At 61.2% G+C, this 230,686-nt stretch carries 208 protein-coding genes and 5 tRNA genes (1 of these 213 running past the window's edge); 129 read left to right on the top strand and 84 right to left on the bottom strand.

The features are described 5' to 3' along the window. Positions 1-274 precede the first annotated feature (274 nt). Entirely contained in the window at positions 275-1,396 is a 1,122-nt protein-coding gene (locus M2366_RS01400; protein ID WP_259268763.1) for an alkene reductase, read from the top strand. A 67-nt stretch (positions 1,397-1,463) separates the two neighbouring features. On the opposite strand, the gene M2366_RS01405 is transcribed toward M2366_RS01400, so the two are convergent. Next, positions 1,464-2,483 (bottom strand): adenosine deaminase, encoded by a 1,020-nt coding sequence (locus M2366_RS01405; RefSeq protein WP_259268764.1) that lies wholly within the window; start codon positions 2,481-2,483, stop codon positions 1,464-1,466. Positions 2,484-2,697: 214 nt separating this feature from the next. Here M2366_RS01405 and M2366_RS01410 point away from each other — a divergent pair, with 214 nt between their 5' ends. The 4 genes from M2366_RS01410 (at position 2,698) to asnB (ending at position 7,638) form a co-directional block, all read left to right on the top strand. Continuing rightward, a complete protein-coding gene (locus tag M2366_RS01410) occupies positions 2,698-3,447 on the top strand; it encodes an HAD-IIA family hydrolase (protein WP_259268765.1) in 750 nt (249 codons plus the stop codon). 60 nt (positions 3,448-3,507) lie between these two features. Then, positions 3,508-5,112, top strand: a complete 1,605-nt coding sequence (locus tag M2366_RS01415; protein WP_042043711.1) for a cation:proton antiporter family protein — start codon at positions 3,508-3,510, stop codon at positions 5,110-5,112. 242 nt (positions 5,113-5,354) lie between these two features. Continuing rightward, a complete protein-coding gene (locus tag M2366_RS01420) occupies positions 5,355-5,735 on the top strand; it encodes a cupin domain-containing protein (RefSeq protein WP_259268766.1) in 381 nt (126 codons plus the stop codon). Positions 5,736-5,973: 238 nt separating this feature from the next. After that, positions 5,974-7,638, top strand: coding sequence for an asparagine synthase B (gene asnB, locus M2366_RS01425; RefSeq protein WP_259268767.1), 1,665 nt, complete (start codon positions 5,974-5,976; stop codon positions 7,636-7,638). 93 nt (positions 7,639-7,731) lie between these two features. Here the strand turns inward: asnB and ltaE are convergent, their stop codons facing one another. The 3 genes from ltaE to M2366_RS01440 form a co-directional block, all read right to left on the bottom strand. Then, the gene (gene ltaE, locus M2366_RS01430) at positions 7,732-8,751 is read right to left on the bottom strand and encodes a low-specificity L-threonine aldolase (RefSeq protein ID WP_259236723.1); all 1,020 of its coding nucleotides are present in this window, start codon (positions 8,749-8,751) and stop codon (positions 7,732-7,734) included. 317 nt (positions 8,752-9,068) lie between these two features. Further along, positions 9,069-9,764: an SDR family oxidoreductase gene (locus M2366_RS01435; RefSeq protein ID WP_259268768.1), complete on the bottom strand. Its 696-nt coding sequence runs from the start codon at positions 9,762-9,764 to the stop codon at positions 9,069-9,071. Between the two features lie 66 nt (positions 9,765-9,830). Then, entirely contained in the window at positions 9,831-10,238 is a 408-nt protein-coding gene (locus M2366_RS01440; protein ID WP_259236725.1) for a helix-turn-helix transcriptional regulator, read from the bottom strand. Between the two features lie 106 nt (positions 10,239-10,344). Here M2366_RS01440 and M2366_RS01445 point away from each other — a divergent pair, with 106 nt between their 5' ends. Beyond that, complete coding sequence (locus tag M2366_RS01445) at positions 10,345-11,244, top strand: aldo/keto reductase family oxidoreductase (protein WP_259236726.1); 900 nt, start codon at positions 10,345-10,347, stop codon at positions 11,242-11,244. 78 nt (positions 11,245-11,322) lie between these two features. Here M2366_RS01445 and M2366_RS01450 read toward each other — a convergent pair whose 3' ends face one another. Then, entirely contained in the window at positions 11,323-11,601 is a 279-nt protein-coding gene (locus M2366_RS01450; protein WP_083940371.1) for an RNA-binding protein, read from the bottom strand. Between the two features lie 206 nt (positions 11,602-11,807). Further along, positions 11,808-12,359: a hypothetical protein gene (locus M2366_RS01455; protein ID WP_259236805.1), complete on the bottom strand. Its 552-nt coding sequence runs from the start codon at positions 12,357-12,359 to the stop codon at positions 11,808-11,810. Between the two features lie 160 nt (positions 12,360-12,519). Here M2366_RS01455 and mepA point away from each other — a divergent pair, with 160 nt between their 5' ends. The 20 genes from mepA to nuoN all read left to right on the top strand — a co-directional run bounded on the left by mepA (position 12,520) and on the right by nuoN (position 32,741). Further along, positions 12,520-13,266, top strand: a complete 747-nt coding sequence (mepA, locus tag M2366_RS01460; protein ID WP_042043701.1) for a penicillin-insensitive murein endopeptidase — start codon at positions 12,520-12,522, stop codon at positions 13,264-13,266. Between the two features lie 55 nt (positions 13,267-13,321). Next, positions 13,322-13,912, top strand: a complete 591-nt coding sequence (locus tag M2366_RS01465) for a LemA family protein (RefSeq protein ID WP_224432661.1) — start codon at positions 13,322-13,324, stop codon at positions 13,910-13,912. Continuing rightward, the gene (locus tag M2366_RS01470; protein WP_224432660.1) at positions 13,909-14,640 is read left to right on the top strand and encodes a YgcG family protein; all 732 of its coding nucleotides are present in this window, start codon (positions 13,909-13,911) and stop codon (positions 14,638-14,640) included. The genes M2366_RS01465 and M2366_RS01470 overlap by 4 nt, the downstream gene beginning before the upstream one ends. A gap of 24 nt (positions 14,641-14,664) precedes the next feature. Continuing rightward, the gene (locus M2366_RS01475; protein WP_259268769.1) at positions 14,665-15,282 is read left to right on the top strand and encodes a TPM domain-containing protein; all 618 of its coding nucleotides are present in this window, start codon (positions 14,665-14,667) and stop codon (positions 15,280-15,282) included. Between the two features lie 176 nt (positions 15,283-15,458). Continuing rightward, a tRNA-Ser gene (locus M2366_RS01480) sits at positions 15,459-15,546 on the top strand. Positions 15,547-15,872: 326 nt separating this feature from the next. Beyond that, positions 15,873-16,631: a flagellar motor protein gene (locus M2366_RS01485; protein WP_042043695.1), complete on the top strand. Its 759-nt coding sequence runs from the start codon at positions 15,873-15,875 to the stop codon at positions 16,629-16,631. Beyond that, positions 16,609-17,484: a MotB family protein gene (locus tag M2366_RS01490; protein WP_259268770.1), complete on the top strand. Its 876-nt coding sequence runs from the start codon at positions 16,609-16,611 to the stop codon at positions 17,482-17,484. Before M2366_RS01485 ends, M2366_RS01490 begins: the two co-directional genes overlap by 23 nt. A 255-nt stretch (positions 17,485-17,739) precedes the next feature. Further along, positions 17,740-18,144 carry an NADH-quinone oxidoreductase subunit A gene (locus M2366_RS01495; protein WP_042043692.1) on the top strand — a complete coding sequence of 135 codons (405 nt, stop codon included), beginning with the start codon at positions 17,740-17,742 and terminating at the stop codon, positions 18,142-18,144. A 29-nt stretch (positions 18,145-18,173) separates the two neighbouring features. Further along, positions 18,174-18,848, top strand: a complete 675-nt coding sequence (locus tag M2366_RS01500; RefSeq protein WP_259236730.1) for an NADH-quinone oxidoreductase subunit B family protein — start codon at positions 18,174-18,176, stop codon at positions 18,846-18,848. Between the two features lie 2 nt (positions 18,849-18,850). Further along, a complete protein-coding gene (gene nuoC / locus M2366_RS01505) occupies positions 18,851-20,656 on the top strand; it encodes an NADH-quinone oxidoreductase subunit C/D (protein ID WP_259268771.1) in 1,806 nt (601 codons plus the stop codon). 48 nt (positions 20,657-20,704) lie between these two features. Further along, complete coding sequence (gene nuoE / locus M2366_RS01510) at positions 20,705-21,247, top strand: NADH-quinone oxidoreductase subunit NuoE (RefSeq protein WP_259268772.1); 543 nt, start codon at positions 20,705-20,707, stop codon at positions 21,245-21,247. Next, a complete protein-coding gene (nuoF, locus tag M2366_RS01515; RefSeq protein ID WP_259268773.1) occupies positions 21,244-22,629 on the top strand; it encodes an NADH-quinone oxidoreductase subunit NuoF in 1,386 nt (461 codons plus the stop codon). Before nuoE ends, nuoF begins: the two co-directional genes overlap by 4 nt. 58 nt (positions 22,630-22,687) lie before the next feature. After that, positions 22,688-25,417 carry an NADH-quinone oxidoreductase subunit NuoG gene (gene nuoG, locus M2366_RS01520; RefSeq protein ID WP_259268774.1) on the top strand — a complete coding sequence of 910 codons (2,730 nt, stop codon included), beginning with the start codon at positions 22,688-22,690 and terminating at the stop codon, positions 25,415-25,417. Then, on the top strand, positions 25,414-26,382 hold the full coding sequence (gene nuoH, locus M2366_RS01525) for an NADH-quinone oxidoreductase subunit NuoH (RefSeq protein WP_005324240.1): 969 nt from the start codon (positions 25,414-25,416) through the stop codon (positions 26,380-26,382). The genes nuoG and nuoH overlap by 4 nt, the downstream gene beginning before the upstream one ends. A 7-nt stretch (positions 26,383-26,389) precedes the next feature. After that, the gene (nuoI, locus tag M2366_RS01530) at positions 26,390-26,932 is read left to right on the top strand and encodes an NADH-quinone oxidoreductase subunit NuoI (protein ID WP_005324242.1); all 543 of its coding nucleotides are present in this window, start codon (positions 26,390-26,392) and stop codon (positions 26,930-26,932) included. A 9-nt stretch (positions 26,933-26,941) separates the two neighbouring features. Then, positions 26,942-27,493 carry an NADH-quinone oxidoreductase subunit J gene (nuoJ, locus tag M2366_RS01535; RefSeq protein WP_005324244.1) on the top strand — a complete coding sequence of 184 codons (552 nt, stop codon included), beginning with the start codon at positions 26,942-26,944 and terminating at the stop codon, positions 27,491-27,493. Further along, on the top strand, positions 27,490-27,798 hold the full coding sequence (gene nuoK / locus M2366_RS01540) for an NADH-quinone oxidoreductase subunit NuoK (protein ID WP_041205926.1): 309 nt from the start codon (positions 27,490-27,492) through the stop codon (positions 27,796-27,798). The genes nuoJ and nuoK overlap by 4 nt, the downstream gene beginning before the upstream one ends. Beyond that, positions 27,795-29,642: an NADH-quinone oxidoreductase subunit L gene (gene nuoL, locus M2366_RS01545; protein ID WP_259268775.1), complete on the top strand. Its 1,848-nt coding sequence runs from the start codon at positions 27,795-27,797 to the stop codon at positions 29,640-29,642. The genes nuoK and nuoL overlap by 4 nt, the downstream gene beginning before the upstream one ends. A gap of 68 nt (positions 29,643-29,710) precedes the next feature. Then, positions 29,711-31,228, top strand: coding sequence for an NADH-quinone oxidoreductase subunit M (gene nuoM / locus M2366_RS01550; protein ID WP_259268776.1), 1,518 nt, complete (start codon positions 29,711-29,713; stop codon positions 31,226-31,228). Positions 31,229-31,277: 49 nt separating this feature from the next. Then, positions 31,278-32,741 carry an NADH-quinone oxidoreductase subunit NuoN gene (gene nuoN, locus M2366_RS01555; protein WP_042043675.1) on the top strand — a complete coding sequence of 488 codons (1,464 nt, stop codon included), beginning with the start codon at positions 31,278-31,280 and terminating at the stop codon, positions 32,739-32,741. Between the two features lie 71 nt (positions 32,742-32,812). Here the strand turns inward: nuoN and purL are convergent, their stop codons facing one another. Beyond that, complete coding sequence (gene purL, locus M2366_RS01560; protein ID WP_259268777.1) at positions 32,813-36,697, bottom strand: phosphoribosylformylglycinamidine synthase; 3,885 nt, start codon at positions 36,695-36,697, stop codon at positions 32,813-32,815. 150 nt (positions 36,698-36,847) lie between these two features. Between purL and mltF the strand changes: the two genes are divergently transcribed. Both mltF and M2366_RS01570 read left to right on the top strand, forming a co-directional pair. Further along, positions 36,848-38,350, top strand: coding sequence for a membrane-bound lytic murein transglycosylase MltF (gene mltF, locus M2366_RS01565; RefSeq protein WP_259236737.1), 1,503 nt, complete (start codon positions 36,848-36,850; stop codon positions 38,348-38,350). Between the two features lie 192 nt (positions 38,351-38,542). After that, a complete protein-coding gene (locus M2366_RS01570; protein ID WP_198135310.1) occupies positions 38,543-38,680 on the top strand; it encodes a hypothetical protein in 138 nt (45 codons plus the stop codon). Positions 38,681-38,752: 72 nt separating this feature from the next. Here M2366_RS01570 and M2366_RS01575 read toward each other — a convergent pair whose 3' ends face one another. Next, positions 38,753-39,133, bottom strand: a complete 381-nt coding sequence (locus M2366_RS01575; protein WP_042043671.1) for a diacylglycerol kinase — start codon at positions 39,131-39,133, stop codon at positions 38,753-38,755. A 144-nt stretch (positions 39,134-39,277) separates the two neighbouring features. Here M2366_RS01575 and M2366_RS01580 point away from each other — a divergent pair, with 144 nt between their 5' ends. After that, positions 39,278-40,342, top strand: coding sequence for a 3-deoxy-7-phosphoheptulonate synthase (locus tag M2366_RS01580; protein ID WP_259236738.1), 1,065 nt, complete (start codon positions 39,278-39,280; stop codon positions 40,340-40,342). A gap of 6 nt (positions 40,343-40,348) precedes the next feature. Continuing rightward, positions 40,349-40,807: an aminoglycoside 6'-N-acetyltransferase gene (aac(6'), locus tag M2366_RS01585; protein ID WP_259236739.1), complete on the top strand. Its 459-nt coding sequence runs from the start codon at positions 40,349-40,351 to the stop codon at positions 40,805-40,807. Between the two features lie 21 nt (positions 40,808-40,828). Here the strand turns inward: aac(6') and M2366_RS01590 are convergent, their stop codons facing one another. The 4 genes from M2366_RS01590 to M2366_RS01605 form a co-directional block, all read right to left on the bottom strand. Next, positions 40,829-41,608, bottom strand: coding sequence for an ATP-binding cassette domain-containing protein (locus M2366_RS01590; protein WP_259268778.1), 780 nt, complete (start codon positions 41,606-41,608; stop codon positions 40,829-40,831). Continuing rightward, positions 41,592-42,599: a vitamin B12 ABC transporter permease BtuC gene (gene btuC / locus M2366_RS01595; RefSeq protein WP_259268779.1), complete on the bottom strand. Its 1,008-nt coding sequence runs from the start codon at positions 42,597-42,599 to the stop codon at positions 41,592-41,594. Before btuC ends, M2366_RS01590 begins: the two co-directional genes overlap by 17 nt. A gap of 97 nt (positions 42,600-42,696) precedes the next feature. Further along, entirely contained in the window at positions 42,697-43,473 is a 777-nt protein-coding gene (locus tag M2366_RS01600; protein ID WP_224432645.1) for an ABC transporter substrate-binding protein, read from the bottom strand. Between the two features lie 39 nt (positions 43,474-43,512). Beyond that, on the bottom strand, positions 43,513-44,280 hold the full coding sequence (locus M2366_RS01605; RefSeq protein WP_224432644.1) for an ABC transporter substrate-binding protein: 768 nt from the start codon (positions 44,278-44,280) through the stop codon (positions 43,513-43,515). Between the two features lie 175 nt (positions 44,281-44,455). On the opposite strand from M2366_RS01605, the gene M2366_RS01610 reads away from it, so the two are divergent. Together M2366_RS01610 and tapW are read left to right on the top strand one after the other, a co-directional pair. Beyond that, positions 44,456-44,809, top strand: a complete 354-nt coding sequence (locus M2366_RS01610; RefSeq protein ID WP_224432643.1) for a DMT family protein — start codon at positions 44,456-44,458, stop codon at positions 44,807-44,809. A gap of 57 nt (positions 44,810-44,866) precedes the next feature. Further along, positions 44,867-46,012 (top strand): type IVa pilus ATPase TapW, encoded by a 1,146-nt coding sequence (gene tapW, locus M2366_RS01615; RefSeq protein WP_259268780.1) that lies wholly within the window; start codon positions 44,867-44,869, stop codon positions 46,010-46,012. Between the two features lie 85 nt (positions 46,013-46,097). Here the strand turns inward: tapW and M2366_RS01620 are convergent, their stop codons facing one another. From M2366_RS01620 to M2366_RS01630, 3 genes are read right to left on the bottom strand one after another with little or no spacing between them, the layout of a single operon-like run. Beyond that, positions 46,098-46,340 (bottom strand): FeoC-like transcriptional regulator, encoded by a 243-nt coding sequence (locus M2366_RS01620; RefSeq protein ID WP_259268781.1) that lies wholly within the window; start codon positions 46,338-46,340, stop codon positions 46,098-46,100. After that, the gene (gene feoB / locus M2366_RS01625; protein ID WP_259268782.1) at positions 46,337-48,604 is read right to left on the bottom strand and encodes a Fe(2+) transporter permease subunit FeoB; all 2,268 of its coding nucleotides are present in this window, start codon (positions 48,602-48,604) and stop codon (positions 46,337-46,339) included. Before feoB ends, M2366_RS01620 begins: the two co-directional genes overlap by 4 nt. Further along, complete coding sequence (locus M2366_RS01630; protein ID WP_259268783.1) at positions 48,601-48,828, bottom strand: FeoA family protein; 228 nt, start codon at positions 48,826-48,828, stop codon at positions 48,601-48,603. Before M2366_RS01630 ends, feoB begins: the two co-directional genes overlap by 4 nt. 132 nt (positions 48,829-48,960) lie before the next feature. On the opposite strand from M2366_RS01630, the gene M2366_RS01635 reads away from it, so the two are divergent. From M2366_RS01635 to M2366_RS01665, 7 genes are all read left to right on the top strand, one after another. Beyond that, positions 48,961-49,290: a translation initiation factor gene (locus M2366_RS01635; RefSeq protein WP_042042096.1), complete on the top strand. Its 330-nt coding sequence runs from the start codon at positions 48,961-48,963 to the stop codon at positions 49,288-49,290. Positions 49,291-49,622: 332 nt separating this feature from the next. Continuing rightward, entirely contained in the window at positions 49,623-50,183 is a 561-nt protein-coding gene (locus M2366_RS01640; protein ID WP_259236745.1) for a TMEM165/GDT1 family protein, read from the top strand. A 273-nt stretch (positions 50,184-50,456) separates the two neighbouring features. Beyond that, complete coding sequence (locus M2366_RS01645; RefSeq protein WP_042042094.1) at positions 50,457-51,404, top strand: DUF2157 domain-containing protein; 948 nt, start codon at positions 50,457-50,459, stop codon at positions 51,402-51,404. Between the two features lie 47 nt (positions 51,405-51,451). Further along, entirely contained in the window at positions 51,452-52,462 is a 1,011-nt protein-coding gene (locus M2366_RS01650) for a DUF4401 domain-containing protein (RefSeq protein ID WP_042042093.1), read from the top strand. Next, positions 52,459-52,959, top strand: coding sequence for a GDYXXLXY domain-containing protein (locus M2366_RS01655; RefSeq protein ID WP_042042091.1), 501 nt, complete (start codon positions 52,459-52,461; stop codon positions 52,957-52,959). Before M2366_RS01650 ends, M2366_RS01655 begins: the two co-directional genes overlap by 4 nt. A 96-nt stretch (positions 52,960-53,055) precedes the next feature. Further along, positions 53,056-53,817 (top strand): substrate-binding periplasmic protein, encoded by a 762-nt coding sequence (locus tag M2366_RS01660; RefSeq protein WP_404972775.1) that lies wholly within the window; start codon positions 53,056-53,058, stop codon positions 53,815-53,817. Between the two features lie 528 nt (positions 53,818-54,345). Then, positions 54,346-54,621 (top strand): hypothetical protein, encoded by a 276-nt coding sequence (locus M2366_RS01665; protein ID WP_042042104.1) that lies wholly within the window; start codon positions 54,346-54,348, stop codon positions 54,619-54,621. Between the two features lie 112 nt (positions 54,622-54,733). Here M2366_RS01665 and M2366_RS01670 read toward each other — a convergent pair whose 3' ends face one another. Continuing rightward, the gene (locus M2366_RS01670; RefSeq protein WP_259268784.1) at positions 54,734-55,039 is read right to left on the bottom strand and encodes a hypothetical protein; all 306 of its coding nucleotides are present in this window, start codon (positions 55,037-55,039) and stop codon (positions 54,734-54,736) included. 1,149 nt (positions 55,040-56,188) lie between these two features. Between M2366_RS01670 and M2366_RS01675 the strand changes: the two genes are divergently transcribed. Next, entirely contained in the window at positions 56,189-57,250 is a 1,062-nt protein-coding gene (locus M2366_RS01675) for a ParA family protein (protein ID WP_259268785.1), read from the top strand. Between the two features lie 2 nt (positions 57,251-57,252). Further along, positions 57,253-57,930: a hypothetical protein gene (locus M2366_RS01680; RefSeq protein WP_259268786.1), complete on the top strand. Its 678-nt coding sequence runs from the start codon at positions 57,253-57,255 to the stop codon at positions 57,928-57,930. Positions 57,931-58,102: 172 nt separating this feature from the next. Here the strand turns inward: M2366_RS01680 and cysS are convergent, their stop codons facing one another. Next, entirely contained in the window at positions 58,103-59,479 is a 1,377-nt protein-coding gene (gene cysS, locus M2366_RS01685; protein ID WP_259268787.1) for a cysteine--tRNA ligase, read from the bottom strand. Between the two features lie 371 nt (positions 59,480-59,850). Here cysS and M2366_RS01690 point away from each other — a divergent pair, with 371 nt between their 5' ends. The 6 genes from M2366_RS01690 (at position 59,851) to M2366_RS01715 (ending at position 64,054) form a co-directional block, all read left to right on the top strand. Continuing rightward, positions 59,851-60,348 (top strand): peptidylprolyl isomerase, encoded by a 498-nt coding sequence (locus M2366_RS01690; protein ID WP_042042086.1) that lies wholly within the window; start codon positions 59,851-59,853, stop codon positions 60,346-60,348. After that, entirely contained in the window at positions 60,338-60,970 is a 633-nt protein-coding gene (locus tag M2366_RS01695) for a DUF4269 domain-containing protein (RefSeq protein ID WP_259268788.1), read from the top strand. The genes M2366_RS01690 and M2366_RS01695 overlap by 11 nt, the downstream gene beginning before the upstream one ends. A 70-nt stretch (positions 60,971-61,040) precedes the next feature. Then, positions 61,041-61,775, top strand: a complete 735-nt coding sequence (gene lpxH, locus M2366_RS01700) for a UDP-2,3-diacylglucosamine diphosphatase (RefSeq protein WP_042042084.1) — start codon at positions 61,041-61,043, stop codon at positions 61,773-61,775. A gap of 131 nt (positions 61,776-61,906) precedes the next feature. Continuing rightward, positions 61,907-62,155 carry a GlsB/YeaQ/YmgE family stress response membrane protein gene (locus tag M2366_RS01705; RefSeq protein WP_042042083.1) on the top strand — a complete coding sequence of 83 codons (249 nt, stop codon included), beginning with the start codon at positions 61,907-61,909 and terminating at the stop codon, positions 62,153-62,155. 229 nt (positions 62,156-62,384) lie between these two features. After that, positions 62,385-63,020: a TetR/AcrR family transcriptional regulator gene (locus tag M2366_RS01710; RefSeq protein WP_259268789.1), complete on the top strand. Its 636-nt coding sequence runs from the start codon at positions 62,385-62,387 to the stop codon at positions 63,018-63,020. Positions 63,021-63,070: 50 nt separating this feature from the next. Then, entirely contained in the window at positions 63,071-64,054 is a 984-nt protein-coding gene (locus M2366_RS01715) for an MDR family oxidoreductase (RefSeq protein ID WP_042042081.1), read from the top strand. A 534-nt stretch (positions 64,055-64,588) separates the two neighbouring features. On the opposite strand, the gene M2366_RS01720 is transcribed toward M2366_RS01715, so the two are convergent. The 11 genes from M2366_RS01720 to M2366_RS01770 all read right to left on the bottom strand — a co-directional run bounded on the left by M2366_RS01720 (position 64,589) and on the right by M2366_RS01770 (position 74,600). After that, positions 64,589-64,674 (bottom strand) — tRNA-Leu (locus M2366_RS01720). A gap of 41 nt (positions 64,675-64,715) precedes the next feature. Continuing rightward, positions 64,716-64,789, bottom strand: a tRNA-Cys gene (locus M2366_RS01725). Positions 64,790-64,824: 35 nt separating this feature from the next. Continuing rightward, a tRNA-Gly gene (locus M2366_RS01730) sits at positions 64,825-64,900 on the bottom strand. 218 nt (positions 64,901-65,118) lie between these two features. Further along, a complete protein-coding gene (pgsA, locus tag M2366_RS01735; protein ID WP_042042074.1) occupies positions 65,119-65,673 on the bottom strand; it encodes a CDP-diacylglycerol--glycerol-3-phosphate 3-phosphatidyltransferase in 555 nt (184 codons plus the stop codon). 170 nt (positions 65,674-65,843) lie between these two features. Continuing rightward, positions 65,844-67,703 carry an excinuclease ABC subunit UvrC gene (gene uvrC, locus M2366_RS01740; RefSeq protein WP_259268790.1) on the bottom strand — a complete coding sequence of 620 codons (1,860 nt, stop codon included), beginning with the start codon at positions 67,701-67,703 and terminating at the stop codon, positions 65,844-65,846. Between the two features lie 119 nt (positions 67,704-67,822). Continuing rightward, entirely contained in the window at positions 67,823-68,467 is a 645-nt protein-coding gene (uvrY, locus tag M2366_RS01745) for a UvrY/SirA/GacA family response regulator transcription factor (protein ID WP_005904670.1), read from the bottom strand. A gap of 203 nt (positions 68,468-68,670) precedes the next feature. Next, positions 68,671-69,423 carry a 3-deoxy-manno-octulosonate cytidylyltransferase gene (kdsB, locus tag M2366_RS01750; protein ID WP_042042072.1) on the bottom strand — a complete coding sequence of 251 codons (753 nt, stop codon included), beginning with the start codon at positions 69,421-69,423 and terminating at the stop codon, positions 68,671-68,673. Beyond that, positions 69,420-69,608, bottom strand: a complete 189-nt coding sequence (locus tag M2366_RS01755; RefSeq protein WP_042042070.1) for a Trm112 family protein — start codon at positions 69,606-69,608, stop codon at positions 69,420-69,422. Before M2366_RS01755 ends, kdsB begins: the two co-directional genes overlap by 4 nt. Then, positions 69,592-70,578: a tetraacyldisaccharide 4'-kinase gene (gene lpxK / locus M2366_RS01760; RefSeq protein ID WP_224432625.1), complete on the bottom strand. Its 987-nt coding sequence runs from the start codon at positions 70,576-70,578 to the stop codon at positions 69,592-69,594. Before lpxK ends, M2366_RS01755 begins: the two co-directional genes overlap by 17 nt. Further along, a complete protein-coding gene (msbA, locus tag M2366_RS01765) occupies positions 70,578-72,359 on the bottom strand; it encodes a lipid A ABC transporter ATP-binding protein/permease MsbA (protein WP_259268791.1) in 1,782 nt (593 codons plus the stop codon). Before msbA ends, lpxK begins: the two co-directional genes overlap by 1 nt. A 30-nt stretch (positions 72,360-72,389) precedes the next feature. After that, on the bottom strand, positions 72,390-74,600 hold the full coding sequence (locus tag M2366_RS01770) for a DNA internalization-related competence protein ComEC/Rec2 (RefSeq protein ID WP_259268792.1): 2,211 nt from the start codon (positions 74,598-74,600) through the stop codon (positions 72,390-72,392). A gap of 27 nt (positions 74,601-74,627) precedes the next feature. Between M2366_RS01770 and M2366_RS01775 the strand changes: the two genes are divergently transcribed. From M2366_RS01775 to M2366_RS01785, 3 genes are all read left to right on the top strand, one after another. After that, positions 74,628-75,158, top strand: coding sequence for a DUF2062 domain-containing protein (locus tag M2366_RS01775; protein WP_042042066.1), 531 nt, complete (start codon positions 74,628-74,630; stop codon positions 75,156-75,158). Further along, positions 75,155-75,640, top strand: coding sequence for a DUF2062 domain-containing protein (locus tag M2366_RS01780; protein WP_224432622.1), 486 nt, complete (start codon positions 75,155-75,157; stop codon positions 75,638-75,640). The genes M2366_RS01775 and M2366_RS01780 overlap by 4 nt, the downstream gene beginning before the upstream one ends. A 161-nt stretch (positions 75,641-75,801) precedes the next feature. Continuing rightward, the gene (locus tag M2366_RS01785; protein ID WP_224432621.1) at positions 75,802-77,322 is read left to right on the top strand and encodes a helicase HerA-like domain-containing protein; all 1,521 of its coding nucleotides are present in this window, start codon (positions 75,802-75,804) and stop codon (positions 77,320-77,322) included. Between the two features lie 90 nt (positions 77,323-77,412). On the opposite strand, the gene M2366_RS01790 is transcribed toward M2366_RS01785, so the two are convergent. The 3 genes from M2366_RS01790 to M2366_RS01800 form a co-directional block, all read right to left on the bottom strand. Beyond that, the gene (locus M2366_RS01790; RefSeq protein WP_224432620.1) at positions 77,413-78,603 is read right to left on the bottom strand and encodes an amino acid aminotransferase; all 1,191 of its coding nucleotides are present in this window, start codon (positions 78,601-78,603) and stop codon (positions 77,413-77,415) included. Positions 78,604-78,743: 140 nt separating this feature from the next. After that, positions 78,744-79,688, bottom strand: coding sequence for a hypothetical protein (locus M2366_RS01795; RefSeq protein WP_259268793.1), 945 nt, complete (start codon positions 79,686-79,688; stop codon positions 78,744-78,746). Between the two features lie 204 nt (positions 79,689-79,892). Beyond that, positions 79,893-80,999: a porin gene (locus tag M2366_RS01800; RefSeq protein WP_259268794.1), complete on the bottom strand. Its 1,107-nt coding sequence runs from the start codon at positions 80,997-80,999 to the stop codon at positions 79,893-79,895. Positions 81,000-81,381: 382 nt separating this feature from the next. Between M2366_RS01800 and dinG the strand changes: the two genes are divergently transcribed. Together dinG and M2366_RS01810 are read left to right on the top strand one after the other, a co-directional pair. Further along, a complete protein-coding gene (dinG, locus tag M2366_RS01805; RefSeq protein WP_042044142.1) occupies positions 81,382-83,454 on the top strand; it encodes an ATP-dependent DNA helicase DinG in 2,073 nt (690 codons plus the stop codon). 425 nt (positions 83,455-83,879) lie between these two features. Next, positions 83,880-84,539, top strand: coding sequence for a DUF2057 domain-containing protein (locus M2366_RS01810; RefSeq protein WP_224432618.1), 660 nt, complete (start codon positions 83,880-83,882; stop codon positions 84,537-84,539). Between the two features lie 190 nt (positions 84,540-84,729). Here the strand turns inward: M2366_RS01810 and ylqF are convergent, their stop codons facing one another. Continuing rightward, positions 84,730-85,677: a ribosome biogenesis GTPase YlqF gene (ylqF, locus tag M2366_RS01815; protein ID WP_042044139.1), complete on the bottom strand. Its 948-nt coding sequence runs from the start codon at positions 85,675-85,677 to the stop codon at positions 84,730-84,732. 242 nt (positions 85,678-85,919) lie between these two features. On the opposite strand from ylqF, the gene M2366_RS01820 reads away from it, so the two are divergent. The 5 genes from M2366_RS01820 to rnk all read left to right on the top strand — a co-directional run bounded on the left by M2366_RS01820 (position 85,920) and on the right by rnk (position 90,928). Beyond that, positions 85,920-87,329 (top strand): alkaline phosphatase, encoded by a 1,410-nt coding sequence (locus M2366_RS01820; RefSeq protein ID WP_259268795.1) that lies wholly within the window; start codon positions 85,920-85,922, stop codon positions 87,327-87,329. Between the two features lie 11 nt (positions 87,330-87,340). Beyond that, positions 87,341-88,726 carry an alkaline phosphatase gene (locus M2366_RS01825; protein ID WP_259268796.1) on the top strand — a complete coding sequence of 462 codons (1,386 nt, stop codon included), beginning with the start codon at positions 87,341-87,343 and terminating at the stop codon, positions 88,724-88,726. Between the two features lie 147 nt (positions 88,727-88,873). Continuing rightward, positions 88,874-89,545 carry a hypothetical protein gene (locus M2366_RS01830; protein WP_224432974.1) on the top strand — a complete coding sequence of 224 codons (672 nt, stop codon included), beginning with the start codon at positions 88,874-88,876 and terminating at the stop codon, positions 89,543-89,545. Positions 89,546-89,599: 54 nt separating this feature from the next. After that, positions 89,600-90,322 carry an ABC transporter substrate-binding protein gene (locus M2366_RS01835; RefSeq protein WP_259268797.1) on the top strand — a complete coding sequence of 241 codons (723 nt, stop codon included), beginning with the start codon at positions 89,600-89,602 and terminating at the stop codon, positions 90,320-90,322. Between the two features lie 210 nt (positions 90,323-90,532). Next, positions 90,533-90,928, top strand: coding sequence for a nucleoside diphosphate kinase regulator (rnk, locus tag M2366_RS01840; protein ID WP_259268798.1), 396 nt, complete (start codon positions 90,533-90,535; stop codon positions 90,926-90,928). Between the two features lie 46 nt (positions 90,929-90,974). On the opposite strand, the gene M2366_RS01845 is transcribed toward rnk, so the two are convergent. Continuing rightward, entirely contained in the window at positions 90,975-92,147 is a 1,173-nt protein-coding gene (locus M2366_RS01845; protein ID WP_259268799.1) for a GGDEF domain-containing protein, read from the bottom strand. Positions 92,148-92,632: 485 nt separating this feature from the next. Here M2366_RS01845 and M2366_RS01850 point away from each other — a divergent pair, with 485 nt between their 5' ends. The 4 genes from M2366_RS01850 (at position 92,633) to M2366_RS01865 (ending at position 95,303) form a co-directional block, all read left to right on the top strand. Then, on the top strand, positions 92,633-93,421 hold the full coding sequence (locus tag M2366_RS01850) for a transporter substrate-binding domain-containing protein (protein ID WP_224432613.1): 789 nt from the start codon (positions 92,633-92,635) through the stop codon (positions 93,419-93,421). Positions 93,422-93,492: 71 nt separating this feature from the next. Then, the gene (locus M2366_RS01855; RefSeq protein WP_306382105.1) at positions 93,493-94,464 is read left to right on the top strand and encodes an amino acid ABC transporter permease; all 972 of its coding nucleotides are present in this window, start codon (positions 93,493-93,495) and stop codon (positions 94,462-94,464) included. Next, on the top strand, positions 94,448-94,570 hold the full coding sequence (locus M2366_RS01860) for a hypothetical protein (protein WP_259236266.1): 123 nt from the start codon (positions 94,448-94,450) through the stop codon (positions 94,568-94,570). Before M2366_RS01855 ends, M2366_RS01860 begins: the two co-directional genes overlap by 17 nt. Next, positions 94,554-95,303, top strand: coding sequence for an amino acid ABC transporter ATP-binding protein (locus M2366_RS01865; protein ID WP_259268800.1), 750 nt, complete (start codon positions 94,554-94,556; stop codon positions 95,301-95,303). Before M2366_RS01860 ends, M2366_RS01865 begins: the two co-directional genes overlap by 17 nt. A 97-nt stretch (positions 95,304-95,400) precedes the next feature. On the opposite strand, the gene M2366_RS01870 is transcribed toward M2366_RS01865, so the two are convergent. The 11 genes from M2366_RS01870 to tadA all read right to left on the bottom strand — a co-directional run bounded on the left by M2366_RS01870 (position 95,401) and on the right by tadA (position 107,834). Further along, complete coding sequence (locus M2366_RS01870) at positions 95,401-96,804, bottom strand: basic amino acid/polyamine antiporter (protein ID WP_259268801.1); 1,404 nt, start codon at positions 96,802-96,804, stop codon at positions 95,401-95,403. Positions 96,805-96,814: 10 nt separating this feature from the next. Continuing rightward, positions 96,815-97,717, bottom strand: a complete 903-nt coding sequence (locus tag M2366_RS01875) for a homocysteine S-methyltransferase family protein (protein WP_259268802.1) — start codon at positions 97,715-97,717, stop codon at positions 96,815-96,817. 327 nt (positions 97,718-98,044) lie between these two features. Then, entirely contained in the window at positions 98,045-98,587 is a 543-nt protein-coding gene (locus M2366_RS01880) for a hypothetical protein (RefSeq protein ID WP_042039653.1), read from the bottom strand. Continuing rightward, the gene (locus M2366_RS01885; protein ID WP_259268804.1) at positions 98,584-99,903 is read right to left on the bottom strand and encodes a hemolysin family protein; all 1,320 of its coding nucleotides are present in this window, start codon (positions 99,901-99,903) and stop codon (positions 98,584-98,586) included. Before M2366_RS01885 ends, M2366_RS01880 begins: the two co-directional genes overlap by 4 nt. A gap of 126 nt (positions 99,904-100,029) precedes the next feature. Further along, positions 100,030-100,368, bottom strand: coding sequence for a tRNA-binding protein (locus M2366_RS01890; RefSeq protein ID WP_259269098.1), 339 nt, complete (start codon positions 100,366-100,368; stop codon positions 100,030-100,032). A 117-nt stretch (positions 100,369-100,485) separates the two neighbouring features. Then, positions 100,486-101,217, bottom strand: a complete 732-nt coding sequence (locus M2366_RS01895) for an AraC family transcriptional regulator (protein WP_259268805.1) — start codon at positions 101,215-101,217, stop codon at positions 100,486-100,488. 111 nt (positions 101,218-101,328) lie between these two features. Further along, positions 101,329-102,039, bottom strand: coding sequence for a phosphate signaling complex protein PhoU (gene phoU, locus M2366_RS01900; protein WP_042039656.1), 711 nt, complete (start codon positions 102,037-102,039; stop codon positions 101,329-101,331). Between the two features lie 68 nt (positions 102,040-102,107). Then, positions 102,108-102,926: a phosphate ABC transporter ATP-binding protein PstB gene (gene pstB / locus M2366_RS01905; RefSeq protein ID WP_042039658.1), complete on the bottom strand. Its 819-nt coding sequence runs from the start codon at positions 102,924-102,926 to the stop codon at positions 102,108-102,110. Positions 102,927-103,177: 251 nt separating this feature from the next. Next, positions 103,178-104,827 (bottom strand): phosphate ABC transporter permease PstA, encoded by a 1,650-nt coding sequence (gene pstA / locus M2366_RS01910; protein WP_259268806.1) that lies wholly within the window; start codon positions 104,825-104,827, stop codon positions 103,178-103,180. A 14-nt stretch (positions 104,828-104,841) separates the two neighbouring features. After that, positions 104,842-107,079, bottom strand: a complete 2,238-nt coding sequence (locus M2366_RS01915; RefSeq protein ID WP_259268807.1) for an ABC transporter permease subunit — start codon at positions 107,077-107,079, stop codon at positions 104,842-104,844. Positions 107,080-107,333: 254 nt separating this feature from the next. Beyond that, positions 107,334-107,834, bottom strand: coding sequence for a tRNA adenosine(34) deaminase TadA (tadA, locus tag M2366_RS01920; RefSeq protein ID WP_042039743.1), 501 nt, complete (start codon positions 107,832-107,834; stop codon positions 107,334-107,336). A gap of 207 nt (positions 107,835-108,041) precedes the next feature. Here tadA and M2366_RS01925 point away from each other — a divergent pair. The 3 genes from M2366_RS01925 (at position 108,042) to aceA (ending at position 112,211) form a co-directional block, all read left to right on the top strand. Then, positions 108,042-108,118, top strand: a tRNA-Pro gene (locus tag M2366_RS01925). A 1,099-nt stretch (positions 108,119-109,217) separates the two neighbouring features. After that, on the top strand, positions 109,218-110,825 hold the full coding sequence (gene aceB, locus M2366_RS01930; protein WP_259268808.1) for a malate synthase A: 1,608 nt from the start codon (positions 109,218-109,220) through the stop codon (positions 110,823-110,825). A gap of 72 nt (positions 110,826-110,897) precedes the next feature. Further along, positions 110,898-112,211 (top strand): isocitrate lyase, encoded by a 1,314-nt coding sequence (aceA, locus tag M2366_RS01935; RefSeq protein WP_224432605.1) that lies wholly within the window; start codon positions 110,898-110,900, stop codon positions 112,209-112,211. A 104-nt stretch (positions 112,212-112,315) separates the two neighbouring features. Here the strand turns inward: aceA and hda are convergent, their stop codons facing one another. The 3 genes from hda to upp all read right to left on the bottom strand — a co-directional run bounded on the left by hda (position 112,316) and on the right by upp (position 114,983). Continuing rightward, a complete protein-coding gene (hda, locus tag M2366_RS01940) occupies positions 112,316-113,017 on the bottom strand; it encodes a DnaA inactivator Hda (protein ID WP_042039664.1) in 702 nt (233 codons plus the stop codon). Between the two features lie 92 nt (positions 113,018-113,109). Next, positions 113,110-114,123, bottom strand: a complete 1,014-nt coding sequence (locus M2366_RS01945; protein ID WP_259268809.1) for a DUF2066 domain-containing protein — start codon at positions 114,121-114,123, stop codon at positions 113,110-113,112. Between the two features lie 233 nt (positions 114,124-114,356). Beyond that, positions 114,357-114,983: a uracil phosphoribosyltransferase gene (upp, locus tag M2366_RS01950; RefSeq protein ID WP_005893847.1), complete on the bottom strand. Its 627-nt coding sequence runs from the start codon at positions 114,981-114,983 to the stop codon at positions 114,357-114,359. A gap of 178 nt (positions 114,984-115,161) precedes the next feature. Between upp and purM the strand changes: the two genes are divergently transcribed. Both purM and purN read left to right on the top strand, forming a co-directional pair. After that, entirely contained in the window at positions 115,162-116,199 is a 1,038-nt protein-coding gene (gene purM, locus M2366_RS01955) for a phosphoribosylformylglycinamidine cyclo-ligase (RefSeq protein ID WP_084218089.1), read from the top strand. After that, positions 116,196-116,834 (top strand): phosphoribosylglycinamide formyltransferase, encoded by a 639-nt coding sequence (purN, locus tag M2366_RS01960; RefSeq protein WP_259236275.1) that lies wholly within the window; start codon positions 116,196-116,198, stop codon positions 116,832-116,834. Before purM ends, purN begins: the two co-directional genes overlap by 4 nt. Before the next feature lie 112 nt (positions 116,835-116,946). Here purN and M2366_RS01965 read toward each other — a convergent pair whose 3' ends face one another. Then, a complete protein-coding gene (locus tag M2366_RS01965; RefSeq protein WP_042039744.1) occupies positions 116,947-117,738 on the bottom strand; it encodes a class II glutamine amidotransferase in 792 nt (263 codons plus the stop codon). Between the two features lie 62 nt (positions 117,739-117,800). After that, a complete protein-coding gene (gene lpcA, locus M2366_RS01970; protein ID WP_042039670.1) occupies positions 117,801-118,379 on the bottom strand; it encodes a D-sedoheptulose 7-phosphate isomerase in 579 nt (192 codons plus the stop codon). A gap of 235 nt (positions 118,380-118,614) precedes the next feature. Here lpcA and fadE point away from each other — a divergent pair, with 235 nt between their 5' ends. Beyond that, entirely contained in the window at positions 118,615-121,071 is a 2,457-nt protein-coding gene (gene fadE, locus M2366_RS01975) for an acyl-CoA dehydrogenase FadE (RefSeq protein WP_259268810.1), read from the top strand. Positions 121,072-121,296: 225 nt separating this feature from the next. Next, entirely contained in the window at positions 121,297-122,814 is a 1,518-nt protein-coding gene (locus M2366_RS01980) for an HD domain-containing phosphohydrolase (protein WP_259268811.1), read from the top strand. A gap of 106 nt (positions 122,815-122,920) precedes the next feature. Here the strand turns inward: M2366_RS01980 and M2366_RS01985 are convergent, their stop codons facing one another. Next, positions 122,921-124,231 (bottom strand): TIGR03503 family protein, encoded by a 1,311-nt coding sequence (locus tag M2366_RS01985; RefSeq protein WP_259268812.1) that lies wholly within the window; start codon positions 124,229-124,231, stop codon positions 122,921-122,923. Continuing rightward, positions 124,228-124,959, bottom strand: a complete 732-nt coding sequence (gene dnaQ / locus M2366_RS01990; protein ID WP_042039674.1) for a DNA polymerase III subunit epsilon — start codon at positions 124,957-124,959, stop codon at positions 124,228-124,230. The genes M2366_RS01985 and dnaQ overlap by 4 nt, the downstream gene beginning before the upstream one ends. Positions 124,960-125,011: 52 nt before the next feature. Between dnaQ and rnhA the strand changes: the two genes are divergently transcribed. Beyond that, positions 125,012-125,476, top strand: coding sequence for a ribonuclease HI (gene rnhA, locus M2366_RS01995; RefSeq protein WP_042039675.1), 465 nt, complete (start codon positions 125,012-125,014; stop codon positions 125,474-125,476). A 25-nt stretch (positions 125,477-125,501) separates the two neighbouring features. Here the strand turns inward: rnhA and M2366_RS02000 are convergent, their stop codons facing one another. Continuing rightward, positions 125,502-126,224, bottom strand: a complete 723-nt coding sequence (locus M2366_RS02000; protein WP_042039676.1) for a class I SAM-dependent methyltransferase — start codon at positions 126,222-126,224, stop codon at positions 125,502-125,504. 89 nt (positions 126,225-126,313) lie between these two features. Here M2366_RS02000 and gloB point away from each other — a divergent pair, with 89 nt between their 5' ends. Both gloB and M2366_RS02010 read left to right on the top strand, forming a co-directional pair. Further along, positions 126,314-127,078 carry a hydroxyacylglutathione hydrolase gene (gene gloB, locus M2366_RS02005; protein ID WP_259268813.1) on the top strand — a complete coding sequence of 255 codons (765 nt, stop codon included), beginning with the start codon at positions 126,314-126,316 and terminating at the stop codon, positions 127,076-127,078. 71 nt (positions 127,079-127,149) lie between these two features. Further along, positions 127,150-128,709 (top strand): LysM peptidoglycan-binding domain-containing protein, encoded by a 1,560-nt coding sequence (locus M2366_RS02010; RefSeq protein ID WP_259268814.1) that lies wholly within the window; start codon positions 127,150-127,152, stop codon positions 128,707-128,709. Between the two features lie 204 nt (positions 128,710-128,913). On the opposite strand, the gene M2366_RS02015 is transcribed toward M2366_RS02010, so the two are convergent. Further along, positions 128,914-129,759: an endonuclease/exonuclease/phosphatase family protein gene (locus tag M2366_RS02015; RefSeq protein ID WP_224432596.1), complete on the bottom strand. Its 846-nt coding sequence runs from the start codon at positions 129,757-129,759 to the stop codon at positions 128,914-128,916. Between the two features lie 108 nt (positions 129,760-129,867). On the opposite strand from M2366_RS02015, the gene M2366_RS02020 reads away from it, so the two are divergent. Next, positions 129,868-130,092 carry a hypothetical protein gene (locus tag M2366_RS02020; RefSeq protein ID WP_005893866.1) on the top strand — a complete coding sequence of 75 codons (225 nt, stop codon included), beginning with the start codon at positions 129,868-129,870 and terminating at the stop codon, positions 130,090-130,092. A gap of 7 nt (positions 130,093-130,099) precedes the next feature. Here the strand turns inward: M2366_RS02020 and yciA are convergent, their stop codons facing one another. The 5 genes from yciA to M2366_RS02045 all read right to left on the bottom strand — a co-directional run bounded on the left by yciA (position 130,100) and on the right by M2366_RS02045 (position 137,511). Continuing rightward, entirely contained in the window at positions 130,100-130,513 is a 414-nt protein-coding gene (gene yciA, locus M2366_RS02025; RefSeq protein WP_042039684.1) for an acyl-CoA thioester hydrolase YciA, read from the bottom strand. A gap of 181 nt (positions 130,514-130,694) precedes the next feature. Continuing rightward, positions 130,695-131,546, bottom strand: coding sequence for an NAD-dependent epimerase/dehydratase family protein (locus M2366_RS02030; protein ID WP_259268815.1), 852 nt, complete (start codon positions 131,544-131,546; stop codon positions 130,695-130,697). A gap of 306 nt (positions 131,547-131,852) precedes the next feature. Then, positions 131,853-132,860, bottom strand: a complete 1,008-nt coding sequence (locus tag M2366_RS02035) for a LacI family DNA-binding transcriptional regulator (protein WP_042039688.1) — start codon at positions 132,858-132,860, stop codon at positions 131,853-131,855. Between the two features lie 170 nt (positions 132,861-133,030). Then, positions 133,031-134,926, bottom strand: a complete 1,896-nt coding sequence (locus M2366_RS02040; protein ID WP_259268816.1) for a transglycosylase SLT domain-containing protein — start codon at positions 134,924-134,926, stop codon at positions 133,031-133,033. 74 nt (positions 134,927-135,000) lie between these two features. Then, entirely contained in the window at positions 135,001-137,511 is a 2,511-nt protein-coding gene (locus tag M2366_RS02045) for a bifunctional diguanylate cyclase/phosphodiesterase (protein ID WP_259268817.1), read from the bottom strand. A gap of 351 nt (positions 137,512-137,862) precedes the next feature. Between M2366_RS02045 and hpf the strand changes: the two genes are divergently transcribed. After that, positions 137,863-138,213 (top strand): ribosome hibernation-promoting factor, HPF/YfiA family, encoded by a 351-nt coding sequence (gene hpf / locus M2366_RS02050; protein WP_042039693.1) that lies wholly within the window; start codon positions 137,863-137,865, stop codon positions 138,211-138,213. A gap of 122 nt (positions 138,214-138,335) precedes the next feature. Here hpf and M2366_RS02055 read toward each other — a convergent pair whose 3' ends face one another. From M2366_RS02055 to M2366_RS02065, 3 genes are all read right to left on the bottom strand, one after another. Further along, complete coding sequence (locus M2366_RS02055) at positions 138,336-138,848, bottom strand: VC2046/SO_2500 family protein (RefSeq protein ID WP_259236282.1); 513 nt, start codon at positions 138,846-138,848, stop codon at positions 138,336-138,338. Positions 138,849-139,116: 268 nt separating this feature from the next. Beyond that, positions 139,117-142,881 (bottom strand): translocation/assembly module TamB domain-containing protein, encoded by a 3,765-nt coding sequence (locus M2366_RS02060; protein ID WP_259268818.1) that lies wholly within the window; start codon positions 142,879-142,881, stop codon positions 139,117-139,119. Beyond that, positions 142,878-144,650 carry an autotransporter assembly complex family protein gene (locus M2366_RS02065; RefSeq protein ID WP_404972776.1) on the bottom strand — a complete coding sequence of 591 codons (1,773 nt, stop codon included), beginning with the start codon at positions 144,648-144,650 and terminating at the stop codon, positions 142,878-142,880. Before M2366_RS02065 ends, M2366_RS02060 begins: the two co-directional genes overlap by 4 nt. 527 nt (positions 144,651-145,177) lie before the next feature. Between M2366_RS02065 and M2366_RS02070 the strand changes: the two genes are divergently transcribed. The 10 genes from M2366_RS02070 (at position 145,178) to mltB (ending at position 154,833) form a co-directional block, all read left to right on the top strand. Beyond that, a complete protein-coding gene (locus M2366_RS02070) occupies positions 145,178-145,564 on the top strand; it encodes a hypothetical protein (protein WP_259236284.1) in 387 nt (128 codons plus the stop codon). A 74-nt stretch (positions 145,565-145,638) separates the two neighbouring features. Then, entirely contained in the window at positions 145,639-145,917 is a 279-nt protein-coding gene (locus tag M2366_RS02075) for a peptidylprolyl isomerase (RefSeq protein ID WP_005907794.1), read from the top strand. Between the two features lie 137 nt (positions 145,918-146,054). Further along, positions 146,055-146,729, top strand: a complete 675-nt coding sequence (locus M2366_RS02080) for a DUF1499 domain-containing protein (protein WP_259268819.1) — start codon at positions 146,055-146,057, stop codon at positions 146,727-146,729. A gap of 47 nt (positions 146,730-146,776) precedes the next feature. Further along, a complete protein-coding gene (locus M2366_RS02085; RefSeq protein WP_042039701.1) occupies positions 146,777-147,373 on the top strand; it encodes a carboxymuconolactone decarboxylase family protein in 597 nt (198 codons plus the stop codon). Next, positions 147,370-149,598: an FAD-dependent oxidoreductase gene (locus tag M2366_RS02090; RefSeq protein WP_259268820.1), complete on the top strand. Its 2,229-nt coding sequence runs from the start codon at positions 147,370-147,372 to the stop codon at positions 149,596-149,598. Before M2366_RS02085 ends, M2366_RS02090 begins: the two co-directional genes overlap by 4 nt. Next, positions 149,598-150,758 carry an ABC transporter substrate-binding protein gene (locus M2366_RS02095; RefSeq protein WP_259268821.1) on the top strand — a complete coding sequence of 387 codons (1,161 nt, stop codon included), beginning with the start codon at positions 149,598-149,600 and terminating at the stop codon, positions 150,756-150,758. The genes M2366_RS02090 and M2366_RS02095 overlap by 1 nt, the downstream gene beginning before the upstream one ends. Before the next feature lies 1 nt (position 150,759). Next, the gene (locus M2366_RS02100; protein WP_259236287.1) at positions 150,760-152,385 is read left to right on the top strand and encodes an ABC transporter permease; all 1,626 of its coding nucleotides are present in this window, start codon (positions 150,760-150,762) and stop codon (positions 152,383-152,385) included. Further along, a complete protein-coding gene (locus M2366_RS02105) occupies positions 152,382-153,062 on the top strand; it encodes an ATP-binding cassette domain-containing protein (RefSeq protein WP_259268822.1) in 681 nt (226 codons plus the stop codon). Before M2366_RS02100 ends, M2366_RS02105 begins: the two co-directional genes overlap by 4 nt. Further along, on the top strand, positions 153,055-153,660 hold the full coding sequence (locus M2366_RS02110) for a CDP-alcohol phosphatidyltransferase family protein (protein WP_259268823.1): 606 nt from the start codon (positions 153,055-153,057) through the stop codon (positions 153,658-153,660). The genes M2366_RS02105 and M2366_RS02110 overlap by 8 nt, the downstream gene beginning before the upstream one ends. Before the next feature lie 93 nt (positions 153,661-153,753). Then, positions 153,754-154,833 carry a lytic murein transglycosylase B gene (mltB, locus tag M2366_RS02115; RefSeq protein WP_259268824.1) on the top strand — a complete coding sequence of 360 codons (1,080 nt, stop codon included), beginning with the start codon at positions 153,754-153,756 and terminating at the stop codon, positions 154,831-154,833. Between the two features lie 55 nt (positions 154,834-154,888). Here the strand turns inward: mltB and M2366_RS02120 are convergent, their stop codons facing one another. Continuing rightward, complete coding sequence (locus tag M2366_RS02120) at positions 154,889-155,371, bottom strand: MarR family winged helix-turn-helix transcriptional regulator (RefSeq protein ID WP_259268825.1); 483 nt, start codon at positions 155,369-155,371, stop codon at positions 154,889-154,891. Between the two features lie 96 nt (positions 155,372-155,467). Here M2366_RS02120 and M2366_RS02125 point away from each other — a divergent pair, with 96 nt between their 5' ends. Further along, positions 155,468-156,352 (top strand): DMT family transporter, encoded by an 885-nt coding sequence (locus M2366_RS02125; RefSeq protein WP_224432581.1) that lies wholly within the window; start codon positions 155,468-155,470, stop codon positions 156,350-156,352. An 80-nt stretch (positions 156,353-156,432) separates the two neighbouring features. Here M2366_RS02125 and pgm read toward each other — a convergent pair whose 3' ends face one another. Next, positions 156,433-158,082 carry a phosphoglucomutase (alpha-D-glucose-1,6-bisphosphate-dependent) gene (gene pgm, locus M2366_RS02130; RefSeq protein WP_259268826.1) on the bottom strand — a complete coding sequence of 550 codons (1,650 nt, stop codon included), beginning with the start codon at positions 158,080-158,082 and terminating at the stop codon, positions 156,433-156,435. Between the two features lie 103 nt (positions 158,083-158,185). After that, positions 158,186-158,719, bottom strand: coding sequence for a replication initiation negative regulator SeqA (seqA, locus tag M2366_RS02135; RefSeq protein ID WP_042039711.1), 534 nt, complete (start codon positions 158,717-158,719; stop codon positions 158,186-158,188). 223 nt (positions 158,720-158,942) lie between these two features. Between seqA and M2366_RS02140 the strand changes: the two genes are divergently transcribed. The 4 genes from M2366_RS02140 to fldA are packed head-to-tail and all read left to right on the top strand — an operon-like array spanning position 158,943 to position 160,893. Next, positions 158,943-159,737 (top strand): alpha/beta fold hydrolase, encoded by a 795-nt coding sequence (locus M2366_RS02140; protein WP_259268827.1) that lies wholly within the window; start codon positions 158,943-158,945, stop codon positions 159,735-159,737. Between the two features lie 56 nt (positions 159,738-159,793). Beyond that, positions 159,794-160,015 carry a DUF2788 domain-containing protein gene (locus M2366_RS02145; protein ID WP_005894863.1) on the top strand — a complete coding sequence of 74 codons (222 nt, stop codon included), beginning with the start codon at positions 159,794-159,796 and terminating at the stop codon, positions 160,013-160,015. Positions 160,016-160,032: 17 nt separating this feature from the next. Continuing rightward, positions 160,033-160,329 carry a LexA regulated protein gene (gene ybfE / locus M2366_RS02150; protein ID WP_005894861.1) on the top strand — a complete coding sequence of 99 codons (297 nt, stop codon included), beginning with the start codon at positions 160,033-160,035 and terminating at the stop codon, positions 160,327-160,329. A gap of 39 nt (positions 160,330-160,368) precedes the next feature. Next, positions 160,369-160,893 (top strand): flavodoxin FldA, encoded by a 525-nt coding sequence (fldA, locus tag M2366_RS02155; RefSeq protein WP_005894859.1) that lies wholly within the window; start codon positions 160,369-160,371, stop codon positions 160,891-160,893. A gap of 72 nt (positions 160,894-160,965) precedes the next feature. Here the strand turns inward: fldA and M2366_RS02160 are convergent, their stop codons facing one another. Next, a complete protein-coding gene (locus tag M2366_RS02160; protein WP_224432578.1) occupies positions 160,966-161,454 on the bottom strand; it encodes a DUF4442 domain-containing protein in 489 nt (162 codons plus the stop codon). A gap of 241 nt (positions 161,455-161,695) precedes the next feature. Between M2366_RS02160 and fur the strand changes: the two genes are divergently transcribed. Next, on the top strand, positions 161,696-162,124 hold the full coding sequence (gene fur / locus M2366_RS02165) for a ferric iron uptake transcriptional regulator (protein WP_005894855.1): 429 nt from the start codon (positions 161,696-161,698) through the stop codon (positions 162,122-162,124). 117 nt (positions 162,125-162,241) lie between these two features. Here the strand turns inward: fur and glnS are convergent, their stop codons facing one another. After that, on the bottom strand, positions 162,242-163,903 hold the full coding sequence (glnS, locus tag M2366_RS02170) for a glutamine--tRNA ligase (RefSeq protein WP_259268828.1): 1,662 nt from the start codon (positions 163,901-163,903) through the stop codon (positions 162,242-162,244). A gap of 522 nt (positions 163,904-164,425) precedes the next feature. Between glnS and M2366_RS02175 the strand changes: the two genes are divergently transcribed. Genes M2366_RS02175 through M2366_RS02195 form a run of 5 tightly spaced genes read left to right on the top strand, consistent with a single transcriptional unit; the run spans position 164,426 to position 170,527 of the window. Next, positions 164,426-167,257 (top strand): xanthine dehydrogenase family protein molybdopterin-binding subunit, encoded by a 2,832-nt coding sequence (locus tag M2366_RS02175; protein ID WP_259268829.1) that lies wholly within the window; start codon positions 164,426-164,428, stop codon positions 167,255-167,257. Further along, on the top strand, positions 167,254-167,784 hold the full coding sequence (locus tag M2366_RS02180) for a (2Fe-2S)-binding protein (protein ID WP_042039715.1): 531 nt from the start codon (positions 167,254-167,256) through the stop codon (positions 167,782-167,784). The genes M2366_RS02175 and M2366_RS02180 overlap by 4 nt, the downstream gene beginning before the upstream one ends. Beyond that, a complete protein-coding gene (locus M2366_RS02185; RefSeq protein WP_259268830.1) occupies positions 167,781-168,995 on the top strand; it encodes a cytochrome c in 1,215 nt (404 codons plus the stop codon). The genes M2366_RS02180 and M2366_RS02185 overlap by 4 nt, the downstream gene beginning before the upstream one ends. Then, a complete protein-coding gene (locus M2366_RS02190) occupies positions 168,988-169,971 on the top strand; it encodes an XdhC family protein (RefSeq protein ID WP_259268831.1) in 984 nt (327 codons plus the stop codon). Before M2366_RS02185 ends, M2366_RS02190 begins: the two co-directional genes overlap by 8 nt. Then, positions 169,961-170,527 carry an NTP transferase domain-containing protein gene (locus M2366_RS02195; RefSeq protein WP_259268832.1) on the top strand — a complete coding sequence of 189 codons (567 nt, stop codon included), beginning with the start codon at positions 169,961-169,963 and terminating at the stop codon, positions 170,525-170,527. The genes M2366_RS02190 and M2366_RS02195 overlap by 11 nt, the downstream gene beginning before the upstream one ends. A gap of 250 nt (positions 170,528-170,777) precedes the next feature. On the opposite strand, the gene M2366_RS02200 is transcribed toward M2366_RS02195, so the two are convergent. Together M2366_RS02200 and nagE are read right to left on the bottom strand one after the other, a co-directional pair. Further along, positions 170,778-173,441 carry a beta-N-acetylhexosaminidase gene (locus M2366_RS02200; RefSeq protein ID WP_259268833.1) on the bottom strand — a complete coding sequence of 888 codons (2,664 nt, stop codon included), beginning with the start codon at positions 173,439-173,441 and terminating at the stop codon, positions 170,778-170,780. Between the two features lie 141 nt (positions 173,442-173,582). After that, on the bottom strand, positions 173,583-175,037 hold the full coding sequence (nagE, locus tag M2366_RS02205) for an N-acetylglucosamine-specific PTS transporter subunit IIBC (RefSeq protein ID WP_042039724.1): 1,455 nt from the start codon (positions 175,035-175,037) through the stop codon (positions 173,583-173,585). Between the two features lie 292 nt (positions 175,038-175,329). On the opposite strand from nagE, the gene nagB reads away from it, so the two are divergent. Genes nagB through M2366_RS02220 form a run of 3 tightly spaced genes read left to right on the top strand, consistent with a single transcriptional unit; the run spans position 175,330 to position 178,504 of the window. After that, positions 175,330-176,130 carry a glucosamine-6-phosphate deaminase gene (gene nagB, locus M2366_RS02210; RefSeq protein ID WP_259268834.1) on the top strand — a complete coding sequence of 267 codons (801 nt, stop codon included), beginning with the start codon at positions 175,330-175,332 and terminating at the stop codon, positions 176,128-176,130. A 9-nt stretch (positions 176,131-176,139) separates the two neighbouring features. Beyond that, positions 176,140-177,285, top strand: a complete 1,146-nt coding sequence (gene nagA, locus M2366_RS02215; protein ID WP_042039726.1) for an N-acetylglucosamine-6-phosphate deacetylase — start codon at positions 176,140-176,142, stop codon at positions 177,283-177,285. A 4-nt stretch (positions 177,286-177,289) separates the two neighbouring features. Continuing rightward, entirely contained in the window at positions 177,290-178,504 is a 1,215-nt protein-coding gene (locus tag M2366_RS02220; RefSeq protein WP_042039727.1) for an ROK family protein, read from the top strand. A 415-nt stretch (positions 178,505-178,919) separates the two neighbouring features. Here M2366_RS02220 and M2366_RS02225 read toward each other — a convergent pair whose 3' ends face one another. From M2366_RS02225 to aspS, 3 genes are all read right to left on the bottom strand, one after another. After that, positions 178,920-180,542 (bottom strand): phosphoethanolamine transferase, encoded by a 1,623-nt coding sequence (locus M2366_RS02225; protein WP_224432569.1) that lies wholly within the window; start codon positions 180,540-180,542, stop codon positions 178,920-178,922. A gap of 474 nt (positions 180,543-181,016) precedes the next feature. Then, complete coding sequence (locus M2366_RS02230; RefSeq protein ID WP_042039729.1) at positions 181,017-181,757, bottom strand: YebC/PmpR family DNA-binding transcriptional regulator; 741 nt, start codon at positions 181,755-181,757, stop codon at positions 181,017-181,019. Between the two features lie 74 nt (positions 181,758-181,831). Next, on the bottom strand, positions 181,832-183,622 hold the full coding sequence (gene aspS, locus M2366_RS02235) for an aspartate--tRNA ligase (protein ID WP_259268835.1): 1,791 nt from the start codon (positions 183,620-183,622) through the stop codon (positions 181,832-181,834). Positions 183,623-184,036: 414 nt separating this feature from the next. Between aspS and M2366_RS02240 the strand changes: the two genes are divergently transcribed. The 8 genes from M2366_RS02240 (at position 184,037) to M2366_RS02275 (ending at position 191,914) form a co-directional block, all read left to right on the top strand. After that, on the top strand, positions 184,037-184,885 hold the full coding sequence (locus M2366_RS02240) for a DUF72 domain-containing protein (RefSeq protein ID WP_259268836.1): 849 nt from the start codon (positions 184,037-184,039) through the stop codon (positions 184,883-184,885). A 254-nt stretch (positions 184,886-185,139) separates the two neighbouring features. Beyond that, entirely contained in the window at positions 185,140-185,880 is a 741-nt protein-coding gene (cmoA, locus tag M2366_RS02245) for a carboxy-S-adenosyl-L-methionine synthase CmoA (RefSeq protein WP_259268837.1), read from the top strand. Then, positions 185,877-186,854, top strand: coding sequence for a tRNA 5-methoxyuridine(34)/uridine 5-oxyacetic acid(34) synthase CmoB (cmoB, locus tag M2366_RS02250; RefSeq protein ID WP_259268838.1), 978 nt, complete (start codon positions 185,877-185,879; stop codon positions 186,852-186,854). Before cmoA ends, cmoB begins: the two co-directional genes overlap by 4 nt. A gap of 82 nt (positions 186,855-186,936) precedes the next feature. Continuing rightward, positions 186,937-187,695, top strand: a complete 759-nt coding sequence (locus tag M2366_RS02255) for an ATP-dependent zinc protease (RefSeq protein ID WP_224432971.1) — start codon at positions 186,937-186,939, stop codon at positions 187,693-187,695. A gap of 3 nt (positions 187,696-187,698) precedes the next feature. After that, positions 187,699-189,237 (top strand): inactive transglutaminase family protein, encoded by a 1,539-nt coding sequence (locus M2366_RS02260; protein ID WP_042039738.1) that lies wholly within the window; start codon positions 187,699-187,701, stop codon positions 189,235-189,237. Positions 189,238-189,240: 3 nt separating this feature from the next. Further along, on the top strand, positions 189,241-190,206 hold the full coding sequence (locus M2366_RS02265; RefSeq protein WP_042039740.1) for an alpha-L-glutamate ligase-like protein: 966 nt from the start codon (positions 189,241-189,243) through the stop codon (positions 190,204-190,206). A 239-nt stretch (positions 190,207-190,445) separates the two neighbouring features. Next, a complete protein-coding gene (locus tag M2366_RS02270) occupies positions 190,446-191,372 on the top strand; it encodes a hydrogen peroxide-inducible genes activator (RefSeq protein ID WP_042044096.1) in 927 nt (308 codons plus the stop codon). 74 nt (positions 191,373-191,446) lie between these two features. Beyond that, positions 191,447-191,914 carry a C40 family peptidase gene (locus M2366_RS02275; protein ID WP_042044098.1) on the top strand — a complete coding sequence of 156 codons (468 nt, stop codon included), beginning with the start codon at positions 191,447-191,449 and terminating at the stop codon, positions 191,912-191,914. 43 nt (positions 191,915-191,957) lie between these two features. On the opposite strand, the gene M2366_RS02280 is transcribed toward M2366_RS02275, so the two are convergent. Then, complete coding sequence (locus tag M2366_RS02280; protein WP_259268839.1) at positions 191,958-192,251, bottom strand: hypothetical protein; 294 nt, start codon at positions 192,249-192,251, stop codon at positions 191,958-191,960. Positions 192,252-192,460: 209 nt separating this feature from the next. Here M2366_RS02280 and M2366_RS02285 point away from each other — a divergent pair, with 209 nt between their 5' ends. Further along, positions 192,461-193,867 (top strand): coniferyl aldehyde dehydrogenase, encoded by a 1,407-nt coding sequence (locus M2366_RS02285; RefSeq protein WP_259268840.1) that lies wholly within the window; start codon positions 192,461-192,463, stop codon positions 193,865-193,867. A gap of 64 nt (positions 193,868-193,931) precedes the next feature. Here M2366_RS02285 and cysM read toward each other — a convergent pair whose 3' ends face one another. After that, positions 193,932-194,822: a cysteine synthase CysM gene (cysM, locus tag M2366_RS02290; RefSeq protein WP_259268841.1), complete on the bottom strand. Its 891-nt coding sequence runs from the start codon at positions 194,820-194,822 to the stop codon at positions 193,932-193,934. A 135-nt stretch (positions 194,823-194,957) separates the two neighbouring features. Here cysM and M2366_RS02295 point away from each other — a divergent pair, with 135 nt between their 5' ends. From M2366_RS02295 to M2366_RS02325, 7 genes are all read left to right on the top strand, one after another. Continuing rightward, entirely contained in the window at positions 194,958-195,215 is a 258-nt protein-coding gene (locus M2366_RS02295; protein WP_042042931.1) for a GNAT family N-acetyltransferase, read from the top strand. Further along, positions 195,205-195,801 carry a nucleotidyltransferase family protein gene (locus tag M2366_RS02300; protein ID WP_259268842.1) on the top strand — a complete coding sequence of 199 codons (597 nt, stop codon included), beginning with the start codon at positions 195,205-195,207 and terminating at the stop codon, positions 195,799-195,801. The genes M2366_RS02295 and M2366_RS02300 overlap by 11 nt, the downstream gene beginning before the upstream one ends. A gap of 116 nt (positions 195,802-195,917) precedes the next feature. Further along, entirely contained in the window at positions 195,918-197,741 is a 1,824-nt protein-coding gene (locus M2366_RS02305; protein ID WP_259268843.1) for a SulP family inorganic anion transporter, read from the top strand. A 136-nt stretch (positions 197,742-197,877) separates the two neighbouring features. Beyond that, on the top strand, positions 197,878-199,224 hold the full coding sequence (locus M2366_RS02310) for an MATE family efflux transporter (RefSeq protein ID WP_259236302.1): 1,347 nt from the start codon (positions 197,878-197,880) through the stop codon (positions 199,222-199,224). Between the two features lie 11 nt (positions 199,225-199,235). Then, positions 199,236-199,829 carry a hypothetical protein gene (locus M2366_RS02315; RefSeq protein ID WP_259268844.1) on the top strand — a complete coding sequence of 198 codons (594 nt, stop codon included), beginning with the start codon at positions 199,236-199,238 and terminating at the stop codon, positions 199,827-199,829. Between the two features lie 311 nt (positions 199,830-200,140). Continuing rightward, positions 200,141-200,359 carry a YdcH family protein gene (locus M2366_RS02320; protein ID WP_042042935.1) on the top strand — a complete coding sequence of 73 codons (219 nt, stop codon included), beginning with the start codon at positions 200,141-200,143 and terminating at the stop codon, positions 200,357-200,359. Between the two features lie 174 nt (positions 200,360-200,533). Further along, the gene (locus M2366_RS02325) at positions 200,534-202,330 is read left to right on the top strand and encodes an MOSC N-terminal beta barrel domain-containing protein (RefSeq protein WP_259268845.1); all 1,797 of its coding nucleotides are present in this window, start codon (positions 200,534-200,536) and stop codon (positions 202,328-202,330) included. Between the two features lie 117 nt (positions 202,331-202,447). Here the strand turns inward: M2366_RS02325 and htpX are convergent, their stop codons facing one another. The 5 genes from htpX to bioB form a co-directional block, all read right to left on the bottom strand. Further along, positions 202,448-203,323 (bottom strand): protease HtpX, encoded by an 876-nt coding sequence (htpX, locus tag M2366_RS02330; RefSeq protein ID WP_224432557.1) that lies wholly within the window; start codon positions 203,321-203,323, stop codon positions 202,448-202,450. 104 nt (positions 203,324-203,427) lie between these two features. After that, positions 203,428-204,105 carry a dethiobiotin synthase gene (gene bioD / locus M2366_RS02335; protein ID WP_396021383.1) on the bottom strand — a complete coding sequence of 226 codons (678 nt, stop codon included), beginning with the start codon at positions 204,103-204,105 and terminating at the stop codon, positions 203,428-203,430. 42 nt (positions 204,106-204,147) lie between these two features. Further along, positions 204,148-204,960: a malonyl-ACP O-methyltransferase BioC gene (bioC, locus tag M2366_RS02340; RefSeq protein ID WP_259268846.1), complete on the bottom strand. Its 813-nt coding sequence runs from the start codon at positions 204,958-204,960 to the stop codon at positions 204,148-204,150. Next, complete coding sequence (gene bioF, locus M2366_RS02345) at positions 204,953-206,110, bottom strand: 8-amino-7-oxononanoate synthase (protein ID WP_259268847.1); 1,158 nt, start codon at positions 206,108-206,110, stop codon at positions 204,953-204,955. The genes bioC and bioF overlap by 8 nt, the downstream gene beginning before the upstream one ends. 109 nt (positions 206,111-206,219) lie before the next feature. Beyond that, the gene (gene bioB, locus M2366_RS02350) at positions 206,220-207,338 is read right to left on the bottom strand and encodes a biotin synthase BioB (protein WP_232302008.1); all 1,119 of its coding nucleotides are present in this window, start codon (positions 207,336-207,338) and stop codon (positions 206,220-206,222) included. A 165-nt stretch (positions 207,339-207,503) separates the two neighbouring features. Between bioB and bioA the strand changes: the two genes are divergently transcribed. Both bioA and M2366_RS02360 read left to right on the top strand, forming a co-directional pair. Then, positions 207,504-208,778: an adenosylmethionine--8-amino-7-oxononanoate transaminase gene (gene bioA, locus M2366_RS02355; protein ID WP_259268848.1), complete on the top strand. Its 1,275-nt coding sequence runs from the start codon at positions 207,504-207,506 to the stop codon at positions 208,776-208,778. A gap of 128 nt (positions 208,779-208,906) precedes the next feature. Next, on the top strand, positions 208,907-209,797 hold the full coding sequence (locus M2366_RS02360) for a HAMP domain-containing protein (protein ID WP_259268849.1): 891 nt from the start codon (positions 208,907-208,909) through the stop codon (positions 209,795-209,797). On the opposite strand, the gene M2366_RS02365 is transcribed toward M2366_RS02360, so the two are convergent. Then, positions 209,785-210,129: a hypothetical protein gene (locus tag M2366_RS02365; RefSeq protein WP_259268850.1), complete on the bottom strand. Its 345-nt coding sequence runs from the start codon at positions 210,127-210,129 to the stop codon at positions 209,785-209,787. The genes M2366_RS02360 and M2366_RS02365 overlap by 13 nt on opposite strands. 168 nt (positions 210,130-210,297) lie before the next feature. Here M2366_RS02365 and asnS point away from each other — a divergent pair, with 168 nt between their 5' ends. Beyond that, positions 210,298-211,698: an asparagine--tRNA ligase gene (gene asnS / locus M2366_RS02370; RefSeq protein WP_224432551.1), complete on the top strand. Its 1,401-nt coding sequence runs from the start codon at positions 210,298-210,300 to the stop codon at positions 211,696-211,698. Between the two features lie 77 nt (positions 211,699-211,775). On the opposite strand, the gene M2366_RS02375 is transcribed toward asnS, so the two are convergent. From M2366_RS02375 to M2366_RS02385, 3 genes are all read right to left on the bottom strand, one after another. Continuing rightward, a complete protein-coding gene (locus M2366_RS02375; RefSeq protein WP_259268851.1) occupies positions 211,776-212,780 on the bottom strand; it encodes an NADP-dependent oxidoreductase in 1,005 nt (334 codons plus the stop codon). 174 nt (positions 212,781-212,954) lie between these two features. Then, entirely contained in the window at positions 212,955-213,752 is a 798-nt protein-coding gene (locus tag M2366_RS02380; protein WP_259268852.1) for an SDR family oxidoreductase, read from the bottom strand. A gap of 113 nt (positions 213,753-213,865) precedes the next feature. Beyond that, positions 213,866-214,957 (bottom strand): alkene reductase, encoded by a 1,092-nt coding sequence (locus tag M2366_RS02385; protein WP_259268853.1) that lies wholly within the window; start codon positions 214,955-214,957, stop codon positions 213,866-213,868. Positions 214,958-215,191: 234 nt separating this feature from the next. On the opposite strand from M2366_RS02385, the gene M2366_RS02390 reads away from it, so the two are divergent. Both M2366_RS02390 and M2366_RS02395 read left to right on the top strand, forming a co-directional pair. Next, on the top strand, positions 215,192-215,800 hold the full coding sequence (locus tag M2366_RS02390; RefSeq protein WP_259268854.1) for a TetR/AcrR family transcriptional regulator: 609 nt from the start codon (positions 215,192-215,194) through the stop codon (positions 215,798-215,800). A 372-nt stretch (positions 215,801-216,172) separates the two neighbouring features. Then, the gene (locus M2366_RS02395) at positions 216,173-217,516 is read left to right on the top strand and encodes an anaerobic C4-dicarboxylate transporter (protein ID WP_224432546.1); all 1,344 of its coding nucleotides are present in this window, start codon (positions 216,173-216,175) and stop codon (positions 217,514-217,516) included. A gap of 79 nt (positions 217,517-217,595) precedes the next feature. Here M2366_RS02395 and M2366_RS02400 read toward each other — a convergent pair whose 3' ends face one another. Then, a complete protein-coding gene (locus M2366_RS02400; RefSeq protein WP_224432545.1) occupies positions 217,596-218,732 on the bottom strand; it encodes a M20 family metallopeptidase in 1,137 nt (378 codons plus the stop codon). 424 nt (positions 218,733-219,156) lie between these two features. On the opposite strand from M2366_RS02400, the gene M2366_RS02405 reads away from it, so the two are divergent. The 9 genes from M2366_RS02405 (at position 219,157) to M2366_RS02445 (ending at position 227,665) form a co-directional block, all read left to right on the top strand. Then, positions 219,157-219,471 (top strand): hypothetical protein, encoded by a 315-nt coding sequence (locus M2366_RS02405; RefSeq protein WP_042042947.1) that lies wholly within the window; start codon positions 219,157-219,159, stop codon positions 219,469-219,471. A gap of 319 nt (positions 219,472-219,790) precedes the next feature. Beyond that, positions 219,791-220,702, top strand: a complete 912-nt coding sequence (locus M2366_RS02410) for a LysR family transcriptional regulator (protein ID WP_259269100.1) — start codon at positions 219,791-219,793, stop codon at positions 220,700-220,702. A 261-nt stretch (positions 220,703-220,963) separates the two neighbouring features. Continuing rightward, positions 220,964-221,314, top strand: a complete 351-nt coding sequence (locus M2366_RS02415) for an ArsC family reductase (protein ID WP_259236318.1) — start codon at positions 220,964-220,966, stop codon at positions 221,312-221,314. Between the two features lie 22 nt (positions 221,315-221,336). Next, positions 221,337-222,464 (top strand): succinyl-diaminopimelate desuccinylase, encoded by a 1,128-nt coding sequence (gene dapE, locus M2366_RS02420; protein ID WP_259236319.1) that lies wholly within the window; start codon positions 221,337-221,339, stop codon positions 222,462-222,464. Between the two features lie 26 nt (positions 222,465-222,490). Further along, positions 222,491-223,198, top strand: coding sequence for a M15 family metallopeptidase (locus M2366_RS02425; RefSeq protein WP_224432542.1), 708 nt, complete (start codon positions 222,491-222,493; stop codon positions 223,196-223,198). After that, complete coding sequence (locus tag M2366_RS02430; protein WP_157014099.1) at positions 223,195-223,344, top strand: hypothetical protein; 150 nt, start codon at positions 223,195-223,197, stop codon at positions 223,342-223,344. Before M2366_RS02425 ends, M2366_RS02430 begins: the two co-directional genes overlap by 4 nt. A 244-nt stretch (positions 223,345-223,588) precedes the next feature. Next, positions 223,589-225,319: a potassium/proton antiporter gene (locus M2366_RS02435; protein ID WP_042043925.1), complete on the top strand. Its 1,731-nt coding sequence runs from the start codon at positions 223,589-223,591 to the stop codon at positions 225,317-225,319. 23 nt (positions 225,320-225,342) lie between these two features. Next, complete coding sequence (locus tag M2366_RS02440) at positions 225,343-226,446, top strand: protein O-GlcNAcase (protein ID WP_259268855.1); 1,104 nt, start codon at positions 225,343-225,345, stop codon at positions 226,444-226,446. Between the two features lie 4 nt (positions 226,447-226,450). After that, on the top strand, positions 226,451-227,665 hold the full coding sequence (locus M2366_RS02445; protein WP_259268856.1) for a sodium:proton antiporter: 1,215 nt from the start codon (positions 226,451-226,453) through the stop codon (positions 227,663-227,665). Between the two features lie 74 nt (positions 227,666-227,739). Here the strand turns inward: M2366_RS02445 and M2366_RS02450 are convergent, their stop codons facing one another. Continuing rightward, positions 227,740-228,372, bottom strand: a complete 633-nt coding sequence (locus M2366_RS02450; RefSeq protein ID WP_042043922.1) for a LysE family translocator — start codon at positions 228,370-228,372, stop codon at positions 227,740-227,742. Between the two features lie 163 nt (positions 228,373-228,535). Between M2366_RS02450 and M2366_RS02455 the strand changes: the two genes are divergently transcribed. Continuing rightward, positions 228,536-230,158, top strand: a complete 1,623-nt coding sequence (locus M2366_RS02455; RefSeq protein ID WP_224432539.1) for a methyl-accepting chemotaxis protein — start codon at positions 228,536-228,538, stop codon at positions 230,156-230,158. Between the two features lie 176 nt (positions 230,159-230,334). Then, on the top strand, positions 230,335-230,686 hold the 5' portion of the coding sequence (locus M2366_RS02460; RefSeq protein ID WP_042043920.1) for a DUF1523 family protein. It continues 182 nt past the right edge of the window; only the first 352 of its 534 coding nucleotides appear in the window; its start codon is at positions 230,335-230,337; the stop codon falls past the right edge of the window.

Consider the following 230,686-nt stretch of genomic DNA (forward strand, 5'->3'; position numbering starts at 1 on the left):
CTGAATGCAATACCCGGCGTCAATATAGTGTTCAATATGAATGGGTACCGGTTGTTACATTGAGCTCTGCCCATATAAATAATTAATAAAGACTCCACGCTTATTCATACCAGGCGATGATGAAGCGCTCGCGCTCTGGGATCATGCGCTATCACGGCTCCCATTCTCGACCCCAATTATTGTCTTAAACGCAGCACTCTTTTGAGAATATGCGGGTTTATCTCAATGATATGCCGCGCTAGAGTGGCCCCATTCACCCGATGAGGACACCCGAATGAGCCACGATCCCCTGTTTTGTCCGCTGCGCCTCGGCCAGTTGCACCTGAACAACCGTATCGTCATGCCCCCCATGACCCGCTCCCGCGCCAGCCAACCGGGAGATGTGGCCAACGCCATGATGGCGACCTATTACGCCCAGCGTGCCGAGGCGGGTCTCATCATCAGCGAGGGCACCCAGATAGATCCCCTTGGCAAAGGCTACGCCTGGACTCCTGGCATCTATAGCCCAGAGCAAGTTGCTGGCTGGAGACAGGTTACCGACGCCGTACATGCCAAGGGAGGGGTCATGTTCGCCCAGCTCTGGCACGTGGGTCGGGTGACTCATCCGGATAATATTGGCGGCGCCCAGCCCATCTCGGCTTCCGCCATCCGCGCGGCCGGGGTCAAGGTGTTTGTCGACAACGGCAGCGATACCCCCGGCTTTGTCGAGAGTGCCCTGCCCCGCGCCATGACTCAGGATGACATAGATGCCGTGGTCGGCCAGTTCCGCCAGGGTGCTCGCAATGCCATGCTGGCTGGCTTTGACGGTATAGAGTTGCACGCCGCCAACGGCTATCTCATCAACCAGTTCCTCGACTCCGAGTCCAATGACCGCACCGACGGTTACGGCGGCTCCCTTGAGAACCGTCTGCGTTTCCTCAAGGAGGTAACCGAGGCAGTCAGTGCCGAGATAGGTGCCGATCGGCTTGGCGTGCGGCTCGCCCCGCTCACCACCCTCAACGGCACCGTCGATGCCAATCCGCAAGCGACCTATCTTGCCGCCGCGACCCTGCTGGGGGAGCTGAATGTCAGCTATCTGCACATCGCCGAAGCTGACTGGGAAGACGCCCCCCTGATGCCCGTCGATTTCAAGCAGGGACTCAGGGCCGCCTTCCCCAACACCCTCATCTATGCGGGCAAGTACGATGGTGCACGGGCACGGGCCGCCATCCATGAGGGCTGGGCCGATATGATAGGCTTCGGGCGACCCTTCGTGGCCAATCCGGACTTGCCGATCCGGCTGCGCCACGGTTATCCCTGGACGCCCCACGATCCCGCCACCCTGTTTGGTGGCGCCGAGCAGGGCCTCACCGACTATCCCGTCTACGGCCCGCAGGCTGAGCCGCAGCCCGCTTAACATGTTCAAATAGCAGAGGGCCCCGCGGGGCCCTCTTCGTTATGCCATTTTCCCCCTCACCCGGGCCTCAGCTCAGACTGACCCCCTGGCAAGCGGCATAGCCGAGGATGCTGCGAGTCAGCCGCGCCTTGGCTGCCAGATTGAGCCAGCTCGCCTCCACCGCGTTCAGACTGAGACGACACAGCTGCTCGCGGCTGGCACCAAGCGCCTCGACCAGGGCGCGCATGTTGGCGTCCATATAGCCCCCGAAGTAGGCGGGATCGTCCGAGTTGATGGTGACGCAGAGCCCTTGCTCGAGCAGGGTCAACACATTGTGGTTCGCCATGGTGGGGAAGACCCCGAGCCGCACATTGGAGAGTGGGCAAACCGTGAGAGGCAACCGGGTGTCGGCCAGAAAACGCAACAAGTCGGGATCGTCGGCGCAGCGTACCCCGTGGTCGATGCGCCGCACCCCGAGCTGACGGATGGCCTGCCAGATGTAGTCTGCCGGCCCCTCCTCCCCGGCGTGGGCCACCAGCCCCAGTCCCAGCGCCTTGGCACGGGCAAACAGGCGGGTGAACTGCTCAGGCGGATACCCCAGCTCGGACGAATCGAGCCCGATCCCATGGATCCTGTCCAGCCAGGGGGCGGCCTCGGCCAGAGCCGTCAAGGCCGCCTCCTCCCCGAGGTGGCGCAGAAAACTCATGATGAGCCGGTAACTGATGCCCAGTTCGCCCTCACCACGCAACAACGCCGCCTCTATCCCCGCCAGCACCGTCTCGAATGGTACACCCCTGCTGGTGTGCGCCTGAGGATCGAAGAACACCTCGACATGCACCACCTGCTCACTCGCACAACGCTGCAGATAGGCCCAGGTGAGATCGAAGAAATCCTGCTCCTGGCGCAACACATCGCAGCCCTGATAGTAGAGGTCGAGGAAAGATTGCAAGCTGTCGAACTGATAGGCAGCCTTCAGAGTGGCCGCCTCGGTCCAGGGCAGGGTCAAGCCGTTGCGCGCAGCCAGACGCAGCATCAGGGCGGGCTCCAGGGTGCCTTCCAGGTGCAGATGCAGTTCCAGCTTGGGCAAGCCCGTGATGAAGTCATCCATGATGTTACGTCCTTGAGTAAAGTAGTGGCTGGCCAGGTTTCATTAGGTGCCATGGCTGCCCGGCCAGCGACACAGACAACAGCGGAGGCAGCTTGGCGCAATTGCTGTCACACCTTGTCATCAAAGGGGCATATAATGGCGGCACAAAAAAGATAACCGATTGAAGACATTTAAGAATGTCTGTGCCTCATCTCTGCCCCTGCAAGGAGTTTACATGAAGAAAAACGTCATCTGTGATATCGACGGTGTCATATTGCACAACAACGATCTCATCCCGGGGGCCGATCACTTCGTCCATCGCCTGCTGGAGCAGGGCAGCAAGCTCCTGTTCCTCACCAACTATCCGGCCCAGACCCAGAAAGATCTGCAGAACCGCTTCCGCTCCGCCGGCATCGAGGTGCCCGAAGAGAGCTTCTATACCTCCGCCATGGGCACCGCCGATTTCCTCAAGCGCCAGGATGGCAAGAAGGCCTATGTGATAGGCGAAGGGGCCCTGACTCACGAACTTTACAAGGCGGGCTTCACCATAACCGACATCGACCCCGACTTCGTGGTGGTGGGCGAAACCCGCAACTACAACTGGTCCATGATGCAACTGGGCGCCAAGTTCGTGGCGCAAGGTGCCCGCTTCATCGCCACCAACCCTGACACCCATGGCCCCATGATGCATCCGGCCTGCGGCGCCCTCTGTGCCCCCATAGAGCGCATGACTGGCAAGAAGCCCTTCTATGTCGGCAAGCCGAGCGCCTGGATCATCCGCGCGGCACTCAACCGGATGGAAGCCCATTCGGATAACACCATCATCATCGGCGACAACCTGCGTACCGATATCCTGGCCGGCTTCCAGGCGGGACTGGAAACCGTGCTGGTCCTGTCTGGGGTGAGCAAGGTGGCCGACATCGATCAGATGCCGTTTAGCCCCAACCACATTTTCAACTCCGTGGTCGATATCGACATCATTTGAGGTAGTTGGCGGCGGCCCAGCGTACAGAGTCAAGGGCGCCGCCCGGAAAATGGTAATTGTATGGAACCTGTACTGATCGCCGTGGCTTTCGCCTGCGGCATGCTGGTCAACCTGATAGGCCTGCCTCCCCTGCTCGGCTTTCTCGCCGCCGGCTTCATCCTCAACGGCATGGGCTATGAAAACAGCCCGGCCCTGAGTGAGCTGGCGGATCTCGGGGTCACGCTGCTGCTGTTCACCATAGGGCTCAAGCTGAATGTGCGCACCCTGCTGCGCCGCGATGTCTGGGGTACCGCCAGCCTGCACATACTGCTCTCCACCTTGCTGTTCACCCTGGTACTCCTGGTGTGCAAGGGGCTGGGCATGGCCCTGGCCATGTCCCTTGGCTGGCAGCTCGCCGTGTTGCTGGGCTTTGCCCTGTCATTCTCCAGCACGGTGTTCGCGGTCAAGGTGCTCGAGGAGCGCAGCGACATGAATGCCCTCTATGCACGCCTCGCCATCGGCGTGCTGGTGATGCAGGACATTTTCGCCGTCGCCTTTCTCGCCATCTCCAGTGGCAAGCTGCCGAGCATCTGGGCGCTCTGGGTGCTGGGGCTGCCTCTGCTGCGCCCCCTGCTTTGCAAATTGCTGGAGCGGGCAGGTCATGGAGAGTTACAGGTGCTGCTTGGCATCTTCCTGGCCCTGGTAGTGGGCGCCGCCGGTTTCGAGGCGGTTGGACTCAAGCCAGACCTGGGGGCGCTGATCATCGGCATGATGCTGGCCTCCCACCCGGCCGCAGCGGGCCTTGCCAAGGCGCTGTTCAATTTGAAAGATCTCTTCCTCATCTGCTTCTTCCTGACCATTGGCCTCAACGGTCTGCCGACCCAGGACGCCATGTGGATAGCCTTTGCCCTGGTACTGGCCCTGCCATTCAAGAGCGCGCTCTACTATCTGGTCTACAGCGGTGCCCACCTGAGGGTGCGTACCGTGCTGCTCTCTACCCTGGCGCTGACCAACTTCTCCGAATTCGGCCTCATCGTGGCCGCCATCGCCGCCAAGGCGGGCTGGCTCTCCCATGAGTGGCTGATTGCTCTGTCGCTGGCACTGGCGGCCAGCTTCATGATCTCGGCCCCCCTCAACAGCCAGAGTGAACGCATCTATCACAGACTCGGCAACTGGCTGCGCGGCTTGCAGGCCCGGGAACTTCATCCGGAAGACAGACCCATTGAACTCGGCGATGCCGAGGTGATCATCCTCGGCATGGGTCGCATCGGCCAGGGCGCCTACTTCGAGCTGGAACACAAATATGGCCCCGTCATCCTGGGGGTAGAGAATGACGCCAGCAAGCTGCCGGCCCTGCGCGAGCGCAACATGAACGTCATCGAGGGCGATGCGACCGATACCGACTTCTGGGACAAGGTGCTCATCTCCAACCAGATCAATCTGGTGCTGCTGGCCATGCCCCACCATTCGGGCAACCTCTATGCCATCGAGAAGCTGCGCAGCCATGGCTTCACCGGCCAGATAGCCGCCATCGTCCGCTTCGAGGACGATATCGAATCTTTGCGCGAACAGGGGGTCGATGCGGTGTTCAACGTCTATGACGAGGCCGGCAGCGGCTTCGCCCGCCATGTCATCAAGGGGGTAAAAGGGCCTGAGGAGCTTGGCAAGGCGCGCTCGATCGTTTAGTTTATTTTTCCAACTGTTAAATAAAACAAACAAGGGGCCAGGATGGCCCCTGCTAGCCACCGCCATAGACCCGAGTCACTGCCAAGGAGGCACAATGCTGACCCTCAATCGATCCGAATACCCTGCGTTGACCCTTCATCAACCGGCGCGCTCTGCCAAGGGGGGTGCATGCTGACCCTCAATCGATTTGAATACCCTGCGTTGACCCTTCATCAACCGGCGCGCTCTGCCAAGGGGGGTGCATGCTGAGCCTGAAAGATTGGACCCTGCTCGACCGCCAGAGCGTCACCCCCTCCTCCCTTGTCCCCTCAAGGGACAAAATCAAAGCCGGTCACCCTGAGCAGACACTCTGGAACCACTACTCGGATCCGAGCCAGCAGTTTCACGTCGGCTTCTGGTCCTGTGAGCCGGGCCGCTGGGCCATTCACTATACCGAGCATGAGTACTGTCAGCTGATCGAAGGGGAGGTGTGCATCCACGACACCCTGGGCGGCCAACTGCGCCTCTCCCCGGGGGATCAGTTCGTCATTCCGGCTGGCTTCGTCGGAGAGTGGGAGACCCTGACCCCTTGCCGCAAGCTCTATGTGATCTTCGAACCAGCGGGTGGGTCAGCCTCCCAATAAACGAGCGGTGAAATGGCGTCAGGGACAGCGAAATCCAGCAGGGTGACGTACACGTCAACCAACTTGACGCCAAGGTCAGGTTCGCGGCTCATGGAGAAAGCGGCCAGCGCCCTGATTTTGTGCGGTGTTGCCGCTTGCAAAAGGTTTTGGCGCTAGGCATTGTGAAAGACGAGGAATGTAAATGGAATTTCGAGCCCAAACGTGGGGGGCTCAATAAAATCAAAGAGGATTTACATCAATGTGTTCAATATTCGGCATTCTGGACATCAAGTCTGACGCAGCCAGCTTGCGTAAATCGGCGCTTGAAATGTCCAAGCGACTGCGTCATCGCGGACCCGACTGGTCCGGCGTCTACAGCTCAGACAAAGCCATTCTGGTCCACGAGCGGCTGGCCATCGTCGATCCGGGCAATGGCGCCCAACCCCTCTACAACCCGGCGCGCAGCCACGTGCTGGCCGTCAACGGCGAGATCTACAACCACAAGGAGCTGGAGAAAGAGCTCAAGGTGGACTTCCAGTTCCAGACCAAGTCTGACTGTGAGGTATTGCTCGCGCTCTACCAGGAGAAGGGCCCCGCCTTCCTGGATGATCTCAACGGCATCTTCGCCTTCATCCTCTATGACGCCGAGCAGGATGCCTACCTGATTGGTCGCGACCACATGGGGATCATCCCCCTCTATACCGGCCGCGATGAGCATGGCAACTTCTATGTCGCCTCCGAGATGAAGGCCCTGGTTCCCGTGTGCAAGAGCGTGGAAGAGTTCCCGCCCGGACACTATCTGTGGAGCAAGGATGGCGAGCTGACCCAATACTATCAGCGCGACTGGCGCGAGTTTGACGTCGTCAAGGACAATCCTGCTTCGGTAGAGGAGCTGCGTGCCGCCCTGGAAGCGGCCGTCAAGCGCCAGCTGATGTGTGACGTCCCCTACGGCGTACTGCTCTCCGGTGGGTTGGACTCCTCGGTCATCTCGGCCATCACCAAAATTTATGCCGCCCGTCGCATCGAAGACGATGGCAAGAGCGAGGCCTGGTGGCCCCAGTTGCACTCCTTCGCCGTCGGCCTGGAAGGCTCGCCAGACTTGGCCGCCGCCCAGAAGGTGGCCGATCACCTGGGCACCATTCATCACCAGATCCACTTCACGGTGCAAGAGGGACTCGATGCCCTGCGGGACGTCATCTATCACCTCGAGACCTATGACGTCACCACCATTCGTGCCTCGACCCCCATGTATCTGATGGCCCGTTACATCAAGGCGATGGGCATCAAGATGGTGCTGTCGGGAGAGGGGTCGGACGAACTGTTCGGCGGTTACCTCTATTTCCACAAGGCGCCAAACGCCAAAGAGTTTCACGAAGAGACGGTGCGCAAGCTCGATGCCCTGCATCTGTATGATTGCCTGCGCGCCAACAAGTCCATGGCAGCCTGGGGCGTGGAAGGCCGGGTGCCCTTCCTCGACAAGGAGTTCATGGACGTGGCGATGCGCATCAATCCTGCCGCCAAGATGTGTGGCAACGGCAAGATCGAGAAACACATCTTGCGCCAGGCCTTCGAGGAGCTGTTGCCCCACGAAGTGGCATGGCGCCAGAAGGAGCAGTTCTCAGACGGTGTGGGTTACTCCTGGATAGACAGCCTCAAGGCCATGGTCGAGGTCGAGGTGACGGATCAGATGTTCGAGGCGGCGGCGTATCGCTTCCCCATCAACACCCCGCTCACCAAGGAGGCCTACTACTACCGCAGCATCTTCGAGGAACACTTCCCCCTCGAATCTGCCGCGCGCTGTGTGCCCTACGGCAAGTCTGTCGCCTGCTCCACCCCCACGGCGCTTGAGTGGGATGCCAAGTTCAAGGAGATGGCCGACCCGTCCGGGCGCGCCGTGCTGGATGTGCATCAACAGGCTTACTAAGCCGGTGCCTATCCGCCCCGATAACGAAAAAGCGCAGCCAAGGCTGCGCTTTTTTATGGCTCCCGTTTGATGAAGCGGGAGCCCTGACCCAGCCTAGCGCCCCTGACAATACTCGCTGAAGGCGTCGATCACCTCGGCCACATCATCGTCGGTTATCTGCAAATGGGTCACCAGCCGCATCTCGCCATAGCCGGAGAAGAGGATGCCACGCTCCTTCATGAAGGCCAGCAGCGCGCTGCTGTCTCCCTGGGTCAGCTGCAAGAACAGCATATTGGTCTGCACCTGGCTCACATCCAGCTTGATGCCGGGCAACCCGGCCAGCCCCTCGGCCAAACGGCGAGCCCGGCGATGATCGTCTGCGAGACGCGCGCACTGGTGCTCCAGGGCAAACTGGCCGGCGGCGGCGAGGAAACCTGCCTGACGCATGCCACCCCCCACCATCTTGCGCAGCCGTCTGGCACGCTGGATCAAGGCGCCATCCCCCACCAGTACCGATCCCACCGGTGCCCCCAACCCTTTGGACAGGCAGAGCGAGACGCTATCAAAGGGGGCGGCAATCTCAGCAAGGGAGACCCCGCTTGCCACGGCGGCGTTGGCAACACGGGCACCATCCAGATGCAGCTTGAGACCATGCTCATCGACAAAATCACGGGCCTGACGCAGATACGCCAGGGGCAGCACCTTGCCATTGTGGGTATTTTCGAGGCAGAGCAGCCGCGCCTGGGCGAAATGGGGGTCATCGGGTTTGATGGCCTGTTTGAGATCGCTGAACGCCAGGGTGCCGTCTGCCTGCATGGGCACGGGATTGAGCGCCACCGACCCCAGCACGGCACTGCCCATGGCCTCATAGCGGTAGATGTGGGCGCCATTGCCAAGCAAGGCCTCTTCGCCCCGTTGGCAGTGAGACAACACCCCGAGCAGGTTGGACATGGTGCCCGAGGGGACAAAGAGCGCGGCCTCCTTACCCAGACGGGTGGCGGCATAGGCCTCCAGGGCATTGACGGCGGGATCCTCGCCATAGACATCATCGCCCACCTGGGCGTGCAGCATGACTTGACGCATGGCGTCTGTCGGTTGGGTTACCGTATCACTTCGTAGATCGATGTAGCGCATCCTGTCCCTCCAATGGCAAGAGCCTGACGTTAAGCCAGCTGAGCCCTGTTTGGCAAGAAGGATGGCCTATGAAAGCCCTACTACCAGGGCAGGTGATACCCGACCAGCACCTGCCTGTCGCCCCGATGAACCATTTTCACTCTGCAGATGGAAACCCTATTACCAGGGCAGGTGATTCCCGGCCAGCACCGGCCTGTCGCCCCGATGAACCGCATTCACTCTGCAGATGGAAACCCTATTACCAGGGCAGGTGATTCCCGGCCAGCACCGGCCTGTCGCCCCGATGAACCGCATTCACTCTGCAGATGGAAACCCTATTACCAGGGCAGGATATGACCGGCCAGATCCTGAAGCTGGCCCGAGTGCGCCGGCCCCAGTGTGCGAATGGCATCGAGCAGCAGTGGCGCAACCTCGGCGGGGGGACGCACCGTCTCGGCAGGCGGCATGGTCAACAGAGGATCGCGCAGGGGGGTATGCATGGGGCCTGGGTGCAGCGCCACCACCGCCGCCCGGGGGAAGCGCTCGCGCCACTCAAGCGCTAGCGTCTTGACCCCCATGTTGAGGGCCGCCTTGCTCATCCGATAGCTGTAGTGTTCCCCTTGCTGGTTGGCGGTCAGGCTGCCTTCGAGATCCGAGAGGGTGATGAGCAGGCAATCGCTCTCTGCCGTCATGCGCTGGCTCAGATAAGCGCCCAGCGCCAGGGTTGGCCAGGCATTGGTGCGCACACTCTCGCACAACCAGCGGGGATCGACCTCCTCTACCCGGCGCTCCGGCATGAAGTGCAGATCATGGAGCACTCCTATGGTGTTGATGATGACATTCGGCAACCTGTCAAAGAGGGTGAACAGAGCCTCGAACGCCAGGGGATCCACATCCAGCATGGGAAAGGTGGCGCCAGCCTCTATGCCAGGCGGCACATGACGCCCCGCCAGGACGAAGGGTTCATGGCGCCGCGTCAATTCAAGGGCCAGGGCCGTCCCCAGGCCACCACTTCCCAAGATAAGGTATTCCATTACCCACCCCATGCTCGTCGATTTCCCTTGGCTTTCAAGGGTAACAGATATCCCTGAACACGCCGTTCACGCCTCGTCCAGGTGCTTGCCAAATTGGCGGGCCATGGCGAGATCGAGAAAGCCATCGGCCCGCTTGTGGCTGCGCAGGAACTGGTAATAGGCGAGCAACCTGACCAGGGCCTCCTCATCCGGCAGGGCCATGGTCGCATCCTGCTCGCAGAACAGGGTCCGTGCACCCTGCAGCGCAAGCCTGTCGACCACTTCGGCCTGGCGATAGAGGTAACCGCAGCCGGTGGCCAGCCACTCCAGAGAGCAGTTGGCGGCCATGGCAATCTGGTTTGCCTTGGCAAAGCCGGGCTCGGCCCCTTTGAGATACTTGCGAATGAGCGCCTCGCCCAAGCCCACCTTGCGGGCGAAGGCGCTCACGCTCATCTCCCCCATCAACTCCCGCAATCGCGCAGCAAAGCCTTCCATATCTCTCCCAGTCAGAACCAAAGTACGAATGACGACGGGCGCTATTATTGCCTTGCCCGGGCGCAAGGGCCAAGATAAGCCCAGCATTTATCCCAAGGAGAAGACAATGACAGTATCCCGCCTGACCCTGCACCCCCAGGGGCCCGAATTCTCTCGCATCATCATGGGTTACTGGCGCCTGATGGAGTGGCAACTCACTCCGGCCGCCCTGCTGGATCTCATCAAGTACCACCTGGATCTCGGGGTCACCACCATAGATCACGCCGATATTTATGGCGGCTATCAGTGTGAAGAGGCCTTCGGCAAGGCGCTGCGCCTCGATCCCTCCCTGCGCACGCGCATGGAGCTGGTCAGCAAGTGCGGCATCGCCCTCACCGCCAAGCCTGAACACGCCCTCAACCATTACAACACCAGCAAGGCGTATATCATCGCCAGCGCCGAAGCCTCCTTGCAGAAGCTGGCCACCGATCACCTGGACTTGTTGCTGATCCATCGCCCGGATCCCCTGATGGATGCCGACGAAGTGGCCGAGGCCTTTATCGCCCTCAAGCAGGCGGGCAAGATCAAGCACGCTGGCGTCTCCAACTTCACCGCGCGCCAGTTCGAGCTGCTGCAATCGCGTCTGCCCTTCCCCCTGGTCACCAACCAGTTGGAGATCTCCCCCCTCAACATGGATCTCACCCTGGATGGCACCCTGGACTTGTGCCAACAGTTGCGCATCAGCCCCATGGCCTGGTCTTGCCTGGGAGGCGGCAGCCTGTTCCACGATGGCCGCTTTGAGAATCTTCGCCATGAACTGGAGCGGATCCGCGAAGAGTGCGGCGCCCAGACCATAGAACAGGTGGTATACGCCTGGGTGATGATGTTGCCAAGCCGGCCGCTGCCCATCATCGGCTCGGGCAAGCGCGAGCGGATCGCCAGCGCCGTCGCCTCGGAGGCGGTGCACCTCAGTCGCCAGCAGTGGTTCCGCATTCGCAAGGCGGCCCTGGGCTATGACGTGCCCTGATCCTCATCGACAGGCTACATCAGGCACAAACAAAAACGGCATGGGGGAACCCATGCCGTTTTGCCTTATCGAAGCACCTCAACGATGACGCTGGGGGCGACCACGTGGTGCATCTGTCTTCGGTTTGGCCTGATTGACCGTGATGGTTCGTCCACCTATCTCGGTGCCATGCAAATCGGCGATCGCCTTCTCGGCCTCACCGTTTACCGGCATTTCAATAAAACCGAATCCCTTGGACTGACCGGTATCGCGGTCGATGATGATATCGACCTTCTCTACCTGTCCAAACTGGCTGAATACGGTTGTCAGTTCGTCGGCCGTCATCCGGTACGACAGATTTCCTACGTAAATCTTCATGCCATCCACTCTCGAGTCAGGGTGCCTTCTCTATGCAATCACCGACGCAGCAGCAGGGCACAACCGCTACGCCGGACTGGCCAGGGCATCATGTCCTGGCACTCCCCGCCTGACCACTCAAGCCATTGATCTCTCGAGTAAGTCCGGCGGCAAGTTCAATTCAAGTAACAGGCAGTATCTGAGCTTAACCCCAAATTGTCTAGAAATTAATCAGCCCGATTCGGCACCAATTTAGCCAATATTCGGCTCAGTGCCGAGTGGCTGTGCCAGGCCCGTTTAAAGCCAAATCGATAGATCCCCGGACTTATCTCGTGGGCCGTCTCACCAGTCAAACCCAATACCTCGGCGGCCTCATCGAGATCATCCGGGGCCAGAGCCAGATCCAGACTGAAGGCGAGCCACTCCCCGTTATGACCGACCCGCCGTTCGCGATCCACCTCAACCAGCGCCCCTCGCGCTATCGCCTTGGCCCTGTCTTGCGAACCGTTGATCAGGTAGAGATATTCTGCATCCCAGGCAAGTTCCGCCATGCGCCAGGCTTGCCAGTGGCGGGGCACCAGCATCATCAGCAGCACTATGCCGCCAAAGATGACGCCGACCCAAGGCAAAAGACCCATCTGGGGGTAGCCCTGCCAGAGCGCGACCCCGACCGCTCCCAGGCTCAACAGCAGCAGGCTCACCATGGCGGGATAGAAGCGCCCGGCCGGTGGCTGCAACCAGAAAATGCCATCCTTGCCGACCAGCTCACTCGCTTTCATCATCTTGTTCCTCTATTCAGATCCCCTTCGAGGGGCGCATTGTGGCAATAAGGTTGGAGCCGATGCAAGGTCGTGGTCCCCACTGGCCCTGCCCCCCGCTCTATTGCTATGCTGGTGACGCTCAAAGGACACCCCTTTTCCCGTTCTCCGAGAGGGCATCATGCTTATCGCCACCCTGCTCCTGCTGACCAGTACCCTGCAACCCGAAGCCATTGGCGGTTATGCCGGGGGCTGCCTGAAAAACGGCATGGCCCTGCCGCTGACCGGCCCCGGTTATCAGGTGATCCGCACCAAGCGGCTACGCTACTACGGCCACCCCGAGCTGATTCAATACCTCGAGGGACTGGCGAGCCAGACCAAGATGGCCGGTTTGCCGGATCTCTACATCGCCGATCTCGCCATGGCCCGCGGCGGCCCCTTCAGCTCGGGTCACCGCAGCCACCAGACCGGCCTCGATGCCGACATCTGGTTTCGCATGGCGAACAAGCCTATCAGCCGCTGGGAGCAGGATGCCCCCAAGGAGTGGGCGCTGATCGATGAGCCAAGCTACCGAACCCTGCCGGGTCGCTTCGGTCCCCAGCAGATGACCCTGCTGCGCCTCGCCGCCCAATCCCCCGATGTGACCCGCATCTTCATCAACCCCGTGCTCAAGGCCGAGGTGTGCAAACGTGCACCGAGCGAGCCCTGGGTGCAGAAACTCAGACCCTGGGTCGGCCACTACAGCCACTTCCATGTGCGGTTGCGCTGCCCCATAGGCAGCCCTGACTGCCTGCCCCAGGCCCCCATACCGCCGGGCAATGGCTGTGGCGCCGAACTCAGCTCCTGGATCAAGGACAAACCGCAACTCCCCAAGACCTCGACCATCTACAGCAAGCTGCCGCAACTGCCTGGCCGTTGTGAGGGGTGAGCACAGGCTGTATGGTGTGCGGGTCAATATTGAAAAATCACTGGAGAACAACAAGATGGCTACGAGTATCTGGCGCCCCTTAGGTCGGGCCTTCCTGCTGCTGTCCCTGCTGCTGACCCTGACCGGTTGCGGCATGAATACCATTCCGACCCTGGATGAACAGGTCAAGGCGAGCTGGGGTCAAGTGGAGAACCAGTATCAGCGCCGCGCCGATCTGGTGCCGAACCTGGTCGCCACCGTCAAGGGCTATGCCAGCCACGAGCAGGAGACCCTCAAGGCAGTCACCGACGCCCGCGCCCGGGTTGGCAGCCTGCAGGTAAGCGATCCGGCCCAGCTCAAGCAGTTTGAGGCGGCCCAGAACCAGCTCAGCAGTGCCCTGTCACGGCTCATGGTGGTGGTAGAACGCTACCCGGATTTGAAGGCGGATCAACAGTTCCTCACTCTGCAAGCCCAGCTTGAGGGGACGGAAAACCGTATCTCGGTGGCCCGTCGCGACTACATCGAGGCGGTGCGCCAGTTCAACACCGAGCTGCGCACCTTCCCCGGGGTGATCTGGGCCAAACTGCTCTATTCGGATCTCGAACCCAAGCCAAGCTTTAGCGCCAAGCCAGGTGCCGATGAGGCGCCCAAGGTCAGCTTCGAATGAATTCGATGATGCGCTGGCTGCTGCCCTGTCTGCTGTTGTGGACGGCGGCGCTGCAAGCCGCCCCCACCTTCCCGGCCCTCAGCGGCCAGGTGGTCGACGAAGCCCATCTGATGTCGCGCAAACAGGCTCATCAGCTGACCCAGCAACTGGCTGCCTTTGAAAAACGCAGCGGCATCCAGCTGGTGGTGGTGTCAATCGACAGCCTGGACGGCAATACCATCGAAGAGTACGGCTATCAACTGGGGCGCCACTGGGGCATTGGCCAGAAGGAGCACAACAACGGTGTGCTGCTGCTGATCGCCCAGGATGAGCGCAAGGTGCGCATCGAAGTGGGCTATGGGCTGGAGGGCGCCCTGCCCGACGCCATCGCCGCCAACATCATCCAGACCCGGATCCTGCCTGCCTTCAAGCGCGGCGACATGGTGGCCGGCATAGTCGCCGGCAGCCAGGGCATCATGCAGGCCCTGGCCGGTGAATACAAACCGGTGGAGGTGACCAAGCAGCAGGACAAGCTGGGCGGCCCCTGGCTGTTCATCCTGATGGTGATAGTGATGATCGTGCTGCACAACCTGCGAGGCGGCGGCGGGGGTGGCTCCGGTGGCCGCCGTCGGGCCGCCTATCTGGCCGGTGGCTTCGGCGGTGGTCGCGCCGGCGGTGGTTTTGGTGGCGGCGGCTTCAGCGGCGGTGGCGGCAGTTTTGGGGGCGGTGGTGCCTCCGGTGGCTGGTAATCTGGGATACAAAGAGACAACGCAATGATTTCTAAACAGTTTTATCACACCTTGCAGGCCAAGGTACGCCAAGTCGAGCAGGCCACTGACGCCGAGCTGGTCACCGTCTTGGCCCCGGCCAGTGACGGCTATCGCTACATTCCGACCCTGTGGGCCGCGCTGCTGGCCATGCTCACTCCCTTGCTGGTGTTCCAGCTCGGCTTCTGGCTCGGCTGGTACGAAATACTGCTGACCCAGTGGGCTGTCTGGCTCGCCTTGACCTTGCTGTTTCACTGGACCCCCATCAAGATGCTGCTGATCCCGAAGAAGGTCCGCCAGCACCGGGCAGCCCTGATGGCGCGGTTGCAGTTTATCGAGCAAGGCTTGCATCGCACCCACGATAGACTGGGGGTGCTGATCTTCGTTTCGGTGGCGGAACACTATGTGGAGATCCTGGTCGATGACGGTGTCGCCAAGCACATAGACAATGCCCAATGGCAGCAGATCATCGACGACTTTACCGCCCGCATCCGCAAGGGCGAGGTCGAGCCCGGTTTCATCGAGTGTGTGACCCGCACCGGTGCCATATTGGCCGATGCCTTCCCGCCCACCAATGACAAGAACGAGCTGCCCGACAGCCTGATCATTTTGGATAAACCCTGATCCGGCTTAAAAAACCGGCATTCTGCGCAAGGGATAGGCATTCGATAAAGATTCTGAAAAATAAGGGGAAAAGTGTTTGACCCCGAGTCAGCTTTCCCCTAAATTACGCCCCGTTCCGGCGCAATGGCGCAACGAACCGGTGTTGGCTGAACACCTTAAACAACAGACAAAAATTTGGTGAGGTGTCCGAGTGGCTGAAGGAGCACGCCTGGAAAGTGTGTATACGGCAACGTATCGAGGGTTCGAATCCCTCCCTCACCGCCAAATTATAAAAACCGACCTCAGGGTCGGTTTTTTGCTTTGTGGCATTGACGACTCTCGCCCGGCCAGGGGCGATGTCACCGCCTCCCCCTTCGCAGCTACCCGCTCAACCCTTGTCTCTTCTCTCCCGCCATATCACCGTCACCCAGCCAGTTCGGCACAACCCCATCCCCTTAATTCCTCATGATATTGCCGCCAAGGCCGAAACAGGATCCACAGCCAACTCGGTTTTACCTCTCAATAATGGTTCACAAGTTGGATATCATTTTGAAAAACTGATAGTTAAGTACCTACACTAGCCAGAGTTAACTACACAGGGGTCTGGATACATGAGTCTGATCGGTTTGCTGCTAGCCTTGATTGCCATATTGGGCGGCAACATGCTCGAAGGTGGTCATCCCAGCGCCCTGCTCAATCTGCCCGCCTTCCTCATCGTGATCGGGGGCACTGTCGGCGCGGCCCTGACCCAATTCCCTTTCTCCGTGGTTGGCAGAACCTTCAAGCGCTTCAAATGGCTAATCACCCCCCTTCGCCTCGACATGCAAGAGCAGGCTCAACTGCTGGAAACCCTGGCAGGCAATGCAAGGCGCAGCGGTATGCTGGCGCTGGAAGCCATGATCGACGACATCAAGGATCCCTTCTTGCAAAAGGGGGTGCAGATGATGGTCGACGGGTACGAGAAGACCAAGATCCACGAGGTGCTGGAAAACGAGATCGAGTTCGAGCAGGAAGATCTCGAGCAGACCGTCAAGTTTTATGAAGCCATGGGGGGTTACTGTCCCACCATGGGGATCGTTGGCGCCGTGTTTGGCCTGATCCACGCGATGGGTCTGCTGGATGCCCCAGACCAGCTCGGGGGTGCCATCGCGGTGGCCTTCATCGCCACCATCTACGGGGTGGGCGCGGCCAACCTGATCTTTCTGCCATTTGGCAACCGCTACAAAGGATTTGCCCATCAGATCAGGCACTACAAGGAGATGACTCTGACCGGCATCCTCTGCATCCTGGACGGCGAATCACAGCAACGGCTGCAAGTGACTCTGGAACCCTATCTCGGAGGTCATGATGGCCAAAAAGAAAAAGGCTGAATCCCCGGAGAACCATGAGCGCTGGCTGGTCTCCTATGCCGATTTCATGACCCTGCTGTTCGCCCTGTTCGTGGTGCTCTACTCCTTCGCCATGACCAAGCAGTCGGAAACCCGGGTGTTGATCCAGGGTCTCATTGAGTCGCTCGGCAAGATCGGGCTCATCTCTCCTCCCGCGGGCTCGCCGGTGATGCAAGGGGGCACCGGGATCCTCGAGCCCGATCCCAGCATCACGCCGGCTGTCCCCCAAGCAGAGCCGGTACTGAGTACAGAGGCACCCACGGTGGCGGCCGATCCCTTCAACGAAACCATTGGCGCCTCGGAGAAAGCCAATGCGGCGGAGTCTTGGCCCCATAAGAGCAAGGAGCAGGAGTGGGCAACCACCACCAAACAGAAACTGGATCAGCAGCTCAAGAGCCAGATTGAATCCAAAGAGCTGGAGGTAGAGCAGCTCGGCAGCCAGCTGGTGATCCGTATCGGCGAGAAGAGCCTGTTCCCTGCAAACTCGGCCTTCCTCCAACCCCAATTCATTCCTCTGGTCAACAAGGTCTCCGATACCCTGGCAGATATCCCGGGTATGGTGGTGGTCACCGGTCATACCGATGATTCACTGACGGCGATAGAGCTTTATCGCAACAACTGGGAGTTGTCGGTGCTGCGGGCGGCATCCATAGTCCACACCCTGCTGACCAACCCGAAGATCAATGCCAGACGAGTCATCGCTCAAGGGGTGGCCGACACCCAGCCTCGCTTTGCCAATGACACCCTCGCGCACCGGCAGGCCAATCGGCGCGTCGAAATCACCCTCTCACAAGGCAAGGCCGCCGAACGGACCCTCCCCCTCCTCACCCCCTGATAAAAAGATCCCCCCATGGGGGATCTTGGCTTTGCCGCGCCCTATTTCTCCTGCCACCGACAACACGCCTCCGCGTTTCACGGCGATTAAAAGTCATTCTCGAATGAGAAGTTTGACCCCGGTTGCAAAAAGCAATTTCTCCTTTCCTTGATTAATAATTGACCTGATGAAATGACATGTAAATCAGTATGGAACTGGCATACTACGTAGCACCCTTGTTAAGTCACATGATTAATTCGGTTAGGGAAAACCTATATGTTTGCTGATGTTGCTGTCCAGCATTGGGCCTTTGCTGTTTATGTCATTGGGGCCATCTGCATCTGTCTGACCATGATAGGCGTCGCGGCCTTGCTGGGAGGGCGAGCCTATGGCCGTGCCAAAAACAGACCCTTCGAATCCGGCATCGATTCCGTCGGCAACGCCCGTCTGCGTTTCTCCGCCAAGTTCTACCTGGTCGCCATGTTCTTCGTCATCTTCGACGTCGAGGCGCTCTATCTCTTCGCCTGGTCCGTTTCCGTACGGGAAAGTGGCTGGGTCGGTTTCATCGAAGCCACCATCTTCATCACCCTGCTGCTGGTAGGCCTCATCTACCTGTGGCGTATCGGTGCCCTCGACTGGGCCCCGAAGAAGCGCGTCCTGACTGACAAGAAGCCAGACTGATTTACCGATTATCCCTTTGAGGTTGCACCATGAAGTACACCCTGACCCGGATTGACCCGGATGCGCCCGTTGAGCGCTACCCCCAGGAACAGCGCCAGACCGTCGATGACCCGCTGGCGCAGCAGGCGACCCGCGGCATCATGATCGGGCGCCTCGAAGAGGTGCTGCAAGACACCGTCAACTGGGGCCGCAAGAACTCCCTCTGGCCCTACAACTTCGGCATCTCCTGCTGCTATGTGGAGATGTGTACCGCCTTCACCTCCCCCCATGACGTGGCCCGCTTCGGCGCCGAAGTCATCCGGGCTTCGCCCCGTCAGGCGGATTTCATGGTGATCGCCGGCACCCCCTTCATCAAGATGGCGCCTGTCATCCAGCGCCTCTATGAACAGCTGCTCGAACCCAAGTGGGTCATCTCCATGGGCGCCTGTGCCAACTCGGGCGGCATGTACGACATCTATTCCGTGGTGCAGGGGGTGGACAAGTTCCTGCCGGTCGACGTCTACATTCCGGGCTGCCCGCCCCGTCCCGAAGCCTTCCTGCAAGCCCTGATGCTGTTGCAGGACTCCATCGGCAAGGAGCGCCGCCCCCTCTCCTGGACGGTGGGCGATCAGGGGATCTACCGTCCCCAGATGCAGGCCGAGAAGGATCGCAAGCGGGAAGATCGCATCCAAGTCACCAACCTGCGCACGCCGGATGAGATCTGACCATGAAACTGACTCGAGAATTCCCAAGCAACTACACCATGGCCCAGGGGCAGACGGCGGATCACGCCGATGCCCAGGTGGTCGGCGAGCTGTTTGCCCATTTCGGCGCCGAGCGCTTCACCGTCCAGACCACCCGCACCGGGGTGCCTGTGCTCTGGCTCTCCCGCGATCTGCTGCAGGACGTGATGGGCTTCTTGCAAAAACTGCCCTCCCCGTTCGTGATGCTGTTTGATCTCAGCGCCACCGACGAGCGAATGCGCAGCCACCGCCACGGCCTGCCGGGCAGCGACTTCACCGTCTTCTACCACCTCATTTCCATCGACCGTAACGCCGATGTGATGCTGAAGGTGCCGCTGATGGAGAGCGATCTGCACCTGCCGACCATCAGCCGTCACTTCCCCAACGCCAACTGGTACGAGCGGGAAGTCTGGGATCTGATGGGCATCACCTTCGATGGCCACCCCCACCTCACCCGCATCATGATGCCCAAGAGCTGGCAGGGACACCCGCTGCGCAAGGACTACCCGGCCCGGGCCACCGAGTTCGATCCCTTCATGCTCGACGCGGTCAAGCAGGATCAGGAACAGGACAACCTGCTGTTCAAGCCCGAAGAGTGGGGCATGAGCCGGGGCAACGAGAACGAAGACTACATGTTCTTGAACCTCGGCCCCAACCACCCCTCCGCCCACGGCGCCTTCCGGCTGGTGCTGCAGCTCGATGGCGAGGAGATCCGCGACTGCGTGCCCGACATCGGCTATCACCACCGGGGTGCCGAGAAGATGGGCGAGCGCCAGTCCTGGCACAGCTACATCCCCTACACCGACCGGGTCGAGTACCTGGGCGGGGTGATGAACAACCTGCCCTATGTGCTGGCGGTCGAGAAGCTGGCGGGGATCACCGTGCCCAACCGGGTCGACATGATCCGGGTGATGATGGCGGAGCTGTTCCGCATCCAGAGCCACCTGCTGTTCCTCGGTACCTATATCCAGGACGTGGGGGCCATGACCCCGGTGTTCTTCACCTTCACCGACCGGCAGAAGATCTACCTCATCATCGAGGCCATCACCGGCGCGCGCATGCACCCGGCCTGGTTCCGCATCGGCGGCGTGGCGCACGATCTGCCCATCGGCTGGGCCCGCCTCATCCAGGACAACCTGCTGAGCTGGCTACCCAAGCGGCTGATGGAGTATGAGAAGGCCGCCATGCGCAACAGCATCTTGCGCGGTCGCACCATAGGCGTCGCCGCCTACAACACGGCGCAGGCGCTGGCCTGGGGCACCACGGGCGGCGGTCTTCGCGCCACCGGCCTCAACTTCGACGTGCGCAAGTGGCGCCCTTATTCCGGCTACGATCAGTTCGAGTTCGAGGTGCCGGTAGGCAGCAATGGGGATGCTTACGATCGCGCCACCGTGCGCATCGAGGAGATCCGCCAGAGCATGCGCATCATAGAGCAGTGCATGAAGAACATGCCGGAGGGGCCCTTCAAGGCGGATCACCCGCTCACCACACCGCCGCCAAAAGAGCGCACCCTGCAGGACATCGAGACCCTGATCACCCACTTCCTGCAAGTGTCCTGGGGGCCCGTGATGCCGGCCGCCGAGTCCTTCCAGATGATAGAGGCGACCAAGGGGATCAACAGCTACTACCTGACCAGCGACGGCTCCACCATGAGCTACCGGACCCGGATCCGCACCCCGAGCTTTGCCCACCTGCAGCAGATCCCCTCGGTGATCCGCGGCCAGATGGTGTCGGATCTCATCGTCTACCTGGGCAGTATCGATTTCGTTATGTCGGATGTGGATCGTTAAGTCCCCGCAGTGACGGGACAAGAAGAATAAACGACAAAAGGTTAAGTCATGAGCCAGCAATGTCAGTGCAAAAATACATCGTCCTCAGCGGGACAGAGTGCGTGTCAGGGCAAGGGCGACGGATTCGCCCTGAGCCAGGCCGAGCGCGACGCCATCTTGCATGAGACGCACCACTACGAAGATCCCCGCGCCGCCAGCATAGAAGCACTCAAGATAGTGCAGCAGGCCCGCGGCTGGGTGCCGGATGGTGCCATCCATGCCATCGCCGCCGCGCTCGGCATCCCCGCCAGCGATGTGGAAGGGGTCGCCACCTTCTACAGCCAGATCTTCCGCCAGCCGGTAGGCCGCCACATCATCCGTGTCTGCGACAGCATGGTCTGCTACATCAACGGCCATGAGCAGCTGCTGGCCGGTCTGAAAGAGGTCATGGATCTGGCCCCCGGCCAGACCTCGGCCGACGGCCGCTTCACCCTGCTGCCGGTCTGCTGCCTCGGCAACTGCGACAAGGGGCCGGCGCTGATGATCGACGACGATACCTACGGTGGGCTCGACGCCGTCAGTCTGCTGAAAACCCTGGAGGCTTACCCATGAGCCTGCAACCAAACAAGACACTCGCCTCCCTCGGCACCGCCAACCGCATCGCCCGTGCCCCCGAGACCCATCCGCTCACCTGGCGGTTGCGCGATGACGGCCAGCCGGTCTGGCTGGACGAATACCAGAGCAAGCAGGGCTACGAAGCGGCCCGCAAGGCACTGAGTCAGATGAGCCCTGACGAGATAGTCGGCACAGTCAAGGACGCGGGCCTCAAGGGGCGCGGCGGCGCCGGCTTCTCCACCGGGGTGAAGTGGGGCCTGATGCCCAAAGACGAGAGCATGAACATCCGTTACCTGCTCTGCAACGCCGACGAGATGGAGCCGAACACCTACAAAGACCGGCTGCTGATGGAGCAACTGCCCCACCTGCTGATCGAGGGGATGATCATCAGTGCCCGGGCCCTCAAGGCCTACCGTGGCTACATCTTCCTGCGTGGTGAATATGTCGATGCCGCCATCCACCTGCGCCGTGCGGTGGAAGAGGCCAAGGCCGCCGGCCTGCTCGGCAAGAACATCCTGGGCTCGGGCTTTGACTTCGAGCTGTTCGTCCACACCGGCGCAGGGCGTTACATTTGTGGCGAAGAGACGGCGCTCATCAACTCCCTGGAAGGGCGCCGCGCCAACCCGCGCGCCAAGCCCCCCTTCCCCGCCGTCTCCGGCGTCTGGGGCAAGCCGACCTGCGTCAACAACGTCGAGACCCTGTGCAACGTGCCCGCCATCATAGGCAACGGCGTCGAGTGGTACCAGGGATTGGCGCTGCCAGGCTCGGAAGATCACGGCACCAAGCTGATGGGCTTCTCCGGCAAGGTCAACAACCCGGGTTTGTGGGAGCTGCCCTTTGGCATCACCGCCCGCGAGCTGTTTGAGAACTACGCTGGCGGCATGAAGAGCGGTTATCGCCTGAAGGCCTGGCAACCGGGCGGTGCCGGCACCGGCTTCCTGCTGCCCGAGCACCTGGATGCCCAGATGTATGCCGGCGGCATCGGCAAGGTCGGCACCCGTATGGGGACGGGCCTCGCCATGGCGGTGGATGACAGCATCAACATGGTCGGACTCTTGCGCAACATGGAGGAGTTCTTCGCCCGTGAATCCTGCGGCTGGTGCACCCCCTGCCGCGACGGCCTGCCCTGGAGCGTCAAGATCCTGCGGGCCCTGGAGCGAGGCGAAGGCCAGCCCGAGGATCTTGCCACCCTGGAGCAGCTGTGCAGTTTCCTCGGCCCGGGCAAGACCTTCTGCGCCCATGCCCCCGGCGCCGTCGAGCCCCTTGGCAGTGCGATGAAGTACTTCAGGTCCGAGTTCGAGGCCGGGGTCAAGGCCCCCCATGACAATCACAAGCTGTTCAAGGGTATCCAGCCCAATCTGCTGGGCGAGCGCTGGTAATACGCCAGAACGCATCGGGCAATAGCTGATTTCACAAAACAGGTTTCAGGGAAGTTGTATGGCAACCATTCATGTAGACGGTAAAGAGTTCGAGGTAGACGGGGCAGATAACCTGCTGCAAGCCTGTCTGTCGCTGGGTCTGGACGTCCCCTATTTTTGCTGGCACCCGGCGCTCGGTAGCGTCGGCGCCTGCCGCCAGTGTGCGGTCAAACAGTATCAGAATGCCGATGACAAGCGCGGCCGCCTGGTCATGTCCTGCATGACCCCCTCCACAGATGGCACCTATATCTCCATCGAGGACGAAGAGGCGAAGGAGTTTCGCAAGACTGTGGTGGAGTGGCAGATGACCAACCACCCCCACGACTGCCCTGTGTGTGAAGAGGGTGGCGCCTGCCACCTGCAAGACATGACGGTGATGACGGGCCACAACAGCCGTCGCTACCGCTTCACCAAGCGCACCCACCAGAATCAGGATCTCGGCCCCTTCATCAACCACGAGATGAACCGCTGCATCGCCTGCTATCGCTGCGTACGCTACTACAAGGATTACGCTGGCGGCGAGGATCTGGGGGTCTACGGTGCCCACGACAACGTCTACTTCGGCCGGGTCGAGGATGGCACCCTGGAGAGCGAGTTCTCCGGCAACCTGGTGGAGGTCTGCCCCACCGGCGTCTTCACCGACAAGACCCATTCCGAGCGCTACAACCGCAAGTGGGACATGCAGTTTGCCCCCAGCATCTGCCAGCAGTGCTCGGTCGGCTGCAACATCAGCCCGGGTGAGCGATATGGCGAGCTGCGCCGCATCGAGAACCGCTTCCACGGCGCCCTGAACCACTACTTCCTCTGTGATCGTGGCCGCTTCGGTTACGGCTATGTCAACCAGGCCGACCGCCCGCGCCAACCCCTGCTTCAGGATGGCAATGACAAGCTGGCCATCACGGTCGATGGCGCCCTCAACCGCGCCGCCGATGCCCTGCGCACCGCGGCCGGCATCATCGGCATCGGCTCGCCACGAGCCTCGCTCGAGAGCAACTTCGCCCTGCGCGAGCTGGTGGGCGCCGCCAACTTCTACGCAGGGGTCGAGCAGAGTGAATGGGCCTGCCTGCAAAAGATGCTGCATGTCCTGCACCAGGGCGGGGTACGAACCCCCAGCCTGCGTGACATGGAAGAGGCCGATGCCGTGCTGGTGCTGGGTGAAGATGTCACCCAGACGGCCGCCCGGATCAGCCTGGCCCTGCGTCAGGCAGTCAAGGGCAAGGGACGTGAGATCGCCCGCAAGCTGAAGGTGGACCTGTGGCAGGTCGCCGCGGTGCAGACGCTCGCTCAGAATGAGCGTTATCCGCTGCTCATCACCAGCCTGGATCAGACCCGTCTGGACGACGTGGCCGCCGATACCCTCCATGCCCCTCACGCCGATCAGGCCCGCCTCGGCTTTGCCATCGCCCACCTGCTCGACGGTTCCGCCCCTGCCCCGCAGGATCTGGGCGCCGATCAGCTGGCTCAAGCGACCCGCTGGGCCGAGCTGCTTGGCAACGCCAAGAAGCCGCTCATCATCGCAGGCTCCGGTGCCCGCAGCCAGGCGCTGATCGAGGCGGCCAGCAACATAGCCCACGCCCTCAAGGGTCGTGGTCAGAGCGTCGAACTGGCACTGGTGGCCCAGGAGGCCAACAGCCTGGGGCTGGCCATGCTGGCCGGCAACGCCGCTCCCCTGGAAGCCGCCCTCGAGCGCATCGAAGGGAGCGAGTCCCTTGCGCTGATCACCCTGGAGAACGATCTCTATCGCCGTGCTCCCCGCAACCGGGTCGATGCTGCCATCAAGCGCCTGCAGCATCTGCTGGTGGTGGATCATCAGGACACCCGCACCGCCCAGCAGGCCCACCTGGTGCTGCCTGCCGCCAGCTTTGCGGAGGCCGATGGCACTGTGGTGAACATGGAAGGCCGTGCCCAGCGCTTCTTCCAGGTCTATGCCCCCGCCTTCTACGACGCCGACATCCAGGTGCGCGAAGGCTGGCGCTGGCTGGCCGCGCTGCAAGGCACGCTGGACGGCAAGTCCCCGCGCTGGAGCAGCTTCGACGAGGTGAGTGCGGCCTGCGCCGCCTCTGCCCCGCTGCTGGCTACCATGGGCGAAGCCGCCCCCAATGCCGGGCTGCGCATCCGCGGCATGAAGCTCGCGCGCGAGCCGCACCGCTACAGCGGCCGCACCTCCATGCTGGCGGATCAGAACGTGAGCGAGCCCCGGGTGGCGCAAGACCCCGACTCCCCCTTCAACTTCTCCATGGAAGGCTACGCCGGTGCCCGCCAACCCCTACAACAGGTGCCGTTCGCCTGGGCGCCGGGCTGGAACTCCCCCTCCGCCTGGAACAAGTTCCAGGACGAGGTGGGTGGCAACCTGCGGGCCGGGGATCCCGGTCGTCGCCTGCTGGAGCCAGGCAGCGAGTCCCTCGGCTGGTTCGACACCATTCCCGCCCCCTTCACCGCCCAGGCGGCGCTGCAAGTGGTGAGCTATGACCAGCTGTTCGGTGGCGACGAACTCTCCGCACGCAGCCCCGTCATCCAGGCCCGCATGGGGGACCCAGAGCTGGTGCTGAACCCGGTCGATGCCGCCCGTTTGGCCCTTCATGCCGGCAATCTGGTGGCCTTCTCCTGGGGTGGTCACCACTGGCGGCTGACCCTGCGGATCAGCGAACGGCTGGCACCGGGTCTGCTCGGCCTGCCCCTGGGCGCCCATGGTCTGCCGACCGCGCTGCACCAGGCCTATGTGACTGACTTGCAGGAGGCCATCGCATGAGCAATGAGCTGATCGATCTGTTGCTGGAGGTAGGCAAAGCCTTGATCGTGCTGGTGGGCATAGTGGGGGCTGGCGCCTTCATGAGCTTCATCGAGCGCCGTCTGCTGGCGCTCTGGCAAGACAGGTACGGCCCCAACCGGGTGGGCCCCTTCGGCCTGCTGCAACTGGCGGCCGACATGGTCAAGATGTTCTTCAAGGAGGACTGGATCCCGCCCTTCGCGGATCGCCGGATCTTCGTGCTGGCCCCCATCATCGCCTTTACCGCCTTCATCCTGGCGTTTGCTGTGGTGCCCATCACCCCCACCTGGGGCGTGGCGGATCTCAACGTGGGGCTGCTCTACATCCTGGCCATAGCAGGACTGGCGGTCTACGCCGTGCTCTTTGCCGGCTGGTCGAGCAACAACAAGTACTCCCTGCTCGGCAGCCTGCGCGCCTCGGCCCAGACCCTCTCCTACGAGGTGTTTCTCGGCCTCTCCTTGATGGGCATCGTCATCCAGACCGGCAGCTTCAACCTGCGGGAGATAGTGGAGGCGCAAGCCGGATTGTGGAACGTGATCCCCCAGTTCCTGGGCTTTATCACCTTCCTGTTTGCCGGGGTTGCCGTCACCCACCGTCACCCGTTTGACCAGCCGGAGGCCGAGCAGGAGCTCGCCGACGGCTATCACATCGAATACGCGGGTATGAAGTGGGGTCTGTTCTTCGTGGGCGAGTACATCGGCATAGTGCTGATCTCCTCCCTCATCGTGACCCTCTTCTTCGGTGGCTGGCACGGCCCCTGGTTGCCGCCCTTCATCTGGTTTGCCCTGAAGACCGCCTGTTTCATGGTGTTCTTCATCCTGCTGCGGGCCTCCCTGCCCCGCCCGCGCTTTGACCAGGTGATGTCCTTTGGCTGGAAAGTCTGCTTACCGCTTACCTTGCTCAACATGCTGGTAACCGGCGCCGTCGTGCTTATGAACGTGCAGTGAGGCACCAATGAAAATTACGAGCATTATCAAGGGTGTTGGCACCCAACTGCGCAGTCTGGGGATGGTCTTCTCCCATGCCTGGCGCCCCCGCGAGACCCTGAGCTACCCGGAGCAGCAGGTCTATGCCGCGCCCCGTTTCCGTGGCCGCATCGTGTTGACCCGGGATCCGGACGGTGACGAGCGCTGCGTGGCGTGCAACCTGTGCGCCGTGGCCTGCCCGGTCGGCTGCATCTCGCTGCAAAAAGCGGAGCGGGACGACGGTCGCTGGTACCCGGAGTTCTTCCGCATCAACTTCTCCCGCTGCATCTTCTGCGGCTTGTGTGAAGAGGCCTGCCCCACCACCGCCATCCAGCTGACGCCGGATTTCGAGATGGGTGAGTATCGCCGCCAGGATCTGGTGTACGAGAAGGAAGATCTGCTGATCAGCGGCCCCGGCAAATACCCGGACTACAACTTCTACCGCATGAGCGGGATGGCCATCGACGGCAAGCCCAAAGGGGATGCCGAGAACGAAGCCAAACCCATCGATGTCAAGAGCCTGCTGCCCTAGGAGTCAATCATGGAACTGGCATTTTATGCCGCGGCCCTGGTCGCCGTTTACAGCACGCTGCGGGTCATCAGCACCAGCAACCCCATGCATGCGCTGCTCAATCTCATCATTTCGCTCATCGCCGTGGCCATGATCTTCTTCTGTCTGGGAGCCTCCTTCGCAGGCGCCCTGCAGGTGATCGTCTACGCCGGCGCCATCATGGTGCTGTTCGTGTTCGTGGTGATGATGCTGAACCTGGGTTCATCCCAGGATCAGGAGCGCAACTGGCTCACCCCCATGACCTGGGGTGGGCCTGCCCTGCTCTCCCTCATCCTGCTCGGCTTCCTGGCCTACGGCATTCTCGGGGTCACCGGCGGCGAACTCGGCCTGACCGACGTCAGTGCGAAAGAGGTCGGCATCGCCCTGTTCGGCCCCTATGTGCTGGCGGTGGAGCTCGCCTCCATCCTGCTGCTGGCAGGTCTGGTCACCGCCTATCACCTTGGCCGTGAAGACAAGAGCGGGGAAGTGCTTTCCGTCCCCAAACCCACCGCTCGCCCATCCCAGGAAGGAGGTCAGCAATGAGTGGTATCCCCATGGAGCACGGCTTGCTGCTCGCGGCAATTCTGTTCTGCATCGGTTTGTGCGGTCTGCTGATCCGCCGCAACCTGCTGTTTATCCTCATGAGTATCGAGATCATGATGAATGCGTCCGCCCTGGCGTTCGTGGTGGCGGGTAGCCGCTGGGCCCAGGCCGACGGCCAGATCATGTACATACTGGTGATTTCTCTGGCGGCAGCGGAGGCCAGTATCGGCCTCGCCCTGTTACTGCTGCTCTATCGTCGTTACCACACCCTGAACGTGGACACTGTGAGCGAGATGCGCGGATGAGCCTCTTATTCCTGACTTTCCTATTCCCCCTGCTGGGATGGCTGGTGCTGGCCTTCTCCATCGGCCGCTTCGGTGAGCGCAGCTCGGCACTGATCGGTGTCGGCAGCATCGGTCTGTCGGCCCTGACCACAATCTGGGTTGGCATCGATTTTCTCGGCAACGTGCCAGAGGGCGGCGTCTATACCCAGACCCTGTGGCAGTGGATGTCGGTGGGTGAATTCCAGCCCACCTTCCGTCTTGCACTGGATGGGCTGTCGCTGACCATGCTGGGGGTAGTGACAGGGGTGGGTTTCTTCATCCACCTGTTCGCCTCCTGGTACATGCGCGGAGAAGAGGGGTATTCCCGCTTCTTCACCTACACCAACCTCTTCATCGCCAGCATGGTGTTCCTGGTGCTGGCCGATGATCTGCTGTTCGTCTACCTCGGCTGGGAAGGGGTGGGGCTGTGCAGCTACCTGCTGATCGGCTTCTACTACCGCAACCCGGCCAATGGGGCGGCGGCCCTCAAGGCCTTCGTGGTGACCCGGGTCGGCGACGTCTTCCTCGCCATCGGGCTCTTCGTGCTCTACCGCGAGCTCGGCACCCTCAACATCCACGAGCTGCTGGTGCGCGCCCCGGCGATGTTTGCCGAGGGCTCCCCTGCCCTGTCGTTCGCCTGCCTGATGCTGCTCGGTGGCGCTGTCGGTAAATCCGCCCAGCTGCCCCTGCAGACCTGGCTGGCAGACGCCATGGCGGGCCCGACCCCGGTCTCGGCACTGATCCACGCGGCCACCATGGTGACCGCCGGTGTCTACCTCATCGCCCGCACCCACGGCCTCTTCCTGCTTGCCCCGGAAATCCTCCATCTGGTGGCCCTGGTCGGTGCCATCACACTAGTGCTGGCGGGCTTTGCCGCCCTGGTACAGACCGACATCAAGCGGATTTTGGCTTACTCCACCATGAGCCAGATAGGCTACATGTTCTTAGGCTTAGGGGTCGGCGCCTGGGAAGGGGCCATCTTCCACCTGATGACCCACGCCTTCTTCAAGGCGCTGTTGTTCCTCTCCTCTGGTGCGGTGATCATCGCCTGCCACCACGAGCAGAACATCTTCAAGATGGGGGGCCTGCGCAAGAGCCTGCCCCTGGTCTATGCCTGCTTCCTGGTGGGGGGCTCGGCCCTGGCCGCGTTGCCGCTGGTCACCGCCGGTTTCTACAGTAAGGACGCCATCCTCTGGCAGGTGCAGGCCAGTGGCCAGAGCGCCCTGCTGTGGGCCGGTCTGGTGGGGGCCTTCCTGACCTCCCTCTACACCTTCCGCCTCATCTTCATCGCCTTCCACGGCAAGCCGCAAACCGAGGCCCATGCCGGTCACAGCCTAGCGCACAAGCTGCCGCTGCTGGTGCTGCTGGTGCTCTCCACCGCGGTGGGTGCCCTGATAGTGCCGCCGCTCGCCGGAGTACTGCCGGCAGGCCCCGGGGATCATATCGAAGAGGGACGCCACAGCCTCGAGATCCTCTCCGGCCTCATCGCCGTGGCAGGTATCGCGCTCGCTGCTTTCCTGTTCCTTGGCGAACGTCGTCTGGCAAAAAGCATCGCAAATAGTGCTCCTGGCCGCGCGCTCAGCACCCTCTGGTTCAACGCCTGGGGCTTTGACTGGTTGTATGACTGGATCTGGGTCAAGCCCTACCTGCTGGCGACCCGCTTGCTTGGCAAGGACCCGCTGGATCGGATGATGAACCTGCCCGCCGTACTGGCACACAGCGGTCATCAGATGCTGGCCTGGACGGTGTCCGGCAAGTTGCGCTGGTACGCAGCCTCCATGGGGATGGGCGCCGTCCTGATCCTGGCGCTGCTGCTGCTCGGCTGATCCATGAGCCCAATATGTGTGGCAGGCCCGGGGCCTGCCCGACTAGAACCTAGACGAGAGCTGATATCGTGACCTTACTCTGGATCTTGTTAATTCCTTTTATCGGCGGCTTGCTCTGCTGGCAGATGGAGCGGCTCGGCGGACAATTCGTTCGCTGGGTAGCCCTGCTCTCCATGAGCGCCTGTCTGTTGCTCTCCGGTGCCATCTGGCTCGGCGGTGACTTCTCCCTCGCCAGCCCCGGCCTCCCCGTCTGGGCGGCCGAGTGGCAGCAACCCTGGATCCCCCGCTTCGGCATCTCATTGCACCTGGCGGTAGACGGCTTGTCGCTCCTGATGGTGATGCTCACCAGCTTCATCGGCGTGCTGGCCATCCTCTGCTCCTGGAAAGAAATCGTGCAGCGCATCGGCTTCTTCCACCTCAACCTGCTCTGGATCCTGGGCGGCGTGCTCGGCGTCTTCATGGCGGTGGACCTGTTCCTCTTCTTCTTCTTCTGGGAGATGATGCTGGTTCCCATGTACTTCCTGATCGCGCTCTGGGGCCATTCGGTTACCGACGGTAAATCCCGGATCAACGCGGCCACCAAGTTCTTCATCTACACCCAGGCCAGCGGCCTCATCATGCTGGTGGCCATCCTGGGGCTGGTACTGACTCACCACGCCGCCACCGGCGTCTTTACCTTCAACTACCTCGACCTGCTCAACACCCCGATGAGCATTGGCGTACAGTGGCTGCTGATGCTGGGCTTCTTCATCGCCTTCGCGGTCAAGATGCCGCTGGTGCCGCTCCATGGCTGGTTGCCGGACGCCCATAGTCAGGCACCGACCGCAGGTTCCGTGGATCTGGCGGGCATCTTGCTGAAGACCGCCGCCTACGGCCTGCTGCGCTTCACCCTGCCGCTGTTCCCGGAGGCCTCCGCCCAGTTCGCCCCCTACGCCATGCTCCTTGGCCTGTTCGGCATCGTCTACGGCGCCCTGCTGGCGTTCGCCCAGACCGACATCAAGCGGTTGGTGGCCTACACCAGCATCTCCCACATGGGTTTCGTGATGATCGCCATCTACTCCGGTAGCGAGCTGGCGCTGCAGGGCGCCGTGGTGCAGATGATCGCCCACGGCCTCTCCGCCGCCGGCCTCTTCATCCTGTGTGGCCAGCTCTACGAGCGCCTGCACACCCGGGACTTGCGCCTGATGGGCGGCCTCTGGGGACGCCTGCGCTACCTGCCCGGGGTGATGCTGTTCTTCTCGGTGGCCTCATTGGGGATGCCGGGTACCGGCAACTTCATCGGCGAGTTCCTGATCCTCATCGGCAGCTTCCAGGTGGCACCGATCATGACCATCATCGCCACCTTCGGTCTGGTATTGGCTTCGGTCTACTCCCTCATCATGCTGCAGCGCGCCTGCTTCGGTGCCCCCAAGGATGAGAAGCCGCTCAAGGGCCTGGACAGACGGGAGCTGGCCATGATGCTGACCATAGCCGGTCTGCTGGTGCTGCTCGGTCTCTACCCGCAACCCGTGCTCGACACCGCCAGCAGCAGCCTGCTGAGCGTGCTGCACTGGTACGCGCTGCCAGCCACAGGAGCACTGCAATGATGCCCTCTGTTTCTCTCTCCCTTTCCTTGTCCACGCCGGGAGCCTTGTCATGACGTTTACCGCCGCCCAACTATTGGCCCTGCTGCCCCTGTTGCTGACCACGGGGGCCATGGTCGCCCTGATGCTCGCCATCGCCTGGAAGCGCTGCGATGACACCGCCTTCGTGGTGACCATCACAGGCCTCAACCTGGCGCTCTTCTCCTTAGCCATCGTCATGGCCCAGGGGGATCAGGGGGTCACTCCCCTGCTGCAAGTGGACAGCTACGCGGTCTTCTACATGGGGCTGGTGCTCATCGGCGCCCTGGCCACCTGTACCTTCGGTCGCTCCTGGCTCAAGGGCTACCCGGACAACCGGGAAGAGTTCTACCTGCTGCTGCTGATCGCCACCGCCGGTGGCCTGGTGCTGGCGGGTTCCCGCCATCTCGCGTCACTGTTTATCGGGATCGAGATGCTGACCCTGCCCATGTTCGGTCTGGTGGGTTATGCCTACCGCGAGCGCCATTCCCTGGAGGCCAGCATCAAGTACATGGTGCTCTCCGCCGCCGCTACCGCCTTCCTGCTGTTCGGCATGGCGTTGCTCTATGCCCAGGCGGGCAGCCTGAGCTTCAGCGATCTCGGTCTGACCCTGGCCCAGAGCCCGGCTCACCAGCCACTGCTGATGGGGGGCTTTGGCCTGATGCTGGTGGGCTTTGCGTTCAAGTTGTCCCTCGCCCCCTTCCACCTCTGGACCCCGGATGTCTATGAGGGCGCCCCGGCACCTGTGGCCACCTTCCTCGCCACCGTCAGCAAGATAGCCGTGTTTTGCGTGCTGCTGCGCTTCTACCTGGCGGTGCCGGCCACCTCGGATCCCATGATCCACTGGCTGCTGGCGGCCATGGCGGTCATCTCCATCGTGGTCGGCAACCTCTTGGCGCTGATCCAGACCAACATCAAGCGGATGATGGGTTACTCCTCCATCTCCCACTTCGGCTACCTGCTGGCGGTGGTGGTGGCGAGCCGCCTCGGCCAGATGCCGGTGGAAGCGGCCGGTGTCTACCTGCTGATGTACCTCTTCACCAGCCTGGGGGCCTTCGGCGTCATCAGCATGATGTCCAGCCCCTATCGCGGCAAGGATGCGGACTCCCTGCACAGCTATCGCGGCCTGTTCTGGAAACGCCCCTACCTGACCGCCGTCATGACGGTGATGATGCTCTCCCTGGCGGGTATCCCCATGACGCTGGGCTTCATCGGCAAGTTCTACCTCATCGGGGTGACGGTCGAGGCGCAACTCTGGTGGCTCTGCGGCGCCATAGTGCTCGGCAGCGCCCTGGGGCTCTACTACTACCTGAGAGTCATGGTCACCCTCTACCTGCGCGAACCCGGCATGCAGCTGCGCGATGCCAAGGCCGACTGGGCCTTCTCCTCCGGCGGGCTGGTGGTGCTGCTCTCCGCCATCATCGTCTTGGCCATGGGGATCTATCCCCAGCCGGTCATCAGCCTGGTGCAGGGCTTCCAGCACCTGGTACTCCACTAAACCGCTCCCCCCAGCGATAAAAAAACCGGCCAGTTGGCCGGTTTTTCATTGCTGCAGAGTATCTGGCGGGATTAGCCCAGACGCACCCGAGCGTTTCTGAACATCCGCATCCAGGCGCCATCCTCGCCCCAGTTGTCCGGGTGCCAGGAGTTCGCCACGGTGCGGAATACCCGCTCAGGGTGCGGCATCATGATAGTCGCGCGGCCGTCCGTGGTGGTGACCGCAGTGATGCCCGCCGGTGCCCCGTTCGGGTTGGCCGGGTACTGCTCGGTGACCTGACCGCGGTTGTCCACGAAACGCAGCCCCACCAGACCGCTGGCTTGCAACGCGGCAAGGTGAGCGGCATCGCGCAGCTCCACCCGTCCTTCCCCGTGGGAGACGGCGATGGGCATCACAGAGCCCGCCATGCCGGCGAAGAAGGCGGACGGAGAGTCCTGTACTTCCACCAGGCTGAAGCGCGCCTCGAAGCGCTCGGAGCGGTTGCGCACGAAGCGCGGCCACAGATCGGCCCCCGGAATGAGGTCACGCAGGTTGGACATCATCTGGCAACCGTTGCACACCCCCAGAGACAGGGTGTCGCCACGCTCGAAGAAGCGCTGGAACTGCTCGCGGGCGCCGTCGTTGAACAGGATGGACTTGGCCCAGCCTTCCCCCGCCCCCAGCACGTCGCCGTAGGAGAAGCCGCCACAGGCCACCAGACTCTGGAACTCTTCCAGCTTGATGCGACCGGACAGGATGTCGCTCATGTGCACGTCCACGGCAGCAAAACCGGCACGATCGAAAGCGGCGGCCATCTCCACGTGGGAGTTGACCCCCTGCTCGCGCAGTACCGCCAGACGAGGAGAGACCCCGCGAGCGATATAGGGCGCAGCCACATCCTCGGACGGATTGAAGCTCAAGGAGGCATGCAGACCCGGGTCGGTCGCATCCTGGCGAGCGGCGTGCTCTTGATCCGCACACTCGGGGTTGTCCCGCAGACGCTGCATCTGCCAGCTGGTCTCGCCCCAGAGGGTGCGCAGGGCGGTACGACTGGCACGATAGACCTCTTGCCCGGCGCGGCTGAACCGCAGGCTGTCCTGGTCGTCGACGCTGCCGATGACATGGACGCAGGCGGCCAGGCCATGGCCCGCCAGCAGGGTCATGACGGCTTCCTTGTCGGCACGGCGCACCTGAATGACGGCACCCAGCTCCTCGTTGAACAGCGCGGGCAACAGCTCGCCACCGACGCGATCGAGCTGGATGTCGAGGCCGCAGTGACCGGCGAAGGCCATCTCGGTCAGGGTGACGAACAGGCCACCGTCGGATCTGTCGTGGTAAGCCACAATCTTGCGATCCGCCACCAGCGCCTGGATGGCGTTGAAGAAACCCTTGAGCTGAGTCGGATTGTCGAGATCCGGCGCGCTGTCGCCGAGCTGGCGGTAGACCTGAGCCAGGGCGGAGGCGCCCAGACGCTGCTTGCCGTTGCCAAGGTCAATCAGGATGAGATCTGTCTCGCCGAGATCGGTACGCAGCTGGGGGGTGACGGTGTTGCGCACATCCTCGACCCGCGCGAAGGCGGTGATGAGCAGGGAGAGCGGCGAGGTGACGCTGCGCTCCTCGCCATCTTGCTGCCAGCGGGTCTTCATCGACATGGAGTCCTTGCCGACCGGGATGGTGATGCCAAGGGCCGGGCAGAGCTCTTCACCCACCGCCTTGACCGCCTCATAGAGACCGGCATCTTCGCCAGGGTGACCGGCGGCAGACATCCAGTTGGCGGAGAGTTTGACCCGCTTCAAGGAGCCGATGTGAGCCGGTGCCAGGTTGGTGAGCGCCTCGGCGACCGCCATGCGGGCGGAGGCTGCGTGGGAGAGCAGCGCCACCGGGGTGCGCTCCCCCAGGGACATGGCTTCCCCGTGATAGCTGTCATAGGTGGCGGCGGTGACGGCGCAATCGGCCACCGGGATCTGCCAGGGGCCGACCATCTGGTCGCGGTTGACCAGACCGGTCACGCTGCGATCGCCAATGGTGATGAGGAAGGACTTCTCCGCAACCGTCGGCAGGCGCAATACCCGCTCGGCCGCGTCACTCAGGGTGATGCCATCCAGTTGCAGGGCCTTGCCCTGGGCGGGCAGGCTCTGCACATCGCGGTGCATCTTGGGCGCTTTGCCGAGCAGCACGTCCAGGGGCAGATCGATGGGCTGGTTGTCAAAATGGGCATCGGAGAGCGTGAGATGCGGCTCGGCGGTGGCGGTACCTATCACGGCGTAAGGGGCGCGCTCGCGCTCGCACAGGGCCTTGAACAGCGCCAGCTTCTCCTGAGGCACCGCCAGTACGTAGCGCTCCTGGGATTCGTTGCACCAGATCTCCAGCGGGCTCATGCCCGGCTCGTCGCTCGAAATGGCACGCAAATCGAAACGACCACCGCGCTCACCGTCGTTGACCAATTCAGGCATGGCGTTGGAGAGGCCACCGGCGCCCACGTCGTGGATGAAGGCGATGGGATTCTCGTCACCGAGCTGCCAGCAGCGATCGATCACCTCCTGGCAGCGACGCTCCATCTCGGGGTTGTCACGCTGTACCGAGGCAAAGTCGAGATCCTCGGCGGACTGGCCGGAGGCCATGGAGGAGGCCGCGCCGCCCCCCAGACCGATGTTCATGGCCGGGCCGCCCAGCACGATCAGGGCGGCGCCCACCGGGATCTCCGCTTTTTGCACATGCTCGCTGCGGATATTGCCAAGGCCGCCAGCCAGCATGATGGGCTTGTGGTAGCCACGCACTTCGACGCCATTGTGGCTCGGCACCAGCTCTTCGAAGGTACGGAAGTAGCCGAGCAGGGCCGGACGGCCAAACTCGTTGTTGAAGGCGGCGCCGCCGAGGGGCCCCTCCTGCATGATGTCGAAGGCGCTGACGATGCGGCTCGGCTTGCCGAAATCCTGCTCCCAGGGCTGTTCGAAACCGGGGATGCGCAGGTTGGAGACAGAGAAGCCCACCAGGCCCGCCTTGGGCTTGGCGCCACGTCCGGTCGCGCCCTCGTCGCGAATTTCGCCACCGGAGCCGGTGGCGGCACCCGGGAAGGGAGAGATGGCGGTCGGGTGGTTGTGAGTCTCCACCTTCATCAGGATATCGACCCGCTCCTGGTGATACTGATACTCACCCTTGCTGCTCGGGAAGAAGCGGCCACCCTGGCTCCCTTCCATCACGGCGGCGTTGTCTTTGTAGGCAGACAGCACATAGTCCGGGGTCTGCTCGAAGGTATTCTTGATCATCTTGAACAGCGACTTGGGCTGGCGCTCGCCATCTATGGTCCAGTCGGCGTTGAAGATCTTGTGACGACAGTGCTCGGAGTTCGCCTGGGCAAACATATAGAGCTCGATGTCGTTGGGATTGCGACCAAGGCGGGTGAAGTTCTCCACCAGGTAGTCGATTTCGTCATCGGCCAGGGCCAGACCCAGGGCGATGTTGGCAGAAGCCAGGGCGCTGCGGCCACCGCCCAGCACGTCCACCTGGGTGAAGGGGCGCGGGGCCTGATGGGCAAAGAGGGCGCTCGCCTGCTCGGGGGCGCTGAACACTGTCTCCATCATGCGGTCATGGAGCAGGGCCGTTATCTCGGCGTGCTGGACCGCATCAAACTCGCCTTCCACGTAATAGGCAATGCCACGCTCGAGCCGCTTGACCTGGGTCAGGCCGCAGTTGTGGGCGATGTCGCTTGCTTTGGAAGACCAGGGGGAGATAGTGCCGGGACGGGGGGTAACGAGGAAGAGTTGGCCGCTGGGGGCATGTTCGGGGATAGTCGGGCCGTAGCGCAGCAACCGTCCCAGTGTCGTTCGCTCCGCATCCGAGAGCGGCGCCGACAGCTCGGCAAAATGCACATATTCGGCATAGATACTGCTTATCTCGAGTCCTCTGTGCGCGAAGCTTTGCAGCAACTTGTTGATACGAAACTCAGACAGTGCAGGCGCACCTCGCAAGATTTCCATATGACCTTTCTCACCAAGTTTTAATGTGTGGGGGGATTTGAGACGCGCGTATTATAGGGATCCCTCCCCTGCCGGACAAACGTTTTTATCCACGGCGCCGGTGTGACTCGCCTCGGACTCTCTGGTATAAAGGAGCCTCTTTTTTGACAAATGCCGAATTTTTCAACAAGGGTACTCGCCTACTTGCGCCACATTGTTCGACTATTTCTCGCCGTGATCATGACGCTGCTCCTCGCCAGCTGTGACTTTCACACCCCCTCCAGCCAGCTGGAGCAGATCCGTCAGCGAGGCGAGATCCGGGTCGGGACCCTCTACGGGCCCACCTCCTATTACCAAAGAGACGACACCGCCTTCGGTTACGATTACGAACTGGCGCAATCCTTTGCCGACTGGCTCGGCGTCAAGCTGACCATCATTCCAGTCAACACCAGTGCCGAACTGGTCGGGCTGCTTGAGGGTGACAAACTGGACCTCGTTGCCGCCGCCATCGTCGTCACCCCGGAGCGCCGAGCCCAATTTCGCTTCGGCCCCGGTTTTTACCAGGTCTCCCCCAAGCTGGTCTATCGCAATGGTTCCCGGCGCCCGCGCAGCCTGGATGACATAGACGGCAAGCTGGTGGTGGCCCAGGGCTCGAGCGGTGAAGATCTGCTCAAGGAGTTTCAGGTATCCCACCCCACACTCAGCTGGCAAGCCGATCCCAAGTCGGACACCGAGGATCTGCTCAAGATGCTGGCCGAGGGGAAAATTGACTACACCATAGTGCAAAATACCGTGCTGGCACGCACCCAGCGTTACTACCCCGAGCTTGCCGAGGCGCTCACCCTCTCCGACAGCCAGACCGTGGCCTGGGTCATGAACCGCCTGCCCGATGACAGCCTCTATGCCAGCGTCATCGACTTCTTCGGCCAACGCTTCATGGATGGCGCCATCGCCAAGCTCGACGAGAAATATTTTGGCCATGTGCAGAACTTCGATTTTGTCGATACCCGCACCTTCCTGCGCCGGGCCAAGGAGCTGCTGCCCAAGTATCAGGAGCTGTTCAAGCAACATGCCCTGGAGATTGACTGGCGCCTGCTGGCCGCCATCAGTTATCAGGAGTCCCACTGGGATCCTGCTGCCCGCTCCTACACCGGGGTGCGCGGCATGATGATGTTGACCGAAAACACCGCCAAGGCCATGGGGGTGAACGATCGAACCCACCCGGAGGAGAGCATCGAAGGGGGGGCCCGCTACCTCAAGCTGATGGTCGACAAGGTGCCGGACTCGGTACCCGAGGACGAGAAGGTGTGGTTTGCCCTCACCGCCTACAACATCGGTTATGGCCACATGATGGATGCCCGCCGCCTGACCAAGCAGCTGGGCAAGGATCCGGACAGCTGGGGAGACGTCAAGGAGGTGCTGCCGCTGCTGCAACAGGCCCGCTGGCACAGCAAGGTTCGCTACGGCTATGCCCGCGGTGGCGAGGCGCGCAACTATGTCAACAACGTGCGCCAGTATTACCAGAGCCTGCTGTGGCTGGACAACGAACAGCAGAAGGCGCAACGGCGTGAGGCGCTGGACGAGGACGACAACGAGCCCGTCAGCGATGAGGCTTCTCACCCAAGTCCCATCGCCGAGGTAGTGAGCCGGATCACGGGGGTCGAACAAGGCTGAATCAAGCGTCTGTCTAAGCCCGCGCAAGCCTGCTATCATCCTGTCACATCGGAGCCTATCCGAAATTGTTTTTGTCCCTCACATCCTCAGGTCGAGATAGCAGACAGCACTTTCAGATGGGCTCCACCCTTAAGTTCCAATGATGTCACCGGACGGCCATCGGCCAGTCATGCCATTTAGGAGGAGACCAAGATGCAAAAACGTAGAAAGACTCGTCTGGTCAAAGCGACAAAGAGCGGCTGGAGCCCCAGGCGCAAACTCAAGCTCAATGACACCAAACGCAAGATCTGGCGCCGCAACCGCTCCTACACCCTGCTCATCGCAGAGTGAGCCAGCCAAAACCGGACCAAGAATAAAGGCGCCATCAGGCGCCTTTATTCTGTGCTAAATCATCTCGCAAGCTTACCACCAGCCGAGCAGATTACGTCCCGCCAGGGCGCCCCACACCACCACATTCAGTGCCAGCACGAGGAAGACGGCGGCCGAGCCCAAATCTTTGGCCCGTCCAGACAACTCATGATGTTCTGAGCCTATCCTGTCCACCACCGCCTCTACCGCCGAGTTGAGCACTTCGACAATCACCACCAGCCAGCTCACCGCGATCAGCAGCAATATCTGGTTGAGATCCCCCCCGACCCAGAAGGCAAGCGGCATCAACAGCAGGATCAGCACCAGCTCCTGGCGGAAGGCGGCCTCGTTGAGCCAGGCTGATTTGAGCCCCTTCATGCTATAGCCGGTTGCATTGATGATCCGGGTCAGACCGGTCGCGCCAGGTTTTGCCACAAAAAACTACCTCGGGTAGGGATGAAATGGCCTCACATCCTATCAGAGCCGCCCAAGGTTTCAATCGACAGGGTTTTGCTTTATTTTATCTCTTTGCTTTTTCGCCGCCTGTGGCTATGCCACCCACTCGAGACTTGAGTTTGTATGTCCATTCACACCGATGAATTGCGCACCCGGCGCCTGGAGTCCCTCATCACCCCGAGCGAACTCGCCGCCGCCTTCCCCATTACCGACAAGATCGCCCAGAACCTGCTCGATGCCCGCCGTGATGTCGAGGCCATACTGGCCGGTAACGACCAGCGTCTGCTGGTGGTAGTGGGGCCCTGCTCCATCCACGACCCCATTGCCGCCCTCGACTATGCCGCCCGGCTCAATGCCCTGCGCGACCAATACCAAGAGACGCTGTGCATCGTCATGCGCACCTATTTCGAGAAACCGCGCACCATAGTCGGCTGGAAGGGGCTCATCAACGATCCGCGCCTGGACGGCAGCTTCGACGTCAATGAAGGACTCAAGCTGGCGCGCAAGTTGCTGGCGGACATCAACGCCCTGGGTCTGCCCACTGCCACCGAGTTCCTCGATATGGTGACCGGTCAGTACATCAGCGATCTCATCACCTGGGGTGCCATAGGCGCCCGCACCACCGAATCCCAGGTCCACCGCGAGATGGCCTCGGCGCTCTCCTGCCCGGTCGGCTTCAAGAATGGCACCGACGGCAACACCCGCATCGCCATCGATGCGGTGCGCGCCGCCCGCCACAGCCACATCTTCTACTCGCCGGATAAAGACGGCAAGATGACCATCTATCGCACCGCCGGCAACCCCTATGGTCATGTGATACTGCGTGGCGGCCACAGGCCCAACTATGATACCGCCAGCGTGGATGAAGCCTGCGAGGCACTGGCCAAGGTCAACCTGCCCGAGCGGCTGGTGGTGGATTTCAGCCATGGCAACAGCTTGAAGGATCATCGTCGCCAGCTGTTGGTGGCGCAGGATATCTGCGATCAGCTGCGCCGTGGCCGCACCGGCATCGCCGGCATCATGGCCGAGAGCTTCCTGGTCGAAGGCCGTCAGGATGTGGAGAACGGCTGTGCCGCAACCTTCGGCCAGAGCATCACCGATGCCTGCCTCTCCTGGGACGATACCGAGACCCTGCTGGCCATGCTGGCCGAGGCGGCCCAGGTACGCCTTGCCAAGCGGCAGGCCTGAGTGCTGATGACGAACGCCGACTGGCGGATAGTGCCCCTCGACGAGACGCTGCTGGCGCAGTGGGCAACCCTGCGCCAGCAGCTGTGGCCGCACCATGCACTCTCAGCCCATCTGCAGGAAGGTGCCGAACTGCTGGCCAATGCCCATCTCAACACCTTTCTGGTGCTGGATGAGCAGAGCCAGGCGGTGGCCTTTGCCGATGCGGCCCTGCGCCACGATTACGTGAACGGCTGCGAGAGCAGCCCGGTGGTCTATCTGGAAGGGGTCTATGTGCAGCCGGCTTCGCGCCGGCGCGGGTTGGCCCAGGCGTTGATTGCCCGGGTGGCGCAGTGGGGCCACGAGCTGGGTTGTCGCGAACTGGCCTCCGATGCCGCCATCGACAACCTCGCCTCACAGCAGCTGCACCAGCGACTCGGCTTTGCCGAAACGGAGCGGGTCGTCTTCTTCAAAAAGGCCCTCGGCTGACGCCAGGGCCTTGCTTGTTTCTCACAGACTCGGCATAAACCAGACCCGCCCCCCCGCCTCCAGCCGGTTGGTCCTGATCTGGAACACCCGCTCGAGCAGGGCCTCGTCGATAAGCTCAACCCCGCCCTCGCACACCATCTCCCCCCCTTGCAGACAGAGCATTCGATCGGCCCAGTCGATGGCAAGATTGATGTCGTGAATGGCCATCACCACCAGCAATTCCTGTCGACTGACCGACTTGAGCAGGCGCAGCAGCGCCAGCTGGTGATGCAGATCCAACCCGGCCAGGGGCTCGTCGAGCAGCAGCAGGCGTCCCGCCGGATTGAGCCCGGGCCAGACCTGCAACAGGGTGCGGGCGATCAATACCCGCTGCTGTTCCCCCCCCGAGAGCCGGCTGAAGTCCCGCCCGAGCAGATGATCGAGCTCCAGGGCCTGGCACAGCGCTGCCATGGCCTCTCGGGCAGCCTGGCTGACGGCGCCGGACTCGCCAAGGCCCAGCGCCAGCACTGAGAACACCGGGGTATGAAACAGATGGGGCTGGCGCTGAGGCAGCATGGCCCGGCGTCTGGCCAGATCCGGCAGACTCAGGGAAGCCAGTGTGTCCCCGGACAAGGTGATGCTGCCCTCGGCGGGGAGCAGACCGGCCAGGGCGCCGAGCAGGGTCGATTTCCCGCTGCCATTGGGGCCAAGCAGGGCCACCAGCTGGCCGCCCTGCCAATCGAGGGAGAGGGGGGCCAACCGACCCGCCAGGCTCAGTTGCCGGGCGCAGAGCAGCGCCTTGTCATCAACGGGGCTGATCATGGGATTGCCTGAGCAGAAGATAAATAAAGAGAGGCGCGCCGACCGAGGCGGTCACCACCCCAATGGGCAACTCCCCCGCCGCCAGCAGGGTGCGGGCACAGAGATCCGCCCCCAGCAGCAGGGCGCCGCCCCCCAGGGCGGAGGCGGGCAGCAAGAAGCGCTGATCGCTCACCCCGCACAGACGCAGCAGATGAGGCACCACCAGACCGACGAAGCCAATGACGCCGCACAGGGCCACCGCGAGCCCGGTCAGCAGACAGACCGCCAGCACCAGACGCACCCGCAGGCGATGCACATCCAGCCCCATCAGACGGGCCTGGGTCTCCCCCAGCAGCAACTGCTGCAGCGCCCTGCCCTGGCGGATCAGCCAGAGCAGGGTCAGTGGCATCAACAGCCACCACCAGCCGAGTTGCTGGCTGCCATAAGCCAGGCTGCCCATCATCCAGAACATGAATTCGCGCACCGACCCGTCGTCGGCGAAATACATCAGCCAGGTCATCACGGCGTTGGTGAGTATGCCGATGGCCACCCCGAGCAAGAGCAGGCGAGCATGGCCCAGATGGGCGCGGCGGGCGGCCAGCAGCAGCAGGAGCGTCACCAGCAAGGCGCCGCCGAAGGCGGCCAGGGATAGGGCCCAGCCCGGCAGCGCCATGTCGGCGCCCTTGGCCAGGGCCATGGCCAGCATGGCGGCAAGACCGGCGCCGCTCGACACCCCAAGCAGGCCGGGCTCGGCCACGGGGTTATGGAGCATCACCTGCAACACCGCGCCGCCGCAGGCCAGAGAGGCCCCCGCCAGCAGGGCGAGCAGGGCGCGGGGCACGCGCAGCTCCAGCAGAATTTGCTGCTCCAGCGGCCCCAGCGGTTGCCAGGGCAGCACCATAAAGGCGCCGACGCAGAGCGAGAGCAAAAACAGCAACAGGGTCAGGCAGAGCAGGCCAAGCAGCAGCCGCTGCTGCCAGCGGCGCTGACGGGCGATCAAGGTGGTAAACAAGGCATATCCCGGGCAGAGGTCTGTGGGTCAAACACCGAGGGTGCCGATATGGCCCCTCATCATGGCCGTCATGATAGCAAGGCAGAGGGCCCCGTGGTCAAGGCGATGTCGCGGGCCGCACCGGAACCGTCGCCATCGGCGGGTAATAGCGAGCGACAATCCGGGCCAGCTCACCGCTTTTCACCGTCTCGGCCAGGGCCTGTTCTATCTTGACGCCCAGCGCCTTGTGCGGGGAGAGGCGACTCATGGCCAGGTAGACCCCCTCCTGCTCTGGCGGGCGATAAGTCGTCTTGACCAGCCCCGCCGGGTTATGCCTGGAGAGGATGTAATCCATGTGGCAAGAGCCCGCGACCATCACCTGCAGGTGATCGCGCATCAGCATGCCCAACAGTTGCGTCTCGGTCGGCACCCCATGCTTGTCGAGCTGTTCATCATTGTCAAAACGGGCGAAGTGGGCTGACTTGAGCACATAACCTACCTGATGGGCGCCCAGATCCTGATAATTGCGGATCTGGCCCGCCAGATCGGGACGGGCGTAGAAGGCTGGCGGACAGGCGATGTAGGGCGGTGACAGATACTCCACATAGCGCTCGCGCTCTAGGGTCTTGGCAATGCTGAACACCATGTCGATCTCCCCCACCTCGGCATACCTCAATACCCGCCCCCAGGGGTAGATCTTGACGATGAATTGCAAACCGGTATGCCGCTCCAGGGCCTGGATCAGGTCGATGTCGATGCCGCTCATCCGACCCTGTCCATCCACCATGATGAAGGGGGGCCACTCACTGCTGGCCACGGTCAGGGTTCTCGATGGCGCAGCCATCAGGCCAAAGAGCGGCATCAATAGCCAGCAGCCCCATATCCATTTCAACATCTTACCTCCCCATCCATGGTATCTATGCAAAGCGACTCATCATTCGCCCGGTTTATAATGGGACGCCAACTGCGCCAACTCACCACTCGCCACCAGCTCGGCCAGGGCGGCCTGGATCCGCTCTTTTAGCGGCTGGGCCTTTGAATGTTTGCTCATGCCCAGATAGAGAGTGACGGGTTTATCCGGGCGGTAACGGGTCTTGATAAGGCCCGCCGGGTTGGCGAGACTCAGGGCGTAATCAACCTGGCAATCCGTGCCTATCATCAGCGGCAGGTGGCCGCGTGAGACCATGCCGAGCAGTTGTTCTTCGGTGGGCACCCCATGCTTGTTGAGGCTCTTGTCTTCATCAAAGGGGCTGAAATAGCTCGATTTGAGCACATAACCCACCTCGTGATGGGCCAAGTCTCCATAACGGCGGATCTGGGCGGCGAGCAGCGGCTCGGCATAAAAGGCCGGGCGGCACTGATAATACGCCGGTTGCAGATAGTCGATAAAGGCGGTGCGCTCCGGAGTCTTGGCCAGCCCTATCATGAGATCGACCTGGCCGGTTTGCATGCGCTGCAGGGCGCGTCCCCAGGGGAAACGCTCGACCTTGATGGGGATATCGAGGTGGCGCGCCAGGGCCGCCAGAATATCCACATCCAGTCCCTCGAAGCGGCCATCGGCCCTGAGTATGCGAAACGGGGGCCAGACGTCGGTCGCGACCGTCAGACTGGCGGGCTCCCCCTCACCTTCCTGTGATCCTTGCGCTCCCTGCACCAGGCTGGCCCATATCAGGACAACAGATAGCCAGCTCCACTTGAACATTCCCTGTTTTCCTCGCTGAGATGGTTCGCTAAAAATACCTTGAAGAGGGGCTTATGGATATGACTCGACTGAGATATAACAGGCGCCATTGCGCCAAGGAGCCGCTCATGAGCCCCGTTTCGGTCCGCATAAAGTGGGTAATCTGCACCCAATCCCTCATGTCAAGGAGCCACCCATGAATCCTATTTTGACCAGCATCGGACTGTTAATCTGCAGCAATGTCTTCATGACCTTTGCCTGGTATGCCCACCTCAAGGAGATGAACCACAAACCCTGGATCATCGCCGCCCTGGTGAGCTGGGGCATCGCCTTGCTCGAATACCTGTTTCAGGTCCCCGCCAACCGGATAGGCCATACGGTACTCAATGTGGGCCAGCTCAAGATCTTGCAGGAGGTGATCACCCTCACCATCTTCGTGCCCTTCTCGGTCTTCTATCTCAAGGAGGATCTCAAGTGGGACTACCTCTGGGCCGGGCTTTGCATCATGGGGGCGGTCTTTTTTGTATTCCGCGAGAAACTCATGAGTTGATAAGCAGATACAATCTGTTTGATTACTCACATCATTGACGGCTAAGCGAGACGAGTCATGGATCTGCACGAGATGCTGAAGCGATTGGCGAGCCAGGATGGCTCCGACCTCTACCTCTCTACCGGCGCCCCCCCCAGCGCCAAGTTTCAGGGGGTGTTGCGCACCCTCAGCGAGGCCCCGCTCGCCCCGGGCGAGGTGGCCGCCATCGCCGCAGAGATCATGGATCTTGAGCAAAAGCAGCAGTTCGACAAGGAGCTGGAGATGAACCTTGCCATCTCCCTGCCCCAGATAGGCCGCTTTCGAGTCAACATCTTCAAGCAGCGCAACGAAGTCTCCCTGGTGGCGCGCAACATCAAGACCGAGATCCCCCGCTTCGAGGACTTGAAGCTCCCCCCAGTGCTGCTCGATACCATCATGGAGAAACGGGGCCTGGTGCTGTTCGTCGGCGGCACAGGCTCGGGCAAGTCCACATCGCTGGCGGCGCTGATCGACCATCGCAACCGCAACAGCGGCGGCCACATCATCACCATCGAGGATCCGGTGGAGTACGTGCATCGCCACCGCAAGAGCATCATCAACCAGCGCGAAGTGGGCGTGGACACCCGCAGCTTCCACGCCGCCCTGAAAAATACCCTGCGTCAGGCACCGGACGTGATCCTCATCGGCGAAATTCGTGACCGCGAAACCATGGAGCATGCCCTGGCCTTCTCGGAGACCGGCCACCTCGCCATCTCCACCCTGCACGCCAACAACGCCAACCAGGCGCTGGATCGCATCATCAACTTCTTCCCCGAGGAGCGCCGTCCCCAGCTGCTCAACGATCTGGGCAACAACCTCAAGGCCTTTGTCTCCCAGCGACTGGTGAAGACCGCGGATGGCGGGCGCCGGGCGGCGGTGGAGATCATGCTGGGCACCCACACCATTCGCGACATGATCAAACGCGGCGAGTTTGGCGGCCTCAAGGAGGTGATGGAGAAATCCCGCACCCTTGGCATGATCACCTTCGACGAAGCACTGTTCGATCTGGTGGTGGAAGGGGTGATAGAGGACGAGGAGGCGATCAAGAATGCGGACTCGCAGACCAACCTGCGCCTCAAGATCAAGCTGTGGCGTGACAAGGGGCAGATTGCCAATAGCAGCGACGCCAGCGGTTGGAGCCTGGAACCAGGCAAAGATGACAAGGACGAGCTGGACTGGACCTGAGCGCCACCGGCTGCCCTGGCAGAGCAGAGACCAAGAACCCGCCGCTGGCGGGTTCTTTCGTTGGCATCCGGGACGGCGATACCGCCTAGCCGCGTTGCACCAGGCCGATACGGCCCGGCTCGCACCATTCGAATATCACCAGCTGCTGTTTGCCGCAGCAACGGCCGCCACACAGCTGGCTCTCCTGTTTGATGACGCGCCCCTTGCGCATCCAGACCCCGAGCATGGCCTCGACGGCATCTTCCGAGGTGTGGAAGTGACGGGCCAGATCCCGGCGACTGACCCTGTGCTCCCGGGCCAGATAGTCTCCTAATTCATGCAGTATCACAGCGCCACCACCCGGCGCGTCACTATGTCACCGCGCATGCGTCCCAGCCACCAGAGCAGCAGCAGGGAGCCGAGATAGAAACCTATCCAGGCTAGGCTCTGCTCGGGATGGCGTGCAAAGCTGGCCCCCTGATAGAAGAGCGTGGCGCCCATGAAGGCCATGTAGTTGCACCAGAGCGCGGTGTAGATAGCCCAGGGACGACCGGTTTCACGCACCAGGGCGCCCATGGCGGCGGCGCATGGCATGTAGAGCAGGATGAACAGCAGGTAGGCAAAGGCACCCGCCGCCCCGTCGAAGTGAGCCTGCATGTTGCCGTAGGTGGAGAGACTCACCTCTTGCTCCGCCGCCGCAACCCTGGCATCCCCGACCTCGCCGATATCTATCCCGAGGGGGTCGGCCGGGTTGATGGCCGCCAGATTGGCGGGGATGCTGGCCAGGGCATCTTGCACACTCTGCCACAGATCGTACTCGGCATCGGCGGCCTGCTCGCCTCCCCCATAGAGGCTGTTGAGGGTGCCGACCACGGCCTCCTTGGCGAAGATACCGGTGACGATGCCGACCGTCGCCTGCCAGTTATCCTCACGAATGCCGATGGGGTGCAGCAGCGGTGTCACCCCCTGGCTCAGCTTGCTCAGCACCGAACTCTCCTGATCCTGATGGCCGAAGCTGCCATCCGTGCCCAGGGAGTTGAGCACGCTCAGCACCGCCACCACCAGCACTATGGTTTTACCGGCACCGAACACGAAAGATTTCAGCTTCTGCCAGGTCTTGATCCCCACGTTGATGGGCCGGGGCAGCTCGTAATCGGGCATCTCCATCAGCATGGAGTCACTCTTGCCGGGCAAGAGGGTGCTGCGCAGCAGCAGGCCGGTGAGCACCGCCACCACAATACCGACGAGATAGAGGCCGAACACCAGGTTCTGGCCAGATGCCGGGAAAAAGGCCACCGCGAACAGGGCATAGACCGGCAGGCGGGCGCCGCAGGACATGAAGGGGGCCATGGCCGAAGTCATCAGCCGTTCACGCTCGGAGTTGAGGGTGCGGGTCGCCATCACGGCGGGCACGGTGCAACCAAAGCCCATCAGCATGGGGACGAACGCCTTGCCGGGCAGGCCGAGGCGACGCATCAGGGCATCGACCACGAAGGCGGCCCGGGCCAGATAGCCCGAGCTCTCCAGCACCGCAAGAAACAGATAGAGGCAACCGATGACGGGGATGAAGGTCGCCACCGTCTGCAGACCGGCGCCAAAGCCATCCGCCAATATGGCCCCCAGCCACTCGGGAGCATGGGCAAGCCCCAGCAGATGGTGGACCCCATCGACGAACAGGGCGCCCCCCAGGATGTCGAAGAAGTCGATGAAGGCACTGCCCACCTTGATGGCGAACATGAACATCAGATACATCACCAGCAGGAAGAAGGGGATGCCGACCCAGCGATTGAGCAGCACCCTGTCGAGCCACTCACTCTGGGCGGCGTTGAGCTTGCCCCGCTGCTGGCAGGCCTGCTGGCACCATTGGTGGATGTGGCCGTAGCGCACGTCCGCCAGTTGCAGGTCGATATCCTGCTGACCCTGGGCACGGCGCACCAGATTGGCGGCCGCCGTTTGCTGACCGGGCAGCAGGGTCTGCGCCATCACGGGATCTTCTTCGAGCAGGCGCAGGGCGCGGCCACGACTCGCCAGCGGATGGGGGGCAAGCAGGCTCTCCAGTTCGCTGATGTCTGCCTCCAGAGGCTGGCCGTAATCGAGCTGCAGCGCCGCCTGGGGCGAGCCGATGAACTCATGGAGCCTGGCCTTGAGGGCGCGCACCTGAGCCGGGTTGTGGGCCGAGAGCGACACCACGGGGCAGCCGAGCCGGGCACTGAGCAGTTGTTCGTCAACGGTGATGCGTCGCTTCTCCAGCAGATCCATCTTGTTGAGCACCACCAGCATGGGCAGACCCAGCTCACGCAGTTGCAAGGTCAGGTAGAGGGAGCGCTCCAGGCTGGCGGCATCGATGACGTTGAGCAGCAGATCAGGGCGTTGGCCCTGTACGAAGCCGCTGGCTATCTGCTCATCCAGGCTGGCATCCTGCGCCGCCAGGCTATAGATGCCGGGCAAGTCGGTCAGCCGATAATCCAGCTCCCCGACGCTGAAGCTGCCCATCTTCTTGTCGACCGTGACCCCGCTCCAGTTACCCACCTGCTGGCGGGCCCCGGTGAGGGCATTGAACAGTGAGGTCTTGCCGCTGTTGGGATTGCCGACCGTGACCAGATTGATGCTCATAGGCACTCCACCTCTATCTGGTTGGCCAGGTTTTTTTGCACTGAGAGGCAGATGCCCTGGCACTGGATCTGGAGCGGATCCCCCAGGGGCGCACAGCGCAGCAGGGTGACCTCCGATTGCGGCAAGAGCCCCATCACCATCAGCTTGCGGCGCAGGCTGCGATCCAGTGCATTCAAATCTGTGATACGAGCGCTCTGCCCCGGTGATAACTGCGTGAGAACCATGGCCAACCCCTAGGTGGAAACTGTGACGAGTCTAAACAAGAACAATTCTCTTTTCTGTGGCCATTATAAGCTGTGACCTGCGCAACAATTTGCGTAAAATCAAACTTCGCTTAGCTAGTTGCAGAGTTCACCATGCATCAGGACAACAACAGCCGTCTGGTTTTCAGCACAGATGGCGGTGCCATTACCCCCAGCACCCAGGCCAGCCCAGCCTCCCCCTTCCCCACCGATGGGGTGGTGCGTATTCGCCGCGAGACCAAGGGGCGCAAGGGCGCCGGCGTCATCACCATTCATGGGGTGCCTGATGCGCAGCAAAAAGCCATCGCCACCCTGCTCAAGAAAAAGTGCGGTACCGGCGGCGGCTTGAAGGAGGGGATCATCGAGATCCAGGGCGACAAGCGCGATCTCATCCGCAGCGAGCTGGAGAAGGCGGGCTTCACCGTCAAGCAGGTCGGCGGCTAAGGTCGAGGCTGACGGGTTTCCCGATAGCAGAGCGCCGGATGTGCGATTTACCAGCCGGTCACCCTCATCAGGCTCTCACCTTGGCCAACCTCTTGTAATTACCGGGCATCTTTCCTAGAATGCCCGCTCCCATCGAGGGGGAGTAGTCGCTGACGGGCTAAAAGGCCCGCAGACGTTGATCAACATACTTGGTGCAAACTCACCATGGTCAGCGTGATCCGCAACGAGCAATGCCGGATTTGACAAGACCTTTGACGGGCCAGTGCCAATACCGGGGACGGATGGCGCAGGCTTGTCTCTGGTTTATAACAATTCCGTCCCCCGGTATCTTTATGGAAGCCCTGTTAACCTCCACCCTGAGCGTGGCCGTCGCCGAAATAGGCGACAAGACCCAGTTGCTCGCACTCCTGCTGATCTGTCGCTTTCGCAAGCCCTGGCCCATCATCGCCGGCATGTTTGCCGCTACCCTGCTCAACCATGCGGGCGCGGCTTGGATTGGCGAGCTGATCAGTCGCTGGCTCGATCCCAAACTGATGACCTATCTGGTGGCGGGAGCCTTTATCGCCATGGCGGTCTGGATTTTGGTGCCGGACAAGATGGACGATGAAGATAGCAAGCTCGACAAGTACGGCCCCTTCCTCGCCACCTTCGTGCTGTTCTTTATCGCCGAAATTGGCGACAAGACCCAGATTGCCACCGTGCTGCTGGCCGCCAAGTATGACTCGCTCACTCAGGTCATTGCTGGCACCACCATCGGCATGATGCTGGCGAACGTGCCCGTGGTGCTGCTCGGCAAGCTCGGCGCCGACAAGTTGCCCCTCAAAAGCATCCGGATTGGCTGCGCCATCCTGTTTATCACCCTGGGGATCAGCACCCTGATCGTCACCGCCTGATAGCCAGCGCCACTAAGATAGCCCTGATATAAGAAGACACAGGCCCCATCCAATGATGGGGCCTGTGTCTTTAACGCCTCCCCTGCCAGGCACCATCTCGGCACATCCCGCCACGCTATCTCGTTCAACCCTGATCCCCTCTTGCCCACCCTCGTCTGTGTCTTGCCTCTCTCTGCGCCGAGGTCAGCCATCGGCAGCCCTTCCCGGGACTCGGCCATGGTGTTGGCGCCCCAGCCCTATGCCATAATGGGGCACGTTATTCGGAGCCATTCCATGCAGCATCACTCCCGCCGTCCCCTGCTCGACTGGGTCAAGCGAGGCCACCTCGCCCCAGCACAGCTGCCCGAGGCCCTTCGTCTGGCCGATTTGCCCCCCGCTCCCGCACGCTGGCAGGTGCTGTTCGATCGCCTCTTGCTGCTGCTCGGTTGCCTCTGCCTTGGCGCCGGTCTCATCTTCTTTGTCGCCTTCAACTGGCAGGCACTGGGGCGACTGCCGCGCCTGGGCCTGGTCGAGCTGCCCCTGCTCGCCATGCTGCTGGTACTGTGGCGCGTCCGGCTCAGTGACGGCGCCCGTCAGGGGCTGCTCTGCTTGTGCGCCCTCAATCTCGGCGCCCTGCTCGCCCTGGTGGGCCAGACCTATCAGACCGGGGCCGATCCCTGGCAGCTGTTTGCGCTCTGGGCCATGCTGCTGCTGCCCTGGGCCCTGCTCGGCAAGAGTCCTCTGCTCTGGACCTTGAGCTGGTTGCTGGCCCAGCTCGCCCTGGTGCTCTACTGGCGGCTCGGCCTGTTCACGCTGTTCTTCTCCTTCGATGAGGAGGGGCTGGCCTGGTGCCTCACCCTGCTCAATGCCCTGCTCTGGGGAGGGCTCTGGAGTTTGCCTGCCCGCTACAAGGTGATGCCCGCTTACCTGCCCGCGCTGATGGCCGGGCTTGGGGTCACCCTGCTCGCCCTGCTCGCCCTGTTTGATGCCGCCTCTTCCTGGATTTGGCCGCTCTGGCTGCTCTGGCTCGGCGCCGCCTATGCCTGCTGGCATCACAGCTTCATCACCGGGCTCGCCATGGGTTGCCTCAGCGTCATCGTCGTCTTGCTGGCGGCGCTCGGCAAATGGATGGAGCCGGATGTGAATGGCTTCTTGCTGCTCAGCCTCGTCGCCATTGGCCTGTCGGTGGCCGCCAGCCGCTGGCTGCAACAACAGAGGAGTCGCCATGCTGCCAATCAGTAACCAGAGGGCCTCGGCCCGTTCAGTTTCCCTGCCTTGCCGGAGCCCCTATGTCCTCACAGCCTGAACTCTGGCAGATCCTGCGCTCGGCCAAGCTGGTCGAGGGAGATGAACCCCGGGATAACGAGCCCCACTGGGCCAACCGCTTCATGCTGGGGGTGGTCGGCTGGCTCGCCGCCCTCTTCTTGCTGTTTTTCCTCTTTTTGAGCGTTGGCGATCTGATAGACAGCCCGGATCATGCCCTGGCCCTTGGCGCGACCCTGCTCGCCATGGCCCTGCTGCTCAATCGCAGTGCCCGCAGCGGCGATCTCTGGGATCAGTTCGTGCTGGCCCTGACCCTGGCGGCGGATGCCTGGCTGCTCTATGGCCTGATAGATAGGATGGACGTGCACGCCTTTGGCGCCTGGGCCGGGCTCTCGGCACTGGCGTTCGCCATCGCCTTCTGCTTTGAACACTGGCTGATCCGGCTGTTTCACACCCTGGCCGCCGCCCTGCTGCTGACCCTGGCGCTCGCCTGCCTCGGTTTGCAGATCCTGGCCCTGCCACTGGTGATGGCGCTGCTTTGCGCCTGCTGGCTCTGGGCACAGCGCCGTCCTCATCAACACGAGCGGTTCGAAGCCATGGCCTTTGGCCTGGCCCTCTCCTTGATCCTGCTTGGGCGCCTGCATCAGCCGTTGTTTGACGAAACCAGCGTGCTCGAGGAGCTGGGACGGTCGCGGCTGCCCCATTGGCTCAACCCGCTGCTGTGCGCGGCCTTGCTGCTCGCCCTGCTTCACCATCTGAAGCTGCCTCGCCGCCAGGGGCTGTTTGCCCTGCCCCTGGTGTTGCTGGCGGCGCTGATCCCCGGCATGGGGGCGGGCGCCCTGGTGCTGCTGCTCGGCTTCTACGCCGGGAGTCTGGGCATGATGACCCTGGCCGCTCTGCTGCTGCTCGGTTTCGGCTCGCTCTATTACTACGATCTGGCCCTGCCGCTGATGACCAAGTCCTGGCTGCTGCTCGGCTCTGGCACCGCCCTCTTGTTGATGCGCGCCCTGTTGCTGCGCCTTGGGAGACACTCATGAGAACCCTTGCCAGTTTGCTCTGTGGCCTCGCCATCTTGCTGGGTGTCAACGCCCAGGTGTGGCGTTTCGAGCACGCCATCGACAGCGGCGAACCCGTGTTGCTGCGTCTGGCCCCGGTGGATCCCCGCTCCCTGATGCAGGGGGACTATATGCGGCTCAACTACGAGATAGCCCGCCAATGGGCCCAGGCTCACCCACGGCAACCGGCGGGCAGCAGCCAGCTGGTGATCCGGCTAGACAACCAAGGCGTGGCCCACTGGCAGCCCCACGGGGATACCGGGAAACTGGCGCCGGACGAGCGGCTGCTCAACCTCGTTCGCCGGGAAGGCATGGTCAAGGTCGGGCCGGACGCCTACTTCTTCGAGGAGGGGCAAGGGGAGACGCTGACCGGGGCGGCCTATGGCGAGTTTCGCCTGCAGCCCGATGGCAGCAGCCTGTTGCTAGGTTTGCGCGATGAGCAGTTGCGCCCGCTGGGAGAGACCCGCGGCCGCTGGTGAGCCCCATGGCCCTCCCTAGGTCGAGGGGCCATGGCTGGCGAAATCCTGTGACTTGGCGACACTCAAGGTTGCCCCAGGCGCACAGGAGAAGGCCGCATGAGAGCATGGACCACCCCATTCAGTCTGCCGTTGATCATCTTCATGCTCGCCGCACCGGCCTGGGCCACCACGCCGCTGGCGAGCCTCCATTACTTGAGCGAAGAGTATCGCCCCTACAACTACCTCGATGAGACGGGCCAGCCCGCGGGCCTCGCGGTCGAGCTGCTGCAACGGGTCTGGCAACAGACAGCAACGCCGCCCCAGCCTATCGCCATCATGCCCTGGGCCCGGGGTTACTACCTGCTGACCCAGAAACCCAATGTGGTGCTCTTCTCCACCGCCCGCACCGAGGCGCGGGATCCGCTGTTCAAATGGGCCTGTTCCATCGGCTACGCCGAGATAGTGTTGCTGGGTCTGACCCGGCGCGCGATCACCATCAACAAACTCGAAGATGCCCAGCAGTACAACATAGGGGCGGTGCGGGCCGACGTCGGGGAGCAGTTGCTGCTCAACAACGGCTTTGACGAACAGAAGGTGATAAGTGCCAACCGCCTGGGTCAGGCCATCAAGATGCTCGACTCGGGCCGGGTCGATCTGGTTTCGACCAATAAGACCACCGTCATGAGTCTGCTAAGCAGCCCGGGCGCGGATCCGACCCGCTATCAGGTGCGCTGGGTGCTGAGCTCGGAGCAGTTCTGCTACGCCTTTAGCCAGGGGGTCGATGATGCGGTGGTCAAGAGCTTCCAACAGGGCCTGACCCAGGTGCTGGCCAGCAGCGCATTTCAGCAGATCCAGCGCAAGTACTTCCCCGCCCCCTGATCCCTTCTTCAGCGCGGCCTCACCAGAGGCCGCGGCTCACAGAACCGCATATCGCCGACCAGAATTGCCCCTGACGTGAACGCCCAAGGCCCCTCGCCTTGCACCGCAAGACACGCCTTCAACCCGCCCCTGCCCGCCCCCTCATCCATGGCGCATTAACATCCGTCACGGGGCCGTTCAGCCAACGACTTCCCCCTCTGGCCACCCCGGATTGCGAGATAAAAAGGGACCTGGATGGCCCGAAGTTTGAAGCAGCGCAAGAAAACCAGATATATCCGACCGGGATCGTCGCAATGCCGTGACTCCTGCCTGGCGGGATCCGTAATATGGCCATGGGTGCCTGTTGGCCCTCTTTTATCCAGGGTCAGCGCACTGTGGCAGCGACAGCCAGGGGCGGTAGCGTGTCTAACGCATGCGGCTCCCGCAGGGCGCCAACAAGCGACGCGCATGGCACCGATGCATGGTGAAACGTCAGCAGCCCATGGCACCCTCATCACAGTCAGGATTTTTCATTTGGTCGGGATCAACATGCACTACCTAATCAAACCCTTGATGGGCATCGCCCTCTGTACCCTGCTGACGGCCTGCGGCGACGACAAGACCACGGGCAAGGCCTGCCTGGGGGGAAACAATGACGGGCTCGTGGAGAACATGCAGACCCAGTGCAAGGCAGGGGATGCCATTGCGACCAAGCACCCGGCCTACTTTTGCGATTTCAATTACGCCATTGCCTATAACGACTACAACTCGGCGTTTTGCATCTATGCCGGGGCCCTGAAGGCGGAGAGAACCAAAGAAAAATAAGCAGTGGCATAGGCCACCATCGCGGGGGCCGATGGGGCAAGGGTGACGTCACGGGAGCTTGTCCGCCCATGGCATCTGGGGGCGGGTTGGCGACAGCGCTAATCCAGCGGGGCTATTTGACCCGCATCAGGCGATGGCTGACATCCCCGAGTTCAAGCTGGATCACCTGGGAGCGCCGCATCTCATTGACCCGTTGCAGCAAGTCGGCGCTGTAGCCCTTGCGGAGCATCCACTGCATCGGCTCCTCGAAGCTGTCTTCATTGACGATAAAGGTGTCTGTGTAGGCATCCTTGATGATGCTCACCACCCAGATGCGCTGCTGGAACTCACAGAGCCCCGCAAAGAGGGTGGTCACTTTCGCCCCTAGCCTGCGCACTGCCTGCATGATGAAGTTGTTGCTGACTGACTGCTTTGTCATGGCTGATTACGCTCGCACTGGATGGACGTTGGGCATCCTAGCATCCAGGGGGATAAGGCACCAAGCAACAGGAGAGTTCCCCTCCCCTTCGGGCGAGACGTTGGGGGCAATATGCACGTAGGGTGCAATAAGCGCAGCGCATTGCACCAGGGTAACGTCTTTATGCGGTGATACGGTATCGGCATGGCTGCGCCATACAGGACACGAGGACGCTGTCCTCGACAGGTGCCTCCCACCAGCCTCGGAACCAGTAGGGTCGATTAGCGAAGCGTAATCGTCCACGGTAACAATTCCCTCTCCCCTTGCGGGAGAGGGTTAGGGTGAGGGGTCGCCAACAGCTTTGGGCATGGCTTCGCCATGCAGGACACGAGGGCGCTGCCCTCGACGGGGTTTCGGATTGATCCCCTCTCCCCTTGCGGGAGAGGGTTAGGGTGAGGGGTCGCCAACAGCTTTGGGCATGGCTTCGCCATGCAGGACACGAGGATTCCATCCTCGACGGCGTTTCGCCCGCCCTTCGGGCTGAGGCGAGTGACTTTTCTTTGCGTGGCCAAAGAAAAGTCACCAAAAGAAAGGCCACCCCCGCTTGTTCGCCCTCCTGCGTCGGGTTCCCTCGGTTCACCCGTTTGTCCCACGGCACGCGCCGATGGGCCATCCCTGGCCCAGCGGCGCTCGCTCGGCATCCTGCCTCGCGGCCTGGACAAACGGGCTTACCTCGGCGAACAACAGGGGGCAACACCCAACCCATAGCCCGAGTTGATATCTCAATGTGACAACGTCTGTAGCCTTTACTGATTGCATCAGAAATACTTTCGCAGAGAATAATAAATAGTAGAGTGATAGCAAAGTTGTAAAAATTATACTTTTGGTTATTTCCAACCCTATAGTCCAGCCGCCAGAATAGCTACTATTCTGTAGTGTCTCACTTATGATAAAAATCAAGCTATTTTTAATCACTATAGGCTAAGGGTAGTAGTCGTTGATAAATTAAAGTAAAAAATATCTCCAATCAATTTATATCCCACACTAGAGTGGCATGTCAAAGCCATCTAATTCACCTTACCAAATAAATATGCAAACCATACCAGTTACAATGAAAGAAACATTTAATTATTGCTTACAGTATTACAATTAACCAGAAGGGATAAAGACATGAAAGTCATAAGCTTGTACAACCATAAAGGTGGTGTTTCAAAAACCACAACCACATTTAATCTATCTTATTATTTAGCTCTAAATGGTAAAAAGGTTCTTTTGATAGATGCAGATCCACAGTGTAATTTAACCGAGCTTTGTCTCAGCCGAATAATATCTGAACTAGATGATAAAGCAGCTGATTCAGATGTTATTGACGAACTTCCAGGAACAAGTATTCTTGACGCGTTGATACCAAGAATAGAAGGCTCAGTACCCGAAGTAGATATAGATCAAATAATACCTGTACCTCTAATAGATAATTTAGAGCTGGTACGGGGAAGTGTCGATTTGACTTCGATAGAAGATGAGCTTTCTGAAGCCCACAGTCAACGATTTGCAAGTCGTACTAATTTGATGAGAACTTATGTTGCGATTGGTGATATGCTCACAAGATTGGGTGAAAAAAATAAATATGATTACATCTTTATAGACCTAGGCCCAAGTGCTGGTGCCCTTACACGTGCATTCTTCTTATCATGTGACGCTTTTTTTGTACCTATTGCACCCGATCGATTTAATGTCCAAGCTATAAAAACGCTATCTTCAATCTTAAATAGATGGTTGGAAGAGCATGCTCAAATTTACAATACATATTCTAGCTATGCTCTTCCCGTTAAACATGGCAAGCCTCAGTTTCTTGGTGCAATATCTCAGTTCTTTAAAATGTATAAGGGAAAACCCAAAAAAGGCTTCGATGTTTGGATGAAACGAATTCCAGAGCAAATCAATGAATGCCTTCTCCCTATTTTAACAAAATCCTCGACTGAAGAACGACCACTTTGCCCAGTAACTCGTGAAACATATATTGCCGCACAAATACCAGATTTTGGTTCACTTGCTCCGCTGATGCAAGAGGTCGGCAAGCCAGTTTTTTCAATTACCAAAGCTGACACAGCATTAATAACTGATTCTGGGGCAGAATGGAATGGTGCGACTTGGGATGATGCAACTGCAAGAATGGATAATTATAGGCGTTGCTTCAAGCAACTAGCTGAACGACTAGAGGTTGCAATTTAACCATGCCAAATATAGAGCTGGACACATATTTCGTAGCATTTATTGATATACTTGGATTTTCCGATATGGTGAAGCGTGATAGTGAATCACCATCAGGGCAGCAATACCTATCTCGCCTCTTTGATGTTCATTGTCAAGCAGAGCAAGTATTAGGGGGGGGGATGAAGTATGAATTGATACAGTTTTCTGATTCAATTGTATTAAGCTCTCCTTTTGTAATTGAACGATTGCCGTTATTCATTGATGCAATTTCAAACTGGCAAAGAAATCTACTTGTGAATGGTTTCTTATGTAGAGGTGGTATCACATTTGGAAAGCATTTCATAAGCAATAACTTTTTGTTCAGCAAAGCATTGATCGATGCTTATTATATGGAGAGCAACCTTGCAAAGCAGCCTAGAGTAATTATATCTGACGATCTTATTCAGCTATCTCCAGAAGTAATGTCCAACCCAACGTTCAAAGCTAAGCGAGAAGATGATGGTCTTTGTTTTGTAGATTATTTATATAGTGATTCAATCGTAACTCGAGACGTCCTGATAAAATCCATCGAAAAGATAATATCTGAAGGTTTAAAAAAATCATCCTCAGTGCAAGAAAAAATGAGATGGCTTTCTAAGTATGCTGACTATAAATTAAACACTTCACTATCTACGCCTGTTTTTAAAAACTTAGCATAACCCCAAGTTATTGAGAATTTAGTTATGCTTTACATGCAACTAAAAGTGAAGCATTTCTATTTTTCTTTAAATGTAGCAATCCAGTTTATCTAAAAACCAAAACAAAAACCGCAGCCCTCGGGCTGCGGTTTTTTATTGGGTCAACCTGTTGGCACCAACAGGGCCACCAGCCTTAGGCACGGCGCCAGCTGGTCTTGCCGGCGCTGTCTTCCAGCACTATGCCCATCTCGGTGAGACGGTTGCGGGCGGCGTCGGCGGCGGCCCAATTCTTGTCGGCGCGGGCCTGGTTGCGCTGGGCGATCAGTTGCTCGATCTCGGCCACTTCGTCGTCCGCTTCGCCACCCTTCAAGAAAGCGTCCGGGTCTTGCTGCAGAATGCCGAGCACGGCGCCGAGTTCCCGCAGGCGGGCACCGAGGCATGCGGCGACATTGATGTCTTCGGCCTTCTGGCGGTTGATCTCGCGCACCAGGTCGAACAGGGCGGAGTAAGCTTCCGGGGTGTTGAAGTCGTCATCCATGGCATCTTTGAAGCGGGCCACCTGCTCGTCACCACCGGCGGCAGCGGCCGCAGGCAGGTCGCGCAGGGCTGTGTACATCCGCTCCAGGGCGGCCCGGGCCTGCTTCAAGTTGTCTTCCGAGTAGTTGAGCTGGCTGCGGTAGTGGCCGGACATCAGGAAGTAGCGCACGGTTTCGGCATCAAAATGGGTCAGGACGTCGCGGATGGTGAAGAAGTTGCCGAGGGACTTGGACATCTTCTCTTTGTCCACCATCACCATGCCGCTGTGCATCCAGGTGTTGACGTACTCCCCTTCGTGGGCGCAGCAGGACTGGGCGATCTCGTTCTCGTGGTGGGGGAACTGCAAGTCAGAGCCGCCACCATGGATGTCGAAATGGTTGCCAAGGTGTTTGGAGTTCATGGCGGAGCACTCGATGTGCCAGCCGGGACGACCCGGGCCCCAGGGGCTCTCCCAGGTCGGCTCGCCGGGCTTGGACATCTTCCACAGCACGAAGTCCAGGGGGTTGCGCTTGGCTTCGACCACATCGACCCGGGCGCCGGCCTGCAGCTGCTCCAGATCCTGGCCCGAGAGCTTACCGTAGTCGGCATAGGACTCGACGATGAACATGACGTCGCCGTTGTCCGCCACGTAGGCGTGATCCCGGGCGATCAGTGCTTCGACCATGTCGATGATTTCGGGGATGTGCTGGGTGGCGCGCGGCTCGATGTCCGGGCGCACCATGCCGAGGGCGTCGAAATCGGCATGCATGTCGCCAATCAGGCGCTCGGTGAGATCGTCACAGGTGACCTGGGTCTCGGCGGCGCGCTTGATGATCTTGTCATCCACGTCGGTGACGTTGCGCACGTAGTTGAGTTCATAGCCGCAGTAACGCAGGTAGCGGGCCACCACGTCGAAGGAGACGAAGGTGCGGCCATGGCCGATGTGACAGTGATCATAGATGGTGACACCACACACATACATGCCCACCTTGCCGGTGTGGATGGGTTTGAATTCTTCTTTTTGACGAGTGAGTGTGTTGTATATCTTCAGCATCGATGAGAACCACTGCCTGTGAGTGAAATGGCCTGCCATTCTAACCGCATCCCCTTTAGAAAACGAGCCGGGGCCACCAGTCGCCGCCTTTTTGGTCCAGGCTGGCTGCTTTTTCGCCAATTGGCGGCCATGCCGGTATCGATGCAGCCAAGATGGGGACGGGACCAGGCCGCTCCCCAGCATGAACCCTGGCCGATCTGCTGACGCCCGTCATGGGTTGATCTCCTGAGAGGGTCGTGCGACTTTGCCCGGGGACCGGGATAGGCTAGAATTGCGGCCACTATTTTTACCCCTAGATGAAAGCTTGCCTGTGACTGCCTCCGGGCCCGGTCACATGCCCACTTTTCACCCGACAGAATAAAGGACATATCATGGTTACTCTGCACACCAACCACGGCGACATCACCCTGACCCTGAACGCGGAAAAAGCCCCGGAAACTGTGGCCAACTTCCTGCAATACTGCCGCGATGGTCACTACGACAACACCATCTTCCACCGCGTCATCGACGGTTTCATGATCCAGGGCGGTGGCTACGCCGCCGGTTTTGACGAGAAAGAGACCCGCGCCTCCATCAAGAACGAAGCGGCCAACGGCCTGTCCAACAAAGTCGGCACCATCGCCATGGCCCGTACCTCCGAGCCGCACTCCGCCAGCGCCCAGTTCTTCATCAACGTCAGCAACAACGACTTCCTCGACTTCAAATCCGCCACCACCCAGGGCTTCGGCTACTGCGTATTCGGTGAAGTGACCGCCGGCATGGACGTGGTCAACAAGATCAAGGGCGTCAAGACCGGCAACTCCGGCCGCATGCACCAGGACGTGCCGGTAGAAGATGTGGTCATCACCAAGGTCACCCTTGCTGACTGATTGCTGCCTTCTGCGCACTGATAACACTGCGGCCCCGGCCGCAGTTTTTCCATCTGCGCGAGGCCAATCTGGCGCTGACTGGCGCCGCGTCGATTATCTGGCCCAGGGCAATGATCGCCAACGCGCGGCCCATGCCCTGCTGACCGAACATGGCCTCTGGGCAGCCTTGCAGGCAACTTGTCAGGATCTGGCCCTGGTCAGCACCCTGGCCATCGGTCTGGACAGGCCCGGCAGCGATCTCGATATCATTTGCCAGCATCCCGATCCGGCGAGCCTTGCCATGGGCCTCGCCGCACAGGGCTGGCATGGCCAGGGCAACGGCATCTGGCTGCTGGAGCGACACCTGACCGGACAAGATGGTCAACGCTGGCCTCTCGAGCTCTATGTCACGCCCGGGCCCATCGAATCGTTGCACGGCTGGCGTCATCTTGGCCTGATGGCGGCGCTGCTTGAGCACTTTGGCATCGACTTCTACCGCGCAGTGCTGCACCTGCGATTGACGCAGGGTCTCAAGGGGGAAGCCGCCATCTGCCAGCTACTGGCGCTGCCGGGCGATCCCTATCTGGCACTGCTAACGCTGGAAGGGAGCGACCTTGGCTTGTTACACTGGCCCCAGCGTTAACGGATCCCGCATTCCCGTTTTTCAACTCTTAACCCTGGCGTTTCGCCATGACCTTCACCAATAGGGCCCCATGAGCACCCTCTTTATCAGTGATCTTCACCTTTGCAGCGCCCGCCCCGACATGACGGCGGCCTTGATCCAGTTTCTGCAACAGGAGGCGCCGGGGGCCGATGCCCTCTATGTACTCGGCGATCTGTTCGAGTTCTGGATTGGCGACGATGATCCCTGCCCGCTCCACCAACAAGTGGCCGATGCCTTCCTGGCCCTGAGCAAGCGCGGTGTGCCACTCTATTTCATCCACGGCAATCGCGACTTTTTGCTCGGCAAGGGCTTTGCCAAACAGGCTGGCATGATGCTGCTGCCCGATCCCTGCATCATCGATCTCTATGGCACCCGCACCCTGCTCAGCCACGGGGATCGGCTCTGTACCGACGATGTCGACTACCAGAAGTTTCGCCGCATCACTCAGTTAAGCTGGCTGCGCTGGCTGTTCCTGCGCCTGCCCCTGGCGCGCCGTCGCAAGATAGCGGGCAAGCTGCGTGGCCAGAGCCAGCAGCAAAACAGCCACAAGCCCCACACCATCATGGACGTCACCGAGCAGGCCGTGGCAGATCTGATGAAAGCCCATGACTGCCAGTTGCTGATCCACGGCCACACCCACAGACCCGCCATTCACGACTTTCGCCTCGGCAAACGCAGCGCCCGCCGCATCGTGCTGGGGGATTGGTTCGAGCAGGGATCCATACTGGTGTGCAAGCCCAGTGGCCAGCAGCTTGAGGCACGGCCACTGCGTCCTATCGAGTAAAGTGCTGATGAACTAGGCTGTTAACGGCCCATGAGTCCGACGATTGCTGGCTCATGCCCTCCTGAGGGCCCTGTGCCTGGGTGACATTTGGGCCTATAGTCTGACTTCCAAACATTGATGAGGATAGTGTCATGGGATTCTTCTCCTGGATTGTGCTGGGTCTGCTCGTGGGCATACTGGCTAAGTGGATCATGCCGGGCAAAGATGGCGGCGGTTTTATCATGACGGTGGTGCTGGGGGTGGTCGGTGCCATGGTCGGGGGCTACGTCAGCACCCTGCTCGGCATGGGCACAGTGACGGGCTTCAATCTCCCCAGCCTGATCATCGCCGTGATCGGCGCCCTGCTGGTGCTGTTTATCTACAAGAAGATGAGCAACTAAGCGGCCGGTCACGGCCATCTAGTATCAAAAGGGCGCCTTGGGGCGCCCTTGCTATTGGGTTCAACCTGGTGTGGTGATGCTGGCTCTCTTCAACAGAGAGGCCAACCAGGGAGATGACTGCCGCCTGCTCCCCTCAGATGACTGCCCAGGGTGGAGGGAGAAACCAGGCTCGACATGGGTTCATCATTGTGAATTGATCTATTTCTAGATGAGGCGTCTAATAACCCCTATGCACACAAACGACGCGCTTCCTCGCCGCCCCCGTGGCCGCCCAGCCCTCCATGGGCAATCCTATGCAGACACCCGTGACCTGCTGATCCGCCGTGGTATGGCGTTGCTGACCGAGCGGGGTATCAGTGCCACCTCCATTGACGAGGTGCTCAAGTCCACCCAGATCCCCAAGGGCTCCTTCTATCACTACTTTGCCAACAAGAGTGAGTTCACCCTGGCGGTGATGGATGCCTATCACCACTACTTCTGCGCCAAGCTGACCCGCTACCTAGGGGATAGCAACCAAGCGCCCCTGGCCAGACTCCATGCCTTTGTCGATAGCGCCTGCCGGGGACTGGAGCGGTTTGATTTCAAACGCGGTTGCCTCATCGGCAACCTGGGTCAGGAGGTCGTTCAGCTCGAACCTGCGCTGCGTCTGCGGCTCGAGCAGATCCTCTGCGGCTGGGAGGCGCTGCTTGAGCAATCCCTCAAGGACGCCGTGACCGCGGGAGAGCTGGCCCCGGAGAGCGACTGCGCGGCCCTCGCCCACCAGTTCTGGATCGGCTGGGAAGGGGCCGTGCTGCGGGCAAGGTTGGCGGGCTCCACCGAGCCAATGACCTCTTTCCTCCAATTTTTCATGAAGATAGCGAAGTGATTTTTACCGATCATTAATAAGCAACCAGTCCAATTAAGGGAGTGCACAGCATGTTCAAGGGTATCCTGATTGAGAAAGATGAGGCGGGCTATCGCGCCACCTACCAGGCCATCGCCCAGGAGACGTTACCCGAGGGGGATGTCACCGTGGCCGTCGAGTGGTCATCACTCAATTACAAAGATTGCCTGGCACTGACCGGGGCATCACCTGTGGTGCGTAAATTCCCGATGATCCCGGGGATCGACTTCGCAGGCACAGTGCTGGACAGCAGCCACCCCGATTGGCAGGCTGGCGACAAGGTGGTGCTCAATGGCTGGGGCGTGGGTGAAACCCATTGCGGTGGACTGGCCGAACAAGCCAGGGTCAAGGGGGATTGGCTGGTAGCCCTGCCCCCTCGCTTCAGTGCCCGGGAAGCCATGGCCATTGGCACGGCCGGGTATACCGCCATGCTCTGCGTGCTGGCACTGGAAAAACACGGCGTGGCCCCCGGTGATGGCAGCATTCTGGTCACTGGCGCCAATGGCGGCGTCGGCAGTGTGGCCATTGCCCTGTTGGCCAAACTGGGCTATCGGGTCGTCGCCTCCACCGGGCGTCTCGCCGAAGCGGATTACCTCACGTCACTGGGCGCGGCAGAAGTGATCGATCGCAGCGAACTGTCCGAGCCGGGCCGCCCCCTTGGCAAGGAGCGCTGGGCCGGTGTCGTGGATACCGTGGGCAGTCACACCCTGGCCAATGCCTGCGCGACGACCCGTTACGGCGGCGTCGTGACGGCATGTGGACTGGCTGGGGGCATGGATTTCCCCTCTACCGTGATGCCCTTCATCCTGCGTGGCGTGACCCTCTGCGGCATAGACAGCGTCATGGCCCCGCTCTCCCTGCGCCATCAGGCCTGGGCAAGGCTGGCCGACGATCTCGACATCGAGCGCCTCAACCTCATCACCCGGGAAATCCCTCTCTCCCAGGCCGTTGCACAGGGTGATGCCTTCCTGGCTGGCAAGGTACGCGGCCGGATAGTGGTCAACGTCCAAGGTTGATCCCAACCCCAGGCGGGCGGTTACGCTCGCCTGGGTTCTCACCCATCTCGCCATCCTCTCTTCTCGATCTAACGCCACAAGAAGGCACTCACTTGTCTGATACCTCTAACCACGCTCTGCTCGGCTCGACTCGGCTGTAGGCCAACACAATATGAACTGATGTCCATCCCTCTAAGCAGAAAAACTAAGGCCACCCCCTCGGGGGACCTTAGATCATTGCATTAATTGATGGCGCCACGACTTGGACTTGGACTTGGACTTGGACTTGGACTTGGACTTGGACTTGGACTTGGACTTGGACTTGGACTTGGAAAGCATGCCTTTCAACGGCGAATGTGACACTACCAATATAAATGTCAGATCTGCGCCCTGTCCCAGATGATTCATGACCTCAGCGACCAGGGTCACCGCCTGCAACTCGAGGTGAAGCTAGAAGAACTGCCAGAATAATTCTGTGTGGATCAAATGTGGACACTGAGGAAAAAACAAAAAGGCCACTATTGCTAGTGGCCTTCGTAAGTCTTTGATTTTTAATGGTGCCCGAGGCCGGAATCGAACCGGCACGCTCAGAAAGCGAGGGATTTTAAATCCCTTGTGTCTACCGATTTCACCACTCGGGCACCGCAATCGGTATCAAGCTCATGATGCGAGCTTATCAATATGGAGGCACGTTCCGGAGTCGAACCGGACTAAACGGATTTGCAATCCGCTGCATAACCGCTTTGCTAACGCGCCATGAAAAAGAGAGTTGGCTCTCGATTGTCTAAATTTGGAGCGGGAAACGAGACTCGAACTCGCGACCCCGACCTTGGCAAGGTCGTGCTCTACCAACTGAGCTATTCCCGCAGGGTCTGGCGTAACGCCTGACTACGAGACGCATTCTAGCGATGCTGGCTCACCAGTCAACCCCAAATATTTAATACTCTGATCGTTCGACCATTTTTTACTCTTTTTGTCTTTTTTCAATGCTTGTTGTCATTACCTGGACCCAAAGCACTAAACCATCACTCTTGCTCCAGGCCCGCTCGCTGGCGCGGGCCCAGAACACGACAGTGTGTTTTCGATCAGAAACGGGAGTGGTAGGTCAGATCTCCCCAGGCCGCGCGCAGGTACTGGAACATGGACCAGAAGGTGAGCACTGTCGCGACATAGAGCAGCAGGTAAGAGCACCACACCATCCAGATGTCGTATTGCCAGATCAGGCCGGTGAGCGAGGCCATCTGGATCATGGTCTTCCACTTGCCAATCCAGCTTACCGCGACCGCGGAGCGCTTGCCGAGCTCTGCCATCCATTCGCGCAGGGCCGAGATGATGATCTCGCGCCCTATCATGGTCATGGCGGGTATGGTGACCCAGACGGTGTTGTAGTGCTCGACGATGACCACCAGGGCGGCGGCCACCATGATCTTGTCGGCGACGGGATCGAGGAAGGCACCGAAGGCGGTGGACTGGTTGAGCTTGCGGGCCAGGTAGCCATCGAACCAATCGGTGGCGGCCGCCAGGAAGAAGACGATTGCCGCCGCCAGATAGGACCACTGGTAAGGCAGGTAGAACAGGACGACGAAGACGGGGATCAGCAATATCCGGAAAAACGTCAAAAGATTAGGAATATTTGTCATTATTTTCAGCCACTTCTTGTATGCCGCTAGATGGTAGCCCCAAGCCGGTTGCCATGACAACCGGGCTGACACCCGCCTTAGTTTATTAATCCATCAATAACCTTGAAATACCGGGTCATTATGGCATTTCGGTCCCCTCCCCGTCACGGCCCTTATGCATGCCACCATGCTCAATGGCCGTGCAGCGCTTCATGAATGGCCTGTGCCAGTTCGGTGCTGATGCCGGGGACCCGGGCCAGATCATCGATACTGGCCTTCTTCACCTCCTGCAGACCCCCCAGATATTTGAGCAGCGCCTGACGCCGTTTCGGTCCCACCCCCGGGATCTCTTCCAGGGTACTGGTGGTACGCGCCTTGGCGCGACGCGCCCTGTGACCCGTGATGGCGAAACGGTGGGATTCGTCGCGAATGTGCTGAATAAGGTGCAAGGCAGGCATGTCTGCCGGCAGATGAAGCTCTTCATGGCTCTCCCCCATGATGAGGGTCTCCAGCCCCGCCTTGCGGGTTACCCCCTTGGCGATGCCGATGAGCAGGGGGTGCTTGCCCCCCAAATAATCCAGCTGGCGAGCCAGGATCTCCTCGGCGCGGCGCAACTGCCCCAGACCGCCATCGATAAAGAGCACATCCGGCACCTTGTCCGGCTCCTGCTGCTTGCCAAAGCGGCGCTCCAGCACCTGCTCCATGGCGGCATAGTCATCGCCGCCGGTGATCCCCTCTATGTTGAAACGACGATACTCGGCGCTGAAGGGCCCCTCCCGGTTGAACACCACGCAAGACGCCACGGTGCGCTCCCCCATGGTGTGGGAAATATCGAAACACTCCATGCGATTGATGGGGCCATCGAGCTCGAGCAACTCCTCGAGCTGGGCAAGACGCGCCGCCATGGTGCTCTGGTGGGCGAGCCGCGAGCGCAGCGCACTCTGGGCGTTGATGGCCGCCAGCTTGATGAAACGGGCGCGCTCGGCACGGGTGCGACTCTGTACCCGCACCTTGTAACCCGCGGTCTGGCTCAGGGTATCGGCGATGAGTGCCTCATCCTCCAGGGCCACATCGAGCAGCACTTCGCTCGGGATCTGGCGTCCCCCCTGCCCCGACAGATAGAACTGCAGCAGGAAGGATTGCACCACCTCATCGAGGTCGGTATCGGCGGGCACCTTGGGGAAATAGCTGCGCGAGCCGAGCACCTTGCCCTGGCGAATGAAGAGCACATGAATACAGGCGGTGCCTTGCTCGAAGGCCACCCCGACCACATCCATCTCATCGAGCACGTTGCCGCTCACCGACTGCTGCTCGGTCACCTTGCGCAGCGCCTGGATCTGATCCCGATAGCGGGCCGCCTCTTCGAAGCGCAAGTCGCCGCTGGCAGACTCCATCTTGCCCACCAGCGAGCCTATGACCTGCTGATTTTTGCCCGCCAGAAACAAGCGGGCCAGCTCGACCTGCTGGGCATACTCCTCTTCGCTCACCAGACCGGCCACGCAGGGACCGGCACAGCGCTTGAGTTGATAGAGCAGGCAGGGGCGGCTGCGGTTGGCATAGACCGCATCCTCGCATTGACGCACCGGGAATATTTTCTGCATCAGGTGCAGACTCTCGCGCACCGCGCCCCCTGAGGGGTAAGGACCGAAATAGTCCCCCTTTAACTTGCGGGCCCCCCGGTGCAGGCCGATCCGCGGATGGCGGTGGCCGGTGATGACTATCCAGGGGTAAGACTTGTCATCGCGCAGCAGCACGTTGTATCGCGGCTGATATTGCTTGATGAGGTTGTGCTCGAGGATCAGTGCCTCGGTCTCGGTATGGGTCACCGTCACCTGAATATCGCTAATCTGACGTACCAGGGTACGGGTCTTGATGCTGTCGACCTTGCTGCGAAAATAGGAGGCGAGCCGCTTCTTCAGATCCTTCGCCTTACCCACATAGATGACAGTACCGCCGCTGTCATACATGCGGTAGACGCCGCTCTGGTGGCTGACCACCTTGAGGAAGGCTTTGCTGTCGAAGGAGGAGGAAGAGGATGGGCTGGTCGTCATAAGGCACTCGGCGTGGCAGCAACACAAAAGGGCTTGGATGGCAGCAGCTTACCTCGTCGCCGCCCAAGAACGCAAAAGGCGGCTCAAGCCGCCTCTTTATATTTCACTCTCATCAATCGTTACAGGGTATCGGCATCGAGCATGCCATAACGAATAGCCAAGTGAGTCAGCTCTACATCACCATTGATATCGAGTTTGCTGAACAGCCGGTAGCGGTAGCTGTTGACCGTTTTCGGGCTCAGGTTGAGCTGCTCTGAAATATCGGTCACTTTCTGCCCCTTGGTGATCATCATCATGATCTGCAGCTCGCGCTCGGACAGAGACTTGAAGGGGTTCTCGTCGGCGGAGGCAAACTGGCTCAGGGCCATCTGCTGGGCTATCTCGGGGGAGATGTAACGCTGACCAGAGTGCACCAGGCGAATGGCGTGGATCATCTCTTCCGGCGCGGCACCCTTGGTGAGATAACCGGCGGCACCCGCCTGCATCACCTTGGTCGGGAACGGATTTTCAGAATGAATGGTCAGCACTATGATGCGGACATCGGGCCGCAATCTCAGGATCTTGCGGGTCGCTTCCAGCCCGCCGATCCCCGGCATATTCATATCCATCAGGATCACATCCGGGTGATGTTGACGGCAGAAAGTGACCGCCAACTCGCCACTCTGTACCTCGCCCACCACCTTGATACCACGGACGTCTTCCAGAATGCGTCTTATCCCTGTACGCACCAACTCATGATCATCGACCAGGAATACATTTATCACCCAAACACCCCGTTTCTTATCTTGTTATGTGCCAGTTAGGGTTAACACGGCGTCTTGCATCATAACCAAACTGATCGATTTGGCAAATCATGGCGGGGAAAAGTTTGAGGAAGTACATGAATAACGTTATTAATCAAATAATTATATAAGCCATCAACAAAAAACGGCATCCGAAGATGCCGTATTGGTCATGGGCAGCGTCATCAGGATACCGCCAGCAGGGCCCGTACCTTGTCCAGATCGGCCTGGGTATCGACCCCCACCGGCGGCGCTTCCAGCGCCTGAGCCACATGGATCTTTTCGCCATACCAGAGCACCCGCAGTTGTTCGAGGGATTCCACCTGTTCGAGCTGACTCGGTGCCCAGCCCACATAGCGCTCGATGAAGCCGGCGCGATAGGCATAGATGCCAATATGGCGCTGGTACCAGGGGCCGGCCTGCTCCTTGCTGGCAGCGAAACCGTCTCTATCCCAGGGAATGGGGGCGCGGCTGAAGTAGAGGGCATAGCCATCCTTGTCAGTCACGACCTTGACCGCATTGGGATTGAACAGCTCCTCCGCCGCCAGGATCGGCACCGACAGGGTTGCCATGGGCGCGCTGGCCCCCGCCAGGTTGTCGGCCACCTGGCGGATGATCGCCGGGGGAATGAGCGGTTCATCCCCCTGCACATTGACCACTATGGTATCGGCGGCAAAGCCGTAGTGACGGCACACCTCGGCCAGGCGCTCGGTGCCAGACTGGTGATCCTTCGAGGTCATGCACACCTCGACTCCGCTCTCGCACAGGGCTGCGCGCACTCGCTCATCATCAGTGGCAACGATGACTCGCTCTGCCCCGGACTGGCGCGCCTTGGCCACCACATGGGCGACCATGGGCTGGCCATGGATGTCCGCCAGGGGTTTGCCCGGCAGGCGGGTCGAGGCGTAGCGGGCCGGGATGACCACCACGAAGCTCATGAGGGCAGCTCATCGCTGGTCAGGGTGCGGGCACGATTCTCCAGCAGCACGGGGATGCCCTCTTCCAGGGGATAGGCCAGTTTGTCGAAGCGGCAGATGAGCTCATCCGCTTCCTTGTGGTATTGCAGTTTGCCCTTGCAAACCGGGCAGGCAATGATGTCGAGCAGCTTAATGTCCAGTGCCAAAACGAGACTCCTTCAAGGATTTCAACAGGGTGTCGAGCAATGCCTGAGGCAGCTCGGCACTGACCGGCAGATACCACCAATGGGGCTGCGCGAAGGCGCGGCACTTGACGGCATCTTTCTCGGTCATAAACAGGGGACGATCGGCGAAACGGGCGAGCAGCTCGCTGGGATCGAAGGGGTGATGATCCGCGTAACCCTGAGCCTGGCGCAGTTGATAACCCAGTTCGGTCAGGGTCGCAAAGAAACGAGGGGGATGGCCGATGCCCGCCAGGGCATCGATCTCGGGGCCCAGGGGAACATCCGGGGCAGTGTCGTCCAGCACCCGGCGCGGCGCGGCCGCCACCAGCTGCATGCCGTACTCCCCCAGCTCGGGTTCACCACCGTTGCAGAGCACGGCATGCACCCGTTTTAGCCTGGAAAGGGGTTCACGCAGCGGCCCCATGGGCAGCAGACAGCGGTTGCCGAAACGGCGCATGCCATCCACCACCACCAGCTCGATATCCCGCGCCAGGGCATAGTGTTGCAAACCATCGTCGGTAATGATGATGTCCACCTCACCACTTGCCTCGAGCAGTCGCACCGCATCGGCCCGTGTGGGCGCCACCACCACGGGGCAGCCACAACGGCGGGCAATGAGCACCGGCTCGTCCCCCGCCTCTGCGGTCGTACTGCCAGCATCGAGCCGATATGGGTAATGGGGGGCCTTGCCGCCATAACCGCGACTGACCACCCCGGGTCGCCAGCCTCTTGCTTGCAGTTGCTCCACCAGCCAGATCACCACCGGCGTCTTGCCATTGCCGCCGACCGAGAGGTTGCCCACCACGATCACCGGCAGGCTGGCGCGATAAGCCTCCAGCCAGCCACGCCGAAAAGCCAGGCGGCGCAGACCGCTGATGAGACCAAACAGCAGGGCAAAGGGGGCCAGCAACCAGCGCCAGCCACTCTGCCCATACCAGAGCCGATCCAGCATCAGCCTTTATGTCCCACAGGCACGTCGCCAAACTGGATGGCGCGCAGCTGGGCATAGGTGCCACCGTGGGTCATCAGGGCCTCATGATTACCGCGTTCGACGATGCGCCCCTCATCGATCACCAGGATCTCGTCCGCCTTCTCTATGGTGGAGAGGCGATGGGCGATCACCAGCGAGGTGCGCGCCTTGCACAGCTCGTCGATGGCGGCCTGAATGTGACGCTCGGATTCGGTATCCAGTGCGGACGTCGCTTCATCGAGCAGCAGCACCGGGGCATCGCGCAACAGGGCGCGGGCGATGGCGATCCGCTGGCGCTGACCGCCGGACAAGGAGGCGCCATTCTCGCCCACCACGGTATCGTAACCGTCGCTCATCTTGCTGACGAACTCATCGGCGTGGGCCACCACGGCGGCATGGCGGATCTGCTCGAGGCTGTAACGATCGCCGGCAGCATAGGCGATGTTGTTGGCGACACTGTCGTTGAACAGGTGCACATGCTGGGAGACCAGGGCGTATTGCTTGCGCAGATCGCTCAAACGGTACTCCTGAATGTTGATCCCATCGAGCAGGATCTCCCCTTCCTCTATGTCGTAGAAACGGGTCAGCAAGCTGGCGATGGTGCTCTTGCCAGAGCCGGAGCGGCCCACCAGCGCCACCGACTTGCCCGCCTCGACCTTGAAGCTGACATTGTGCAGCGCCGGGGTCTGTTTGGTCGGGTAGGTAAAGGTGACATTGCGAAACTCGATCTCGCCCCGGGCCCGGTCCAGGGGACGCGTGCCGGTATCGGGCTCAGGCTGGCTGTCGAGCAGGCCAAACAGGCTCTGGCAGGCGGTGATGCCCTTCTGGAACTGGTTGTTGATGTCGGTCAGGCTCTTCAGCGGCTTGAGCAGCATCATCATCGAGGTGATCATCACGGTGAAGGTACCCGCGGTCAGGGTCTCGCGCACCCCGTCGACGGTCGCCGCATAGAGGAAGACCGCCAGGGCGATGGAGGCCACCATCTGCACCACGGGCGTGCCGATGGCGTTGGCCGCGACCATCTTCATGTTCTGCTGGCGCATGTGGTTGCTGACCCGGAAGAAGCGCTTGGACTCCACCTCCTGACCGCCAAACATCAGCACCTCCTTGTGACCCTTGAGCATTTGCTCGGTCGAGGTGGTGATGTTGCCCATCGCCTTCTGGATCTGGCGGCTGATGGTGCGGAAACGGCGGCTGATGAAGCTTATCAAGACACCGACCACGGGGCCGACCACCAGGAAGATGATGGAGAGCTGCCAGGAGTGCCAGAACATCAGGCCCAGCAGACCGATGACAGTCGCCCCTTCCCGCACGATGGAGACCAGGGTCGAGCTCGCCGCAGAAGAGACCTGGCTGGCGTCATAGGTCACCTTGGAGAGCAGGGCACCGGTATTTTGCTGGTCGAAGAAGCTCATCGGCATGGCCATCAGGTGGTTGAACACCTGCTGCTGCAACTTGAGTACCACATGGTTACCGACCCAGGCCATGCAGAAGGTGGAGAGAAAGGTCGCGACGCCGCGCAGCGCGACTATGCCCAGTACGAAGAAGGGCATCCAGGTCAGCACCGTCTTGTCGTTGCCATTGATGCCCTGATCGATCAGCGGCTTGATGGAGTAGACAAAGGCAGTATCGACCGCCGCATAACCCAGCATGCCAATGATGCCGCCCGCCAAGCCCAGCTTGCGATCGCGCACATAGGCGAGCAGCCGCTTGAACACGGGCCAGCTCTCTTGAGAGGTATCTTGAGAGTTATCTTGTTGCATGAATCGCCGTTATAAATGGGAAATGACGGGCTATTCTAGCCAAAGCTGTGGTTTCCACCAAGCTCCGCTGCGTCGATACCAGGGCCCGGCATCTCGCTCACCCCGGATCTCAAGTCCATTTGGCCCCACCTCGATCGAGATCGCCCCCGACTCCCCACTGATCCATTGCCGTGAGTCGGGTACCAGGGCGCGATAGCGTGCCACGATTTCAGGACGAGGAAAGTGCCAGCGGTTCATGAAACCGGCGCTATGCACAACCTCGGTGGCCGCCACCGCACTCACAAAACCCGGTGTTGAGGAGGTTTTGCTGCCGTGATGCGGGCTGACCAGCACAGTGCTGCGCACTCCCTCCCCCTCCAGTGCCAACAGGCGGGTCTCGGCCTCCCGCTCAATGTCGGCGCTCAGCAGTACGCTCACCTGCCCGTCGCTTATCTGCAATACGCAACCATCGTTGTTGCGCCCGGCGCCACTGCGCTCAGGCCACAGCATGCGCAGGGCCAATCCTTGCCACTGCCACTGCTGACCACGTCGACAGGCCTGGGTGCTGGCCGAGAAAGCGTAAGACGAGTACTCGGCCCTGACCGGCAGCGCCGCGCGCAGGGCCTCCCGATTGCCCGCATGATCCCGGTCTCTGTGACTCAATATCAACATATCGAGCTCATCGACCGATAACCGATGCAACATCGGCAAGATGGCCGCGTCCGCCATGTTGTAACCACCAGGAAAGCGATCGCCGGTATCAAATAGAATGTGATGACCACGACTGCTGAGCAGCACCGCCAGCCCCTGCCCCACATCCAGCACGCGCACCTGCCAGCTCGGCGCAGCTGGCCAGCCGGCGAGCAAGGCGGCCACAAGCAGCGGCAACCCCAACCAGCGGCCGCCAGGCAGCGTCCAGGCTATCCAGCCCAGCAAAAACAAGATGCTGAGCGGCAGCGCCCAGCCCGGTACCGGCCACCAGAGTGCCCACTGTCCATTGAGCCACTCCAGGCTGACCATGATATAGCCGAGCGCCCCATCGGCCAGCCAGAACAGACCATGGGCGAGGCTCGGGGAGAAGAGACTCACCAGCACGGCAATGAGCGCCACCGGGATGATAAAGAGGCAAAAGAGTGGCAGAGCCAGCAGGTTGATGAACAGCGCCAAGGGTGCCACGCCCTCGAACAACGCGAGTTGCAGTGGCAACAGGCCGAGCAGCAAGAGGCCTTGCAGCCGCAGCAGGCTGGGCCTGCCATAGAGGTAACTCGCCCCCATCAAGAGCGCCACCGCCAGGAAAGAGAGCCAGAAGCCCGCGGCAAAGAGCGCAAAGGGATCCCACAACAAGATGGCCACGAAGGCCAGCAACCAGACCCGATAAGGGGGCCAATCCCGCTTCCAGACTCGCAGTATGCTCCAGACCAGCACCATGATGAGGGCCCGCTCGGTCGCCACTGCAAAACCCGCCAACCAGCTGTAAGTGGCAGCAAATAGCAGGGTGCCGACCAATGCCCCTTTCAAGCCAAACAGCCGTCCCAACCAGAAACCCAGCACCGCCACCAGGGCGATGTGCTGACCCGAGATGGCGATGATGTGGGTCAGGCCTGCGCCGCGAAACAGCTCCCATTGCCTATCCGAGATGCCAGCTTGTTCGCCAAAGGTAAGCGCGCTGAGCAAAGGCGCCTGCGCCAACCCTTGCCAGGCTTGCCCGGCGCTGGCCAGCCAGCGGGCCCGCAGACCGGGTGGCTCGCGGTCAACCCTGATGAGGCGACGCAAGTTGCCTGTCGCGCTGATCCCCTTGCCCAGCAACAGACGGCGGCCATCCATGCCAGCCTCATTGGCCAAACCGTGGGCGGGTTTGAGAGAGGCGACCAGTGTCAACGTCGAGCCCGGTGTCAGCTCGGGTAAAGTTTGGTAAGCATTGATGCGCACCGAGGGAGGCAGGGGTAAGCTGCGACCATCCAGCTCGATGAGCTTGAGCCGCAGCCGCGTAAATTTATCATCTTGAGGCTCTGCACTTTGCACCTGTGCGGTTATGATGTGGCTCGCCTGCTCCCCCAGGGTGTCCAACCAGGAGAGCCGTGCCTGCATGTTGACCTGCATCCAGAGGATGCCCAGTACCAAAAACAGCAGCCGCCAGGCGCGTATAAAACAGAAGGGGATCAGCAGGGACAGCCATAATCCCCCCCATTGGAATGAAGGCAACCATGGCCAAAGCAGACAGGAGCTTGCCCCGAGGGCAAACGACAATAGACGCAGATCCATGGAGCAAGTATTTAGCAAGGTTTCATTATGCCCAAACATCTCATTAAACGCTGGATGCCGGATCATAAAACGCTCAAGGAACACAAGCACTTACGTCTTTTCGGTGACCTGCTGCTCGATGCCAACCTCTGGCATCTGAACCGTCGCTCCGCCGCTGGCGCCTTCGCGGTCGGGCTCTTCATGGCCTGGATCCCCGTCCCTTTCCAGATGCTGTTGGCCGCCGGTGGCGCCATCCTCTTTCGCGTCAATCTGCCGCTCTCGGTTGCCCTGGTCTGGCTGACCAATCCCCTCACCATGCCGCCGCTGTTCTACGCCGCCTACGTGGTTGGCTGCCATCTGCTGGGCCAGCCCTCCCAGCATATAGAGATTGAATTTACCTGGAGCTGGCTGACATCTGTCTTCGAGACCATAGCCCCGCCCCTGCTGCTCGGCTCCCTGGTGCTGGCGATCCTCAGTTCCATCACAGGCTATGTGGTAGTACGCGGCCTCTGGCGGCTGAGCATAGTGCGTCAATGGCGCAATCGCAGCGCAGACAAGTCAGGGGTGGACAAACCATGAACTCCCACTGGCGTAGCCGGTTCCGGATAACCCCGGAGCAGCTGCGCCAGCACAAGTGGTTTGCCCTGTTTGGGGAACGCCTGTTCGCCCCTGAACTCTGGCAGTCGGGCACCCGTGCTCTGTCCGGCGCCTGCGCGGCCGGTCTGTTCGCATCCTGGATCCCCCTGCCGATGCACAGCTTGATCGCCGTGGGATTGGCGCTGCTGTTTAGCCTCAACTTGCCCCTGGCACTGCTGGCGGTCTGGTTCAACAATCCCGTTACCCTGCCCTTCATGTATCTGTGGGCTTACCGCACCGGCTGCGCACTGCTTCAGCTGACCCCGGCCCCCTTCCATCTGGAGTGGTCGCTGGCCTGGTTCGAACAGGAGGCTGCCACGCTGCTGCCCCCCTTCCTGCTCGGCAGTCTGTTGCTTGGTCTGCTGACCGCGAGCCTGGGAGGCCTGCTTTGCGCCCTCCTGCTCAGGCTGTTTCGCCGTCATTGAGCCGGCGAAAACCGGCATGATCCCACGCGCCCCCTCGCGATAGCCGTCTCCTTCGCCCTCCCTTATCTTCCGCCCTGCCCGTCCCTTGTCAGAGGCCCATCTTGGCACCACACTGAGTGCAATCAATCGGTTGCTACTCGAACCTGCCACAAGGAGCTCCCATGGCTGACCCCCTGATCCTCGCCTATGCCGGCAAACACCCTCTCTCACTGCTACCCGCCAAGGCCAATCGCCATGGCCTGATAACGGGAGCAACCGGGACTGGCAAGACAGTGACATTGCAAGTGCTGGCGGAGGGCTTCTCCAATCAGGGGGTCCCCGTCTTTCTGGCTGACGTGAAGGGCGATCTCAGTGGCCTCGGCGCTATGGGTACCCGTTCCTCCAAGCTCGAGGAGCGACTCGGCCAGATGGGCATTGCGGCCCCCACCTTTGCCGCCAGTCCCGTGGTGTTCTGGGATCTCTATGGCGAGCAAGGCCATCCGGTGCGCGCCACCATCTCCGATATGGGTCCCTTGCTGCTCGGGCGGTTACTTGGCCTCAACGAGACCCAGAGCGGTGTATTGGAGCTGGTGTTCAAGGTGGCCGATGACGAGGGGTTGTTGCTGCTAGACCTGAAAGACTTGCGGGCCATGGTGCAGTTCGTCGGCGAAAATGCCAAACGGCTCACCACCAGTTACGGCAATGTATCGAGCGCGTCTGTCGGCGCTATCTTGCGCAATCTGCTCAGTCTGGAGCGCGCCGGGGCCGATCACTTCTTCGGTGAACCCATGCTCGATATCCAGGATCTGCTGCAGACCGATGAGCAGGGCCGTGGTCACATCAACGTCCTGGCGGCGGATAAGTTGACCCAGTCGAGCCGCCTTTACGCCTGTTTCCTGCTCTGGCTGCTCTCCGAACTGTTCGAACAGCTGCCCGAGATTGGCGATCCCGATAAACCCAAGCTGGTGTTCTTCTTCGACGAAGCACATCTCCTCTTTACCGATACCCCCAAGGCGCTGCTGGAAAAAATAGAGCTGGTGGTACGGCTTATTCGCTCCAAAGGGGTGGGCGTCTACTTCGTGACCCAGAGTCCGGCCGATATCCCGGCCAGCGTATTGGGCCAACTCGGCAACCGGGTACAGCATGCGCTGCGGGCCTTCACCCCGCAGGATCAGAAAGCAGTACGTATCGCCGCCGATACGCTCAGGGCCAATCCAGCCTTTGACGCCACTGGTGTCATCACCGAACTCGGCGTCGGTGAAGCGCTGGTCTCGACCCTGGATGAGAAGGGCAGCCCCCAAATGGTGGAGCGCGCCCTGATAGCGCCCCCTGCCAGCCGAATAGGCCCGCTGACGGTCCCCGAACGCCAGGCTCTCATCAAGGGTTCCTTGCTGTTTGGTCAGTACGAACAGACCCAGGACAGGGAGTCAGCCTTCGAGCGGTTGAAAGGGCAGACTCAAGCCGCGCCTGAGTCAGCTCCCCAGTCCGGTCAAGCCCCCGAGCAAGCCGAGGATGACGGCGGCCTTTTTGGATCCATCGGCGAGATACTGTTTGGCCGCACCGGCCCCCGGGGGGGTCAGCACGATGGGGTGGTGCAGACGGCCGCCAAGAGTGTGGCCCGCACCCTGGGGAACGAGATGGGGCGCCAGCTGGTACGGGGCGTGCTCGGCTCCCTGCTCGGAGGCAGCAAAGGTCGCCGCTGATCGGGCCATATCAATGAAGAGAGGCCCGCACATGGCGGGCCTCTCTGTCTCTGACGTCAGCCGCTCACTCAGGAACGGTCAAGGCAGCGCTCAGATCACCTTGGCGATGGCATCGCACAGGGGGTCTATGTTGGCATGGGTGATGCCTGCCACGCTGATGCGGCCGGAGCCCACGATATAGATCCCAAACTCCTGCTTGAGTCGCTCAACCTGGGCCTTGTCCAACCCGGAGAAGGAGAACATGCCGTTCTGCTCGCGGATAAAGCTGAAGTCCTGGGCAATACCCTGCGCCGCAAGTTTCTCCACCAGCAGCTCACGCATCTCCCGGATCCGCACCCGCATCTCGGCCACCTCGGCCACCCACTCCGCATAGAGGGCAGGATCCTGCACTATGGTGGTCACCACGGCGGCGCCATGGGACGGCGGGTTGGAGTAGTTGGCACGGATCACCGTCTTGACCTGGGTGAAGGCCACGTCGGCCACGGCCTTGCTGGCGCTGACCAGCGTAAAGGCCCCGACCCGCTCGTTGTAGAGCCCGAAGTTCTTGGAGAAAGAGCTCGCCACCAGCAGTTCATCATGGCAGGCGGCGAAGATGCGCAGCCCCTCGGCATCCTCTTCGATACCACGGGCAAAACCCTGATAGGCAAAGTCAAACAGCGGCAACCAGCCAGCGGCAAGGCTCTGCTCGGCCAGGGCCTGCCACTGCTCACGAGTCGGATCTATGCCGGTCGGGTTATGGCAGCAACCGTGCAGCAGCACCAGATCGCCGGCTTGCGCCTCGGCCAGTGAGGCCTGCATGGCGGCAAAGTCGAGCCCCTTGGTGGTGGCATCGTAGTATTTGTACCACTTCACGGTCAGACCGGCGGCCTGGAAGACGCTGACGTGGTTGGCCCAGGTCGGATCCGAGATCCAGACGGTCTTGCTCAGGTTGTTGCGCACCACAAACTCGGCGGCGATACGCAGGGCACCCGTGCCCCCCGGCGCCTGCGCCGTCTTGACCCGACCGCTGTTGATGAGCTCCGCACCCTTGCCAAACAGCAGCTGTTGCACCACGGCACCATAGGCGGCGGTGCCCTCTATGCCGAGGTAGTTCTTGCTCTTCTCGTCATTGAGCAGGCGTTGCTCGGCTTGTTTGACACTGCGCAAAATAGGAGTGGCTCCGGATTCATCCTTGTAGATCCCAACCCCGAGATTGATCTTGTCGGTACGAGGATCGGCGCGGAAGGCATCGGTCAGGCCCAGAATCGGATCCGCTGGGGCGGCAACAACCTTTTCAAACATGGTTTTCCCTGTGTTCCATTGATGTTATTGGGGGGCGTCCTGGATGGTAAACGCAGCGGCCCTGAGGCGGCACTGCGCCTCTTCTTTATACCACCGCCCATCGGGTGGGAAAACCGCTTTTTAGCCCCATGTTTTGCCGACTATCCGGCCAGGGCCTCCCAGCTCGAAGCCAGGGCCATTACCTCGGCGCAGAGCCCCTGCTGCGCGGCTATCAGCGGGTGGCACGCGGTGCGAAAAGCACCCGGCAGCAAGCTTGGCTCCCAGGCTCTCGGCCCCGACAGGGGGAGCCCATAGTGCATCATGAGAGGGGCCAGATCCCGGGGTAGCCACCAGCTCGCCGGACGGGCGAAGCGCGCCGCCAGCGCCTGAACCCGCGCAGCGCCAGCCGGATCCAGGCGAGTGATATGGTGCCAGCGAACCCCGAGGGGCAAGGCGGCCAGCAGGGGCGCAAGAAGATGGGGGGCTTCGCGCTCCCCATAGACCAGGATGCAGTCATCTGGCAGCACCAACTCGGTGAAGATGCCGAGGCTGTCGGTGGTGATGACCCGGGCGGGTTCCTGACCTGGCCAGATCAACTTGCCAAGCCGCGCCAGGCTGCGCTCCGGCAAGCTAAGCTCACCCAGCCCCTGCAACCAGGGCGCGGCATCGAGCAGTTGCCCGCCCTGCAAAAACAGGCTGAAGGGGTGAGTCGCCCTCAGCCTGAGGACCCCATCGCTACATGGCGTGATCCCCTTGTCTTCGAAATCTATCTGCTCGGCCGTGCTAAATGGCTGCTCACCCTTGCGATAGAGGGCGGCGAGCACCCGCTGGTTGATCCGCTCCTTGAGCTGCCAGCCTTGGGCATGGATCCACTCCTCCGGGCTCGGCGGAGCGGACGACAACTTGGCCAGGGTGAGCTCCCGTTGCAGGTAGCGCCGACCCGCCGGCGTGAGCTGATATTGATGGGCGCCGAGGGAGAGCAGCAACTGATGGCTGCGCAACAGGCCGATGAGGGGTTGCAGGTTTCTATCTCTTACGCTGACCGCATCTTGCGCCAAGAGCTGCTGGGCAAACGTCTGCCACGCCGGATGAGTGAAATCGATCAAGGCCCGCTCCTTCCCTGTCGGGGTAACAAGCTGATTAATCTAACGAATAGCGAAGCTGATACCAAGCCGGGCAAGCAGACAACGTGATGTGGCGCAGGGACATCAGAGCAGAAGAAAGCGAGAGAAACGCGAAAAGCAAAACGGCCAAGCAAGCTTGGCCGTTTCATCAACTCAATATCGTTTCCCTAGACGAGGGAGCCGAAATTAGAAGTTGTATTGCAGGGCAACAGTGAACTCGTCGTCCAGGTTGTCGATACCCTGGATTTTGTACTCGGTGTAGGCTTTGAACTTGGAAGTGAAGTTGTACTGAACGCCCAGCAGGGTTTCATCAACTTGATCTTCGTAGCTGCTGTCGTTGTCTTTGGCTTCGGTGAAGTTGTAACCAGCCAGGAAGGTCCAGGCGTCAACGTTGTAGGAAGCAGCCAGCTCGTAGCCACGGCCCTTGCTATCCCAACCGGTGTTGTCGTTGTCAACTTTACCCTGGGTGTACATACCGGCGAAGTAGAAACCGTTGATGGCGTAGTTGGCACCGATGGCCCACTCGTCTTTGTTACCTTCGTCACCATTGACCTTGTTCTCCAGCTCGGAAGTGGAGTAGGCGGCGTCGAAGCCCAGACCGAAGTCGAAGTCATAGCCGGCAGCGGCGGCGAAGCCGTAGTTGCGCTTGACATCCGAACCGAATACGGCGTCTTCTTTCACACCTTGACCGATGTCAGTCACTTTAACAGCGACGTCATCGTTGGTCTGGTAGGAGAGCTTGCCGGAGAAGCCACCGAAGCTGTTGGAATAGATGACCTGGCCTTCCTGACGACCGTCGTAGAAGTTACCTACGTCACCCCATTCGTTGAAGATATCGGTCGCTTCCAGGGCGTCGTAGAAGGCGGTGTCGGTCTGACCGAAGATGATCTTACCGTACTGGCTGCCGTCCAGACCCACGTAGATATGACGGGAGTTGAATTTGTTGTCGGAGTTCTCGGCAGAAACCTGCCACTCGGTCTTGGCGATACCAGACCAGGTGTCGTTCAGGGCAACTTTACCGGACCAACCCAGACGGGAGGAACCAACCAGCTCACCATCGACGTCTTCGTAACCACCAGCGCTGCCTGGTACGAATACTGTGTTGCCAGTTTTAGAATCAAACTTGTAAGAGTCTGCAGTGCCGCTGACCGATTTATTGTGGTCAGCATAGTAGTTAGCCTGAACACGGCCGTAAACGTCAAAAGTCACACCGTCTTTGTCATAGATGACCGCGGCGTTAGCGGCGGAAGCGAACAGAGCCGGGATAGCAATAGCCAGAATTGTCTTTTTCATAGTTTCCAATGCCTACTGTAATTAAACACTAAGTTGTTGTTATTCCCTGTGTTAGCGATGTTCTTTGCATCACTATGGGGCCCGAGACTAGCATCGGGTTTTGCAATCCGCAATGAAAAAACTTGGAACTTTTCGGAGAATCGATAGTCATAGGGAGAAAAATGTGATCCTCATCTCATCTTTCATCTCTCTTTGAGGGAAAACGTTTACAGCGTAAAACGCTGCTTTTCTGTGCCACCAAAGCGGAGTCAAAGGTGTTTTGTCGCCACAGTGGAACATATGGCGACAGTGGCATGGCGTCTCGCTCAACAGCCTCGACCCGGCAGCCGAGTTACGGGTATCCTGTCTGTCTGCTCCCTCAAGCCGCGCGCCCATCAAGCCCATGTTATCGACCCGTCTCAAAGCCAGCATACGTGCTACCTACCGCCAGATTGCCGACAGCTTGCCCGGTTTCATGCCGCGCAAAGAGCAGAACTTCCTGGTGGCAGAGATAGCCAAGACGCTCACCGGGGAATATGACAAATCCCGCCGCATCCTGGTGGCCGAGGCAGGCACCGGCATCGGCAAATCCCTCTCTTATGCGCAAGGGGCCATCCCAGTCGCACGCCTGACCCAGAAGAAACTCATCATCTCCACCGCCACAGTGGCGCTGCAAGAGCAGCTCATCCACAAGGATTTGCCCTTCTATCATCGTCATAGCGAGTTGCCATTCAAGTTCATGCTGGTCAAGGGCCGCCAGCGCTACTGCTGCGAGCACTTGCTGGAACAGGCGGCCAGTGGCGCCGACATGAGCAATGTTGAGTTCAACTTCGAGGCCCTGAGCAAGCACAAGCCAAGCGCCAGCGACCGGAGCCTCTACCAGGCCCTGTGGCAGGCCTATACCGATGGCAAGTGGGATGGGGATCGTGACAACTGGCCCGACCCCATTTCCGAACCCGGCTGGCTGCGTATCGCCGCCGACCGCCACAGTTGCAACAAGGCGCTCAGCCATCACCAACACTGCCCCTTCCATCGTGCCCGCAATGACATGGAGGCCGCCGACGTCCTGGTGGTCAATCACGCCCTGCTGCTCTCGGATCTCACCATGGGCGGCGGCATCATCTTGCCCAGCCCGGACGAGTGTTTCTATGTGCTCGACGAGGCCCATCACCTGCCCACCATCGCCCGGGACCATGGGGCCGCCAGCGCCAGCATCAAGGGTTCGCGCCGCTGGCTGGAGAAACTCGCCCAGAGTGCTGGCAAGCTGACTCGCAGTCTCAATAAAGAGAGCCTGATCGATCCCCAGCTCAAGCTGCAAGATGCCCTCGCCTCCTTGCAGCCGGACCTCAAGGCCCTGGAGCAGTGGCTTGGCGCCAATGAAGGGCTCTTCGGCCAGGAGCCCCATTACCGATTCGAAGGTGGCGTCTTGCCCGACCCCCTGCCCATGCTGGCCGAAAACCTGAAAGAGGCGAGCAAGAAGGCATTGCGGGCCCTGGACAGGATGCAGGGCGCCATCGCCGAAGCCCTGAAAGATGGGGAGATCCGCCGCAAGGAGGCCGAGCCGTTGCTGGCCGAAACCGGTTTTCACCTGCAGCGTCTGGAGGGATTCAACGCCCTCTGGGAGATGCTAAGTCGCCATGTTCCCCAAGGAAAAACCCCCATGGCCCGCTGGATGGTGAAGGGAGACGAGGGGGAGGTCTGGCTGCACGCCTCTCCCATCGAGGTCGGCTACCTGCTGGAAGAGTGGCTCTGGTCACGCTGCCTCGGCGCCGTACTGGTCTCGGCCACCCTGAGCGCCCTCTCCTCCTTTAGCTATTTTCGCCATCAGGTGGGGCTCAAGGAGCATGACGGCACCCGCTACCTGCGCCTGCGCTCCCCCTTCGATTACCAGAAGGCGGAGCTCTATCTGCCCAAGATGGTCAATGAACCCAGTGCCCCCGGCTTCACCCAGGAGCTGATTGAGGTGCTGCCTCGGCTGGTCGCGGGCAAGGAGGCGAGCCTGGTACTCTTCTCCTCCTATCGGCAGATGAACGAGGTGGCGCAAGGGTTGCGCGCCAAGGGGCTCTCTCTATTGGTACAAGGCGAGGCGTCGCGCAGTGCGCTGCTGACCCTGCACAAACAGAAATGCGATGGTGCCCAGGCCAGCGTGCTGCTCGGCACCGGCAGCTTCTCGGAAGGGCTGGACTTGCCCGGTCACTACCTGACCAATCTGGTGATCACCAAGCTCCCCTTCGCCGTGCCCAACTCACCGGTGGAAGAGGCGACGGCAGAGTGGGTCGAGCAACGCGGTGGCAATCCCTTCTTGCAACTAACGGTCCCCGAGGCCTCCCGCAAGCTGATCCAGGCCTGTGGTCGCCTGATCCGCAAAGAGAGCGACAGGGGCCGGGTGACCATTCTCGATCGCCGCCTCCTGACCAAGCGCTACGGCAAGGGCTTGCTCGATGCCCTGCCCCCGTTCAGTCGCCGCATCGATTAAGCATCACCACTGCGGCACAGGGCAGGGGTTGTCTATGCCCTGCCCGCCTTGGCCGCCATCAGTCGCCGCATCGATTAAGCCTCGCCGCGATGAAGAGCGCGGCACAGGGCAGGGTTGTCGATGCCCTGCCCGCCTTGGCCGCCATCCGTCGCCACATCGATTAAGCCTCGCCACGATGAGAGCGCGGCACAGGGCAGGGTTGCCGATGCCCTGCCCGCCTCCGTCACCGTCAGTCGCCGCATCGATTAGCCCTCGCCAACATGCAGCCCATGTGCCGGTCACCCGCGCTATTGAGTAACAAGGTAATAGATGAAGGGTTCCCCATGGCAAGAGCGGTGCCCCTTGGCTATTGCCGCCCTCGCGCAAACCTGTAAAAATGGCCCCTGTTTTCAGCAGGCCATCGCCTGACTGTTCAAGGAGAAGAGATGAAACTGACTGTTTTGGTGCCGGCCCTGGCTGGTCTGTTGTGGGCGGGTAGCGCCCTGGCCAATGTCCAATTGGAAGTCACCCCACCCTATGTGGTGCAGTTGATCGATGGCGTATCTATCAATCCCAAGCTGCTCGACAAGTCCAACAGCTTCCCGATCCAGGCGGGAGATCATCAGCTGGTCGTCGCCTTCGAGGGTAACTACTCCAGCCGCAGCGACACCAAGTTCGTGACCGCAGAGCCCCTGGTCATCAACTTCACGGCCAAGGACAACCAGCAGCTGGCCCTGGATTACAAGAAACCCCGTAACGAAGCCGAAGCCCAGCAGTTCATCAAGACTCAGAATGTGGTCCTGAAAGACAAGGTCAGTGGCCAGCCCCTCAAGACCGAGCAGTTCGTACTGCCCAAGGTCGAGGGTTTCCAGCTGACCCGTGACTATCAGCAGGAGCTGATCACCATGGGCAAGGCGTTCAACCAGCCAACCACGGTCGCCGTCTCCACCGCCGCCGTCATGGCCGCCAGCAGCGCCCCGGTTCAAGTTGCACCGAGCAAGGCTCAGAGCAACCCAGAAGCCCTGACCCAGCTGCAAAGCTGGTACAACAAGGCCGATACCGAGACGCGCAAAGCCTTCCAGATCTGGGTCATCCAGCAGCAATAAGGCCAGTGCCATACAACAACAAGGGGAGCTTCGGCTCCCCTTGTTGTTGGCCAGCGTTTCCTGAACAGCGTCAGCAATGCTGGCCCCCTCCCCTTCGGGCAGGACCCGTGACAGGATTTCAACGCGGACCCAAACAAGAAGAGGCGACCCCGGGGTCGCCTCTTCTGTTACCTAAACGTCTCACCGTTCGTTAACTGCGCTTCCTGGCATATTTGCGACGGGCACGGGCCTGGCGCACTTCCTCGCGCTCGGCCTTCTCCTTGGCCTTGTGCTCCGCCTCTTCGGCCGCCAGCACTATCTCGGCGCTCACCATCTCCGGCGTCTCCAGGGAGATGCGGCCCAGCAAGCCTGAGCGGAATTCGTTGACCAGGATCTCGGATGCCTTGTGCAGGTCGACCAGGCCGCCCTTGCGCACGAAGGCACGCTGACGGGCGATCATCTCCAGCAGCTCGATCTCGGTTTCCGGCAGCTCGCTTATCTGGTAGCGCGCCTTGACCCGATCCGGATAGGCCTTGATGAAGTAATCCGCGGCAAACATGGCGATGTCGGCATAGTCAAATACCGTGTCCTTGATGGCGGCGGTGACGGCCAGGCGGTAGCCGCAAGAGGGCGGATTGAGCTTTGGCCACAGGAAGCCCGGGGTGTCGGTCAGGATGACATTGTTGTCGAGCTTGATGCGCTGCTGGGACTTGGTCACCCCCGCCTCGTTGCCGGTGCGGGCTATGGTGCGGCCCGCCAAGGTGTTGATCAGGGTGGACTTGCCCACGTTGGGGATACCCATGATCATGGCGCGCACGCCGCGCACATCAAGATTGCGCTCCGGCAGCATCTCGTGGCACAGGGCCAGCAGATTCTTGATCTTCTCCGGCTCCTGCTGCGTCAGGGGAAGGGCCTTGATCCCCTTCTCCTTTTCCATATGTTCAACCCAGAGCGCCGTGATGGCAGGATCGGCCAGGTCAGCCTTGTTCAGCACCTTGATGACAGGGGTATCGCCCCGCAATTCCGGCACCAGAGGGTTCTCGCTGGAGAAGGGGATCCGGGCATCGAGCATCTCAATGATGACATCGACCTGGGGCATGACCTCGGCAATCTCTTTACGGGCCTTGTGCATGTGACCGGGGAACCAGTTAATCGACATTCTCTCTCACCTTCTCTGCTCGGAACGGGGCGCATTTTACCTGCTTTTCCCCACATTGACAGACTCTTATCTCCCCTGGGTGCGGATCTGCCCCAAGGGAGCGGCCAGGGCGTCTCAGAAAATATTAACGAATTGATTAGCAAGGCAATTCATTAAGGGTTTAATCATAGTGTCATCTGGGTTCATTCAAACTGTCATCTTGCCTCTCTAGGCTTCGCTCTGGATTTACAAGGAGCGAACCCATGAAAAAAATCACAGGAATTGCACTCATGATAGGCGCCGCCCTGGCCGCCGGTTGCAATTCCAGCAGCGACAGCAACAACAGTGGTGACAAGGATGCGGGCACAACTCGCGCCAAAAACGTGATCTTCTTCCTCGGGGATGGCATGGGGATCAACACCCTGACCGCCGCCCGCATCTACGGGGTCGGTGAAGCGGGGGATCTCACCATAGATACCCTGCCGGAGACGGCCTTTATCAAGACCTTCTCCCACGATGCCCAGGTCACGGACTCGGCCCCCTCCATGGCCGCCTACATGACAGGGGTCAAGAGCAACAACGGCGTCATCAGCATGGATGGCGATGCCACCCAGCAGGACGACTGTGCTTTGAGCGCAGGCAAGTCTGTCACCACCTTGCTCGAACTGGCCAAGGCCGATGGCCGTGGCACCGGCGTGGTCACCACCACCCGCATCACCCACGCCACCCCGGCCGACACCTATGCCCATATCTGCAACAGGGATCTCGAGGCGGATATCGCCGTGCAGATGGTACCGGGCGGCGCTGGCTACAACCCCGCCCTCAAGGATGGTATCGACGTGGTGCTCGGCGGCGGCAGCAGCTTCTTCCTGCCCCAGGCTGACAAGGGCAAGCGCACCGACGGTCGCAACCTCATCGAGGAGATGAAGACCCAGGGCTACCAGTTCGCCAGCAACCTGGGCGAGCTGCAAGGCGCCGCCGCTGGCAAGCCACTGCTCGGCCTGTTTGGCGCCAGTCACATGAAATATGAGCTGGACAGACCTCAGGATGAGCCCTCCCTCAGCGACATGACCCTGGCGGCCATCAAGCAACTCAAAGACAAGTCCAAGGGCTACTTCCTGATGGTGGAAGGGGGACGCATCGATCATGCCCTGCATGACACCAATGCCAAGCGCGCCCTGCAAGACACCCTCGCCTTCGACCAGGCCATCCAGGCCGCCATCGATGAGGTCAAGAAAACCGACCCCGAGCTGAAAAACACCCTGATAGTGGTCACGGCCGACCACGACCACACCCTGGTGCTCAACGGCTATGCCAAGCGCACCGGCAAGACCACCGCCAGCAACCCCGGAGTCTTGGGGCTGGCCAAGGACTATGTCAGCGGCGACAACCTGCTCGATAGCGACGGCATGCCCTACACCATCATTGGTTTTGGCAACGGCTACAACCGCGTCGATGGCTCCCGGGCCAGCGTAGCGCCGCTGGACGATGCCACCGTCTCCGCCGACGACTATCACCAGGAGGTGGTCGTCAAGATCGGTGAGCTCGGCAGCGAGACCCACGGCGGCACGGATGTATTCCTTGGCGCCATTGGCCAGGGCGCAGACAGCTTCCATGGCTCCCTCGATAACACAGCCGTCTTTGGCAAGATCAAGGCTGCGGCCCAGCTCTAAGGAACAGACCCATGAAAACTCGATTCAAGACCTCACCGATCTGCGCCGCCCTGACCCTGGCCACCCTGGCCCTGGTGCCTCGGGTCCAGGCCAGCGATGCCAAGAACGTCATCCTCTTTATTGGCGATGGCATGGGCCCGACCGTGCTCACCGCCACCCGCCTCTACAAGATGGGGGAAGAGGGCAACCTCGAGATGATGTCCCTGCCCCGCAGCGCCCGCATCAAGACCTTCTCCCATGATGCCCAGACCACGGATTCGGCCCCCTCGATGGCGGCCTACACCACAGGCGTCAAGATGAACAACGAGGTGATTGGCATGAGTGCCGATACCCAGGCGGTGGCGCCGGCTAAGGATGCCAACGGCAACAAGGGCATCAACAACTGCACGGCGGACAACGGCCACTCGGTGCCGACCCTGCTCGAGCTGGCCAAGGCTGCCGGCAAGTCAGTGGGCGCCGTCACCACCACCGAGCTGACCCACGCCACTCCGGCGGCGACTTACGCCCACATCTGCCACCGAGATGCCGCCTACGCCATCTCCGCCCAGGCCGTACCGGGGGGCGCCGGCTTCAACAGCGCCCTGGGGGATGGGGTCGATGTACTGCTGGGAGGCGGTGCCAATCACTGGACGCCATATGATGCCAGCAGCAACAAGGGCGGGCGCGCCGATGGCCGGGATCTTACCGCCGAGCTTCAGGCCCAGGGCTATCAGTACGTCACCACCCAAAGCGATCTGGCCAAGGTGAGCGACGGCAAGGTGCTGGGGCTGTTCAGTGCCAAGTCCCACCTCGACTACGAACTGGACAGGGTCGCCAAAGGCGCCGCCAATACCCAGCCATCCCTCTCCGAGATGACCGCCAAGGCGATCGATCTGCTGGCCAAAAACAGTCAGGGCTACTTCCTGATGGTGGAGGGGGGTCGCATCGACCACGCCTTGCATGGCACCAATGCCAAGCGGGCCCTGACCGACGCGGTGGCGCTGGATGAGGCGGTCAAGACGGCGCTCGGCAAGGTCGATTTGAACGACACCCTGATAGTGGTCACCGCAGACCATGACCACACCATGACCATCAACGGTTACGCCGCCAAGGGCAACCCCGTGCTGGATCTGGTGAAAAATGGTGATGGCTCGACCCAGAACGACGTGGATGGCAAGCCCTTCACCACCCTGGTATTTGGCAATGGTCCCAACCGCGCCGACGTGCGCCCCACCCTCACCAGCGCGGAGGTGATGAGCGATGACTACCTGCAAGAGACCGGCGTCAAGCTCGGATCCGAGACCCATGGCGGCGGCGATGTGATGCTGTTTGCCGATGGTGCCGGTAGCGCGCGCTTCAAGGGCACCCTGGAGAACATCAAGGTGTTTGGCAAGATACAAGAGGCCCTGGGTCTCTAAGAGAGACAGGCAACCTCTCAGCGCAGGGGCCGCATCGACGGCGGCCCCTTTTACCCGTTATCCCCTTTGCTGCCCGGGCCCAACCTTGGCCCCGGATCCCACGATGAGAGACCCATGCGCAAGACCCCGCTTCCCCCGTTTGCCCTGATGATGGGGTTGCTGCTGCAACTCGCAACCCTGTCCGTCCAGGCCAGCACGCCGGATGTCCCGGACCTGGCCGCCCGCATCCAGTATCAGGATCGCACCACCAGCGCCGATGGCGTCATTCGTGAAAGCAGCTGGCAAGAGCGCTGGCAACGCCGCGGCGATCAGATATGGAGCGAGCGACTCATCCCCATCACAGTGGCCCGTGCCTACCACCAGCAGCATGATGGCCAGCCCGGTCACAAGCACTTCACTCATCAGATGGCGGCCCGCTGGGTCGGCCGGGATGAGGATGGCACAGTGCAACTGCACTACGCCGACCGCTACCACAAGCAGTTGGTGAGCGTGCCCCCCGAGGAGTATGGCCAGGTTGCCTTCACCCCCAACTGGGCCAAGGTCCGCTTCCTGATTGACCCTGAGCTGCTGGCCACCATGGATTTGCTGGAGGACGCCGCCCCGGCCGGGGCGCGCTGGTATGAACACAAGACGGCCCATGAGCGCACCCGCATCCTCTGGTCCGCACGCCTGCAAGTCCCCCTGCAAGTCGAGTCGGGCTCCCTTGATGGCTATCGCAGCTACAAGATGACGCTCACCCCCGCCAAGCTCAGTGCCCAGGCCCCCTGGCTCGCGCTGGCCGACTACCAACCACGGGACATTCGCGACTTCTTCGACTAAACAGATGGGCCACAGATGGTACACTTGGCCTCTCGTTGACCATGATGACGTGCCATGTCCCTGCTGCTCTGCCTGCTGTTTATCTTGCTTAGCCCCTTTGCCCAGGCGATCACCCTGCTCGCGGGCGAGGTGCCTCCCTATGTGATCCGCGCCCAGCAAGGGACGCCGACCGGTATGGCGGTAGAGGTCATTGAAGAGGCGGCCCGTCGCTTGCACGAACCCATCGAGATAGAGCTGATGCCCTTCGCACGCGCCATTCAGGAGGCCCAGCACAGGCCCGGGGTCTTGTTGTTGCCGCCGGTACGCAGTCAGGCGCGCGAGGCGATGCTGACCTGGATAGTGCCACTGCTCGATGAGGCCTTCGTGCTCGCCAGCGATCGACGCCACCACCCCACCCCTTTGGCATTGAATGAGGCGAGCACCCTGACAATCGGCGTGCTGCGCCACTCCCTTAGCCACAGCCGGCTCCAGGCGTTGGGGGCTCCCTCTCTGGAGATAGTCACCGCCGAGCGCAACAACGCCGACAAGCTGGCCCTGGGGCGGATCCAGGCCTGGGCCGCCGCCTGGAATACCATGCGCTACGCCCAGCAGGAGGCCGGGCTGCGGCTCTCCGATCTGGTCAAGGGGGCAAGGCTGGCCAAGGTGCCACTCTATCTGGCCGCCAGCCCCGACTTTCCCCCCCAGGAAGCCAAACGCTGGCACGATGCCATCCAGGGAATGCGGGCCGATGGCAGCCTGGCCCGCATCCTGCTTCAGTACGACTATCAGGCTCCCTGAGCCTGGGCTGGATCATTGCCAAAGGAAATCATAATGGTTATGGTATCTCCATGAAAACCAGTCTGATTTTTCCCATTCTGCTCACACCCAGCTGAGCCCCCGTCCTCGTCGTTCCCACGAGCTGTCGGGGGCCGCGTCCATCACATCCGTGCTTCCCAATCTATTTGGCCCCCTGGGCCTCGTTAACCCTATTGCATGAGGAAATACCCTATGACTGCTCCCCATCTCATCATCTCCAGCCTGGATCTGGACCGAATTGAACCCCTGCTCGGCCACTCACCCCAGCATCAGGCCTTGCAGGAGGAGCTCAATCGCGCCGAGGTCCGCGAGCCGGCCGACATGCCACCGGACGTGGTCACCATGAACAGCCAGGTACGCTTCAAGATGAAGAACAGCGACACCCCCTTCTGCCTGACCCTGGTCTATCCCAAGGACGTGCAGGGAGATGAGTCGAAGATCTCTGTGCTGGCCCCGGTTGGCAGCGCCTTGCTCGGTCTCAAGGTCGGTGACAGCATCAACTGGTCCGGTCCCGCTGGCCGCAACATTGAGGTCGAGATCCTGGACGTCGTCTATCAGCCGGAGCGCGCCGGCGAGCTGCACCGCTGAAACGGCCACGACCCGGATCGCCCGGGTCGAGGACCCCTGCGCCGCATCAAGCGGCGCTCACCGGCGGGGGCGACGCCCGGGTCTCGCCGGCTTGCCAGACACAGACCCGGTTCTTCCCCTCCCGCTTGGCGCGATAGAGCGCCCCGTCGGCCCGGTGCAGTGCCTGCTCCAAGCCCTCGCCGGGCCAGAGCCAGTCCAGCCCCATGCTGATGGTGATGCGGATCCCCTCCACCTCCAGGGCCGCTATCTCCCGGCGTAACTGCTCGCACCGCTCATGAGCCTGCCCCTGCTGCCAGTTGGCCAGCAACACGAACTCCTCGCCGCCAAAGCGCCCCACCAGCAGATCCGGCTGACCCTTCAGGTAGCGACCCACCTCCCTGAGCACCCTATCCCCCATCTCATGGCCGAAGCTGTCATTGATCTGTTTGAAGTCGTCGAGGTCAACCATGGCCAGCAAGACTGGCCCCTTGCCGAGCAAGGGGGGCAGGTGGTGATGCAGCCCGCGCCGATTGTAGACCCCGGTCAGAGGATCCTGGGTGGCCAGCTGGCGCAGGGCCAGAGCCCGGTACTGGGTACAGAGCAGCAGCACCCCGAAGGTGGAGAGGTAGTTGCCCATCAACATGGAGAGAAAAGGCAGCACATTGACCACGTGCTGATCCATCAGCACCCGCACCTCGCCACCCAGCAGGGCCCCCATCCGCACCAGGTTGAAGCCGTAGAGCAGTATGTTGACCACGGTAAACACCAGCACGGCGGGCAGGTAGGCCGGATAGCCATGCCGCCAGATGAGCAGCACCACCACGGCCCCCAGCACCATGTAGCTCAGGCAGGCCAGCAGCACCCGGGGCGCCATCTCGTCGTTGACCAGCACGCTCCAGCAGAGCAGCAGCAGGTAGACCAGCATGAAGAGCGCGAAGGCCCGCCAGTTCGGCGACTCGCCGAAGAAACGCTGCAAGGCCAGCGGCATCAGCGCGATACAAAGGGTGATGAGCAGGTTGGCCAGCCAGATCCCCGCGATATGGGGGGAGAACGCCTGCATAAAGAACAGCGACTGGGCCGCCAGGGCACACAAGCTGGACCACCACCAGAACCCGAGACCGGGGATCTCCCTGTGGGTCAACCAGATGATGGAGAGGGTGATGAAGCCCAGGCTGTAGCCCCCAAGAGCCATCAGCATCAGGGTGAATACATCCAGATTGAGCAGAATTGAGGTGTCCATTCCCGAGCCTTGCAATGGGGATGGCTGAGTATATGGGAAGCCCATGACAAGACACAGAGGGAGCCTTCTGGCGCGATGAAATATTTTCAGGAGCCCCGCCTGGCGCCCCGTCACTCAGCCAGCTGGCCTGATGCCTGGCGCTCAAGGTTCGTTCGGGCCCAGATCCCCGCCGATCACACAGCAAAATGCCTGCCAACTATTTTTACGCTTGAACCCACGCCATTAGATAGATATGTTGTTTTCATGTGGTTTTATGAGCCGTGCCGCGATGAAAAAGTGCAACTAACCTATTGAGTCGTCTGACACAATCGGATTTTGGTACATTTTTCACTCACTGGCTGGGGAATAGAATCTCATATGGGGCTTTTGCCCCGACCAAGACAATAATCCTGTCTTGCCTGCTGCCGGATGCAGCAGTCTCTTGTGCCATGGAGTCGCACGGAGCAGGTTCAAGGCCGAACACACTTACGACAGAGACGTCACTCATGATCAAAAAACTCATTCTCTCTACCCTGCTGCTGTGCGGGCTCGCCAACGCGGCCCCCAGCTCCACCCTTGACGCCGTGCTGGAGCGCGGTGTGCTGCGCGTCGGCTTCGATGCCGGTTACCAACCCTTCGAGATGACCAACAAGCAGGGCAAGTACATCGGCTTCGATGTGGATCTCGCCAAAATGGTCGCCAAGGAGATGGGCGTCAAAGTGGAATTCGTCAACACCGCCTGGGACGGCATCATCCCCGCCCTGCTCACCGACAAGTTCGACGTCATCATGGGTGGCATGACGGTCACCCCCCAGCGCAACCTGCGGGTCAACTTCGCCGACCCCTACATAGTCGTGGGCCAGACCATAGTGCTGCGCAAGGATCTGGCGGGCAGCATCAAGTCCTATCAGGACTTGAACGATCCCAAATACAAGATTGCGGTCAAGCTCGGCACCACGGGTGAGCAAGCGGTGAAACGCATGATCCCCAAGGCCACCCTGCTGCAGTATGAAACCCAGGATGACGCCAAGCTGGAAGTAATCAACGGCAAGGTCGATGCCTTCATCTATGACCTGCCCTACAACGCCATCTTCGCCTCCGAGAACAAGGGTGCCGTGGTGCACCTGGCGACCCCCTTCACCTTCGAACCCCTGGCCTGGGCCATTCGCAAAGGCGATCAGGACACCCTCAACTGGATGAACAACTACCTGCGCCAGATCAAGGGTGACGGCAGCTACGACCGTCTCTATCAGAAATGGTTCGAATCCAACGACTGGTTGAAACAGCTCAAGTAAGCCTCTCGAGGGCGCGGCCCGGGCCGCGCCCCTCACGCAGACCCACACAATAAAGAAAGAGGTTGTCGACTGTGCTCAATCCGAGACCCATCAAACAGATGGAAAAACAGCCCAGCTCACTACTTTGGCACGGCGTTTTCGTGCTGATGATGCTGCTCGCCGTCTTCGGCATCTACAAGGCCGTGCAATCGGTCGATTACACCTGGCGCTGGGAGCGCATCCCCCAATACATCGTCTATCAGGCCCAGCAAAACAGCTATGCCGACTTTGATGGCACAGTAGTGGCCGAAAATGGCGCCCTGGTGCTGCAAGACGATCTGGACGCAAGCCACCGCCAAACCATTGCCGCCACCGGCTCCAACCTGTCGGAAGGAGATACCGTCTTTCGCGGTGATGTGCTCGATACCCAGCTGAAATGGACCCCGGGGCCCATCGCCTTTGGCATCTGGGTCACCATCAAACTTTCCCTGGTCGCCGGCATCTTCGCCATACTGCTCGGCACCCTGGCCGGCCTCGCCCGCCTCTCCCCCAACCCGGCACTGCGCAATCTCGCCGGTTGCTATGTGGAGCTGATCCGCGGCACGCCGCTGCTGGTGCAGATCTTCATCGTCTACTTCTTTATCGGCACAGTGCTCAACCTGGACAGGTTCACCGCCGGGGTGGCGGCGCTGGCGGTGTTCACCGGCGCCTATGTGGCCGAAATAGTCCGGGCCGGCATCGACTCCATCCACAAGGGGCAGATGGAGGCGGGTCGCAGTCTGGGGCTCACCTCGGCCCAGACCATGCGTTACATCATATTGCCCCAGGCCTTCAAACGGGTACTGCCTCCCCTGGCGGGTCAGTTCATCAATCTCATCAAGGACTCCTCCCTGGTCTCCGTCATTTCGATCACGGATCTTACCAAGGCGGGTCGGGAGGTGGTCAGCTCCACCTTCAGCCCGTTCGAGGTGTGGTTCACCGTGGCGCTGCTCTATCTGGTGCTCACCGGCACCCTCTCTTTCCTGGTGCGCCGTCTGGAGGTGAAATATGCGCGCAGCAACTGATCCCATCATCAAGGCCCAACCAGAGCCGAGCAGTGCGGCTGTGCTCGACAATCTCCACGCCTTCCTGGTCCATCACCTGGAGGTGAACTATGCACGCAGCAACTAAGCAAGACCCCATCATCAAGGCGACCGGGGTAGAGAAGATCTACGCCGGCGGCGTCCATGCCCTGAAAAACGTCAGCACCCAGGTGGCCGAAGGGGAAGTGGTGGTGATCGTGGGCCCGAGTGGCTCGGGTAAATCCACCTTCCTGCGCACCCTCAACCAGCTCGAAACCATCAATGATGGTGACATCATCGTCGACGGCATCAGCCTGACCGAGCCTGGCAATGTCAACAAGCTGCGCGAAGAGGTGGGCATGGTGTTCCAGTCCTTCAACCTCTTTCCCCATCTGTCGGTGCTGGACAACATCTCCCTGGCCCCCCAGAAGGTGCGCGGCCTGTCAAAAACCGAGGCACAAGACAGGGCCAAGGCACTGCTGCTCAAGGTGGGGCTCGCCGACAAGGCGGCCAGCTACCCTTCCCAGCTTTCCGGCGGTCAGCAACAGCGGGTCGCCATCGCCCGGGCGCTCGCCATGCAGCCGCGCATCATGCTGTTTGATGAACCCACCAGCGCCCTGGATCCCGAGATGGTCGGCGAGGTGCTGGATGTGATGAAGGGGCTGGCTCGCGAGGGCATGACCATGGTGGTGGTCACTCACGAGATGGGCTTTGCCCGTGAGGTGGCAGATCGGGTGCTCTTCATGGAGCGGGGTGAACTGCTGGTTGACGAGAAGCCCGATGACTTCTTCGATAATTCCGCCTCCTCCCGCCTGCGCCAGTTCCTGAGCCAGGTGCTCTAGACCAGCAGTCCATTCGCGGGATAAACAATGAGGGGAGCCACTATGGCTCCCCTTTTTCACAGACGATGTCATGAACATGGGGGGCGCCCCTTGCCCATCAGAGCGGATGCGTGAACGACCAGAGGGCCGGCAGCAGGGCGAGCAGGGTGATCCCGGCCAGCCAGCGTTCCCGGCCACTGAGTCGCTGATCGCCATCAAGCTGGCGCCGACTGTATAGAAACAGCAGCAGGCCGGGGCCATAGAGCAACAGCGAGAGCAGCAGGTATTCCACCCCGGCGGCATAGAGCAGCCAGAGGCCATAACCACTCGCCAACACCGCCACGGCGATCATCTGCAACCTGCCCTCTCCCCTCAGGCAGAGCTTGAGCAGGAAGAGGCCAATCAACAGGTAGGGCACCAGTATCATGGAGGTGGAGATGAGCAGCAGGCTGGTGTACCCCTTGCCAAGTAGCCAGGCCAGCAGCAGGCAGCCCTGTACCGTCACACTGGTGAGCCAGAGGGAGGCGATGGGTGTCCCTCTCTTATTCTGACGGCGAAAGATGGCCGGGAAGGCCCCATGGCGAGCGGCGCTGAACGGCACCTCGGCCGAGAACAGGGTCCAGCTCACGTAGGAGGCGAGCACCGAGACGATGAGCCCCAGGCTGAGCAGCGCTTTGCCCCAGGATCCCGTCATGTTTGCCATCAGCCCCGCCATGGAGGGATTGGGCAGGGCCGCCAGCTCGGGGCGGCTCAAGATACCGAGGGAGAGCACGGAGATGAGCACATAGAGCAGCAGTGCCAGCACCACGCCCAGCACGGTGGCCGTGCCCACGTCCCGTTTGTTTCTCGCCCGGGCCGACAGCACTGCCGCCCCTTCGATGCCGGTAAAGACCCAGAGGGTGATGAGCATGGTGTTGCGCACCTGCTCGGAGACCGGCACCGCCAAGGTGCTGCCCACCGGATCCTGAGCGAAGGTCAGCGGGTCAAAGTAGTAGCAGGCAAACAGCACGAACAGCAGCAGCGGCAGGCTCTTGGCCAGGGTCGCCACCAGGTTGAACAGGGCGGCTTGCTGCACGCCGCGGGCCACCAGCAGGTGAACGGCCCAGAGGATGCAGGACTCGCCAAGGAAGGCCCACAGGGTATTGCCCTCACCGAACCAGACCCGTTCGGGGGTATCGACGACGCTGCCAAGGGCCGCGAAGGCGATCACCAGGTAACCCACCACGCCGATGGTGGCGCATAGCCAGTAACCCCAGGCGGAGAAGAAGCCCACCAGATCCCCAAAACCGGCTCTGGCATAGCTGTAAATGCCCCCATCCAGATCCGGCCTCAGCCGTGACAAATACAAGAAGCAGGTGGCCAGCGCCAGGATCCCCACTCCGGTAATGGCCCAGCCTATCAACACGGCGCGGGCACCGGCTACCTCGGCCATGTTCTGGGGCAGACTGAAGATGCCCGCCCCCACCATGGAGCTGAACACCAGGGCGGTGAGGGACCAGAGTCCTATCCGGTTCTCTTTCATCATGGGCTCCTCAGCGCAGGCGGCTGGTCAGGGCCTGAATATGTTCAGGACCTATGCCACAGCAACCCCCGATGAGGGTCGCCCCCTGTTCGCGCCAACGCTCTGCCCAGCCGAGGTAATCCTGCGGCCCCAGGTCGGCGCGGATCTCATCCAGTCCATCGTTGGCGGTTGCCTCTTTCGGCTGGGGTGGGAAGGCGTTGGCATACGCCCCCAGCCGGATATGGGTCAGGCCCTTAGCCTGCAACCTGTCTGCCGCAACCCGCAGTGCAGCCTCTATTACCTCGGGCTGACAGCAGTTGAACAAGATGGCCTCCGCACCGGCTGCGGCCAGTGCAGTGACGGCATCGGCCACCCGCTCCCCGGAGCGCAGGGTCGGCTCACTCCCTGGCGTCTCATCTTCCAGGGTGAAGGAGACCCAGAAGGGCTTGCCATCCTCGGGCAGCAAGGCCTTGAGCGCCAGGGGCTCGGCGATCAGGCTCATGGTTTCGGCCAGCCAGATATCCACATGGGGAGCCAGCCCGCAGATCAAAGGCCCGGCCAGTTCGTGCACCCGCGCCGGCTCGAACAGGTCAGGGCGATAAGAGCCAAACAGCGGTGGCAGCGAGCCTGCCACTCGCACCCCGGCATGCGCCTCATCGGCCACACTCCGGGCCAGCTGGCCCGCCAGTGCGGCCAGCGCCTGCCCGTGGGCCGCGAACCCCTCGTCCCCGATATGAAACGGCACCAGGGCATAGCTGTTGGTAGTGATCACCCTGGCCCCGCTCGCCACATAGGCTTGATGCACCTCGCGCACCGTCTCGGGCGCCTCCATCAGGGCCAGCGCCGACCACTCCGGTTGGCGGAAGGGTGCCCCTCGCCTGGCCAGCTCACGACCCATGCCACCATCGAGCACCACCACATCGTTATTTTCCATCTCTGTCTCTCTGCGTCTCCCCGTCATGGCGGGTGATTATTGTGTGAATCAACAATTAAGCCATCAAAACATCTAGATGGCTAGAATGCCAAGGCATCATGACGGAAAGCAAAAGAGGACGCAATCGGGATCTGCGAACGACCGAACAGCACAGAGCAGTATCGAGGCAATGGTGATGGATGAGGGGTCGAGTCTGGAAAATAGGGAGGGCGCCATAACAGACCCAAACATCACTGACACCCGCGGCCTGAACGGCAAGAGGCCACCCTGGGGTGGCCTCTTGAGATGGATGCTGGCGAAGTGGATCTCGCCGACAACCATGGCGGCTTAGCGCCCCGCCAACACCCGCTTGAGTTGCAAGGACCAGTCGGACACCCGCCCCTGCTTGGGCAGCCCCTGCCAAATCTGCTGCCACTGGCCGGCGCTCAAGGGATGGCCCAGACGGCGCTCGACTCCGGCGCGCAGATAGTCATTCGCGAGCCCACTGGCCTTGGCTGAGCCGAGGAACTTGCTCACGGGATCGCTCATGCGCACATCGCGCATGCCGAGCAGCGGATAATCGGTCTGCACCGCCGCCAGCATGGTTTCACGCAGGGCCGACTCCAGGTAGCCACGGGCGAACAGCGCAGTGACCGATTCCAGGGAGCCCTGATCCGGGCCATGATACTGCTCGTCGAAGACAGGGGTCGGCGAGGCGGCGTCACTCTGTACCACCGCATCCGGGTCCGGCGCGGCCACCACCACCGGCTGGCTCGCCTGAACCGGTTTGGGGGCAATCACCGCCGGCTTGGGCGCGGGGGACGTACAGGCGCCAAGCAGGGCCACCAGTGAGAGAACGGCCAGGGGCCGCAAAACAGCACGCATCATCATGACTCCAGAGTGACCTTCTCGGTCGGGGTGGCCTCTATCCGGGTGACCAGCAGCTGATCGATCTTGTAGCTGTCTATGTCCACCACTTCAAACTTGTAACCCGCGTACTTGACCGAGTCGGTACGCTTGGGGATCTTGCGCAGCATGAACATGATGAAACCGGCGATGGTTTCGTAGTTCTGCATCTCGGGGAAGGCTTCGATGTCGAACCAGCGCATCACGTCCGTGATGGGGGTAACCCCATCCACCAGCCAGGAGTTGTCATCCCGCTGGACTATCTGCTCCTCCACCACGTGGGTAGCCCACTCCCCCATGACGGTACTCATCAGATCGTTCATGGTGACGATGCCGACCACCAGGGCGTACTCGTTCATCACCACCGCGAAATCGCCCCTGTGATTCTTGAAGTACTCCATCGCCTCGTAGAGGTTGAGGGTATCGGGGATGATGATGACGTTCTGCACCAGATTGCCGCCGATAAGATCGATGCTCTGGCCACTGATGACGCGGATCAGCAGCTCCTTGGCATCGACGAAGCCCTTTATGCTGTCGAGATTGTGATCGCACACCAAAAACTTGTTGTGGGGGTGTTCGGCAATCTTGGCCTTGATGCTCTCTTCACTCTCTTGCAGGGTGAAGTAGATGAGGCTCTCCCGGGCCGTCATGGCCGAGGTCACCCCAAGGGATTGCAGCTCGAACACGTTCTCGATCAGTTGGTGCTCTTCGCGCTGCAGCACACCGGCGGCGGCGCCCGCATCCATGACCGCATAGATGTCATCCGAGGTGATCTCGTCGTTGCGCACCATGGAGACGCGCAGCAGACGAAACAGCAGGTTGGCCAGGCCGTTGAAGAACCAGACCAGGGGCATCCATAGCACCACGAACAACATCATGGGCCGCACCACCACCACGGCGATCCGCTCGGGCATGGTCATGGCCAGACGCTTGGGCATCAGATCCGCCAGCAGGATAAACATGCTGGTGACGAACACGAAGGAAGCGGCCGAGCTTATCTGGCCAAGCCAGGGTCCCTGATAGACGCCGGCGATCAGCGTCTTGATGGCAGGGTTCAGGGCCGACTCGCCCAGGATACCGCCGAGGATGGCGACGGTATTGAGGCCAATTTGCACCACGGTAAAGAAGTTGCCCGGCTGGGCCTGCAGGGCCAGTACCTTGGCGGCCTGGCGGTTCCCCTCATCGGCCATCACCTGCAGCTTGATCTTGCGGGAGGCGGCGAGGGAAATTTCAGAAAGGGAGAAAAACACGCTACCGGCAATCAGCAGCAAGAGTAAAAATAAACTATCGGCAAAACTCATGGTTAACCTATTTCAACACCCGTCTTGGCACAAGACGCTAACTGGGCCCCTCTGGGGCCGGATGTGGCATGATAGCCGCCACATCGGTGTCCCATTTTACCAGATTTCTGCCGATGAGTGTGATAGTTAGCCCAAACGGGCCCCGTTGGGCACCGCTCGCTCCGGCACGGCCATCACCACGGCGCCATCCGCCTGATAAAAGCCGGTGAGCAGGAACTCGGAGCGAAAGGGCCCGATCTGTTTGCTCGCAAAGTTGACCACCCCGACTATCTGGCGTCCGACCAGCTCATCGGGGCGATAGAGAGCCGTTATCTGGGCACTGCTCTTGCGCTCACCCACCTCTGGACCAAAATCGACCCAGACCTTGTAGGCGGGACGGCGCGCCTCGGGAAAGGGCTCAACCCGCACCACAGTGCCCACCATCAATGCCACCTTGGCAAAGTCATCCCAGCTTATCTCTTCCATCTTGTTCATCCTGCCTCTTGGCCATTTATGTCAGGCAAGCATGCCATGAGCCGGGACAGACTGCTGTTGCCAAACGCCGAACTGTTGTCGTGAACCATCACTTTTACAGGTAACGGCTCATGCTCCGGGTTGTTCCCCGCTCTCGCTTGGCAAGCCTGCACCGCCATGGAGCCTGCGCCATGCGGAAGGGGTCTGCCCAAGCACCTTGATAAAACGTTGACTGAATGCCGCCTGGCTCTGGTATCCGACGCGGGCCGCCACCTCACCGATGGCCAGGTCGGTGAGCCGCAGCAGATCTTGTGCTCGCTCAAGGCGGCGGCGCTGCAAGTAGAGGGCCGGACTGGTGCCCATCTCGCTGGCGAATAACTGATTGAAGCGGCTGATGCCCAGACAGGCCTTGGCGGCCAACTCCGCGGTCGGCAGGGGCTGATCCAGATGGGCATCCATGTGAACCAACACCCGGTTGAGACGCGGGCTTATCCCCCGCCCCTGCCCCAGCAAGCGCAGCCAGAGTTCACCCATGCCAAGGGGGGCCTGGCCACGCTCGAGCAGGGGGCGCATAAAGGCAAGGTAACGCCGTTGATCCCCATTCAAGGGCAGGAAAGGGCATTCAAGCAGGGCCGGCGGCAGCCAGTGGGCATCCTGGGTGAGGAAAGGCAGGGCGGGATCGGCGGAAAAATCGTGACGCTCCCCGGGAGCAATCACGCACAACCAGCCAGGCTGGAGCCGCCGGGTCGCTCCCGCCACCTCAATCTCGAGGGGGCCATCGAGGGGCAATACCAGCTGGGCATGGTCATGGCGGTGACTGGTGGTCTGCGCGCTGTAGCGGCGCAGGCTTAACGATTCCATCCGGCAGGCTCCATCAAGGCCAAGGGAAGGCCTCATGCTAACAGCGCCATGCCCAGACGCAAAGACGGGGCTTGAGCCCCGTCTTTGCGATGTTGCGCGGCGTTTAAACCATCAGGATTTGCCGAGCAGCTCGTTGATCTCGTCCACCTTGGTGTGACGCACGTCTTTGCCCTTGACGAAATAGATGATGTATTCGCAGATATGCTGGCAACGATCGCCGACCCGCTCGATGGCACGCGCCGCCCAGAGCACGTTCAACACCTGAGGTATGGTGCGCGGATCTTCCATCATGTAAGTCATCAGCTCGCGGATGATGGACTCGTACTCCCGGTCTACCTTGTCATCTTCCTTGTAGACGGTGATGGCCGCGTCCAGATCCATGCGGGCAAAGGCATCGAGCACATCGTGCAGCATCTTGATGGTACGGCGGCCCATGTTCTCGAGGGATACCAGCGGCGGTTGCGGCTTGTTGGCGTTGTTGGTCAGCATGCGGGCTATCTTGTCCGCCACGTCACCAATGCGCTCGAGCTCGGAGATGGTCTTGATGATGGCCATCACCAGACGCAAGTCAGAAGCCGCAGGCTGTCGCTTGGCGATGATGCGGGTGCACTCCTCGTCGATGGCCACTTCCATGGCGTTGACCTTGTGGTCGTTGATGACGATCTTGCGCGCCGCCTCCAGGTCCTGACCATGGATGGCCGCGATGGCATCGATGAGCTGCTGCTCGACCAGCCCACCCATCACCAGCACCTGATTGCGGATGCCCTCCAGTTCGGCATTGAACTGGCCGGAGATATGTTTATTGAGATTCATATTGTCCATACAAATAATCCTTGTCGGTCCGATTATATCCCAGGATGGCCATGGGCCCTCATCCTTGTCCCTCGCGCTTAGCCATAACGGCCGGTGATATAGTCTTCGGTCTTCTTCTTGGTCGGGGTGGTGAAGATGGTATTGGTGTCCGCGTACTCAATCAGCTCGCCCATGTACATGAAGGCGGTCTGATCCGAGACCCGCGCCGCCTGCTGCATGTTGTGGGTGACGATGACCACGGTGAACTGGGTCTTGAGCTCGTTGATAAGCTCCTCGATGGTCAGGGTCGAGATGGGATCGAGCGCCGAGGTGGGTTCATCGAGCAGCAGCACTTCCGGCTCAATGGCGATGGCACGGGCGATGACCAGACGCTGCTGCTGACCACCGGACAGACCGAAGGCGTTGTCATGCAGCCGATCCTTCACCTCCTCCCAGAGCGCCGCACCACGCAGGGAACGCTCGGCGGCTTCATCGAGCTGGCGCCGGTCACTGATGCCTTGCAGGCGCAGGCCATAGACCACGTTCTCATAGATGGACTTGGGGAACGGATTGGGGCGCTGGAACACCATGCCGACCCGGCGGCGCAGGGCCGACACATCCACGTTCTTGTCATAGATGTTGTGACCGTGCAACTGGATCTCGCCCTCGATGCGGCAGATCTCCACCAGATCGTTCATCCGGTTGATACAGCGCAGCAGGGTTGACTTGCCGCAGCCAGACGGGCCGATAAAGGCCGTCACCTGCCCCTTGGGGATCTTCATATTCACATTGAACAGCGCCTGCTTGCTGCCGTAGTACAGATTGAGGTCCTTGACCTCAAGGGCAGTCTGCTCCGGGGTCAGCTTGCCCAGATCCAGGGCCTTGTGCAGGGTCGAAGTCGGCGTCACGTTGATCATCTGTTTACCTCAAAAGTCTCAAATTCTTGTCTGGACGGCTGAAACCTGATGTGTCAGCGGCCGGAATGCGTGGGTAGCGAGGATGGCGGCTCGCTGTCAAGCCGCACATCGGTTACCCCTGTCTCGGTTCGGAACGCCAGATTAATGCTCCAGCGTCCGGAGTTTTGCACGCAAGTGGCTACGAATGCCGGTGATGTCGGTCAGGTTCATGCTGTTCATCCCTTGTCTCAACATCAGTCCGGACAGCCGCATCAATGTTCCAAAGAGCGGAATTTCTCGCGCAAGTGGTTACGAATACCGATAGCCGTCAGATTGAGCCCGACGATGACGGTCACCAGCAGGAACGAGGTCGCATAGACCAGCGGCCTGGCCGCTTCCACGTTCGGACTCTGGAAGCCCACGTCATAGATGTGGAAGCCCAGGTGCATGAACTTGCGCTCCACATGCAGGTAGGGGAAGTTGCCATCCACCGGCAGGGTCGGTGCCAGTTTGACCACACCGACCAGCATCAGCGGAGCCACCTCACCCGCCGCACGAGCAATGGCCAGGATAAGGCCGGTCATGATGGCCGGACTCGCCATGGGCAGCACGATGCGCCACAGGGTCTCGGCCTGGGTCGCCCCCAGGGCAAGGGAGCCCTGACGTACCGTGCTCGGGATCCGCGCCAGCCCCTCTTCGGTGGAGACGATCACCACCGGCAGGGTCAGGATGGCCAGGGTCAGCGCCGACCAGATGACCCCGGGGGAGCCAAAGGTCGGACTCGGCAGCGCCTCCGGATAGAACAGCTGATCCAGCGACCCACCGAGCGTGTAGACGAAGAAACCCAGACCAAATACGCCATAGACGATGGAAGGAACACCCGCCAGGTTGATGACCGCAATCCGGATAAGCTTGGTCAGGCCATTCTTGCCCGCATATTCGTGCAGGTAAACAGCCGCCACGACGCCGAGCGGGGTCACTATGATGGCCATCAGTATCACCATGAAGACGGTGCCGAAGATGGCTGGGAAGACGCCCCCTTCGGTATTTGCCTCGCGGGGTTCGCCGCTGACAAACTTGCCTATCTGATGGAACCAGTGCCCCACCTTGCCCAACAGGTTCATCTCATTGGGCCAGGTGATGTCCAAGACCTTGGACATGGGCATCTCGACCTCGACCCCACGCATGTCGCGCACCTTGATGGCATCGCGATCGGCCTGGCGGCGCAGCTCGAACAGCTGCTTCTCAAGCACCAGGTAATCGGCGTTGAGGGTCGCGCGCCGCTTGGCCAAGTCAGCCTTGAGGCTATCGGTCAGCTCCCCGTCCAGCTCGGCCTTGCGCTCCTTGAGACGCAATTTTTCGAGCTCATAGTTGATGCTGCCTATGTCACCTTTTTGCAGGGCATTGGCCTCTTCGGAGAGGCGATTGCTGCGTGCCAGCATCCGCGCGAGCACGGAGTGCAAGTCAGTGGTGATGAGCTTGCCATCCTCCCGCGCCGAACTCAGGTAGCCGTAGAAGTTGCCATTGGTGCTGCGCTCGAGTACCGCCAGTTCCTTGGGTTGGCTGCGAGACAGGATGTCGGTCTCCAGCACCCAGCGAAAATCCAGTCCCACGAATTCACGGTTGCCTGTCTTGACCAGGTAGCGGGTCAAGTCTTTGCGCTCCTCCCCAGCCAGGGCCAGACCGGAAGCCCGCAACTGCTCGACCGGTACCAGCTCCCTGTCATTGATCTCGCCGATGAGGGTGCTCTTGGCGCCGTTGGCATCCTGTACCTGCCACTCATAGATGGGGTGCGGCCAGAAGTAGGTGAGACCACGCCAACCGATGAGCAACAACAGACCCAGCACGGCAACCAGACTCAGACTGACAGCGCCGCCCGTCATCCAGATCCAGGGGGCCCCTGATTTAAACCACTTACCCATTGTCGATTCCTTCACTACAGGGAACTGTATTTTTCACGCAGACGCTGGCGAACGAATTCGGCCAGGGTGTTGACGAGAAAGGTGAACACAAACAGCACGAAGGCGGCGAGGAAGAGTACCCGGTAGTGGGAGCTGCCCACTTCGGACTCCGGCATCTCTACCGCGATGTTGGCCGCCAGGGTACGCAGCCCCTGGAACATGGAGAAGTCCATGATGGGGGTATTGCCCGTGGCCATCAGCACTATCATGGTCTCGCCGACCGCGCGGCCAAGGCCCATCATCACCGCCGAGAAGATGCCCGGACTCGCAGTCAGGATCACCACCCGGCTCAGGGTCTGCCAGGGGGTCGCCCCCAGGGCGAGCGAACCTTGGGTGAGGTGCTTGGGCACCGAGAAGACCGCATCTTCGGCGATGGAGAAGATGGTCGGGATCACCGCAAAGCCCATGGCGATACCCACCACCAGCGAGTTGCGCTGGTCAAACTTGATGCCCATCTCGTTGGTGAGCCAGCTGCGGGTGTCGCCGCCAAAGAAGGTGTGTTCCACCATGGGGCTCAGGTGCAGGGCCAGCCAGCCGATGAAGAGCACCACTGGGATGAGCAGTATGGCTTGTGAACCATCGGGCACCAGCTGCTTGAGCTTGCCCGGCAGGCCATGCCAGGCCAGGGCCGTGAGCAGCATGCCTAAGGGCAGCATCACCAGCATCATGAAGATGCCGGGCAGATAATCCTCGACGATGGGGGCGAGCCAGAGACCGGCCAGGAAGCCCAGGATCACGGTCGGCAGCGCCTCCATGATCTCCACCGTCGGTTTGACGAATTTACGCATCCCGGCCGACATGAAGTAAGCGGTGTAGATGGCACCGGCCACCCCAATCGGCACGGCGAACAGCATGGCGTAGAAGGCCGCCTTGAGGGTCCCGAACGAGATGGGGATCAGGCTCAGCTTGGGCTCGAAGTCATTGCTGGCGGAGGTAGACTGCCAGACATACATGGGCTCGGGATAACCTTCGTACCACACCTCCTGCCAGAGCGCGGACCAGGTCACCTCGGGATGCTCGTTCTTCACCGAGTAGCTCTTGATCTCGTTGCCCTGTTGCAGCAGCAGCAGGTTGTGACGCGGAGAGATGGCCACCCCATTGAAGCCGCCGCCATCTATCTTCTCGTCGAGCAGCTTGGACTCACCGGTGGCATGGAAGAAGTTGATGGTGCCATCCTGGCTCGCCGAGACGAAGCCTTTGCGGAACTGTTCCGGCGCGAGCTGCGCCACGGGGCCATCGCTCTTGAAATCACGGATATAGGTAAACTTCCGCTTGCCGTTCTTGGCGACTTCAAACCACTGGGAGATAACGCCGTTATCATTGCCCACCAGGATGGAAGAGGCCCCGGCCAGCAGTGCCAGCTGGGTGACATTGGCATTGGGCGCATTGATGTCGAGCACGTCGCGCAACTGGATGTCGTCGAGGCTCTGGATGTCATAGACGGAGAGACGGTTGCCAGAACGCACCAGCAAGATGCGCAGATTAGGGGTCAACAGCATCTGATCGACCTGGCGGGGCAGGGCCGGAATGGGGTAGCTCTTGTTGGTCCACTCCACCTCACCGGAGATGAAGTTCTCCTCGCCGCTCATCACCGCCATGACGCCGCGGCCATCCTGGGTCAATGCCGCCGCCACCATCTTGTCTTTGCCTGCCTCAAACACCAGCTGGCTGAGGGGCTTGCCTTGAGGATCCACCACGATCGGCTCTTCGCCGAAGGGGTAACCCAGCACGGGTTCAATCAGTCGCACATCCTTGGGATAGCTCACCTTGAATTTAGGCTCCACCACCAGCGCCTTGCCATCCTGGAAGCCATAGGTCAGGTAGGATCTGCCCGGGGTCGGGATCGCGACCGCGCTTATCTCCCCTGGCACCTGAGCCTGGCCGATGGCCTCGCCAGCCTTGAAGCGAGCATCATCTTGCAGTGCGAAGAAATTGACCTCCCCTTTGTCACTGAAGCGATACCCTATCTCGTTTTGCTCCTCGACCCCGATCAGGGCCGTCTTGTCCTTGACCGGCAAGGAGAAACTGGAGAGCGGAGCCATGGAGGCACCGTCGAAGATGGGTTTCACCACATAGAGCAGATAGAAGAAGATGAGCAAGAGCGCCACCAACACCAGGGTTCCCCCTGCGGTGACGCCATACTTGGCTAGTTTGTCCTTGATCCGGCGCTTTCTGCTGCCCGCCATGATCAGGTGAATCGATTCCGATGACATGCAAAACCTCAATGTGAGCTAGGCTTGGCGGCATTATATGGCGGTTGCATGACAGTTTTGTTACATGAGGGAGGGAGTTTGTGCGAGGCCGATATTCGAGGGGATGCCTTCTGCCAAGGTGTTGAATAGCGAGGCGAAATGGGAACCAGTCCCGCACATGGCCAAGGGAAACGGCGGCAAGCCCGCGCGCCATGGCCGGCTCAGTGGAGCGGGCCATGACAGCATCCTGGAATGGATGCGGGACCGCTCTCGCCTCAGGGCGCCAAGTGGCTTGGCTGTTGCGCCTTGGCCGCCTTCTGCTCGGCGCGGCGTCGCTTGAAGAAAGCAGAGAGCTGGGCGGAACATGCCTCGGCCAGCACCCCTGCCTGCAGCGCTATCCGGTGGTTGTGACGTTCATCCTGCAATATGTTGAACACAGAACCCGCCGCCCCCGTTTTAGGATCCGTCGCGCCATAGACCACCCGTTTGACCCGGCTGTGAATGAGGGCGCCTGCGCACATGCAGCAAGGCTCCAGGGTCACATAAAGGGTGGTGTCGAGCAGACGGTAGTTTTGCAGATGCGCTCCGGCGGCGCGGATCGCCATGATCTCGGCGTGGGCGCAGGCGTCATGACCCGTGATGGCGTTATTCCACCCCTCCCCTACTATCTGATCCCCCAGCACCAGCACAGCGCCGACCGGGATCTCGCCCATCCCCTCGGCTCTGGCGGCCAGGGCCATGGCGTGCCTCATCCAGATTTCATCCTGCGCGGACATCTCGGTTTCCAAACTCTCCCCCTTGGCGGTGACACGGGTAAACAGGCGATTAAAATGGGGGGCGATTATGCCAAATCCTCCCGAAGAGCCCAAGAAACATCTCGCCTGCACAATAAAGAAGCAATCGGCATCTCCCTGATAAAAAAGGACTTGCGCCGCAAAGACCATCTCATTAGACTTCCCATCCGTCAGCCAAGCTGACGCAGTCGGCGTGTAGCGCAGCCAGGTAGCGCACTGTCATGGGGTGTCAGGGGTCGGAGGTTCGAATCCTCTCACGCCGACCATCATTCCCCGAAAATAGCCCAGTCTCATGACTGGGCTATTTTTTTGGCTGCCATCTGCCCCCTGGCTACCCATCTCACCTCTTCGTCGGCTCACGGCCCGCCATCCCCAGACACACAGAGCCCCTATAACCCCTCATAGCAGCGCGCCCTCCACCCCTTAATGAATAGTCCTCTCAGAGTCGGGGTGATTTATATACAGAACCGCTTGAGCCTTTTTCATAAAGCCGCTAGGATGTGCGCCTTTGTGCCGGCACTCGCTAGGAATGCACACTCACAGGGTAAGGATCCGACCCACCGGCTTGCAATCTACCCAGAGGCAAGCAGACATGACCACCCAGCTTCAGTCCCATATCCCCTCCCAAGAACCCGATGACGAACAGGTTGTTCGGCTCGACATCATCGATCTTGCCGAACCGGACGAAGAGTACTGACCCTTCTTCATGGCCATGGGGCCTTTTACCCCGCCCTCAGCAACAGAATGAGCCGCCCGAGATAAAAAAGTCTCATATTTCATAAAAAACAAATAAGTCAGCATATTGTACTGATGCCGTTGTGCCTGGGTCGAGAGCGCCCTCGCTGGCATCCGATACAAACCTACGTTATTGCGCTTCAATCTAATACCCAGCCCCCCGGATCGCCACCCCCTGCCCCCCAAGGGAGCCCAGTTTTAAACAAATCGACTTTTCCCTTTCCCGACAAGGGCCCTGCTGCCTATGGGCTCAATAAAGCGCACTCATACACGCCATTATTCCAGGCCTGGAGTGAGGTCGGGATCTCCCCTTGCATTCGTAATTAAATTACGTAATAAGCAACATAATGCTGTGCACCACCTTCCCCCGAGAGACCGTCGAGGTGACTCTGCCCAACAAGAGTATTTCCATCTGAATGGAGCTTTTACTCAACCCAATCAAATCAATATAAAACATACACTTATCTATTATATGAAAACGGGCGTTTTAAAATATAGGTTGACGACACTCATTATTTTCAGCACCTTAACAATCATGTTACCTGGCATGACTGAGGGTGACAGTGAACAGGGATCGACTTTAGTCGTAGTTATTTAGTTCAAAATGTAATTTTCACAGGAGTGACCCCCATGTCGGCACCGGCCCAGGCCCTTTGCAGTGATCGCCTTCGCATTGAAGGCCCCATGCAACCCGAGTATTCACAAATACTGACACCGGAAGCGGTGGCGCTGGTGTCCGAACTGGTGGAACATTTCGCTCCCCAGCGCAAAGAGTTGCTCAAGCAGCGCATCGCCCGTCAGGCCCGTATCGACGGTGGCGAGCTGCCGGACTTCCTGCCCGAGACGGCCCATATCCGCGAGGGCAACTGGACGGTGCGCGGCATCCCCGCCGATCTGCAGGACCGCCGTGTGGAGATCACCGGCCCGGTCGAGCGCAAGATGGTGATCAACGCCCTCAACGCCAACGTCAAGGTGTTCATGGCCGACTTCGAAGACTCACTGGCACCGGCCTGGAATAAGGTGATCGAGGGTCAGATCAACCTGCGCGATGCGGTCAACGGCACCGTCTCCTACCAGAGCCCGGAAGGTAAGTCATATAGCCTCAAGGCCGATCCGGCGGTACTGATCTGCCGGGTGCGCGGCCTGCATCTGCCGGAAAAACACGTCACCTTCGATGGCGCCCCCATCCCCGGCAGCCTGTTCGACTTCGCGCTCTATTTCCTGCACAACCACAAGGCGCTGCTGGCCAAGGGCTCTGGCCCCTACTTCTACCTGCCCAAGCTGCAGAGCCACCTGGAAGGGCGCTGGTGGAGCGAGGTGTTCGCCTGGACCGAAGACAAGTTCGGGCTGCCCCGCGGCACCATCAAGGCCACCGTGCTTATCGAGACCCTGCCAGCGGTGTTCGAGATGGATGAACTGCTCTATCAGATGAAGGATCACATAGTGGCGCTCAACTGCGGCCGCTGGGACTACATCTTCAGCTACATCAAGACCCTGAAGAACCATCCCGACCGCGTGCTGCCCGACCGCCAGGTGGTCACCATGGACAAGCCGTTCCTGTCCGCCTATTCGCGGCTGCTGATCAAGACCTGCCACCAACGCGGTGCCCTGGCCATGGGCGGCATGGCTGCCTTCATCCCGGCCAAGGATGCCGCGGTCAACGAGCAGGTGTTCGCCAAGGTCAAGGCCGACAAGGAGCGGGAGGCGCACAACGGTCACGACGGCACCTGGGTGGCCCACCCCGGCCTCGCCGATACCGCCATGGCGGTGTTCAACGCCGCTATTCCCGCCGGTGAAAAGAATCAGATAGGCGTACTGCGCGAGCAAGATGCCCCCATCACCGCCGCCGAGCTGCTGGCTCCCTGCGAGGGGGAGCGCACCGAGGCGGGCATGCGCACCAATATCCGCATCGCCCTGCAATATTTGGAAGCCTGGATCGGCGGCAACGGCTGCGTGCCCATCTACGGTCTGATGGAAGATGCGGCCACCGCCGAGATCTCCCGCACCTCCATCTGGCAGTGGATCCGCCACGGCAAGAGCCTGTCGAACGGCCAGGTGGTGACCAAGGCGCTGTTCCGCCAGATGCTGGCCGAAGAGCAGCAGGTGGTCGAAACCGAGGTGGGTGAGGCCCGCTGGCAGGCCGGCCGCTTTGCCGAGGCGAGCGAGCTGATGGAGCAGATCACCTGCGCCGACACCCTGATCGATTTTCTGACGCTGCCCGGTTACGAGCGGCTCTGAATCCGGGCCCCGGGCGGGGCTCGCCAATAACAAAACAATGGACACGTGAAATCAATGAAAGAGGGAACTGATATGGCACTGACCCGTGAGCAACAGATCCAGGCTATCGAGAAAGACTGGGCAGAAAACCCCCGCTGGAAAGGGATCAAACGCGGCTACAGCGCCGAAGACGTGGTGAACCTGCGTGGCAGCCTGGTCCCCGCCCATACCCTGGCCCAACGCGGCGCCGACAAGTTGTGGGAGCTGATCCACGGTAGCGCCAGGAAGGGCTACGTCAACTGCCTTGGCGCCCTGACCGGCGGCCAGGCGGTGCAGCAGGCCAAGGCCGGTATCGAGGCGATCTACCTCTCCGGCTGGCAGGTGGCGGCGGACAACAACTTGTCCTCCACCATGTACCCGGATCAGTCTCTCTACCCGGCCAACTCGGTCCCGTCCGTGGTGGAGCGCATCAACAACTCCTTCGCCCGTGCCGACCAGATCCAGTGGGCCAACAAGGTGGGCCCGCAGGATGCCGGTTTCATCGACTACTTCCTGCCGATAGTGGCGGATGCCGAAGCCGGTTTCGGTGGGGTGCTGAACGCGTTTGAGCTGATGAAGGGGATGATTGAAGCGGGCGCCGCCGGCGTGCACTTCGAAGATCAGCTCGCCTCGGTGAAGAAGTGCGGCCACATGGGCGGCAAGGTGCTGGTCCCGACCCAGGAAGCGGTGCAAAAGCTGGTTGCTGCTCGCCTTGCGGCAGATGTCTGTGGCACCACCACCCTAGTGATCGCCCGCACCGATGCCAACGCGGCTGACTTGCTGACCACGGATGCCGATCCCTACGATGCCGGCTTCCTGACCGGTGAGCGCACCGCCGAGGGCTTCTACAAGGTGCAAGCGGGTATCGAGCAGGCCATCTCCCGCGGCCTCGCCTATGCCCCTTATGCCGACATGGTGTGGTGCGAAACCGCCAAGCCGGACTTGGACGAGGCACGCCAGTTTGCCGAAGCCATCAAGGCCCAGTACCCGGACACCATACTGGCCTACAACTGCTCGCCGAGCTTCAACTGGAAGAAGAACCTGGACGATGCCACCATCGCCCGCTTCCAGCAGGAGCTGTCCGACATGGGCTACAAGTACCAGTTCATCACCCTCGCTGGCATTCATAACATGTGGTTCCACATGTACGAGCTGGCCTACCAGTACGCCCGTGGTGAGGGGATGAAGCACTATGTCGAGATGGTGCAGGAGCCGGAGTTTGCCGCGGCAAGCCGTGGTTACACCTTCGTGGCACACCAGCAGGAGGTGGGGACCGGGTATTTTGACAAGGTCACTACCGTCATCCAGGGCGGTCAATCCTCGGTCACGGCACTGACCGGTTCCACCGAAGAAGATCAGTTCCATTGATCTGAGTACTTGAGTCGCACTGATAAAAAACCCCGGCCTGGTGCCGGGGTTTCTGTTTCGCTCGCCTCGCACGCCCGGCTTGATGTCGCCGGTGCCCGACAGGATCAGAGCGCGAGGATCTCTTTCACAAAGGGAATGGTGAGCTTGCGCTTGGCGCTGAAGGAGGCGTTATCGAGTTGATTGAGGGTGCTGAGCAGAGTGCGCATGTCACGGGAGAGGCGATTGAGCAGGAAGCGGCCCACATCGATGGGCAACTTGAAACCACGCAGTTCGGCCCTCAGTTGCAGGGCACTGAGCTTGCCCTCATCATCGAGCTCCTGCAATTGGAAGGAGACCCCCCAGTCGAGGCGTGAGGCCAGATCCGGCAGTTGTAGCCCCAGCTTGCGCGGCGCACTGCAACCGGTCACAACGAGCGTTCCCTCTCCCTTCTCCTGCCAGCGATTGTAAAAATCGAACAGGGCCCGCTCCCAGAGGCTGTTGCCAGCAATGGCCTCCAGACTGTCGAGGCAGACCAGGGGCAGACTCTCCATGGCATCGAGCATGCTGGGATCCAGCTTTTCAAACTGATCGAGGGAGAGATAGGCGGCGGCGGCGTCGCGGGCGTTGACCTCGGCGCAGGTGGCATGCAGCAGATGGGAGCGGCCTGAGCCCTTGGCACCCCAGAAATAGAGGAAAGGTGCGCCCTGACCGATGGCGGCATTCTTCAGAGCCGTGATCAGATGGGCGTTGTTGCCGGGATAGAAACTGACGAAGGTTTCATCATCCGGAAGTTGTACGGCTAAAGACAGTTGGGCCGGTTGCTTCACTCGGTGGGCTTTGACTGTGACATTTGTGCGCTAGTGTAACATCGCTCGGCCAGATAGAGAACCGCCGGACCGGAGCCCGGCGGCGGCAGGCGCTAAGGCTGCGACCATTGGTAACGCAGATTGCCCTCATCGGGTAGACGCTGCAACCTGGGCTCGAGCTCCAGGCCGCGAATGAGTTCGGCTTTGTCCCCCTGCAGAGTGAGGGAGAAGTTGACCTTGTCGCCATTGAGCTGGCCTATGGTGACCTGGGTGACACTCGCCATGCCTTGCAGCAGTTTTTGCAGGCTGATCATGTCATCGATGCCCTGCACCCCTTCAATCTGCAAGGCTTGGCTTGAACTGGCACCGCCAAGACGGGCGCCATAGTTCTCCACCAGCCAACCGGCCAGGGCATCGGCCAAACCGGTGGCGATCTCCTGCTGGCTACCTTGCACCTCCCCCTTGGTCAGCTGCTCGGTTGCCCCTGACTTGGGGCCATAGAGGGCCCAATCCAGGGTCCACTCTTCCCCTTTGGCCACTAATTGGCCCAGCACCACCATCTCGGCACCGTAGCGTTGGCTGGCCTTGAGGATGGGGCCGGCGAAACGACCCCAGACATCGGTGGCACTGACCGCCATGCTGTCATCCAAATCCATCAGAGGAATGCTGACCGGCAGCCCCAGGGCCTGGGCCTGGCTGCGCAGCACGGGAGACCAGCCATCACCGGACTGATCCGAAATGATACGGCGCTCCCCGTCGTCCTGAACCAACCAGAACGCAAGCTGCGGACGGGCGGGGCCAAGCAGCGCATATTTGCTGGCCGCGATCAGGGCATTGACCTTGGCGGCCACGAACTGCGCCTTGAGCATCTGCACCTGGCCCTCATCCTGATAGCCGTATTGCTGCACAAACTCCTTGGGGGCAGCCAGCGCCTTGACCACCTCAGGCTGCGCCAGAATATCGCGCTTGCCGCTCACCTTGACCAGCACCTGAGACAGCGCCTGGCCCTGGGCCGCCGTCATGTCGCCGCTGGTTGGCGCCATGCCTTGGTAGAGATCGTTGACCTGAGCGGCTGACAGGGTGCAGGCAAACAGGGCGCCACAGAGGGCGAACAGACATTTATGCATGGGAAACAGCTCTCTGGCGAACAGGATGTGGTGATATGGTAGCGGCAAGCCCTATCCGCCAGCAAGCCGGGTTCGCTGCCGACGCCACAACTCACAAGGTGTCGATGCCCGCTACCCCTTGCCCGAATGAGCAAACAGCCAGACATGACAAAGCCGACCCTGGGGTCGGCTTTTGTGAGGGCTATCTGCGCCCCCGATATCTGTCAGGCGTCTCTTGAGCTGACTAATCGGGCTTACTTGGTGCCGAAGATCTTGTCGCCAGCATCGCCCAGACCCGGGACTATGTAGCCCTTCTCGTTCAGGCCGTCATCGATGGCGGCGCAGTAGACTTCCACGTCAGGATGCGCGGCTTCCAGGGCCTTGAGTCCTTCCGGGGCGGCAACCAGCACCAGCACCTTGATGGAGTGGCAGCCCTTCTTCTTGAGCAGGTCTATGGTGGCGATCATGGAGCCGCCGGTGGCCAGCATGGGGTCAATGACCAGGGCCAGACGCTCTTCGATGTTGCTGACGATCTTCTCGAAATAAGGGACCGGTTGCAGGGTCTCTTCATCGCGATAGATGCCCACCACGCTGACCCGGGCGCTCGGCATGTGCTCGAGCACGCCATCCATCATGCCAAGACCGGCGCGCAGGATAGGCACGACCGTCACCTTCTTGCCCTTGATCTGGTCAACTTCTACCGGGCCGTTCCAGCCATTGATGGTGACCTTCTCAGTTTCGAAGTCAGAGGTGGCTTCGTAAGTCAGCAGGCTGCCAACCTCTTTGGCCAGTTCACGAAAGCGTTTGGTGCTGATGTCGCCTTCGCGCATCAGGCCAATCTTGTGCTTGACCAGGGGGTGTTTGGCTTCGATGACCTTCATTATTATCTCCTCTAACTGCCGCAAGAAAAATCGCGGAATCATACAATAAAAACCCTTGGCTGTAGAGCTTTTCCGGGGAAAAACGCGCAAACGATTTCCTTTCTGGTTTTCGGCCCTGGCTGGTAGAATGTGCCCCGAATTTTACCCTCCACTTCTATACATGACGGGGACTACTCGCGTGACTGACAAAACCTCACTGAGCTACAAGGATGCTGGCGTTGATATCGATGCCGGCAACGCACTGGTTGAACGTATCAAGGGCGTATCGAAGCGCACTCGTCGTCCTGAAGTCCTTGGTGGTCTTGGCGGCTTTGGGGCCCTGTGTCAAATCCCGGCGGGCTACAAGGAGCCAGTATTGGTCTCCGGTACCGATGGTGTGGGGACCAAGCTGCGTCTGGCCATCGATCTGAAGAAACACGATACCGTTGGCATCGATCTGGTGGCCATGTGCGTCAATGACCTGATCGTGCAAGGCGCCGAGCCGCTGTTCTTCCTCGACTACTATGCGACGGGCAAGCTGAATGTGGACACCGCCGCCAGCGTGGTCACCGGCATTGGCCTGGGCTGCGAGCAGTCCGGCTGCTCCCTGGTCGGCGGCGAAACCGCCGAGATGCCTGGCATGTATGAGGGGGATGATTACGACATCGCCGGCTTCTGTGTCGGTGTGGTCGAGAAGAGCGAGATCATCGACGGCAGCAAGGTCGGTGAGGGCGATGCCCTGATCGCCCTGGCCGCCAGCGGCCCCCACTCCAATGGCTTCTCCCTCATCCGCAAGATCCTGGAAGTGTCCGGCGCCGATGTGCAGCAGCCACTGGGTGAGACCACCCTGGCCAATGCCCTGCTGGAACCGACCCGCATCTATGTCAAACCCGTGCTCAAGCTCATCAAAGAGTGCGAGATCCACGCCCTGTCCCACATCACCGGCGGCGGCTTCTGGGAGAACATCCCCCGCGTGTTGCCCGCCAATACCCAGGCGGTGATCAACGAGCAGAGCTGGCAGTGGCCGGCGGTGTTCAGCTGGCTGCAGCAAGCGGGTAACGTCACCCGCTTCGAGATGTATCGCACCTTCAACTGCGGCGTCGGCATGATAGTCGCCCTGCCCGCCAGCGAGCTGGACAAGGCGCTGGCGCTGCTCAAGGCAGAGGGTGAGAACGCCTGGCACATTGGTCATATCGCCAAGGCCGCCGATGGCGAGGAGCAGGTCATCATCAAATGACCCGCATCCTCGTGCTTATCTCCGGCAGCGGTAGCAACCTGCAGGCCATACTGGATGGCTGCGGCCAGGGGCGGATTGACGGCCAGGTCGTGGCGGTCATCAGCAACAAGGCCGATGCCTATGGTCTGGTGCGGGCCCAGCAAGCGGGGGTTGCCGCCGAGGTGCTCGCCCATCAGGGCTTCGAGAGCCGCGAGGCTTACGATGCCGCCCTGATGGCCCGCATCGACAGCCACCAGCCGGACCTCATCGTGCTGGCAGGCTTTATGCGGATCCTCACCGGGGACCTGGTGCGTCACTATCAGGGACGCATGCTCAACATCCACCCCTCCCTGCTGCCCAAGTATCAGGGACTGCACACCCACCAACGCGCCATCGAGGCCGGTGACAAGGAACATGGCGCCAGCGTCCACTTCGTCACCGAGGAGCTCGATGGCGGCCCCGTGGTGCTGCAGGCGCGGGTGCCCATCTTCCCGGAAGATGAGCCGAGCGATGTGGCGGCCCGGGTGCAGGTGCAGGAACACAGCCTCTACCCCCTGGTGGTGCAGTGGTTCTGTCAGGGCAGATTGCGCTGTGATGCCAGCGGAGCCCACCTCGATGGGCAGCCTCTTGGCCAGGCCGGTTATGCCAACGACTGAATCTGGGTCCGGCACCGACCAGTAGCTGAAACGTAAAGAGGGAGGCCCATGGGCCTCCCTCTTCTTTATCCTGCGATCCCTCTGACCAGCCGGTCGTCAATAGCGGCCTGATTCAGGCAGCCCCCTTGCCGCCCTGGCGTGACACCAGCTCGCCGAGTCGAAACAGGCAATGCTCCCCCGCCGTCATCTGTTGCCAGGATTCATTGCCGGTCAGCGGCCGGGTCGCTATCAGGGTCACCACGTCGTTGGGGGTGGTCTCACTCTGAAAATCGATGGCCACGTCCTCATCGAGCAGACGGGCCTCGCCAAAGGGTGCCCGGCGGGTGAGCCAGTGCAGGTTGTTGCTGCAATAGGTCATCACGTACTCGCCATCGGAGAGCAGCATGTTGAATACCCCCAGGGCGCGCAGCTCGTCGCACAGGCTCGCCAGATGGCGGAACATGGCCGGGAAGTTGGCGGGACGACGGGGATATTTCTGCTCGAGCCGACTCAGCAACCAGCAGAAAGCATGCTCGCTGTCGGTATCGCCGATGGGCCTGTGCCGACCTGTCGCCAGCTTCTTGTAACCGGTCAGCTGGCCGTTGTGGGCGAAGGTCCAGTTACGGCCCCACAGCTCACGGGTGAAGGGGTGGGTATTCTCCAGCGAGACGCAACCCCGGTTCGCCTGACGGATGTGACTCACCACGGCGCGGCTCTTGATGGGCAGCGCCTGCACCAGCCTGGCGATGGGGGATTCGGCACTGGGCTCGGGATCCTTGAAGGTGCGGCACCCCTTTCCTTCATAGAAGGTGATGCCCCAGCCATCCTTGTGGGGGCCGGTCTTGCCGCCGCGCAGCATCAGTCCGGTAAAACTGAAGCAGATATCGGTCGGTACATTGGCACTCATGCCGAGCAGTTCACACATGATCATTCTCCCCCTGCCCGCACGAACTGAGGCACAGCGGTTCGTGCATATCGACCGCGGCCTTACTCGGCCATCTCTTTTTCGACCAGCTGGATCAGGATATGGATCACCTTGATGTGTATCTCCTGAATGCGGTCGGCATAACCGAAGTGCGGCACCCGGATCTCGACATCGGCCAGGCCAGCCATCTTGCCGCCATCCTTGCCGGTCAGGGCGATCACCTTCATGCCCTTGGCATGAGCGGCTTCGATGGCCTTGAGGATGTTGCCTGAGTTGCCGCTGGTGGAGATGCCGAGCAGCACGTCGCCGCGACGGCCAACCGCCTCCACATAACGGGAGAAGACATAGTCGTAGCCAAAATCGTTGGAGACGCAGGAGAGATGGCTGGGGTCCGAGATGGCGATACCGGCATAACCGGGGCGGTTCTCGCGATAACGGCCGGTCAACTCTTCGGCAAAGTGCATGGCATCACAGTGGGAGCCACCGTTGCCACAGGAGAGCACCTTGCCCTCTTGCTTGAAGGAGTCGGCCAGCAACTTGGCAGCGGCCTCGATGTTGTTCAGATTCTGCTCATCGGCCAGGAATGCCTGCAGCACGCCGGCCGCTTCGGTCAGTTCATTGCGGATCAAGTCTTGGTACATGATATCTCTTCCAAAATGTCGTCGCGGCCATTCTCGCACAAGCCGGAGAAGGAGTCGCCCCCGGGCGGGCACTGGCTGCGTCAAATTGCGTTAGGGCGCTCACATTACGCCGGTAACAGGCTTGTAAACAACTTGATAAGTTTCTGCGTATGAATTACAACAGGGCCATATCCAACAGGTCAGACCTCTGGATGAGTTGAGCCAATTTGGCATCCTATCACGCAAGGAGCAAGCAATGACGACGACCCTCACTCTGCTCGGGGTGATCCTGGTTATCGGCGCCCTGGCTTATCGCCGGGTGTCCCTGTTTATCTCTACCCTGGTCACCTTGGCCACCCTGGTGCTGGGCACCCTGGTGGGTCATGTGCCTCTGCTGGCCTGGGCCCTGTTCGCCCTGATCGCCATCCCGCTCAACCTGGTGGAGTTTCGCCGCAACCAGCTGACCAAGCCGCTGTTCAAGCTCTACAAGTCCATCATGCCGGAGATGTCCCGCACCGAAAAAGAGGCCATCGACGCAGGCACCACCTGGTGGGAAGCGGATCTCTTTGCCGGCAACCCGGACTGGAAGAAGCTGCACGCCATCCCGGTCAGTACCCTCTCTGCCGCCGAGCAGGCCTTCATGGACGGCCCGGTCGAAGAGGTGTGCCGCATGGTCAATGACTGGGAAGTGACCCACGAGCGCGCGGATCTCTCCCCCGAGGTGTGGCAATACCTGAAGGACCACAAGTTCTTCGCCATGATCATCAAGAAAAAATACGGTGGCCTGGAGTTCTCCGCCTATGCCCAATCCTGCGTGTTGCAGAAACTGTGCGGCGCCAGCGCCGTGCTCGCCTCCACCGTCGGCGTGCCCAACTCGCTGGGCCCGGGGGAGCTGCTGCAACACTACGGCACCGAAGAGCAGAAAGACCACTACCTGCCTCGTCTGGCCATCGGCAAGGAGATCCCCTGCTTCGCCCTGACCAGCCCGGAAGCGGGCTCGGATGCGGGCTCCATCCCCGACTTCGGCGTTGTCTGCAAGGGTGAATGGGAAGGAGAAGAGGTGCTCGGCATGCGCCTGACCTGGAACAAGCGCTACATAACCCTCGCCCCCATCGCCACCGTGCTGGGGCTGGCGTTCAAGCTGCGCGACCCGGATCACCTGCTGGGTGAGGAGGAGGAGCTTGGCATCACCTGCGCCCTGATCCCCACCGACATCAAGGGCGTCGAGATTGGCCGCCGTCACTTCCCCCTCAACGTGCCGTTCCAGAACGGTCCGACCCGCGGCGAAGAGGTGTTCGTACCGCTCGACTTCATCATCGGCGGCCCGGCCATGGCCGGTCAGGGCTGGCGCATGCTGGTCGAATGTCTGTCGGTCGGCCGTGGCATCACCCTGCCCTCCAACAGCACAGGGGGCGTCAAGATGCTGGCCCTGGCGAGCGGCGCCTACAGCCGCATCCGCCGCCAGTTCAAGCTGCCCATCGGCAAGATGGAAGGCATCGAAGAGCCGCTGGCACGCCTGGGCGGTAACGCCTACATCATGGGCGCCGCCGCCAAGATGACGGTGACCGGCATCGATCTGGGGGAAAAGCCCTCGGTCATCTCCGCCATCGTCAAGTATCACCTCACCGACCGCGCCCAGAAGTGCGTCATCGATGCCATGGACATCCACGGCGGCAAGGCGATCTGCATGGGCCCGAACAACTACCTGGCCCGTGGCTACCAGGGTGCGCCCATCGCCGTCACGGTCGAAGGGGCCAATATCCTGACCCGCAGCATGATCATCTATGGTCAGGGCGCCATTCGCTGCCACCCCTATGTGTTGCCCGAGATGCTGGCCGCCAGCCACCCGGACAAGGAGCAGGCGCTCAAAGATTTCGACAAGGCGATGTTCAGCCACGTCGGTTTCGCCATCAGCAACCTGGTGCGCAGCTTCAGCCTGGGGATCACCGGCGCCCGTATCGCCGGCGCCCCCTTCAAGGACGGCACCCGCGGCTACTATCAGCAGCTGACCCGGCTCTCTGCCAACCTGGCTTTCCTGTCGGACATGGCGATGGCGACCCTGGGCGGCGAGCTCAAACGCAAGGAGCGGGTCTCCGCCCGCCTCGGCGATGTGTTGAGCCAGCTCTATCTGGCCTCGAGCGCCCTCAAGCGCTTCCAGGACGAAGGTCGTCAGCAGGCGGATCTGCCGCTGCTGCACTGGGCACTGCAAGATGCCCTGTTCAAGGCGCAAGAGGCGATCGACGAGTTGCTGCGCAACTTCCCGAATCGCTGGATTGGCTTGGCTCTGCGCATCATAGTGCTGCCGCTGGGCCGTGATCTGAAGCGCCCGAGCGACAAATTGGATAGTCAGGTTGCCCGTCTGCTGCAAACGCCGAGTGCAACCCGCAGTCGTCTGGCCGAAGGTCAGTATCTCACTCGCGAGGAGGGTAACCCCTTCGGCCTGCTGGAACAGGCACTGGACGAAGTACTGGCTGCCGAGCCGCTGTTTGACAAGGTGTGCAAGGCTGATGGCGTCCGTCGCCCCTTCACCCAGCTGGACAAGGTAGCCGAAGCGGGTCTGGCCGCTGGCACCCTGAATGAGGCGGAGGCCGAACTGCTGCGCCGCGCCGAAATAAGCCGGCTGCGCACCATCAACGTCGATGACTTCGACCCCATCGATCTGGTGGCCAACAAGGCCCTGTTCGAGGCATCCGCCTACCACAGGGCAGCCTGAACTCCCGCTTGCAACACACGCCTCCCATCGGGAGGCGTTTTCTATCTTCCCCTTCGCCATCTCCCTGCCAAAGGGGGTGTCATGGCAAAGAACATGGGGTATTTCCTGCCATATCCTCTCCCCCGACAATCTGAAGCCGATCCAGTTCGCTATTTATATTTCAATGAGTTTGCTAACCTCGGCGAAGCAGTTAAGGTAGGCGAAGGTGAAACACAGGATCCCGATATGGATGATAATATCCTGATTATCGATGACGAGGTCGTGCCTCCTCAGGATAAGCAGCAGGAAGGCTGGAAGGTGATGATAGTGGATGATGAACCGGAAGTTCATCGCATCACCAAACTCACCCTGAACAAATTTGAATTCGATGGCAGACCCCTGGCCTTTCTCGATGCCTATTCGGCCACCGAGGCCAAGGTGCTGCTCCTCGCACATCCCGACGTGGCGCTCTTGCTGCTGGATGTGGTGATGGAGACCGACGATGCCGGTCTGGAGGTGGTACGTTTCACTCGCGAGGAGTGCCACAACAAGCTGGTACGCATCGTGCTTCGCACCGGTCAACCCGGCCAGGCTCCGGAAGATGACGTGGTCAACAACTACGACATCAACGACTACAAGGACAAGACGGAACTCACCTCCCAGAAGTTGCGTACCCTGCTGCGCGCCAGTTTGCGTTCCTATCGTGATATCTGTGCCCTGGAGAATCATCGCCATGGGCTGGAGAAGGTCATCCAGGCTTCCAAGGGCATCTTCGACAAGTTGGCTCTGCGCCAATTCGTCGAAGGTGCCCAGACCCAACTCTGTACCCTGCTCAGCCTGGAAGAGTCGCAGATCTACAATGTCAGACAAGCGACCTATGAGCTGAAAGATCAGATGCTGGTACCGCTCCTGTCCGACAAAGAGCCCATGCGCTTGCACGATGCGCCCACCATCTTTCGCGAGGCCATGGCTCGTTCGGCCAACGTCTACCACGGCCACGAGATGGTGCTCTACTGCCAGAACCGCAGCCATCACCTGCTGTTTCACATCGAAACCCATCGCCCCCTGAGTCAGATGGACACCAGCCTGCTCAGCCTGTTCACCGAAAACATCATAGTGGCGCTGGAGAATATCCGGCTCAACGAGCTGATTGCCGACAACGAGCGCGAAATCATCTATCGCATCGGCGAGCTGGTTGAATCACGCTCCAAAGAGTCCGGTCTGCACGTCAAACGGGTGGCTCTCTATACCGAGCTGTTCTGCCAACTGCTCGGCATGGATGAGCAGCAGAGCGAGCTTATCAAGCGCGCCTCCCCCCTCCATGACATCGGCAAGGTCGGCATCCCGGATGCCATCTTGCACAAGCCGGGCAAGCTCACCCCGGAGGAGTGGGAGATCATGAAGACCCATGCCCAGCTCGGGCATGACATGCTGTGCGGCAGCAAGCTGGCTCTGTTCCAGATTGGCGCCACCATAGCCGCTAACCACCACGAGAAGTGGAATGGCAACGGTTACCCCCAAGGGCTGACGGGGGAAGCCATCCCCCTGGTCGGGCGCATCGTTGCCCTGGCGGATGTATTCGATGCCCTGGGGTCGGATCGCTGCTACAAGCAGGCCTGGCCACTGGAGCAGGTGATCGCTCTCATCAATGAGGAGCGGGGTCAGCATTTCGATCCCCAGCTGGTCGATCTGATGATGAGCAATCTCGATGACTTTCTCGCCATTCGCGCCGCCTATCGCGATAAATTTATCGGCGAGAGCTAAGCGGCGACTTAGCGTGGCTGAGCAGAGGGTCTAAACAACGAGGCCGCCGTCCCTGGGGACGGCGGCCTCGTGCTACGTGACTCGTTCGGTTTTTTACCTCAGGGCCTCACTGCCCGGGCAGATTGAGATCCAGTACCGGGCCCGGCTCGGCCTCGGCCGCCTGCTGGGCCGCCATGGCCCGCTGGAAGGCGCGCCGTTTCTGCCACAGCATGAAGCCCACCCCTGCCCCCAGCAGCGCCAGCACACCCAGCCCGATCGTCAGCCATAGCCACCAGGGCGTGCCTTGCTCCTCCTCAAACCCAGGCGCGGGTGCGGGCACCGCCTCACTGGCGAGCGGAGCCGGCGCCACGGGCGCCAGCGCCGGATAGATGTCAAACGACTTGTCCGGCAGGGCGATACGCAGCTCCCGGCCACTGCGGCTGGTGGCAAACAGCTCGGCGCTGACGCGATACTTGCCCACCTGAGTCAACTTGGCGAGATCCACCTTGAGATCCCCCGTGCTGCCCTGGGCACTGAAGCCGGTGTGGGCACCGGTATTGCTGGTGGTCTCCCCCTTGATGGCGACCGTGGCCGGGTCCAGCTCATCCCCATCTATCTGCAGCACCAGCTCGGGCCCTTGCTGATCCCCGCTGCTGCGCAGCTGATAATTCACCGGTAGCGGGTAGAGCAGCACCTCCTGTCCACGGGCCCGCACGAACACCTGATTGCCGGTGCTGATCAGGGCCCGATACTTGCCAGCCGGTGCATCGAGCAACACCTCGGCGGTCAGGATGCCATCGACTGGCGCCTCATCGAGCCCCTTGCCATCGTCCAGATAATGGCCGAGCGCCTTCTCAAACACCGGCTCCCCCTGCTGTTCCGGGGTGCTGAAGCCTTGCAGGCGAGCGGTCATCCCCAAGTCGGTCAGATAGTAGCTGCGATCCGGGGTGTTGCCATCGATGAGCAGGCGAGCCCCCAGCTTGAGGTACTCCCCCTGATAGAGACGCTGGGGCAAGGGCTGCATATCCAGGGTCACATCGCTGAGCAGCCGAACTCGGTTGCTGGGATCGACGGCCCCTATCGCCTGCCAGGGGCCTGCCATCGGATGACGTATGGTGATCACATCCTGATCCCCCAGGGCCAGCCAACCCACCTCGGGAGCCTGCACCCGGCCTGCATACAGCTTGCTGCCATCGGGGCGCACCAGGATCACCGAGGGGCTGCCCGGCTGGCGCTTGATGATAAAGGAGACCTCCTTTATCCCGTAATCGATGCGAAATCTGTTGTCGAGCAGCGGCACATCGGAGGGACCGAACACCTCATTGGCCTGTGCCAGGCTGGGCAGTGTGCCAAGCAGCAAACTGCCCAGCAGCCAGAGCCATGATTGCCTCTGCTGGCTGCGGCGCCGGCCACTGCCTTGCACGACCCCAGATTTCATTGACGCCACAGGCAACTACCTCCCTTCTTCTGGACCAGATCCAGCCGGCTTTCATGGTCGGCCTGCGCCTCAGCACTGGCGCGGATCACCTTGAGTGGCGATCTGGTGGCATCCAGACGGCGTATGCCGGTGTCCTTGTTGGCATCATCCCCCCCCTCGGCGGCCAGATTGAGTTTGGTCTGGCCACCTGTCATCAACAGATAGACGTCTGCCAGTATCTCCGCATCGAGCAAGGCGCCGTGCAAGGTACGGTGGGAGTTGTCTATGCCGTAACGATCGCACAGGGTATCCAGGTTGTTGCGCTTGCCCGGAAAGAGATCCCGCGCCATCGCCAGGGTATCGGTGACGGTACAGATATCGGTGGTCTTGAGGGAGAGGCCCAGCTTGCTGAACTCATAATCCATGAAGCCCACGTCAAAGGGGGCATTGTGGGCGATCAGTTCAGCGCCGCGAATGAAGTCAATGAACTCATTCGCTACCTTGCTGAAGGGGGGCTTGTCGACCAGGAACGCATCCGTGATGCCGTGTACCCGGATGGCCTCGGGATCCACCAGCCGATCCGGCTTGAGGTAGACATGATAGTGGTTACCGGTCAGGCGACGATTGATCACCTCCACGCAGCCGATCTCTATGATGCGGTGGCCCAGATAGTGCGGACCCCCACTAAAGTTCATACCTGTGGTTTCAGTATCCAGAATAATTTGGCGGTTGGCTTGGGCTGTGTTCATGTTCCAATCTATGTCAAACTTCGGTTTTACTCGCTAGTTTACCCCAAGGCTCATGTTAAAACAGATTGATTTATATACGGATGGTTCCTGCCTCGGCAATCCGGGCCCGGGCGGCTACGGCGCAGTCATGGTCTTCGGTCAGCATCGCAAGGAGTTGGCTGGGGGCTATCGCCTGACCACCAACAACCGCATGGAACTGATGGCCGCCATCGTCGGCCTGCGCACCTTGAGCGAACCCTGCCAGGTGCGGCTCACCACCGACAGCCAGTACGTGCGCCAGGGCATCACCCAGTGGATCATCGGCTGGAAGAAGAAAGGCTGGATGACCGCTGGCCGCCAGCCGGTCAAGAATGTGGACTTGTGGAAGCAACTCGATGCAGAAGCCGCCCGCCATCAGATCGAATGGCTCTGGGTCAAGGGTCACTCGGGGCACCCCGAGAATGAACGTTGTGATGAGCTGGCCCGGGATGCCGCCAGTGGCAAAGAGCTGGCCGACGATGTCGGCTACCAGCCCTGATATCCCCGGTGATTGACGCGACCAGCTACCAGCCCTGACGTGCCATGCCCGGCGCTGTCACCTGCTTGGCCAATTGCCAGGGGCGACGCACCGGGATCAACGGATAGCGCCGTTTGCGCGCCGCTATCACATAGACAGAGGCGAAGGGGCGCAGATAGTCACGGCCCAGGCTCTCGCGCCACCAGCCGATACGACTGCGCGGCCCCATCATGGCGTAGCCGAATCTGTCATCGAACATCACCTCGAATCCCAACAGCTGCAACCAGTCGGTGACTCTGGCCGGACTGAACATGCGCGCCGACCAGGGCAGTCGGCGACTCAACCCAGGCAGCAGATGGCCAAGGCCGGCCAGGCTCAGAGGGTTGTAGCCGCTCAGGATGAGCCAACCATCATCGGTCAGTACCCGTTCGGCCTCACGCAGCACCTGATGGGGATCCACGCTGAAATCGAGCACGTGGGCCAGCAGACAGGCATCCACGCTGCCTCCCCTGACTGGCAGTGCCAGAGGATCCCCTCGGCAATCGAGCAAGCGCCCCTGCCCGGCCATGCCAATCTGATGACGAATGCTGGAATGGCCACAGGATAGCTCGGCACTCAGGCTGCCAACTTTGAGCAGGTGATAACCAAAGAGTTGCGGGCACCAGCTGTCGAGCCGCTCCTGGATCTCTGCGGCGACCCAATCCCCCAGCGGGATCTCGGCCCAGCTGGTCGGGATCTCGAGCTGTTGTTCGGTGCGGGCCAGCTGCATAATAGGATTCAACCTCGGGAACATGGGTTAACACGCCATCCAGTTATATAAGATCCCCTTCATTAAGAGAACATAAAGAGGCCAACGCCATGTATCCAGTCATCACGATACCCGCTTTTAATGACAACTATATCTGGTTGATCAGACACGAGAATCATTGCCTGGTTGTCGATCCGGGCGACGCGGCTCCGGTCCAGGACCGGCTCGACAGTCTCGGCCTTGAGCTCGATGCCATACTGCTCACCCATCATCACCACGACCATGTTGGCGGGGTCGATGCGCTGCTCAAACGCTACCCCAAGGCCCGGCTGTATGGCCCCAAACTGAACCCGCTTCCCGACCAGCACGGCCAGTGGCTCGATGAGGGGGACACGATTGGCTGGCACGACCTCAGTCTCACCGTCATGCATGTCCCCGGTCATACCCTTGGTCACATCGCCTACCATGGCAACGGCATGCTGTTTTGCGGCGATGCCCTCTTCTCTGCCGGGTGCGGCCGCATGTTCGAAGGCACCCCGGATCAGATGCATGATTCACTGATGCGGCTGGCCGCGCTGCCAGATGACACTCAGGTCTATTGTGCCCATGAATATACCCTCTCCAATCTGCGTTTTTGCCTCGCCGTCGAGCCCGACAATCTGGCACTGCAAAAGCGCATCGGTCAGACCAGCAAGCTGCGCCAGCAGGGCCTCCCGAGTCTGCCCACCCGCTTGGGTGACGAGCGAGAATTCAACGTTTTTCTGCGCTGTAATGAGCCGGGCGTAAAATTTTCTGCTGAGAAACAGGGGATGAAATACTTGGAAAATCCAGTAGATACCTTTGCCGTGCTCAGACGCTGGAAGGACACTTTTTGAACAAACCTTGATCAGGCCAGGTTTGCCGCTTATGATGCGCGCTGATTTTCTACCAAGATGACCTGCGTGAGATGAAGTTACGAACGGCCTTATTGGCGACGCTGTTACTCAGCGGATGCCAAAACCTGAATCATCAGGATGACCGGGCGCTAACGGCAAATGAGCCGATCAAGTCCCCACAAGTCAGCAAAAAACTGCATAAGAAACATGCATCAGGATCCTTCTTTAGCGACGATCAGCTAGACGAGGTGCAAGATACGGATAACCTTTGGGCCCGTATCAGCGATGACATGCAGTTGGATTTCCAGGATAACCAGCGCATTGGTCAACAACGTGCGGCTATCCTGCGCAGTGACAATCACATGGCCACCATTGCCAGTCGTGCTGAACCCTACCTCTACCTTATCGTTGAGGAGATCGAACGGCGCGGGCTGCCAATGGAGCTGGTGACCATCCCCATGATAGAGAGCATGTTCGATCCCCATGCCCGCTCGAGCAGCAATGCCGTCGGCCTGTGGCAGTTCGTGCCTCAGACTGGCCGTAACTTCGGCCTGCGTCATGACAACTGGTATGACGGGCGCCGCGATGTGATCGCCTCGACCAATGCCGCCCTTGACTACTTTGAATACCTGAATCGCTTCTTCGACGGTGACTGGCTGCAAACCATCGCCGCCTATAACGCCGGTGAAGGCCGGGTGCGCAACGCCATATTGCGCAACCAGAAACGGGGTCGCCCCACCGACTTCTGGTCCTTGGATCTGCCGCGCGAGACCCGCATGTATGTGCCCAAGGTCCTGGCCATGGCGGATGTGATCAGCAATCCCGACAAGTACAACATCACTCTGCCCATGCTCGCCAACGAGCCCAAGCTGCGGGTGGTCAAAACCGAAGGTCAGATCGATTTGCACGTGGCCGCTCAGCTCGCAGGAGTTCGTCCGGCGGATCTGAAAGAGGTCAACCCGGCCCTGACCCGCTGGACCACCTCTCCCAGGGGCTCCTACCGCCTGCTGGTGCCGGTGGAGTATGCCGACAGCCTGGAGCTGGCCCTGGCAGACTTGCCGCAGCGTGAGCGGGTACCTACGCGCTCCTATCAGGTCACCTCCGGTGACACGCTGTCCCGGATCGCCATGCAAAACAGGGTGAGCGTCAATCAGCTCAAGATGGCCAATAACCTGCGCGGCAATAGCCTGCGTCGTGGACAGACCCTCTATATTCCGACCGACGGCAAACCCGTGGCCACCGCCACGGTGCACAAGGCCGCGGCCAGCAAGCCAACCCGGCTCGCCGCCAACACCGCTGGCAACAAGCTGCAGTACAAGGTGCGCTCCGGCGATACCCTCTGGAACATCAGCCGTGCCCATGGGGTGACCCATAACGACCTGGCGAAATGGAATGGCCTCAACGCCAAGTCCGCGCTCAAACCCGGTATGCGGTTGGTGATCTGGCCCAAGGGTGCCAAGGGCGGTGATAAATCCATGGTCTATCAGGTGCGTCGCGGTGATTCGCTCTCCGCCATTGCCGCCCGCTTCCAGGTCGCCGTCGTGGACGTGATGCGTTGGAACCAGCTCGACAAGAGTGGTTATCTCAAGCCAGGCCAGGAGCTGACCCTGTTTGTCGACAACAACAGCTGACAGCCCATAGCCAAAAAAAACCACCTTCGGGTGGTTTTTTTATATCTGCCGTTGGCTGGCTGACGGCTTCGACACCCATTGCCGTCCTCTGGCGCGCCACCCCGCCTTCTGCAACCCTGTCAGGCAATCCGCTGTCCTGGTTGATCAGGCAGTAAAAAACCACCCGCAGGTGGTTTCTGATCGTGCCAAGCCTGAGGATGAGGCTTAAGGCGTCACGGCCTGGGCCGCGAAACGGGCCATGATCGGATTGTGATCGGAGGCATCTGTCGCCGGGCTCTTCACCTCGACCAGATCCAGACTCCGGTAGTAGAGATGATCCAGCGGGCGGCCAAAGGCACGGCGACGCAGATCCGGCGAAGGGATCGCTTCCTGCAGTCCCAGCTCCTCCACCAGTTTATCAAGCCAATACTCCCGCTTTTCACTCCAGGTGTTGAAATCCCCTCCCAGGATCACCGGCCCCTGGTGACGGTGGATCAGGGCGGTCAAATCGTTGAGCTGCTCGCGGAAGGTGGCCATGCCAAGTTCGAAGTTGACCGCATGGAGGTTCACCACCAACACACCGTCAGGATCGCCCTGTAAAGGGTACAGGCTCACCAGACCCGATTTGGGGATGCGCAGCAGTGGCTCGGGGGAGCGAACGCCGCAGACGAACGCCTGGTGCGTCTTGGCCACTGTCATGACGCCGAAGGAGACGCCACCTTGGGTGAAAGCTTGCAGCTGTTGCCACTGGAAACGACCCGCCTGCAGCCAGGCCAGCATGTCGGGCGTGGTCGCCGACTCCTGCAGCAGCAGCAGATCCTGATCCTGGGCAAACGCAGTCATGCCCTCGCGCCAGTTCTTGCGCTGTCCCTTGTACAGATTCCAGACGGTGATGCCGAACTCCCGCGGCAATGCCTCGGCAGCCAGGGCCACCAGGGGCGGTTGATGACAACTGAGGTTGGGCACTATGCCTTGTGCCGTGACCAAATGATCTCTGGACGGCACCTCGAAGCAGCCGACCAGCCCCAGGGTCAGCAGAGAGGTACCCAGAATGCGATAACTATTTTTCATTGGCTAACAACCACCTGGCTATCTTTGCGTGCTCGTTCAACAAAATATCATCCAAGCCGACTAGGCTGAACATTCGCGCCCAACGTCAAGCCACTGTGGAGGATCCCCATGCCCAGACAGCAACAATACCGTGTGACCTTTTACGATCAGCAGGGCAATTGCCATCAGGTTGAGTTATCCACCCGATACCAGATCAGGCGCGACCCCCAATGCGATCTCTGTGTGTTCGATACGAACCAGTGCGTGGGGTCTGAGGAGATGCTGGAGAGCATGATACGGCAAAAAACCGGGTTTGAGCAGGAAATATCCATCATCAACGCCCGGCTTATCTGAATCCCGCTTACAGGGGTACCGAGCGCGGTTTACCCTGATCGTCTATGGCCACGTAGGTGAAGACCCCCTCGGTCACGCAGTAGCGCTGGGCATCGTTCGCCCGCAGCACCGGCTTGACCCAGACTTCCAATTTCAGGCGCATCGAGCTCCGTCCCACCTGCAGGCAAGTGCCATAACAGCAGACCACATCCCCCACTTTGACCGGGCTGTGGAAGGTCATGCCTTCTACCGAGACGGTACAGATCCGCCCCTTTGCCAGCTCCTTGGCCATGATACCGCCCCCTATATCCATCTGGGACATGATCCAGCCACCGAAGATGTCGCCATTGGGATTGGTGTCTGCCGGCATCGCCAAGGTGCGCAGCAGCAGATCCCCTTCGGGCTCACGGGCCGGGGTAGCTGTATTCGTGTCGACCATCATTACTACTCTCTATGATTGGGATGGCGGCATGATAGGGACAGGCTCCTCCCTTGGCAAATGCTATGCCGGGCCAGGGTGTGCCAGCGCCCGGCCGCCTGGCAAGCCTCCCCTCGCCGCCATGCCAATGACCCGGGCTCATGCCTGCTCAGTCACCAGCCAGTCTGCCACCTTGCACGCAACCTCACAGTCGCGCGCCCGCCTCGCTCGCCAACCAGGCCAGAGGATCCGCTACCCGATACTCAAAACCGAGCTCGCGGCAGATCCGAGCTCCTGTCACAGGTGAAAAATCGCCGGCCGGCTCAATGAAATCAGGGGCCACCAGGCCAATACGCACGGCGGCGGCGCGGTAAAATTCCTGGCGACTGGGGTGACCGGGGGCGCTCAGGGTGTAGCAGGCACCTGACTCGCCTTGCTCGAGCAGCAGGCAGCACGCGGCAACCAGATCCTGCTGATGGACCAGATTGACCGCCTGAGCACCGCCGCTGACGCTCTTGCCCGCCAAGAATCGTCCGGGGTGACGGCCTGGGCCATAGAGGCCAGCCGGGCGCACCACTATGGCGCGATCGAAACCGGCGGCCAGCACGGCGCGCTCAGCCGCCAGCATGCGCAACCCCCGCTCGGTGTGAGGCGCGGCCTGCTCCTCTTCACCCTGCCCAGGGGCCCACACCGAGGTGGCACTGACGAACAGGAGATTGCGCACCCCAGCGGCCCGGGCCATGGTGCACAGCTGCGTGATGGCGCCAGGGTAGTCATCCGTCTTGCCTGGCGGCACACAGACGACCAGGCTGTCGACGACCAGGGGCCAGACTGAGCCCATCTGCGCCGAGAGATGCAACTGGCAGGCATTGAGGCCCTCGGCCCGCAGCACTCTGACCTTCTCCTGACGGGTCACCGTCACCGTCACCGCCCATCCCTCATCGCTCAGCGCGTGAGCCAGGGGAAGCCCCAGCCAGCCGGCCCCCACTATCCCTACGCTGGCAACAGCGTCTGCTGCGCGCTCTTGTGGTGCTTGTCGTAAGACGGCGTCTTGCATGCTCACCTCTGCTGTTGATAAAACCGTGATGACTGTGGAGGGGACGGCCAGGCTCGGCGACCCTGCCGGGCAAAAAACCAAAAAAAAAAACGGCCATCCATGATGACCGTCGAAAGTAACGAAGGAAATAGCTGGATGACCAGTCATCTCCCACAGCGGGAAAATCGGGAGCCTGAGCTCCTAATTCGTGGGGCTCATGCTAGTGTTCTCCCGGCCAAAAAGCTATGAAGCAGATCACAGTTGAAAGGGATTTCTGAAAACGCTTTCAGTTTCCGGCTTAAAAATGGCCCGCTTGGGGCCATTTTCTCATGCCATCTCGGTAACGGACTCCCGTGCGACCAGTTCAGCCTCGAACTTGAGGGTCAGCCCCTCCGCCGGTTTATGATCCAGCAGGCGCAGCGCCAACTCGGCGGCCCGCCCACCCATGGCTTCGATGGGGTAGCGCACCGTGGTGAGCTTGGGATAGATGTAACGGGCGTAGGGAATATCGTCGAACCCCACCACTGAGACCTGTTGCGGGATCTTGTAACCCCGCTCCAGCAGGCAGGAGATGGCACCCGCCACCATGGCATCATTGAAGCCCAGCACGGCGCTGAACGGCACGCCGCGCGCCAGCAGTGCCGTCATGGCCACATAACCGCCGTTCTCGTCGGCAAAGGCGCGGCCTATCAGAGCGGGATTGACGGCTATTCCGGCCCGTTGCAAGGCGTGGGTATAACCGGCCATACGCTGCTGACCGTCGACGAACTCCTCGTCATCCGAGGTGACAAAGGCTATCTGGCGATGCCCCGCATCGAGCAGATGCTGACAAGCCGTGGTGATACCCGCCTGATTATCCAGCCAGACACAGCGATCCTCCGCCCCCGGCACCTGACGGTTGATGAAGACCACAGGGGTAGAGCCTGCCGCCAGCTCGCTCAACTCGTCGTCCGGCAGCGCCTTGCTGTGCAGGATCAGGGCGTCACACTGGCGTTGCAGCAGGGCCTGTATGGCATGGCGCTCACGCACCTCATCATGGTTGCCTGACATCACAATGGTGAACTTGTCGGCGCGATCGACCACGGTTTCGATGCCGCGCATCATCTGGGCAAAGAAGGGGCCACCACACAGATCCCCCACCAGTACGCCGACGCAGTTGGAACGTTTACTGACCAGCGCCTGGGCAAAGCTGTTGGGACGAAAATTCAGCTCCTTCATGGCCGCCAGCACCGCCACCTTCTTCTCCGGGGCGACCTGGGCCGTGCTGTTGATGACACGGGACACCGTCGAGATGGAGACATTGGCCATGCGGGAAACGTCTTTAATCGTTGCCACTCTCAATTCCTTTCATTAGGGGTTCGCCGCGCTTGGCTCGCCATTATAGCGACTCGTTCAATCCTGAACGCGGCGCCCGATCACCTGACAGGTTTCTTTTTGTAACAAAATCTTGCCCCATGATACCCCCATCCACCCTGGAGAGGGAGCCGGGGCCACGCCGCACCGCCTCAGTATTGGTGGCGCAGTTCTCGTTCGGACATGAAACGCAGGGGTTGCTTGAGCCTGTGCCGATAGATGAGGTCGAACGACAGCACATTCTGCACATAGTTGCGGGTCTCCTGATAGGGGATGCTCTCGATCCAGACATCCATCGGCTTGTCGGTGTGGGCATCACGCCAGCGTTTCACCCGGCCCGGCCCCGCGTTGTAAGCGGCGGCGGCCAGAATGCGGTTACCGTCATACACATCCAGCAGTCGCTTGAGGTAGGCACTGCCGAGGCGAATGTTCATCATGGGATCAAACAGCTGTTGAGGATCCCGGTAAGGGACCCCCAGCTTGCCAGCGGTCTCCTTGGCGGTGGCCGGCATCAGCTGCATCAGCCCCCGTGCGCCTACCGGTGACTGCGCCAGCGGATAGAGGGCACTCTCCTGACGGGAGATGGCATAGAGCAGGCTGGTATCCATGACCCGCTCACGGGCCATCTGGGAGAAGGTGCGTTGCAGCGGCAGCGGGAAGCGCAAGTCCAGGGCATCCCAGGCCTCGGCGCGAATGCTGGCGAGGATTGCCAGCTCATGCCAACCCTGATTGAGGGCGACATGGCCAAATTCGATGCGCTGGGCCACCGAGTTGCGATCCATGTTGTGGATCCACTCCGAGCGAGCCGCGGCGATTTCGTTCATGGCGAGCAGCTCCTTGACCCGGGCCAGGAAGGGCCAGCGTCCGGCGGCACTGCGCCAGTCCGGGGCCCTGACCTGCGGCTCATTCTTGAGGCGATAAGGCACGCCGCTGCGCTGAGCGGCCATAAAGCCATAGAAGCCGCGCAGGCCGGCGGTCTCAATATAGAGCGCCTTGGCTGGCTTCTGCTGACCCTGCACTTCCAGGGCGCGAGCCTGCCAATAGCGCCAACGATCCTCTTTCTGCCGCGCCTGTGGCAGCTGTTTGATCCAGCCTTCGAGCCCGCGCCAATCCTCCTCCCAAATCGCAAGCCGTGCCCGCAGCTCCACCAACTCGGGTTGCGCCCGCACCTGGCCATCGACCCAGGCTCGCTGAGCCGGGGATCTATCCAACAGGTAACGCCGGGCAATGGCGTATTCAACCGGTTTGAGCTCCTGGGCGCTGAACGCGAAACGACTGCGATAGCTGGCCAATGCCCCCAGCACCCGATCCGGCTCGCTGTTGGCATAACGCACCAACCCTTGCAGCAGCAGCTGGCGCGAGTGCCGCTCCTGACTGAAATAGACGGGATTCATCACCTTGGCCGGCTGACTCAGCAAGCTGGCCATCAGGGTGCCACTGCCCTTGAGCCCGGCGCCAAGCTGATTGGTCAAATGATTCACCAGGTTGCTGTTGCCCCCTTCGAAGGCGAGCATCATCCGCGACCAGACAGCCTCCTGGGTACGTAACCCGGCACCTTGCCAGAGGCTAAACAGAGAGTCGCAGGCATCCGGGCGCGACTCGCCGCTCAGCCAGAGCTTGCCCGCCTCGCGCAGCCCCTCCTCGCGATGGCCGGTATGGTAGCGCGCCTCATAGTGCATGCAGCGCAGCTCGGTGGAGTTGGGGACGTCGGGATAGAGCCGCAGGAACTGGGACCACTGGTTGCTTTGAGCCAGATGAATGAGATAGCTGCGTTCCAGACGATTGGACTGAGGGGTATCGGCATGCTCCTTGATGAAGCGGGTGACCTCGCCATATTCGGCGCCGCCCGGACGAAACGCGAGCCGGTAATAATCCAGATAAGGCAGCAGCGGGTAATGGTTGAGCTGGCTTCTGAGCGTCTGGAAGCGAGCCATGTCGTTGGCGCGCACCGCATCATAGGCCTGGCGATAGCGCAACTGATCCATGGTCTGCGCCATGGCCCCCGGCACCAGGAGGGCGGATAAGATGATTCCCCAGACGGCTTTCACTCGACTTCTCCCTAAAATTGGGCGCCCAATGGCGCCCTGTTCTGTCTCCCCATTCTACCCGTAAACGGCCCGGGCTACAGCTTTGCTGCGACGGAATTTCTCGCCTCCAACTTGCCCCCCATCCGTTTGACGTAGCGTTCCAGATAAGGCACGGGCAGCGGCTTGGAAGCCAGGTATCCCTGATAGAAATGGCAGCCCTGGGCCTGCAGAAATTCCAACTGCTGGCGCGACTCCACCCCTTCTGCCGTCACGTTGAACCCCATGTGACGCGCCATGGCGATCACCGCCTCGACGATGGCCATGTTGTCGCCATCCCGGGGAATATCCTGGATAAAGGATCTGTCTATCTTCAGCTCGTCGGCAGGCAAGCGCTTGAGGTAGCTCAGGGAGGAGTAACCGGCGCCAAAGTCATCGATGGCAAAGCTGATACCGAGCTGCTTGAGCTCGGTCATCTTGCTGATGGTGTCCTCCGCATGGCCCAGGACCACAGACTCGGTGATCTCCAGGTTCAGGCAGGCCGGATCCATGCCGGTCTGCGCCAGTACGTCATGGATACATTCGACAAAATCCTGGGCATGAAACTGCTTGGCGCTGACATTGACCGACAACTGGGGAATATGGATCCCGTTCTCCTCCCAGCTCACATATTGGCTGCACGCCTCATGCAGCACCCAGTTGCCAATGTCGACGATAAGATCCGTCTCCTCGGCGATGGGAATAAATTCGGCGGGGGAGACCAGCGCGCGCCCCGGCGGCTGCCAGCGGATCAGTGCCTCGACCCCGATAAGATCCCCGCCTTCCACCAGGTGCTGGGGCTGATAATGCAACATCAGCTCGCCCCCGCTCAGGGCACTGCGCAATTCGTTGTGAATGAGCAGCCGCCTGTCCGCTTGATGCTGCATGGCGGCATCGAAGAAGCGACGGGTCTTGCGGCCCGCGGATTTGGCCTGATACATGGCGGTGTCCGCCTGCTTGAGCAGATCGTCCACCCCCTGATCACGTCCCGGAAACAGGGTGATCCCCACACTGGCACCAATGTGCAGCACCTGTGCCCCCTGACGATAGGGCGCCGCAATCTCGCCAATCAATCGCTCGGCAATGAGATCGGCCTGCATCTCCGCCTGGGGCGGGCTGCTGGAGAGAGAGGGCAACAGCAGCACGAACTCGTCGCCGCCCAGACGAGCCAGACAATCCCCCTGGCGCACCAAGCGCTTGAGGCGAGTGGCCACCTCCTTGAGCAGCCAGTCACCGGTGGCATGGCCGAGGGAGTCATTGATGGTCTTGAAGTGATCGAGATCGATAAACAGCAGGGCACCGACCAGATGATCCCGGCTCGCCGCCACGAAAGTCTGTTCCAGGGTTTCATGGAGCTGGCGCCGGTTTGGCAGACCGGTCAGCTCGTCGTAATAGGCGAGATCCTGAATGCGGCGTTCGGCAGCCTTGCGCTCCGAAATATCTTCGAAGCAGATGACAAAGTGACTGATCCGCCCCTTGTCATCCTGCACCGGGGTCACGATTTCCCACTGGGGGTAACCATGACCACGGGCGTGGCGGCGCATCGTCTCCCCCTGCCAGCGGCTCAGATGGTCGAGCTCATACCCCAGGCCCCCTTCACTGGGCCAGAGATCGCAGCTCAGCCGCTTGCCAAGCACCGCCTGGCTGTCAAAGCCGGTGATCTGGCTGAAGGCATGGTTCACCCGCAGCACCTTGTAATCGGGATCCGTGATGATGATGCCTTCATGGGTCTCGAATGCCACGGCAGAGAGCCGTAACTGAGCCTCACTCTGCAACCGTTCCAGCTCGGCCACCATCCGCACCGAGAAGATGGTGAGTGCACTGGCCAAGTCAGGCAGCGCCACCGAGCCGGAAAAAAGCAGTGCCAGGTGGCCAAGCACCTGACCATGGCGATCGTGCAGGGGATGCCCATGATAGGTCTGGCCCGGGGCAAGCCAGACTTGACCCTGTACTGGGGCCTCCAGCATCAGAGTCCGGGCCTGGCCTCCTTCATACAGGGTCTGACAGGGCATGCCCTCCAGCCGGTAGTGATCCAGTTCGACGCCATGGCTGGCCAGGACCCGCAGCGACGCCGCATCCCCTCGCTCGGCCAACCAGACAGCATCGGCATTGAGGATAAGCGCCAGTTCATCGACCAGGGTGCTGAAGAACTCCAGCCCCGTCTTGGCGGAGAGCGCCTGAGCCAATTGGGCCAGCAAGGGATCTTGCACCCGCAGCACAGCACGCTCGTGGCTGACCTGGGCTGACAGCAAGGAGCGATCGTTGACCTCTATCGGACTGATCCAGCCACAACAGAGCGCCTGATCGGGGAGATACTGGCCGCACCAGAGGTAATGATGGAGCTGGCCATCCTCCCCCTGCAGGTGGCCAATAAACTGGCCAGGCTTGTCCCCTTGCTGCAGGCGGGAAAGGAATTGGGCAAAGCCGACCTCGTCGGCAGGATCCAGGTCATCGCTCCAGGGGTGAGACCCCTCCCCTTGCCAAAGCTGGTTAGAGGCATGATCCGAGACTCGCCATTGGCTCTGGGCCGGATCATAAAACCACATCATCTGAGTGGCCTGCTGCTTCATGTACGACTCCAACTATTGTCTCTGCCCCAGAATGCGCAGGATACCGAGATCGCCCTCGCCTTCCCGAATATAGTGGGGAAAGAAAAAATGGGTGGGGGCAGTGCGGGTGAAACCTGATTAAAAGTCGACAGACTGTGCTGCCAGGAAGGGACAGATAGGATCCAATTTCCCCATACTGCCTGCCCATTTCATGCAGCTCAAGTGCTTTTTGGTCCAGAAGCCGAAAAGATCACAATTTACAATTTGATGAATAACAAAGAACAGATAATGTGATCTGGATCACATTATCTCCCTCCTCCATGGGTATTCTGAAGGTGAAGACACAAGCAAGACGACCCGAAGGGGGCCAATATGAAAATTGAAATCACCAGTAAAATCATCGAGATCACCCCGGCAATTCGCGAGCGTATTGAATCTCGCTTCAACAAGCTCGAGCGTCTTCAGGTGCCGCTTATCACACCCCATGTGATCGTCTCCAAGGAACGACTGATGTTCAACATTGAAGCCACCGCCGGTATTCCCAACGGCAAACTCTTTGCCCAGGCAGAACACGAGGATCTCTACGCTGCCATCAACGACCTGGGACAGAAGCTGGAGCGTCAGCTCAACCGTTATACCGAGAAACCCCTGGCGCGCCGTGGCCAGTCTCCTCTCAAGGAGCAAGCCCAGCCGGAAGAAGCCGACGCGGAAGTCGATGCTTAATGTGACAAAATCATCAGTTGGAGAGAAAAAGGCGGCCTAGCCGCCTTTTTCTATGGTCATATCTACCAAGGCTGCCTGCGGATCCGACGATGTTGCGTACCCTGCCAGCCACCCCCAATCCCTCAACTGCGCCAGTGCAGGCTCGCATCCACCCCTTGAGCCAAGCTGTCCAGCAGCGGCAACATAACCAGGGGAGCACTCTCGCGCCCCTTGTTGGCCAACTGCCAGCGAGCCTCTACCCGTGCCCGGCCCAGGGCGCTCAGGTTGTCAAACACCCCTTCGTCCAGCACCGGCTGTCGCCCCACCAGAGGGGGAGGATTGAGCGCCAGCCAGAGCCTGGCATCCACCATGCTGCCCCCCTGCTGCAACCGTTCGGTCAGATGGGCACTGTCCGCTGTCTCATCGGCCTGCAAGGGGGTCGCAGGAGCCAGTCCAAACCGCGCGCGCCAGTCAATCTTCGCCTCAGGGGCGGATATCGCTTCATCGAACCAGGGTTGCTCCTCCACCGCCTCGGTGAGCAGGGCCAGGTGCAGGCGAAAATCGGCGCGATCGCCGCGCAGCAGATCCTGATTGAGACGCTGGCCGAGCTGGCTCTCATCGACCAGCAGACGTTCGCGGAGGGTGTTGGGTAGCATGATGACTCTGCGATATGAAAGGTACCCTGTTATCGGCCGCGCCGGGTCAAGGTTTAGGAGTCGTGCTCATGTTCCGCGGCGGCGCTAGCGCGCCAGGCCATCGGCGAGGATTCTGGGTGTCAATCGCAGCAAAACACCCGGCTCTCGGCGATGTCGCCCCTGCTACACACCCCTCAGCAGAGCCTGCCTGGCGCCATTCGATGCCAGATGGGGCGCCCTGAACAGCAAGAGGGGAGCCTGAGCTCCCCTCTTGTTCATTGCCACTGCGTCAGAGGGTAAAGCGGTAGAAGATATCCACCGCCTGGGCCACCCCGCTCATGGCCTGCAGATAGAGTCGCGGCAGCACTTCGTAGCGCAGCTTGAACTCGGCGATGGGGCTAAATACCCCTACCCCGTACTGGAACTGCAGACCGGGCAGCAGATAGGCAGAGAGCGTGACCTGGGTATCATCCCCGCTACCCTCGGTATCCAGGGAGACATCGCTCATGCCAAGGGACTCGCCAATATCGGACACCACGCCGCCGACCTGACCGACCGCCCCCGCCACCAAGAGGCCATTGAAGCCGCCATCCTCACCCCCTGTCTGCAGGCCCTTGCCGCGCAACAGGTAGGAGAGCTGTTCGGACTGCGCCATCTGCGGTTCCGAATAGACGGCTATCTTCGGCTTGGCCGCCGGTCCCGTCACCCTGACCCCGACCGTCACGTTGTCCTCTATGGTATCTGGATCCCGATAGGTCTCGATGTTGAGATAGGGTTTGTCCAGGGGACCGGAGAAGATGATGCGTCCCTCCTTGATGATCAGGTTCTGGCCATAGGCCTTGAAGCGACCATCTTTCAGCTCCAGCTGACCGGTGCCGGACAGGGGCTTCTCCGGCTCCTGATTGAGGTTGATCCCGCCGCTTACCTTGGTCTTGAGCCCCATGGCCTCGAGACGGATGTCATCCCCCAGCACCACGGCCACCTTCATCTCCAGGGGCAGTGCGGTCTGCTCCACCGGCGGTGCCAGCTCGTCATAGATAATGGTGACATCGTCGGAGCGCGCCACCGCACTCTCCGGCAAGTTCTTGACCAGGATCCGCGCCCAGGGGATCACTATCTTGCCGGTTATTTCGGTCTTGCCCCCAAGGGAAATAGCGAGATCCGGCGAGACCCGCACCCGGCCCATGCCCGGATATTGCGCCTCCAGATCCTTGCCCTGTATGGTCAGGCTGCCTTCGATGGGCGTCTTGGCCCAGCTCAGCCAGCCCCCCAGAGCGAGGGGGCCCTTGCCGACCAGCATGCTGCCATCGAGCTCGGCCCGGTTGCCCTCAATCTTGAGGCGGGTCTTGAGCTGCTTGAGAGTCACCATGTCGGTGTGGGTCTGCACCTCGCCCTCGACCAGATTGAGCTGGCCAAACAGCAGCGGTGCCTTCAGGGTGCCATCGAAGCGAGTGTCGGCACTGATCACCCCTTGCAGGGAGCGCACCTCTGGGATCAGGGGGGCAAACGGACTGAGTTTCAGGCCGGTGAACTTGAGCTGACCGGACAGAAGACCACGTCCGCTCGGATCCTTGATGATGAGGTCAGTGTCTATGCTGCCAATGTCACCCGAGACGAAATCGAGGCGCAAATTCGCCTGTTGAGGTTCGAGATCGAAACCGATGGCGAGTTGCTGGTAGCTGGTCTTGAGCTCATCGGCGATGAAGGTGCCCGGGGTGGTGCGCAAGGTGGCATGCACCCTGGGCTGACCCCCCTTCCAGCTGGCGCGACCATCGGCCGACAGCACCGCCTGCCACTGGAAATTATCCGGCAGCCAGGGTCGCAACCGTTTCAGGTCGAACTCGTTCAGGGCAAAGGCCAGCTCCCCCTGGGCCGCCGAGATCTGGCTTCCTTTGACACACAGGCTCGACTGCTGGGAGCCGAGGCAGAGATCGCTCATCGCCAACCGCTGCTTGTCGAGATCGACGTCCAGATTCCAGGGCGCCTTGAGTTTCCAGCGCTTCATCGGGGTCTTGATGCTGAGCTCCGTCAACGCCCCGCGCCAGTGACTCTGCTGCACGCCGCCATTGAGACGCAGATTGGCGGCCAGGGGATCTCCTTTCATGTCCAGAGACAACTGGTGACGGCCAAGATCGCCATCGGCATCCAGCTTGATCTGTTTGAGGACTGTGCTGCCCTGGGTCAGATTGGCCACCGTCAAGGCCAGCTTGCCGGCGGGCACCTCCCCGATCACACCATTGCCCTTGAGCACTATGCCCTTGAGGTCAGTACCGGCGTAGAAGAGACGGGTCGAGCTCAGGGCCGCATTGACCCGCGGCGCCTGCTGGTTGCCGCCCAGCGCCAGGGTACCGCTCAAGTCGCCACGCAAACCGGGATAGAGCCCGGAGAGATCCGGGGCGGCCAACTGGGCATCGAGCTGCCACAGCTTTTCGGTGAGCTTGCCCTTGGCCTGCAACTTGTTGGGGCCGGTTTGCAGCGCGAAGGCGGGGATCTGCCAATTCATGGCATCATCACCGCTGAGCTGGCCGGTGATGGCGAGGGGATATTTGTTGAGCTTGCCGTCGACCTTGAGGGCCGGCACCTTGAGCTGCCAATGTCCGGTGTCGCTTAGCTGAAACTCACTCTCGACCCGGCCAGCCAGGGTGCCCTTGATCTCGGGCACCAGCTCGGCGGGATCTATCCCCTTGAAGCTGGTGACCCCCTGCCACTGCACGCCCTTTTGCCAGGCCAGCTTGCCATCGAGCTTGAGCTCTCCTTGCAGGGCATTGAGCAGCAGGTCGATGTTGCTGAGCTGACCCAGATCGCCCTTGCCCTTGAGGGCCAGCTTGAAGGGGGGCACATCCGTGCCCTGCCCCGAGGTATTCAAGGCGAACTGGTAGCCCGACAGTGCCCCCTTGGCGGTCAGGCTCCCTTTCTTCAACTGATAACTGGGCTCATCTTCTGCCGGCTTGTGCAGCGGCCAGTTGAGGCCGGGCCAGCTCAGTTTCAGATCGAAGGGCAGATCGGGATCCAGGGCTGCCAGTGACCCCTTGAGGTTGGCCGCCACCGGTCCCTTGGCATCCAGGGCCAGGGCCAGCTTGCCGACCGAGCCCCCCAGGGTCAGGGTCGCCTGTTCGCCCTTGAGCTGATTATCGAGCAGGGCCTTGCGCGCCTTGGCGGTCAGGGTCAGGTCGAGGGGATAATCATCCAGCAGACTGATGTGACCCTTGAGATCCAGGTCAGCCATGGCGTGGCGCAGGAACAGCTGATCGATATCGATGCGATCCCCCTCCCCCCGGACCGAGAGCAGCAGCTTGTCGATGCCCTCCTTGAGATCCCCTTGCTGGTAGCTGAGTCGGGTCAGCATGACCCCCTCGAGGCGCAGCGGGAAAGGCAGCTCTATCTTGGGCAGTTCGATGGCGATGGCGCCCTGCTCAGAACTCGCCACCAGGGTCGTCGATTTCGCAGCCTTGGCGACGGGCTCATGTTTGGACCCTTTGCTCTCTTTGGGCTCAGCCACCGCGGCGGGCGCGGCCTCCGCCAGCTTGACCGTCAATCCATCGAGCACGGGGCCACGGACCGTCAGGCCATGCCTGTCCAGCTTGGCGCCGATATCGAGAGACTTGAGCACCAGCGCCAGACCGGGAACATCGACGTCCAGATCGCTGAGCTTGAGGGCATCAATCTGGATGCGGATCGGCAGAGGGCGCCAGACGAAGGGTTCGCTGGGGGTCGCTTCGCTCGGCGCCGACTCGGCCACCTTGACCACCGGATGGGTCAGGCTCAGGGAGCGGATCCAGAGCTGGCCTTGCAGCAACTTGCCCAGATCCCAGTCGAGCACGGCGCGCTCGACCCTGGCATCCACCAGCTCATCCTGCCAGCCGACCCCTTCCAGGGTCCAGCCATAGCCAAGCTGACCGGCCACCAGCTCCCCCTTGAGGGCGGGCAGGGCCGACTTGGCCTGCTCCCAGAGCCATTTATTACCCTGGTGAGTAAAACAGAGCAGGCTGATGCCAATCAGCAGCAGGAAGACAAGGCCCATCAGCCAGAGGAAAATGCGTTTTAGCCAGATCATAATTCAGGCCCCAGGGCGAAGTGCAGGCGCAGGGGTTTATCCTCCTCCGAGATGCCAACCGCCAGATCCAGCCTGACCTGACCGATTGGCGTGACCCAGCGCACCCCGACCCCGGTGCCTATCTTCCAGGGCTCCTGATAGTCATCGGTGGCGGTGCCGCCATCCACAAACAGGGCCCCCAGCCACTTCTCGCTGAATCTGTAGTTGTATTCGGCGCTGAGCGCCGTGGTGTAGCGGCCACCCAGGAGTTGACCATCCGCATCCCTTGGCCCTATGTCCTCATAGCCATAACCCCGTACCGTCTGATCGCCACCGGTAAAGAAGCGCAGGGAGGGCGGCACCAGAGAGAAGTCATCACCGATGATGGCTCCCTGCTCCGCTCGCAGCAGAAAACGGTTGTTGTCCCCTAAGGTGCGCAGCCATTTGGTGCGGCCCCAGGCGCGCATGAAGCGAATATCCGAGCCCCAGGTAGGGTCGGAAAATTCCAGGGTCAATTGCTGTCTGTCGCCCCAATCCGGCACCAGGCCGCCACGCAGCCGCAGCCTGGACCAGGCGACGCCAGGGATCAGCAGCAGGCTGTTACCCGCATCCGAGCCCTGCTCATAACGTTCGTTTTCCAGCCGCACGAAGACGTCCCTGTCCCAGGCATCCGGTCGCCGTTTCCAGCGATGGACACCGACTGTGGTCAAGTCGGAGCGGGTGTCATTGTTGTTGGTGTAGCGATAACCGGCCTGCAGCGAGTAGTAATCCTGCAGCGGATTCTTGCCAATGATGGGGATCTGGTAGTCGAAACTGAGATCAGCCTGAGGCGCCGACACATTGGCGGTGGCATTGAGGCGGTGACCATAACGGTTTATCCAGGGTTTCTCCCAGGTGGCACTCACCCGGGGGCCCACGTCGGTCGCATAGCCGATACCCGTTTCTATCTCGTGCTGGGTGCGCGGTGCCAGGGTGACCTGGATAGGCACCTGATCTCCCTGGGCCTCGCTGATGAGGGGTTTGAGATCGACCTGCTTGAATAGCTTGGTCGAAGAGATGTCCTGGGAGGTCTCCGCCATCTTGATGGCGAGATAGGGATCGCCGCGTTTGATGCTGACCAGCGGCTTGATGAGGCGCAGCGCCTCCGGGGTCGCGGTATAGCGCACCTCGCCAAAGTGATAGCGAGTACCTGAGCGAAACACTATGTAGATCTCGGCGGTGCCCTTCTCCGGGAACACCTTCACCTGGCTCTTGCTGATGCGGGCATTGAAGTAACCCCGCGCCAGCCCCAGGCTGCCAAGATCGGCCTTGATGGATTCGTACTTGCCGTGATTGAGCGGTTCCCCCTCCTTGAGGGGCAGCTTGTCGAGCAGTTCGCTATAGATCTCGTCGCTGCCCGCATCCCCCTCGAGCAGCACATCCAGCCGGGAAATCAGCACCGGATCTCCCGCCTTGACGTCGACGATCACCCTGGAGGGCTTTTTCTTGTCCCGGCTCAATTTGACCTTGGGCTGGTAATAGCCGAACACCTGCAGGGCCTGCTCGGTGCCCTCAATGATCTTGGCGCGGGCAGGGCGGTATTGCCGCTCCTGGAAGACGGGCAAGGCATTGAGATAGGCCTCGACGTTCTCTTTGTTGGCGCCCTTGATACCCTTGACCTCATAGGTCAGCTTGGCGGCCATGACGGGAGACGCCAGGCAACTGAGGCAGAATGTCAGCCAGAGCCAGGCACGCACCCGGCGGCGCGGCTGCGATTTACCCGCAGGTATGGGCAGATAGCATCCTGTCAAACGTCAACTTCCCCAAGTCTCATGCTCAAGCGAACGATGCAGGTCACATCGTGGTAAGGGTGGCGGCTCCCGCCCAGGGCGAAGCGGCTTGCATTCAATGACTGGCATCCTACCATAGTCCCATGGCGGTTTCAGACCCATCAGCAACCTGGATTTGTCATAAAATTTAACCAGTTGGCTATAAGTTAATCCAAGGGGGTGGAATTGGCGCCCCATCAGGCTAAATAGTGGTCAATGCAGTCGCACCCCGAATGGCTTGCACGGGATGAGCACGGCGGATGGCGCGACAAATATTGTCGGCAGAGAAGTCGGGATCCTCTCCCTCTCTCCCGCTGAGCAAGCAAGCCCGTGGCCCACCCCATCAGAACCCAGCCTCGGGAAATGTCACGGACAACGCCACTTATTCATTGATTATCATGATGTTAAGTGCAATACCCTACTCCTTCGCTCGCCTTAATCGATTTATCTCGCTCCCCTGTGCGCCCCCCCTGATCCACACTGGGTTCATCATTCAGAGGAGCACTCCCATGGCAACACGCAGCGAACAACTGGCCGACCACATTGCCGAGCGGCTCGAATTCATCACCTTTCTCGCCTGCAGCAGCGCCCTGCTGGCGCTGTTGTGCGGCATGAGCGGTCAGCAGGCGCTCGCCTTCACCGCCTTGAATCTGCCCTTTGGCCTCGCCATCTTGCTCGGCTCGGCCCTGCTGGCCCCCTTGGCCCCTCACTGGCGCCTCCCTCTCATGGCGGCGCTGCTGCTGGCCTGCGCCCTTGCCAGCCTCAATCTCGGCGGTGAATGGCTGGAGCCCATCGCACTCTGGGGTCTCTATGGCTTGCTCGGTCTGGAGCTGCTCTGGCAGGCTCGCCACCACAAGCCTGCTATCCGGGCTGACGAGGGGCAACAATTGCGCTAATCTTGCCCCCCGATCCGGCCTGTCTCATGACGAGGGCCGGATCCGTCAGCCCATGCACGCGAAGAGGAGAACCCATGAACAAGGCCTGCGCCCAACACATCCTGGTCAAGACGGAGAAAGAGTGTCTCGAGATAAAGAGTAAAATCGACAAGGGCGCCGATTTTGGCCAGATGGCAAAACGCTTCTCCACCTGCCCCTCCGGCAAACGCAGTGGCGATCTCGGTGAGTTCAGCAAGGGTGACATGGTCAAGGCCTTCGACGATGCCGTATTCAAAGGTGAACTGCTCAAGGTACTGGGCCCCATTCGCACCAAGTTCGGCTTTCACCTGATCAAGGTGCTGTATCGCAACTGATAGCCCGATGGGCCGCCCATTCAGCGCGGCCCATGCCAAGCTCCCCCGCCCCGCTCTTTTGAGCCACTCCGCTTAAATAAATTAACCTTATCAGTCCATTAGGTTTATCCTTTGGCCATTTCCCCAAAGGTGCTGCCATGCTGCCCATGCCTGTTCTGCCTCTGCTCGCCTGGTTGTTGCCCCTGTGCGGCGCCTTGGGCAGCCGTGTTGCGATCTGGCCCTGGTGGATCGGCTTTGCCATCTGCCTGGGCGGTGCCCTCTGCTCCCTCTGGCTGTTGCTGCGCCTGCCCTGGCATCCGCGCCGCGCCGTGGCGCTGCTCGGTGCCCTGCCGCTAGTGCTACCGGTCTGGTTTTTGGTCAAGGCGTTGCAAGCCCACCCGATCAATGACGTCAGCACTGACCCCCTGGATCCCCCAACATTGCGTTGGGCTAGCCAAGCCCGTAGCGCGGCAGATTTACCCATTAATCCCGCTCCGTTGAAATTTTTCCCGGATAACCCCGCTCCTCTCTATACCAGGGCCAACCGCCCCCAGGTGCTGGCCGAGGCCCGCGACCTGATGACGGAGCTAGGCTGGCAGCACAGAGTCAGTGAGCAGGGCCTGGAGGCCGTGGTAGTCAGCCCCTGGTTCGGTTTTCGTGACGATGTGGCCCTGCGTCTGTTCGAGGGGCCCAAGGAGCTGCGCATCGATATGCGCTCGGCATCCCGCCAGGGGCGCTCCGATCTGGGCGCAAATCGTGCCCGCATCCAGGATTTTCTGACCCGCCTGCACGGGCGTCTGGCCAAGGCCCAGGGCACGACATCTGAGCCCTGACCAGCATTCGGCCCCATCGAGCAAGCACAGAGCAGTAGAGGAATCACATGCGCATCAAGCTAAAAGCGGATCGGGACTATGCCTGGTTCATCAAGCCCTTCTTCTGGTTGCAGCAACGCAACTACGGTCAGGTGCTGATCCCGGGCAAGTGCTGGGGGCGCTCGCCGCGCCTGTTTGCCGCCGTCGCCACCCTGTATGGGGTGATCAACCGCAAGCACTCCCCCATCGATCCCGTATTGCGATCATTGGTGACGGTGCGGGTCTCCCAGCTCAACTGGTGCCGATTCTGCGTCGATATCAATGCCATGACCCTGGTCAAGCGTGCCGGATCCAGCGCCAAGGTCGAAGCCTTGGCCCAGTGGCGCACCAGTTCTCTGTTTGATGAACGGGAGCGCGCCGTGCTCGACTATGCCGAGGCCATGACGGGTCTGGACGGGGTGAGCGAGGCCCAGTTTGAGGCACTGCGTCCCTGGTTTGACGATGATGCCCTGGTCGAGTTGACCGGCCTGGTCGCCTTTCAGAACATGTCTGCCAAGTTCAATGCCGCCCTGGACATCCCGGCCCAGGGTTTTTGCCAGTTACCGGTGCAACCTGATGCCGAGGAGCAGCAGGAGCCCCAGTCTCAAGAGGAGAAACCATCATGAGAGGAAGCAAACTGGGATTGCTGCTGCTGATCGCGCTGCTGATCGGTACCTTCTTCGCCCTGGGGCTGGGCCAATATCTGACCCTGGATGCCCTGCAAGCCCGCCAGGCGGCGCTTGCAGCCTGGGTGGACACTCACTTTTGGCAGGCCAGCGCCCTCTTCTTCATCGTCTACGTGCTCAGCACCGCCCTCTCCCTACCGGGGGCCAGCCTGCTGACCCTGCTGGGCAGCGCCATCTTCGGGATCGGTTGGGGGCTGCTGCTCGTCTCCTTCGCCAGCACCCTGGGCGCCAGCCTGGCCTTTCTCAGCGCCCGCTTCCTGCTGCGCGACTGGGTGAGTGCCCGCTTCGGGGACAAGTTGGCAGCCATCGATGGGGGCATCACCAAGGATGGCCCCTTCTATCTGCTCAGTCTGCGCCTCATCCCCGTCTTTCCCTTCTTCCTCATCAACTTGTTGATGGGGCTGACCGCCCTGCCGCTGCGCACCTTCTACTGGGTCAGCCAGCTCGGCATGTTGCCCGGCACCTTCGTCTATGTGCTGGCGGGCAGCCAGCTGGCCCAGCTCACCAGTACCGGCAATGTCCTCTCCCCCGGTCTCATCACGGCGCTCTGCCTGCTTGGCCTGCTGCCCTGGCTGGCGAGGGCCGGTCAGCACCAGCTCGCCCTGCGCCGCCGCCTCGCCCGCTTCCCGCGACCAGCCCACTTCGATTACAACCTGCTGGTGATAGGGGCCGGGGCCGGCGGCCTGGTCACCAGCTACATTGCCGCCGCCGTCAAGGCCCGGGTGGCCCTCATCGAGAAGCACAAGATGGGCGGCGACTGCCTCAATACTGGCTGTGTGCCCTCCAAGGCGCTGATCCGCAGCGCCCGCTTCGCCGTTGAGCAGCGCCGGGCCGCCGAGCTTGGCTTCGCCCCGCAAACCGCCCGCGCCGACTTCGAGGCCGTGATGACCAGGGTCGCCCAGGTGGTGCGCGAGGTGGAACCCCATGATTCGGTGGCACGCTATGAGGCATTGGGGGTCGAGTGTATCCAGGGCGAGGCACGCCTCCTCTCTCCCTGGGAGCTGGAAGTCAATGGCCAGCGCCTCTCCAGCCGCCACATCGTCATCGCCACCGGCGCCAGGCCCCTGGTACCGCCTATCCCGGGGCTGACTGAGGTCAACTATCTCACCTCGGACAACCTCTGGCAGCTGCGCGAGCCCCCCCATCACCTGCTGGTGCTCGGCGGGGGTCCCATCGGCTGCGAGCTGGCCCAGAGTTTTGCCCAACTCGGCATCAAGGTCTCTCTGATCGAGCTGGCAGATCAACTCCTGCCCCGGGAAGAGCGCGAGGTGGCCGAGCTGTTGCAAGCCCAGATGAAGGAGGATGGGGTCGAACTCTTGATTGGCTGGCGCGCCGAACGGGTCGAGTCCCTGGCCCAGGGCCAGATCCGCTTGCACCTGCGCCGGGGGGATCAGCACCTGGAGGTTGAGGGAGATCAACTGCTGCTGGCCCTGGGCCGGGTGGCCAATGTCACCGGCTTTGGCCTGGAGGAGCTGGGGGTCGAGCTGACCCCGCGCGGCACCATAGCCGTGGACGCGTTCCTCGCCACCAACTACCCCAGCATCTCGGCGGTGGGCGATGTGGCCGGCCCCTACCAGTTCACCCATTTCGCCGCGCATCAAGCCTGGTACGCCGCGGTCAACGCCCTCTTTGGCCAGTTCAAGCGCTTCAAGGCGGACTATCGCGTCATCCCGGCTGCCACCTACACCAGCCCTGAGGTGGCCCGGGTCGGCCTCAACCGCAAGGAGGCGCAAGAGCAGGGAATTGCCTTTGAAAGCAGCCGCTTCGAGCTCAAGGATCTGGACAGGGCCATCGCCGATGGCGAGACCCAGGGCTTCATCGAGGTGCTGACCGTCCCTGGCAAAGACAAGATCCTCGGCGCCACCATCGTCGGCCCCCACGCAGGCGAACGCATCGCCGAATTCACCCTGGCCATGAGACACAAGCTGGGCCTTGGCAAGGTGCTCGGCACCATACACGCCTATCCCACCCTGATGGAGGGCAACAAGTATGTGGCTGGCCAGTGGAAGCAGGCCCACAAACCCGAGGCGCTGCTGCCCTGGCTGGCCCGCTACCACCACTGGCGCCGCCGTGGCAAACTCGATGCCAGGCAACATCCGTTGCAGACTGGCCCGGCTCCCCTGCGGGATCCGGCCCAACCCTCCACTCACCACAAGGAGCCATGATGACCTCTGGCACGCTGCGTTACGCCCTGGCCGCATTGGCCCTGAACTGGGGGTGGCAGGCCCAGGCCTCTGCCGATCCCGACTGGCAACAGACCCTGGCCGAGGCCCGTGGACAGACCGTCTACTTCAATGCCTGGGGTGGCAGCCCGGAGATCAACAGCTACCTCGCCTGGGCGGCCAAGGAGCTGGAGCGCGACTACCGGCTCACCCTGGTGCAGGTGAAAGTCGATGACATCGCGCCCAGCGTCAGTCAGCTGCTCGCGGGCAAGCAGGCAGGCAAGACCCAAGACGGCCCTATCGACCTGCTCTGGGTCAATGGCGAGAACTTCAAGGCCCTGAAAGACAACGGCCTGCTCGGCGCCCCCTTCAGTCAGGAGCTGCCGAATATGGCGCTGGTCGACGCCAGTTTGCCGGTCGATGAAGACTTTACTGTGCCCGTCGAGGGGTTGGAAGCGCCCTGGGGGCTGGGCCAGCTCAACCTCATGGTCGACACCGACCAGGTGCCTGAACCGCCGCGCTCGGCCGCGTCGCTGCTTGCCTGGGCCAAGGCCAATCCGGGCCGGTTCAGCTACCCCAAGCCGCCTCAGTTCCACGGCGCCAGCTTCCTCAAACAGATGTTGCTGGAGCTGGCGCCCGATCCGGCGCCCCTCTATCGCCCGGCGACCGAAGCCGCATTTGCCCCCATCGCGGCGCAGCTCTGGCACTTCCTCGATGCCCTGCATCCCAACCTGTGGCGTCAGGGGAAGGCCTTCCCGGCCAGCGCCGCCGAGACCAAACAGCTGCTCGATGATGGCGAGCTGGCCATGGCCATCAGCTTCAATCCCCAGGAGGCTCTGAGCTCGGTGGAGACGGGCACCCTGCCTCCCGCTGTCAGGGCGGTCGCCATGGCGAAGGGGGCTCTGACCAACAGCCACTTCCTGGCCATTCCCTTCAACGCCAAGGCCCGGGCCGGGGCCAAGGTGGTGGCCAACTTCCTGCTCAGCCCCGCCGCCCAGGCGCGCAAGGCCGACCCCGCCATCTGGGGTGACCCCAGCGTGCTGCGCCAGGATGCCCTGCCCGCCAATGCCGTGCCCGCCTTGCGCTTCAAGGCGGTGGCCGAACCCCATCCGAGCTGGCAGCTGATGCTGGAGAGTGCCTGGACCGAGCGCTACGGGCACTGAGATGCGACACCTGATCCTGCCGCTGACGGCGGCCCTGCTCTGGCTCCCTCTGATCGCGGGTCTGCTTGTCCTGCTTGTTCAAGCCAGGGATCCCGAACCCTGGCTGCGGCTCTGGGCCCAGCCTGGCCTGGGGGAGTCCATCTGGCTCAGCCTCTGGATAGCCTCAGCCTCCAGCCTGCTCAGCCTGCTGCTGGTCGCCCTCTTGCTGGCCCACAGTGAAAATCGCAGCTTCGCCCTGCTGCGCCGCCTGCTCGCCCCCCTGCTGGCCATGCCCCATGTGGCCTTTGCCATCGGCTTTGGTTTTCTTATCGCCCCGTCTGGCTGGTTGTTGCGACTGGTCTCCCCCGGACTCACCGGGCTGAGCCTGCCACCGGACTGGCAGACACTGCATGATCCCTGGGGTCTGGGTCTCATCGCCATGCTGGTTCTGAAAGAGACCCCCTTCCTGCTGCTGATGGCGCTCGGTGCCCTGGATCCTCGTCTGCTTGCCCGTCAGCAGTGGCTGGGGCAGAGCCTGGGGTTTCGCCCGGCCCAGATCTGGTGGCGCTTGATCCTGCCAAGCCTCTGGCCCAGTCTGCGTCTGCCGCTCTATGCGGTGGCAGCCTATGGTCTGGCAGTGGTCGATCTTGGATTGCTGCTCGGCCCCACTCAACCGGCGCCCCTGGCGGTGCGACTCTGGCGCTGGTATCAGGATGCCGATCTAGGCTGGCGCGCCCTGGCCAACAATGGCGCCTTGCTGCTGTTTGGCCTCAACCTGCTGCTGCTCGGCGCCTTGCGCGCCCTCGAGGGGTTGCATCTGCACGGGGGCAAGGGCTGGATGCTCAATGGCCAGCGCCAACGCGCCGCTGCCCGGCTTGCCCCGGCCCTGAGCGCCACCCTGACCGCTCTGCTGCTGGCACTCAACCTGCTGGTGCTGGCCGCCCTGCTCCTCTGGTCATTCACCCGCCGCTGGTCCTTCCCCGCCCCCTGGCCCAGCCAGTGGAGCGGGCACCATTGGCAACAGGCGATCGGTGACATCGCCCAGCCCCTGGCTCACAGCACCTGGCTTGCCTTGTCGACCGCCATCGTGGCCCTCATCCTGGTGGTGTTTGCCCTGGAGGCCCAGCGCGGGCGCAGGCCCTGGCCACTCTGGCTGGTCTGCCTGCCGCTGCTGCTGCCCCAGGCCAGCCTGTTGCTGGGTGCCCGCCTTGGCGCCGACTGGCTCGGTCTGCCGGTCGGCAGCGCCCTGGTATTCTGGAGTCAGCTGCTGTTTGTCTATCCCTATCTCTATCTCTGTCTGTATGGGCCCTACCGTCAATTTGACGATCGTCTGGCCCAGGCGGCCGCCACCCTGGGGGCCAACCCCTGGCAAGTCTGGTGGCGGGTCAAGGGCCCGCTGTTACTGCGCCCCCTGGCCTTTGCCTGCGCCGTGGGCGCCGCCGTCAGCCTGGCGCAATATCTGCCGACCCTGCTGTTTGGCGCCGGGCGCATCACCACCATCACCACCGAAGCCGTGGCCATCGGCTCTGGCCTCAACCGCCGCCTCGCCAGCCTCTATGGTTTGTTGCAATTGACATTGCCGCTGCTGATCTACGCCCTGGCGCTGCGTCTGCCGCGCAGGTCCAATCCGATGGAGACCACCCCATGACCCAACCCCTGCACCTGGGCCCCCTGACTCTGACCCTGGGCCAGCAGACGCTGCTGCACCTGCCCGGGCGCCGCGTAGCACCCGGGGAGGTATTGACCCTGATGGGGCCAAGCGGCTGCGGCAAGAGTTCACTGCTGGCTGGCCTGGCCGGGGTATTGCCCCGGGGAGGCCCCCTGCAGCTTGCCGGGGAGATATGGCTCGGGGATCGCCTCCTCAGCGAGCTGCCCGCCTATCGACGCCGCATCGGCATGTTGTTCCAGGACGATCTGCTGTTTGCGCACCTGAGCGTCGTGGAGAACCTGATGTTTGGCATGCCCGCCGAGATAACAGGGGGGGCACGGCGTGAGCAAGCCCAGCAGGCGCTGGCCCGGGTCGGGCTGGCAGAGTTGGCCGACCGTCATACTGGTGCCCTCTCCGGCGGCCAGAAGGCCCGGGTCAGCCTGCTGCGCACCCTGCTCGCCGAGCCGGATGCCATCTTGCTGGATGAGCCTTTCGCACGCCTCGACAAGCCGCTACGGGCCGCGTTTCGCGCCCTGGTTTTCGAGGAGATAGCCAACCGCGCCATGCCGGCCATTCTGGTCAGCCACGATGAGGAAGATGCCCCCGCCGCCATCCTGGATCTGGCCTCAATGAGGCAACCAGCCCCCCATCTGCCAGAGGAAAGATCCCTTGTTTGACCGCCACGCCATCGTGCTGATCCGCCGTCCGCTCAGCCTGCTCGCCCGCCCCCTGGCCCGCCTGGGCATCAGCGCCAACCAGGTCAGCATCACCGGCTTTCTCATCGGCATGCTGAGCCAGCCCCTGCTCGCCGTCGGCCAGTTCGAACTGGCCCTCGTCTGCATCTTGCTCAATCGCATCATGGACGGGCTCGATGGTGCCATCGCCCGGATATGCGGCATCACCGACTGCGGGGGCTTTCTCGACATCACCCTCGACTTTATTTTCTATGCCGCCGTGGTGCTGGGGTTTGCCCTGGCGACCCCGGCCAATGCCCTGCCCGCCGCCACCCTGCTGTTCGCCTTCATGGGCACCGGCTCCAGCTTTCTGGCCTTTGCCATCATGGCGGGCAAACGCGGCATCGAAAATCCCGTTTACCATCACAAGTCGCTCTACTACCTGGGAGGCCTGACCGAGGGGAGCGAGACCATCGCCCTGTTCGTGCTCATGTGCCTGTTCCCTCACTGGTTTGCTCTCCTGGCCTACGGCTTTGCCACCCTCTGCCTCATTACGGTGGCGACCCGGATCTGGAGTGGCTACCACAGCCTCAAATCCTGAACCCTGGCTTCTGCCCCTATGATGGGACGCTTGCGCATCGCCATGGATCCACTACCATGGCGACATCCTGTTTTCTGTGCTGTTGGAAGCCTTATGCATCGTTTCATACCCCTCGCCGTTCTCTTTCCCCTGCTCATCGGCTGCAGCAGCGCTGCCAACGAGCCTGTCGCCGTGCCCAAGGTACAGACAAACAGCAGCTTCCTGCTCACGCCGCCCCCCAAGCAACCATCATCCGGGGTACTGGCGGGGGACTTTGCCAACAACCCCGCGGTCAATAGCTTCATTGCCATGATGGTCAGCAAGCACGGCTTCGATCGCGCCGAGCTGCACAACACCCTCTCCCAGGCCTCTCGCGAGCAGTGGATCATCAACCTGATGGATCGCCAGGCCCCGGTAGCAACGGGTCCAAGCGGTCCCAACGGCGCCTGGAATCGCTACCGCGCCAAGTTCATCACCCAGGACAATGTGCAAAATGGTGTCAACTTCTGGCGCGACTACGAGACCGAGCTCAATCGTGCCTCTGCCCAGTACGGCGTGCCCCCCGAGATCATCGTCGGCATCATAGGGATCGAGACCCGCTGGGGCCGGGTGATGGGCAAGACCCCGATCCTGGATGCCCTGGCCACCCTGGCCTTTGACTATCCCCGCCGCGCCACCTTCTTCCGCGGCGAGCTGGAGCAGTTCCTGATCATGGCCCGCAACGAAGGCATCAATCCGAGCGAGCCGACCGGCTCCTACGCTGGCGCCATGGGGTATGGTCAGTTCATGCCGTCGAGTTTCCACGGCTATGCGGTGGACTTTGACGGCAACGGCCACACCAACCTCTGGGATCCGGTGGATGCCATCGGCAGCGTGGCCCACTACTTCCAGGCCCACGGCTGGCGCAAGGGCGATCAGGTGGCGGTCAGAGCCCAGGGCCAGGCGCCCGGGTTCGAAACCGGCTTCCAGACGAGCTATAGCCTGGACACCCTGCGCCGGGCCGGCCTCTCCCCCATAGCGCCACTCGGCGCTCACAGCAAGGCCAGCCTGCTGCGACTGGATGTCGGTAACAGCTACCAGTACTGGTACGGTCTGCCGAACTTCTACGCCATCACCCGCTACAACCACAGCACCCACTACGCCATGGCGGTCTGGCAGCTGGGTCTGGCGGTCAAGGCCGCCCGCGGTTACTGAGTCCGACTCAAAATGCAAAAAAAAGCCCCGAAAGGGGCCTTTTTTATCTGTGCCATCACTCGTTTTCCAGTAACCAGCGTTTGAGCAGGGCCGCTAGCTGGACCTGCTCCTCCTGATTGAGGGGGGCGAGCAGGCGCCGCTCGTTGGCCACATGGCGTTCGACCGCCTGATCAACCAGCGCCAGACCCGCTTCGGTCAGGTTGACCAGCAGGCTGCGCCGATCATCAGGCGCCGCCTGACGCTCGATGAGCCCGCGCTGCTCCAGCTTGTCGAGTCTGGCCGTCATGGCCCCCGAGCTCAACATGGCAGACTGATAGAGCGCGGTCGGGGTGAGCGGCTCACCGGCCCGGCGTAGAGTCGCCAATATGTCGAAATCGCTGCCGAGCAGGCCGCACTCCTTGAGCTCGTCGCTCACCTCCCGCCCGGCGATGGCCGCCATGCGCGCCACCCGACCCAGTACTCCCATGGGGCTGCAATCGAGATCGGGTCTCTGCCGTGCCCATTGAGCCAACAACTGGTCTACATGATCCTCTGCCATAGCGCTGCCACTTATCTTTATATCGAGATACTTGATAATAAAACAAATCACCACTAATGTATCTTCACTTAAAGATACTTACCGAAGAGATATATCATGCCCATCCTGATTGCCCTGCTCGCCCCCCTGCTGTGGGGCAGCACCTATGCCGTGGTCACCCTCTCCCTGACCGACTACTCCCCTTACTGGGTTGCGGTATGGCGAGCATTGCCCGCTGGCATCCTGCTGCTGTTGCTCCATCCCCGCTGGCCACCACTGCCCTGGGGCAAGCAGTTCCTGCTGGCGTTTTGCAACATCACCGCCTTCTTCGCCTTACTGTTCGTGGCGGCCTTCCGCCTGCCGGGGGCGGTGGCGGGCACCCTGGGGGCGACCCTGCCGCTGATCCTGATGGGGCTCGCCTGGTTGCAAGATGGTCAACGCCCGACCTTGAAGTGGTTGCTGCTCGGACTGATGGGTCTCGCTGGGGTGTTGCTGCTGCTCAACCCTTCCGCCAGGCTGGATCCCATAGGAGTAGGTTGCGCCCTCTTGGCCACCCTGCTCATCGGCCAGTCGAGCCGCTGGATGCAGCGCTGGCCGGTGAGCGATCTGCTGGCGCTGACCGCCTGGCAACTGCTGCTCGGGGGGCTGATGCTGATCCCGCTGGCATGGACTCTGGCAGGCCCCATGCCGATGCCGCAGCCATCCAGTGCGCCAGGGCTGGTCTGGTTGATCCTGTTCAACACCGCACTGGCCTACTGGGCCTGGCTGTGGGGGCTCAAGCGCCACGGCCCCGAGGTGATGGGTATGCTGGCCCTCACCAATCCCATGGTGGCGGTCTCCCTCGGGGTGCTGATGGTGGGCGAGACCCTGGGTGGGCTTCAGTGGCTGGGCATTGGGGTGATACTGCTCTCCCTGCTGCTGATGAAACTGCCCCTGAACAATCCGTTTAAGCGCCGTCGGCCCTCCGTCGCAGAGGGAGTGACCAGAACCGAGCCGCGATGAGGCCCCTGGCCATCAGCCATAAAAAAGAGGAGCCACCATGGCTCCTCTTTTTCGATTGCTTGCAACGCGAGCGCGCTGACTCAGACGCCAGCCTTGGCCAGGGCCGCGGAGACAATCTGCTGGGCCTCTTGCTGGATCAGATCCAGGTGCGCCTCGCCTTTGAAGCTCTCCATGTAGATCTTGTAGATGGACTCGGTGCCCGAGGGGCGCGCCGCGAACCAGCCGTGCTCTGTGGTCACCTTGAGGCCACCGATGGCGGCATCGTTGCCCGGTGCCCGGGTCAACTTGGCGATGATGGGATCACCCGCCAGCATGGAAGCCTCCACCAGGGCGGGATCCAGCTTGGCGAGCACCGCTTTTTGGGCGCTGTTGGCTGGCGCATCGATACGGCGGTAGCTGGAGCGGCCGAATTTCGCTTCCAGGGCATCATAGTGGGCCTGGGGATCCTTGCCGGTCACAGCCAGGATTTCAGCGGCCAACAGCGCCAGGATGAAACCATCCTTGTCGGTGGTCCAGACGCTGCCATCCTTGCGCAGGAAGGAGGCGCCGGCGCTCTCTTCGCCGCCAAAGCCAAACTCGCCGCTGTAGAGGCCATCCACGAACCACTTGAAGCCGACCGGCACCTCTTTCAGAGTCCGACCAATCTCGCCGGCGACCCGGTCAATCATCGAAGAAGATACCAGGGTCTTGCCGACCGCTGCCGCCTTGGGCCAGCCGGTTCTGTGGGTGAACAGATATTGGATGGCAACCGCCAGGTAGTGGTTCGGGTTCATCAGCCCGGCGGGGGTGACGATGCCGTGCCTGTCGTAGTCGGGATCGTTGCCAAGGGCGATGTCGAACTTGTCTTTGAGGGCAATCAGCCCCGCCATGGCGAACGGGCTGGAGCAGTCCATACGGATCTTGCCGTCTTTATCCAGGGTCATGAAGGAGAAGGTGGGATCCACCTTGTAGTTGACCACTTCGATGTCGAGATCATAGCGCTTGGCAATCACGTCCCAATAAGCCACGCCGGAGCCACCGAGGGGGTCCACCCCTATCTTGATGCCAGCCTGCTTGATGGCGTCCAGATCCAGCACGTTGCCAAGGTCATCCACATAGGGGGTGACGTAGTCGTGCCGCACCACCAGCGGGCTCTTGAGGGCATCGCTAAACGGCATGCGTTTCACCCCGACCAAACCGGCTTCCAGAATGGCGTTGGCACGCTCTTCCACCCACTTGGTGATCTCCCCTTCGGCGGGGCCGCCGTGGGGGGGATTGTACTTGAAGCCACCGTCTTCCGGCGGGTTATGGGAGGGGGTGATCACCACGCCGTCCGCCAAGGCCGCAGGCTTGCCGGCGTTGTGATGCAAGATGGCGTGGGAGATGACCGGGGTCGGCGTGAAACCCAGATCCGCCTCGATGCGGGTCTCGACGCCGTTGCCCGCCAACACCTCAACCGCACTGGCAAAGGCCGATTCGGACAGGGCATGGGTATCCATGCCGACAAACAGCGGCCCCGTGATGCCGGCCTGCTGGCGGTATTCCACCAGCGCCTGGGTCACCGCCAGGATGTGGGATTCGGTGAAGGCATTGTGCAGGGCGCTGCCGCGGTGACCAGAGGTGCCAAAGGCCACCCGCTGTTCGGGGCGGCTCATGTCCGGCTTGTTGAGGTAGTAAGCGCTGACCAGACGGGGAATGTTGGTCAGGTCGCTTAAACGGGCCGGTTGACCGGCATGAGGATGCTGTGCCATGGCGTTATCCTTGCTGCTATACGCATTTGCTGCTTAACGAAACAGGCCCTTGCGAAGGCCCCGCACATTCAAAAACAAGAACCCTGTGAGCCGAGGCTCAGGATCATACGGTGCCGCATGCCTCGGCAATCAGGGCTTCGTCATAACCCATGCTGGCCATCAGCTGGGCAACCATATTCTGCTTGCGACTGGTGTTGGTATTGGTGATCACCCAGAAAGGGGTATCCGGTACCGGCTTGGGCTTGGTGGTGCTGCCACTGGCGCGCAGGGCCTCGGGATCCTGGGAGAAATAGACGCGCTTGCGCCCTTTTATCTCGGTTGCCTGGGTAAATTTCGCCGGATCATCCCGATAGAGCGCCCCCAACAGCAGCATGAAACGGTTGATGGATTTCTCCTCCTGCTGCAGGGCCCCCGACGCCAGCAAGGCCTGTATCCCAGACTTGTCCTGAGTGACAGGGGCCATGGTCTGCACGGTCGCCGGCGTCAACGGCTCAGCCTGGCGCGGCGCCGCGTTCAGCTTGGCGTGAGCGGACTGCTCCAGCAGGCGGCGCAATATATCGGAAGCACTCTCGCCAATGTGACGGGTCTGACTGGCAATATAGAAGTAGAGATCGTCATCAAGTTCGATGGTTTTCATAGGGTTGGCGCTGGGCTCACAGAAAGTGGGATGGTGCGATTATACATAGCCAGACCCGGCGGCCCAAGCGGCCCGTCAGATGTGCATGAATCTCCTCGAGAATACGGCATAATGGCGCATCAGATAGTGATCCAGGCCACCCATGGCGCATTTCTGGCCCACAGGAGCGAGAAACCTGAACCAGACGCCAGGATCCCGGATTGACCGCACAGGAGAACCATCATTGTCAGCCCCTTCATCAACCCTGCCGCTGCTTAATTACAAGGATCAAGGCCAGGGCCCGGCCGTGGTATTGATCCATGGCCTCTTTGGCAGCCTGGACAACCTGGGCCTGCTGGCCCGTGCGCTGACGGACCAGTATCGCGTCATCAGCCTCGACTTGCGCAACCACGGCGCCTCCTTTCACTCGGATGAGATGAGCTATCCCCTGATGGCGGCCGATCTGCTGGCGCTGCTCGATAGTCTGCACATCGAGAAGGCGAGCCTGATTGGTCACTCCATGGGAGGCAAAGTCGCCATGCAGCTGGCCAAACAGGCGCCAATGCGAGTCGAGCGGCTGATAGTGGCGGACATGGCACCGGTCGCCTATCCCCATGCCCGCCATCAAAATGTGTTTGCCGGGCTCAATGCCACCCTGGCCACTCCCCCCCAGAGCCGCAGCGATGCCGAGGCGCTGCTGGCGCAACACATCGAGATCCCGGGAGTACGGCAATTCCTGCTCAAATCCTTCGCCAAGGGGGAATCTGGTTGGGGTTGGCGCTTCAATGTGCGGGCCCTTGAGCACAACTACGCCAACATCATGGGCTGGCCAGATAGTCTGAGCCGTTTCGAGGGGCCGACCCTGTTTATCAAGGGCGGTGAGTCGGACTATATGCTGCCCGCCTATACCGAGACGGTGATGACCCAATTCCCCGCGGCCAAGGCACGCATCATCGCCGGAACAGGCCACTGGTTACACGCCGAGAAGCCGGTTTTGTTCAACAAGTTGGTTGTGGATTTCCTGTCGATAGGCGGTTAACAGTTTCAAATCCTTTGTGATATAGTGCGGCCCGTCATAAGGAGTGTGCGCAATCCATGCTGAGCCAACACATTGAACTGATCGAGAGTCTGGGCCTGAAACTATTCTTCGTGGCTGTCTTTCTATTGATTGGCCTGGCTATCCAGGACGTACTCAAACGCGGCAATGTGCCCCGTTTCGGTCGCTTCATTGTCTGGCTGGTACTGTTTTTAGGTTGCGCGGGTTTTGTCGCCAAGGGGCTGATCGAACTGAGCTGGGAAGGCTCGGGTCTCGGCTAACTGCTCATAGATGAAGTATGGCCAAACAGCAAACTGATCGAACAACATTGGATCTGTTCGCAAATGAGAAGCGCCCCGGCAGGCCGAAAACCAATCCACTCCCCCGCGAGACCCAGCTCAAGATCAACAAGCGCAATCAGCTCAAGCGCGATCGGGAGAATGGACTGAAGCGAGTAGAGTTAAAGGTAGAAGCCGAAATGCTGGAGCGCCTGAACCAACTTGCGCTGCAACAGAACGTCAGCCGCGCCGAGCTGATCCAATCTATCCTGAAGCAACAGATCGACTCTGCTCTCGTGGCGGGTCAGCTGATCTGACCGTTAAGCATCAACACCAAATACGGGTAACTAAACACTATGGCAAGTGTAGGTCTGTTTTTCGGCAGCGATACCGGTAATACCGAAGCTGTCGCCAAGATGATCCAGAAAGAACTGGGCAAACAACTGATTGAAGTCCGTGACATCGCCAAGAGCAGCAAGGCCGACATCGACAGCTTCAGCCTGCTGATGTTCGGTATCCCGACTTGGTACTACGGCGAAGCCCAAGCCGACTGGGATGACTTCTTCCCGGAACTCGAAGAGATCGACTTCACCGATAAACTGGTCGCCATCTTCGGGTGCGGTGATCAGGAAGACTATTCCGAGTACTTCCTCGATGCCATGGGCACCCTGCGTGACATCGTCGAGGCCAAGGGCGCCATCATCATTGGCCACTGGCCGACTGCGGGCTACGACTTTGAGGCCTCCAAGGCCCTGGTCGATGACAAGCACTTCGTCGGTCTGGGTATCGATGAGGATCGCCAACCAGAACTGACCGCAGAGCGCGTCAAGGGCTGGAGCAAGCAGATCCATGAAGAGATGTGCCTCGCCGAACTCGAGTGAGTCATTTCTGATAAAAAAACGGCCCTCGAGGCCGTTTTTTTATGGGATGTTGCGGGGCATTGACCTTGGCTGTCACCCACCACTCACGCCATCCCCCCTACGCTCCTTGCGCTGGCGCACATAGAGCGTGCGCTTGACCTCGGCGACCAGCTCCCCCTTCTGATCTTTTACCAATACATCAAACTCGGGGAAGTGTTTGTCCCCCTGACGGGTCGCAGCCTGGATCGAAGCCAACTTGGCTTCGGTCAGGTTGAACTCGGCCACCAGCTTGCCCTTGCCTGGCTTGATGTAGTTGATGCTGCCCGCCTTGTCCCACACATAGTAGTGATTCTTGAAGTAACCCATCAGCATCAGGGGATAGATGGGATCCGTCATGGCGAACATGCTGCCGCCAAACTGGGTGCGATTGGCGTTCTTGTTCCACCACCGCGACTTGAGGCTGACCCGGCAAGTGCGAAAATCATCGCTGAGCAGCTCTATCTTGATGCCAGCCCCCCAGAAAGGAGGCCAGGCATTGAGGGCGCGGCGCACCCAGGCCGCATTGTCAAAAAGCCAATCCATGGATCTCATCCGACCAGACAAACAGGTGTTACATCTTAACAACAATCGGCCACCAGACAAGGGGGCGAAAATAATCTAATGCGGGTGTCTTGCGAGAACATCTCGGCTAAACCCCTTTAATCACTGGGTTTATTTCTGGTGACCACAAGACCTATAATGACATCTGACCTGAGTTGAAGGTTGCCATTCCCGCGCCAGTCACTCAGAATAACCCCACCTTCGAGAATGCGAATAAGTGAATATGCCAGACAATAATCAAGCGTTAAAAAAGGCCGGGCTCAAGATCACACTGCCGCGTGTCAAGATCCTCGAGATCCTGCAGCAGCCGGAATGCCAGCACACCAGTGCCGAAGACCTCTATAAACGACTGATCGATCATGGTGAAGAGATTGGTCTGGCGACCGTCTATCGCGTTCTGAACCAGTTTGATGATGCCGGTATCGTGACCCGTCACCACTTCGAAGGCGGCAAGTCCGTGTTTGAGCTGTCGACCCAGGAACACCACGACCACCTGGTCTGCCTCGATTGTGGCAAGGTGATCGAGTTCTCCGACGAGGTGATCGAGCAGCGTCAGCGCGACATCGCCAAACACCACAACATCCGCCTGACCAACCACAGCCTCTATCTGTATGGTCACTGCGCGAACGGCGACTGCAAGCACGACGAATAACACTGTCGGCCGCGAGCAGCCATGAAAAAGCCAGCATCACGCTGGCTTTTTTTGTGTCCGCAATCCGGACCAGAGTGGCAGGGTCTCCCCTGCCCTCTTCTTGTCAGACCGTCGCGATCAGGCCTCGGCCTTGCCCCAGACGTCACGCAGGGCCACGGTGCGGTTGAACACCAGCTGCTCCGGGCTGGAGAGCTTGTTGTCGGCGCAGAAATACCCTTCACGCTCGAACTGGTAGGCAAACTCCGGCTTGGCGTCCTTGAGGGAAGCCTCGACCCGGGCACCCTTGATGATCATCAGGGAATCCGGGTTAAGCGCCCCTTCAAAGTCGTCTTCGGCTGCGGGGTTCGGCATCTTGAACAGACGATCGTACAGGCGGATCTCCGCAGGCAGGGAGTGAGTGGCGCTGACCCAGTGGATCACCCCCTTCACCTTGCGGCCATCGGCCGGATCCTTGCCCAGGGTCTCGGGGTCATAGGAGCAGTAGATGCAAGTGACCTTGCCCTCTGCATCCTTCTCGACCCGCTCGGCCTTGATGACATAGGCATTGCGCAGGCGTACTTCCTTGCCCAGCACCAGACGCTTGAACTGCTTGTTCGCCTCCTCTTTGAAGTCCGCCTCGTCGATGAAGATCTCGCGGCTGAAGGGCAGTTCACGCGTGCCCATCTCCGGCTTGTTCGGATGCGCCGGAGCGGTCAGCACCTCGTCGGCGGCCAGGTTCTCGATGACCACCTTCACCGGGTGCAGCACCGCCATGGCACGGGGAGCATTCTCGTTGAGATCATCGCGAATGCAGGCTTCCAGCATGCTCATCTCGACGATATTGTCCTGCTTGGTCACGCCGATGCGCTTGCAGAACTCGCGGATGGCCGCCGGGGTATAACCACGACGACGCAGCCCGGAGACGGTCAGCATGCGCGGATCGTCCCAACCGCTGACGTGCCCCTCGGTCACCAGCAGGTTCAGCTTGCGCTTGGACATGACGGTGTATTCGAGGTTCAGGCGGGAGAACTCGTACTGACGGGGGTGGCAGTCGATGCTGATGTTGTCCAGAACCCAGTCATACAGGCGGCGGTTGTCCTGGAACTCCAGGGTACACAGGGAGTGGGTGATCCCCTCCAGGGCGTCCGAGATGCAGTGGGTGAAGTCGTACATCGGATAGATGCACCACTTGTCACCGGTCTGGTGGTGGTGGGCAAACTTGATGCGGTAGATGACGGGATCGCGCATCACCATGAAGGGAGATGCCATGTCGATCTTGGCGCGCAGGCAGGCAGAGCCCTCTGCGAACTCACCGTTCTTCATCTTGGCAAACAGCGCCAGGTTCTCTTCCACACTGCGATCGCGGAACGGGCTGTTCTTGCCCGCCTCGGTCAGGGTACCGCGATACTCGCGCATCTGCTCGGGGGAGAGCTCGTCCACATAGGCCAGCCCCTTCTCGATGAGCTCGATGGCATAGCCGTGCAGCTTGTCGAAATAGTCGGAGGAGTAGCAGATCTCGCCGCTCCACTCGAAGCCGAGCCACTGCACGTCCTGCTTGATGGATTCGACGTACTCTATGTCTTCCTTGACCGGGTTGGTGTCATCGAAGCGCAGGTTGCATTGGCCCTGGTAATCCTTGGCGATGCCGAAGTTCAGGCAGATGGACTTGGCATGGCCGATATGCAGATAACCGTTCGGCTCGGGAGGGAAACGGGTATGCACACTCTTGTGCTTACCACTGGCCAGATCTTCATCGATGATCTGACGGATAAAGTTGGTTGGGCTGCTCGCCTCGCTCATGAATTCACCTCGAATGTCTCAGCTCATGGGGCAACCGCGCGCCCCCGCTTAGAAACCGACAATGATCCACTATTCATCCATGAGGCTCAACAGGAATTTGCCGCCGCGCCCTGGCTGACATCACGCCAGATGCCATTTGCCTCGACGCGGGGTCGCTTCCCGGCCACAGACTTCCTTTATTCCGCAGCCATCGGCTCTCGGGCAAGCGACTTCCCCACGGAGAAGCGTGGGATGCACCTGGGCATAAAGGTGTCCTGTGAGCGCAAACACATGGCTGCTTGATATTGCGGCGAGATCACACTTCAATGTTTTGAAACAAACTTGTAACATTTAGCAAATCACACCGTGAAGCTGAACAGAGTTGGAACCAACAGAAACCAGGCATTTTCCAAACGGCATCATCCTAGTATCCTATTTACAACTTTGTCATTTTGCTGCGACATCAGGGAAGATGGTCGACAACACCTGTCCCCTCCCTTTCCCCCGAGCCACTCGCCTCATCCTCAAACAGGTAGCTGAGCCATGTCCTACTCCGTATCAAGACGTGATTTCATCAAGCAGTGCGTCATAGCCGGCATCGCCGTCTACAGCGCCCCCCTCCTCGCCAACCTCTCCCTGTCCGGCATGGAAGACGAGGTCTTCGATCCCGCCTTGCTCGGCCAGTGGAAGCAGGGTGGCAAGGTCAAGTTTCGCAGCGATGGCCTGGCCAAGGTCACCGGCCAGAAGATCTACAGCCGGGACTATCGCGCCCAGGATCTGGCTGGCTGGCCGTCCCAGCAGCAACATGCGCTGCTGATCCGGGTCGACAAGGCGGATCGCCTCTATCTGGGGCTGGATCTCTCCATGCTGCCCGCCAATGCCCAGCCCAGCCGGGTGATCACCGCCGCCGATCTGCTGCGCGATGGCATCGAGCTGCCCGCCTTCTACGGCATCAACATGATGGTGAGCGAGGGCACTACCCCGGACTACCTGGGCCATGCGGCCGCCATGCTGTTCTTCCCGGATTTCGCCACCTTCAACAGAGCCAAACACACTCTGCAATTCAACACCAAGGTGGTGCGCTACGGCGAGGTGACGCCGCTGGTCGCCGCCTCCCGCGATCCCTGGGCCTGCTGGCGCATTATCCGGATCGAGGGCAAGCTCGGCATGGCCGATCAGTACAGTGCCTTGCAGAATGGACTCTTCTTCCCGGCCATCGCCAGCCACCAACCGGTATGGCCGACGGCCAGGGCCGATGGCAACGCCGGTGAGCAGGGGATGCATCAGGCCGAGCTGGTCCACAAGGAGCTGGAGGCCGAGGACGCCCTGGTACTGGATCGCACCTATCAGACCCAGTTCATCGAACCCATGATGATGGAGCCGGAAAACTTCAACGGCTGGTTCGACGCCAAGGCGCGCACCATGCACCTGGTGGTGAGCACCCAGTCCCCCCACGACTTCTACTACGAAGCCGCCGAGATGCTGGCCAAGGGGCCGCTGGCCGGCAAGGTCGACAAGCTGGTGGTGCACTCCCCCTTCATCGGGGGTGGTTTCGGGGCCAAGGATCACACCATATTCCCCTTCTACGGCCTGCTCGCCACCCTCTATGCCGACGGCCCGGTGCGCCTGGCCAACGATCGTTTCGAGCAGTTCCAGGGCGGCCTCAAGCGTCATCCGTTCAACATGCACAACAAGCTGGTGCTCGACAAACAGAGCGGCCAGTTCCGTGCACTGATCAGCGCCATGACAGTGGACGGCGGCGGCCGACTGAACTTCACCGGTTCGGTGACCAGCGTAGGTGCCAGCGCCATCCAGGGGGTCTACTACCTGCCCAAGAATGACATCACCGCGGTCGCCCTGCCCTCCGAGAACCCGGACTGCGGCTCCATGCGAGGCTATGGATCCTTGCAGTCCATGGCGGCCATGGAGATGATGGTCAACGAGGCCGCCGCACTGCTGAACATGGATCCGCTGGAGTTGCGGCGCCGCAACCTGATCAAGCCCGGTCAGCCCAATACCCAGGGGGCCATTCCCGAGGGCAACAACCGTTACCCCGAGATCCTGGCGATGGCCGAACAGCACGAGACCTGGGCCCAGCGCCTGGCCAGAAAGCAGGCTTATGAGGCCCAGCATCCGGATCGCCTGCACGGCACGGGTTTCAGCATCACCACCAAGGACTATGGCACCGGCGCCGTGGCCCCCTCCGCCTGTGTCGAGCTGACCAGCAAGGGAGAGATCCTGCTCAAGATCAGTGGCATGGAGATGGGGACCGGGATCCAGACCTCCCAGGCCGAGATCGTCAGTCGCTACTTCGGCCAACCGGCCGACACCATAGCGCTCGCCGAAATCGCGCTCTGGGAGAGCTTCAAGCTGGAAGAGACCGACAACCCCTACACCATCTCCCAGGAACGCCAGGACGAGATGCAGAAGAACCCGCGCTGGACCCTGGCCATTCCACAGGCCTCATCGGCCTCCATCTCCTCCTATTTCCAGAGCCACGCCACCGTCACCGCGGCCCGCATCCTGTTCGAGCAGACGCTCTGGCCGGCAGCAACCGCCATCTGGCGCAAGCAGTACTTTGTCGGCCAGGCGAACCTGGATCTGGGCCCCGCCAGCGAGGCGAGCTGGACAGCTGCGGGGCTGACCACCCGTGGCATGCCGCCGCTGCCGCTCGCCCTGCTGGCGGCCCACGCTCACGCAAATGGTCTGATTACCGGCGCCATGGTGCACAGTTTCAACCGCTGGGCCTGGGCCGAGTGCGACTTCACCATAGAGGGACAGAGCCAACGTCTGCCCATCGATGCGCTGGCGCTGCGCTACGGCGACGGGGCCAGCAGCGAGAAGCGGGCGCAGGCCGACGCCAACGGTTACCAGCTGCTCGATCGCACCCAGGCCCACTACCCCAGCACCAGCCTGAACAACGCCATGGTGACCTACTACGCCCCCTGCGCCACCCTGGTGGAGATAGCGCTGGAAAAAGGCTCGGGCAAGGTACATATCCTGTCCGCCCACAGCTGGCTGGACGCCGGTCGGGTCATCGTCCCCGAACTGGTGGAAGGCCAGATCCAGGGCGGCCTGGCCATGGGGGTCGGTCATGCACTGTATGAGTACCTGCCCGCCGGGCAGGACGGGCCGGGCAACGGCACCTGGAACCTGAACCGCTATCGCGTGCCCACCGCAGATCAGCTGCCAGTCTGGAACCTGACCCACACCCTGCTGGAGCCCCTCTCGCCGACCGATGCCACCAAGGGCATAGGCGAAGTGGTGATGATCCCCGTGGTCGCCGCCCTGGTCGAAGCCATCTATCAGGCGACCGGCACCCGCTTTTACCATCTTCCCGTCACAGCAACCGACATTCAGAAGGCCATCCAATGACCACAGTAACCATGACCATCAATGACCGTCTCGTCGGCCCGCTCGAGGTGGATGACAACACCATGATGATCGACTTCCTGCACGAGTATGTGAACCTGACCGGCACCAAATTCGGCTGCGGCGTCGGCGTCTGTCATGCCTGCACCATAGTCGTCGACAAGGAGGATGGCAGCAGCGAGAGCGTGCGCACCTGTATCAACGGGGTGGGCCGCTTCAACGGCAAGCGAGTTCGCACCGTGGAAGGACATGCAATGCGCAACAGCATGGGCAAGATCATCGCACTGAGTCCGGTGCAGCAAACCTTCCTGGATCACTTCTCCTTCCAGTGCGGCTGGTGCACCTCGGGTTTCGTCAACGAGACCACTGTGCTGCTGGAACGGCTGCGCAAACAGCCGGTGGGGGTGGCCGATCTGGAGCAGACTATCTCGGCGGCACTGAACGATCACGTCTGTCGCTGCACCGGCTACAAGAAATACTACGAGGGGGTCAAGGCCATGCTCATCAAAGAGGGAGTGGTCAAATTATGAACCTCTCCAGACTGGCATTAGCACTGCTGCTAGGCATCGGGGTCGTTACCGGCGCCAAGGCCCAGGATCCCTTGGTTGAGCAAGGGCGTTATCTGGCCAAGGTCGGCGACTGTGCCGCCTGCCACACGACCGAAAGCGGTCAGACCTACGCGGGTGGCCTGGCCTTTAAAACCCCTTTTGGCGTCATCTACTCCACCAACATCAGCGCTGACAAGAAACAGGGTATCGGCAACTACAGCTATCAAGACTTCTATGAGGTGATGCACAACGGCAAGGCGCCAACAGGGCGTCTCTACCCCGCCATGCCTTACACCTCCTATCATCTGGTCACGGATGCAGACATGAAGGCGCTCTATGCCTACTTCATGCAGACCAAGCCAGCCGCCACCCCGAACCGTGACAACGAGGTCGGCTTCCCCTTCAATGTGCGCACCGGGCTATTGGGCTGGAATCTGGTGGCTCATGACGACACCGCCTTCGCACCCGACGCAACAAAAAGCGCCAATTGGAATAGGGGTCGCTATCTGGTAGATGGCCTGGGGCATTGCGGCGAGTGCCATACGCCACGCAACTTCTTCATGGCAATGGATTCATCCCACTATCTGCAAGGGGCCAGGATCGAAGGGGTGATGGCCCCCAACATCACCGCCACCGAACTCAGGCGTCAAGGCTGGACCCAGGACTCCCTGAGCAAGCTGCTGCAAAAAGGCTACTCGATCAAAGGGGGCGTCTTCGCAGGCATGTATCCGGTGGTGGAGAAGAGCTTTGCCTATCTAACAGAGGAAGACATGCATGCGGTGACCAGCTACCTGCTCGACAGCGACACGCCCCTCTCATCCCCTGAGCCCAAACCGGCTACCCTGGATACCCGGCATCCCGGTTATGCCCTCTATCGCAACTACTGCACCGGCTGTCATGGCCAAGAGGGTCAGGGCAAGCCGAACGTGACTCCGGCCCTCTCCAGCAATGGAACCCTGGATCAGCCGAGTCCAGTCAATACCCTGGCCATACTGCTCCATGGGATCCCGGCCCAGAGCTACAGCCAGACCGAGCGCTTTGCCCCCATGCCCGGGTACATCAATGAGATGAGTGATCAGGATCTGGCGGATCTGACCAACTTCCTGCGCCAGACCTGGTCTAGTCAATCCGTCAAAGTGAGTGCCGACGAGGTCAGGACGCTTAAGCAGGAGCTGGCCGAGCATCATGAGTGACCATCACGTCGAAGTACTGCGCCAGAGCTTGACGTGGCTGGCCCAGGGCAAAAGCGTCTGGCTGTGCAGCATAGTGGCCACCTATGGCTCGGCCCCTCGTCCCAGGGGGGCACTGTTTGCCACCGATGGTCTCTGTCGCAGCGGCTCCATCTCCGGTGGCTGCATCGAGGATGCCTTCGTCGAGAAGCTGGCCAGAGGGGAGCATGACGCCCCCCTGAGCCTGCTCGACTATGGCTCCCACCTGACCCCGGATGGCAGCCAGTTCGAGCTGCCCTGCGGGGGCAGTATCCAGCTATTGGTCGAGCACCTGATGCCGGGGGATGAGGCCACCCAAGACTTGAATAGGTGGCTGGCCTTGCAGCAAAGCGCCACCTCCTTCGTGCGAGAGGTTCGCATTGCGCAAAGGGAGAGGACCTACCTGAGCGGCGAACGCCTTTGCGGGGACGAGCCAGGGGTCGTCCGCCTCGCCTATGCCCAGCGCTGGCGCCTGCTGCTGCTGGGGATCAGCCAGGTGAGCGAACAGGTGGCCAGGCTCGGACAGGCCGCTGGCTTCGAGGTCTTGCTGTGCGATACCCGCGAAGCTTATCGATCCGACTGGCACTGGGGACCCGAGCAGGGGGGCATAGCGGTGCAGTGGTGCGATCCCGAACGTTTCGTCGAGCGTCACGCCACAGCCCAGAGCGCCGTGCTCGCCCTGGCCCACGACCCCCGCATCGATGACGCCGGGTTGATGGCGGGGCTCGAATCCGACGCCTTCTACCTGGGCGCCATGGGCTCGGTACGCACCAGCGAGCGCCGACTGGAGCGATTGCAACGGATAGGGGATAGCAGCCAGGCACAGCTGGCGCGGATCCATGCCCCCATAGGGCTGCCCATCGGCAGCAAGTCTCCGATCGAAATCGCCATTGCCACCCTGGCCGAGGTGATCGCCGTCCGCCATGGAATCCGCATGAGGCTCAGGCAAGATGCAACCTGAACGGGTCGCCCTGCTGCTGGCCGCCGGCTTCTCCCGTCGCTACGGCAGTGACAAGCGTCTGGCGGGTTCGCCTCCGCTGATCCTGCGCACCCTGGCGACCCTGCTCCCCAGCCATGATCGCGTACTGGTGGTGCTGCGCCGCGAAGACGAGGTGCTGCGCCGCCTGCTGGCGGACTCCGGGGCAGCGTTGACCCAGGTACCGATCGACGGCGGCCTGGGGGACAGCCTGGCCCATGGTGTCCGTACCCTGCTGGCGAGCGGCCGCCCCATCCACAGCCTGCTGGTGGTACTGGCCGACATGCCACACCTCTCCCCCGCCAGCCTCCAGGCCTTGCAGGTCGCCCAGGATGGCTGCTCGCTGGTTCGCCCCGTTTACCTGGGGGAGCAGGGCCACCCCGTCAGCTTCCCCGCCGATCTGCTGGCCGAACTGGCCCACCTCTCTGGCGATCGAGGCGCCAAGCAGGTGCTGGATCGCCACATCGACCGGCTGATCTGTCTGACACTCAACGATCCCGGCTGCGTGCAGGATATCGACTGGCCAGACGACCCGCTCTGACCGGCCAATCCTCTGGGGCAACATTTTCCCGCACCTTTCACTCCATCCCCGCCAGACTCCGTCCGGCGCCCCCCTGCACGACAGATAAAAAAAGACCCCGCACCAGGCGGGGTTTCAAGATGAAAAATCAAAACAGACTCACACACAACAAAGGTTCACACGCACAGTCAACCTTTCCCAAAGCCGATGGCAGATCGGCCTTGGGAAAGGTGGGTCTTGCGACCCACCCGGTGTCAACGGTCAGCAACCATCAGTTCAGTTCGGTGACGCGGCCAGTGCGCTTGCCATCGAAACTGGTGGTACGCAGGTATACCTTGCCTGTCACGGTCGGCTTGGCCGCCGCGTCATAGGCGTTCCAGTGCTTGCCATCCAGGCTGTACTGGATGGGCAGACCCGGCAGATCCACGTTCGCTTCCAGCTTGCCGTTCACCACCTTGGCGCCCGGCACAGAGAGACGATATTCGACGCCCTGGAGATCCAGTTTCGGCAACTGGCGCTGGCCCAGCAGGTTGGCAAAGCGGTTCCACTCCTTGGCCAGGGTCGCCTTGTTGACGAACTGGGTCTCACCGGAGAACTCGCGGCCCTTCACGTAGGGCAGCTCGAAACCACCTTTGTGCCAAGCACGCTCGGCCACCGAGAAGATACGCGGATAGACCATGTACTCATACTGGGCATCGGTGCGGACCGTTTCGCTCCACAGCTGGCCGGACATGCCCTTGAACTTGACCGCATCCTGATCGCCCTTGGCGACGAAGGCATTGCCATCCCGGTCGACCGAGGTCTCGGCGTTCTGCGGCAAGTTTTCCGGGGCGAAGGCGAACACCTTGCGGGTGTCATTGAAGCGGGTCGCCCAGTAGTAGCCGCGCTCGGCCGGATGCACCTCGTTCGGGAAGTCGAAGTAGAGGTAGTCCGGGTTGGAGAGCACCACCTCATAGCCCTTGTGCGCCCACTTCATCGCCTCGTTGAAGCCGCCCCAGTAGAGGGTTTCCCAGAAGTTGACCCGGGTCTTGTCGGTGGCGAAATCCTTGGCGCTGTTCGCGTACTTCAGACCATCTTCCCACGCCTGCAGGGTAGAGAAGCCGTGGCCCTTGACCATCTCGCTCACTTCCTTGGCGAAATAGACAGGCAGCTCCTGCACATCGGCAATCTTGCCGTCGGCGATCATCTTCTGGCACAGGGGGGACTTGCCAAACGGCTTGTCCTGCTTGCTCCAGTCGGTATTGCCCTTCCAGGCCACCAGATCGGCGGGCTTGGTGGTGGCCGGATCCTGATAGCCCCCGCCCAGCATGATGTTTTTCGCCTCGTCACCGCCATAGTGCCAGGCGGTCAGCGGCTGGCCGGCGGCCTGGTGCATCTGGGCCACTTCATCCATCACCTTGGCCACGAAGGTGGCGGCACCTGGCTGGCAGGGGTTGATGAAGGACATCTTGTCGTAGAACTGCACCGAGGTGATGTTGGAGCTATCGGCCGGATCGGTCAGGCGATACTGGTTCGCTTCGGTTTCTTTACCCTCGGCCATCAGCCGCTGGTAACGCGCCTCCATGGAAACCACCGCCGCACGGGCATGGGCCGGCATGTTGATCTCCGGCACCACGGTCACGCCGCGCGCCTTGGCGTAGCGCACCAGCTCGATGTAATCCGCCTTGCTGTAGAAGCCGGAACCCTGGTTGTCCGCAGCCGGACCCGAGCCCAGCTGCGGCAGCAGACACTTGGTTTCGGACAAGTCGTGGCAACGCTCGGCACCGACCTCGGTCAGCTCAGGCAGACCGGGGATCTCGAGGCGCCAGCCCTCATCGTTGGTCAATCCCAGATGCAGCACGTTGAGCTTGGTGGCGGACATCTGATCGATCAGCTTGTGCAGGGTCTGCGGACTTCTGAAGTGGCGGGCCACGTCGGTCTGCATGCCGCGGTATTCGAAGCGCGGTGCATCCTCGACGCTCATCTGGCTGACCCGCTTGTCATCGACCCCTATCAGGGCGATGAGGGACTGGGCCCCCCAGAAGGCGCCATTGACATCGTGACCACGGATGATGGCGCCATCCTTGCCGATGTCGAGCTGATAGCCTTCGGCCTGTTTGACCTTGCTGCCGAGCTTGATGGTCACGGGATAGCCGGTGTCGGAGAGGGTAACACCCAGCTTGGTCAGTGACGCCTTGATGGCATCAGCGCGATCGGTCGGCAGGTCAAGGGCATCGAGCTTGATGCTGGAGAGATCCACCTGCGGGCCCACCTTGATGAGCTGCTTTGCCGGGGTCGGCAGTATCTGGTTATCGATCTGCTGTGCAGAGAGCAGCGTGCTGGTGCGGTTGGCCTCATAACGGGTCTGCGCATTCATCAGAACGTTGTTGTCATCCTTGGTGCGCTTCCAGCCATCGGCCGGCATCGGCTTCTCATAGCTGGTGGCATCATCGATGTTGCTCATGCTGGCGATCACCTTGGGCTCTGCACCCTCGGCGGAGACATACCAGCTCGGCATGATGTCAGATTCGAACAGTACCCAATACTCCACCACCAAAGGCACTTCGACAGTGACATCCTTGGCAAAACCCTGGAACTTGTCGGTGGGGGTCAGGCGATAGAGGTCGCCGGTCAGATGCTCGATGGCAAACTGATCGTTGTCGACCCGTTGAATGCGACGGATGGAGGAGACGTAGATCTCCCAATCCTTGGAATTAACGTCTGCGCCCTGATTGGTCAGGTGCAGTTTGGCCACGCCACAGCTGGCCCATTCAGAACCTAGCGCCTGGCAATCCAGACCGGCTCCGGCACCATCATTGGTGACGACTTCGTACTTGACGACGAGGTTGCTTGCGAGGGAATCGACCAGGGCCTGGTTGGCGGCATCGGCGGCCATGGCAGGCGCGGCAAAAACGCCAGACATAGCGAGGGCTAAGAGAGAGATCTTGAGTGTCATAACTGCTGCTCTTGGTTGAAGTAAAGATTGGAATTGCTTGGCTTTTTTTATGGTGGGCCCCATAGGTGGGGCCCTATTTATGTCAACAATGGACTTAGGCTTGAGCGGACGGGCAGGAGGAGGCGCCCGTCCGGGTAACACTTAACGCAGGGACTTCATCTCACCGGCAATGATCTCGGCCAAGGGGCCCAGAATCACTTGCAGGTTCTGTTCACCCAGCTTGACCACACCGGCGGCGCCGAGGGCCTTGAGCTGACGCTCATCGACGATGCTGCGGTCTTTCAGGGTCAGACGCAGACGGGTGATGCAGGCATCGATAGTGACCAGGTTGTCATGACCACCCAGCACTTCCAGATACTGCTTGGCCAGCTCGGTACGATCAGTTATCTCGGCTCTGGCCGGGATGGCTTCGTCGTCTTCACGGCCCGGGGTCTTCAGGTTCAGCTTGACGATGACCAGACGGAACACGCTGTAGTAGATGCCGAAGAACACCAGACCTTGCAGCAGCAACATGTACCAGTTGACGGCCAGCGGGTTACGGCTGGAGAGCACCATGTCCACCAGACCGGCACTGAAACCGAAACCGGCAATCCAGTGCATGCTGGCCGCGATGAACACGGAGATACCGGTCAATACGGCGTGGATCACGTAGAGCACGGGGGCCACGAACATGAAGGAGAATTCGAGGGGCTCGGTCACACCGGTGAAGAAGGCAGCGAAGGCGGCTGCGATCATGATGGAGGCGACCTTCTCTTTGTTCTCTTTCTTGGCGGTGTGGTAGATGGCCAGGGCGGCGCCCGGCAGACCGAACATCATGATGGGGAAGAAGCCAGCCTGGTACATACCAGTCACACCGGCGACCGCTTTACCGGCATCGATGGAGCTCTGACCGCCCAGGAAGTTCGGGATGTCGTTGATGCCAGCCACGTCGAACCAGAATACGGAGTTCAGGGCGTGGTGCAGACCGATCGGGATCAGCAGACGGTTGAAGAAGGCGTAGATACCGGCACCGGTAGAGCCCATGCCGACGATGGACTCGCCGAAGTGAACCAGACCACCGTAGATGACAGGCCAGACAGCCATCAGCACGAAGGAGACCGCCATCATGACCACGGAGGTGATGATGGGAACCAGGCGACGGCCGGAGAAGAAGGCCAACGCCTTGTGCAGCTCGACGCTGCTGAAGCGGTTGTACAGCTCAGCCGCGATGACACCGGTCAGGATACCGATGAACTGGTTGCTGATCTTGCCAAAGGCAGCAGGAACCTGCTCGAGCGGGATACCTTGCAGCTGGGCAACGGCGCCCGGGCTCAGCAAGGTGGTGACCACCAGGAAACCGACCAGGCCGGCCAGGGCGGCGGAACCATCTTTATCCTTGGACATACCGTAAGCGACACCGACCGCGAACAGGATCGGCATGCTGTCGATGATGGCGGCACCGGCCTTGATCAGGAACGCGGCCAGAGGGCTGCCGCCACCCCAACCATTCGGGTCAATCCAGTAACCTATGCCCATCAGGATCGCTGCGGCAGGCAATACCGCTACCGGCACCATCAGGGCACGGCCGATCTTCTGTAAATAACCGAGAATGTTCACGGCTCCTCTCCTTAGTAAGTGTTTTTCTATGAGTTAATGTTTTTCTATAAATTAAGTGCTTATTACGTTCAACGCATAAGCCATCAAGGCTTGATTGGCAGTCTAGGTCTTTTATTTCGCTTCGCAAATTAATAAAGCCATAATCGTGATCATTATCACCCAAACGACATAAAGTTAGCGGATAGATGTGGCTTAGTTTCCAATCTTTATTTACGCTATGAAACAACTAAGATTTGCCATTACGTCTTACCATCGTGCCCATGCCGGTGACAACAAACTAGAGGTACTCGAAATGCGTCTGATCCCACTCAAGTCAGCCAGCCAAGTCGGTCTGTGGTCTGCCCGTTACATTGTCGATCGCATCAACGCTTTCCAGCCGACCGCCGATCGCCCCTTCGTGTTGGGTCTGCCCACGGGCGGCACGCCGCTCAATACCTACAAGCGCCTGATTGAGTTGCATAAAGCGGGTGAGGTCAGCTTCGAGCACGTGGTGACCTTCAACATGGACGAGTACGTTGGCCTGGCCGAGGAGCATCCCGAGTCCTACCACAGCTTCATGCACAACAACTTCTTCAGTCACGTCAACATTCGCCCGGAAAACATCAACATCCTCAATGGCAATGCCGCGGATCTGGTGGCCGAGTGCAAACGCTACGAAGACAAAATCAAGTCCTACGGCCGCATTCATCTGTTCATGGGGGGGGTCGGCAACGATGGTCACATCGCCTTCAACGAACCGGCTTCTTCTCTGGCGTCCCGCACCCGGGTCAAGACCCTGACCGAAGATACCCGCATCGCCAACTCCCGCTTCTTCGGTGGCGACATGGAGCAGGTGCCCAAACTGGCCCTGACCGTGGGCGTGGGTACCCTGATGGATGCCGAGGAGATCCTGATCCTGGTGATAGGTCACGGCAAGGCCCTGGCCCTGCAAGCGGCCGTCGAAGGTTGCGTCAACCACATGTGGACCATCTCCACCCTGCAACTGCATCCCAAGGGCATGATGGTGTGCGACGAGCCCTCCACCATGGAGTTGAAAGTCAAGACTGTCCGCTATTTCCAGCAGCTGGAAGCGGACAACATCGGTCGTCTGTGAGGTAACGCCATGTACGCATTGACCAACTGCACCCTCTACACCGGCAGCGAAGTGCTGACCGGCCATGGGGTGATCATCGATGGCAACCAGATTGTCGCCATCAAGCCCCTGGCGGCGCTGCCTGCGGACGTGGCTCGCCACGATTTGGACGGCGCCAACCTGAGCGCCGGCTTTATCGACTTGCAGCTCAATGGCTGCGGCGGTGTCATGTTCAACACCGATATCACCGCCGAGACCCTGGCCACCATGCAGGCGGCCAACCTCAAATCCGGCACCACCAGCTACCTGCCGACCCTGATCACCAGTCCGGATGCGGACATGAAACAGGCGGTTGCGGTCACCCGCAGTTACATGCAGGCGCGCGCCAATGAGGTGCTGGGCGTCCATCTGGAAGGGCCCTATACCAACCTCAAGCGCAAGGGCATACACCCGGCGGATCAGATCCGCCAACCCGCGGACGAGATGATCGACTTCTTCTGCGCCAACGCGGATGCCATCGCCAAGATTACCCTGGCCCCGGAGCGCAACAGCCCTGAGCACATTCGTCGCCTGGTCGAGGCCGGCATTCTGGTCTCAGCGGGTCACACCGCGGCCAGTTACGAACAGGCCATGGCCGGTTTTGAGAGCGGCATGCGCTTTGCCACTCACCTCTATAACGCCATGACCCCGACCGTGAACGGCCGCGAGCCAGGTGTAGTCGGTGCCATCTACGACAGGGATGATGTCTACACGGGTGTCATCGTCGATGGCCATCATGTGCACTGGGCCAACGTGCGTCTCGCCCACAAGGTGCTGGGGGAGCGACTGGTGCTGGTCACCGATGCAACCGCTCCGGCCGGTGCGCCGGAAGGCTTTGAGAAATTTGATTTTTGTGGCGCCACCGTCTATTTCCGTGATGGTCAGTGCGTCGATGAGAATGGTACACTCGGCGGCTCTGCCCTCACCATGATTGAAGGGGTGGAAAATCTGGTCAAACAGGTGGGGTTACCCCTCGCCGAAGCGCTGAGAATGGCCACCCTATACCCTGCACGCGCCATTGGATGGGACTCACGTCTCGGTAGTATCCAGGTCGGCAAGATAGCCAACCTCACCGTCTTCGATCAGGCCTTCAAGGTCCTCGGGACCGTGGTTAACGGACACTACACACAACAGTGACATCATGACTGGCGGACAAATAGCAAACGTAGACCTTATCAAGCAGGTCAATTGTGCAGCCGTGTATCGGCTCATCGACCTGCAAGGCCCCATCTCCCGGGTCAAGATTGCCGAGTTGAGTCACCTGGCCCCGGCCAGCGTGACCAAAATAACCCGGCAACTGATCGAGCATGGTCTGATCAAGGAGACCTCACCGCAAGCCTCAACCGGCGGGCGGCGTGCCATCTCCCTCACCACCATCAAGAATCGGTTCCAGTTTGTGTCCGCCAAGTTGGGTCGAGGCTACCTGCAACTGAGTCTCTATGATCTCGATGGCAAGGAGCTCGACCAGCACATCACCGAAGTGACCGAGATAGACCAGCAACCTGTGGTCGACATGCTGCTGCGCGAAATTGGCGCCTTCATCGACGCCAATCAGGAGCGCAGCCGCAATCTCATCAGCATCGCGCTCACCATGCCGGGCCTGGTCAATCCGGAATCGGGTATGGTCATCTATACCCCCAAATACCAGATCCGCAACCTGGCCCTGGCCAAGTTGCTGGAGAACCACTTCAACCTGCCCTGCTACGTCGGCAACGACACGCGCTCCCTGGCACTGGCCGAACACTTCTTCGGCGAGTCCCGCGACTGCATGGACTCCATCCTGGTCAGTGTTCACCAGGGTGCGGGGTCGGGCATCATCACCAAGGGCAAGGTATTCCTCGGCCAGAACCGCAACGTCGGCGAGATAGGCCACATTCAGGTCGAGCCCCTCGGCAAGCGCTGCCACTGTGGCAACTTCGGTTGCCTGGAGACCATCGCCTCCAACGAGGCCATCGTCGACAAGGTCAAGGAGCTGATCAGCCGCGGCCACCAGAGCAGCCTGCAGGACAAGTACATCAGCATCCATGAGGTCTGCAAGGCTGCCCTGGCTGGCGATGAACTGGCGCGCAGCGTGATTGAGAATGTGGGCGAGCATCTGGGCCGGGCCGTGGCCATCACGGTCAACCTGTTCAACCCGCAGAAGGTACTGATCGCAGGCGAGATCACCGAAGCCGAGGAGATCCTGTTCCCGGCCATCCGTCGCTGCGTCGAGCATCAGTCCCTGCCAAGCTTCCACCGTGGCCTGCCCATCGTGAAAGCCCGCTTCCAGAACCAGCCCACCATCGGCGGCTTCGCCCTGGTCAAGCGCGGTCTGCTGGAAGGGGATCTGCTGCAGATCATCATGGAACAGAAGTGACGGCGCGCCGCTGAGTCGGCAGGCCAGATACCACAACGGCAGCCAATGGCTGCCGTTGTCATTTGTGCGTTGTCACGCCCCTTCGCCGCTATCCTGCCCGGCAGGGCTTGAACAAGTCCAGAGCATCATCATAGGCGCGGGTCTTGACGTTCATGATGCCCAGTGCTGCATGGGGGAACAGCTGAGAATAAACCCACTCACCCTGCCCGGCAGGGCTTGAACAAGTCCAAGGCATCATCATAGGCGCGGGTCTTGACGTTCATGATGCCCAGCACTGCATGGGGGAACAGCTGAGAATAAACCCACTCACCCTGCCCGGCAGGGCTTGAACAAGTCCAGAGCACCATCGTAAGCACTGGTCTTGACGTTCATGATGCCCAGCACTGCATGGGGGAACAGCTGAGAATAAACCCACTCACCCCGCCCGGCAGGGCTTGAACAAGTCCAACTCACCATCGTAGGCACTGGTCTTGACGTTCATGATGCCCAGTACCGAGTGGAACAGGTTGTCCTGGGAGAAGCGCTTGGCCTGTGCCTCCTGCTTGAGGCAATCGAGACTCAAGCCATCCTCCTGGGCGGTGCGCGGCGCCATCCAGGTTAGCATGGGCACCACCGTCTGATCGTCCGGCGCGAACTTGTAGGGGGTGCCGTGCAGATAGAGTCCCATGGCGCCCAGGGACTCCCCGTGATCCGACAGATAGATGAGCCCCACATTGTACTCCGACTCCAGCCCCTTGAGGGTGTCGATCAGCTGCCCTATCACCTTGTCGGTGTAGCGAATGGTGTTGTCATAGGTATTGACCAGCTCCTCGTTGGTGCAATTTTCGATGTCGCTGCGCGGGCAATCTGGCACGAAGGCGCGCTCCGTGGCCGGGTAGCGCCGGTAATAGGTGGGGCCATGACTGCCCATCAGGTGGAAGGCCACCAGCTTGTTGCCTGATTTCATCCCGGCAATCTGCTGATCCAGCCCCTTGAGCAGCACACCGTCATAGCAGGACTCGCCTTTACAGAGCTCGGGATGCTCCTTGGGATCGACCACCTGGGTCGGCACCCGATCGCACACCCCTTTGCAGCCGCCATCGTTCTCCTTCCACAGTACCTGCACCCCGGCGTGCTGCAACACATCCAGCAGGCCATCCTGATGACGGGCCCGGTTCTCGTCATACTCGCGCCGGGTCATGTTGGAGAACATGCAAGGCACGGAAACCGCCGTGGCGGTGCCGCAGGAGCGTACATGGCGGAACGACACCAGACCCGGCTCCTGGTCGGTGAAGGCGTTGGTGTGCTTCTCATAGCCGTTCAGGGAGTAGTTCTTGCTGCGCGCCGTCTCCCCCACCACCAGGAACATCAGGGTCGGTTTGCTGTGGCCTTCGGCCGCGACCACGGCGTCGCTTCCCAGCGCCAGGAAGGGCATGGCCGGGGTGAAGAAGCTGGTTTTCACATACTTGAAGATGCCGGCCACATAGTTGGCGGGCACTATCTCCTTGGCCATGGTGTGATTGTTGCGGCCCACCGAGGCGTAATCCTGATAATAGAGGGCACCCACGGCGAAGATGAGCAAGGCGGAGAGCCCCATGCCCCCCAGCCGCAGGCCCAGCCCCTGGTACCAGCGCGTGGGATATTCAATCTTGAGCAGCAGCAGACAGAGGGTTGGCAGCACCCCCGTCAGCATGAACCAGGTCAAGACGGAGCCATTGAGATAAGAGCCCGCCTCCCCGACATTGGTTTCCACCACGTTCTGCACCATGTTCTGATCGAAGATGATCCCGTATTTGAGCATGGCGTAACTGGCCAGGGAGCCAATGAGGATCAGCACACTGAAGAAGGGCTTGAGCAGGTATCGAATGCTAAACGGCAGGAACACCAGATTGAGCGCCGCCAGCAACAGCAGCGGAATGGAGAGCACGAAGCCGACCTTGACGTGATCGAGGCGAGAGAGGGCATGATAGAAGTGCAGGAAGATAGGCCAGTTGAATACCAGAGTAAACAACAGCACCAGCAGGACATTCACCTTGATGGCACTCATAGTGATACGCATAGACAGACTCCGCTAACCAGATGACAGGCTCACCGGGAGCCAGACTTGGCAGGCATCATAGGAGTCGAGACTTAAGTGAAAATTAAGATGAAAGCCCATGGAGGCAAAGAGACATACAAACCGGGCTGGGGTGGCAGGCAAGCCATGATGACGCGCCGGGGCGACATCTCCCTTTGGCAACATCATAAAAAACGGCAGCCCGTGGGCTGCCGTTTGCTGTCTGTGCGGGCCTTCGATCAGAGGGTCGCGGCCACGTCGTCGGAGGAGTGTGGCACCGTTGTGATGCCACTTCCTCTAAGCTGCAACCTGACGCTCAGAGGGTCGCGGCCACTTCGTCAGAGGACTGTGGCACCGTTGGAATGCCACTTCCTCTAAGCTGCAACCTGACGATCAGAGGGTCGCGGCCACGTCGTCGGAGGGCGATGGCACCGTTGTGATGCCACTTCCTCTAAGCTGCAACCTGACGATCAGAGATCAGAGGGTCGCGGCCACTTCGTCGGAGATGGAGCCGTTGTGGTACACCTCTTGCACGTCGTCCAGGTCTTCGAGCATGTCGATGAGACGCATCAGCTTGGGAGCAGTCTCGGCATCCAGCTCGGCTTCGGTGGAGGGGATCATGGTCACTTCGGCGTTCTCGGGCTTGAAGCCAGCCGCTTCCAGGGCATCCAGCACGGTACCGAACTCATTCGGAGTGGTGTAGACCTCGATGGAGCCATCCTCTTCGGTGACCACATCGTCGGCACCGGCTTCGAGCGCCGCATCCATCAGGGCATCTTCATCGGCACCGACGAAGGTCAACAGCCCTTTCTTGCTGAACAGGTAAGAGACTGAGCCGTCAGTACCCAGGTTGCCGCCACACTTGTTGAAGGCATGACGCACTTCGGCGACGGTACGGTTGCGGTTGTCGGTCAGGCACTCCACCATGACCGCGGAGCCCGCCGGGCCGTAGCCTTCATAGACGATGGTCTCGAGCTGCTCGCCGTCGCCACCACCGGCCCCACGCGCGATGGCGCGGTTGATGGTTTCCCGGGTCATGTTGCTGGTCAGGGCCGCAGTCACGGCGGCACGCAGGCGCGGGTTGTTGGCGGGATCGGGATCGCCGATGCGCGCCGAGGTGGTGATTTCACGGATCAGCTTGGTGAAGATTTTACCGCGCTTGGCGTCTTGCGCCGCCTTGCGGTGTTTGATGTTGGCCCATTTACTGTGACCTGCCATAAAAACGCTCCGTTATGATTTCAAATCAATGAGATAAGTCTGCTGATATGGGCCGCAAGTGCGGCCCTTTTGATTTACTCAGCGCCTTCAACGTCAGCCTTGGTATCGACCTTGGCAACGGTCGCAATCGCCAGCTCGCCGAGCTGGGCCGGATTGGCGAAGCTGGGGGCATCCGTCATCAGGCAAGACGCCGTGGTGGTTTTCGGGAAGGCGATGACATCCTTGATGTTGTCGGTGCCGGTCAGCAGCATGCTCAGGCGATCCAGGCCAAAGGCCAGACCGGCGTGGGGCGGAGTGCCATATTTCAGGGCATCGAGCAGGAAGCCGAACTTCAGGCGCTGCTCGTCCGGGGTGATCCCCAGGATGTCGAACACGCAGGACTGCATGTCGCTGCTGTGAATACGCACAGAGCCACCACCCACTTCGTAACCGTTGATCACCATGTCATAGGCATTGGCATAGGCACCGAGCGGGTTCGCTTTCAGCTCGCTCGGGCTCAGATCGCTCGGGGCGGTGAAGGGGTGGTGCATGGCGGCCAGCCCACCCTCGCCATCTTCTTCGAACATGGGGAAGTCGATGACCCACAGCGGCTTCCAGACGTTCTCGACCAGGCCCAGATCGCGGCCCACTTTCAGGCGCAGGGCGCCCATGGCGTCGCAGACCACTTTCTTGGAGTCGGCGCCAAAGAAGATAATGTCGCCAGCGGCGGCACCGGTACGGGCCAGGATCTCGCGCACTATCTCGTCGGAGAGGAACTTGGCCACCGGCGACTGCACGCCTTCGAGGCCATTAGCGGCGTCGTTGACCTTCATCCAGGCCAGCCCCTTGGCGCCATAGATACCGACAAACTTGGTGTACTCGTCGATCTGCTTGCGAGACAGCTCGGCGCCGCCCGGCACTTTCAGGGCTGCCACACGGCCTTTCGGATCGTTCGCCGGACCGGCAAACACCGCAAACTCAACCGCAGTCAGCAGATCGGCGACATCGACCAGCTCCATCGGCAGACGCAGATCCGGCTTGTCGGAGCCGAAGCGGCGCATGGCTTCGTCGAAGGTCATCACCGGGAAGTTGCCCAGATCCACGGCCAGCACGTGCTGCCACAGCTGGCGGATCATCTCTTCCATCAGCTCGCGCACCTGGGGCGCGGTCATGAAGGAGGTCTCCACGTCTATCTGGGTGAATTCCGGCTGACGGTCGGCACGCAGGTCTTCATCGCGGAAGCACTTGACGATCTGGTAGTAGCGATCGAAGCCGGACATCATCAGCAACTGCTTGAACAGCTGCGGGGACTGCGGCAGGGCGTAGAACTTGCCCTTGTGCACCCGGCTCGGCACCAGATAGTCACGGGCCCCTTCCGGGGTCGCCTTGGTCAGCATCGGGGTCTCGATGTCGAGGAAGCCCTGCTCGTCCATGAAGCGGCGCACGAAGGCACTGGCCTTGGCACGGGTCTTCAGGTATTTGGCCATCTCGGGGCGACGCAGGTCCAGATAGCGGAACTTGAGACGCTGCTCTTCGCTGTTGACCTGGTTGAAGTCGAGCGGCAGTGGCTCTGAGCGGTTGATGATGGTCAACTCGTGGCCGAACACCTCGATGGCGCCGGTGGCCATGTCGCTGTTGCGCTGGGAGTCGGGGCGGCTGCGTACCACACCGGTCACCTGGATGCAGAACTCACCGCGCAGTTCGGAGGCCAGGGCGAAGGCATCCGGTTTGTCCGGATCGAAGAAGACTTGCACTATGCCTTCCCGGTCACGCATATCGATAAAGATCAGACCGCCAAGGTCGCGACGACGATGGACCCAACCGCACAATGTAATGGTCTGCCCTGCATGGGCTTCATTGACCTGTCCGCAATAGATAGAGCGCATGGACTTCTTCCTTCGAAATTGTAAGAGAGACGGTTAACCCTGAGTCGCCGGGCACGACAGGTCAGCACCGTCTGTCTCGCCACTGGCCAGATGCTTGTGCTACCCGGTTTGAAATCAGTCTCGTACCAGCCGGCCCCTTGAGCCGGCAGCTTGCCGCCGATACCGGCTTGCGACAGCGAGGCCGTCGGCGAAGCATCGGAGAGCCGTTGTTGTGTTAACAATTCATGACCGCATGTCACCATCGCGGGACGCATCATCCGGCACCACCATCAAAAATTGATAAACAAAGGGGTGGCATTATAGAGGAAAACCCCTATACGGGTAAAATGACCTGCCCCCTCCTTTGCCCTGTTTTTTAGCTCAGTTGGCAAATTTTTGAGGGGAAACGCGACAAAACCACCAACAGGATCCGCAATGAGCCTATTTTTGGGACTGCCACAATGGTCCCACCCCGCCTGGCCAGGTCAATTACTCGGCCAGGGCGCCAAGCCCGCCAAACACCTGGCCGATTACGCCAGGGTGTTCAACACCGTAGAAGGCAATACCACCTTCTACGCCTTGCCGACCCCGGAGACGGTGCTGCGCTGGAGCGAGGCGGTGCCGGATACCTTCCGTTTTGCCTTCAAGTTTCCGCAAACCATCAGTCACCAGAGCGATTTGGTCAGCGTGGACAAGCAGGTGAGCGACTTTATCGCCCTGCTTGCCCCCTTGCACGCCAAGCTGGGGTTGCTCAAGCTGCAACTGCCCGCCCGCTTCGGGCCCGCCGGCTTGCCTCGTCTGACCGAGTTTTTCAATCGCCTGCCCCGGGATTTTGCCTATGCGCTCGAGGTACGACACCCCGATTTCTTCGCCAAGGGGGAAGCGGAGCGGGCCCTCAATCGCATGCTGATGGAAAAGGGCATCAACCGCATCATGCTCGACTCCCGGCCCCTGTTTTCGGTGCCCGCCACCACGGCGGCCATGATTGACGCCCAGGGCAAGAAGCCACAGCTGCCCGTGCACCTGCTCGCCACCGCCCACGCCCCCGTGGTGCGCCTTATCGGCTTGCCGGATCCTGCCGCCAATCACCCCTTCTTGCCGGACTGGTTGCCCCATTGGCGCCAATGGCTGGCGGATGGCAAGGATCTCTATCTGTTTATCCATACCGCAGACAATGCCCAGGCCCCGGCGTTGGCGCGCCAGATAGTGCAATTGCTCGGTCAGGAAATGGCCCCCTGGCCGGGGGAAATTGACAGTGCCCGTCAAGGGGTGCTGATGTTTTAGTCTGCGGCACGAAAAAGTCGATTATTTACGGTGGCGGCTTCGCCCTGTTCAAGACAAATGGCCAGCAATCCTCTAGACTAGCGCCCCTATGACGGGTCAGCAGATGGCCCGTGCGAGCGGCCGGGGCATCCAGCAAAACAGGAATCCTTGTGACCCTTCGCCAGCCGCTGATGCCCGGTACGATTCAGGTGTCAGCCAATACCAAAATTGAACAAAGCCGGGGACAGACAGATCCCCTGCCGGATTGCACCACTATGCATGATCAGATCTTTGCCGCCCCCATCGCCCAACTGGGCGATTTTTGCTTTGACGAGCAGGTCGTCGATGTCTTTGCCGACATGATCCAGCGCTCTGTGCCGGGTTACAGCAACATCATTTCCGCCATCGGCATGATGACAGCTCGCTATGCCCAGCCAGACAGCCGCCTGTTCGATCTCGGTTGCTCCCTGGGCGCCGCGACCCAGGCCATGCGTCGCAACCTGGCGCAACCCGGTTGCCGCATCACGGCGGTAGATCTCTCCCGCCCCATGATAGATAGGGCCCGGGCCCACCTCTTGGGCTTCAAATCCGAGGTGCCGGTCGAGCTCATCGAGGCGGATATCTGCGACATCGCCATCGAGAACGCCTCCGTGGTGGTGCTCAACTTCACCCTGCAATTTGTCGACCCCAAGCAGCGGGCGGCGCTGATCCAGCGCATCTTTGATGGCCTGCGTCCCGGCGGCATCCTGATCCTGAGCGAGAAGCTGCGTTTCGAAGATGAGCCGGTCAACGAACTGCTCATCGAGCTGCATCTGGATTTCAAGCGAGCCAACGGTTACAGCGAGCTGGAGATCAGCCAGAAGCGCACCGCGCTGGAAAACGTGATGCGCACCGACACCCTGGCGGTACACCAGGCGCGCCTGCGCGAGGCGGGTTTCGTCCATCAGGATCTCTGGTTCCAGTGCTTCAACTTCGGTTCCATGATCGCCATCAAATCCAGCGACACCCAGCCATGATCGACTTCGCCAATTTCTATCAACTGATCGCCAAGACCCGGCTCAGCCACTGGCTGCATACCCTGCCCGCTCAGCTCCATGCCTGGCAACATGACAACCTGCACGGTGATCTGCCGCGCTGGAGTCGTGCCCTCAACAAACTGCCGATGGTGGCTCCCGGTCAGGTGGAACTGAAACATCGGGTCGAGATAGGCCATAGCGAGAGCCTCAATGAGGGGGAGCGCAAGAAGGTGGAGAGCCTGCTGCGTCAGTTTATGCCCTGGCGCAAGGGCCCCTTCACCCTGTACGGCATCCACATCGATACCGAATGGCGCTCCGACTGGAAGTGGGACAGAGTGCTGCCCCACATCAGCCCCCTGGACGGACGCTATGTGCTGGACGTGGGCTGCGGTAGCGGTTACCACCTGTGGCGCATGGTCGGGGAAGGGGCCAAGCTCGCGGTCGGCATCGATCCCAGCCCGCTGTTCCTCTGCCAGTTCGAGGCCATTCGCCACTTTGCAGGCAATGACCAGCGTGCCCAGATGCTGCCGCTGGGCATCCAGGAGCTGCCGACCCTGCGGGCCTTCGATACCGTCTTCTCCATGGGGGTGCTCTATCATCGCAAGTCCCCCATAGAACACATCGAACAGCTGCGTAATCAGCTCCGTGATGGCGGTGAGCTGGTGCTGGAAACCCTGGTGATCGACGGGGATGAGGAGCAGGTACTGGTGCCATCGGATCGCTACGGCAAGATGCGCAACGTCTGGTTTATCCCCTCAAGCCTGGCGCTCAAGCGCTGGGTCGAGCGCTGTGGCTTCTGCGATGTGCGGATTGTCGATGAAAATATGACCAGAGCCGACGAACAGCGTCGCACTGAGTGGATGCTCAATGAATCTTTGCTTGATTATCTGGATCCCGCCGATCCCTCCCGCACCGTCGAGGGACTACCCGCTCCCAAACGAGCCGTATTAATCGCTACCAAGGCCAAAGACTAGCCGAGGGCAGTTGTGGAAGTTACACTGATTCAAATCCAGGAAGCACAGCTAAATGAATGACATGAAAAGCAAATTGAAAGGAATGACCCTGCTCTCTCTGCTCAGCCTCGGCGGGTGTGCTCAGTTGGAACAGGCACCCACAGTGCCGCCGCTGACCCTGGCCGAGCTCAGAACAGAATTGAGCCTGAGTGAACAGAAGATCCAGCTCGCCATGGCGCAACAAGCGCGCCAGACCGTCCAGCAACAACAACTGCTGACCCAGCTCAATACTGATGTCGTCAACATGAAAGAATCTGTGAACAAAGTCGATAGCAAGCTGGCCACCCTGCCCGCACAGCCGCCCAAGCCACCCGCGATCCCGACCGAGCAGTGCGCCGCCCCCGATCAGGGCCACACCGTCGATGGCAAGCTGCTGGTAGGGGAAGCGGAGTGGATCTGGGTGGATGCCGCCAATGACGCCTTCCAGGCGCGGGTCGATACCGGGGCAACCACCTCCTCCATCAGCGCCCAGGAGATCACCATCTTCGAGCGCAATGGCAAAAACTGGGTGCGCTTCTTCCTGAGCCATCAGGATCTCGATGACAAGATCCAGATAGAAGCCCCGCTGGTGCGCCATGTGCGCGTGCGCCAGGCCTCTGCCGACGATCTCGACCGCCGCCCCGTGGTGCGCCTCACCGTGCGCATCGGCGACATGACCGAGAAGGCCGAATTTACCCTGAAAGACCGCAGCGACATGACCTTCCCGGTGCTGCTGGGTCGCGAATTCCTCAAAGACATCGCCGTGGTCGACGTGGCCCGCGAATATATCCAACCCAAACCCAAGCTCAAGGATGTGAAATAATCCATGGTTTCCCGTAAGCCGTTCTATTTGCTGGTAGCCCTGCTGTTCATCGTCGGCATGGGGATGACCATCTATCACCATATTGCCCTGGACGTGCCGCTCACCCCGGGTGAGAAGCGTCAGATCTGGTCCATCGAGGCCAAACTGGAGTTCGATGCGACCGGGGAACCCGTCATCGCCTCCCTGGCCATTCCGGGTACCCAGCCGGGTTACACCCTGATGAACGAGAATGCGGCGAGCCCGGGCTATGGCCTGTCGTTTGTCGAGAAGAACGGGGATGCCCGTGCCGAGTGGTCCATCCGCACCGCGACCGGCCGCCAGGAGCTCTACTACCGGGTCGACATGATGGCCGATGCCCATGCCAAACCCGCCGCCCTGGCCCAGCCGCCCTCCATCGAGAAGCAGATCGAGAGTGAGCCTTACGCCACGGCCATGAAGCAGATCCTCGAGCGCGCCCAGGAGCGTTCCGCCGATGGCTACACCCTGACCCGCGAGATCATCAAGGAGATCGAGAAGCAGGAGCAGAACGCCCAGTTGCTCAAGTCCCACAAGAGCCGCGCCAACCTGATTGCCGAGCTGCTCAACAACGCCGACGTGCCGACTCGGGTGGTGCACGCCCTCAGCCTGGAGGACGGTCGCCGTCGCCAGGAGCTGGTGGACTACTTGCAGGTGTTCAACAGCCCGACCGATTATCAGCTGTTTAACCCTCAGACCGGCGAACAGGGCCGTCCTGCCAATCTGCTGCTGTGGGAATACAACTCCGGAGCCCTGCTGGATGTGACCGGCGGTCATAACTCCAAGGTCACCTTCTCGATGATCGCTCAGGAGCAGCCCGTCAGTGTGGCGCTGTCCCAGAAGTTCGAGCAGTCCGAGATGATGAACTTCTCCATTCACAGCTTGCCCCTGGAAGAACAGGCGCTGTTCAAGGGACTGCTGCTGATCCCCATCGGGGTGCTGATGGTGGTCTTCCTGCGAGTCCTGGTCGGTATCAAGACCTCGGGCACCTTCATGCCGGTGCTGATTGCGGTCGCCTTCATCCAGACTCAGCTCATCACCGGTCTGGTCGGCTTCCTGCTCATCGTCGGTACCGGTCTGGTGATCCGCTCCTACCTGTCGCGGCTCAACTTGCTGCTGGTGGCGCGCATATCGGCGATCATCATCATGGTGATCTCGATGATAGGGCTCTTCTCCGCACTGGCGTTCAAGCTGGGGCTGACCAGCGGCGTGAAGATCACCTTCTTCCCGATGATCATCCTCTCCTGGACCATAGAGCGCATGTCCATCCTCTGGGAAGAAGAGGGCTCCAAAGAGGTGTTCCGTCAGGGGGGCGGTTCCTTGCTGGTCGCCGTCATCGCCTACCTGGCCATGGATAACGAGCTGATCCGTCACCTCACCTTCAACTTCCTCGGCCTGCAGCTGGTGCTGATGGCAACCGTGCTGGTGATGGGTAACTACACCGGTTACAAACTGAGCGAGCTCAAGCGTTTCAAACCGCTGGTGGATGAGATGAAGTCGGGCGTCACGCCGGGTAAGGACAAGTAACAGATGTGGTTCTGGGAAAAATACACCAGCCCGTGGAGCCTGGCCCAGTCAGGCATCCTCGGCATGAACAAACGCAACCACAGCTACATCAGCCGCTATAATCCGCGCAACCTCTATCCCCTGGTGGATGACAAGTTGCAGACCAAGAAGATAGCGCTGGATGCCGGCGTGACTGTGCCTGATCTCATCGGGACCATTCGCGAGCAGCATGATGTGGCCCGCATCACCGAGCTGGTCAAGGAGTGGCCGGGCTTTTGCATCAAGCCGGCCCGGGGTTCGGGGGGCAAGGGGATCCTGGTGATCCTGCGCCAGGAAGATGGCCTCTTCTACAAGCCCAACGGCAGCGCCTCCAATGGCCAGGATCTGGAGCGCCATGTCTCCAACATACTGGCGGGCCTCTATTCCCTGGGCGGCAAGCCCGACGTGGCGCTGGTGGAAGGGCTCATCAACTTCGATGATGTGTTCGACGGCTATTCGTTTGAAGGGGTGCCCGATGCCCGGGTGATCATCTTCAAGGGCTTCCCGGTGATGGCCATGATGCGCCTCTCGACTGCGGCATCGGATGGCAAGGCGAACCTGCACCAGGGCGCCGTGGGGGTGGGTCTGTGCCTACGTACCGGCCGGGCGCTGCGGGCGGTGCAGTTTGGCAACCCCCTGCGCCACCACCCGGACACCGGCCTCGACTTGTACGAGCTCAAGGTGCCTCACTGGGATACCCTGCTGACACTCGCAGCATCTTGCTATGAGATGTCGGGACTGGGGTATATCGGCACCGACATGGTGCTCGACAAGTTCCGTGGCCCCATGCTGCTCGAACTCAACGCCCGCCCCGGCCTCGCTATTCAGATAGCCAATGGCCGCGGTCTGGTGCCCAATCTCAAGACCATAGAGAAGCTGGGGTCGACCAAGATGACGGTGGCGCAGCGCGTCGCCTTCTCCAAGGAGCACTTCGGCATCTTCGACGAGTGATGGTGTCGCAGACACTGACTCAAGCGCGCCTTCGGGCGCGTTTTTTATTGGGAACACCCCTGACTCGCCACTCGCGCCCCCAATCTCCCTGCCCGCCATCCCCGGGGATAAAGCTTGCTACAGGCTGAACCCAGGGAGGCTTTCAGCCTGTCAGCGCCCTTTATTAAAGCGACAAGAAACGGCGCCAATGTTAGATTAGTTAAATCAAATTAAATAGATAGAACGGATCAGGTACTCCTATGCAACGCTGGCCCAGCCTGAAACAGCTCCAATATCTGATAGCGCTCGACGAACACAAGAACTTCAACCGCGCCGCCAAGGCGTGCCATGTCAGCCAGTCGACCCTGAGCACCGGCATCCAGACCCTGGAAGACATGATGAATCTGCAACTGGTCGAGCGCGACCACAAGAGCTTCATCATGACCCCCATCGGGCTGGAGGTGGTCGAGCGGGCCCGCAACCTGCTCTCCGACGCCCGGGATCTGATGGAGCTCGGCCAGCAGCAGGGGGGCGTCATGCAGGGTACGGTGCGGCTCGGCTGCATTCCGACCATAGCCCCCTTCCTGCTCAGCAAGCTGGTGCAACGCTGCGCCAAGACCTACCCGGACCTGGAGCTGCTGCTACGGGAAGACACCACCAGCAACCTGCTCAAGCAACTGGAGCAGGGTCAGCTCGACCTCTTGATCCTGGCGTTGCCCATCGAGATTGGTGGTTTCCATTGCAAGGCGGTCGGTCAGGATCCCTTCCACATGGTGATGCCCAGCGACATGGCGGCGGGGCTGCACATGCCGTTCGACTATAAAGAGCTGCCCAGCCAAAGCATCTTCCTGCTCGAGCGCGAGCACTGCCTGACCGAGCATGCGGTAAGCGCCTGTCGACTGCGGGACAAGAGCAAGATCAACCCCTTTGCCGCCACCAGCCTGCACACCCTGGTGCAGATGGTCGGCGCCGGGCTCGGCACCACCTTCTTGCCACAGATGGCCATCGATGCCGGCATCCTGGATAACACCGACCTGGTGGCCATCCCGCTGCCGGGTGAGCAGGCCTACCGGGAGATAGGCCTGGTATGGCGCCCAAGTACCACTCGGGTCCAGACCTTCTACAAGCTGGCTGAGCTGGTCAAGCCGCTGATCGAGCCCCAATCCGAGTCGGCTCTCACGACATGAATGAAGGGGCTTCTCTCTTCCAGGTTGGCATGCGGGCACTGCGCTCACGTTTGAATTCGATATGAGGGAGTGAAATGTCGATGAAGCTGATCCTGCCCCTGCTTGCCCTGTTGCTGGCCGCCTGTTCCAGTACACCGGAGCCTGTGCCCCCCTCAGCGCCTGACAAAGCCTTCAATGGCTTCTTTCAACAGTGGCGCGGGGTTCCCTATCGCATGGGTGGCACCAACAGAGCCGGACTAGACTGCTCCGCCTTCACCCAGCTCGCCTATCAGCAGGTGCTGGGCTTCCAGCTGCCCCGCACGACCGAGTCCCAGGCCGATCTCGGCGAGGCCATCCCTCGCAGCGAGCTGCGTCATGGGGATCTGGTCTTCTTCAAGACCGGCTGGGATCAGTATCACGTCGGCGTCTACACCGGGGCCGGGGAATTTATCCATGCCTCCACCAGCAAGGGCGTGATCCGCTCACGCCTCGACAATGTCTACTGGCGCAAGCATTACTGGCAGGCACGCCGCCTGACCTCCGTCACCGGGCCCGCCGGCTGACAACACTCAGGCCCCGAGGGGCCTGAGTGTTGCGTGGGACGGGTCAGGCCTTGCGGTGCCAGCGCGGTGAACTCGCGGTCTCCCCCCAGGGGGTGACACAGGCCAGATGCGCCCCCTCGATGAGACGGTCGCTCTCCCCGAGCACCTCCCCCACCTGGCGATGGATCAGCTTGAGCGCAGGCAAGGGCTGGCTCGCCAGGGAGTGTCCCGCCGCAAAGTAGGCACCCTGATGATGCAGCGCCAACTTCTGGACGAACTCATAGGTATTGAAGCTGGCAGGCATGCGATCTACCACATCATCGACCCTGGTCAGCAAGCGTTCCAATTCCTCTGTCATGACACTCTCTCCCTCTGCTGTGATGAAACACAAATTACCCCAAAATGGTTAGTTTTGACCAGTACCAAAGATGGCTCATGGGCGGTCAACACGATACTGTTGCCGAAAATGGGTGGCGGCGCACGCTTCGCCGCCGCGCCGGGGCCCATGGCTTTACAGAGTACGCGAGGACGAGTTAACGTTCTGGGCCTTATTGTCCGGGAGCCCCTATGGAACAGGCCATGCATTTTGCCACCCAGCTGGATCGACTCAAGTCAGCCTATCAGGCCGCCCCTGCCCCGTCACTCGCCAAGCGACTGGCCAGACTAACGCGACTGGAGCAAGCCCTGCGCACCCACAAGGAGGCGCTCTGCCAGGCGCTGACCCAGGATTATGGCAAACGCAGCCGAGCCGATAGCCTGCTCGCCGATATCTTGCCCTGTCTCACCCAGCTCAAACATGTCCGCAGGCACCTCAAGAAGTGGATGGCTCCGAGTCGGCGCCACCCGGGGCTGCTGCTCACTCCTGCCCGGCTCGATGTCATCTATCAGCCCCTCGGCGTCGTGGGCATAGTGGTGCCCTGGAACTTCCCGGTGATGCTGAGCCTGGGGCCCCTCATCGGCGTCATTGCGGCCGGCAACAGAGCCATGCTCAAGCTCTCCGAGTTCACCCCGGTCACCAATGCGGTGCTCATCCAGCTGCTGAGCGAAGCCTTCGAACCGGATGAGGTGGTGGTGTGCGAGGGGGATGCCCAACAAGGGGCCGCCTTCTGCGCCCTCCCCTTCGATCATCTGATCTTTACCGGCTCGACCAGCATCGGTCGGCAGGTGATGGCCAGCGCCGCCCGCCAGCTCACTCCGCTCACCCTGGAGCTTGGCGGCAAATCCCCCTGCCTCATCGGGCCGGAGATGCCGATGAGCCTGGCGGTGGAACGAATACTCTATGGCAAGAGCCTCAACGCAGGCCAGGTCTGTGTCGCCCCCGACTATGTACTGCTCCCCAAAGGCGAGGAGGGCGCTTTTATCCAGGCCTATCGCGAACGCTTCGAGCGCCTCTACCCCCAGGGATTGGCGAGCGATGACTACGCCTCCATCATCAACCCGCGCCAGTATCAGCGGCTCATCGACTGGCTGGAGGAGGCCGTTGCCGCCGGTGCCCAGGCTCACCCCTGCGCCACCCCGGCCCGGGATGACGAATGGCACCGACTGCTGCCCCATCTGTTGACCGAACTGCCCGACCACTGCCAGCTGATGCGAGAGGAGATCTTCGGTCCCCTGCTGCCCCTGATCCCCTATGAGAGCCTCGACGAGGCCATCGCCTATATCCAGGCCAGGCCCAGGCCCCTGGCCCTCTATCTGATGAGTCTGGATCCCGCGTTGCAAGCCAGGGTGATCAGGGAGACACACTCAGGGGGGGTCGCCATCAATGAGACCCTGCAACAGGTTGCGGCGGACGATGCGCCTTTCGGGGGCATAGGCCCCTCCGGCATGGGCCACTACCATGGGCGGGAGGGATTTCTCACCTTCTCCAAGGCCAAGACGGTACTGCGCCGGGGCAGGTGGAGTCCAGGTACCCTGCTCCAGCCCCCCTATGATCGCTGGTACAAGAAGCTGCTGCTGAGCTGGCTGACCCGCTAAGCGCCAGCACCAAATGACAGCAGGGGCCCATGGGCCCCTGCTGTTGACTGATCCCGGATCGGGTTCAGGCGGGTTCATCGAACACCCCTGTGGAGAGGTAGCGATCCCCTCGGTCGCAGATGATGGCGACGATGATCCCTTGCTCCAGCTCGGCGGCGATGCGCAGGGCCCCCGCCACGGCGCCGCCCGAACTGACGCCGCAACAGATCCCCTCTTCCCGAGCCAGACGACGCATGGTGGTGAGCGCCTCTGCCTGAGTGATGTCCAGCACCCGATCGACCCGCTCTGGCTCGAAAATGGCGGGCTGGTAGGCGGCGGGCCAACGACGGATCCCCGGAATGTGGCTCCCTTCGGCCGGTTGCAAGCCAATCACCTGCACCGCCGGGTTCTGCTCCTTGAGGTAACGGGAGACCCCCATGATGGTGCCGGTAGTGCCCATGGCAGAGACGAAGTGAGTGATGGCTTCGCCACTCTGATGCCAGATTTCAGGGCCCGTGCTCTGATAGTGAGCCTGCGGGTTGGCAGGATTGTTGAACTGATCCAGCACCACCCCCTCCCCCCTGGCCGCCATGGCCAACGCCAGATCCCGCGCCCCCTCCATGCCGTTGTCGACCAACACCAACTCGGCGCCATAGGCCTGCATGGCGGCTCGGCGCTCCTGGCTCATGTTGCTTGGCATGATGAGCCGCATCCGGTAGCCCCTGGTGGCCGCCACCATGGCCAGGGCGATGCCGGTATTGCCCGAGGTGGCCTCGATCAGCCTGGCGCCGGGCCGTAAGCGACCGCTCGCTTCGGCGGCGCGAATGAGGCTCAGCGCAGGTCTGTCCTTGACCGAACCGGCCGGGTTGTTGCCCTCCAGTTTGACCAAGATGGTGACGCCCTGGTGGGGGTTGATGCGCTGCAGACGCACCAGCGGGGTGTCGCCTATCAAATCGTCTAGGGTGGCAAAGGCCATGGTGGCTTCCTGTGCAAATGCGCGGATGAGTTGGCGCGGCTAACGTGGCATCATGAGGGGAGCAGTGTAAGCGAGCTCGCCTCCCCGGCAAAGCGCCGTGCGGCCAGGCTGGCCATAGCAAGAACAGGAGTCCCCATGACAGACATCATTCATGATCAACAGCAGCAAGCCTTCCTCTGCGTGGTTGACGGCCATGAGGCCCGCCTGCGCTATCGGTTGCTCGACCAGCATCAGGTCGATGCCTACAGCACCTTCGTGCCCGGCGAGCTGCGTGGCCAGGGGCTGGCAGACAAGCTGGCACGGGCCCTCTTCGACTGGTGCCAGGCCCAAGGTCTCGAGATAGTCCCAAGCTGCAGCTATATCGAGACCTGGTTGCGGCGCCATGGCGGTTGAGCCTGCGGCTCAAGCTGAGCCCTCTTTCGAGTCCGGCTTGCGGCTGCAAACCGAGGCGCTGCTGCGCGCCGACCCCTATCGCATGGCCTGCCTGATGGCCGCGCGGGATCTGGCCCTGCCCGACTGGGCGCTGGGGGCCGGCTTCGTACGCAACCTCATCTGGGATCATCTCCACCACAAGGCCGAACCAACCCCGCTCAATGACCTGGATCTTGTCTATCTGGACTCACAGGATATGGAGGGGACGCGAGAGTCGGCCCACGAAGCCTGGCTGAGCGCCCGTCTGAGCGGCCGCTGGCAGGTACGCAATCAGGCCCGCATGCACCAGCGTCAGCATGTGGCCCCCTTTGACAGCAGCGAGCAGGCTCTGGGGCACTGGGTCGAGCTGCCCACCTGTGTCGGGGTTCGTCTGCTGCCAGATGGTCAGCTGCTCTGGCTGGCCCCCTTTGGCCTGGCATCCTGCTGGTCCCTTGAGGTCCTGCCCAACCCCCGTTGTCGGCAACCCCGGTCTGTGTTTGATGAACGGGTCGCCAACAAGGGGTGGCGCCGACTCTGGCCTCTGCTCCAGATCCCGGCACCGCAGTAGCATCAGGATGGGACGGGCTGCGGGCAAGGGGCCACACTCAGTAAAAAAGCCACTTTGGCACAACAACTTAACTAAAGTGACTGATATACAGTGGCTTTTATAATACGGGTTTCATGATGCGCGATTTCTTCTCTCTCGAGCGCTGGCTGCCGGGACTGGTTGCCTTGTTGCAATACCAGCGGGCCTGGTTGCTGCCCGACATGCGGGCCGGTTTCTCGGTGGCCGCCGTCGCCCTCCCTGTGGCCATCGCCTATGCCGAGCTGACCGGGGTCGGTGCCATCGTCGGCCTCTACTCCTGCATATTGCCAATGATGGTTTATGCCCTGTTTGGCACCTCACGTCAGCTCATTGTCGGTCCCGATGCCGCCACCTGCGCCGTCATCGCCGCCGTGGTCACCCCCCTTGCCGCAGGCGATGCGACCCGTCATTGGCAGCTGGTCATGACGATGACCGCCATGACGGGCTTCTGGTGCCTGCTCGCCAGCCGCTTCAAACTGGGGGTATTTGCCGATTTTCTCTCCCGGCCAATCTTGATGGGGCTGCTCAACGGGGTCGCCATCACCATCATGGTGGGCCAGCTCTCCAAGATCCTGGGTTTCACCTTCGACGAGCGCTACCTCATCGAGCGGATCATGAGCGGCACCAACTATCTGGCGCGAACCCATCTGCCCACCCTGGCCATGAGCCTCTTTACCCTGCTCATACTGCTGGTCAGCAAACGCTATCGACCGGGATGGCCCTCCTCTATGGTGGCCATGGTGGTCACGGCCGCTCTGGTGTGGGTCGGTCATCTGGGGCAGTTCGGGATTGATACCCTCGGTACCATTGGCTCGGGCCTGCCCGCCTTCCAGATGCCGGAGTTTCCTCCCGGACTGCTCCGTGAGCTGGTATTGCCGGCGTTGAACCTTGCCATGGTGAGCTTCGTCTCCATGATGCTCACCGCCCGCAGTTTTGCCGCCAAGAATGGCTATGAGATTGATGCGGACAAGGAGTTCAGGGCACTGGGCATGGCCAATCTGGCCTCCGCCGTCTCCCAGGGGTTTGCCATCAGCGGCGCCGACTCGCGCACCGCGGTCAACGATGCCAACGGTGGCAAGAGCCAGCTGGTCTCCATCATCGCCGCCATCATCATCGGCTTTATTGCCTTCTACCTCACCTCACCGCTGCAATACATCCCCACCGCCGCCCTCGGGGTGGTGCTGGTAATGGCATCACTCTCCCTGCTCGATCTCAAGGGGTTGTGGGCGCTGAAAGATTCCGACCGCGCCGCTTTCTGGCTGGCGCTGATCACCTTCATCAGCGTGCTGACCATGGGGGTCATCCCCGGCATCACCCTGGCGGTGCTGCTGGGGTTGTTCCAATTCCTGCGCAACGTGATGCGTCCGACGGATCAACTGCTCGGCATGGACGATGAGGGGGTAGTGCGCACCCTGGGCGACAACGAGCAGGCCAAGGCGATCCCGGGGGTGCTGGTCTACCGCTTCAACTCGCCGCTCACCTACTTCAATGCCCCTTATTTCAAACGGCGGGTGCTGGCGCTGCTGGTGCAAGATCCCCATAGCCCCCAGTGTCTGGTGGTGGACGCCGTTGCCTGCTTTACCCATCAGGACATCAGCGTGATGAGCATGGTCGGCGAGCTGCACCGCGAGTTGAAGCGCCGTGGTATCCATATGGTGATGGCAGGCCGCCACGGCCAGCTCAGTCACTGGTTCCGTCAGGCCGGGATCCGGGTCGGCGACGAAGGCATTATCCTCTGCCCCGACATGTATCAGGCGCTGCGCATGACCCGTTGTTACCGCGAGCCTCTGTTCAAGGATGACGAGGTGGTGGAGAGCACCACCGACGCTATCCTCTCCCAGTGGCCCAAAGATGATGCGATGCCAGACTCGGCGCGGCTCACCCTCCCCTGCGAGCAAGAGGCGACGACCAACCAAGCCTGAACCGACGCCAGGCCTTCCCGATGAAGGGAGGTCTGGCGCGCTCTGCTCAGTGCAAGATTGCACCCCGCACCCGCTTGGTGTTAAATGCCCGTCCAGATGGCACTGACGAGGGCCATCCCCAGTATTTGGACTCCCCATGCACACTCAATCCCAAGCCGGACCGGGCACGCTGTTCGCGCTGACCTGGCCGCTGTTTATCGATCTCGCCCTGCACTTCCTGACCGGGGCCCTCAACACCTTCATGGTGGGCCACGTCTCCTACCAGGGCGTGGCGGCGCTGGCGGTCGGCAATCAGGTATTCGATCTGGCCATCACCCTGTTCAGCTTCGTCAGCATCGGCACCAGCGTGGTGATCACCCAGTATCTGGGCGCCGGCGACCGGGAGAAGGCACGGGTCGTCATCCACACCGCCATCGGCTTCAACTTGTTGGTCGGGCTGGTCGCCGCCGTGGGGGTCATGCTGGGGGCGGCGCCCATGCTGGCCTTGATGAACCTGCCGGATCACCTGATGGGGGATGCCCTGCTCTACCTGCAAATCATCGGCCTCTGCCTGCTGCCCGAGGCCGCGGCCCTCTGTCTGGCATCGACCCTGCGCGCCCACGGCCATACCCGTCAGGCCATGTATGTGACCCTGATAGTCAACCTCATCACCTTCGTCGGCAACTTGCTGCTGCTCTATGGCTGGTTTGGTCTGCCTCAGCTCGGGGTCGCCGGGGTCGCCATCAGCACCGTCGTGGGCCGCCTGGTGGGTGTGGTGCTGCTGGTCTGGCTGGTGGCTCGCAAGACGGGGATACGGCTGCGGCTGCCCGAAATCCTCAAACCCAGCCGCCCCATGTTGCGCAAGGTGCTGCATATCGGCCTGCCGGCGGCGGGGGAGAACCTCTCCTGGATGCTGCAGTTCATGGTGGTGACGGCGTTTGTCGGCCTGCTCGGTGACAAGGCGCTGGCGACCCAGTCCTACTTCTTCCAGATCTGCCTGTTCATTCTGCTGTTTGGCCTCTCCATCGGCCTTGGCAACGAGATCATCATCGGCCATCTAGCGGGGGCGCGTCGCTTCGAACAGGCTTACGCCCAGCTGCTGCACAGTCTCAAGCTGGGGTTGATCGTCACCACCCTGATCGCCATTGCCGTGGCCATCAGCGGACGGCAGATCATCAGCCTGTTCACGGCCGATGGCGACATCATCGACATGGTGGCCCAGCTATTTTTAATCAGCCTCATCCTCGAACCTGGCCGCACCTTCAATCTGGTGGTGATCAATGCCCTGCGCGCCACCGGGGATGCCCGTTTCCCGCTCTACATGGCACTGCTGTCCATGTGGGGCATCGCCGTTCCCCTTTCCTATTACCTTGGTATCATGCAAGGCTATGGACTGGTCGGCATCTGGCTGGCACTCGCCTGTGATGAATGGGTGCGTGGACTGGCCATGTTCTGGCGCTGGCGCAGTCGTCGCTGGCAAAACAAACTCCTAGTTGAAACATAAGCGGGATCAGAATGAAGAAAATCGGACTCTTGTTGGCTACTCTGCTGCTCAGCCCTCTGGCCCTGGCGCAAACTGCCGCCACGACCCCCAAGGCACCAGCGCCCCAAACCTGGTATGTGGCGCCCATCGTCATAGATGCAGCAAACGAGGCTCAGAAGGCGCTGACCAAAGCGTTCACCGCCCAGATGATAAAGACCATCAAGATCAACGAGTATCAGACCGGCAAGGCCCTCGGCAAGACCCAGGATCCCAAGTGGTTGATCCGCACCAAGCTGCTCCCGGCAAGTGACGCCCCTCTGGTTGGCAAGAAGCATCCCCAGGGGCTGACCTTCGGCAAGGGTCAACCCAGCCAGGAGATAGTCGGCGAGCTCATCATGAATGGCACCCTGGTGGCGCACATAGGACAAGGCTGGCGTGAACCCATAGTCCCGGGTACCCCTGTGGCCGAGAAGATCACCATCGCCAACTATCGCTATGCCATCGGCAGCGAAGCCAAGGCCGGAGATCTCGAGGAGCTGGCGGCCCAGATTGGTTTTGAAGCGGGCAAGGTCATCGCCCGGGATGGCAAGGCGCTGCCCGAGAAGAGCAAAAAGAAGAAGGAATAGCCCCGCACGGCTATTCGCAATATGAACAAAGGGGCCTATGGGCCCCTTTGTTCACGTCTTCTATGAGCATCCCTTTCTCTGCTCCCCTTTATTAACACGCTTCCCCTGCCTTGCCTGTGGCGCTCCCGGGTGTTCGGCGAACACATCCGTGCTGCGCGATGACGCCAGTCTGCATCAGTCCCTTGTGACGTCGTGATGACAAGGGCAAAAAGAGAGCTCATAACTGCGATCTCGATCACATCTATCTCGCACTCCGGGGTGTAGTTTTAATGGTGTCGGCACACCCAAGCGCAACAAGGAGGCGACATTACATGTTCCCAGAGTACAGAGACCTTATCTCGCAACTGAAGAGCAGTGATGACCATTTCCACGAGAAGTTTGCCTTACACAACGAGCTGGACGGGACCATCAGAAAACTGGAAAAGCATCATGCCAGCGACTTCAGTCCTGAGTTGAGAGATCTGAAAAAACAGAAACTTAAACTCAAAGAGGAGATATACGACATCCTCAAACAACATCAGTCTCATTGAATGCCTAGAAAATTGATCGCGTGATAGCACGGATAAGCAATTTATCCACTCAACCCGGCCCATAGGCCGGGTTTTTCGTCTGCCTGACCCGTGGCGCCGACTGCGCCTCGATTGAGCTTTAGGGGGCAAACCGCTATCTTGTGCCCTCGCCCTGCCACGCTCAAGGAGAGCACCATGCCCCGTCTGGACAGTATTCATCTCTATCCCATCAAATCCACCGCTGGCATGGCCCTGAGCCGGGCCCGAGTTGGCGAGGAGGGACTGGATGGCGACCGGCGTTACATGGTGGTCAAGCCGGACGGCACCTTCATCACGGCCCGCACCCACCCCCAATTGCAGCAAGTGGTCGCCAGCCCCGTCGAGGGTGGCTTGCAACTGCGCTACCCGGGCCAGGAGGTGCTCACGCTGCTGGAACAGGATTTCCTGCTCACCCCTCAATCCACCGGGGTCTGGGGCGACAACTTCACCGCGCTACGTACCCATGAGCGAGCGGATCACTGGCTGAGCCGGGTGGCGGGAGAGTCGGTATTCCTGCTCTGGCTAGGCGATCAGTCTGCCCGTTTTCGTGAAAAAACCGGCACCCGGGTCAGCTTCGCCGATGGTTATCCCCTGCTGCTGATAGGTCAGGCTTCCCTTGAGGATCTCAACCTGAGATCCGATGCCCTGCATCAGATGAGTCAGTTTCGCACCAATCTGGTGGCCAGTGGTCTGCGTCCCTTCGAGGAAGATGGCTGGCGCCGCATTCGTATCGGCGAGGTGGAATTTCTGGTCGCCAAGCCATGCAGCCGCTGCATCATGACCACGGTCGAGCCCGGAACCAGCCGCTTCAACGCGCTCAAAGAACCGCTCGCGACCCTCAGCCGCTATCGCCGCGGCGAGGATAGCGACGTCTATTTCGGCCAGAACCTGGTCGCCCTCAATGAGGGATGGATAGAGGCTGGCAGCGAGATAGAGGTCCTGGAGCGGGTGCGGCCCCAGGTCTACGGCAATGGCGCGCCCAGGAAACGCGCGTTAGTCTGCGTGGCACGCGAGTCACTGGCCCGGGATCTGGAGAGCTTCTGGTTCGAGGCCGAGGATGGCGAACCCCTGGCCGACTACCAGGCCGGTCAACATCTGCCCATCTTTGTCGATATCAAGGGGGAACGGGTGCAGCGTCGCTACACCCTCTGCTCCACACCGGATGCGCCGGGCCGCTACGCCATTGCCGTCAAACGTCAGGCCGACGGGCGGCTCTCCCAGTGGCTGCACCGCCACCTCAAGGTCGGCGATCGCATACTGGCCAAGGATCCTGACGGTGATTTCCAGCTTGCCGTTGAGCGCAAGTTGCTGCTGCTCTCTGCCGGCTCAGGCATCACGCCCATGCTCGCCATCGCCCGCACCCTGGCCCTGCGCGGTGAGCTCGGCGAGGTGCATTTCATGCATCAGTGCCGCAGCGAGGCTGACATTCCCGCCCCCGAGGAGCTGCATGCCCTGGCCCGCCAAGGCATGCAGCTTACTCTTATTTTGAGCCAGGCCGATAGCCACTGGCAGGGGCTGCATGGCCGACTCGAGGCCGACCACCTCGCGCGGGTGCAACACCTGCACCAGCGGGAAGTCTTGCTCTGTGGCCCGCAAGGGTTCATGGCACACGCCATCACCCTGCTGCAAGGGGCCGGGGTGAGCCGTATTCGTCAGGAGAGTTTCGGTGGGGCGCCCCTCATCAGCGCGCGCCCTCATCAGGGATTGACCCTGCAGATAGCCGGCAAGTCCTTTGCTGGCAACAATCAGGGCAGCATACTCGATCAGGCCAGCAAGCAGGGACTGGAGCTGCCCTGGAGCTGCCGGGCCGGGATCTGTGGCAGCTGCAAGCAGACCCTGGTGGCTGGCGAGGTTGAGCAGGCGAGCGCCCCCGCGCTCACCGAGGCCGAACGTGCCGAGGGCAAGATCCTGACCTGCTGCGCCATTCCCCTGACCGACATCGAGATTGCCTGATTGCGGGCCCCGGTCTGGCCATCCATTCAGGACGGGCCAGACTGGGGTGATCGGTCAGCCAATTAAAAAACCCATAAAAAAACGGCTGCCGAGGCAGCCGTTTCACATGGTATGGGATCACCCCTGACGCAGGGCGGCGATACGCTGTTCGATGGGCGGGTGGCTCATGAAGAACTCACTCACCGAGCGCTTGCCGTTGATGCCAAAGGCCATCATGGCGCCCTCCATCTGCGGCTCGGCGCCACGGGAGAGGCGCTGCAGCGCCGCTATCATCTTGTCACGACCCGCCAGTTTGGCGGCACCGGCATCGGCGCGGAACTCACGCTGACGGCTGAACCACATGACGATCATGGAGGCCAGCACACCGAAAATCATCTCCAGCACGAACACGGTGATCATGTAGGCGAAGCCACCGGAGCTGCTGCTCTCCTCGCTGTTATTGGAGCTGAAGAAGTTGCTGATGACACCGGCCACGATGCGGGCGAAGAACATCACGAAGGTGTTCACCACCCCCTGGATCAGGGTCAGGGTCACCATGTCGCCGTTGGCCACGTGGCTCACCTCGTGGGCCAGCACGGCTTCCGCCTCGTCGCGGCTCATGCTGTAGAGCAGACCGGACGAAACAGCTACCAGCGAGTCATCCCGGCGAGCACCGGTGGCGAAGGCGTTCATGTCGGCGGACTCATAGATGCCCACTTCCGGCATCTTGATCCCCGCCTCGCGGGCCTGGCGAGCCACGGTACTGACCAGCCAGTGCTCTGTCTCGTTACGGGGCTGTTCGATGACCTGGACGCCATAGCTGCGCTTGGCCATCCACTTGGACATCAGCAAAGAGATAAAGGAACCCCCAAAACCGAACACGGCACAGAAGATCAGCAAGCCAGAGATACTGGATTTGCTGATGCCAAGCACCGAGAACAGGATATTGAGTACCACCCCCAGCACCAGCATGACGGCCAGGTTGGTCACCAGGAATAGCATAATTCGCTTCATATAGACTCCTTGTGAGAATGAGTTGGGCACAGTGCGGTAGACCGTACTGTGCTCCCTGTCACACATATTAGTGGTTTTCTATGAATGCTCCCTGAATGCTGCCCTCAGCGCAACAGGGAAATATCGAGATATTCCTGCACGTTAGCGCTATCTGGCTCGCTCAATATCGGAATTTCGCCAAGCAGAGGCGCGGGCAAACGTTGGCGCAGGGTCGCCAGATTTTCTTCGTAGCAGCTCATGCCACAGGGCAGCCGATTCATCACCCAGCCAGCCAGAGGCAGACCCGCCTGTTCGATGGCGGCCAGGGTCAGCAGGGCATGGTTGAGGCAGCCCAGCTTGGCGCCCACCACCAGCACCACGGGCAGACGCAGATCGCTCACCCAGTCAGAGAGCAGCCGCTGCGCATTCAACGGCAGATGCCAACCCCCCGCCCCCTCCACCAGTACCAGCTCGGCACCGCTATTTTCGAGCCGGCGCAATCCGGCCGTGAGCTCGGCTTCCACTATGGGTTGCCCCACCTGAGCCGCCGCTATGTGCGGGGCTATGGGGGGCGCATAGGCGAAGGGATTGACCCACTCATAGGGCAGGCTCAGGCTGGCGGCCTGCTGCAACTGCAAGGCATCCCTGTTGCGCAGCCCTTGTGGCGTCGGTTCACAACCGGCCGAGATGGGTTTGTAGCCGACACAGGATCTGCCCTGAGCACTGGCAGCTTGCAACAAGGCGCAACTGACCAGGGTCTTGCCCACATCGGTATCAGTACCCGTGATAAAAAAGGTCGTCATCACCACTCCTGACATGGGGTGAAAATAAGAAGCTAGGTCCCGTCAACCGAGCCGCACCAGTGCCACGCTGTAGCTGGCCTCGAGCAACTTGTCGGGGCGGCGAAAAGCTTCATAGGCCTCGATGAGCCGGGCGAGCCGGGCACGACCGCCCAATCCGCCCTCGCTCCCCTCGTTGACCTGACTCGCTCCTATGCCCTTGAGATCGCGCAGCAGTGCCAGCACCTGGCCGTAACCCAAATGCCAGGGGCGCACCTCTATATCTGGGGACTGAAAGCCCGCATTTTCAAGGGCGGCTCTGAGCTGGTTTTCGCCGAGGAAGCGATTGACGTGGGAGCGGTCATCCACCGCCTGCCAGGCCTGGGCCAGCTGCCAGAGCGAGCCGCTCAGCAAGGTCGAGAAGAGGATCTGGCCACCAGGCCTGAGCACCCGTTTCAGTTCACTGAATGCCTGCTGCGGTCGCTCGCACCACTGCAGCGCCAGGCTGGAAAAAACGAGGTCAAGGCTGGCATCGGCCAGAGGCAGCGCCTCGGCATCGCCGCACAGCAGACGGGCATCGCTGGCCCGCAGCCTGGCCTGGGCCAGCATGCCGGGGGAGAGATCCAAACCGCATAGCTGGCTGCAACGCTGTTGCAAGGCAGGCAGGAAGAAGCCTGTGCCACAGCCCAGATCCAGCCCTGCTGTCCAGTGCCCCTCAGGCAACCTGGCCAGCAGTGCCTGCCCCACCTCCTGCTGGAAGCGCGCATGGGCATCGTAAGAGGCGGCGGCGGCACCAAAACGCCGGGCCAGCGCCCCCTTGTCGACCCGCTGGAAGGGTTCGCACGCCTGGTCCAGGTTGCCCTGATGCATCTCAAACATGGGCCTTGGCCTCCCCCAGGGTATCGAGCAGCCGATCTATCTGCTGCTCGCTGTGGGCGGCGCAGAGGGTGATGCGCAGCCGCGCCGCGCCCACGGGCACCGTGGGCGGGCGGATGGCACTCACCCAGAGCCCCCCTTCGCGCAAGCGGGCCGAGAGCCGGGTCGCAGCCTCGCTCGTGCCCACCAGCAGCGGCTGGATCGGGGTCGCACTCATGCCAAGGGTCCAGCCCAGTTGGCGCCCCCCCTCGCGAAAACGGCCGATGAGTTGGCGCAGCCGCTCCCGCGATTCGCTGCCCGCACGCACCAGCTCGACGGCACGCAGCACAGCATGGGCCTGGGCCGCCGGCATATGGGTGCTGTAGACATAGGGGCGCGCGAAGTTGACCAGATAGTCCACCAGCTCGCGACTGCCGCCGACAAAGGCGCCAGCCACCCCGAGGGCCTTGCCAAAGGTGCCCATCTGTATCTGCACTCGTCGGGCCGCGACCCCCTGCTCGTTGAGGGTACCGCGTCCCTCGGCGCCCAAGACCCCCAGGCCATGGGCATCATCTATCATCAGCCAGTTGCGGCTCTGTTCGGCCAGGCGGGCGAGCTCGGACCAGGGGCCCTGATCCCCATCCATGCTGAATACCCCTTCCGAGACGATGAGGCCCCGACCCGGCTCGAGCTGAGCGGCGAGCTGAGTCATGTCATTGTGACCAAAGCGCTTCATGGTACAGGGCAGCAGGCTGCCCGCTTCTTGCAAGGAGGCGTGATTAAGCCTGTCCTGCCAGAGCAAGTGCTCCTTGCCGAGCAGCGCCTTGAGCACCGCCTGATTGGCAGAAAAGCCGCAGTTGAACAGCAACACCGCCTCCAGCCCCAACCAGTCGGCAAGCTGCTCTTCCAGCGCCTGATGGGCGTGGCTGTAGCCGGTCACCAGCGGCGATGCCCCGGATCCCGCCCCATAGCGATCCAGTCCCTCCTTGAAGGCGAGGGCCACGGCCGGATGACCGGCCAGCCCGAGATAGTCGTTGGAGGAGAAGTTGAGATAGTCGCGCCCCGCCACCTGCAGCCGGGTACCAGCGCCACCGTTACCGCTCTGGCGGGTACGCAGCAAGCCCTCTCTCGCCCGTGCGGCCAGGGCTTCCCCCAGGGCGAAGGGGGAATTCATTGTCCGCTCCTTGCTGGCGTTGGCGCGCAACTGCCATGGGGAACCGGCTTCTTTGCATCGGACTCATATCGGCCCACAAGGTTGCGGCCGAGCTCATGCGCGTTGCCCCTCATGCACGGTTTCCCTTGGGATGACTGGCGTCATAGAAGAGATCGCCGCCAACAGGCTGGCTGGCCACCCGGGCCAACAGCTCCTCTTCCTGTACCCCGTCCGGTTTCTGAGCTCGCTGGGCCGGGCGTATGCCGAGCCGCTTGAACAGCTGCATGTCACTGTTTTCATCCGGATTCGGCGTGGTGAGCAGCTTGCAACCATAAAAAATCGAGTTCGCGCCAGCCATGAAGCACATGGCCTGCATTTGTTCGTTCATCTTCTCCCGCCCGGCGGAGAGGCGTACATGGGAGGCGGGCATCATGATGCGGGCCACCGCTATGGTGCGTACAAACTCGAAGGGGTCCAGATCCTGCTGATTTTCCATGGGGGTGCCCTTCACCTTGACCAGCATGTTGATGGGCACGCTCTCGGGGTGGCGGGGCAGATTGGCGAGTGCCATCAAGAGGCCGGCCCTGTCCTTGCCCTGCTCGCCCATGCCGACGATGCCACCGGAGCACACCTTCATACCGGCGCCACGGACATTGGCCAGGGTATCGAGTCGGTCCTGGTAGGTGCGGGTGGTGATGATGTCACCGTAGAACTCGGGGGAGGTGTCGAGGTTGTGGTTGTAGTAGTCAAGACCGGCCGCCCCCAGGCGCGCGGCCTGATCGGCAGTCAACATGCCGAGGGTCATGCAGGTCTCCATGCCCAGTTCTCGCACCTCTTTGACCATGCGCAAGACGTAGGGCATATCCCGCTCCTTGGGATTGCGCCAGGCGGCCCCCATGCAGAAACGCGACGAGCCATTGGCCCTGGCTTCCCGGGCCCGCTCCAGCACTTTTTCCACCTCCATCAGCCGCTCGGTCTCGAGCCCGGTGTGATAGCGAGCGCTCTGGGGGCAATATTTGCAATCCTCCGGGCAGGCGCCGGTCTTGATGGAGAGCAAGGTGCTGACCTGCACCTCGTTGGGATCAAAATGGGCACGGTGCACCGTCTGGGCCTGGAACAAGAGATCGTTGAACGGCAGGGCAAACAGGGCCTCAACCTCGGTCAGGGCCCAGTCATGGCGAACGGCGCCCTGGCGAGCCGGGTTGGCCTGGGTGACGTGAAGAGAGGGGGAATCGACAAGAGCGCTCATGGATGGCTTCCGTTTTTTATAGATATGCCTCTGCCCGCCTGACAGACTAGCGCCCGCGGCACTGGCACCCTGCGTGGCAAGTGGCTGAAATTGTTGGCTAGTGTAAAGAGCGCGCGTAGACTGTCAACACCGACCAGATCAAACAAGATTACAACTGGATATAAATTGACCAATCAAGAGTTCGACCTGCACCATATCTGGCACCCCTATACCTCCCTCACTCAGCCCCTGCCCTGCTATGAAGTAGCCAGTGCCAAAGGGGTAACCCTGACCCTCGGCGATGGCCGCGCGCTAATCGATGGCATGAGCTCCTGGTGGGCCAGCATTCACGGCTACCAGGTGCCAGCGCTCGATGCCGCAGCCAGCGCCCAGCTCGGCAAGATGTCCCATGTCATGTTCGGTGGCCTCACCCATGAACCCGCCATCAATCTGTGCCGCAAACTGGTCGAGATAACCCCGGCCGGGCTGGACAGGGTCTTTCTGGCCGACTCGGGCTCAGTGGCGGTGGAGGTCGCGCTCAAGATGGCCCAGCAGTACTGGCACAGCAAGGGCAGCCCGCGATCCCGGTTCGTCTCCCTGCGCGGTGGTTACCACGGCGACACCTTCGGCGCCATGAGCGTCTGTGACCCGGATGGCGGCATGCACGAGCTCTATCAAGGCTTCCTGCCCGAGCAGCTGTTCGCCCCTGCCCCCGATTGCCGTTTCCACGCCCAGTGGGATGAGAGCTGCGTGGTGGCGCTGGCGGAGCTGGTCGCCGATCGCCACGAGGAGATAGCCGCCATCATCCTCGAGCCCATCGTGCAGGGAGCGGGCGGCATGCGCTTCTACCACCCTCGCTATCTGCAATGGGTACGCGCCCTGTGTGACGAGTTCGGCATACTGCTCATCGCCGACGAGATTGCCACCGGCTTTGGCCGTACCGGCCAGCTGTTTGCCTGCGACTGGGCGGGGATCAGCCCCGACATCCTGTGTCTGGGCAAGGCGCTCACCGGTGGCTACCTGACGCTCTCGGCCACCCTCACCACCGAGCAGGTCGCCCGCACCATCTGCGACGGCAAGGCCGGGGTCTTTATGCACGGCCCCACCTTCATGGCCAATCCGCTCGCCTGCGCAGTGGCCAACGCCTCCATCGACTTGCTGTTGGCCTCGCCGTGGCAGGAACGGGTAACCGCCATCGAGCATCAACTGCGCACCGAGCTGGTGGCACTGACCCTCAACCCGGCGGTGGCGGACGTGCGGGTACTCGGCGCCATCGGCGTGGTGGAGATGAAAGAGCGGGTGGACGTGGCGCGCATCCAGCGCAAGTTCGTCGAGCTGGGTGCCTGGATCCGCCCCTTTGGCAAGCTCATCTACCTGATGCCCCCCTTCGTCATCACCCCCGAGGAGCTGAGGGTGCTGACCCATGCCATCCATGAGGCCATCTCCTGCGGCGAATACTGAGTCTCGACAAATAGCCCTCGCATGGCAATGCAGGGGCTTTTTCGCCAGAATGTGAGCGAACCATCAGACCCGCACGGCCTGGGCGAGTAGACTGCGCGGCGGGTTTTAGCAACAGATGTACTGCTCTCATGCGCCTCTCCATTGCCGCCAAATTCAATTTCTTCCTGCTGTTTATCTTCTCCATGGTGCTGGTCTTCTCCGCAGCCTATCAGGCGGTGCGCGAGCGCGACCTCATCCTGACCATGATCAAGGAGCAGAGCCGCGAACAGATAGAGGCCTACTTCGACGGCCTCAACATGCTGATGTTGACCAACAAGATGGCGGCACGGGAAACCCTGCGTCACAAGTTCCTGAACCACGCCCACGTCGAAGATGCCCGCATATTGCGCGGCGACGCGGTCAGCAAACAATTTGGCGCAGGGCTCGACAACGAGGGCGCCAGAGATGAGTTCGATACCCTGGCGTTGGCGGGCAAGGGCAGCATGGAAGTGGTGCACAATGGCCAGCACAGCCGGTTAGTGGTGACCCGTCCCCTGCTCGCCCAGCGCGATTTTCGTGGCACCGACTGCACCAGTTGCCATCAGGTGGCGGAAAACACCGTGCTTGGCGCGGTGCGCTTCGACTACTCCCTCGACACCCTCTTTACCCGGGTCGAGCAGAACATTCTCACCTCGGCCCTCAGCCTGACTCTGATCTTCGGCCTGGGGCTCTTGCTGACCCTCTGGGTGATCCGCACCTGGATAGTACGCCCGCTCAACCAGCTCACCCGCGCCATCGAGGAGGCGACCGATCGCCATGATTTCGGTCATCGACTGGATGGGGATGAGGGAGACGAGATTGGCCGCGTCATTCTGGCCTATAACCAGATGCTGGACGGGGTCGAGCGCCAGCTTGGCAAGCGCCACTGCGCAGCAAGCCAGACCAGCACTCATGACGCCCTGCCTCTGAGCAGAGATAAGGGTAACGCCGATGGCAATAAGCCTGGAACCAGGCATTCTGGCCCGAGTCAGCCGAAGTAGAACAGCAGCAAGCTGATGATGAGGATGAGCAGCAGGACCATCAGGGAGAGCTGATACCCATCTTGCTCCCGGCGGCTGCGCCGGTATTGCAGCGTCAGCACCAGCAGGGTGAAGGCAACGCAGCCCCAGAGGCTGTATTCCAGCCAAGGGGTCAAGGCCGGATCCCAATGTTCCCTGACGGCAATGCCGCCATAGCGCAAGAAGCCATAGGCAATATCGGGACGGGCATAGTGATACAGGGTAAGCAGCACCATGACACAGGCCCAGCAGACGATGGCCAGCCAGTGCAGCAACACGATCAGCCTGTCCTGCCCCCGCCGTCGTTCCGCCACATTCTGCTCCTTATGCCCGATTGGCCCTCAATCCCTTCAGAGTCCGACATTTTTGCTTGTTTATCAAACCTGCGCGGGTAAGATTGACGGCTCAGTCTGCCACCATGGGCCAAGCAGTGCCCGAGCGGACCCATAGCGCTGCAAGAACAAGCTGGAGACAATATTTCGATGACGCACGCATCCGTAGTAGATGTGCTGACCGGTAAATATGCGGTTGGCACCACCCAGACAGTGAAAGGGTGGATCCGGACCCGCCGCGATTCCAAGGCGGGGATCTCATTTTTGGCCATTTCCGATGGTTCCGGTTTTCACCCGGTTCAGGCCGTCGTCCCCAATACCCTGGCCAATTATGAGAATGAAGTGCTGCGTCTGACCACCGCCTGCTCAGTGGAAGTGACCGGCATCGTTGCCGCCTCCCAGGGCAGCGGCCAGGCCTTCGAACTGCAAGCCACCGACGTCAAAGTGGTGGGTTGGGTCGAAGATCCGGACACCTACCCCATGTCCGCCAAGCGCCACAGCATCGAGTACCTGCGCGAGCAGGCTCACCTGCGCCCGCGCACCAACGTGGTCGGCGCCGTGACCCGGGTGCGCAACTGCCTGGCCCAGGCCATTCACCGCTTCTTCCACGAAGAGGGCTATCTGTGGATTGCCGCCCCGCTCATCACCGCCTCCGACACCGAAGGCGCGGGCGAAATGTTCCGGGTCTCTACCCTGGATCTGGAGAACCTGCCGCGCACGCCCGAAGGCAAGGTCGACTACGACAAGGACTTCTTCGGCAAGGAGACCTTCCTGACCGTCTCCGGTCAGCTCAACGTCGAAACCTATGCCTGCGCCCTCTCCAAGGTCTACACCTTCGGCCCGACCTTCCGCGCCGAAAACTCCAACACCAGCCGCCATCTGGCCGAGTTCTGGATGGTGGAGCCGGAAATCGCCTTCGCGGATCTGGAAGACAACGCAGCCCTGGCCGAAGCCATGCTCAAATACGTCTTCAACGCCGTGCTGAGTGAGCGCCGCGACGATCTGGAGTTCTTCGCCCAGCACGTCGACAAGGATGCCATCGACCGTCTGGAGCGTTTCGTCGCCTCCGACTTCGCCCAGATTGACTACACCGACGCCATCGAAGTGCTGAAGAACTGCGGCAAGAAGTTCGAGTTCCCTGTCTCCTGGGGCATCGATCTCTCCTCCGAGCACGAGCGCTACCTGGCCGAGGAGCACTTCAAGTCGCCGGTGGTGGTGAAGAACTACCCGAAAGACATCAAGGCCTTCTACATGCGCCTCAACGACGACGGCAAAACCGTAGCCGCCATGGACGTGCTGGCCCCGGGGATCGGCGAGATCATCGGCGGTGCCCAGCGTGAAGAGCGTCTGGACGTGCTGGATGCCCGCCTGGCCGAGATGGGCCTGAACAAGGAAGATTACTGGTGGTATCGTGACCTGCGCCGCTACGGCACAGTGCCGCACTCCGGTTTCGGCCTCGGCTTCGAGCGTCTGGTGGTCTACGTGACCGGCATGGGCAACGTGCGCGACGTCATCCCCTTCCCGCGTACCCCACGTACCGCCGAGTTCTAAGACGCGCCGAGCCAGACTCGCGCCGTGCAAGAGCCGACCCCAGGGTCGGCTTTTTTATTCCTGCCGTCGCCCTGCACCTACGCCAGGCTGACGACCACCTTGCCCTTTGCCCGACCGGTCGCCAGATAGGCGAGCGCCTCGCCGGCCTGTTCAAATGGAAAGACCTTGTCGATGACGGGCCTGAGCTTGCCCGCATCTAACAGTTCGGCAATCCGGGTCAGCTGGGCGCCATCCGGGCGCACGAACATCATGCCGTAGGTGACGCCCCGTCGCCGGGCAAGACGGTGGATCCTCCAGCTCATCAGGCCAAACAGGGCCCTCATGATGACATTCATGTTTCTCGCCCGCGCAAAGGCCGCGTCCGGCGGGCCGACCAGCGACAGGAGCCGCCCCCCCGGCGCCAGGATCGACAGCGCCCGCTCGAGCGCGTCGCCCCGCAAGGTACCCAGCACCAGATCGTATCCCTGCAATAGCGCATCGAACTCCTGCCGTCTGTAGTCAACCACCACCTCGGCCCCCAACTGCCCTACCCACTCGGCGTTTGCCGTGCTGGTGGAGGTCGCGACCAAGGCCCCCAGGTGCCTGGCCAGCTGAATGGCAAAGGAGCCTATACCGCCGGAACCCGCGGGAATGAACACCTGCTGGCCCGGCGCGAGTGAGGCCTGCTCGGTGAAGGCCTGCCAGGCCGTCAGCGCCACCATGGGAATGGACGCCGCCTGAACGAAGTCGAGGCTGGCCGGTTTGAGGGCCGCCGCGTGTTCAGGCACCACCACCCATTGCGCCAGGGCGCCGCGCCCCAGATCGAAGAGGCTGGCATAGATGGCATCCCCCGGCCTAAACCGCGTCACCCGGCTGCCGACCTCCACCACCACACCGGCCAGATCGCTGCCGAGCACAGCGGGCAGCGCAAACTTGAGCAGGGGTTTGAAAGTGCCTTTCGGGATCATGGTGTCGATGGGATTGAGGCCAACGGCATGCACCTTGACCAGGATCTCGTCCGGCCCCATGGTCGGCTGCGGCAGGTCGGTGAACTCGGGCCGTGCCGAGCGACCATAGTGTTTGAACACAAAGGCTTTCATCATCTTGTTACCAGAAAGCATGAGGTGACCGAAACCGGGCAAACCGCCCTGTCCAATGCAGTGCGGTGACACAGGTCAGGCACGCCTCATCACGAGGATAAAAGAGGCGGTCTGGAGAGAGAATTGCGGGTTGGGCGTGGCGCCGTCCCCAGCAGACCGCCGGTCTTGTTGCCGGGATCAGCGGCCCTGAGGCGCAACCTGATAACGTTCGGCGGCGTGGGCCTGCCGAAGGTCGGAGAGCAGCGCCTTGCGCGCGCCATCGAGCTCATCCCAGCGACTGGCCTCATGCAGCGGCGGTATGGTGACCACTTCCCGGCGATCGAAACCGACCAGGGCCGCGTCCACCAGCTCCTCCACCGCCATCAACTCCGGCAAGCTGTCGGGATCGATGCCGGAGCGCGCCCAGATCTCGGTGCGCGTGCCGGCGGGCAGCACCGCCTGCACATAGACCCCGGCGGGAGCGAGCTCCAGGCTCATCCCCTGGGAGAGGAACAGCACGAAGGCCTTGGTCGCGCCATAGAGCGTCATGCCAAATTCGGGGGCGAGCCCGACCACGGAGCCGATGTTGACTATGCTCCCCTCCCCGGCTTGCACCAGTCGCGGGGCTATGGCGGCCGCCAGGCGTGCCAGGGCCGTGGTGTTCAGGGTCACCAGTTGCTCGACGCTGCTGGCGGTCTGGGCGAGGAAGTGACCTGACTGGCCCATCCCTGCGTTGTTGATCAGGATGCCGATGCTGGCATCATCCCGTAGCCGGGCCTCCACGGCGGCCAGCTCCCGGGATTGGGTGAGGTCGGCGGGCAGGATGTCGACGGCGACGCCGTACGCCTGGCGCAGGTGGCCGGCCAAGTCCGTCAGCCGCGCCTCGTCGCGGGCGACCAGCACCAGATCGTGACCGCGCCGGGCGAAGCGGTCCGCATAGGTGGCGCCAATGCCGCTGGAGGCACCTGTGATAAGCACTCTAGGTTTAATGGTCATGATGTCATTCTCTCTGTGATCGTGTTGAACCGGGATGGATGCAGCGCAAGGCACTGGCCCCATGGCGCTGTGTCGACGGGGGGCGTGCTATGACGCTTCCCGTCGATGCACGCTTACTCGCCGGCACCCGCCAGGGCCGGGTAGTCGATGTATCCCTCGGCGCCGCCGCCATAGAGGGTCTCGGGTTTCAATGCGGCGAGCGGGGCACCCTGCTGCAGGCGCTCGACCAGATCCGGATTGCTGATAAAGGGGCGGCCGAAGGCAAACAGGTCCGCCTTGCCCTGGGCCAGAGCACTGCTGGCCAGCGCCAGGTCATAGCCGTTATTGGCCAGATAGCTCTGCTTGAAGCGCCGACGCAGGGAGGCGAAGTCGAAAGGGGCGACATCCCGGGGGCCACCTGTGGCGCCCTCTATCACGTGCAGGTAGACGACCCCCAGCGCGCTGAGCCGCTCGACAAGATAGTCGTACTGCGGCTGGGGATCGCTGCAGGAGATGCCATTGGCCGGAGAGACGGGGGAGACTCGGACCCCGGTGCGATCGGCCCCTATCTCCTCGGCCACGGCGGCGGTGACCTCGAGCAGCAGCCGCGCGCGGTTCTCGATGGAGCCGCCATAGCCGTCGCTACGCAGGTTGGCCCCATCCTTGAGAAACTGCTCCAGCAGATAGCCGTTGGCACCGTGGATCTCGACCCCGTCGAAGCCAGCCGCCATGGCGTTGGCAGCCGCCTGACGAAAATCGTCGATGATGCCGGGGAGCTCCTCCAGCGCCAGTGCCCGGGGCGTCGACACCTCGACGAAGTCATTGCTGACGAAGGTCTTGGTCTGGGCGCGAATGGCCGAGGGCGCCACCGGCGCCGCACCATGAGGTTGCAGCGTGACGTGGGAGACGCGACCGACATGCCACAGCTGCACGAAGATCCGGCCTCCCCTGGCATGCACCGCCTCGGTCACCTTGCGCCAGCCCGCAATCTGCGCCGCCGTGTAGAGGCCGGGAGTATCCTGGTAGCCCTGCGCCTGGGCGGAGACTTGGGTCGCCTCGGCGATCAGCAGACCTGCCGTGGCCCGCTGGCTGTAATAGGTAGCCGCATGCTCGCTCGGTACCAGACCGGGGCCGGCACGGTTGCGGGTGAGCGGTGCCATCACGATGCGATTGGCGAGGGTGATGGGGCCGAGGGAATAGGCCTCGAAGAGTCTCTTGTCTGTCATGGCGTGCCTCTGTCGTGTGGAACATGGGTCTGGGGAGGAAGGTAGTCGGTAACCCGGCATAGCGCCGCCATGATCAGGGGCTGCAAGGGTCCATCGAGTGTCGCGACGCTCAACCCCTTCCCGGGGTCTGCGCATTTAAGATGACGATCATAATCTTTTCAGTCAAGCATTTTGATGATGACCAACATCAATGTATAGTGATCACCACTTCCATGATTCAGAGGACGACCGGGTATGAGGGTCACCAAGGCACAGGCTCAGGCGAACCGGGCACACATAGTCGCCACCGCAGCCAAGCTGTTTCGCGAACGGGGTTACGATGGCGTGGGGGTGGCGGATCTGATGGCGGCGGCCGGCTTCACTCACGGCGGTTTCTACAAGCACTTTCCCGCCAAGGCGGATCTGATGGCAGAGGCCGCGACCTGCGGCTTTGAACAGAGCCTGGAGAAAACCAGCCCCCTCGATGCCCCCGAGTTTGTCAGGCATTACCTGTCCAGAGAGCACCGCGATGCCCCAGGGGATGGCTGCATCATGGCCGCACTGTGCGCCGATGCGGCGCGCCAACCGGCCCAGGTCAAGACCGCCTTCGAGGCCGGTATCGAAGAGATGCTGGCCCGCACCTGTGGCCTGAGCGACACGCCGGATGCACAGGACACCCGGGCCCGTCGCGCCAAGGGGATAGCGCTGATGGCACAGATGATCGGCGCTATCATGCTGTCACGGGCCTGTCCGGATGAATCGCCACTGGCCGATGAGATCCTGGATGCCTGCAGCGCCGCTCTCTTGTCCCGGCTCTCCTCATCTGAAGACACAGCCACCGCCGAGCCAAGCCGGGACGGTTAAGCTACCAGCTGATCTGCAAAGCTCATTGCCAAACTCATTGCCAGGTATGCAGACCAGCCCCTCTCTGGTCTATCACTCCTCTTCTTTCCCCTCAGTCGCCCCCTGACAGGGGTCGTTCTCCTGCATGCCATCCTGCTCCTCGCAGAGATCCCCTATCTTCCCCCGCCTGCCATTCCCCAATCGCCTCTGTTCAAGGGCATATCCATAGTTTTTATGCACTTGAATCGGAAATGGGCAGGTTATTGCGCTGCCTCAAATTACTACCTCTTTAGGGGTGATAAAGTGCTTGCCAACCATTTAGTGGCTAATCACCACAGATGATCCGGGCCCTGATCCAGGGCGGACATGGGTTCAATCACACGAGGTAATGGAATGATCTTGATGGAATTTTTGGTGGTACTCGGCTGCTTGCTGCTGGGTACCCGTTTCGGAGGCATGGGACTGGGTCTCATCAGTGGTATCGGTCTGTTCCTGCTGACCTTCGTGTTCGGTCTGGTGCCGGGCGAACCGCCGGTGCAGGTGATGCTGACCATACTGGCGGTGATAGGCTGCGCCGCCACCCTGCAGACCGCCGGTGGTCTCAATCTGATGATGCAGGTCGCCGAGCGCCTGCTGCGCCGTCACCCCCAATACATCACCCTGCTGGCACCGCTCACCACCTGGACCCTCACCTTCCTGTGCGGCACCGGCCATGTGGTCTACACCATGTTTCCCATCATCAATGACATAGCGCTGCAGAAGAACATTCGTCCCGAGCGCCCGATGGCGGTGGCCTCCGTTGCCTCCCAGATGGCGATCTGCGCCTCCCCGGTCTCGGTGGCCGTGGTCTCCATGGTCTCCATCCTGGCGGCCGGTCATGGCATAGGTCAGGCCTATGGCCTGCTCGACATCCTGATGATCGCCATCCCCTCCTCATTGAGCGGGGTGATGATGGCCGCCCTGTGGAGCCTGCACCGTGGCAAGGATCTGGACCAGGACGAAGAGTTCCAGGCCAGGATCCAGGATCCGCAGCAGCGCGAATTCATCTATGGCAGCGGTGAAACCCTGCTCAACACCAAGTTCCCGAAAGAGGCCTACTGGTCGACCTGGATCTTCTTCGCCGCCATCGCCGCCGTGGTCTTGCTCGGTGCCAACGAAGGGCTGCGCCCAATCTTTACCATCAAGGACAAGACCGGCCCCCTCTCCATGAACCTGGTGATCCAGATGATGATGCTGATCGCCGGCGCCATCATCTTGATGCGCTGCAAGGTCAAACCCGGAGACATTGCCAATGGCGCCGTGTTCAAGGCGGGCATGGTCGCCATCTTCTCGGTGTTCGGGGTCGCCTGGATGAGCGAGACCTTCTTCCAGGCCCACATGCCGCTGCTCAAAGAGACCCTGGCCCACGTGGTACAGGCCCAGCCCTGGACCTATGCCCTGGTGCTGTTCCTCATCTCCAAGCTGGTCAACAGCCAGGCCGCAGCCCTCACCGCCATCGCCCCCATGGGGTTGGCGCTGGGGGTCGAACCCAAGCTGCTGATCGCCTTCCTGCCCGCCAGCTACGGCTACTTCGTGCTGCCAACCTACCCGAGCGATCTGGCCTGTATCGGTTTCGACCGCTCCGGCACCACCCGCATCGGCAAATTCATCATCAACCACAGCTTCATCATTCCGGGTCTGATCGGGGTGGCAACCTCCTGCTCCCTCGGCTACGTGCTGACCAGCATACTGCTCTAAGTCCGATGCACCATGACAACGGGAGGCCTTGGCCTCCCGTTGTCGCACCCCGCGCCCAGCACGCTCTCCTTCCCTCAGGCTATGCTGGCCGGCTCTCGGCCAGTTCCCTCAATACCCGGCGCAGCAGACGAATGCGTGGGCCTATGCTGTCCAGTTGCAAAAACTCATCCTCGGAGTGAAAACCGCCTCCCATGGGGCCAAAACCATCCAGCGAAGGCACACCGGCCGCCGCGGTGAAGTTGGCATCGGAGCCGCCACCCGCCGCCAGCCAGTTGAATGTGATCTCCTCGGCCACCCCCGCCCGCTCCACCAGTGCCATCAAGGCCTTGGTATCCTCATTCGGCGCCATGGCTGGCTTGAAGCCAAGCCTCTCCACCTCGACTCGACTCCCGGCCAGGAAGGGGTTGTTGGCCATAAAGGCGAAACGATGATCGATGAGCTCAGCCTCCTCGTTGCTCCAGAAGCGCAGATCCACCATGGCCTCGACAAAGTCCGGCACCACATTGACCCCGGTACCGCCCTGCACTGTGCCGACGTTGAGGGTCGTGCCCGTCTCGAAATTGACCAGCTCGTTGATGGCCAATGCCCAACGGGCGAATTCGGTGATGGCTGACACCCCTTGCGCCAGCGCCGAGCCTGCATGGGCGGCGCGGCCATGAAAGCGCAACCGGTACTTGGCGTTGCCCTTGCGGGCGCTGATGAGGGAGCCATCCGGGCGCGCGGCCTCGGCCACCAGCACGCAGCCCGATTGCCGAGCCTTGTCAATCAGCCACTCCTTCGACCAGGGCGAGCCCAGCTCCTCGTCGCTGTTGCAGCACACCAGGATCCGGAGCCGGGCCAGCAGATCGGGGGTTAACCCCTTGAGGGCATGGAAGGTCGATAGCAGGCCGCTCTTCATGTCAGACACACCGGGGCCAAACCCCTGCTCCCCCTCGATGCGCAGTGGCCGCCTGGCGGCGGTGCCCTCGGGGAAGACGGTATCCATGTGCCCCACCAACATCACGTCATAATGACTGGCCCCCGGCGCATTGGTGATCTCGAGACAGGGGCCGCACTCGGCGGCGAATTGATGGCGCTGCACCTGCCAACCAAGGGAGAGGTACTTCTCGGCCATGAGCTCGGCCACCTTGGCCACCCCGGCCGGGGTGCGGGTGCCACAATCGAGATTGATGAGCGGGGCCAGTTCGGCCAGATATTCATCCAGAGAGAACGACATTAGCTTCTCCTACGCGGGGTCAGGCCCCATTCATTCAGGATTTCCTGGGCAGCGCGCCCGGAGCTGAGATTCGGGTCAACGGCAGCGCCGTTCAATATGAGACTCAATCAGCGAGTGGCATTGGATGCCCAGGCGAGTCACGGCAAGAGTGCCGACGGGTCTCTCGAACTGTGCAATCTAGAGGGTCATTCGTCTCTGCCCATTGATCCCTATCAAAAAACAGCACACCAGGGGCACCATGCAATCATTAGCTCCACAACAAGTGATAAATTCAGTCTTTTATTCTAAAGGCAAAGCTTTAGAATGCCTCCAACTGCCAGGGCGGGGCTAATAACCCGCTTTTTGCGCTGGATCAAGATCCGGCGCGCTCAAGCTGCCACTATCGGCATCGACACCCTGCGACCACTTCGCACCGGAGAGAGCTATGACAAACCAGGCCACCGCAAGCATGACAACCTGCGACTACAAGCTGTGGGATATTCTCGTCGAGTCGGCAAAGGAACGCTCAACCATCCGTTACTCCAAACTGGCCAAGATGGCCGGGCTGGAGACCTGCCAGGACGAACTGCGCACCTTGCTGCAGCGCATTCGCATGTATTGCACCGAGCATCAGTTGCCGGTGCTCTCTGCCATAGTGGTGGACGACATCGGCAAGTACACCGGCCTCACCTCCGGCCTGCCGGAAGCCCCCTGGGAGCGGGCCAGGGTATTTGATTACCAGTGGCCAGTGGCCCCCTGACGATCAGACCCACCCCATTTTGCTTAAGACGCGCCCCGAGGCGCGTTTTATTTGTCGGCTTGGAGATGCGCCTGGCTCCCATAAAAAAACCCGCCATGACGGCGGGCATACAAGCAAGCAACACGCTGCCTGGCAGAGTAAAAGAGTTCAGGTTTGTCGAATCGCCACCCTAGGCACCACGCAAAAAGGGGCAACTGTTCGGCACTACCTGGCCAGATGACAGAGGCAACTGACCGGTATGCCGCGCGTCGACGGCAAGCAGATTAGAGTGACTGCACTTATTAAGGAAATGATTTGTTAGTATCCCGTTATGCATAGAGTGAATTTACGGGGCATAGACCTCAACCTGCTGGTGGTGCTCAAGGCCCTGCTCGAGGAGCGCAGCACCACCAAGGCGGCCGAGCGCCTCGCCATGAGTCAACCCGCCGTCAGCCGGGCCCTGTCCCGCTTGCGGCTGCTCTATGACGACCCCTTGCTGATCCGCACCCCCCAAGGGATGGAAGCCACAGTGCGGGCCGAGGCACTCTTGCTGCCCCTGCGCGAGATCCTCGCCGGCATAGAGCAGACCCTGAGCCCGTCACCCGAGCTGGATCCCAGCTGTTTCGAGGGGATACTGCGCATCGGGGCCCACACCTATGCCGAATACGTGATCCTGCCCAGCCTGCTCACCGAGCTGCAACGGCTCGCCCCTCGCCTGCGGGTACAGATGATCCCCCTGACCCAGGCGTTCGAGCATCAACTCGACCAGGGCGCAGTCGATCTGGTGATCAGCAAACAGGATGATCTGCCCGGTCGCCTTCGGCGCCAGCCCCTGTTCGAGGATAGGTTGCAGAGCTGCGCCCACCGCCACCATCCCCTGCTGGGCCAAAGGCTCAGCATCGCCGACTTCGCCAGGGCCCAGCATCTGCTGGTTTGCCCCCGAGGCGAGCCACACGGTATTGTCGATGAACTGCTGGCGGCCCACGGCCTGCAGCGCGAGATCCCGCTGGTGGTGCAGAGTTTTCTGTCCGCCCCCTTCATCCTGGCCCAGAGCCCGCTGCTGCTGACCGCGCCCGCCCGCATACTGCAACCCATGATGGCACTGCTCGATCTGGCCGAATGCGCGCTCAGCTTCCCGCTGCCGCGCTTCGAGATCAGCCTGATCCGCCACCGGCGGGACGACAACCACGCACTGCTCAACTGGTTTGAAGGGGTATTGCTGCGCTGGGCTGCCCAACTCGACGCCATCTAGGCCGAAACCTTGAGCCCCAGGCCTCGCAGCCCTGCCAGCATCGGCCTCTCCTTGCATGACAGACCCCTGTTCCAGCACGCACGGCGGCCTGGCTGGTTGCCTTGAACCGAATGTGGCTACCCTGCCAGCATCGGCCTCTCATCGATGACCTGCACCCGGTTCCAGCACAAGGGTGCCCCAGGTCGTTGCCTTGGGCGGGCCACAATGCCAGAATCGGCCTCTCATTGATTTCGGGGCCACGCCCCCAGAGAAGGACTCCCCATGGCCATCACCCTCTATGGCATCAAAAACTGCGACACCATCAAGAAGGCCCGCAAGTGGCTGGATGAGGCAGGTGTCGATTATCGCTTTCACGACCACAGGGCCGATGGCCTGGAGCCTGTCCGGCTGGACGCCTGGCTAGACCAGCTCGGCTGGGAAGCCCTGCTCAACACCCGCGGCACCACGTTCCGCGCCCTGCCGGAGACAGACAGGCAGGGGCTTGACTTGGCCCGCGCCCGTGCTCTGCTGCTGGCCCAGCCCGCCATGATCAAGCGCCCGTTGCTGGACAAAGATGGCGAGCTGCACCTGGGTTTCAAAGCCGACCACTACCAATCCCTCTTCTCTCGTTAACCTTTTCCTGTAAGGAACGCCGATGTCGACTGTCATCACACTGGCCAAGGATCTGATCCGCCGCCCCTCAGTGACCCCCCTGGATGAAGGGTGCCAGACCCTGATGGCGGAGCGCCTCGCCCGGCTCGGCTTCGTCATCGAACCCATGGTGTTTGAAGACACCACCAACCTCTGGGCGCGCCGTGGCAGCGAGGGGCCGCTGTTCTGCTTCGCTGGCCACACCGACGTGGTGCCGGCCGGGCCCCTGGACAAGTGGCACACCCCCCCCTTCGAGCCAACCATCATCGATGGCATCCTCTATGGTCGCGGTGCCGCCGACATGAAGGGCTCCCTGGCCGCCATGGTGGTCGCCACCGAGCGCTTCGTCGCCGCCCACCCGGATCACCAGGGCTCCATCGCCTTCCTCATCACCTCCGATGAAGAGGGCCCCTTCATCAACGGTACGGTGCGCGTCATCGAAGCCCTTGAGGCGCGCAACGAGAAGATCCGCTGGTGCATCGTCGGCGAACCCTCCTCCACCAAGGAGGTGGGCGATGTGGTGAAGAACGGTCGCCGCGGCTCCATCACCGGCGACCTGCTGGTGCGCGGGGTGCAAGGACATGTGGCCTACCCCCATCTGGCGGACAACCCCATCCACAAGGCGGCCCCCGCCCTGGATGAGCTGGCCAGCACCGTCTGGGATCAGGGCAATGACTTCTTCCCCCCCACCAGCTTCCAGATTGCCAACATCCAGGCCGGTACCGGCGCCTCCAACGTCATCCCCGGCGAATTGCACGTCCAGTTCAACTTCCGCTTCAGCACCGAGCTCACCGACCTTGATATACGCCAGCGGGTCGAGGCCCTGCTCGACAGTCATGGTCTTGACTATGAATTGAAGTGGACCCTCTCCGGCCAGCCCTTCCTGACCGGCACCGGTGCCTTGTTGGAAGCGGCCGTCGTGGCCATAGAGCGCGTCAATGGCCAGCGCCCTGCCCTGCTCACCACCGGCGGCACCTCAGATGGCCGCTTCATCGCCCCCACCGGGGCCGAGGTGATCGAGCTGGGCCCGGTCAACGCCACCATCCACAAGGTGAACGAGTGCGTGAAGGCCGAGGATCTCGATCTGCTGGCCGACATGTATCAGGGTGTGCTGGAGTGTCTGCTGGCATGAGCCAGCCTGCAGGAGGAGAAGCCGCAATGACTCAGGATCAGCTGCTTGGCCAGGATGAGGGACACCTCGTCTTGCTGGGGGCGGGGCCTCACCGGCTCACCGCCGCCGCCGCAACAGCCTTCGAGGAGATGCAAGTGGCCGCCGCCGCCGCAGGCCACAACCTGCAACCGGCCTCCAGCTGGCGCGGCTTCGAACGCCAGCTCGCCATCTGGAACGGCAAGTGGCGCGGTGAGCGGCCACTGCAAGACGCAGATGGCCAACCCCTGAATGCCCTGCAACTCGATGAGGTCGAGCGACTCCATGCCATCTTGCGCTGGAGCGCCCTGCCCGGCACCAGCCGCCACCACTGGGGCACGGATCTCGATATCTATGATCCGGATTGCCTGCCAGAGGGGGTACGCTTGGCCCTTGAGCCCTGGGAGTATCAGGCGGGGGGCTGGTTCGCCGGGTTGTCAGACTGGCTAGTCGAGCACATGGGGGATTTCGGCTTCTTTCTGCCCTACGGCAAGGGGGATGCGCAGCAGATCCCCAGCGCGGTCGCCTTCGAACCCTGGCATCTCAGCTTCGCGCCAGAGGCCTGGGGACAGCGGCTCGATGCCAAGGCACTGGCGCTTTGCCTGCAACAGGCGGATATTGAAGGCAAGCAGACTATCCTGACCCATCTCGACGAGATCCTGGCCCGTTACGTCGTTCCCCATGACGGCGGCCATGACATTAAAAGGAGTACCCCATGAGTCTCTGGCTGTTAATAGGCTTGCCGCTACTCTTTCTGCTTGGCCTGTTTCTCAATGCCATCAAGGACATGAAGCAACTTGAGAAGCAGCTCCCCAAGTACAAGGACAAGATCCGCGACGTCAAGGATGATGACGACGATTACTGACCAAAAGGGACCCTCTCCGGGTCCTTTTTCATGGTGATTCCCCCTCTATCACTGCACAGCCTCGCGCACTCCGCCCTCTCCTGCCGCCTGTTCTCATAGGACTCCGACCTCAATGGACGACATCACCAGCCAGAGATGGCCAACATGTCTCTAAATTGCAAAATAATGCACAAATAGCCCACACAAGCGGGGGCTAAATGCATATAATGTGCCTGATTTGCATTTTGACAGAAGGAGTACGCCATTGGATGCAGTCAGCATCAACAGTTTCTTTCTTATTGGTGCCCTGTTGGTGGGTGCCAGTGTTCTATTGAGCGCACTCTCATCCCGGCTCGGCATCCCCATCCTGGTAATATTCCTCGCGGTCGGCATGCTGGCTGGGGAAGATGGCCCGGGGGGCATTCATTTTGCCGACTACTCGGTCGCCTACCTGGTCGGCAACCTGGCACTCGCCATTATTTTACTCGACGGCGGCATGCGCACCCGAGTCTCTTCATTCCGGGTTGCCCTCTGGCCCGCCCTATCCCTTGCAACATTCGGGGTCGCCATCACCACAGGCCTGACCGGCTTGATGGCCGCCTGGCTGTTTGATCTCAGCTTGCTGCAGGGGATGCTGATCGGCGCCATCGTCGGCTCCACCGATGCGGCGGCCGTTTTCTCTCTGCTTGGCGGGCGCAGTCTCAACGAGCGGGTCGGCGCCACCCTGGAGATAGAGTCGGGCAGCAACGATCCCATGGCGGTGTTTCTCACCATCACCCTGATCGAGATCCTGGCCACCGGCCAGCAGGGACTGGATTGGTCCTTCCTGTTCAAGCTGCTGCAACAGTTTGGCCTGGGCGCCGGCATTGGCCTGGGGGCAGGCTGGCTGCTGTGGAAGCTTATCAACAGCGCCAAGCTGGCACCCGGACTCTACCCGCTGCTGACCGTCAGCGGCGGCCTGCTGATCTTTGCCATCACCACGGCGGTGGGGGGCAGTGGCATTCTCGCCATCTATCTCACCGGCCTGCTGCTCGGCAACCGGGTGATCCGCAGCCGCAGCACCACGCTGTCCGTGCTGGACGGCCTGACCTGGCTCAGCCAGATAGGCATGTTCCTGGTGCTGGGCCTGCTCGCCACCCCGAGCAACCTGATGCCCATCGCCCTGCCGGGCCTGGCACTGGCCATGTGGATGATACTGTTTGCCCGCCCGCTCTCGGTCTGGATTGGCCTGCTGCCGTTCAAGAACTTTGCCCCCCGGGAGCGCTGGTTCATCTCCTGGGTGGGACTGCGTGGCGCCGTGCCCATCATCTTGGCGGTGTTCCCCATGATGGCGGGTTTGCCCAATGCCCAGCTCTACTTCAATGTCGCCTTCTTCGTGGTACTGGTCTCCCTCATCTTGCAGGGCAGCTCGCTGCCACTGGCCTCGCGCCTGGCGCGGGTAGAGGTGCCGGTGCCACCCTCCCCCATCAATCGCTCCGGCCTGGAGATTGATGTCGACAGCCAGTGGGAGACCTTCGTCTACCGACTCGGCTCGGATAAGTGGTGCATAGGTTCGCCCCTGCGCGACCTCAAGATGCCAACCGGTACCCGGGTCTGCGCCCTGTTTCGCGGCCAGGACCTGCTCCACCCCTCGGGCAGTACCCGGCTGCAGGCCGACGATGTTCTCTGCGTCATTGGCCATGAACATGACTTGACCGCCCTGGGTCAGCTGTTCAGCCAGGCCCCGGAGCAGGATCTGGGACCGCGCTTCTTCGGTGACTTCCTGCTGGAGGCGTCGGCCCGCTTGGTGGATCTGGCCCCTATCTACGGGCTGGATCTCGCCGAACTGGAGGATCCCAATCAGAGCCTTGGCCTCTTCCTTGCCGGCCGATTGGGCGATAATCTGGTGGTGGGTGACCAATACCCATGGCAAGGCATGATCTGGACCGTAGCAGAAATGGATGGGGATGAGGCCCGCAAGATAGGCGTGCGCTTCCTCGATGAAGACCCGGTCTGACGGCCACCTGATGGAGCAACACTATGTCTGAGCACAGCCTGATGTCGGGCGCTGGCGCGCCTAACCCCCACCTCGGTCTCATCGAGGGCTTCTTTGGCAAAGGCTGGAGCTGGGCCGCTCGCGCCCACTACGCCCAGTGGCTACCTCGCCACGGCTATGGTTTTTATCTGTATGCCCCCAAGGATGACGGTTATCTGCGCAAGCACTGGGCACTGCCCTGGCCAGAGGCGCACCTCAACGCCCTGCGCCAGTTTGCCGAGCAGTGTCGCGCCAACGGTCTGGCCTTTGGTGTGGGCTTAAGTCCCATGGGCGCCCATCACGACTACGAGCGTCAACGTCCAGCCCTGCTCGAGAAGCTCAGGGTCATCGACGACGTGCTGGCCCCGGACATACTGGCGGTGCTGTTTGACGACATGGTGGGTGACAGCCCTGAGCTCGCCCCCTTGCAGATCAAGATTGCCCATGACATCGCCGCCCACAGCCAGTCCCGTCGCCTGCTGTTCTGCCCCAGCTACTACTCGACCGATCCCGTGCTGGAGAAGGTGTTTGGCGCCATGCCGGCCAACTATCTAGAAGACATAGGCAAGGGGCTGGATCAGCGTTTCGATATCTTCTGGACAGGCCAGAAAGTGTGCTCAAGCGAATACCCAGCCTCGCACCTCAAGCAGGTCAGCGAGCTGCTCGGTCGCAAGCCTTTCCTGTGGGATAACTACCCGGTCAATGATGGCAGCAAGGCGAGCAGCTACCTGTATCTGCGCGCCTTCGAGCACAGGCCAGCCGACCTGCTGGAGCTCACCTCCGGCCACGGCGTCAACCCCATGAAGCAGGCGGCACTCTCGGCCTTGCCGCTGGCGACGCTGCCGATGAGCTATCGGCTCGGCAAGCAGTATGATCCGGACAAGGCGCTGCACGCCTCCCTCAATGCCACCTGTGGCCCGCAGATCTCGGCCATGATCCAGGCCGACTTGCCACTGTTTCAAGACATAGGCCTGGCCCAGCTCGACCCGGAACAGATCACCCGGCTACGGGCCCGCTATCTGCCGTTCCGAGATCAAGCCTGCGTCGATGAGATAGTGCGCTGGCTGGACGGCGAGTTCGTGTTCGACCCAGACTGCCTGACCGACTGACCCCATGGAGGCGAGCCTCATCTACCAGAATCTGACCATCATCGCCGCTTTCTTGCTGGTCTACAGCCTGATAGCTGGCCGCTTCGAATCCAAACTCATCAATGGCCCCTTGCTGTTCCTGCTGGCGGGGGCCCTGCTTGGCCCCGGCGGTCTCAAGCTGTTCACCCTGGAGATAGACAACGAGGGGATCAAGCTGCTGGCCGAACTGACCCTGGTGATAGTGCTGTTCAGCGATGCCGCCAATACCGATTGGCAGGTGCTGAAAGCCAACCGTCGCCTGCCGATCCGCTTGCTGCTGATTGGCCTGCCCCTGACCCTGGTCGGCGGCGCCCTGTTCGGCCGTTGGCTCTTTCCCGATCTTCCCCTGCTCGAACTTGCCATCCTCGCCACCATACTGACCCCGACCGATGCCGCCCTCGGCCAGGCCGTGGTCAGCAATCCTGCCGTGCCCGCCCCGATACGGGAGGGGCTCAATCAGGAGAGCGGACTCAATGATGGCATCTGCGTACCGGTGATCCTGCTGCTATTGGCGTTGATCGCCCCGACCGAGCAGCACCAGGGTACCGGCGCCCTGGCGCTCAGCCTGATGCTCGAGGAGATTGGCATAGGCGTGGCCGTCGCGCTGGGGCTCAGCCATTTTACCCTCTGGCTGCTCAAGCTCTCCTACCTCAATGGCTGGCAGTTGCCGCTCTGGCGCCAGCTTACCCTGCCGGGTCTGGCCCTGCTCAGTTTCGCCCTGGCCCAGACCCTGGGAGGCAGCGGCTTCATCGCCGCCTTCGTCGCCGGTCTGCTGATAGGCTACCGGTTTGGCGAACACAAGCACGAGTATCTCGACAGCTGCGAGGGGTATGGTGACTTGCTCTCCGTGGTGATCTGGATGGTATTTGGCGCCACCATGCTGCCCATCATGGGCAGCCTGCTCGAATGGCAATACTGGCTCTATGCCCTGGCCAGCCTCACCTTGCTGCGCATGCTGCCAGTGTGGATCTGCTTGCTGGGCACCGGCCTCACACTCGAGCTCAAGCTGTTTGTCGGCTGGTTCGGCCCCCGCGGTCTGGCCAGCATCGTCTTTGCCGTCATGGTACTGCAGAACAAACCCGCCCTGCTCGGTCAGGATCCCATCATCAAGACGGTGCTCTGCACCATATTGCTCAGCGTGATACTGCACGGCATCAGCGCCAATCCCTGGGTCAATCGCCTCAAGCGCCGTACTCTCTGAGCCGTGAGCGCCCATAAAAATGCCCCCCTCTTTCCCAAAGAGGGGGGCATTTTGCTAGCTGGCAAATGAGTGACTCAGCCCAGGGCCAGCCAGAGCCCGACCCCAATCATCAGGGTGCCCGCGATGCGGTTCATCAGCGCCACGTTGCCGCTCTTGGCGAGGAAGTGACGCAGGGTGCGACCGCCACTCGCATAGAGCATCAGGCAGGAGAACTCGATAACCAGGATCAGCGCCACCAGGGCACCTATCTGCGGTGTCATTGGCTTGGCGGCATTGATGAAGGGAGGCAGCAGGGAGACCATGAAGGCCCACCCCTTGGGATTGGCAATGGCAGTGACGAAACCCTGCATCGCCAGGGTGAGCGGGCGTGTCTCCTGCACGGTGGAGAGATCGGCCGGGATGGCCATCTTGCCCTTGGCTTGCCACATCTGGATGCCGAGCCAGATCAGATAGGCTCCCCCCACGTATTTGAACGCGGAGAAGAGACTCGGATAATTGAGCATCACGGCCGCCACCCCGACCACAGACAACACCGAGACCAGGCCGACCCCAATCAGCTCACCCCACATCATGTGCAGGGTACGGCGTACCCCCAGGCTCATGCCAAGGGTCATCGCCAGGGTCATGCACATGCCGGGGGTCACGGAAACGAAGAAAAACGTGGGAATAAACAGGGCCAAGATGGCCGGATCGAACCAGTCAGACACACTACACCTCCATGGTAATAAGCAAAGGATCTTGCCTATCACACTCTTTTAACACAAGAAAATCATTTCCTTCAGCAAGATTTCAGCATTAAAAACCTTGTGACAAGCGTTGTCGCGCCTGTGTAAGATGCCGCCTCACACCTCTTTAGGGTTAGGAACTTTCATGTCATTGAATAACCTGTCTATCCGTCTGCAAGTGCTCATCCCCCTCCTGTTTGCCAGCCTCTTGATGATCCTGATGGCCGTCGTCAGCAAACAGGCGATAGACGGCGCCATCATGAACATGAACGAAACGACCACCAGCGTCACCCGCCACAAGGATGATATCGCCGCCCTGATCCACACCAGCTACCGGCTACGCACCAACGCCATCTACGGCCTCTACGATCAGGCCCGCTTCGCCGAGCTGCCCGCCATCCTCACTGCCGCCGAGCAGGAGCTAGGGACCATATTGTCCCGACTGGTCATCCCCGGCACCGAGCAGGACAACCGCCAGGTGGCCGCCGCCCTGCAAGACTACTTGGCCCACACCCGCAGCACCATGCTGCCGCTGCTGTCCCAGCGATTCCAGGGGGGCGGCGATCCCGCCGCCGATGAGCAGGCCCGGCTGCGCTTTCGCGAGCTGGGGGAGCAGCTGATCAGGCAGATAGACACCCTGTCGGCCCACATCAACCAGCTGACTCAGCAGGAGATCGCCCTGGAGCAGGCCCACTATCGCGCCACCTTGCTGCAAACCCTGCTGATGATGGCAGCCACGCTACTCGCAGCGCTCTGCGGTGGTTGGTGGCTCTCCGGCCGCATCGTCCAGCCCATCGGCCAGTTGCAGGAGGTGATGCACGCCGTCGCTCAGGGGCGCTTCAACGTGCGCGCCAGATCCGAGGGCAATAATGAGCTGGGCCAGCTGGCCAAGGATATCAACCAGACCCTGAGCCAGCTGGGCAGCACTATCCATGCCCTGACCGGCATCAGCGGCAACGTGGCCTCCGCCGCCACCGAGCTGGCCGCCGTCATGACCCAGTCCGAGGCCAACGCCCAGCAGCAGCGCAGCGAGACCGAACAGGTCGCCTCCGCCGTCACCGAACTGGCCAGCACCGCCGACAACGTCAACCACAATGCCGCCCTGGCCGACGAGCTGGCACGGGACGCCCACCGCCGGGTCGAACAGGGGCTGGCCCTGTTTGCCAAGAGCATCCAGGCCAACAGCCGCATGGCGGGCAGTCTGGAGAGCGCCGCCAGCGTGGTGGCGCGCCTCAAGTCCCAGTCCGAGCAGATAGGCAAGGTGACTGAGGTGATTCAGAGCATCTCGGAGCAGACCAACCTGCTGGCGCTCAACGCCGCCATCGAGGCCGCCCGCGCCGGGGAAACCGGTCGCGGCTTCGCGGTGGTCGCCGACGAGGTGCGCCTGCTGGCGGCCCGCACCCAGGACTCCACCAAGGAGATCCAGGGGATCATCGAGCAGTTGCAGAGCCAGTCCCAGTCCGCCAACAACGGCGTTCAGGAGACCCTCACCATCCTTGAGCACAATCAGCGCCTCTCCGCCGAAGTGCACGATCTGCTGGGGGGCATCACAGAGGCGGTCACCCAGATCAACGGCGCCAATGCCCAGGTGGCCACTGCCGCCGAAGAGCAGTCCTGCGTCACCGCAGACATCAACCGCAACATCACCAACATCTACGAGATAGTGCACCAGAGTGCCGCCGGTATCAGCCAGAGCGCAGCCGCCAGTCACGAGCTGTCACAGCTCGCCGAACAGCAGCGCAAGCATCTGGCCCAGTTCCAGTTGTGATACCCGCTTTCCATGCCCAGACTGAGGCCCCGCCTGCGGGCCTCTCGCCCGATCCAGGCCCCCTTTCGTCATTGTTTAAAACGGCCTTTTTACATATTGGCTTCATTGGGGGCTGTGCCTGACCGGCAAATATCGGTATGGTAGAGGCACGCCAACGCCCCGCTTATGAGAGCATTATGAATCTGAAGTTCAGGAAGCCCGCCTTCATCATCCTGGGGCTCATCGCCCTGCTGTCCGCCACCTGGCTCGATTACTACTTGCCTGAGCACACCATCGCCACCATCACGGGGGTCGAGGTGAAGCGCACCGACAAGGATGGCCCCATCAGCAAAAACAACCCGGCTGATGGCCCGACCACGGATGTGTATTACATCTATACCGAGCGCCCCGGCGAGAAGATCCGGGTGTTTCGCAATGAAGATACCGGCTGGGGCTTCCCCTTCTACTTCAAGTTTGATGCCGCCGATGTTCAGGCCAAGGCCAAATCCATGGAGTTCGAGAAGAAACTGGCCATCATCACCTCTTACG

The organism is Aeromonas sp. BIGb0405, assembly GCF_024807335.1.
In the GTDB taxonomy this organism is placed as follows: domain Bacteria; phylum Pseudomonadota; class Gammaproteobacteria; order Enterobacterales; family Aeromonadaceae; genus Aeromonas; species Aeromonas rivuli.

Coding starts and splice junctions, on each gene's coding strand:
- msbA (WP_259268791.1), bottom strand. CDS start 72,359: ATGCAACAAGATAACTCTCAAGATACCTCTCAAGAGAGCTGGCCCGTG.
- fadE (WP_259268810.1), top strand. CDS start 118,615: ATGACGACGACCCTCACTCTGCTCGGGGTGATCCTGGTTATCGGCGCC.
- M2366_RS01405 (WP_259268764.1), bottom strand. CDS start 2,483: ATGGATGACTTCATCACGGGCTTGCCCAAGCTGGAACTGCATCTGCAC.
- M2366_RS01580 (WP_259236738.1), top strand. CDS start 39,278: ATGTCCATTCACACCGATGAATTGCGCACCCGGCGCCTGGAGTCCCTC.
- M2366_RS01860 (WP_259236266.1), top strand. CDS start 94,448: ATGCGCGCAGCAACTGATCCCATCATCAAGGCCCAACCAGAGCCGAGC.
- M2366_RS02030 (WP_259268815.1), bottom strand. CDS start 131,546: ATGCAAGACGCCGTCTTACGACAAGCACCACAAGAGCGCGCAGCAGAC.
- M2366_RS02240 (WP_259268836.1), top strand. CDS start 184,037: ATGAGCCTATTTTTGGGACTGCCACAATGGTCCCACCCCGCCTGGCCA.
- M2366_RS01715 (WP_042042081.1), top strand. CDS start 63,071: ATGTTCAAGGGTATCCTGATTGAGAAAGATGAGGCGGGCTATCGCGCC.
- nuoF (WP_259268773.1), top strand. CDS start 21,244: ATGAGCCTGCAACCAAACAAGACACTCGCCTCCCTCGGCACCGCCAAC.
- M2366_RS01865 (WP_259268800.1), top strand. CDS start 94,554: ATGCACGCAGCAACTAAGCAAGACCCCATCATCAAGGCGACCGGGGTA.
- M2366_RS01870 (WP_259268801.1), bottom strand. CDS start 96,804: ATGAAAGAGAACCGGATAGGACTCTGGTCCCTCACCGCCCTGGTGTTC.
- M2366_RS02325 (WP_259268845.1), top strand. CDS start 200,534: ATGCCCCGTCTGGACAGTATTCATCTCTATCCCATCAAATCCACCGCT.
- M2366_RS01890 (WP_259269098.1), bottom strand. CDS start 100,368: ATGGAAGAGATAAGCTGGGATGACTTTGCCAAGGTGGCATTGATGGTG.
- mepA (WP_042043701.1), top strand. CDS start 12,520: ATGCTTATCGCCACCCTGCTCCTGCTGACCAGTACCCTGCAACCCGAA.
- M2366_RS01965 (WP_042039744.1), bottom strand. CDS start 117,738: ATGTGTGAACTGCTCGGCATGAGTGCCAATGTACCGACCGATATCTGC.
- uvrC (WP_259268790.1), bottom strand. CDS start 67,703: ATGACGACCAGCCCATCCTCTTCCTCCTCCTTCGACAGCAAAGCCTTC.
- M2366_RS02105 (WP_259268822.1), top strand. CDS start 152,382: ATGACCCAACCCCTGCACCTGGGCCCCCTGACTCTGACCCTGGGCCAG.
- M2366_RS01610 (WP_224432643.1), top strand. CDS start 44,456: ATGAATCCTATTTTGACCAGCATCGGACTGTTAATCTGCAGCAATGTC.
- tadA (WP_042039743.1), bottom strand. CDS start 107,834: ATGTCCGCGCAGGATGAAATCTGGATGAGGCACGCCATGGCCCTGGCC.
- M2366_RS01790 (WP_224432620.1), bottom strand. CDS start 78,603: ATGTTTGAAAAGGTTGTTGCCGCCCCAGCGGATCCGATTCTGGGCCTG.
- bioC (WP_259268846.1), bottom strand. CDS start 204,960: ATGTTTGAGATGCATCAGGGCAACCTGGACCAGGCGTGCGAACCCTTC.
- M2366_RS01705 (WP_042042083.1), top strand. CDS start 61,907: ATGGGATTCTTCTCCTGGATTGTGCTGGGTCTGCTCGTGGGCATACTG.
- M2366_RS02270 (WP_042044096.1), top strand. CDS start 190,446: ATGCAACGCTGGCCCAGCCTGAAACAGCTCCAATATCTGATAGCGCTC.
- M2366_RS01690 (WP_042042086.1), top strand. CDS start 59,851: ATGGTTACTCTGCACACCAACCACGGCGACATCACCCTGACCCTGAAC.
- nuoK (WP_041205926.1), top strand. CDS start 27,490: ATGAGTGGTATCCCCATGGAGCACGGCTTGCTGCTCGCGGCAATTCTG.
- nuoC (WP_259268771.1), top strand. CDS start 18,851: ATGAAACTGACTCGAGAATTCCCAAGCAACTACACCATGGCCCAGGGG.
- M2366_RS02305 (WP_259268843.1), top strand. CDS start 195,918: ATGCGCGATTTCTTCTCTCTCGAGCGCTGGCTGCCGGGACTGGTTGCC.
- rnk (WP_259268798.1), top strand. CDS start 90,533: ATGACTGCTCCCCATCTCATCATCTCCAGCCTGGATCTGGACCGAATT.
- M2366_RS01655 (WP_042042091.1), top strand. CDS start 52,459: ATGAGAACCCTTGCCAGTTTGCTCTGTGGCCTCGCCATCTTGCTGGGT.
- M2366_RS02445 (WP_259268856.1), top strand. CDS start 226,451: ATGGAGGCGAGCCTCATCTACCAGAATCTGACCATCATCGCCGCTTTC.
- M2366_RS02190 (WP_259268831.1), top strand. CDS start 168,988: ATGAGTGACCATCACGTCGAAGTACTGCGCCAGAGCTTGACGTGGCTG.
- M2366_RS01475 (WP_259268769.1), top strand. CDS start 14,665: ATGATTTCTAAACAGTTTTATCACACCTTGCAGGCCAAGGTACGCCAA.
- mltF (WP_259236737.1), top strand. CDS start 36,848: ATGCCGAATTTTTCAACAAGGGTACTCGCCTACTTGCGCCACATTGTT.
- nuoN (WP_042043675.1), top strand. CDS start 31,278: ATGACGTTTACCGCCGCCCAACTATTGGCCCTGCTGCCCCTGTTGCTG.
- M2366_RS02260 (WP_042039738.1), top strand. CDS start 187,699: ATGGTTTCCCGTAAGCCGTTCTATTTGCTGGTAGCCCTGCTGTTCATC.
- yciA (WP_042039684.1), bottom strand. CDS start 130,513: ATGATGGTCGACACGAATACAGCTACCCCGGCCCGTGAGCCCGAAGGG.
- pgsA (WP_042042074.1), bottom strand. CDS start 65,673: ATGACAAATATTCCTAATCTTTTGACGTTTTTCCGGATATTGCTGATC.
- aceA (WP_224432605.1), top strand. CDS start 110,898: ATGGCACTGACCCGTGAGCAACAGATCCAGGCTATCGAGAAAGACTGG.
- M2366_RS02295 (WP_042042931.1), top strand. CDS start 194,958: ATGACAGACATCATTCATGATCAACAGCAGCAAGCCTTCCTCTGCGTG.
- M2366_RS01600 (WP_224432645.1), bottom strand. CDS start 43,473: ATGTTGAAATGGATATGGGGCTGCTGGCTATTGATGCCGCTCTTTGGC.
- M2366_RS02100 (WP_259236287.1), top strand. CDS start 150,760: ATGCGACACCTGATCCTGCCGCTGACGGCGGCCCTGCTCTGGCTCCCT.
- M2366_RS01985 (WP_259268812.1), bottom strand. CDS start 124,231: ATGAAATCTGGGGTCGTGCAAGGCAGTGGCCGGCGCCGCAGCCAGCAG.
- cysM (WP_259268841.1), bottom strand. CDS start 194,822: ATGGCCTTTGCCACCCTAGACGATTTGATAGGCGACACCCCGCTGGTG.
- M2366_RS01880 (WP_042039653.1), bottom strand. CDS start 98,587: ATGATGATGCGTGCTGTTTTGCGGCCCCTGGCCGTTCTCTCACTGGTG.
- M2366_RS01435 (WP_259268768.1), bottom strand. CDS start 9,764: ATGGAATACCTTATCTTGGGAAGTGGTGGCCTGGGGACGGCCCTGGCC.
- nuoJ (WP_005324244.1), top strand. CDS start 26,942: ATGGAACTGGCATTTTATGCCGCGGCCCTGGTCGCCGTTTACAGCACG.
- M2366_RS02080 (WP_259268819.1), top strand. CDS start 146,055: ATGCTGCCCATGCCTGTTCTGCCTCTGCTCGCCTGGTTGTTGCCCCTG.
- M2366_RS02185 (WP_259268830.1), top strand. CDS start 167,781: ATGAACCTCTCCAGACTGGCATTAGCACTGCTGCTAGGCATCGGGGTC.
- M2366_RS02275 (WP_042044098.1), top strand. CDS start 191,447: ATGTCGATGAAGCTGATCCTGCCCCTGCTTGCCCTGTTGCTGGCCGCC.
- hpf (WP_042039693.1), top strand. CDS start 137,863: ATGAAAATTGAAATCACCAGTAAAATCATCGAGATCACCCCGGCAATT.
- M2366_RS02265 (WP_042039740.1), top strand. CDS start 189,241: ATGTGGTTCTGGGAAAAATACACCAGCCCGTGGAGCCTGGCCCAGTCA.
- ylqF (WP_042044139.1), bottom strand. CDS start 85,677: ATGTCGATTAACTGGTTCCCCGGTCACATGCACAAGGCCCGTAAAGAG.
- M2366_RS02405 (WP_042042947.1), top strand. CDS start 219,157: ATGACAAACCAGGCCACCGCAAGCATGACAACCTGCGACTACAAGCTG.
- tapW (WP_259268780.1), top strand. CDS start 44,867: ATGGATCTGCACGAGATGCTGAAGCGATTGGCGAGCCAGGATGGCTCC.
- nagA (WP_042039726.1), top strand. CDS start 176,140: ATGTACGCATTGACCAACTGCACCCTCTACACCGGCAGCGAAGTGCTG.
- M2366_RS01785 (WP_224432621.1), top strand. CDS start 75,802: ATGGCTGACCCCCTGATCCTCGCCTATGCCGGCAAACACCCTCTCTCA.
- M2366_RS02055 (WP_259236282.1), bottom strand. CDS start 138,848: ATGCTACCCAACACCCTCCGCGAACGTCTGCTGGTCGATGAGAGCCAG.
- M2366_RS01660 (WP_404972775.1), top strand. CDS start 53,056: ATGAGAGCATGGACCACCCCATTCAGTCTGCCGTTGATCATCTTCATG.
- pstA (WP_259268806.1), bottom strand. CDS start 104,827: ATGGGTAAGTGGTTTAAATCAGGGGCCCCCTGGATCTGGATGACGGGC.
- M2366_RS01495 (WP_042043692.1), top strand. CDS start 17,740: ATGTTTGCTGATGTTGCTGTCCAGCATTGGGCCTTTGCTGTTTATGTC.
- M2366_RS01885 (WP_259268804.1), bottom strand. CDS start 99,903: ATGAGTTTTGCCGATAGTTTATTTTTACTCTTGCTGCTGATTGCCGGT.
- M2366_RS02000 (WP_042039676.1), bottom strand. CDS start 126,224: ATGCAGCTGGCCCGCACCGAACAACAGCTCGAGATCCCGACCAGCTGG.
- M2366_RS02085 (WP_042039701.1), top strand. CDS start 146,777: ATGCGCATCAAGCTAAAAGCGGATCGGGACTATGCCTGGTTCATCAAG.
- glnS (WP_259268828.1), bottom strand. CDS start 163,903: ATGAGCGAGGCGAGCAGCCCAACCAACTTTATCCGTCAGATCATCGAT.
- M2366_RS02015 (WP_224432596.1), bottom strand. CDS start 129,759: ATGAAAAATAGTTATCGCATTCTGGGTACCTCTCTGCTGACCCTGGGG.
- M2366_RS02385 (WP_259268853.1), bottom strand. CDS start 214,957: ATGACAGACAAGAGACTCTTCGAGGCCTATTCCCTCGGCCCCATCACC.
- M2366_RS02220 (WP_042039727.1), top strand. CDS start 177,290: ATGACTGGCGGACAAATAGCAAACGTAGACCTTATCAAGCAGGTCAAT.
- M2366_RS01945 (WP_259268809.1), bottom strand. CDS start 114,123: ATGCATAAATGTCTGTTCGCCCTCTGTGGCGCCCTGTTTGCCTGCACC.
- M2366_RS01630 (WP_259268783.1), bottom strand. CDS start 48,828: ATGGTTCTCACGCAGTTATCACCGGGGCAGAGCGCTCGTATCACAGAT.
- M2366_RS01490 (WP_259268770.1), top strand. CDS start 16,609: ATGGCCAAAAAGAAAAAGGCTGAATCCCCGGAGAACCATGAGCGCTGG.
- M2366_RS02175 (WP_259268829.1), top strand. CDS start 164,426: ATGTCCTACTCCGTATCAAGACGTGATTTCATCAAGCAGTGCGTCATA.
- M2366_RS02120 (WP_259268825.1), bottom strand. CDS start 155,371: ATGGCAGAGGATCATGTAGACCAGTTGTTGGCTCAATGGGCACGGCAG.
- nagB (WP_259268834.1), top strand. CDS start 175,330: ATGCGTCTGATCCCACTCAAGTCAGCCAGCCAAGTCGGTCTGTGGTCT.
- M2366_RS01645 (WP_042042094.1), top strand. CDS start 50,457: ATGCAGCATCACTCCCGCCGTCCCCTGCTCGACTGGGTCAAGCGAGGC.
- M2366_RS02310 (WP_259236302.1), top strand. CDS start 197,878: ATGCACACTCAATCCCAAGCCGGACCGGGCACGCTGTTCGCGCTGACC.
- M2366_RS01770 (WP_259268792.1), bottom strand. CDS start 74,600: ATGGATCTGCGTCTATTGTCGTTTGCCCTCGGGGCAAGCTCCTGTCTG.
- M2366_RS02200 (WP_259268833.1), bottom strand. CDS start 173,441: ATGACACTCAAGATCTCTCTCTTAGCCCTCGCTATGTCTGGCGTTTTT.
- M2366_RS02375 (WP_259268851.1), bottom strand. CDS start 212,780: ATGATGAAAGCCTTTGTGTTCAAACACTATGGTCGCTCGGCACGGCCC.
- nuoH (WP_005324240.1), top strand. CDS start 25,414: ATGAGCAATGAGCTGATCGATCTGTTGCTGGAGGTAGGCAAAGCCTTG.
- M2366_RS01445 (WP_259236726.1), top strand. CDS start 10,345: ATGACAGTATCCCGCCTGACCCTGCACCCCCAGGGGCCCGAATTCTCT.
- asnS (WP_224432551.1), top strand. CDS start 210,298: ATGACGCACGCATCCGTAGTAGATGTGCTGACCGGTAAATATGCGGTT.
- M2366_RS02180 (WP_042039715.1), top strand. CDS start 167,254: ATGACCACAGTAACCATGACCATCAATGACCGTCTCGTCGGCCCGCTC.
- fldA (WP_005894859.1), top strand. CDS start 160,369: ATGGCAAGTGTAGGTCTGTTTTTCGGCAGCGATACCGGTAATACCGAA.
- M2366_RS01830 (WP_224432974.1), top strand. CDS start 88,874: ATGATGGGGTTGCTGCTGCAACTCGCAACCCTGTCCGTCCAGGCCAGC.
- M2366_RS02280 (WP_259268839.1), bottom strand. CDS start 192,251: ATGACAGAGGAATTGGAACGCTTGCTGACCAGGGTCGATGATGTGGTA.
- M2366_RS01465 (WP_224432661.1), top strand. CDS start 13,322: ATGGCTACGAGTATCTGGCGCCCCTTAGGTCGGGCCTTCCTGCTGCTG.
- M2366_RS02390 (WP_259268854.1), top strand. CDS start 215,192: ATGAGGGTCACCAAGGCACAGGCTCAGGCGAACCGGGCACACATAGTC.
- bioF (WP_259268847.1), bottom strand. CDS start 206,110: ATGAATTCCCCCTTCGCCCTGGGGGAAGCCCTGGCCGCACGGGCGAGA.
- mltB (WP_259268824.1), top strand. CDS start 153,754: ATGCATCGTTTCATACCCCTCGCCGTTCTCTTTCCCCTGCTCATCGGC.
- upp (WP_005893847.1), bottom strand. CDS start 114,983: ATGAAGGTCATCGAAGCCAAACACCCCCTGGTCAAGCACAAGATTGGC.
- M2366_RS01675 (WP_259268785.1), top strand. CDS start 56,189: ATGAAAGTCATAAGCTTGTACAACCATAAAGGTGGTGTTTCAAAAACC.
- M2366_RS02320 (WP_042042935.1), top strand. CDS start 200,141: ATGTTCCCAGAGTACAGAGACCTTATCTCGCAACTGAAGAGCAGTGAT.
- purN (WP_259236275.1), top strand. CDS start 116,196: ATGACCCGCATCCTCGTGCTTATCTCCGGCAGCGGTAGCAACCTGCAG.
- M2366_RS01850 (WP_224432613.1), top strand. CDS start 92,633: ATGATCAAAAAACTCATTCTCTCTACCCTGCTGCTGTGCGGGCTCGCC.
- M2366_RS02255 (WP_224432971.1), top strand. CDS start 186,937: ATGACCCTGCTCTCTCTGCTCAGCCTCGGCGGGTGTGCTCAGTTGGAA.
- M2366_RS02160 (WP_224432578.1), bottom strand. CDS start 161,454: ATGGATTGGCTTTTTGACAATGCGGCCTGGGTGCGCCGCGCCCTCAAT.
- M2366_RS01915 (WP_259268807.1), bottom strand. CDS start 107,079: ATGTCATCGGAATCGATTCACCTGATCATGGCGGGCAGCAGAAAGCGC.
- M2366_RS01420 (WP_259268766.1), top strand. CDS start 5,355: ATGCTGAGCCTGAAAGATTGGACCCTGCTCGACCGCCAGAGCGTCACC.
- M2366_RS01810 (WP_224432618.1), top strand. CDS start 83,880: ATGAAACTGACTGTTTTGGTGCCGGCCCTGGCTGGTCTGTTGTGGGCG.
- bioD (WP_396021383.1), bottom strand. CDS start 204,105: ATGACGACCTTTTTTATCACGGGTACTGATACCGATGTGGGCAAGACC.
- M2366_RS01775 (WP_042042066.1), top strand. CDS start 74,628: ATGCCCAAACATCTCATTAAACGCTGGATGCCGGATCATAAAACGCTC.
- M2366_RS01605 (WP_224432644.1), bottom strand. CDS start 44,280: ATGTTCAAGTGGAGCTGGCTATCTGTTGTCCTGATATGGGCCAGCCTG.
- cysS (WP_259268787.1), bottom strand. CDS start 59,479: ATGCTGAAGATATACAACACACTCACTCGTCAAAAAGAAGAATTCAAA.
- M2366_RS02125 (WP_224432581.1), top strand. CDS start 155,468: ATGCCCATCCTGATTGCCCTGCTCGCCCCCCTGCTGTGGGGCAGCACC.
- M2366_RS01875 (WP_259268802.1), bottom strand. CDS start 97,717: ATGGAAAATAACGATGTGGTGGTGCTCGATGGTGGCATGGGTCGTGAG.
- M2366_RS02430 (WP_157014099.1), top strand. CDS start 223,195: ATGAGTCTCTGGCTGTTAATAGGCTTGCCGCTACTCTTTCTGCTTGGC.
- M2366_RS01400 (WP_259268763.1), top strand. CDS start 275: ATGAGCCACGATCCCCTGTTTTGTCCGCTGCGCCTCGGCCAGTTGCAC.
- dinG (WP_042044142.1), top strand. CDS start 81,382: ATGTTATCGACCCGTCTCAAAGCCAGCATACGTGCTACCTACCGCCAG.
- M2366_RS02360 (WP_259268849.1), top strand. CDS start 208,907: ATGCGCCTCTCCATTGCCGCCAAATTCAATTTCTTCCTGCTGTTTATC.
- M2366_RS02010 (WP_259268814.1), top strand. CDS start 127,150: ATGAAGTTACGAACGGCCTTATTGGCGACGCTGTTACTCAGCGGATGC.
- M2366_RS02020 (WP_005893866.1), top strand. CDS start 129,868: ATGCCCAGACAGCAACAATACCGTGTGACCTTTTACGATCAGCAGGGC.
- M2366_RS01635 (WP_042042096.1), top strand. CDS start 48,961: ATGCATCAGGACAACAACAGCCGTCTGGTTTTCAGCACAGATGGCGGT.
- seqA (WP_042039711.1), bottom strand. CDS start 158,719: ATGAAAACCATCGAACTTGATGACGATCTCTACTTCTATATTGCCAGT.
- M2366_RS01455 (WP_259236805.1), bottom strand. CDS start 12,359: ATGAAAGCGAGTGAGCTGGTCGGCAAGGATGGCATTTTCTGGTTGCAG.
- M2366_RS01780 (WP_224432622.1), top strand. CDS start 75,155: ATGAACTCCCACTGGCGTAGCCGGTTCCGGATAACCCCGGAGCAGCTG.
- M2366_RS02045 (WP_259268817.1), bottom strand. CDS start 137,511: ATGAAGCAGCAGGCCACTCAGATGATGTGGTTTTATGATCCGGCCCAG.
- htpX (WP_224432557.1), bottom strand. CDS start 203,323: ATGAAGCGAATTATGCTATTCCTGGTGACCAACCTGGCCGTCATGCTG.
- purL (WP_259268777.1), bottom strand. CDS start 36,697: ATGGAAATCTTGCGAGGTGCGCCTGCACTGTCTGAGTTTCGTATCAAC.
- M2366_RS02380 (WP_259268852.1), bottom strand. CDS start 213,752: ATGACCATTAAACCTAGAGTGCTTATCACAGGTGCCTCCAGCGGCATT.
- M2366_RS01470 (WP_224432660.1), top strand. CDS start 13,909: ATGAATTCGATGATGCGCTGGCTGCTGCCCTGTCTGCTGTTGTGGACG.
- M2366_RS02400 (WP_224432545.1), bottom strand. CDS start 218,732: ATGTCGTTCTCTCTGGATGAATATCTGGCCGAACTGGCCCCGCTCATC.
- M2366_RS01485 (WP_042043695.1), top strand. CDS start 15,873: ATGAGTCTGATCGGTTTGCTGCTAGCCTTGATTGCCATATTGGGCGGC.
- bioB (WP_232302008.1), bottom strand. CDS start 207,338: ATGAGCGCTCTTGTCGATTCCCCCTCTCTTCACGTCACCCAGGCCAAC.
- asnB (WP_259268767.1), top strand. CDS start 5,974: ATGTGTTCAATATTCGGCATTCTGGACATCAAGTCTGACGCAGCCAGC.
- nuoG (WP_259268774.1), top strand. CDS start 22,688: ATGGCAACCATTCATGTAGACGGTAAAGAGTTCGAGGTAGACGGGGCA.
- aceB (WP_259268808.1), top strand. CDS start 109,218: ATGTCGGCACCGGCCCAGGCCCTTTGCAGTGATCGCCTTCGCATTGAA.
- M2366_RS02060 (WP_259268818.1), bottom strand. CDS start 142,881: ATGATCTGGCTAAAACGCATTTTCCTCTGGCTGATGGGCCTTGTCTTC.
- pgm (WP_259268826.1), bottom strand. CDS start 158,082: ATGGCACAGCATCCTCATGCCGGTCAACCGGCCCGTTTAAGCGACCTG.
- rnhA (WP_042039675.1), top strand. CDS start 125,012: ATGTTAAAACAGATTGATTTATATACGGATGGTTCCTGCCTCGGCAAT.
- cmoA (WP_259268837.1), top strand. CDS start 185,140: ATGCATGATCAGATCTTTGCCGCCCCCATCGCCCAACTGGGCGATTTT.
- M2366_RS01640 (WP_259236745.1), top strand. CDS start 49,623: ATGGAAGCCCTGTTAACCTCCACCCTGAGCGTGGCCGTCGCCGAAATA.
- fur (WP_005894855.1), top strand. CDS start 161,696: ATGCCAGACAATAATCAAGCGTTAAAAAAGGCCGGGCTCAAGATCACA.
- M2366_RS01650 (WP_042042093.1), top strand. CDS start 51,452: ATGTCCTCACAGCCTGAACTCTGGCAGATCCTGCGCTCGGCCAAGCTG.
- M2366_RS01570 (WP_198135310.1), top strand. CDS start 38,543: ATGCAAAAACGTAGAAAGACTCGTCTGGTCAAAGCGACAAAGAGCGGC.
- lpxK (WP_224432625.1), bottom strand. CDS start 70,578: ATGCTGGATCGGCTCTGGTATGGGCAGAGTGGCTGGCGCTGGTTGCTG.
- M2366_RS01800 (WP_259268794.1), bottom strand. CDS start 80,999: ATGAAAAAGACAATTCTGGCTATTGCTATCCCGGCTCTGTTCGCTTCC.
- M2366_RS01835 (WP_259268797.1), top strand. CDS start 89,600: ATGTCCCTGCTGCTCTGCCTGCTGTTTATCTTGCTTAGCCCCTTTGCC.
- nuoE (WP_259268772.1), top strand. CDS start 20,705: ATGAGCCAGCAATGTCAGTGCAAAAATACATCGTCCTCAGCGGGACAG.
- M2366_RS01895 (WP_259268805.1), bottom strand. CDS start 101,217: ATGGAATCGTTAAGCCTGCGCCGCTACAGCGCGCAGACCACCAGTCAC.
- M2366_RS01415 (WP_042043711.1), top strand. CDS start 3,508: ATGGAACCTGTACTGATCGCCGTGGCTTTCGCCTGCGGCATGCTGGTC.
- M2366_RS01825 (WP_259268796.1), top strand. CDS start 87,341: ATGAAAACTCGATTCAAGACCTCACCGATCTGCGCCGCCCTGACCCTG.
- M2366_RS01670 (WP_259268784.1), bottom strand. CDS start 55,039: ATGACAAAGCAGTCAGTCAGCAACAACTTCATCATGCAGGCAGTGCGC.
- M2366_RS02225 (WP_224432569.1), bottom strand. CDS start 180,542: ATGCGTATCACTATGAGTGCCATCAAGGTGAATGTCCTGCTGGTGCTG.
- M2366_RS02315 (WP_259268844.1), top strand. CDS start 199,236: ATGAAGAAAATCGGACTCTTGTTGGCTACTCTGCTGCTCAGCCCTCTG.
- ltaE (WP_259236723.1), bottom strand. CDS start 8,751: ATGCGCTACATCGATCTACGAAGTGATACGGTAACCCAACCGACAGAC.
- dapE (WP_259236319.1), top strand. CDS start 221,337: ATGTCGACTGTCATCACACTGGCCAAGGATCTGATCCGCCGCCCCTCA.
- M2366_RS02230 (WP_042039729.1), bottom strand. CDS start 181,757: ATGGCAGGTCACAGTAAATGGGCCAACATCAAACACCGCAAGGCGGCG.
- kdsB (WP_042042072.1), bottom strand. CDS start 69,423: ATGAGCTTCGTGGTGGTCATCCCGGCCCGCTACGCCTCGACCCGCCTG.
- M2366_RS02075 (WP_005907794.1), top strand. CDS start 145,639: ATGAACAAGGCCTGCGCCCAACACATCCTGGTCAAGACGGAGAAAGAG.
- M2366_RS02090 (WP_259268820.1), top strand. CDS start 147,370: ATGAGAGGAAGCAAACTGGGATTGCTGCTGCTGATCGCGCTGCTGATC.
- M2366_RS01980 (WP_259268811.1), top strand. CDS start 121,297: ATGGATGATAATATCCTGATTATCGATGACGAGGTCGTGCCTCCTCAG.
- M2366_RS02300 (WP_259268842.1), top strand. CDS start 195,205: ATGGCGGTTGAGCCTGCGGCTCAAGCTGAGCCCTCTTTCGAGTCCGGC.
- M2366_RS01440 (WP_259236725.1), bottom strand. CDS start 10,238: ATGGAAGGCTTTGCTGCGCGATTGCGGGAGTTGATGGGGGAGATGAGC.
- cmoB (WP_259268838.1), top strand. CDS start 185,877: ATGATCGACTTCGCCAATTTCTATCAACTGATCGCCAAGACCCGGCTC.
- M2366_RS01845 (WP_259268799.1), bottom strand. CDS start 92,147: ATGGACACCTCAATTCTGCTCAATCTGGATGTATTCACCCTGATGCTG.
- M2366_RS02415 (WP_259236318.1), top strand. CDS start 220,964: ATGGCCATCACCCTCTATGGCATCAAAAACTGCGACACCATCAAGAAG.
- M2366_RS01710 (WP_259268789.1), top strand. CDS start 62,385: ATGCACACAAACGACGCGCTTCCTCGCCGCCCCCGTGGCCGCCCAGCC.
- M2366_RS01410 (WP_259268765.1), top strand. CDS start 2,698: ATGAAGAAAAACGTCATCTGTGATATCGACGGTGTCATATTGCACAAC.
- feoB (WP_259268782.1), bottom strand. CDS start 48,604: ATGAGCATCAATCTGGTCACGGTCGGCAATCCCAACAGCGGCAAGACC.
- aspS (WP_259268835.1), bottom strand. CDS start 183,622: ATGCGCTCTATCTATTGCGGACAGGTCAATGAAGCCCATGCAGGGCAG.
- M2366_RS01590 (WP_259268778.1), bottom strand. CDS start 41,608: ATGATCAGCCCCGTTGATGACAAGGCGCTGCTCTGCGCCCGGCAACTG.
- nuoI (WP_005324242.1), top strand. CDS start 26,390: ATGAAAATTACGAGCATTATCAAGGGTGTTGGCACCCAACTGCGCAGT.
- M2366_RS02440 (WP_259268855.1), top strand. CDS start 225,343: ATGTCTGAGCACAGCCTGATGTCGGGCGCTGGCGCGCCTAACCCCCAC.
- M2366_RS02395 (WP_224432546.1), top strand. CDS start 216,173: ATGATCTTGATGGAATTTTTGGTGGTACTCGGCTGCTTGCTGCTGGGT.
- M2366_RS02425 (WP_224432542.1), top strand. CDS start 222,491: ATGACTCAGGATCAGCTGCTTGGCCAGGATGAGGGACACCTCGTCTTG.
- gloB (WP_259268813.1), top strand. CDS start 126,314: ATGTATCCAGTCATCACGATACCCGCTTTTAATGACAACTATATCTGG.
- M2366_RS01820 (WP_259268795.1), top strand. CDS start 85,920: ATGAAAAAAATCACAGGAATTGCACTCATGATAGGCGCCGCCCTGGCC.
- lpcA (WP_042039670.1), bottom strand. CDS start 118,379: ATGTACCAAGACTTGATCCGCAATGAACTGACCGAAGCGGCCGGCGTG.
- phoU (WP_042039656.1), bottom strand. CDS start 102,039: ATGGACAATATGAATCTCAATAAACATATCTCCGGCCAGTTCAATGCC.
- pstB (WP_042039658.1), bottom strand. CDS start 102,926: ATGATCAACGTGACGCCGACTTCGACCCTGCACAAGGCCCTGGATCTG.
- M2366_RS02195 (WP_259268832.1), top strand. CDS start 169,961: ATGCAACCTGAACGGGTCGCCCTGCTGCTGGCCGCCGGCTTCTCCCGT.
- M2366_RS01680 (WP_259268786.1), top strand. CDS start 57,253: ATGCCAAATATAGAGCTGGACACATATTTCGTAGCATTTATTGATATA.
- dnaQ (WP_042039674.1), bottom strand. CDS start 124,959: ATGAACACAGCCCAAGCCAACCGCCAAATTATTCTGGATACTGAAACC.
- M2366_RS01665 (WP_042042104.1), top strand. CDS start 54,346: ATGCACTACCTAATCAAACCCTTGATGGGCATCGCCCTCTGTACCCTG.
- M2366_RS01450 (WP_083940371.1), bottom strand. CDS start 11,601: ATGAAGATTTACGTAGGAAATCTGTCGTACCGGATGACGGCCGACGAA.
- ybfE (WP_005894861.1), top strand. CDS start 160,033: ATGGCCAAACAGCAAACTGATCGAACAACATTGGATCTGTTCGCAAAT.
- M2366_RS02455 (WP_224432539.1), top strand. CDS start 228,536: ATGTCATTGAATAACCTGTCTATCCGTCTGCAAGTGCTCATCCCCCTC.
- M2366_RS02095 (WP_259268821.1), top strand. CDS start 149,598: ATGACCTCTGGCACGCTGCGTTACGCCCTGGCCGCATTGGCCCTGAAC.
- lpxH (WP_042042084.1), top strand. CDS start 61,041: ATGAGCACCCTCTTTATCAGTGATCTTCACCTTTGCAGCGCCCGCCCC.
- nuoL (WP_259268775.1), top strand. CDS start 27,795: ATGAGCCTCTTATTCCTGACTTTCCTATTCCCCCTGCTGGGATGGCTG.
- M2366_RS02070 (WP_259236284.1), top strand. CDS start 145,178: ATGGCAACACGCAGCGAACAACTGGCCGACCACATTGCCGAGCGGCTC.
- M2366_RS02285 (WP_259268840.1), top strand. CDS start 192,461: ATGGAACAGGCCATGCATTTTGCCACCCAGCTGGATCGACTCAAGTCA.
- M2366_RS02145 (WP_005894863.1), top strand. CDS start 159,794: ATGCTGAGCCAACACATTGAACTGATCGAGAGTCTGGGCCTGAAACTA.
- M2366_RS01500 (WP_259236730.1), top strand. CDS start 18,174: ATGAAGTACACCCTGACCCGGATTGACCCGGATGCGCCCGTTGAGCGC.